Here is a 229,737-nt window from a genome sequence, read left to right as displayed (position 1 = left end):
ATCTGACCTGCAGGAACACCCCGACGGCGACCCGGCCGCCTCCGTGGTGCTGCCGGTCTACGGGCCCGACGGGACCTGCTTGACGGACTTCGGCCCGGACCCCGTGGTGGCGGCCGGTGGGGCGCCTCGGACGGGTGAGCAGCGGCAGGTCGAGGCGATCCGTTCCTGCGAGCCGGGGCCGGTGCTGGATGCCTGGTTGCGGGGGCTGGACCTGCGCGTGCTGTCCTCGATGGTGCTGGTCGAGGTGATCGCCGCGCAGGACCGGGTCGAGAGTCATCAGCACGCCCGCAAGCTGGCCATGGTCGCCGAGCTCGCCTCCCGCGACGAGATGAGCCCGGAGTGGTCCCCGCTGGCCGGTGCCCCGCCGACGCAGGCGTGCGTGGCCGGCGACGAGCTGGCGATGCGCCTGGGCTGGCCGCGGGTGACGGCGACGAAGACCGTGCACCGCGCGCTGGTGCTCGACGGCATGCTCGGCGCGACCCGGGAGGCGTTGGAGGTCGGGCACCTCGACCCCGCGAAGGCCCAGGTCCTGACCTCGGGTTTGGCGGACCTGTCGTTCCAGGTCGCCCACGCCGTCGAGGACGCGGTCCTGCCGGACGCCGACCAGTGCTCGGTCGCCGAGCTCCGCCAGCGCGTGGAGCGGGAGATCCGGCTGGTCGACCCCGAGGGCGCCGCCGCCCGCCGCGAACGCGCCCGGCGCACCAGGAGGGTCTCCCACCCGCGCCCGCAGCCGGACGGCATGGCGTCGATGTGGCTGGTCCTCGACGCGGCGGACGCGCTCCGGGTCGACGGGGTCCTCACCCACGCCGCCAAGACAGCGAAGGCACTCGGCGACGACCGCACCTTGGACCAGCTGCGCGCCGACGGCCTGCGGGACCTGGTGGTCGGCGACGTGCCGGAGTCGGACGGGCCGGCGTTCGAGGTCCACCTGTCCCCGGGCCTGCCGGTGCCGCCGGAGCCGCGACGGTCGTGGAACGGGGCGACCTTCACCGACCGGGACGGGGTGGCGCTCTCGCGGCCGGTCGAGCCGATCCCGATCGCCACCCTCACCCCGCCAGGCGACGACACCACGCGCCCCGCAGGCGGCGGAGCGCACCGAGCTGCGCTGCTCAGAGCGCCGGAGGCACCGATCGAGATCACCGACTCCGAGACCGAGCCCGCGCTCGACACCGAGGTCAAGACCCGCACCGGCGTCGGTACCGACCGCGCGACCAGGACCAGCACCGTGGCGACCGCACCGAGCGCGCGGGCCGAGGACACCGCTTCCAGCGCGGCATGCGGATCGGCAGCACCCACACTCGCGCCGAGCACCGTCGCGACCACACCCACGACTGCCCGCCGCGGCTGCACCCGTTGCTCCGGGCGTCCGGGCGCCGAAGTCCGGATCACCGTCCCCGCCTCCACCCTCCTCGGCCTGGACGACCAGCCCGCGCACCTCGACGGGCACGGCTCCATCGACGCCGTGCAGGCTCGGGCCCTGGCGATCGGCGGGGTCTGGCAGCGGATCGTCACCGATCCCCTCACCGCCCGGGTCCTGGACGTCGGTCGCGAGCGATATCGACCACCCGCCGCCTTGGCGGACCTGATCCGCACCCGCGACAGGACCTGCGCCGCACCCGGCTGCAGGGTCCCGGCCTGCGCCTGCGAGCTCGACCACACCCAGGAGTTCCACCCTCAGCCGGGTGGTGACCCCGACGCGCCCTTGGGCCGCACCGACGCGGACAACCTCGGCCCGGTCTGCCACAGGCACCACCGGCTGAAGACGGACGGCGGCTTCCGGCTGCGGCAGATCAGCCCCGGGCTCTACGAGTGGCTCACCCCCACCGGCCACCGGTACCTGACCCGGCCGGGCACGGGGCAGACCCACGACGCCACCGCCGACCCCCACGACGCACAACCCCCGTTCTGACCCGGCGGTCTCGAACCGCCGGGTCGGAGCGGCCCGCACAGCCGCCCCGCTCCGGTCTTCCGACGCGGATGCACGGGGACGCGGGTTGTGGGCGGCGGGACGTAGGCTGTGCGGCGTGTACGAGGGCGCGGTCCAGGACCTGATCGACGAGCTGGGGCGGCTGCCCGGCGTCGGTCCCAAGAGCGCGCAGCGGATCGCGTTCCACATCCTCGCCGCGGACCCCACGGACGTGCGCCGCCTGGTGGACGCGCTGACCGAGGTGAAGGCCAAGGTCCGGTTCTGCGTGCAGTGCGGCAACGTGGCGGAGGAGGACCTCTGCCGCATCTGCCGCGACCCGCGTCGGTCGCCGGCGGTGCTGTGCGTGGTCGAGGAGCCGAAGGACGTCGTCGCGATCGAGCGCACCCGCGAGTTCCGCGGCAGGTACCACGTGCTCGGCGGCGCCATCAACCCGATCGCGGGCGTCGGGCCGGACGACCTGCGCATCAAGGACCTGATGACCCGGCTGGCCGACGGTACCGTCACCGAGGTGATCCTGGCGACGGACCCGAACGTCGAGGGCGAGGCCACCGCCACCTACCTCGCCCGCCTGCTCGTGCCGATGGGTCTGACGATCAGCCGGCTCGCGTCGGGCCTGCCGGTCGGCGGAGACCTGGAGTACGCGGACGAGGTGACGCTCGGCCGGGCGTTCGAGGGCCGGCGCCGCATCAGCGCCTGACGCCGGAGCCCCGGCCCGGGTCGTGCCCGGTGCGGGGTGCCGACGTGCCCGCTCGGCGGGCGCCCGCGCGCCGTCCGGTTCGCCCCGACGGTGCTCGCAGTCCCCGCGTGTCGGGCCCGCCGGCGGGCGTGTCGCGATCCGGAGGGGCAGCATGGCCCCCGTGACCGCACCCGAGGACGACCTGCGCGTGGCGACCGACTCGGCCCAGGTGGACGACCTGGCGCTCGACCCGGAGGCCGCCGACCTGCGCGCCGTCGCGGACTCGACGGCGCGGGAGTGCCGCGCGTTCCTCACGACGGTCACGGAGGTGGCGTCGGGGAGCAACCCGGACGCCGCGATCCCGCTGCTGCTGCTCGCCGTCTCGGACGTGCTGGCGGTCGGTGCGCGGCTCGGAGCGATCGTCGACGTCGTGCCGACGGACCGGTTCGAGCCGGACGTCGGCCCGGACCCGGACGTCGAGCCGCTGCGCACCGCGCTGGCGGAGGTGCTCGACGGTGTGGACGACTACGCCGAGGTGGTGGACCCGGTCCTGGGCGGCGAGGTGACCACGTCCACGCTGTCGGGCGACCTGGTGGCGGTCGCGGGGGCGCTGCTGCAGGGGCTGCGGCACCACGAGCGCGGCCACGTCCTCGAGGCGCTGTGGTGGTGGCAGTTCTCCTACCTGTCGACCTGGGGCGAGCGCGCGGCGAGCGTGCTCCGCACGCTGCAGACCCTGCTGGCGCACCTGCGCCTGGACGTCGACGACGACGTGGCGGCCGAGGCGGAGTACGACGCGCTGCAGCCCTGACGCGTGCGGCGGCGGCGCGGCGCTCGGGCGTCAGGCCACCGTCCACCGGCGGAGGTCGCCCCGGGCCCGGTAGCCGAGCTTCCGCAGCGCCCGGCTCATGTGGTTCTCGACGGTGCGGACGCTCAGGTGCAGCTTCTCGGCGATCTGCCGGTTGCTGAGCCCGTCCCTCCCCAGTGCCGCGACCTCGCGCTCCCGGTCGGACAGCGGCTCCGTGCCGACCGGTCGCGCCCGGTGGTCCGCGACCGTGCCGTCGTCCAGGCCGAGCAGCTCGCGCGCCGCGGCGGTCAGCGTGCTGGTCACCCGCGGCTGCACGCGGGGGAGCGCCGCCGCGACGGCCGCCGCGTCCCGGTCGGCGATCGCGAGCTGCAGGTCGAGGTACGGGTCCAGGAGCGGGAGCACGACGCCGCGCCGGGTCGCGCGCACGGCCGCGGCGCGCTCGGCGGTGAACGGCGGGGGAGCGAACGCCCACGTCACGAGCGCCGGCTGTCGGAGCCCCGCCTCCGCGTAGGACGAGCCCGCGCGCCAGGCGATCTCGGCGCCGGTCGTCCGGTCGCCCTCGGCCACGGCGACCGCGATCGCGCCGACCACGCGGAGCGACCGGATCAGGGGCCGGTACAGCCGCGGCGTCTTCTCCAGCTCGCGGAGGAGCGCGCGCGCCAGGTCGACGTTCCCTGCGCCCACCTGCAGCACGGCCCCGAGGGCCAGGCCGCGGCGGTAGTAGGTCGTCTCGATCGGGCCGGCGGGGCCGAGCCGCAGGGCGGTGCTGAGCACCCGCCAGGCGGCCTCGATCTCGCCGGTGAAGCAGAGGACCTCGGCGAGGACGGTGGCGTGCACCCGGATGCCGAAGGCGTCGTACGCGTCGTAGGCGGCGCTGAGGAGCAGGCGCTCGTGCCGCTCGGCCTCGTCGAGCCGGCCGAGGAGCGTCAGGCACTCGCCCCGGAGGGCGATCCGGTAGTGCCGGACCTCGTCGGCGTCGGGGGCCGGCCCGGCGTCGGCGTCGTCGGCGCGGTCGAGGACGGCGAGGGCGAGGTCGGGTCGCCCGGCTTCCAGCAGGGCGGCGGCGGTCAGCGGGCCGGGGGCGCCGCGGAAGGCGGTCGCGGTGACGCGCGGCGGGTCGGCGGCTGCGACGTCCTCGGGCGACCGCCCGTCCCGGATCTCCGTGACCAGCCGCTGCTTGAGGTCCTCGAGGGCGTCGAGCCGGCCGGGGCCGTCGGTCTCGGCACCCGGCGGGCGCCCCCCGGTGCCGGTGTCGTCCCCGCGGCTCTCCGGGGCGTCGTCCCCGCGCCAGGACTCCCACCTGCTGCGGTAGTAGCGGTACGTCAGCGCGTCGTCGTCGGTGTCCTCCGGGCCCCGGGTCGTGTCGCGGAACACGGCGGCGATCTGGTCGCGTGCCGGCCGCCGCATGAGCTGGGCCAGGTACGCGGTGGCGGTACCCAGCCGCGGGTCGGCCGACCACGCGGCGTGCGCGGCCGCCTCGGCCGCGGCCGCGCGCTCGTGCACGACACCGGCGACCTGCGTGCTCCACCGCAGGACGTCGGCGCTGCCGGCGGCGTCCCGGGCCAGCAGGGCGGTCAGGTCCGGGCGCGGGGGGTCGACGACGGCGACGACGTCGCCGACCGCGGCGCGCGCCGCGGCCAGCAGCCGGCGGCGGTGCGGCGGGGCGACCCGGTCCCGGAGCGCCCGGGCCAGTGCCGGAGGCGCGACGACGAGCAGGGCGTCGGCCCCGCCCGCCTCGTTCTCGACCACCCGGCCCTGGTCCGCCAGGTCGTCCAGGAGGGCGGGCTCGACCAGCTGCGCCGCTGCCGCGGGCGCGACGGGACCGACGACGGCGAGGCGCTCGAGCGCGTCCACCCGGGCACCGTCCAGGGTGGCGAGGAAGAGCGCCGCGACGGCGTCCGCGGGCACCTCCAGCAGCCGCCCGTCGTCGACGTGCCGGCCCGCCTCGCGCCGCAGCGCGCCGGTGGCGCGCGCCGCGGACAGCAGGGCGACCGCCGCGCCGGGGTTCCCGCCGGACTGCGCGAGGAGGGCGCTGGTGAGCGCGGCGTCCGCCTGGCCGCCGAGTACGGTCGCCACGAGCGCGCTCAGCGCCGCGAGGCCGAGCGGCGGGACGCGGACCTCGGCCGGCGCGCGGGCGACCAGCAGCTCGCGGGGTCCGCCGGGCGGGGTGCGCAGCAGGTCGGCCGTGGTCGCGGCGACGAGCCGGCAGCCGGTGCGCACCAGGGCGCGCTGCACGACGCGCAGGCTGCCGGGGTCGAGCCGGTCCACGTCGTCGACGAGCAGGACGCTGCGCGGGGCGGTGAGCTCGTCCGCCAGCCAGGCGGTCAGGCCGGTCTCGTCCGGGACGCGCGGCGGCGCCGAGGGGTGGTCCAGCACCGCCGCGAACGGCGCCGGCCCGCTCGCGCGCAGCAGCACGCCGGGCAGCCGGCGGTCCGACAGGTCGGCGCGCAGGGCCTCGAGCGTCGCGGACTTCCCGATGCCCCGCTCGCCGCGCAGCACCACGTCGCGCCCGGCTGCCAGCCAGCGGCGCACCGCGATCAGGGCCTCGTCCCGGCCGCCGCCGCTCATCGTGCTCCCACCCCGCTGCACCCCCCCGCGGTGCGCGACGCGCCGGACCGGCGCCCGCCCGTGACCGCCCGTGGCCAGCGTAGGCCCGCGGTTCGCGCGCCGAGGGGGCAGCGGACACGTCGAGCGAGCACCCGGCGGGTACTCGCTCGACGTGTCGGGTGCGCGCTCGCGGTGCGCGGTGCGCGGAACGCGGTGCGCGGTGCGCGGGGCGCGGAACGCGCGGTGGGGCGCCGCCCTCGCCGGCTGCGGGGTCAGGCGACGGTGGTGTCCAGCTGGACGTCGATGTTGCCGCGGGTGGCGTTCGAGTACGGGCACACCTGGTGCGCCTGCTCGACGAGCTTCTCCGCCGTGGCCTGGTCGACGCCGCCGATCTCGACGTGCAGCGCGGCGCTCAGGGTGTAGCCGCCGGTGCCGTTGGGGAGGATGCCGATGTCGGCGACCACCGCGGAGTCGCGGATCGGCGTCTTGGCCGCCGCCGCGACGCCCTTGAGCGCGGAGTGGAAGCACGCGGCCCAGCCGGCGGCGAACAGCTGCTCGGGGTTGGTGCCGCCGCCGGGGCCGCCCATGGGGGCCGGGACGGCGAGCGTCAGGTCGAGGACGCCGTCGTCGCTGGTGACCTGGCCTCCCGCGCGGCCCTCGCCGGTCGAGGTGGCGGTGGCGGTGTAGAGCGCGCTCATGGGGACGACCTCCAGGTAGACGTACTAGTACGTCTATGTATGCCACAGATCGGCCGCGCGTGCCAGACTGGCTCACCCGCGAGCGCCCAGGCCCGCCCGACCGCCGCGTCGACCCCGAGGAGGAGGACCCCGTGACGCCCCCCGCGACCGCATCCGCGCCCGCCGACGCCCGCCCCGCCTCATCGGTCGCCGCCCGCGTCCTCGACGCCGCCGCCCGGCTGTTCTACGCCGACGGCATCCGCGCGGTCAGCGCGGACCGGGTCATCGCGGCGGCCGAGGTCAGCAAGGTGACGTTCTACCGGCACTTCCCGACCAAGGACGCCCTGGTGGTGGCGTGGCTGACCGCCGTCGCCGCCGCCGAGCGCGCCGCCCTGGACGCGGTCCGTGCCGCCCACCCCGACGACGCCGGGGCCGTGCTCCGCGGGTACGCGGAGGGTCTGGGTGCGGAGTCGTGCCGGCCGGGGTTCCGGGGCTGCCCGTTCATCAACGCGGCCGCCGAGTACGCGGACCCGGACCACCCGGTGCGCGCGGTCGTCGCGGAGCACCGGCGGTGGATGGTCGGCACGGCGGCCGACCTCCTCGCGGACCTCGGGCTGGACGACCCGGTCGGCGCCGCCGAGGAGCTGGTCGTGCTGCGGGACGGCGCGATGGTCGCCGGGTACGTCGGGGGCGCCGAGCGCGCGGCCTCCGTCGCGGCGACCCTCCGGCACGCGGGCGCGGCGGTGGTCGCGGCGCACCGGGTGCCCGGCACCACCCCCCGCACCGCCGCGTGACGGTCTCGGGCCTCGAGCTCACGGTCGGCACCGTGGTGCTCCTCGTGCTGGCGGGGTTCGCGGCGGGGTGGGTCGACGCCGTCGTGGGCGGCGGCGGCCTGGTGCAGCTGCCCGCCCTGCTGCTGGTGCCGGGCATCAGCCCGGTGCAGGCGCTCGCGACGAACAAGCTCGCCGGGATCATGGGCACCTCCGTCAGCGCGGCGACGTACTACCGGCGCGTCCAGCCCGGGCTGGGGACCGCGGGGCCGATGGCGCTCGCGGCCCTGGTCGGGGCCGGTGGGGGAGCGGCGCTGGCGTCGCTGCTGCCCGAGGACGTGTTCGTCCCGGTGATCCTCGTCGCGCTGGTGGCCGTCGCGGTCTACACCGTCGCGCGGCCGCAGGTCGGCCGGGCCACCGCGCTGCGCTGGCAGGGACGCACCCACCTGCTGGTGGCGCTCGCGCTGGGCGCCGGGATCGGGTTCTACGACGGGCTGCTCGGGCCCGGAACGGGGTCGTTCCTGGTCATCGCGCTGGTCGGGGTGCTGGGCTACGCGTTCCTCGAGGCGTCGGCGCAGGCGAAGATCGTCAACGCCGCGACCAACCTCGGCGCGCTGGTCGTGTTCGCCGCGCAGGGCGCGCCGCTGTGGCGGCTCGGTCTGGTGGTGGGGGCCGCGAACATCGCCGGCTCCTACCTGGGCGCGCGGACCGCCGTCGCGCGCGGCAGCGGGTTCGTGCGAGTCGTGTTCCTGGTGGTCGTCGCGGTGCTGATCGTGCGGCTCGGGGCCGAGCTGCTCTGACGGTCCCGCGATGCGGGCGCACCGCCGGCGCGTGGTGCGCCGCGGCCTAGACTTCCGCCGACCCCGGCGGTCGCCGCCCGGCGCCCGCGACCCCGCAGCAGGAAGCTCCCTCCCGTGGCCCTCATCGTGCAGAAGTACGGCGGTTCCTCGGTCGCCGACGCCGACAGCATCAAGCGCGTCGCGAAGCGGATCGCGGAGGCCAAGCGCGCGGGCGACGACGTGGTGGTCGTCGTCTCGGCGATGGGCGACACGACGGACGAGCTGATCGACCTCGCGCAGCAGATCACGCCGCTGCCGCCGCAGCGGGAGATGGACATCCTGCTCACGGCCGGCGAGCGCATCTCGATGTCGCTGCTGGCGATGGCGATCAGCAACCTCGGCGTCGAGGCGCAGTCGTTCACCGGTCAGCAGGCCGGCGTCATCACCGACTCCGTGCACGGCAGGGCCCGGATCATCGACGTGACGCCGAGCCGCATCCAGCAGGCCGTCGACGCGGGCGCGGTCGCGATCGTCGCGGGGTTCCAGGGCGTCACCCAGCACACCAACGACGTGACGACCCTCGGCCGCGGCGGCTCGGACACCACGGCCGTCGCGCTCGCCGCCGCCCTGCACGCCGACGTCTGCGAGATCTACACGGACGTCGACGGCGTGTTCACCGCCGACCCGCGCATCGTGCCGTCGGCCCGCAAGATCGACCGCATCACCTACGACGAGATGCTCGAGATGGCCGCGAGCGGCGCCAAGGTGCTCGTGCTGCGCTGCGTGGAGTACGCGCGGCGGTACGGCGTCCCCGTGCACGTGCGATCGTCGTTCTCGACCCACCCGGGCACGCTGGTGACGGACGCCCCGACCGAAGGAGGAGCCCCGATGGAGCAGCCGATCATCGCCGGCGTCGCGCACGACCGCAGCGAGGCCAAGATCACGATCGTCGACGTCCCGGACGTGCCCGGCAAGGCCGCGCGCATCTTCGAGGTCGTCGCCGGGTCGGGCGTGAACCTCGACATGATCGTGCAGAACGTCTCCGTGGCCTCGACCGGCCGGACGGACATCTCGTTCACGCTGCCGGCCACCGACGGGGCGGCCGCGACCGCGGCGTTGACCCAGCACCAGCCCGACATCGGCTTCACGTCGCTGCAGTACGACGACACGATCGGCAAGCTGTCGCTGATCGGGGCCGGCATGAAGTCGCACCCGGGGGTCTCCGCCCGGCTGTTCGCCGCGCTGTCGGACGCCGGCATCAACATCGAGATGATCTCGACCTCGGAGATCCGCATCTCCGTGGTGACCCGCGCCGACCAGCTCGACGACGCCGTGCGCGCGGTGCACACGGCGTTCGACCTGGACAGCGCCGACGAGCAGGCCGTGGTGTACGGAGGGACCGGACGATGAGCGAGAGCGTGAGCACGGGCACGGGCCTGCGGGTCGGCGTGGTCGGCGCCACCGGCCAGGTGGGCGCCGTGATGCGCCGCCTGCTGGAGGAGCGCGACTTCCCGGTGGCCGAGATCCGGTACTTCGCCTCCGCGCGGTCGGCCGGGACGACGCTGCCGTGGCGCGGCACCGAGATCGTCGTCGAGGACGCCGAGACCGCCGACCCGACCGGCCTCGACATCGCGCTGTTCTCCGCCGGCGGCGCGACGTCGAAGGCGCAGGCGCCGCGGTTCGCCGCCGCGGGCGTCACGGTGGTCGACAACTCGTCCGCCTGGCGGATGGACCCCGACGTGCCGCTGGTGGTGTCCGAGGTGAACCCGGGCGCGCTCGACGAGGTGCGCAAGGGCATCGTCGCGAACCCGAACTGCACCACGATGGCCGCGATGCCGGTGCTCCGGGTGCTGCACGAGGAGGCCGGCCTGCGCCGGCTCGTCGTGTCGACCTACCAGGCGGTGTCGGGCTCCGGCCTGGCCGGCGCCCGCGAGCTCGACGACCAGGTGCGCGCCGGGGTCGAGCAGGACACGCTCGCGCTGGTGCACGACGGCGGTGCGGTGACGTTCCCGGAGCCCCGGAAGTACGTCGCCCCGATCGCGTTCAACGTCATCCCGCTGGCCGGCAACCTGGTGGACGACGGCAGCCTGGAGACGGACGAGGAGCAGAAGCTCCGCAACGAGTCGCGCAAGATCCTCGGCATCCCGGACCTGCTGGTGTCCGGCACCTGCGTCCGGGTGCCGGTGTACACGGGGCACTCGCTGTCGATCAACGCCGAGTTCGACCGGCCGATCACCCCGGAGCGCGCGTACGAGCTGCTCGCCGGCGCGCCGGGCGTCCAGGTGGCCGACGTCCCGACCCCGCAGCAGGCGGCGGGCGCCGACCCGTCGCTGGTCGGCCGCATCCGGCAGGACCCGGGCGCGCCCGACGGGCGGGGCCTGGCCCTGTTCATCTCGAACGACAACCTGCGCAAGGGCGCGGCGCTCAACGCCGTGCAGGTCGCCGAGCTCCTGGTCGCGCGCCTGGGTGCCGCGACCGCCTGACCGCGCGATCCCCGCGCGCGAGGACCCGCCGCGCCGGCTCTCCACGAGCCGGGCGGCGGGTCCTCCGTCGTCCGGGGCCCTCACGCGCCCGCCGGGACCACCACGACCTTGCCGTGCACGCGGCCGGCGTCGGCCTCCGCGTGCAGCGCGGGGAGGTCGGCCAGCGGGACGCGCCGCGCGATCTCGACGCGCAGCCCGCCCGCGTCGACCAGCGCGACCAGCTGCCGCAGCACGTCCGCGTCCGGGTGCAGGTACACCGTCACGGCGCGCACCCCGCGCGCCGGGTCCTCCGGGGTCGCGACCCGCGGCGTGGTGGACACGACGACCCCGCCGTCGCGGACCCGGGTGGCCAGCGCCGCGAACCCCTCCTCGGTGACCGGGGCCAGGTTGAGCAGGACGTCCACGGGCTCGGTCACGGCGTCCAGAAGGGACGTCGCGGTGTGGTCGACGACCTCGTCCGCGCCCGCGGCCCGGACGGCCTCGGCGCTGCGCGGGCTGGCGGTCGCGATCACGTGGGCGCCCGCGCGGTGGGCCAGCTGGACGGCGTAGCCGCCCACCGGCCCGCCGGCGCCGTTGACCAGGACCCGCTGACCGGCTTCCAGGCCGGCGGCCTCGAACAGCGCCTGCCAGGCGGTGAGCCCGACCGAGGGCAGCCCGGCCGCGTCGGCGAGCGGGATCCGGGTCGGGGCCGGCACCAGCGCCTCGGCGGGGGCGACGACGAACTCCGCTGCCGAGCCGTCGGCCGCCATCGGCAGGAAGCCGACGACCCGGTCGCCTGCCGCCAGGCCGGTCACGCCGGCACCGACCGCGTCCACCGTGCCGGACACGTCGTAGCCCGGGATGTGCGGCAGCGTGATCGGGATCGGCAGGAAGCCGCCCCGCATGCCGCCGTCCGCGGGGTTGTACGCCGAGCCGGCGACCCGGACGCGGACCTCCCCGGCGCCGGGGACCGGCAGCTCGACGTCCTCGTGGCGCAGGACGTCCGCCGCGCCGGTCTCGTAGAACCGCACTGCCTTCATGGTGACTCCTCGGTCGATCCGTGGTGCTTCGGATTCGAAGCGCTATCGAGGACGGTACACATGCTGCGAATCAGAAGCAAGTGCTTCGAACGCGAACCTGACTCGAGGTCTTGCCTCGATGCGCGCTCCTGTGGTTCATTAGTGGAGTAACGAACCACTGAACCGCAGCACGAGAGGAGGTCGACCGTGTTCGACGGCCGCGACCCCATCTACGTGCAGATCGCCGACCAGATCCGTCAGGACGTCCTGCGCGGCGACCTCCAGCCCGAGGAGCAGGTGATGAGCACGACGCAGTACGCCACCACCTTCCGCATCAACCCGGCCACCGCCGCGAAGGCGTTCGCCCAGCTCGTCGACGACGGGATCCTGTACAAGCGCCGCGGCGTCGGGATGTTCGTCGCCCCGGGCGCCCCGGACCGGCTGCGCGCCGAGGGCCGGGAGACCTTCTTCGCCGAGACGGTCGACCCGGTGGCCGACCACGCCCGCGCGCTGGGCATCCCGCTCGAGGACGTCGTCGCCCGGCTGCGGGCGCACGCCGCGCGCACCGCCGGTGACCGGCAGGACGGGGCGGCGTCGTGACCGCCCCGGCCGGGCCGCTCGGCCTCGAGGCGCGCGGTCTGACCGTGCGCTACGGCCGGAAGACCGCCCTCGACGCGGTCGACCTGTCCGTCCCGGCCGGCTCCATCACCGGGCTGCTGGGCCGCAACGGCTCCGGCAAGACGACGCTCGCGTCCGTGGCGGCGGCGTTCCGCCGGCCGACGTCCGGCGCGGTGCTGGTCGGCGGCGAGGACCCCTGGGAGAACGACGACCTCCTGCCACGGGTGCTGCTGGTCCGGGAGTCGGGCGACGTGCTCGACACCGAGACCCTGCGCTCGAACCTCCGGTTCACCGAGGACTGCCGGCCCGCGTTCTCCCGCGAGGTCGCGGAGCGGCTCATGGATCGGTTCGAGCTGGACCCGGGCGCGAAGCCGCAGAAGCTGTCCCGCGGTCAGAAGTCCGCGTTCGGCATCGTCCTCGGCGTCGCCGCCCGCGCGGACCTGACCCTGCTCGACGAGGTGCACCTCGGCCTCGACGCGCCGTCGCGGTACGCGTTCTACGACGCGCTGCTCGAGGACTACGTCGAGCACCCGCGCACGATCGTGCTGTCCAGCCACCTGATCGGCGAGGTCGAGCGGCTGCTCGAGCACGTCGTGGTCCTGGACCACGGGCGGGTGCTGCTGGCGCAGGACGCGGACGCCCTGCGGGTCACCGGCGTCTCGGTGACGGGGCCGGCCCGCGAGGTCGAGCGGTTCGTCGTCGGGCGCACGGTGCTCGGCCGACAGCAGCTCGGCGGCACCGTGCAGGCCACGGTGCTCGCGACGCTCGCGGACGGCGAGGCCGCGGGCGCGAAGGCCGCCGGCCTGGACCTGGGGCCGGTGCCGCTGCAGGACCTGTTCGTGCACCTGACCGCCGACGGCGCCGCGGACGCGGCGCGCGAGCTCGGGAGGGCCCGATGAGCACCACCACCCGCACCCTGTTCCCCGCCCGGCCGGCGACCCGGCAGGGCCCGGTGCTCCGCACCGCGACGTGCCTGCTCGCCTGGTTCGGCCAGGTGGCGCTCTGGTACTGGGCGATCGTGCTCGTCGTGGTCGTCGCGGTGCCCCTGGTCGTCGACGCGGTCGGCGACGTCGGGACCTCGACCATCTGGTTCGCCCGGCAGAGCGGGGTCTGGTTCCCGTTCTCGATCATGATCGGGATCGCCACCACGTACCCGCAGGTGCACGTCGCGAGCGGCATGACCCGGCGCAGCTACGTGCGCGGCGCGCTCGCCGCCGCGGGGGTGCTCGCGGTCGCGTTCGCCGTGCTCATGGCCGGCGGGCTGATGGCCGAGCGCGCCTGGTACGGCGCGATGGGCTGGGAGTGGTCGCTGCAGGACCAGGGCTGGTTCGACCCCGACGTGACGTTCGGCAGCCTGCTCGTCGCCTACCTCGCGACGTTCGTCGTCGCCTACGTCAGCGGCCTGCTGGTCGGCACCGTGTACGCCGTCGCGGGCGGGTGGTGGGGGACGCTGACGCTCCCGCTCACGGCCGGCCCGTCCCTGGCCATGACGATCCTGGTCGGCAACTCGAACGACTGGGTCCCGTTCTCCGACCTGTTCGGCAGCACCGGCGAGGCCACCCCGCTCGCGCTGGTCCTCACCGCCTCCGCCGTCATGACGGCGGCCCTCGCGGCCGCCTTCTGGCTGGTCGCCACCCGCCGCTCGATCGCACCGCGCCGCGGCTGACCCGACGCGCCCCGGCGGCGCGCCGCACACCCCCCGCACGACCCGACCCACCCGCACCACGCGAGGAGGAGATCCCGTCATGCCCGGAGCAGACCCCGTGATCCACGCGGAGCACCTGGAGAAGCGCTACGGCCGCACCGTCGCCGTCGCCGACGTCAGCCTGACCGTCCACCGCGGCGAGATCGTCGGCGTGCTGGGCCGCAACGGCGCCGGCAAGACCACCACCGTCGAGATGATCGGCGGCCTGCGCGAGCCCGACGGCGGCACGGTCCGCGTCCTCGGGCTCGACCCGGCCGGACCCGCCGCCGACCGCGCCGCCCTGCGCGAGCGGGTCGGGCTGCAGCTGCAGGAGTCCGCGCTGCCCCTGCGGATCACGGTCCGCGAGGCGGTCGAGGAGTACGCCTGCTTCTACGACGACCCCGCGGATCCCGACGAGCTGCTGCGCGACCTCGGGCTCGCCGACAAGGCCGGCACCCAGTTCCGGGCGCTGTCCGGCGGCCAGAAGCAGCGGCTGTCGATCGCGCTGGCGCTGGTGGGCAACCCGGAGCTCGCGATCCTCGACGAGCTCACCACCGGCCTCGACCCGCAGGCGCGCCGGGACACCTGGGACGTCGTCGAACGGGTGCGGCGGCGCGGCGTGACGATCGTGCTCGTCACGCACTTCATGGAGGAGGCCGAGCGGCTCTGCGACCGCGTCGTGCTGGTCGACGCCGGCCGGGTCGTCGCCGAGGGGACCCCCGCCGAGGTCGCCGCCCTGGTCGGGGCCGACCAGACGCTCACCTTCCGGCCGTCCGCGCCCGTCGACGCGGCCGCGCTCGACGCCCTCGGGTCGGTCGGCTCGGTCGACCTCGAGCCCGACGGGTCCGTGCGGGTCCGCGGCACCGGCAACGTGGTGCAGGACGTGATGGTCGCCCTCGCGGCCGCCGACGTCCGGCCCGACGACCTGCGCGTGCAGCGCAGCACCCTGGAGGACGCGTTCGTCCGGCTGACCGGGGCCCCGGTCGACCCGGACCCCGCAGCGCGCCCCGCCACCCCGTCCGCGACCGACCGCGTGGAGGCCTGACATGTCCGCGACCAGCCCCCGGGTGCTCGCCCGGGTCACCGCCGTCGAGGGGCGCCTCGCCCTGCGCGAGCCGTCCAACGTGTTCTTCGCCGTCCTGTTCCCCGCGGTGCTGCTCGCGGTGCTCGGCCTCGCGATGCCGTGGGGGTCGACCCCGTACAGCGAGGACGACCCGCTGCTGTCGCAGATCAACGGCATCACCGGCTACACGCCGATCGTCCTGACGCTGGCCGTCGGCACCGTGGCGCTGTCCGTCTACCCGATCACGATCGCCACCTACCGCGGCACCGGGGTGCTCCGCCGCCTGTCGACGACCCCGCTGCCGCCCTCGCGCCTCCTGGTCGCGCAGGTCCTCGTCAACGTGGCCGCGCTGCTCGTGGCGGCCGTGCTCGCGCTCGCGGTCGGGATGCTCGTCGTCGACGTGAGCGCGCCCGAGCGGCCGGGCGTCGTGCTCGCCGGGTTCCTGCTGGCGGCCACGTCCACGTTCGGCGTCGGGTCGCTCATCGCGGCGCGCGCGCCGACGGCGGGGGCGGCGACCGGCATCGGGATGACCGTCTACTTCGTGTCGCTGTTCTTCGCGGGCGTGTGGCTGCCGCTGCCGATCATGCCCGAGGTCGTCCAGCAGGTCGCCGCGTGGACGCCGCTGGGCGCGGGATCGCAGGCGATGCTCGACGGGTGGGTCGGCGCCGGGGTGCCGGTGCGCGAGCTGCTCGTGATGGCCGGGTGGACCGTCGTGCTGGTGCCGCTGTCGGCGCGGCTGTTCCGCTGGCGCTGATCCGCCGGGGGCGCCCCCTGGGAGCGTGCTGGGGATCACGTCGAGAAATGGTGCAGATCTCAACCATCCTCTGAAGTGACCCCGGTCGGCAGCCGATCATCCGGGTATGCCGCCGGTCGCGTCTGGACGCCGCGCACACGGACGGGCGCCGCACGAGGCGCCCGTCGTCGTGCGCCTGCTCGCGCACGTCCCGGCCTGGGCGCGCGCGGGCGGCAGCGCGGCCGCCGCCGGGCGGGTGCTGCTGCTGTTCGGCGGGGCGGTCGTGATCCTCGGCGCGCTGTGCCTGGGGGTCGACGGGCACGGGCTCGCCGTCCTCGCGGGGATGTCGGGCGGGATGCTCGCGCTGGTGGGCCTGAGCCTGCGGGTGCGGTGGCACCGGGACGGCTGGGGCACGCTCGCGTTCCCGCTCGCGCTCCTGCTCGCCCTCGCCGCCGTCGGCCTCACCACCACCGGCATCGCCAGCGCTTTCGTCGGGCTGATCCCGCTGTGCTTCGTGTACGCGGGCCTGTTCCACCCCGGGCGCGCGGCGCTCACGCTGCTGCCGGCCGCGTGCGGCGCGTACGTCGCGATGGCGTCGACCCCTGGACGGCAGGGCCGTGGTGCGGCTCGTGATCTACGCCGTGACCTGGTGGGGCACCGCGCAGGTGATCGCGCTCGCCACCGCCTACCAGCGCGACGTGCGCCGACGGCTGCGGACCGACGCGCGCACCGACGTCCTCACCTCGCTCGCGAACCGTCGCGACCTCGAGGAGCGGCTGACCCGGGCCGTCCCGGGCGACTGCGTCGTCATCGCCGACCTCGACCACTTCAAGCGCGTGAACGACACCCGGGGCCACGCCGCGGGCGACGCCGTGCTCGAGCGGTTCGGGCACGCGCTCCACGAGCACCTGCGGCGCCGCGACTACGCGGCCCGGTACGGCGGCGAGGAGTTCGTGCTGATCCTGCCGCGCACCGAGCCGGTGCAGGCGCTGAACATGCTGCGGGCGCTGCGCGCGGAGTGGGCCGAGGAAGGCACCGGCGTGACGTTCTCCGCCGGCATCGCGCTGCTCACGGACGGCGCGCCCGCGGGGTCGGCCCTGGCCGCCCGCGGACATCGCGCTGTACCGGGCGAAGCAGGCGGGGCGGGACCGGTTCCGGATCGCGACCGAGGGCCTCGCGGCCGCGCGGCGCCCCGCGGCGGACCCGCAGGCGCCGGGCCCGCAGGGGCCGGGGGTGCGGGACCACTCGAGCGACCGGCCCGGCGGGCGGCGGGACCAGCACGCGGGCTGCTGAGGCCCGCCACCCGCCCGGCGTGCGCCGCCGCCGTACGCCCCTGGCGTTCTCCGAGATCGGTGCTCCGACTCGAGATCGGTGGGAGGAAGCACCGATGTCGAGCGGAAGCACCGATCTCGGCGCACCGGGTCCGGCGCGCACCCGAGGGACGACGAAGGCCCGGACCGAGCGGTCCGGGCCTTCGTCTTCTCACCGGTCGGGGTGGCGGGATTCGAACCCACGACCTCCTCGTCCCGAACGAGGCGCGCTACCAAGCTGCGCCACACCCCGGTGAAGCCCGCCCAGCATAGCCGACGCGGGACGGTGGTCGTGCATCGGGGCGGCCCCGAGGCGCGAAGTGTGAGGAGCGTCGCGTCTCAGGCCGCGACGAGCGTCAGCAGCGTCGCCTCGGGTCGGCACGCGAACCGCACCGGGGCGTACGGCGACGTGCCCAGGCCGGCGCACACGTGCAGCCAGGTGGAGTCCGCGCCGCCGCGGGCGTCGGGCCGCGGGCCCGGCCAGCCGTGCAGGCCCTTGGCCCGGTCCCGGGGGAGGTCGCAGTTCGTGACGAGCGCCCCGTAGCCGGGCACCGCGAGCTGGCCGCCGTGGGTGTGCCCGGCGAGCACGAGGTCGGCGCCGTCGGCGTGCATCGCGTCCAGGACCCGGCGGTAGGGCGCATGCGTGACGCCCAGGTGCAGGTCGACGTCGCCGTGCGGCGCACGGGCCACGCCCGCGTCGTCGACCACGGGCGCCGGGCGGACGTCGTCCGGACCGCCGGCGGCGGGGAACCGGTCGCGGTCCCAGGTGCGCGTCGTCGGTGCCCACGAGCGAGATGCGCCGGCCGCCGGCCTTCACCTCGTCGCGGCGGTTGGTCAGGTCGACCCAGCCGGCGGACCGGAGACGGTTGCCGAGCTCCCGCCAGGGCAGCTCCACCGGGGGGCGGGGCGGAGTCGTGCGGGCGTCGGGGAGCAGGTACCGGGCCGGGTTCTTGGGCGACGGCGCGAAGAAGTCGTTCGACCCCCACACGAACGCGCCCGGGGTCCCCAGGTGCGGCTCGAGCGCGCGCAGCAGCGCGGGCATGGCCTCGACGTGCGCCCAGTTGTCGCCGGTGTCCACCACCAGGTCCGGTCGGAGCGACGCGAGGTCGCGGACCCAGTCGACCTTGCGGTGCTGGCCGGGGGTCAGGTGCAGGTCGGACAGGTGCAGGACGCGCAGCGGGTCCTGGCCGTGCGGGAGCACCGGGACGGTGACCTCGCGCAGCGCGTACCAGCGGGACTCGACGAGCGTGCCCCAGGCGACCGCAGCGGCGCCGGCGAGCGCGGCGCCGCCCAGTGCGCGGGCGACGGGGTGGGTCATCCGCCGTTGTTCCCGCCGCCGTTGCCGCCGCCGCCGTTGCCGCCACCGGGGTTCCCGCCGTTGTTCCCGCCGCCCCCGCCGTCGCCGGCCGGCGCGCCCGGGCCGCTCGACAGCGTCAGGGAGATCGAGCTGCCCGCCGGCGCGCTGCCGGACGGGCTCTGGCTGACGACCGACCCGGGCGTGATGTCCGAGGCGGTCGTCCCGCCGACGCTCGCGGAGAACCCGGCGTTCTGCAGGGTGGCGATCGCCGTGTTCTGGTCCTGGCCCACGACCGAGGGGATCGGGACGGCTCGCCCGTACCGCAGGTCGCTGGTCGGCGCGGAGAAGCCCGGGTTCGGCTGGCCGTCGTTCAGCGCCTCGTCCATGAAGTTCTTCCACGTGACGCCCGCGTAGGTCGCGCCGTACGCGAACCGAGCGAACCTGCCGTTGATGGTGATGTTCTTCATCTGCTCGTTGCGGTCCGGGTAGCCGACCCACACGATCGACGCCAGGCGCGGGGTGTATCCCGCGAACCAGGTGTGCTCGTTCTTGGTCGTCGTGCCGGTCTTGCCGGAGGCCGTGTAGAACGACGGCCGTCCGATGGACCTTCCGGTGCCGTTCCAGACGTTGCTCATCGCCTCGTTCATGCCCGCCGCGACGTTCGGGTCGATCGCCTGGTGGCAGCCGGCGTCGGGGATCGGGATGTCCGCGCCGTCGGCGTTCTTCACGTTGGTGATCGCGATGGGCGTGCAGTAGATGCCGCCCGAGGCGAACGTGGCGTACGCGCCGGCGAGGGCGAGCGGGCTGGTGACTCCCGAGCCGAGCACGTTGGACGGCTTCGCCTCGATGGCCTGGCCCTCGGCACCGGCGTTCGAGCTGGTGACCCCGAGCTGCTTGGCCCCCTCCATGATGTTGCAGAGGTCCAGCTGCATCGCCATCGACAGGTAGGCGAGGTTGACGGACTGCTGGGTCGCCTGCATCACGGACATGTTGCCGGAGCCGCCCTCGGCGTTGCCGACCTTCCAGGTCTGGCTCGGGTAGCGCGACCCGCACGCCGTGAACTGGTTCGTGTTGAGCGTGCGCTCCGTGCCGTTGACGCTCTCGTTGAGGTTGTGGCCGGTCTTGAGCCACTCGAGCAGCGTGAACGGCTTGAACGTCGAGCCGGGCATGAACCCGCCGGACCCGCCGTAGGAGTACGAGGTGTTGTAGTTGACGGACGAGTCGCGCCCCGTCGCGTCCGCGGTGTTGTTGAAGTTCCGGTTCTGGGCCATCGCCTTGATCTGGCCGGTCCCCGGCTCCACCACCGACATGGCCGACCCGACCCCGTTGGGGTCGTCGACCGGGACCGTCGCCTTGACCTGGGTGTCGGCGAGCGTCTGGAGCCGCGGGTCGAGCGTCGTGGTGATCGTCAGGCCGCCGCGGTACAGCGTCTCCTCGCGCTCCTCGGCCGTCTCGCCGAACGCGGGGTCGTTCCGGATGACGTGCGTGACGTAGTCGCAGAAGTAGCCGGAGCCCTGCACCACGTTGCCGGCCGCCATGCAGCCGCTCTGGGCCTCGCTCACGTGCAGGGTGTCCGCGATCGGCGCCGCGACGCCCGCGTCGAACTCCTCCTGCGTGATGTAGCCCTGCTCGTTCATCAGCCGCAGCACGAGGTCGCGACGCTGCTGCGACGCCTCGGGGTTGCGCACCGGGTCGAACGCCGTCGGGCTCTGCGTGATGCCGGCGATCGTCGCGGCCTCGAGGTAGGTCAGCTCGGCGGCCGACTTGCTGAAGTAGCGCTGCGCGGCGGACTCCACGCCGTACGTCGCGACCCCGAACTGCGCGATGTTGAGGTAGTTCTCGAGGATCTGGTCCTTCGTCATCCGCTTCTCGAGCGCGATGGCGAGCTTCGCCTCGCGCAGCTTGCGCGCGTAGCCCTCCGTGCCGTCGGCCTCCCGGGCCGCCTCGGCGGCGGCGAGGTCGCCGTCGCGGACCGCCGTCTCGATGAGCACGTTCTTCACGTACTGCTGGGTCAGCGTGGAGGCGCCCTGCGTCGAGTCGCTGACCTGGTTCTTGACCAGCGCGCGCGCCATGCCGGCGGGGTCGATGCCGCCGTGCTGGTAGAACCGCTTGTCCTCCGTCGCCACCACGGCGTTCTGCATCTGCACGGACACCTGGTCCAGCGGCACGACGATCCGGTTCTCCGAGAAGAACTCGGCCAGCACGGTCGTGCCGTCGTTGGCCAGCATCACCGACTTCTCGGAGAGCGGCCGGGTCTCGAGCTCGGACGGGAGGTCCTCGAACGCCTCGACGCTCAGGTCGGTCGCGGTGTTCGCGACGGCGACGGTCGGCAGCACGAGCCCGGCGGTCAGCAGACCGCCGACGCCCGCGGTCAGCACGAAGGCGAGCAGCAGCGCCAGCGCCTGCACGACGGTGACCTGCCGCCCGCGCGGCGAGGGGGAGGGAGCCATGCCCGCCAGGGTACGGGAGCACCCCGTGCGGCCGCCGGTCGTCCACAGGGCCCGGGGGGACCTGCACCGTACCTGCACACGCGCGACGTCGCTGGCCGACCGGGTCGAACAACCCGAACGGAGGATGCGACGGGACGAATCGACCCGATACGGTCGGCCCAGCAGGGGGGACTGCCGTTCCGGGGCGTCGTGTGCGACGGTCCGCGGGCGGTGCTGTCCCGTTCGCAGGGGACAGTAGGGATGGCTCGATGACGATCGCAGGGCCCGACGGGCACTGGACGGCGAACGCGAAGTGCGGCACCGGGGGAGTGGCGCCCGACGCGCTGTTCGTGGAGGGCGCCGCGCAGCGCGACGCCCGGGCCGTGTGCGCGGGGTGCTCCGTCAGGCTGCTCTGCCTGGCCGACGCCCTCGACTCGCGCGCCGACTTCGGCGTGTGGGGCGGGATGACCGAGCGGGAGCGGCGCGCGCTGCGCCGCCGGCGGCCCGAGGTGGAGTCCTGGTACGACGAGCTGCTCGGCACCGAGCCGGTGGAGCAGGTGGCCGGGGCCTGACCGGCGCCCGCGGGGCACGGCTAGGGTGGCGCCATGGCCACCACCACGTGGGAGTACGCGACCGTCCCCCTCATCGTCCACGCGACCAAGGCGATCCTCGACCAGTGGGGTCAGGACGGCTGGGAGCTCGTCCAGGTCCTGCAGTCCGAGACCGGGCTCGTCGCCTACCTCAAGCGCCCCACGGGCGAGAAGTGACGGGCGCCGTCGTCGAGCGGCTGGCGGAGCTCGGCATCGAGCTGCCCCAGGTCGCCGCGCCCGTCGCCGCCTACGTCCCCGCGGTGCAGACCGGCGCGTACGTGCACACCTCCGGCCAGCTGCCGTTCGTGGCGGGCGAGCTGCCCGTCACCGGCAAGGTGGGCACCGGCCCCGGCCAGGTGTCGCCGGAGACCGCGCAGGACCTGGCACGCACGGCGGCGCTCAACGCCGTCGCGGCCGTCGCCTCGCTGGTCGGCGACCTGGACCGGGTGGTCCGGGTCGTCAAGGTCGTCGGCTTCGTGTCGAGCGACCCGGCGTTCACCGGCCAGCCCGGCGTGATCAACGGCGCCAGCACGCTGCTGCACGAGGTGTTCGGCGAGGCCGGCGTGCACGCGCGCTCGGCGGTCGGCGTCGCGGTGCTGCCCCTCGACTCGCCGGTCGAGGTCGAGATCGTCGTGGAGCTCGCGCCCGAGGCCTGAGCCCCACCGCCGACGCGAGACGGCCCGGCCGCGCCCCCGTGAGGGGCTGCGGCCGGGCCGTCGCCGTCGGTGCGTGGGGTGCGGCGCCTCAGCGGGCGCGGCGCTCCAGCCGGTCGACGTCGAGGAGCACGATCGCGCGGCCCTCGCGCCGGACCCAGCCGCGGGCGGCGAAGTCGGCGAGCGCCTTGTTCACGGTCTCGCGGCTCGCGCCGACGAGCTGCGCCAGCTCCTCCTGCGTGAGGTCGTGCGCGACCCGGACGCCCTCGTCGGTCTGCTGGCCGAACCGGTGCGACAGGTCGAGCAGCGCCTTGGCCACGCGGCCGGGGACGTCGGAGAACACCAGGTCGGCCAGGGCGTCGTTGGTGCGGCGCAGCCGACGGCCGAGCGCGCCGAGCAGGTGCTTGGCGACGGTGGGGTTCTGCTCGAGCCACGGGATGAGGTCGTGGTGGCCGAGCTCGAGCACCACGGCGTCGGCGAGGCCGGTGGCCGTGGCGGTGCGGGGGCCCGGGTCGAACAGCGAGAGCTCGCCGAACATCTCGCCGGGGCCGAGCACGGCGAGGAGGTTCTCGCGGCCGTCGGAGGACCGGCGGCCGAGCTTGATCTTGCCGGAGCGGATCACGTAGAGCCGGTCGCCCGGCTCGCCCTCGTGGAACAGCACCTCGCCGCGGGCGACGTGCACGGGCGCCATCGACGCGAGCAGCGTCCGGGACGCCTCGGGGTCCATGTTCTGGAACAGGGGCGCCGTGAGCACGACGTCGTCCTCCACGGGAGGGACCTCACCTTCTTGCCGGGATGTGACGCCCCTCAGTGTGCCTCATCACGCGCCGGCAGGACGGCGGAGCGCGTCGACGCCTCCCTCGGTGACGTCGCGGGCGAGCCGGTCGATGTACCGGTCGGTCAGGCGGCTCAGCGCGTCCTCGAGCCGCATCTCGTAGCGGGCGAGGCGCAGGTCCAGGTCACGCAGCCGCGGCAGCTCGTGCACCTCGGCGATCGGCAGCGCGCCCCGGACGGCGGCCGCGAGCTCGGCGGCGGGCGGCACGTCGACGGCGGCGTCCCCCAGGACGCTGCGCACGTCCGGGCAGGCGCCCGGCGCCTCGGGCGGCGCGGCGGCGGCCACGGCGAGCTCGAGGCGGTCGCGCACCAGACGCCGCCAGCGGACGACGTGCTGGTGCTCGAGGCGCAGCGCACCGCGCTGCCGGCGCAGCTCGACGAGCTGGTCAGCCGTGCCGGCCAGGGTCATGCGGTCCGCCCACTCTCTCGGACGACCCGTACGGCCACAGGTCGCGTCCCCCCGTCTTTCGACGCCCGGGGTACCCGACTTGAGAAGTTGGTCATGTGATCAAGTCCCGGTCACTCGCCCAGAGCAACCGTTGTCCCCCGGGGGACCTACGCTGGCCGCATGAGTCCCGCCCGGCGCCCCGCGGCGGCGACCGCTCCGGGGTCCGCGGCGGACCGGCCGCCGGTCGCCCTGGTCCGTCGTGCGCGCCGGGTCGACCGCGCGCTGGCGGTGCGCTGGCCCGACGCCCGGTGCGAGCTCGACTTCCGGTCGCCGCTGGAGCTGCTGGTCGCGACGGTGCTGTCCGCGCAGACCACCGACGTGCGGGTCAACCAGGTGACGCCGGCGCTGTTCGCGCGCTACCCCGACGCCGCCGCCTACGCGGGCGCGGACCCCGCCGAGCTGGAGGAGCTGATCCGGCCGACCGGGTTCTTCCGGGCCAAGGCGCGCTCGCTGCAGGGCCTCGGGCGCGCCCTGGTGGAGCGGTTCGACGGTGAGGTGCCGCCCCGGCTCGAGGACCTGGTGACGCTGCCGGGTGTGGGTCGCAAGACGGCGAACGTGGTCCTGGGCGACGCCTTCGGCGTGCCCGGCATCACCGTCGACACCCACGTGGGCCGGCTCGCCCGGCGGCTCGGCTGGACGACCGAGGAGGACCCGGTCAAGGTCGAGCAGGACATCGCGGCGCTGATCCCGCGGCCGGAGTGGACGCTGCTGAGCCACCGGCTGATCTTCCACGGCCGCCGCACCTGCCACGCCCGCAAGCCGGACTGCGCCACCTGCCCCCTGACGGGCGACTGCCCGTCGGCCCTGGTCCGGGTCGCGGCCCCTCCCGTCCCGCCGAGCGGGCAGTAGACGTCCCCACCCCACGGCGCGAGGGGACATCGTGTGCCCGCTCGGCGAACGGGAGGGAGGTCAGGGCAGCTCGCGGAGCCAGTCGCGCAGCACGGCGGTGACGCGGTCGGGCTCCTCCTCCGGCAGGTAGTGGCCCGCGCCGGAGAGCATCTCGAACCGGTAGTGCGGCCCGAGCCGGCGGGCCACGGACCCGTCGGCCATCGCCCGGGAGACCGGGTAGCAGCCGTCCGACCCGCCGTGCACCTGCAGCGTCGGCACCGGCGCCGCCTCCCGCAGCGCGACCGCGTGCCGGCGCCCGTCGGCGCGCACGCCGGAGCGGTACAGCCAGCGGACCTGCTCCAGCGCGGAGTGCGCCGCGAACGGGACGTGCGCGGCCCGGCGGTACAGCGCGAGCGCCGCGGGGTCCGGCCAGCGCGGGCCGCCCCACTCGCGCAGCAGCCGCGCGACGAGGTCGCCGCGGGTCATCGCGCGCTCGGGCAGGTACGGGACCTGGATCTCGGCCATCCGCTGCGCGGCCCGGGCGCGGAGCCCGGAGCGGGGGTCCGCCCGGCGGGTCAGCGGGTGCGGGGAGGACAGCACCGCGACGCCCCGGGTGAGTCCCGGGTGGTAGGCGGGCATGGCCCAGGCCACGTCGCCGCCGCCGACGCCGTGCCCGACGACGACCGCGCGGTCGCAGCCGAGCGACCGGACCACGCCGGCGACGTCCCGGGTCAGGGTCGGCACGTCGTAGCCGCTCGGTGGCTTGTCGGAGCCGCCGGTGCCGCGCAGGTCCATCGCGACGACGCGGTGCCCGTCCTCGGCGAGGGCGGGCAGCTGGTGGCGCCACGCCCACCACAGCTCGGGCAGCCCGTGCAGCAGCACCACCAGCGGGGCGTCCCGGTCGTCCGGGCCGGCGACGGCCACGTGGAACCGGGAGCCGTTCGCGGGGACGAAGTGGTGCCGCCACGGGCCGTCGAGCAGGAGGGCGGCGGAGTCGACGGTCATCGACGCCGAACCTACCGCGTCCCGGACCCCGTCCGGCGGGACCGGTGCGCCCGGTCGCGCGCCGCGAGGGCCGCGCCGCCGAGGACCGCGGCCGTCGTCGACGCCAGCAGGATCGCGACCTTGAGGTGCTCGTCGTGGGCGCTGCCGGCCCCGAAGGCGAGCTCGCCGATGAGCAGCGAGACGGTGAACCCGATGCCGGCGAGCAGCCCCACGGCGCCCACGTCCCGCCAGTGCAGGTCGGGGGCGAGGGGTGGCGCGGGTGAACCGCGCGACCAGCCACGTCGCCGCCAGGATGCCCAGCGGCTTGCCGACCACGAGCCCGAGCGCGACGCCCTGGGCCACCGGGTCCCGGACGGCCTCGGCGAGCGCGCCGCCGGACAGCGGCACGCCGGCCGCGAACAGCGCGAACACGGGCACCGCGAACCCCGCGGACACGGGGCGCCACCGGTGCTCGAGGCGCTCCGCGACGCTCGACGGCTCACCCGGACGGGCCAGCGCCGGCGCGGTGAGGCCGAGCAGCACCCCGGCGATGGTCGCGTGCACCCCGGACGCGTGCATGAGCGCCCACGCGGTCACCGCCAGCACCACGAGGGCTGCGTGCCCGGCGACGCCCGGGCGGCGGACCCGGACCAGCAGCGCGAACGCCGCCACCGCCACGAGCGACGCGCCCAGCAGGGCGAGGTGCAGCCCGTCGGTGTAGACCACGGCGATCACGACGATGCCGAGCAGGTCGTCGACCACGGCGAGCGTCAGCAGGAAGGCCCGCAGCGACGCGGGCAGGCTGCGGCCGACCACCGAGAGCACCGCGACGGCGAACGCGATGTCGGTCGCGGTCGGCACCGCCCACCCGCGGGTCGCACCCGCGGCGGTCGCGTTGACCAGCAGGTAGAGCAGCGCGGGGACCGCCATCCCGCCCACGGCGGCGACGACCGGCACGACCGCGGTGCGCACGCGCCGGAGCTCCCCGTCGACGATCTCCCGCTTGAGCTCGACGCCGACCACGAAGAAGAAGATCGCGAGCAGGCCGTCGGTCGCCCACGACGCGAGGCTGAGGTCGAGGTGCAGGGCCGCCGGGCCGACCACGGTCTCCGACAGCGCGGTGTAGGACGCCGACCACGGGGAGTTCGCCCACAGCAGCGCGAGGACGGCGCCGGCGAGCAGCAGGACGCCGCCGGTGCGCTCGGCGCGGAGGGTGTCGAGCAGGTTCGCCAGTCCGCCGGGCGACAGGGTGCCGAACAGGCGTCGCGGGGCGGGTGCGGGGGAGGGGGGCACGGGCGGCTCTCCGTGGGGTCGACGACGGGGACGCCGACCAGACTTCCCGGCACACCGCGGACGATCGTACCGGCCGCGTCGGCGGGCGTCAGGGCGAGCCGCGTCCGGCGTCGACCTCGTCCCCGGCGGCCTCGACCTCGAGGGCGACCCTCTCGACCGCGCGGGTGGCGGCCGCGGGGTCGGTGGTCACGACGAGCAGCCCCCGGGCCGCGCGGCCGGGGCGCGTGCGGTGCAGGAGCCGGGCGAGCGCGCCGACGAGCACGACGGCGGACAGGCCGGACAGCACCCAGGTCAGCGGGGTCATCCCGCCATCGTGGCGGCGCGTGGCGAGCGCGACCGACGGCCCCGGCCCTGCGTAGGTGGTGGACGTCGGTCAGGCGTCCGCGGCGACCTCGGCGGGCGACGTCGGGCTGCTCTCCGCGGACCGGCGGTCCTTCGGCGGGTCGAACCGGTAGCCGACGTTCCGCACGGTGCCGATGAGCTGCTCGTGCTCGGGGCCGAGCTTGGCGCGCAGCCGGCGGACGTGGACGTCGACCGTGCGGGTGCCCCCGTAGTAGTCGTAGCCCCAGACCTCCTGGAGCAGCTGGGCGCGGGTGAAGACGCGTCCCGGGTGCTGCACCAGGTACTTGAGGAGCTCGAACTCCTTGTAGGTGAGGTCGAGCGGGCGGCCGCGCAGCCGGGCGGTGTACCCGCCGGCGTCGATCATGAGCTCGCCGGAGGAGATCTCCTGCGGCTGGTCGTCGTAGGACGACCGCGCGGCGCGCTCGATGACCAGCCGGAACCGGGTCTCGACCTCGGCGGGCGTCGCGTTCTCCAGCACGATGTCGTCGGCGCCCCACTCGGCCGTGACGACCGTGAGGCCGCCTTCGGTCAGCACCAGCACGAGCGGCACCGTGAGGCCGGTCGCGCGCAGCAGGCGGCACGTGGTGCGCGCGGTCACCAGGTCGCGGCGCGCGTCCAGCACGACGATGTCGGCGTCGGGCGCGTCCACGAGGGCCGAGGGCTCCACGGGCAGCACGCGGACCCGGTGGGACAGCAGCCCGAGCGCGGGCAGCACCTGGGACGAACCCCCCGATGCGGGGGTGAGCAGCAGCAGGTCGGCCACGCAGCGGCCCTCCTCCCGTCCGAATTGGGGACACGGTACCCCTCGGATGTCACGTCGAGGCCTGCGTCCGCGACACATGGCGGTGGTACAAGCGGGGCGCGTCCCCCGGGCGGCCGCGACCGGCCCGATGCCGGGTGCGGGGCCCCGGGATGCGAGGATGGCGCCCGTGCCCGCCTCGAACCGCGCCGTGACCACGGCCGTCCTGGCGACGCTCGTCGCCGTCGCCGGTGTCCTCGGGGGCGTCTCGCTCGCCGGCCGGGACGGCGTCGTCCTCGCCGCCCTCCTCGTCGTCCTCTCCGGCGTCCTCGCGGTCGGCTGGCCCCGTGTCGCCGGGCTGCCCGCGCGCGTCGGGAGCGGGGTCGTGATCGGGCTCGCGGGGGTCGCGGCCGTCGTGGTCGTGCACGTCACGACGTCCGAGCCGCTGCTGGGCGACGTGCCCGCGGTGTTCGGCCGGCGCGGTGCTCGCCGCGTTCGTGGCGGAGCTCGCGCGGCGGGACGGGCGCGAGCGGCTGGTCGAGTCGGTCGCCGGGACCGTCGCCGGCGCGCTGGTGCCCGTGTGCGCGGCCGGCTGGCTCGCCGCCGAGCGCACGGCGGCGGGCGACGCCGTCGTGGTGACCGGTGCGGTCGCCCTCGCCGTCGGGTCGGCCGTCACCGCGCTGCCCCTGCGCGGCTGGGCGGGCGCCGGCGCGACGCTCGGCGCCGCCGTCGCGGGCGGGCTGGTCGCGGGTGCCGCGCTGCCCACCGTCGGGCTGCTGTCGGGGGCGCTGCTCGGGGCGGCGATCGGCGTCCTGGTCGCCGCGGGCGACGCGCTGTTCGACCGGCTGCCCGCCCTGGAACATCGTCTCGCCGGGTGGGCGGTCGCTGTGCTGCCCGTCGCCGTCACCGGCATCCTGGTCTACGTCGTCGGCCGCGTGCTCGTCGGCTGACGACCGGGCCGCCCGCCGGGCGCGCCCGCGCCGCGACCCCGGGGGGTGGGCATGGGCCTGCGCGTCCTGCTGGTCCTCGGCGTGCTCGGGGCCGCCGTCGTCGTCGGTCTGCTGTGGCGCTCGCGGAACGGGCGCTTCGTGGCGGCCCGCGGCGGTGCCGGGGTCGCCGACCGGCTGACCGCCGCCGACCTCGGCGCGCCGCTCGGGTCCGCCGCCACGTTCCTGCAGCTCTCGTCCGAGGCGTGCGCGCCCTGCCGCAGCACCGCCGCCGTGCTGGGCGCCCTCGCGGGGGAGCGGACCGGGCTCGCCCACGTCGAGGTCGCCGCCGAGGCGCGCCTGGACCTGGTCCGGAGGTTCGACGTGCTGCGCACGCCCACGGTGCTGGTGCTGGACGGCGCCGGCGCCGTGCGCGGCCGGCTGTCCGGCGCGACGACCCGGGAGCAGGCCGTCGAGGCGCTCGGCGCGCTCGACCGCTGTCCGGCCGCCGCCTGACCGGCGTCCCGGCCGGCACCCGCCCGGCCCCGGCTCGACCACCCCAGCCGCCTCACCCCCCTGGAGACCGCCGTGCCCGCGTCCCCCCGCACGCCGCAGCCCGCACCCGCCGCCGCCCGCGGACCCGCGCCCGACGCCCGGGCCGGCATCGACCCCCGCGGACCGCGCGTCGGCGCCGCCCTGACCGCCGCCCTGCTCGTGGTCGTCCTGCTGCTCCCCGGCGCCGCCGCCACGGTCGCGCTGGCCGTCGTCGCCGCGCTGTTCGCCGTCGGCGCCGTCCGCGGGGCCCAGGGGTCCGTCCAGGGGCTGGTCTACCGGGGCCTCGTGCGTCCGCGGCTCGCCCCGCCCGCCGAGCTCGAGGACCCGCGGCCGCCGCGGTTCGCGCAGCTGGTCGGCCTGGTCATCACCGGGGCGGGCGTCCTGCTCGCGCTGCTGGGCGTCCCGGGCGCGGTGGTGGTCGCGGCGGCGCCGGCGCTCGTCGCCGCGGTGCTCAACGCGGCGTTCGGCCTGTGCCTCGGCTGCGAGCTCTACCTGCTGGGCGTCCGGGTGCGGCACGCCCGGTCCTGAGGCGTCGGGAAGGCACGGGGCCGCGTCGTCGTTAGGATCGGCAGATGCACGCACTCGAGATCGTGTTCATCGGTCTGCTCGTCGCCGCGACGCTCACCATCGGGTGGTTCTCCGGCTTCGTCGTCTACCGGCTGTTCAAGGGACAGCGCTGACAAGAAGGGCTTCCATGGCGTTCACGCTGCCCGAGGGCCTCGCCCCGGAGATGTACCCGCTCGCCTGGCTCGTGGGGCGGTGGCACGGCGAAGGCGTCGTGGGGTACCCGGGGATCGAGGAGACGGCGTTCACCCAGGACGTGGTGATCGACCACGACGGCGGCCCGTACCTGTCCTACACGTCCACCATCCGGCTCGTCGTCGTGCCGGACGACGCCTCGGCCATCGCCGAAGCCGACGGCACCCCGACCGAGGCGACCGCTCCGGCCGATGCCGACGGCGAGGGCGCGGTCTGGAGCACCGAGAGCGGCTACTGGCGCATCCCGCCGGAGCGGCCCGAGGGCATGGGGTCGGCGCTGTCGCCGGTCGAGCTGCTCCTGGCCGACCCGTCCGGGCACGTCGCGGTGTACGTCGGCGCGACCGGCAACGGGCGCATCGACCTGGTCAGCGACGTCATCGCGCGCACCGCGTCCGGCGCCGAGGTGTCGGCGGGCAAGCGCCTGTACGGCCTGGTGAACGGCGAGCTCATGTGGGCGCACGACCTCGCCGCGTTCGGGCACGAGCTGCAGTCGTACGCCTCCGCGCGGCTCAGCCGCGTGACGGACTGACGTGTCCGACGACGTCGCGGCCGCACCGGCGGAGCCCCGGCACCGCAGCCCGCTGCTCGACCGGCACGGCGCCGTCGCCGCGTCCGGCCCCGACGCCGGCGTGGCCTGGCACTACGGCGACCCGACCGCGGAGCAGCGCGCGCTGACCCGCGGCGGCGCGGTCGTGGACCAGTCGCACCTCGGGGTCGTCCGGGTCACCGGGCCGGACCGGCTGTCCTGGCTGAACTCGATCACCTCCCAGGAGCTCGCCGCGCTTCCGCCGCGGACCTCGACGGAGACGCTCGTGCTCAGCCCGCAGGGCCACGTCGAGCACGCCGCCGCGGTCGTGGACGACGGCGAGGCCACCTGGCTGATCAGCGAGACCGCGCCCGCGCTGGCGACGTGGCTGGACCGGATGCGGTTCATGCTGCGCGTCGAGGTCGCGGACGTGACCGACAACTGGGCCGCGATCGGCGAGCCGGTGGACGCCGAGGGCGCCGAAGGAGAGCCGGTCACCTGGCGCGACCCGTGGCCGCGGACCCTGCCCGGCGGCACCCGGTACGGCCTGCCCGACGACGAGCACCCCGGCGCCGACCGCGCGTGGCGGCTCGTGCTGGTCCCGCGCGCCGGCCTGGCCGACGCCGTGCGGGCGCGCGAGGCAGCGGGCTGGCCGCTCGTCGGCACCTGGGCCAGCGAGGCCGTGCGCGTCGAGGCCTGGCGCCCCCGCGCCGGCCGCGAGGTCGACCACCGGACGATCCCGCACGAGCTCGACTGGCTGCGCACCGCCGTGCACCTGCACAAGGGCTGCTACCGCGGCCAGGAGACCATCGCCCGGGTGCACAACCTCGGTCGGCCCCCGCGCCGCCTGGTGATGCTGCACCTCGACGGGTCGGGCCACGTGCTGCCCGAGGCCGGCGCGGTCGTGCGCGACCTCGGCGACCTGCTCAGCACGGGCGAGCCCGGCCGCGAGGTCGGCGTCGTCACGACGGTCGCGCGGCACCACGAGCTCGGCCCGGTCGCGCTCGCGGTGGTGAAGCGCTCGGTGCCGGTGGACGTCGAGGTCGTGGTCGAGGCCGACGGCGGCGTGCTGACCGCCGGGCAGGAGATCGTGGTCCCGGGCGACGGCGTGTCCGTCGACCGCCCGGCCGCGCGGGGGCCGCTGACCCGCGGCCTCGGCGGCCACCCGATGCTGTGACCCCGCGGTGACGGGCGCGGCGCGGCCCGACCAGGGGCCCTCGGCGGTCCGGGTCCAGGTCGCCGCGCGCGTGCGGCAGGGCCGCGCCCGCGTCCGGACGGCGTTCGTGCCGATCCTGCAGGCGGTGCTCGCCGCGGGCGTCGCCTACTGGATCGGCTCCGCCGTGCTCGGGCACAGCGCCCCGTTCTTCGCGCCGGTGAGCGCGTGGATCGCGCTCGGGTTCACCGCCGACCGCGACCTGCGCCGGGTCGCCGAGCTCGCGGTGGGCGTCGCGATCGGCGTCGGGCTGGGCGACCTCGTGGTGCACGTCATCGGCACCGGCGCGTGGCAGGTGGCGTTCGTGCTGCTGGTCGCCGCGCTGATCGCCCGGTTCCTCGACCGCGGGCCGATGCTCACGACCCAGGCGGGCGTGCAGTCGATCGTCATCGTCGGGCTGCCCGCGGTCAGCGCGTCGGGCGGGCCGGTCGGACGGTGGACCGACGCGCTCGTCGGCGGCCTGGTCGCGCTCGCCGTCGCCGCGCTCACGCCGAGCGACCCGCGGCGGCGACCCCGGGCCCAGGGGCGGGCCGCGGTGGAGGAGCTGGCCGGGATGCTGCGGCTGCTCGCCCGCGGGATGCGCGGGCCGTCGGAGCACGACGTCGAGGACGCGCTCATCCGGGGCCGGGCCTCGCAGCCCGCGCTCGACGAGTGGCAGGACGCCGCCGGCTCCGCCCGGGACCTGGCGCGGGTCTCGCCCGCGGCGCGCCGGCACCGCACGGAGCTCGCGTGGATCGGCCAGTCCGCGGTCCGGGTCGACCGCGCCGTGCGCAACTCCCGGGTGCTGGCCCGGCGCGCGCTCGCGTCGGTGCAGGCGGACCGGGCGCGCGACCTCGGGCCGGTCGCGGACGCCGTGGACCGGGTGGCGCTCGCCGCCGACGCCCTGGCCGCGGCGCTCGGCGCGGGGGCGGAGCCGCTGCGCGCGCGGGAGGACCTGCTGCGCTTGGCGGGCGAGCTCGACCCGTTCACGCTGACGCCCGACGACCTGCAGGCGCAGAGCCTGCTGCTGCTCGTCCGGTCGCTCGTGGTCGACCTGCTGGAGGCGGCGGGCGTCGACTCCCGCACCGCGCGCGAGGCGCTGCCGGAGATCTGACGTGCCCGGGGCGGGGGCCGACCCCGCCGGGCGCGCGGCGGCCGGCGCACCGTAGGCTCGCCCCGTGATCTTCGGCAACGTGCAGGTGCTGCTGTTCCTCCTGTTCACCCTCGTCATCCTCGTGCTCGCGGTCTGGGCGCTCGTCGACGCGCTGCGCCGCCCCGCGTCCGCGTACGTCGCGGCGGGCAAGCAGACCAAGCAGATCTGGTCGATCATCCTGGGCATCGCGACCGCGGTGGCGTTCTTCTCGGTGCCGCCGCCGCTCGGGCTCGGGGCCTTCCCGACGTTCCTCGCGCTGCTGAGCGCCGTCGCCGCGATCGTCTACCTGGTCGACGTGCGCCCGGCCGTCGCGCCGCACTCCCGCCGTCGCGGCGGCGGTGGCGGCCAGGGCCCGACCCGCGGCGGGTGGTGAGCGTGCCCGGCATCCGGCAGGGCGGCCCGGACCTGCCCGAGCGGCTGCACGGCGCGGCCGCCGCGGTCGTCGCGCGGCACGCCGAGGGGGCGGGCGACGTGGCCTCGGCCGCGGTCCCGCTGGCCCGCGTGGTGCGCGGGGACCTCGTCGAGTCGGTGCACCTCGGGCACCTGGTCGTGCTCGCGCCGGACGGCTCCGTCCGGCTGGCCCTGGGCGACCCGGAGGTCACCGTGCTCGCCCGGTCGTCGCTCAAGCCGCTGCAGGCCGTCGGCATGCTCCGCGCCGGCCTCGACCTCGACGGGCCGCACCTCGCCCTCGCCTGCGCCAGCCACGACGGCACCCCGGAGCACCTGCGGGTCGTGCGCGAGACCCTGCTCGGCGCGGGCCTCGACGAGGCGGCGCTCGACAACACCCCCGACTTCCCGCTGGACGCCGAGGCGGCGTTCGCGTGGCGCACCGAGGGGCACGGCAGGGAGCCGGTCGCGCAGAACTGCTCCGGCAAGCACGCCGCGATGCTGGCGACCTGCGTCGCGCACGCCGGGGAGCCCGGCTGGGAGCCCGCGGAGTACCGGGAGCCCGAGCACCCCGTGCAGGTCGCGTGCCGCGCGGCGGTCGAGGAGCTCACCGGCGAGCAGGCCTGGCACGTGACCGTCGACGGCTGCGGTGCGCCGCTGTTCTCGACGACGCTGACCGGGCTCGCGCGGGCGTTCGCCCGCATCGCGGTCGCGCCGGTCGCCGACCCCGGCACGCCGCTCGCCCGGGTGGCGCTGGCGATGGCCGAGCACCCCGAGCTCGTCGGGGGCGCGGAGCGGGACGTGACCCGGGCCATGCGCGCGGTGCCCGGGCTGGTCGCCAAGGACGGCGCCGACGGTGTCTACGCGGCGGCGCTGCCGGACGGGTCCGCGGTGGCGTTCAAGGTCGCCGACGGCGGCGGGCGGCCGCGGCCGGCCGTGCTCGCGGCGGCGCTGCGGGTCGCGGGAGCCGCCGGGGTGCCGGGGGTCGACCTGGCGGCGCTCGACGCGCTCGGGGACGTCCCGGTCCTCGGGCACGGCGAGCCGGTGGGCTCCGTCGTGCCGGCGTTCGCGGCGGCCGCGCCCGAGGCGGTCGCGTGAGGGCGGTCGTCCAGCGCGCCACCCGGGCCTCGGTCACGGTGGACGGTGCGGTCGTCGGCGCGTTCGAGGGCGAGGGGCTGGTCGTGCTGGTCGGCGTGACCCCCGGCGACGGGCCCGCGCAGGTCGAGTACGTCGCGCGCAAGGTCGCGGACCTGCGGGTCCTGCGCGGCGAGCGGTCGGTGGCCGAGGCCGGCGCGCCGGTGCTGGTCGTCAGCCAGTTCACGCTCTACGGCGACGCGCGCAAGGGCCGGCGGCCCACGTGGAACGCGGCGGCGCCCGGCCCGGTGGCGGAGCCGCTGGTCGATGCGGTGGTGGCGGATCTGCGGGCGCGGGGGCTCACGGTCGCGACGGGGGTGTTCGGGGCCGACATGGCGGTCGAGCTGGTGAACGACGGCCCGGTGACGCTGCTCCTGGAGTCGGCCCCGGAGGCCTGAGGGCGGGGCGGGGCTCCGTGCCGAGGGCCGCGGCCCCGCCGACTGCACAACCGACACGTCGAGTGCCTATCCGCTGGGTAGGCACTCGACGTGTCCGGTAGGCACTCGCGGGGCGCGGGGCGCGGGGCGCGGGGCGCGGGGCGCGGGGCGCGGGCGCGCCGGCGCGGCGTCAGGGGAGGCGGAGGACCAGGCGCTCCTCGACCCGTGACGAGTCGCGGGTCTGGGCGTGGCGCTCGCCGGTCCGGACGAAGCCGGCGCGGACGAACAGGTCGCCCGCCGCGTGGTTCCCGTCGACGACCCACAGCGACACCGTCTCGGCGCCCTCAGCCCGCGCCGCGTCCTTCACGGCGTCGAGCAGCGCCCACGCCATGCCGCGGCGGCGCGCCTCGGGGGCGACCCACAGCTGCACCACGTGCCGGTCCGACGTCGGCGACCCCGGCTCCTGGATCATCCCGACGAGCCCGCGCGGGGTGCCCTCCTCGTCGACCACCCAGGTCGACGCGCTGCGCAGCCGCATGCGCCAGTGCGGCTCGGCGAACAGCTCCTCGCGTGCCAGCGACGACCCGAACACGTCGGGGTCCTCCCGCAGGGCGCGCAGGCGCACGTCCCGGACCGACCGCCAGTCGTCCTCCTGCACGCGCCTGATCTGCACGCCGACAGCATGCCGCACGGCTCGCGGCTCGTCGCCCGGGGCGCACGGCGCGTCCCCGGGTGAACGCGTCAGGGGTGCAGGCGCGCCTCGTCGGCGCCGACCTCCGGGACGCCGTGCCCGGAGGGGTCCGGCACGGCGCGGGCGACGTCGGCGACGTCCTCCTCGGGGCGCGGGGGGATCGTCTCGTCGTCCTCCAGCAGCGGCACGTCCTCGCGGCCGTCGTGCTGCACCGGGACGGGCTCGGTGCCGTCGGGGCCGGCCGGGGTCGGCTCGGTGGGGATCGGCTCGGTCACGGTGTCCTCCCGGGGGCTCGCAGGTGGAGCCACCGTAGGCCGGGGCGGTCGCGCCCGCAGGACGAGCGCCGCAGGTCCGCGCCACGATGGGGTCATGCGCATCGAGGCGGTCCCCGGGGACATCACCGACCAGGACGTCGACGCGGTCGTCAACGCGGCCAACTCCTCCCTGCTCGGCGGCGGGGGAGTCGACGGGGCGATCCACGCGGCCGCCGGGCCGGAGCTGCTCGCCGAGTGCCGCGAGCTGCGCCGCACGTCCCTGCCCGGCGGGCTGCCGGTCGGGGACGCCGTGGCGACGGGCGCGGGCCGGCTGCGGGCGCGCTGGGTGGTGCACACCGTGGGGCCGAACGCCCACGCCGGTGAGACCGACCCCGCGCTGCTGCGCTCGGCGTTCACGCGTTCGCTCGACGTCGCGGCGGAGGTCGGGACGCGCACCGTGGCGGTGCCCGCGGTGAGCGCGGGCGTCTACGGCTGGGCCCCGGTGACCGTCGCCCAGGTGGCGGTCGCCGCCGCGCGGGGGTGGGCCGCCGCGCACCCGGACGGCCTCGACCTGGTGCGGTTCGTGCTGTTCTCGCCCGGCGTGCTCGCCGCGTTCGAGGACGCGCTCGCGGAGCACTGACCGCCGCGCGTCCCGGCCGCGCGTCAGCCCGCGGCGACCGCCGTCCGTGCCGGCAGCCGGGACAGCCCCGCGCGCAGGTCCTCGGCGCTCGCGGTGAGCGAGATCCGCACCCAGCCCTCGCCCGCGGCGCCGAACGCCGAGCCCGGGGCCACCGCGACCCCCGCCGTCCGCACCAGGTCCTCCGCCCAGGCCGCCACGTCGCCGCCGGTCGCGTGCGCGACGTCCGCCCACAGGTAGATCCCGCCGGCGGCGGGCAGCCAGGGGATGCCGCGCTCGTCGAGGATCGCCGTCGCGAGGTCCCGGTGCTCCCGGTAGGTGCGCCGCGCGTCCTCGACGGCGTCCTGCGGGCCGGTCAGCGCGGCGAGCGCCGCGTACTGCGCCGGGGTGTTCACGCACGACACGATCGACTCCTGCAGCGTCGGCATCAGCGGCGCCATCCGGTCCGGCACCACCAGCACCCCGACGCGGAACCCGGTCATCGCGTGCGTCTTCGAGAACGTGTGCAGTGTCAGCACCCGGCCGTCGGTGTCGAACCGCGCGGCGGGCACGTGCGGCGCGTCGTAGGTGAAGGCGGCGTAGCACTCGTCGGACAGCACCCACAGGTCGTGCCGCCGGGCGACGTCGACCAGCTCCGCGACCAGGTCCGCGGGCAGGCTCGTACCGAGCGGGTTCGACGGCGAGTTCAGCAGCAGCACCCGGGTGCGGTCGGTGATCGCCGCCTCGACCGCGGCGGGGTCGGGGAGGAAGCCGTCCTCCGGCCGCAGCGCGTAGGGCTGCGCCTCGGCCTGCAGCAGCCGGGTCGCCATCGAGAACGGCGGGTAGCCGGGGTCCGGGACCAGCACGCCGTCGCCCGCGCCGACCGTCAGGCTGAGCCCGAGGTGCAGCGCCTGCGCACCACCTGCCGTGATCCACACGTTGTCGCGGCGGACGGGCAGGGAGTGCTCCGGGTCCAGCCAGGCCGCGACCGCGTCCCGAAGCGGGGCGATGCCGCCGTTGGGCGTGTACCGGGTGTCGTCGCGGGCCAGCGCCTCGCGTGCCGCCTCCAGCACGTGCGGCGCGGTCGGGAGGTCGGGCTCGCCGACGCTCAGCACCACGGCCCCCGGCAGCGACCACGCGAGCTCGGTGATCCGGCGGATGCCGGAGGCGGGGACGGCGCGGGCGTGGGGGGCGATCTCGGGCACGGGGTGCAGGCTAGCCCCGCGATGTGTCGGCGCCGTGTCCGTCGTCCGTGCGGTGGCCGGGTGGGGCGAACGTCCCGCTGCGCGGTCCGAGCGGCCCCCAGGCTGGGGCAGAGAAAAACCCCGGCTGCGTGCCGACTCGAGTTCGACAGAGGCGTACGCCGGGGATTGCCCGTCCAGGCTACCCCTTCCCGGAGGCGCACCGATGCCCCTCTCCCGCGCGCAGCGCGACGCCCTGGACCGTTCCGTGTCCGCGACCCGGATGGGCACCTACGTGCGCGTGTCGGGCGGTGACGCCGACCTCGCCCGAGCGCGGTACCTCTGGGACCGGGAGCTCGCCGTGGCGTTCTTCGCCGACATCGCGCTCCTGGAGATCGCGCTCCGGAACACGATGAACGACCGGCTGGCGGAGCGGTGGGGCGAGCGCTGGTACGAGCGGGTCGAGGTCCCGCTCGACGACCGGACCGCGGCGCAGCTCGCCGAGGCCCACGGTCGCGTCGTAGGACCGAAGCTCCCGGGCCGGGTCGTGGCGCAGTGCACCTTCGGGTTCTGGGCCGGGCTGCTCGACCGCGGGGCGTACACGGGTCGCGATCCTCGGCGGGTGCGGTGCGACTACGACCTGGTCCTGTGGCGAGGGGTTCTGGACCGCGCGTTCCCCGGCGGTCGCGCGACCGCGCGTGCGGACGGGGAACGCTGGGGCCTTACCTACGCGCACCAGGTCGTCACCCGGGTCAACGCGCTGCGCAACCGCGTGGCGCACCACGAGCCACTCATCGCCGGACACCCCCTCCCGGGGCAGCGCGGCCCCGATGGCCGCGAGCGCCGGCGAACCGCGGCCGAGGGGTTCGGCGACCTGCTGCGCCTCGCCGCCATGATCGACCGGGACCTCCGAGGGCTCCTCCTGGCCACCTCGGCCGTCCCCGTGGTGCTCGACCGACGGCCGCGGCCGCGCGACCTGCGTCGACGGGTGACACCGCTGCGTCCGGGCGTCGTCCGGTCGTCGGCGCCCTGACCTGCGCCCGGACCCGCGGCGTTGGCAGGATGGGGTCGTGACACCCGCGCCCGACCCCACGTCCGTCCTGTCCCGGTCCGCCGCCCGCACCGCCGGCACGGCGCTCGCCGCCGTCGCGCTCGGCGTGGTGGCGTGGTGGCTGCTGCGGCTCGGGGCGCACGACGCGACGCTCGTGCGCTGGGAGTGCTTCGCGGGCACGTGCGCGACGGACGACTTCGCGGGGGCCGCGCCGGTGCTGGGCGGGCTGGCGCTGCTCGCGGCCGGGGCCGCCGCCGTGCCGCTCACCCGGCGGGCGACGCCGGGGCTCGCGGTCGTGCTCGGCGCCGGGGCGCTGCTCGCGGGCTGGTCGGCGGCCGTGACCGACGGGCTGACCACGGAGCAGGCGGTGCGCCGGAACGTCCTGATCGCAGCGCTGGTGCTCGCGCTCGGGCTGGTCGCCGCCCTGTGGGGCGGGGTGCGGGTGCTGCGGGGCGCCGGGCTGCTCGCGCGGCTCGGCGGGCGCACCGGCACCTGGGCGCGGGTACGGGACTACGAGAGCGGGACCGGCCCGGTGGTCGGGGCGACGGTGCACTTCGACGACGCCCGCGGCGTCCGGCACGCGGTGCGCACCCGGGTGCCGCGGGAGGCGTTCCGGCACCCGCCGCGCGCCTACTACGACCCCGAGCGGCCGGACGACGCCGAGCGGCTCGTGGTCGTGGTGCCGTCGCCGCCGCTCACCGCTGCCGGCCGCGCCGCCCGGGAGCAGGCGGTCCGGGTGCTCGTGCCGCTGCCGGAGGACGACTTCCCGGGCGGCGGGCCCGCGGGTCCGGGGCGGACCGGGACGCCGGGTCCCTCGGGCTCGGGCCGGCCGGGCGCGTCGTCCTCGGCGGGCGCGCGCGGCGCCGGCTCGGTCGTCGACGCGCTGGAGCGGCTGCAGGCGCTGCGGGCCTCGGGGGCGCTGTCGGAGGAGGAGTACGCCGCCGCGAAGGCGCGCGTCCTCGCGGGCTGACCCGGGTCCCGCGCGCGGGGGCGCACAGGTCGACCTGCCGCGTCGCGCCGTCCGGGCGGATACTGGTCCCATGGCGCAGACGCTGGACCCCACCGAGGTCACCGCGCTCCTCGCGGAGCGGCGGCGGGAGGCCCTGGCGCGGCTCGCCGGCACCGACGCCGAGCGCGACGCGGTCGTCGCCGCCTCCCGGGAGTCGGTCGCCGACGACGAGCACGACCCCGAGGGGTCGACGATCGCCTACGAGCGCCGGCTGCTCGACGCCCTGACGCACGACCAGCGCGACCGGCTGCGGGAGATCGACGAGGCGGAGCACCGGCTCGCCGCGGGCACGTACGGGACGTGCACGCGGTGCCACCGGCCGATCCCCGTCGAGCGGCTGCGTGCCGTGCCGACCGCGCGGACCTGCGTGGGCTGCGCGGGGCGCTGACCGCCCCGTCGGGCGTGCGCGAGGATGGGCCGCATGTTCGCGCGTCCCGACGACCTGACCGCCATGGGCCTGGCCCTGACCGAGGCCGCGGGCTGCTCCGCGACCGGGGACGTCCCCGTGGGCGCGGTCGTGCTCGGGCCCGGGGGCGAGGTCGTCGGCGCGGGCCGGAACCGCCGCGAGGCCGACGGCGACCCCACCGCGCACGCCGAGGTGCTGGCGCTGCGCGCCGCGTCGGAGGCGCTCGGCCGGTGGCGGCTCGACGACTGCACGCTGGTGGTGACGCTCGAGCCGTGCCTCATGTGCGCGGGGGCGACCGTGCTGGCGCGGGTGCCGCGGCTGGTCCTCGGGGCGTGGGACCCGAAGGCGGGCGCGTGCGGGTCGCAGTGGGACGTGGTGCGCGACTCGCGGCTGAACCACCGGGTCGAGGTGGTCGGCGGGGTGCGCGAGGAGGAGTGCGGCGCCGTGCTGCGGGAGTTCTTCGCGCAGCACCGCTGAGTCCCGCACGACGAGGGCCCCGCCGCGGTGCCGTCCGCGGCGGGGCCCTCGTGGTGCCGGGTGGTGCGGAGGTCAGCCGCCCGTGATGTTGTCGTACGCCCGCTGCGCGGCCGTCTGCGCGTCGGCCAGCGCCTCCTCCGGGGTCTTGTCCCCGAGCAGCGCCGCGGTGATGGCGTTGTTCAGCTCGTTCTGGATGTCCTGGCCGGCGGGCGAGGACCCGAAGGTCTTCCCGTAGTCCACGACGTCGTAGTAGGTCGAGATGACCTGGTCGAAGCCGGCGTCGCCGGTCTCGGTGACGTACTGGTCGCGGATCGCCTTGTCGGCCGCGGGCGAGCCGGTGAACAGGCCGGTGTTGATGCCGCCGTCGGTCGCGATGGTGTCGGCGCGGGCCTCGCCGGCGGCCATCCACGCGTCCTGCGAGGTGAGGTCCAGCATCCAGGCGCAGGCGGCGTCCTTGTTCTGGGCACCGGCCGGGATGACGAACGCCGTGCCGGAGGCGACGGAGAACGGGTTGCCGTCCTGGTCGCGGAACGGCACCGCCTCGATCTGGATCTGGCCCACGTAGGCGCCGAGCACGTTCGGGTACCACTGGGCGTTGACCTGCGCGCCGACCTGGTCGGTGACGTACTGGTTGTTGTCGCCGAAGGTGTCGAACGAGTCGGTGAACGACTTCACCTTGGCGAAGCCGCCCTGGGCGTCGGTGATCTGCTTCAGCAGCTCGATGCCGGCGACGTTCGACGGGTCGTCGAGCGTCGGCTTGCCGTCCGCGTCGGTGAGCTGCCCGCCCTGGCCGAGGATCCACAGGCCGCCCTGGCCGGTCGCCTGGGGGTCGAAGCCGAGGGTGGTCGGGACGCCGCCGCTCTCGGCGTACATCTTCTCCACGGCGGCCACGAGGACGTCGGGCTGCGAGGTGTCGATCTGGTCCGCCGTCACGCCCGCGGCGTCCATCACCCGCTTGTTCAGGATGATGGCCGGCGGCTGGTAGAACTGCGGCACCGCCCACACCTGGTCGCCGTACCGCACGTCGTCGACGACCGAGGGGTAGTACTGCTCGTCCGGGTCGACGTCGTGGGCGCTGTAGCAGGCGTCCAGCGGCAGGATCAGGTCCTGCGCCGCGTACGTGGTCACGTACCGGCGGTCCATCTGCACCACGTCCGGGACGTCGCCGGAGGCGAGCCGGGTGGTGAACTTCTGCGCGTCGAACGCGGTGGCGTCGAGATCGATCTGGACGTCGGACAGCTGGTCGGCGGCGTAGTCGAGGCGCGACTGGCCGACGTCGTCGGCGTTCTCGAAGCCCCAGGCCTTGAGCGAGCCCGAGGCCTCGGTGCTGAAGTCGGTGGATCCGCCGGACCCCTCGTCACCACCTCCGCCCGAGCTGCAGGCGGCCAGGGCCAGCGCGGTGACCGGCAGCAGGGCGATCGCGGCGCGGCGACTCTTCCTCATGAACGTCTTCCCTTCCTCGCACCTGCGGGGCGGCGTCGTCGCCGGCCCGCGGGAGAGCCCCCGGCACCGGTGCCGAGGATCTGAAAACCTTCCCACATCGGACGGTAGTTCAGGGCCTTCGGCTGAGACAAGACCCTCGGGATCACGGAGTGATCACGCCTGTTGAACGCCTGAACACCGTGGACTGCGAGCCCGACCCATCGCTAGGCTCGTATGGAAACGATGCCACAAAGTGAGGACCCGACGATGCCGTCCGCACCTGACGAGACGCCGACCGACCCGTCGCCGACGGCGGCCCGGCCGCTGCCCGGCGGCCCGTGGCCGGACCGCCCCATCCGGCAGGTCCTGCTGGTGGGCCACACCCACCACGACGTCGGCTACACCAACAGCCCGCGCCTGGTCGACGACCTGCACGCCGCGACCGTACGGCGGGTGCTCGACCTGTGCGACACGAACGACGGCGACGGCCCCGACGCGTTCCGCTGGACGTTCGAGGTCGCCCGCCCGGTGCTGCGGTTCCTCGCCGAGGCGGGGCCCGCGGACGTCGAGCGGCTGCGCCGCCGGGTGGGCGAGGGGCGGGTCGCGGTGACCGGCGGCTACCTCAACATGACCCAGCTGCTCGGCGACGCCGAGCTCGGGGCGGCCTACGACGCGCTGGACCGGGTGCGGGCCGCCGGCGTCCCCGTCCGCACCGAGCAGCACGGCGACGTGAACGGGATCGCCTGGGGCGCCGTGGACGCGATGCGCCGCGCCGGGATCGACCGGCTCGCGATGGCGCTCAACCCCGACCACGGCCGCGCGCCCTACCCGCAGCCGACCGGGTTCTGGTGGGAGGGGCCCTCGGGCGCGCGGGTGTTCGCGTGGCTGTCGACGCACTACGGCGTCGGCGAGGAGTGGGGGATCGTCGACGGGGACGTCGAGGCGGCCGAGGCGCACGTCGCCGACTTCGTCGCCGCGCTGGGGAAGCGGGACGACTACCCGTACGACACCGCGGTCGTGCACGCGGCGAACGACAACCGGTGGCCGACGGCGCTGTTCCTCGACGTCGTGCGGCACTGGAACGCCCGGCACCCCGAGGTGCCGATGCGCACGGCCACGATCGACGACGCCCTGGACGTGCTGGTCCCGCAGGCCGAGGCCGCCGACGTCCCGGTCGCGCGCGGGGAGTGGTCGGACTGGTGGGCGCACGGGCACGGGTCCACCGCCCGGGAGGTCGCCGTCTACCGGGAGGCCCGGTCGTTCGCCCGCGCCGCGCAGACCACGCTCGGGCTCACGCGGCTGCGCGGGGACGGGACGCCGGCGCTCGCGGACGTCATGGGCTACCGGCGCGGGCCGGTGCGGCTGCGGTCCGACGCCGAGGTGGCGCGCGACCTGGAGCGGGTGGACGCGGAGCTGCTGCTGTTCGCGGAGCACACCTGGGGGTCCTGGGAGACCTACTCCAAGCCGTACTCCTCGTTCAGCCACTCCCACTGGAACGCCAAGGCCGGGTTCGCGTACGGGGCGTTCGACCTCGCGCGGGACCTCGCGGTCGAGGGGCTGTTCCGGGTGCTGGCGAGCGGGGGCAGGACCGCCGGGGAGGGCCCGGCCGCGGACGCGGGGGCGACCCGGGTGGTGGTCGTGAACCCGACCGAGCGGGCGCGCATCGAGCCGGTGGACGTCGAGGTGCACGGCCGGACGCGCGCGCGGACCGTCGCGACCGTCCCGGCGTTCGGGGTGGCGACCGTGCCGCTCCCGCCGGAGCCGGGGCCCGCGCGGGCGGCGCGGGAGGTGGCGTGCGGCGCGTACCGGGCCGTCGTGGACCCGGCGCGCGGCGGGGTGGTCTCGCTGGTGCACGTGCCGAGCGGGCGCGAGCTGGTGGACGCCGACGGCCCCGGCCTGGGCGCGGTCGTCACCGAGACCGTGGTGCCGGGCAGCGCGCACCCGATGGTCGTCCGCGACCCGAAGGACTTCCACCCCGACTTCCCGGGGCCCGACTTCGACCGGCGGCACGCGACCGGCGACGAGGAGCCGCTGGTCACCGAGGGCGAGGCCTGGGCGCGGATCGCGTGGCGCACGACCCCGCCGGGGCTGCCCGCCGCGACCACCACCCTGACCCTCTACCGCGACGTCGACGTCGTGGACCTCGAGGTCGCCCTGGTGAAGCCGGAGGCGTTCGGGCCGGAGAGCATCCACGTGGCGTTCCCGTTCCGCGTCGCCGACCCCGAGTTCCTGCTGGAGACCGCCGGCGCCGTGTACGCCGCCGAGACCGAGCAGCTGCCCGACACCTCGAAGGACTGGTACTCGATCCAGCACGCGGTCGGGGTGCACGCACCGGGGACGGACGGCGGGGTGCTGTGGGGCGCGGTCGACGCGCCGCTCGTGCAGCTCGGCGGCCTGCACACCGGCGAGTGGGCCCGGACGCTGCGGGCGCCGACCGGGTACGTCTCCTCCTGGCTGATGAACAACCTGCACTTCACCAACTTCCAGGCCCGGCAGGAGGGCACCCGGACGTACCGGTACCGGTTCGCGGCGGTCGACGGCCCGGTGACCCGGGAGCGGGTGCGGGTGTTCGGGCGGGACCTGGCGGAGCCGCTGCAGGCGCGGGCGTACGACGGCCCGGTGGCCGCCGAGGGCGGGCTGGGCCTGCGGGTCACGCCGGCGGAGCGGGTGCTGGCCGAGGTGCGGCCGATGCCGGACGGGTCGGTGCGCGTGCGGCTGCGGAACGTGGGCGCCGACCCGGTGGCGGCCGAGGTCGCGTGGGACGGCCCCGGGCGGGTCGCGGGCGGCGGCCGGGTGGCGCTGGGCCCGCACGGCGTGGGCGAGGTGCTGCTCCGGCGGGAGGGCTGATCGCCGAGGGGGTAGCCGACGCGTCGAGCGAGTAGCCGTGGCCTGCTCGCTCGACGCGTCGGGTGCACGGTCGAGGCGCGGGTCAGCCCGCGTCGTCCGCCGACGGTGCCTCGGTCGGGCGCGGGCGGCCCGTGGCGTCCGGCGTCGACGCCTCCGTGGTGGTCAGCGCGTCGGTGGCCGCGTGGTCGTCGGTCGGCGTCGCCCCGGGCGTCTCCGCCGCCACACCCCGCTCCTGCTCGTCGGCCGCCCGGCCCCCGGGCTCTGCCGACCCCACCGCCGCGGCCCGCACGTCACCTCCCGCGTCGGCGAGCGGGCGCTCCACCAGGTCGACCTCCACCACCGGCGCGTCGGGGTCGGCCGGCACCCGGAACGTCCGCAGCTGGAACGGCCCGAACTCCGCCTCGAGCGTCCGCCCGACGACGGGCAGCTCGAGCCGGGCGGTCCCGCGCTCGCCGCGGGTCTCGACCGCCCGGACGACGAGGTCCGCGCCGCCGGGCCCGTCGACCGGGTCCTCCGAGCCCTTGAGCGCGGTGATCGACACCTCGCCGCCGCGGTCGGACGCGAACGACCCCGTGTGCGGCAGCGCGCCCGCGTGGAACGACTCGAGCATCGCGCGCACCGGCGACCCGAGCAGCGCGGCCCGCCGGCTGGGGTCGGCGGCGTGCCGGTCGCCGGCGTGCGGGACCAGCTCGTAGGAGAACCGCTGGATCCCCTGGTCCTGGTACGCGTAGACGTCGTCGCCGTCGAGCAGGCGCGGGTCGTGCCACGCGTACACCGGGCTGCGCACGGCGGTGACGCCGATGCTCGGCTCGTCGCCGGGCGACACGTCGTAGCCGTGCTTGTTCGTCGTGACGAGCGTCAGGCCCGCCGGCCGCCCGTCGAGGGTGCCGGTGAGGTCGACCCAGCCCTGGCCGGGCTCCTCGGCGCCGTCGACCGGCCGCTCGAGCTCGGCGTACGGGATCTGGTAGGTCGCGCGGGGGTCGGTGAGCGCGGTCGGGAACCGGAGCTTGAGCAGGTGCGCCCGCTCGCGCCAGTCCAGCGTCACGTCGACCCGCAGCACCGCGGAGTCGTGGTCGAGCAGCAGCTCCTCGGTGAGCGTCGAGGACCCCCACGTCCGCTCCACCCGCACCCGGGCGCGCAGCGGGCCGGACTCCCGGACGACGACCCGCGCGAGCGCCATGCTGTCGCCCGCCCAGGCGTAGGACACGACGCGGTGGCCCCAGGTGTCGGTCGGGTCGTCGCACACCTGGGTGTGCCGGCGGCCGTCCACGCCCCGCAGGACGTCGAGCCCGGTGCGCTTGTCCAGGTACGAGCGGATCCAGCCGGTCGCCGGGTCGAGCTCGATGCGGACAAGGTCGTTCTCCAGCACCGTCTCGGTCGCCGACAGGCCGCCCGGGGCGGCGGCGCTCCACTCCGGGCGGACCGGCTCGGCCTCGGTCCGGACCCGGTACAGCCGGTAGCCGAGCGCCGGGACCTCGGCGCGGAACACCAGCGCACCGCGGCCGGTCTGGTTGGTGGCCGCGCGGGACTGCGTCGGCTGGGACACCACGACCGCGCCGTCCCCGTCGACCACGTGCACGGCGCCCGGGTGGGAGCCGTAGTGCAGCTCGACGTCCGTCGAGACCGGCCACGGGTGCGGGTTGAACACGAGCACCGGCTGAGTCGCGGTGTCGAGCGGGATGTCGACCTGCCGGGCGATCGTGTTGTGCGCCCGCACGATGATCCGCTTGGCGATCGCGACGGCCTCGCCGAGCTGGTCGCGGGCGTCGTCGTACGCGTGCTCGATCGCGGAGCCCGGCAGCACGTCGTGGAACTGGTTGAACAGCACCTGCTTCCAGGCGCGCTCGAGGTCCTCGCGCGGGTACGGGGTGCCGTCGTGGACGGCGGTGACCGCGGCCCAGCGCTCGGCGGACAGCAGGGCGTACTGGGCGCGGCGCTGCCAGGCCTTGATCCCGGAGTGCGCCGAGTAGCAGCCGGGGGCGTGGTGCTGCAGGTCGTCGGTCCAGGTCGGCAGGCCGTCGAGGAACGCCGGCCCGCGGTCGCGGACGCCGTCCAGGTACTCGCGCGGGGAGGACATCCGCAGCCGCCCGAACGAGCCCATCCGGTCGTAGCGGTGGATCGACTCGATGTTGGCGATCGTCGGGCCGCCGCCGTGGTTGCCGACGCCGTAGAGGACCATGACGTCGCCGAGCGACCGGTCGAGCGCGCCGAGCGCCTTGTCGACCTGGCCGTCGACCGAGCCCGCGGGGGAGCAGTACTCGAACGGGATCCGGTAGGCGAGCACCCGGCTGCCGTCGGGTGCCTGCCAGTGGAACAGGGTGTCGTCGAGGGCGCTCTCGTGCGGGCCGGGGCGCAGGAACAGGTACGAGTCGAGGCCGTGCCCGCGGAGCACCGTCGGCAGGCTGGCGCTGTGGCCGAACGGGTCGGCGTTCATGCCGACCGTCGCCGGCTTCCCGAACCGGGAGATCAGGTAGCGCTGGCCGTACAGGCCCTGCCGCGCGAACGACTCGCCCATCGGCATGTTGCAGTCCGGCTCGACCCACCAGCCGCCGACGTTGACCCACCGGCCCTCGGCGACCCGCTCGGTGATCCGGGCGAACAGCTCCGGGTCCTGCTCCTCGACCCAGGAGAGCAGGACCATCTGGTCGCAGGTGAACACGAAGTCGGGGTACTCGTCCATCCGGTGGATCGCCGACCAGAACGTCGCGCGCGCCTCCTGGTAGCCCTCCTGCCACGGCCAGAGCCAGACGGGGTCGATGTGCGAGTTCCCGATCATGTGGATGGTCCGGTCCGGCGTCGCGTGCGGGCGGGGGTGGGGCGGCAGGTCCCGGGGCTGGGTGCCCGCCGGTGCGTTGGACAGGGGCGCGCCCGTGGTCTGGCGTGGCCGGCTCATCGTGCTCCTCGTGCGTCGTCGCGCGGGTGGTCGGGTCGATCGTACTCTGCAATCGATCCCATAACGAGAGGTGTCGACGGTGCTCGCCGACGGGCGCGCGTGCGCGTCGTGCGCGTCGGCGCACATGTGTGCGGACATTGACACCTCGGTGTCACCGCTGGTGGGCTGGTGCGCATGCCGCGTCGACGCCGACCGCACGCGCCCGCACGTCCCGCGTCGGGCCCGGGGGATCCACGCCGGGGCGGGCGGCTGTCCGCGGGGGTGGTCGAGGGGTTCTACGGCCCGCCGTGGCGGCACGACGAGCGGCTGGCGCTGCTCGACGCCGCGCCCGGGCTCGGGCTGGACACGTACCTCTACGCCCCGAAGGACGACCCCTGGCACCGGGAGCGGTGGCGCGAGCCGTACCCCGACGCGGAGCTCGCCCGGCTCGGGGAGCTCGCCGCGCGCGCCGCGGCCGCGGGGGTGGCGTTCGTGTGGTCCGTCGCGCCGGGGCTGTCGATGCGGTTCTCCGACGACGCCGAGCACGCGGCGCTCGCGGCCAAGGCCGAGCAGGTGCGCGCCGTCGGGGTCCGGGACGTGTGGTTGCTGTTCGACGACGTGCCGTACGACCTGCCGCACCCCGAGGACGTCGCGGCGTTCGGCCCGGGCCAGGCGGGCAGCGGCCGGGCGCACGGGGAGGCGGCCGCGCGGTTCCGGGAGACGTTCCTGCTGCCGCGCGGCCTCACGGGGCCGATGACGGTGTGCCCCACGGACTACGCCGGCTGCGGGCGGTCGCCGTACCGCGACGCCCTGGCGGCGGCGCTGCCGGCGGACGCACGCGTGCTGTGGACCGGGCGGGACGTCGTCGTCGGCGAGGTCACCCGGGAGGACGTGCTGGCCGCGGCCGAGGCCTTCGGGCGGCGGATCGTGCTGTGGGACAACGTCCCGGTCAACGACTTCGACCGGACGCGGCTGTTCCTCGGCCCGCTCACCGGGCGGCCGGACGACGTCGACGGGCTGCCGCTGGACGGGGCCGTCGCGAACGCCATGATCGAGGCGCTGCCGTCCCGGCTGCCGCTCGCGACCGTCGGGGCCTGGGCGCGGGACCCCGCGGCGTACGACCCGGCCCGGGCGGCGGCGGACGCCCTGGCGCTGGTCGCCGGGCCGCGCGCGGGGGTCGTCGGGCCGCTGGCGCGGGCGTGCGCGGCGTGGCCGCCGGGGGCGCCGCGGGACCCGGGGCTCGCACTGGCGACGAGGGCGGCGCTCGCGGGCGACGCGGGGGCGCTGGCGGAGGTCGAGGGGCGGATGCGGGCGCTGGCCGGCTGCGCGGCGGACGCGACCGGTGCCGGTGCGGACGCGGCGGCGGACGCGCTGGTGGCGGCGCTGCGGCCGTGGCTCGAGGCCGCCGCGCACGCCGGGGCCGCGGGGCTGGCGGCGTGCGCGCTGCTGCGCGGGGCGGGCGACGCCGGCGCGGCGCGGGCGGCGCTCGACGTCGTGGAGGCCGACTTCCCGGACGTGCTGCGGTCGGACGTCGCGCGGTTCGTCCGGGCGGCGCTGGCCCGTCGGGGGCCTGGCGGCGAGGGCGAGGACCGTGCGCCAGGTGCGGAGCCCTCGCTCGGCGGGGACGGTGCGCGCTCGGCGCACGCGGGAGCCGGGTCGGGGCGCCGGGCGGTGCTGGTCACGGGCGCGGAGCCCTCCGCGGGCGACGAGGCGACGGCCCGCTGGTTGCGGTCGCGCGGGCTCGCCGTGCGGACCGCGTCGACCTGGCCGCCTGCCGACGGCGCCGACGTCGACCTGGTCGCGCTCACCCCGGACGCCCCGGCGGCCGCTGCTGCGGCGCTGGCCGGGGCCGCCGTGCCGGTGCTCGCCTGGGGGCGGCTGGTGACGCTGGGCGTGGCGACGGCCTCGGGTGTGCAGCTCGACCGCGACCGCCTGGTGCGCGACGACGGCCGCGCCGGCCCCCGCGAGGTGGTCGTGCACCGCGGCGCCGGGCGGCTGACCTGGTGCGAGCCGGTGCCGGGGGCCCGCGTGCTGGCGCGCGCGCCGGAGCCGGAGCCGCGCCCGGTGCTCGTCGAGGTGCCGGCGGGCACGCCGCTCACGACGGGCGCGCTCGCGCCGGCCGCGCGGACGGTCGCGTTCCTCACGAGCGACGGCGCCGCGCGCTGGCTCCTCACCGACGACGGCCGGGCCCTGCTGGACGAGGCGCTGGCACGCCTCCTCGCCCCCGCCCCACCCCTCGCCGCCGTTTCCGTGCCCTGACGCGCCCGAACGGTGCGGTCGCGGCCGATCCTCGCGCGTGCCGAGCGCGGTGCTTCGCGCCGAGCGCGGTAGATGGAACGACCGCGCCCGGCGGGAACCACCGCGGTCGCTGGGGCCCACCGCGCTCGGCGACGGGGCGCCCCGGGGCGGGGTAGAGGCGGATGCTCCGAGCCGGCGGGCACCGCCGCCTGACCCCCCGCCCGGTCAGGCGCGGGTCAGGCGGAGGGTCACCACCTGGAACGGCCCCAGGTCCAGCGTCAGCGCGCCGTCGCCCGCGTCGGCGAGCGGCGCCAGGGCCGCCACCTCCGGGTCCTCGCGCTCGAGCAGGTCGCGCACCGACGCCCCCGCGCAGGCGAACCCCGGTCGCACCACCGCCCGGGACCGCCCGCCGCGGGCCTCGTAGAGCCGCACGACGACGTCCCCCGACCGGTCGTCGGCGAGCTTCACGGCCTCGACGACCGCGCCCTCGACGGCGACCAGCGGCTCGACCGGGCCCGCGCCCCGCACCCTGCGGTCCGGCAGGTTGATCCGGTACCCCTCGCGCACGGCCTCGTCGATCCCCGCGCCGGGCACGAGCGCGTACCGCATCGTGTGCCGGCCCTGGTCGGTCTCCGGGTCGGGGTACCGCGGCGCCCGGACGAGCGACAGCCGGACCGTCGTGGCCCCGGCGCCGCGCGCGTCCCCGGGTCCGGGGCGGCCGACGTCGTGCCCGTAGGTCGAGTCGTTGACGACCGCGACGCCGTAGCCGGGCTCGGCGACGTGCAGCCACCGGTGGGCGCAGATCTCGAACCGGGCGGCGTCCCAGGAGGTGTTGGTGTGGGTCGCCCGGTCCACGTGGCCGAACTGCGTCTCCGCCGTCGACCGCTCGGCGTGCACCGCCAGCGGGAACGCCGCCTTGAGCAGGGTCTCGCGCTCGTGCCAGTCGACGTCGAGGGCCAGGTCGACCCGCCGCTCGCCCGCCGCCAGCGCGATCGTCTGCACGTACGCGGAGTCGCCGTCGTGCCGGGTGACCCGGACCTCGGCGCGCGCGGGGTCCGCGTCGTCGACGTCCAGCGCGGTCACCGACCGGACCTCGCGCACGCGGTGGCGGTAGAACTCGTCGACGTCCCACGCGTCGAACCGCACGGGCTGGTCGGGGTGCAGCTGCAGCACGTTCGCGGAGGTCCCGGGTGCCAGCACCTCGCGGTCGGCGACGAGGTCCCGCACCGACCCGATGGTGCCGTCCGCGTCGACCCGCACCCGCAGCACGCCGTTGTCGAGCACGACGGCGTCGCCCTCGCGGGACACGGCCACGGCCCCGGGCGGGACCGCCGCGACCGCCGCCGCCAGCGCCGGCACCCCGGCCCGGTCGTGCGGGGCGGCGTTCGCGAGCACCTCGACGTCGCCCGGCCCGGCGGCCGCGGCCAGCGCCTCGCCGACCAGCGCCTCGAGCTCGCCCGCCAGCCGGCGGTAGGTGTCCCGGGCCTCGCGGTGCACCCAGGCGATGCTGCTGCCGGGCAGGATGTCGTGGAACTGCAGCAGCAGGGTGTCCTGCCAGAGCCGGTCCAGGTGCTCGTACGGGTAGTCGGCCCCGGCGCGGACGGCGGCGGTCGCGGCCCACAGCTCGGCCTCGCGCAGCAGGTGCTCGGTGCGCCGGTTGCCCTGCTTCATGGCGAGCTGGCTGGTGTACGTGCCGCGGTGGAACTCCAGGTACATCTCGCCGGACCACACCGGCGCCTGCGGGTACTCGGCCTCGGCCGCGGCGAAGAACTCGGCCGGCGTCTCGACGACGACCCGCGGCGAGCCCTCCAGGTCGGCCACCCGGCGCGCGGTCTCCATCATCTCGCGGGTGGGTCCACCGCCGCCGTCGCCGTAGCCGAACGGGAGCAGGCTGCGGTTGGCCGGCCCGGCGTCGGCGAAGTTCGCCACCCCGTAGGCGAGCTGCTCGCCCGAGAGCTTCGCGCCGTAGGTGTCGGCGGGCGGGAAGTGCGTGAACACCCGCGAGCCGTCGATGCCCTCCCACCAGAACGTGTGGTGCGGGAACCGGTTGGTGGTGTTCCAGGACATCTTCTGCGACAGGAACCACCGCGCGCCGGCGAGCCGGGCGAGCTGCGGGAACGCGCCGGTGTAGCCGAAGGAGTCGGGCAGCCAGACCTCGGGCTGCTCCTCGACGCCGAGCTCCCGCGCGAAGTACCGCCGGCCCTGCACGAGCTGCCGGGCGAGCGCCTCGCCCCGCCGGGCAGGTTGGTGTCGGACTCGACCCACATGCCGCCGACCGGGACGAACTGCCCCGACGCGACCTTCTCCCGGATCCGGGCGAACACGTGCGGGTGGTGCTCCTGGACCCACGCGTACTGCTGCGCCGAGGAGCAGGCGAACCGCAGGTCCGGGTAGGCGTCGGCGAGCGCGGCGACGTTCGAGAACGTGCGGGCGCACTTGCGGACGGTCTCCCGCACCGGCCACATCCAGGCGGAGTCGATGTGCGCGTGCCCGACGGCGGACACGCGGTGCGCGCTCGGCGCGGCCGGAGGCGAGCAGCTCGGCCAGCTCCGCGCGGGCGGCGGCGGCCGTGCCCGGGACGTCCCGGACGTCGAGCGCGTCGACGGCCCGCTCCAGCCCGGAGCGGACGCGCTCGCGGCGCGGGTCGTTCGCCGGGAGCTGGAGGGCGAGCTCGTGCAGCACCTGGACGTCGAGCGCCAGCGCCTGCACCTCCTCGTCCAGCACCGCGACCTCGGCCCGGGCGAGCCGGTAGAGCAGCACGTCCGGGACGGTGTCCAGGTCGCCGAGGTCGGTGGTGGGCGAGCCGCCGATCGACGGGTTGGCCGCGGCCTCGACGTACAGGTCGACCACCTCGCCGCCGCGGGCCGGGTCCGCGACGGGCACGTACAGGTTGCGCGGCTCGATGCCCTTGAGCGGCACGCCGTCGGGCGTGTAGACGAGCCCCTCCGCCTCGAAGCCGGGTCCGCCGGTGCGGAAGCCGAGGTCGACGAGCACCTCGACGCGCCGGCCGGACATCTCGGGCGGGACGACGCCGCGCAGGCGGAACCAGCTCGTGGACCACGCGCGGCCCCACGGCTCCCCGACGGCCGTCGGGGCGAACGGCAGCCGGGCGGCCTCGGCGAACGGCACGGGCTCGCCGGGCAGGTGGACGACCGTGACCTCCAGCGGGGTGCGGTGCGTGTGGACGACCGGCAGCACCCGGTCCCTCAGGACGCGGTCGATGCGGGCGGTGAGGTCGGACAGGGTGCGGTGCACGGCTCTCCTCGGCGTGGTGCCGCGCGGCTCCGTCCGCGGCGCGGGCCTGACGGGCCCGCGTCCCGGGGACCGTGCGACGCCGGACGGATGTAGGAACGTTGCCACACTAGAGGATGTGCGACTTCGCACACCAGGGCATCGCCCGGATGTGGGACAGAGGGCGGCGCACCACTTCCCCGCGCGCCGCAGGAGAACCGCTTCTACCCTCGCAGCGCGGGGTGCAGCAGCAGCGGCCCGCGACGGGGCGGGGAGGCGGGACCGTGGACGTCACGATCGACCTGGGGCGGCCGACGCAGCCGTCGGTGATCGCCGTGCGCGGCGACCTCGACGTGCACAGCGCGTCGGCCCTGCGCGAAGCGCTGCACTGCCTGCTGGGCGCGACCGGCGAGGAGCTCACGGTCGACGCGACCGCGGTGCGAGTCGTCGACGAGGCCGGGCGCAGCACGCTCGAGGCGGTGCAGCGGCACTGCCGGGAGTTCGGCGGCCAGGTCCGGCTGCCGGCCTGACCCCGGCGCGGTGAGGTCGGCCCGACCCGGTGAGGTCGTCACAAGCCGGTGAGGTCGTCACAATCGGGTGAGGTCGTCACTCGTGAGTGACGACCGCGCGCCGTTGTGCCGACCTCACGCCGGGCCCGAGGCCCGCCCGGCGCGCCGGCGGGTCAGCGGGCGCGGAGCGCCGCGACCTGCGCGGCCGTGAGGCGGCGGTGGGGGACGCCCGCGAGCAGCAGCACGACCTGCGCCGCGGCCTCCAGCTCCTCCGCCAGGTCGAGCGCGGCGGGCAGGTGCGCCCCCGCGACCAGCGAGCCGTGGTTGGCCAGCAGCATCGCCGGCGCGTCGGCCGCCAGCGCCGCGACCCCCGCGGCCAGGGCCGCCGACCCCGGCAGCGCGAACGGCGCCACGGGCAGGTCGCCGAGCCGCATCACCTGGTACGGCGTCACCGCCGGCAGCGGCCCGGTCGCCGTCTCCCGGGGCAGGGCGGCGGGCTCGAGGCAGGAGGCGGCGACGGCGGCGGGGGAGTGCAGGTGCACCACGGCGACGGCGTCGGGGCGCGCGGCGTACACGGCGCGGTGCAGCGGGAGCTCCTTGGACGGGACCGGGTCGCTCGGGTCACCGCTCGGGGGCCCCGGCTCGACGGCCGCGACGGCCAGGTCCCGCGGGCCGACGCGGGACAGGCTCGACCCGGTCGGCGTGATCAGCAGCGACGACCCGGCCCGGACGCTGACGTTGCCGGACCCGCCGGGTGACAACCCGCGAGCGGCCAGGTGCCGGCAGGCCGTGACGAGCGGCTCGCGGGCGGCGTCGACGGTCGCCGCCTCGAGCTCGAGGCGGTCCGGGCCGGGAGGGACGGCCCACGGGTCCCAGGTGCCTCTGGGGCGTTCCTCGGTCACGGGCACGCCTCCCACGCCGTCGTGAACAGGTCCGGGCCCCCGAAGTTGCCCGACTTGAGCAGCACCGCGACGGCCGGCCCGTCGACCGGCACCATCCACGGGACGCCGGGCGCCGCAGCCGGCCCGACCCGCAGCACGCCGAGCCCGAGCGCCGCGGCGACGGCCCCCGAGGTCTCCCCGCCCGCGACCAGCAACCTGCCGACGCCGAGGTCCCGGACGGTTCGCGCTGCGACCTCGCCCGCGGCGCGCTCCAGCACCGCCGCCGCCCGCCGGACCCCCAGCCGCTCCTGGGTGCCGCGGACCGCGTCCGGGTCGGCCGACGACGACACCAGCACCGGGCCGGGGCCGTCCGCGTAGGCGGCGCGCAGCGCGTCGAGCACCGCGGCGAGCGCGCCGTCGGGGTCGGCGGCCAGCGCGTCGGCGTCGAGCGGGACCCGCGGGCCCGGGAACCGGTCGACCTGCTCGCGGGTGCGGGCCGAGCAGGAGCCGGAGACGATCAGCGCCCGGCCGCGGGAGGCCCGGGGTGCGGGGGCGTCGGCCGGCTCCGCCGCGTCGTGCGCCCAGGAGCGCGCGAGCGCGGCGGCGAACCCGGCCGCGCCGCCGAGCAGCACCGGCCGCCCGTCGACCCGGGGGTCGCCGCCGGCCCCGACGACCCGCGCCAGCGCGTCCAGGTCCTCGTCCGTCACTGCGTCCGCCAGCACGTGCCCGACCCCGCCGTCGGCGACCCGCGCCAGCGCAGCGCCGGCGTCCGGACCCCGCAGCGCCCCCCACGGCAGCAGCCGCACCCCGCGCGGCGTCTGCCGTCCCAGCACCCGCACGAGGTCGGGGTCGGTCATCGGCGTGAGCGGGTGGTGCCGGAGCGGCGACTCCGACAGCAGCCGGTCGCCGACGAACAGGTGCCCCTGGTACTGCGTCCGCCCGGCGCGCGGCGTCGCGGGCGTCCCGACCGCCACGGCCCCCGGCCCGAGCAGGTCGAGCAGCGCGTCGGCGACCGGCCCGATGGTGCCCTCGTCGGTGGAGTCGAAGGTCGAGCAGTACTTCTGGTAGACGGCCGACGCGCCGCGGTCGAGCAGCCAGGACGCCGCTGCGACCGACTCCGCGACCGCCTGCGGAGCGGGCGCGGTGCGGGTGCGCAGCGCGACGACGGCGGCGTCGCACGGCGGCAGGTCGAGCGCCGGCGCCCGGCACCCCGAGGACGACGACGGCGGAGCCGCCCGCGTCCCGGACGGCGTCGGCCAGGTCGCACGCTCCGGTGACGTCGTCGGCGACGACGCCGAGCCGGGGTCCGGCCGCGACGCCGAGCCGGGGTCCGGTCACGGCGCCGCCCCGGTGTCCGCGACCACGACCCGCTCGCACCGCTCGCGCAGCATCGCGAGCTGCTCCGGCGTCGCCTCGTCGTCGACGACCACGGCGTGCGCGTCCTCGAGCCCCAGCACCCGCATCGGCGCCCGGGCCGCGAGCTTGCGGTGGTCGAGCAGCAGGACGACCCGGTCGGCGATCGCGGCCATCGCCCGCTTGGTGTCGGCGTCCCAGGGGTCGGCGGAGTAGACGCCGCCCGGGCCCGCGGCGGTGGCGGACAGCACGGCGACGTCCACGGCCAGGTCCGCGAGGCCCGCGCGCGTCGCGGGGCCGGCGAACGAGCGGGTCGCCCGGTGGAACGTCCCGCCGAGCGCCACCACCTCGAGGTCGTCGCGGCCGGTGCACGCGGTGATGACCGGGACCGAGTGCGTGATCACCGTGAGCCCCTGCGGCAGCCGCCGGGCGAGGGTCGCCACCGTCGTGCCGGCGTCGAGCGCCACCACCCCCGCGTCGGCGAGCAGCGGCAGCGCGGCGCGGGCGATCGCGTCCTTCTCGCGGGCGGCCTCGCCCCGGCGCAGCTCGAACGGCGGGGCGGCGCTGCCGTCGACCAGGGACGCGCCGCCGACGACGCGCCGGACCCGGCCCTCGGCCGCGAGCTGCCCGAGGTCGCGGCGGATCGTCATCTCCGAGACGCCGAGCTCGGCCGCGGCGGTGCTCGACGAGACGTAGCCGGACTCCTCGAGCCGGCGCAGCAGCTCGTCCCGGCGGCGGGGGGCGGCGGAGTAGCGCACGGACGCCATCCAACAGTCGCCCGGCACGGATGTCAACGAGCGCACACGGTTGACCGATCTGTTCGACACCGCACAGACTGCTGCCGTGAGCCGCCTGCTCGGACTCGGCATCGACGTCGGGACCACGAACACGAAGGTCGCGCTCGTCGCCGCGCCGAGGTCGGCCGCCGACGGGGTCGTCGAGCTGCTCGCGGTGGCGTCCGCGCCGACGCCCGGGCCCGCGGACCTCGACCGGGTGCTGCGGCAGCTCGCCGTCCGCGCGCTCGCGGCGGCGGGCCGGGTCGAGGTGCCCGGACCGCCCGGACCTCCCCGCTTCCGCCGGGCCGCCCCCGTCCCCCTCGCCGTCGGCGTCGCCTCGATGGCCGAGACCGGCGTCCCTCTCGACGCGCGCGACCGCCCCCTCGGGACCTGGCTGCGCTGGGACGGCCAGCGGGCCGCGGCCGAGGCGGCGGCGCTCGCCGACCGGCTCGGCGCCACCGCGCTGTTCGAGGCCACCGGCGTGCGCCCGAGCGCCAAGGTGCCGCTCGCGACGCTGGCCTGGCTCGCGGCGCACGACCCCGACCGGGCCGGCGCGCTCGCCCGGTGGGCGGGGGTCGCGGACCTCGCGGCGCTCGGCCTGACCGGCGACCTCGTCACCGACCACACGCTCGCCGGCCGCTCGATGGCCTACCGCCTGCCCGCGGTGGGCGCGGCGCTGCCGGCGGCGTTCGACGCGGAGCTGCTGGCCGAGGTCGGCCTGCGCCCGGAGCACCTGCCGCGCGTCGCCGCCCCCGGTTCGGTCGCCGGGACCGTCCGGCCGGGCGCCTGGGTCGCCGCCGGCCTGCGCGCCGGCACGCCCGTCACCGTCGCCGGCCACGACCACGCGGTCGGGGCCTGGGCCGCGGGCGTCCGGGAGCCCGGGAGCACCGCGGACTCGATCGGCACCGCGGAGGCGGTCTGCACCGTGCTGGCGGCCGACCCGGTGCGCGCCGACGTCGCGCGCGCCGGGATGAGCCTGGTCCGCACCGTCGTCGGCCGGCCCGCGCTGCTCGCCGGGTCGTCGAGCGCGGGGGCGATGGTGCGGTGGTGGCTCGAGCACGAGGCGGACGGACGCCCGGCGGGGGACCTGTTCGCCGCGGTCGCCGCGCTGCCCGACGACGCCCGCCCCGACCGCGCCACCGGACCGGTCGTCCTCCCGTACGTCTCGGGCCGCCAGACGCCCGACCCCGACCCGGCCGCCCACGCCCGGGTCGTCGGGGACCGCGCGGCCCACGACGCGGTGGCGCTGACGGCCGCGATGGTCGACGGCCTCGCGCTGCAGGCCCGGTGGATGCTCGACGCGCAGCTGGCGCTGGGTGCCGCCGCCGACCCGACCCTGCGCCCGGACCGGCTCGTCGTGCTCGGCGGCCCCGCGACCCGGAACGCGGCGTGGATGCGCGCCAAGGCCGAGCTGAGCCCCGTGCCGGTGCGGCTCGTCGACTGCGCCGAGCCGGTCGCGGCCGGCGCTGCCCTCCTGGCCCTGCACCGCGCCGGCCTGCTCGACCCGGACGACCCACCCGTGCTGCCCACCCTGCCTGGGCTGCCCGGCGGGGAGCCGCTGCCGCCGCCGCACCCTCACGCCGACGCGGCGCTGGCCCGGTTCACCCGCGCCGCCCGCGACCCCGACGACCTCGCCCCGACCCCCGGAGGACACCCGTGACCGCACCGACGCTCGACGCCATCGCCCGCCCGTCCGGCGCGCTCGCGATGGTCGCGATGGACCAGCGCGAGAGCCTGCGCCACATGTTCGACCAGGCCGGAGCCGGCCGCGTCGACGACGAGCGCATGGTCGCGTTCAAGCTCGACGTCGCCCGGGCGCTGAGCCCGCTGGCCTCCGGGTTCCTCATCGACCGCGAGTACGGCGTCGAGCGCGCGGCCCCGCTGCTGCCGCCGTCGTGCGGGCTGATCCTCGCCGCCGACGCGCTGGAGCAGGAGCCGGGCGGCCCGGTCGAGGAGACGGGGCTGGACGAGGTCGTCGTCGCCCCGGACTCCGACCTGCACGGCGCCGTCGCGGTCAAGCTGCTGGTGATCTGGCGCCGGGACGCGCGCCGCGAGCAGCGCGTGGAGCTCGCCCGGCGGTTCATCGAGGTCGCCGCCGCTCGGGGGGTGCTGTCGGTGCTGGAGCCGGTGGTGCGGGCGACGCCCGAAGAGACCGCGGCGGGGACCTGGGACACCGAGGTCGCGATCGCGGAGGCCGCGCGCGAGCTGTCCGCGCTCCGCCCGAGCCTCTACAAGGTGCAGGTGCCGCTGGGCGGCCGCGCCGAGCCGGCGGAGCTCGAGCGGGCGTGCGCCACGCTGGGCGAGGCCGTCACGGGCCCGTGGGTCGTGCTGTCGCAGGGCGTCGACCGCGACGACTTCGCCGGGGCCGTGCGCGCGGCCTGCCGGGGCGGGGCGAGCGGGTTCCTGGCCGGGCGGGCACTGTGGAGCGACGTCGTCGGCCGTCCGGACGTGCCGGCAGCGCTCGCGGAGGTGTCGGTGCCGCGGCTGGAGCGGCTCGTCGAGCTGGTCGACGCGGAGGCCCGGCCGTGGACCGCGGCGTGACGCCCGCGCCCGCGGCGCCCGGCGCGGCCGGCACCGCCGGGCTGCTGCACACCGTCCCGGCGCTCGCGGCCCGGTTCGACGCCGACCTCGACGCCGCGGCCCCGGGCCTGCGCCGGCTGCACGTGGTCGACGGGTGGCTGCTGGCCACCGCCGTGGCGTCCGGCGTCACGCCCGAGGTCGAGGCGGCCGTGCTCGCGCACGTCCGGCACCTCGCCGACGCGGGCGCGTCCGCGGTCCTCGTCACCTGCTCGTCCGTGGGGGAGGCGGCCGAGACCGCCGCGGCACGCGTCGACGTCCCCGTGCTCCGGGTCGACGCCCCGATGGCGCGGGAGGCGGTCGCCGCGGCCACGGAACCCGGCGCCCGCGGCCGGGTGGCCGTCCTCGCCACGCTCGCCTCGACGCTCGGTCCGACCGGCCGGCTCGTGGCGCGCGCCGCGGCGGACGTGGGCGCGGCGGTCGAGGTCGACGCCCGGGTGGTCGACGGCGCCGCGGCCGCGCGGGACGCCGGGGACGGCGACCGGGCCGACGCCCTCGTCGCCCGGGCGGTCGCGGAGGCCGCGGCCGGGGCCGACGCGGTGGTGCTGGCGCAGGCGTCGATGGCGGGCGCGGCCGCGCGGGCGGAGGCGCCGGTCCCCGTGCTCACCTCGCCCGCGGGCGGGCTCGCGGCGCTGGTCGCCGCGCTGGCGGGAGGCGCCCGGTGACCGCCGCCGACCACGGCGTGCACCTGCTCGCCTACACCGAGCGGCTCGGCGGCGACCTCGCGGGCGTGCGCGCGCTGCTGCGCGACGGCCCGCTCGCGGTGTTCCGCGGCGTGCACCTGCTGCCGTTCTTCGTGCCGTTCGACGGCGACGACGCCGGCTTCGACCCGGTCGACCACAACGCCGTCGACCCGCGCCTCGGCACCTGGGACGACGTGCGGGCGCTCGCCGCCGACGGCGTCCACGTGACCGCGGACCTCATCGTCAACCACGTGTCGGCGGACTCGGCCGAGTTCCGCGACTGGCTGGCCCGGGGCGCGCAGTCGCCGGCCGACGGCATGTTCCTCACCTACGACACGGTGTTCCCGGCCGGTGCCGGCGAGCGCGAGATCACGGCGTTCTACCGGCCGCGGCTCGGCCTGCCGTTCACGCCGTACCAGCGGGCCGACGGCTCCCGGCGGCTGGTGTGGACGACGTTCATGCCGACGCAGGTCGACCTCGACGTGCAGCACCCGGCCGCCCGCGCCTACCTGCGCCGCACCCTGCGCACGCTCGCCGACGGCGGGGTGTCGACGGTCCGGCTGGACGCGGTCGGCTACGCGGTGAAGACGCCGGGCACCGACTCGTTCATGACACCGGAGACGCTGGCCTTCGTCGAGGACATCACCGCCCTGGCGCAGGCCGAAGGGCTGCAGGTGCTGGTCGAGGTGCACGCGCACCACACCCAGCAGGCGGCGATCGCCCCGCTCGTTGACCTGGTCTACGACTTCGCGCTGCCGCCGCTGCTGCTGCACGGGCTGGCGACGGGGCGGACCGACCTGCTGGCGCGCTGGCTGGACATCCGGCCCCGCAACGCCATCACCGTGCTCGACACCCACGACGGCATCGGCGTGATCGACGCGGGCCCGGCGGGCGACCGGCCCGGCCTGCTGTCGACCGAGGAGATGGCGGGCGTCTTCGCGGAGGCCGAGCGCCGGACCGCGGGCCGGTCGGCGCTCGCGTCCACCACGCCCGCGTGGGCCGCGATGCCGCACCAGATCAACGCGACGTTCTTCTCGGTGCTCGGCGAGGACCCGGTCGCGTACCTGCTCGCCCGCGCCGTGCAGCTGTTCGTGCCCGGCCGGCCGCAGATCTACTACGTCGGGCTGCTCGCCGGGACGGACGACATGGACCGGTTCGCGCGCACTGGGCAGGGCCGCGAGGTGAACCGGCACGTCTACGACGCGGCCGAGCTCGCCGCGGCGCTCGCGGGCGAGGTGACGCGGGCGCAGCTCGGGCTCGTCGCGCTGCGGACCCGGCACCCGGCGTTCGGGGGCGCGTTCGCGTCCCGGGAGGACGGGCCGGGGCGGCTGGTGCTCGGCTGGGACGACGGCGCGGGCGCCACGGCGGTGCTGACCGTCGACCTGACGCCGGGGGCGCCGGCGTTCGCGGTCGAGGTGGCCGGCGGGCCGGAGGGCGCCGCGCGGTACGCGTCGGTCGCGGACCTGGCGGCGCTCGCGGAGGACGGGCTCGGGCGGGGGCCGGGACCGGGCTGACGGCCGGCCCCGGCGCCCGGTCCGTGCACCCGGAGGGCTGGCTAGCCGCCGAGGCAGTCGCCGCTGCCGCTGTAGCAGGGGACGTAGTCGGGTCCGGGCCGGTTGTCCGGCGGGTCGACGGCGAACCGGTCCGACGGCACGGCGAGCAGGAACGCCGCCACCAGCCCGACGACCAGCAGCGCCGTGCCCGCCACGACCGCCCTGGTGTGCTCGCCGACGATCGCCGCGGCCGTGCCGACCAGCAGCAGCGCGACGCACGCGGCCGCGGTGACGACGTACCGGGTGCCGTCCTCCGGGCTCGCGACGTTCTGCTCGCCGAAGAACGCCAGGTACACGTCGAGGTACTGCCAGAACAGCACCGGGATCAGCGCCGCCCCGCCGAGCAGCGCGACGACCTCGACCACGCGGGCAAGCTCGGAGCGGCGTCGGTCGCGCGCGGCGCGGGCCCCGGGGTCGTCCGGCGGCGCGGGGCGTGCGGGGTCCCGGTCGTCGTCCAGCCGTGCCTCGGCCATCGCGCCCCCGTCCGTCGTGCTGCCGAGTGTGGCAGCGCGGGGGCGGCTCGCGGGGGCGATCCCACGACGAGATCCACGAGGTGCCGGCGTTGACCCGCCTCGCGCCGGTGTGGTTACGTCGTCGTATGGCATCGATGCCACATCCGCCGACCAGCGACGACGCCCCGGCCCCCTTGCGCTCCCGGGACGGGCGCGTCCTCGACCTCGCCGGCCCTGGCTGGCTGGTCCGCGAGGCGCTCGGCGACACCTGGCAGTGGTACGTCGACGCGCCGGTCGCGGCCGGGAACAACGCCGCCGACGCCGCCCGGGCCGCCGCCACGACCCCCGGCTGGTGGCCCGCGACCGTGCCCGGCTCGGTGGTCACCGACCTGGCGCGCGCCGGCGAGCTGCCCGACCCGTACCGGGACCGGAACAGCCGCGCCGCCGAGTGGACCGGCGCCCGGCACTGGGTCTACCGCCGCACCGTCGACCTGCCGGCGCGCGGGCCGGGGGAGCGGGCCGTGCTGGAGCTCGACGGCGTCGACCCGTCGGGCACGGTGCTCTGGGACGGGGAGCCGCTCGGCCGTGTCGAGGGGCTGTACCACCGGTTCCGGGCGGAGGTCCCGACCGCTGCGGCGACCCCGGGCACGCACCGGCTGGCCGTCGTCGTCGACCCGGTGCCGCCGAACGAGCCGCAGGTCGGGCGCACCGAGCGCGTCCGGGTGCACCGGCCTCGGATGACCGAGGGCTGGGACTTCTGCCCGCGGCTGCCGCACCAGGGCCTGTGGCGCCCGGCCCGCGTCGTGATCGACCGGGTGCACCTCGCGGAGGTGACCGTCCGGGCGGACCTCGCGGCCGCCGAGGTCGGTGGTTCGGCTCGAGATCGGTGCTCTGAAGCACCGATCTCGGCCGGAAGCACCGATCTCGGGGCCGCGGTCGACGGGACCGTACGGGTGCGCGGGATCGTCGAGGTGGGGGACGGCGGGGACGCCGCGGTCGACGTGGCGGTGCTCGACGCCTCCGGCGCCGTCGCGGCCGCTCGGCGCGTCGACCTCCCCGGTGCGCTCGACGCCCCCGGCCCGCGCCTCCCGGGCGCGACCTCCGCCCGCCCGCTCGACGTCACCCTCCGCGTCCCCGCGCCCGACCTGTGGTGGCCCCGCCGCCTCGGCACCCCCACGACGTACACCGTCCGCCTGGCCGTCGCCGACGGCGGCCGCGAGCTGTGGCGCGGCACGACCGGCTTCCGCTCCGCCCGCCTGGTCCCGAACGCGGGCGCTCCCGGTGACGCCCGCGGGTACACCGCGGAGGTCAACGGCGTCCGGCTCCCGCTCGTCGGCTGGAACTGGGCACCCGCCGACGCCCAGTACGGCACGACCACCCGCGACCGCGTCGAGCACCTGGTCGGGCTGGCCGCGGCGTCGGGCGCGGCGCTGCTGCGGGTGTGGGGCGGCGGGCTGGTCGAGACCGACACCTTCTTCGACGCCTGCGACCGCGCCGGGCTGCTGGTCTGGCAGGAGCTGTCCCAGTCGTCGTCGGGCATGCAGAGCGCGCCGGCCGAGGACGCGGAGTTCGTCGACCTCATGCGGCGCGAGGCCGCGGTCGTGGTGCCGCCGCGCACGCACCACCCGAGCCTGCTGGTCTGGGGCGGCGGCAACGAGCTCGACCTCGACGGCGTCCCGCTCGACGAGGACCGGTCGCCGGTGCTGGCGGCGCTGCGCGACGAGGTCGCCCGCCTCGACCCCGGCCGCGCGTGGCTCCCGACGTCCCCCACCGGGCCGGCGTTCCACCACCGGGCGGACGTCATCGCCGCCGCCCCGGACGACCAGCACGACGTGCACGGCCCGTGGGAGCACCAGGGCCTGACGGGCCAGCACGCCCTGGCGGACGCGGGCACCTGCCTCGCGCACAGCGAGTTCGGCGTCGAGGGCATGGCCAACCGCCGGCTGCTCGACCACCTGGTGCCCGCCGACCGGGTGTGGCCGCTCGACCGGTCGAACCCCGTGCACCGGCACCTCGGCGAGTGGTGGGACAACGCGCCGCTGGTGCAGCGGTGCTTCGGCGGTCGGCTCGCCGACGTCGACGGCTACCGGCGCGCGAGCCAGCACCTGCAGGCGACCGGCCTGGCGTACGCGGTCGAGGCGGACCGGCGCCGGTGGCCGCGGTGCTCGCTGGTGCTGCCCTGGCAGCTCGCCGAGTCGTACCCGAACACGTGGTGCACCGCGGTCGTCGACCACCTCGGCGACGCGAAGCCGGCGTTCCACGCGGTCGCCCGCGCCTTCGCCCCCGACCGCGCGACGCTGCGCACCCCGACGACCGCGTGGGGCGGCCGGGCGCACGCCGCGGCCGAGGTCTGGCTGTGGTCCGACGCGGGTGTCCGCGCCGGCTCGCGCGTGGTCGCCCGGCTGCGGACCGCCGACGGCGACGTGCTGGCCGAGCGCCGGTGGGCGGTGCCGGACGCGGTGCGGGAGCCGCGCCCGGTCGGCGACCTCCGGCACCCCGCGGCCGCGCTGCCGCGGGCGGCCGTGCTGCTCTGGGGAGGTGGTGTGGACCGCCGCGGACGGGGAGCGGCTGGACCACGAGGTGGTCGTCGCCACGTCGGCCGCCGACCTGGCGCCGCTGCTCGACCTCGCACCGGCGACCGTCGACGTCGCCGTGCGCCCGGACGGCCCGGACGCGGCGCGCGTCGAGGTCGCGCACCGCGCCGGGCCGGCGGTCGTCGGCCTCGCGCTGCTCGACGCCCGGCCCGCCGGTGCGCCCGGCCGGGCGGTCCTCGACGGCGACCCGCGGCCGCTGCTCCCCGGTGCCTCCCGCACCCTCCGCGCCCGCTGGACCGCCCCCACCCGGGGCCGCCGGCTGGTCCTCGAGGCCTGGAACCTCCCGGCCGCCGACCTCGCCCCGCTCGTCCCCGCCCACCGCGTCCCCCAGGAGGCCCGCCCGTGACCGTCACCTTCCCGCCCGGCTTCCTCTGGGGCGCCGCCACCTCGGCGTACCAGGTGGAGGGCAGCCTCGACGCCGACGGCCGCGGCCGCTCGGTCTGGGAGGAGTTCGCCGCCCGGCCCGGCGCGGTCGAGGGCGGCGGCGACGGCTCGCGCGCCTGCGACTCGTACCGGCGCTGGCGCGAGGACGTCGACCTGGTCGCCGAGCTGGGGCTCCGCGCGTACCGGTTCTCGGTGGCCTGGTCCCGGGTCGTGCCGGAGGGCCGCGGGCGCGTCGAGACCCGCGGGCTCGACCACTACGAGCGGGTCGTCGACGCCCTGCTCGAGCGGGGCGTCGAGCCGGTGCTCACGCTCAACCACTGGGACATGCCGCAGGCGCTCATGGCGGACGGCGGCTGGGCGGGCCGGTCGTCCGTCGACGCGTTCGCCGAGTACGCCGACGCGGTCGCCGGGCGGCTGGGCGACCGGGTGACGTGGTGGGTCACGCAGAACGAGCCGTGGATCGTCGCCCTGCTCGGCTACCAGCTCGGCCTGCACGCGCCGGGGGTCGCCGACCTCGGCGCCGCGGTCGCCGCCTCGCACCACGTGCTGCTCGGCCACGGCGCCGCGGCGGACGCGATCAAGGCCCACGCGCCCGGCGCCCGCACCGGCTGCGCGCTGAGCCTGTTCCCGTGCGACCCGGCGACGGGCTCCGCCGAGGACGCGGCGGCGGCCTGGGGCTCGGACGGCTACGTGAACCGGTGGTCGCTCGACCCGCTCGCGGGCCGCGGCTACCCCGACGACGCGCGGGCGCACTGGGAGCGCGCGCTCGGGCGGTCGCTGGACGACGTGATCCGCCCCGGCGACGAGGACCGGATCGGCGGCCGGCAGGACTGGATCGGCGTGAACTACTACACCCGCCGCGTCGTGGCCGCCGCGCCGACCGGCCCGGACCGGCCGTTCCCGTGGCAGGTCGTCGGGCCGTCGGGCGACGTGCGGCGCACCGACGAGGGCTGGGAGATCGTGCCCGACGCGCTGCGCGACCTGCTGCTCCGGCTGCACCGCGACCACCCGGGCTCGCCGCTGATGATCACCGAGAACGGCGGCGTGTTCGGCGACGGGCCCACCCACGACGGCCGGGTGCACGACGTCCGCCGCACCGACCTGCTGCTGGGCCACCTGCGGGCCGTGCACGAGGCGATGGCGGCCGGCGCGCCCGTCGTCGGGTACTTGCACTGGTCCCTGCTGGACAACTTCGAGTGGTCCCTCGGGTACCGGCCCCGGTTCGGGCTCGTGCACCTCGACTACCCGACCGGGCGGCGGACGGTGAAGGACTCCGGGCGGGTGTACGCGGAGATCGCCCGCACCGGCTCGCTGCCCGACGCCCCGCCCGTGATCGCCCCGTTCGGCTGACCCCGCGCCGACCGCACCCCCGACCATCGACAACGAGGACCCATGCGCATCACCGCCGCCCCCGGCACCCGCACGATCCACGCCGACGCCTACCTGCTCGAGGTCCGCGCGGACCCGCCGCGCGCGGTGCTCGCCGACCCGGACGGCCGGATCTGGTCGCACCTGAGCCTGCTCGCGTCGGTGGACGTCGTCGGCGCGGTGGACGAGTCGTACGACGTCGGCGCCCCGACGGTGCACGACGCCGAGGGTGCGCCGGTCGGGGGCGACGACGTCGACACCCCCGTCGCCGAGGTGCGGCTCGACTGCGGCAGCACCGCCTGGGGCCGCCGGCGGACGACGCTGCGCTGCCTGCCCGACCGGCTCGAGCTGACCGTCGAGGTCGCGGGGGCGGGCGTGCTCACCGACGTCCGGCTGCTCGGCGGGCGGGCCGTGCTGCGCACCGGCGCGGGCGGGACGTTCCGGTCCTCGGTCGAGTACCGGTCGGTGTTCGTCCCGACACCCACCGAGCCGGTCGACCTCGTCCGCCCGGCGGCCTCGGCGGCGACGCTGGGCGTGCTGGGCGACGCCTCGCCGGGGAGGCTGCACGCCGTGTTCTCCCCGCCGCCGCTGTGCCTCGTGCTGGGCCGGGAGCCCGCGGCGTCGGCGCTCGACGTGCCGGCGACGCCCGGTGCGGCGGACGGCGCCGCCCCCGGCTGGCTCGCCCTCGGCCTGGTCGCCCCGGTCGCCGCGCTGCGCCTGACCGAGCTCCGGTACCAGCCCCTCGACGGCGGCTTCCTGCTCGAGCTCGACCACGACGCGCACACCGCCGTCGACGGCACCTGGTGCAGCCCGGCCCTGGTGCTGCGCCCGGCCGCCGACCCGTGGGCGGCGCTCGCGGACCACCGCGCGGACCTGGTGGCGGCGGGTGCGCCGGAGGGGCCGGTCGCGCCGGCCGCGGACTGGTGGGCGGAGCCGATCTTCTGCGGCTGGGGCGCCCAGTGCGCCCGCGCCCCGTTGCCCGGCGAGCCCGCAGCCCACCCGTTCTTCGTCCAGGACCTCGGCCCGGCGGTCGTGCCCCCGGGCCTGCCGATCGCGCCGGACCTGGCCCGGCAGGACGTGTACGACGAGCTGCTCGCCCACCTCGCGGCGCACGACGTGGTCCCGGGGACGGTCGTGGTGGACGACAAGTGGCAGCGGGACTACGGGACGGCGGAGGTCGACCCCGACCGGTGGCCCGACCTCCGCGCCTGGGTGGCCGCACGGCACGCGGCCGGGCAGCGGGTGCTGCTGTGGTGGAAGGCCTGGGACCCGGAGGGGCTCCCCGTCGAGGAGTGCCTGGTGGACGCCGCCGGCCGGCCCGTCGCGGTCGACCCGGCCAGCCCGGCCTACCGGGAGCGGGTCCGGCGCGCCGTGGCGCACCTGCTCGGGCCCGACGGGGTCGACGCGGACGGGTTCAAGGTCGATTTCACGCAGCGGGCGCCGGCGGGGCACTCGGTGCGCCGGCACCCGGCGACCGCCGCGGCCGACGCGCCGTGGGGCGTCGCCGCGCTGCACGCCCTGCTCGGCGACCTGTACCGCGCGGCGAAGGCCGCCAAGCCCGACGCGCTGGTCGTCACGCACACCCCGCACCCCGCGTTCGCGGACGTCTGCGACATGGTCCGGCTCAACGACGTGCTGGAGCGGGACACCGCGGGTGCCGTCGTGCCGCTGGCCGACCAGATGCGGGTGCGCCGGTCGATCGCCCGCGCCGCGCTCCCCGGGCACCTCGTCGACACCGACCAGTGGCCGATGCTCGACCTGGCGCAGTGGCGGGACTACGTCGCGGCGCAGGCCGAGGGCGGGGTGCCGGCGCTGTACTACGCCGAGCGCGTCGACCGGTCGCAGGAGGCGCTGACCGCCGAGGACCTCGCGCTGGTGGCGCGGTCGTGGGCGGCGTACCGGGCGGGGCTGCGCGCGGGGTCCGCGGCGGGGGCTCGGGCGTGAGGGCGGACCCGGGAGCCGGCGCCGCCCGCGATCCCGGCCCGGTCGCCGAGGCCGACGTCGTCGTGGTCGGCGCCACCTCGGCGGGCGTGTGCGCCGCGGCCGCCGCGGCCGAGGCCGGCGCCTCCGTGCTGCTGCTCGAGCCCGGCGACCACGTCGGCGGCATGACCTCGGGCGGCCTCGGCTACACCGACGTCGGCGACGTCCGGGTGCTGGGCGGCATGGCCGCCCGGTTCCGGGCGGAGGTCGCGGCGCACTACGGCGTGCCCGTCGGCGCGTACGCCGGCCCGGAGGCGCACGTCGCGGAGGCGGTCCTGCGGCGCTGGCTCGACCACCCGCGCATCCGGGTCGAGCACGGCGCGGCGGTGCGGTCGGCGGACGTGGCGGACCGGGCGATCCGGTCGGTGCGCACCGCGGACGGCCGGACCTGGGCCGGAGGATCGTTCGTCGACGCGACCTACGAGGGCGACCTGCTGGCGCTCGCGGGCGTGCCGTCGCGGGTCGGCCGGGAGGACCGGTCGCTGCACGGCGAGGCCTTCGCCGGCCGCCGCGAGCCCGTCCCCGGGCGGCACGCGTTCCCCGGGTGGGTGTCGCCGTTCGTCGACGACCCGTCAGGGCAGACGCCCGGCCCCGTGCTGCCGCAGGTCCGGGACGTGCCGCTCGCGCCGGTCGGGTCCGGCGACGGCGGGGTGATGTCCTACGGCTACCGGCTGTGCCTGACCACCGCGGCGGACCGGGTCCCCGTCGAGCGCCGCCCCGGGTACGACGACGCGCACTGGGAGCTCGGCCGCCGGCTGTTCCGGCACTGGGCCCGCGCCGGCCACGTCCCGGAGGCGGGGTCGCTGCTCGGGCTCGAGCCGAACCTCCCCGGCGGCAAGGCCGACGGGAACTCGCTCGGGCCGTTCTCGCTCAGCGTCCTCGACGGCACCGCGTGGGAGTACCCGACCGCCGACCCGGACCGCCGCGAGGAGATCCGCCGGCACCACCTGCACCACGCCCAGGACCTCCTGTGGTTCCTCAGCCACGACCCGGAGGTGCCCGCGCCGGTGCGCCGCGAGCTGGCCCGCTGGGGGCTGCCCGCCGACGAGTTCGCCGACACGGGCCACCTGCCGCACCAGCTCTACGTCCGGGAGGCGCGCCGGATGGTCGGCGAGGTGGTGCTGACCGAGCACGACCTGCGCGGGCCGGCCAGGTGGCACGACGTCGTGGCGATGGGCTCGTACCACCTGGACGTCCGGGAGGTGCAGCGCACCTGGCGCTGGGTGCACGAGCACCCGCGCCCGGTCGGGATGGTCGTCACCGAGGGGTACTACTCCGTGCCGGTGCCGCCGTACCCGATCCCGTACCGGGCGCTGGTGCCGCGGTGGGCGGACTGCACGAACCTCGTCGTGCCGGTGTGCGTGTCCGCCTCGCACGTGGCGTTCTCGTCGATCCGGATGGAGCCGCAGTACCAGATGCTCGGGCACGTCGCGGGGCTCGCGGCGGCGCGGGCGGCGGCGTCGGGGCGGGCGGTGCAGGCGGTCGACGTGGCCGCGCTGCAGGACGAGCTGCGGGCGGCGGGCCAGGTCCTGGCGCTGTGACGCGGGGCGGCGCGGGACGATCCGGGCATAGTGGCCGAAACCGCTGCTGAGCAGCGCTTCTCTTCCGTCGCATCGCTTGTGGCGCGCACTCTGGAATCGATACCATAGGCGTCATGCCCGCCACCGTCGCCGCCGAGGTCGTCGAGGTCGCGCCAGGCGTGTTCCGGGTCGCCGACACCTGCCACGTCTACGTCGTCCGCGCCGCCGAGCCCGCGCCCGACGGCGCCCGCACCGCGGTCGCGATCGACTTCGGTTCCGGCGTCGTGCTGGACCTCCTGGCGGAGATGGGCGTCGACCGGATCACCGACGTGCTGATGACCCACCACCACCGCGACCAGGGCCAGGGCCTGCCCCGTGCCGTCGCCGCCGGCATCGCCATCCACGTCCCGCCCGTCGAGCGCGACCTGTTCGACCGGGTCGACGAGATGTGGCGCACCCGGCGCGTGGTCAACGACTACAACCTGCGCGAGGACCGGTTCTCCCTGCTCGACCCCGTCCCGGTCGCGGACGTGGTGCCCGAGTACCGCACGCGGGTCTACGGCGGGGTCGCGGTCCAGGTCGTCCCGACGCCGGGCCACACCACCGGGTCGGTGTCCTACGTCGTCGAGCGCGACGGCCGGCGGCTCGGGTTCACCGGCGACCTCGTCTACGCCCCCGGCAAGGTCTGGTCGCTCGCGGCCACCCAGTGGTCGTACACCGAGAACGAGGGGCCGGCGATGACGGTCCTGTCCTGCTACCTGCTGATGGACGAGCACCTCGACCTGCTGCTCCCGTCCCACGGTCGCCCGATGGGCGACCCGCAGCACGCGCTCGGCCTGCTGGCGACCCGGATGCGGGGCTACGTCGACTCGCGGCGTCCGCAGCCGTGGGACCTGCGGCTGCGCCTGGCGGAGCCGTTCCAGCGGATCACCGAGCACTTCCTGCTGAACCTGTCGAGCAACGCGTGCTCGTACGTCCTCGTCTCGCGGGACGGCGCGGCGCTGCTGATGGACTACGGGTACGACATGACCACGGGCCTGCCCTCCGGCGGCGACCGGGCGTCCCGCCGCCCGTGGCTCGCCTCGCTGCCCGCGCTCCGCCGCGACCACGGCGTCACCACGGTCGAGGCGGTGCTGCCCACGCACTACCACGACGACCACGTGGCGGGGATGAACCTGCTGCGCGAGGTCGAGGGCACCGAGGTGTGGGCGCCGTCGAACGTCGCGCCGATCCTCACCGACCCGATGCGCTTCGACCTGCCCTGCCAGTGGTACGACCCGATCCCGGTCGACCGCGTCCTCCCGATCGGGGGGACCTTCCGGTGGCACGAGTACGAGATCACGGTGCACGAGCTGCCCGGCCACACGCTGTACGCCGCCGCCTTCGAGGTGGAGGTCGACGGCGTGCGGGTGCTCGTCACCGGCGACCAGCAGGACGGGCTCGGCATCCCCGGGAACCGGCGGGAGATCCTCAACTACCAGTACCGGAACCTGTTCCGGATCACCGACTACCGGGACAGCGCCGCGCTCTACCGCCGGGTCGCGCCGGGGGTCATGGTGTCGGGGCACTGGGAGCCCCGGTGGGTCGACGACTCCTACCTCGCGATGCTGGAGGACGAGGCCGAGGAGCTGGTGCAGATCCACCACGACCTGCTGCCGCTCGACGAGCTCGACCTGGGCAGCGACACGCACATGGCGCGGATCGCCCCCTACGTCTCCCGGGTGCCCGCCGACCGGCCCGCGCGGTTCACCGTGACGGTCCGCAACCCCGCGCGCGAGGAGCGGAAGGCGACCGTGCGCGCGGTGCTGCCGCTAGGCTGGCGCGCGCACCCCGACGAGGCCGTCGTCGCGCTCCCGCCCGGCGGGCACGCGGAGATCGACCTGGACGTGGTGCCCACGGGTCCCGCGGCGGTCCGCCGGCGGCTGGCCGTCGACGTCAGCATCGGGGACCTGCGCCTCGGCCAGCACGCCGAGGCGCTCGTGGACGTCGTGGCGGACTGAGGCCCACGGGCCGGGGGATCGAGGAGCACTGCATGGAGGCTGCCGCGCCGGGCACGCGCGGTGCGGCGACCGCCCCGGGACGCCGCGCCACGATCAAGGACGTGGCCGAGGCCGCCGACGTCTCCCGCTCCACCGCCTCGCGCGCGCTCACCGGCCGCGGCTACGTGGCGCCCGCCGTGCGCGAGCGGGTCCGGCGCGCCGCCCAGACGCTCGGCTACGTGCCGGACGCGATGGCGCGCAACCTCCGCCAGCAGGTCAGCCGGTCCATCGGCGTGCTCGTCTCCGACCTGCGGAACTCGTTCTACGCCGACCTCGCGAGCGGGGTCAGCGCCCAGTCCCGCAAGCGCGGCTACGCGATGATGCTGGCCGACGACGCGGGATCGGTCGAGGCCGAGCTCGAGGCCGCCGAGACCTTCGTCGCGCTGCGCGTCGCCGGCGTCATCCTCACCCCGCTGTCCGCCGAGGTCGCCGAGTACCTGGGCCGGCACCGGATCCCCGTGATCGAGGTCGACCGGCAGTTCGCCGAGGGCGCCTGCGACGCCGTGGTGGTCGACAACAAGGCGGCCGCCGAGCGGGTCACCACCGGCCTGCTGCAGCAGGGCCACCGCCGGGTCGCGCTGCTCATCGACGAGATGGACTGGACGACCGGCCGGGACCGCCTGGTCGGCTACCGGTCCGCGTTCCTCGCCGCCGGGCTCTCTCTGGACGACGCCCTCGTGGTGCGCGGCGGCTGGGACGTCGGCGCCGCGACCGGCGTGGCGCGGGACCTGCTCGGCGGGCCGGACCGGCCGACCGCCGTGTTCGCGGCCAACAACGTGCTCGCGGAGGGCGTGTGGCGCGCCGCGCAGGCGCTCGGCCTGCGGGTGCCCGACGACCTCAGCCTGGTGTCGTTCGACGACGCCCCGTGGATGACGATGGTGACGCCCGGCGTCACCGCGGTCGCGCAGGACGCGGTCGCGCTCGGCGAGGCCGCGGTCGGGCAGCTGGTCGAGCGGATCCAGAGCCCCGAGTCGCCCAAGCGGACCGTGATGCTCTCGGCCGCCGTGGCGCAGCGCGGCTCGACCGCGCCCCCGCCCGCGGCCTGACGCGGGGTCGGTCGACGACCCCCGCCTGACGCGGGGCTGCCGCACTCGCGCGCCCGGGTGCTGCCGCCGTGCCCGCTCGGTGGGACGTCGCGCCCGACACGCCGTCGGCGTGTCCGTCACGGCGTTCCACTCTCGCGGCGCGCCCGGTCGTGCGTCGGGCCCGGTGCGGACGGCGGCTGACCTGGACTCGATCCCACGTCGCGGCGTCGTTTTCCCGCGCCTGGCTTGACGCTCTCTTCCGCCCGCTCCTATGCTCGATCTGGAATCGATCCCAGGGCGATCCCACGGCACCGACGCCGGTGGGCTCCGGGGTCGCCACGCGCCGCCGCACCCGGCCGCGCGCCCGCCGGGGGTCTGGAGGACGGATGACGACGGACGGCTCGCCCGCGCCCGCGGGCGGAGGCACGGCCGGCGGCGCGCCGGTCCTCGCGCTCGACATCGGCGGGACCAAGCTCGCCGTCGGCGTGGTCACCCCGGACGGGGCCGTGCACGGGCTGCGCGTCCGCCCGACCCGCCGCGAGGAGGGGCCGGACGCCGTGATCGCGCGGCTGTTCGCGATGGGGCACGAGGCCGTCGCGGAGGCCGGGCTCGGACCCGTCGGCGCCGTGGGCATCGCGTGCGGCGGCCCGCTCGACGCGCCGACCGGCGTGCTCCAGTCGCCGCCGCACCTGCCCGGCTGGGACGACGTCCCGATCGGCCTGCTCGCGACCGCCGCGTTCGGCGTCCCGTTCGCGCTGGAGAACGACGCCACCGCCGCGGCCGTCGCCGAGCACCGGTACGGCGCCGGGCGCGGGCTCGGCAGCCTCGTGTACCTGACCGTGTCGACCGGTGTGGGCGGCGGCGTCGTGCTCGACGGGCGGCTGCACCGCGGCGCGGCCGGCAACGGCGGCGAGCTCGGCCATATCACCGTCCGCCGCGGCGGCCGCGCCTGCTCGTGCGGGCGGCGCGGCTGCATCGAGGCGTACGCGTCGGGGTCGTCGATCGCGGCGCGGGCCGCCGACGCCCTCGCCGACCCGGTCCCGGGGGAGACGCCCTCGTCGCTCGCCGCCCTGGCCGCCGTCACCGCCGCGGACGTCAGCGCCGCCGCTGCCGCCGGGGACCCGCTCGCCGCGCGGGTCTGGGACGAGACCGTCGACCTGCTCGGCAGCGCGGTGTCCGACCTGGTCAACGTGCTGGAGCCGGAGCTCGTCGTGCTCGGCGGCGGGGTGACCAGGTCCGGCGCGATGCTGCTCGACCCGGTGCGGGCGATCGTCGCCCGGGAGGCCATGCCGCCGGCGGCGCGCGCCGCGACGGTGCGGCTCGCCGCGCTCGGGGACGTCGTCTGCGTCGTCGGGGCCGGGGCGATCGCGTTCGACGTGCTGGCCGCGGGTGGCGCGGGGGTCGTCGCCGCGCCCGCCGGTGCCGCTGCGCCCGCCGACGCCGCCGGCGCCGCACCCACCCGCCCGCCGCACGACCACGCGCCGACGGAGGCCGCTCGTGTCTGATCCCACCGCCCCGATCCTGACGACGGCCGTTCCGGCCGCCCCGGCCGCCGCTGCTCGCCCGGCCGCGGCCGACGCGCCCGACGCCCCCGCCGACTGGCTGCACGCCCACCTCGCCGCCCACGCCGACGTGGCCGGCGCGATGGTCGGGCTCGCCGACCGCATCCGGGCCGCCGGGGAGCTGGTCCGGGACACGTTCGCCCGCGGCGGCACCCTCTACACGTTCGGCAACGGCGGCAGCGCCGCGGACGCGCAGCACCTGACCGGCGAGCTCGTCGGCCACTACAAGCGGGACCGGCGCCCGCTGCCCGCCGTCACGCTCAGCACGGACCCCACGTCGATGACCTGCATCGCGAACGACTACGCCTACGAGGACGTGTTCGCCCGCCAGGTCGAGGCCCTCGCACACCCGGGCGACCTGGTCGTCGCGTTCACCACGAGCGGCCGGTCCCCGAACGTCGTCCGCGCGCTCGAGTCCGCCCGCGCGAACGGTGCGACCACGCTGCTGCTCGCCGGCGGGGACGGCGGGCCCGCCCGGGAGCACGCCGACCACCTGCTGCTGGTGCCGTCCTCGGCGACGCCGCGGATCCAGGAGATGCACACCTTGGTGCTGCACGTGATCAGCGAGATGGTGGACGCCTGGGCCGCCGACGAGCCGCCCGCGGCCTGAGCGGCCGGCAGACCGACCGATCGACGGCCGCTCCGCGGCGGAGGGTGGGCACGTGGACGAGGGCGTCCTGCTGCGACCGACGGGGTCGCTCCGGCCTGCGGGCCCGGCGTGGCCCGGCGACGACGGCCCCGTGGTGGCCACCGTGCCGCACGTGGCCGAGGTGGTGCTCGCGGACGGTTCCGTGCTCCCCGTGCCGTCGACCCCGGCGGGGCCGGGCGCGGTCGCCGGCGAGGCCGGGTCGTTCCGCGCGCTCGCCACCTGGGCGGCACCCACCCCGTCGGGGCGGGTCGACGTGCGGCTCGACGTCGAGCACCGCGGCGCGGAGCCGACCGGGGCCGGCATCCGGTTCCGGGTGCACCTGCCCGCCGCGCCCGAGGCGCCCTGGTGGCTGATCCCCGGCGCGTTCTACGGCGAGAACCGGCCCGTCGACTGCGACCGGCCGTTCCCGCGGTTCGAGGTGGGCGCGGACGACCCGGCCGGCATGGTGAGCGACCACTGGGAGTACCGCGCGGACCGCGCCGCGACACCGGCCGTGCTCGCCTGGGCGGGCCCCGGCGGCGTCGCGCTGGTCGCCCCGGAGACGACCGCGCTCGGCATGACCGGCCTCGGCCTGGCGCACGACGTCGCGACCGGCGTCGGCAGCGTGCACCTGACCTTCCCGTTCCGCGAGGACCCGGTGTCGTACTACGGCTCGGGGACGCCGCGCCCCGCGGAGACGACGACCTACCGCTGGGCGCCGGGGGAGCGGGTCACGCTGCGGTTCGCCGTGTACGCGACCGGCCCGGACCGGCACGCCTACGCCGCGATCCTGCGCGAGGAGCACGAGCGCACCCGCGCGGCCTCGCCGCTGCGGCCCTGGGTCGGGATCGCGGAGGCGGCCGACCTCGCCGCCGAGGGCCTGCACCGCTGGCACTACGCGGAGCCGGGCGTGCTGCTCGAGACGGTCGGCTTCGACCGCGAGGTCTCGGGCCGGGACGGCCTGACCGTCGACCGGCAGGCCATGCACGTCGGCTGGGTCAGCGGCATCCCGTGGGCGTACGCGCTGCTGGCGCACGCGCGCCGGCGGGGCGCGGACGAGGCAGGTGCGGCGGCGGCCCGGGTCGTCGACTTCGTCTGCGACCACCTGTCGCCCTCGGGCACGTTCTGGGGCGTCTGGTACGCGGAGCACGGCTGGTCGCAGAGCTGGTCCCGCACCCCGGGCGCGCTGCACTCCCGCACGCTCGCGGAGGCGTCGCTGTTCCTGGCCCGGGCGCTCGAGCTGGGCGAGGATGTCCGCGCCGCGCACCCCGGCTGGGCCGCGGCGCTGCGGTCGAACCTCGACGTCGTCGTCCGCCGGCAGCGGCCCGACGGCAACCTCGGCTCGGCCCACCACGCCCAGACGGGGGAGGTGCTGTCCTGGCACGGCGCCGCCGGCCTGACCTGGGTCGCCGCGCTCGCCGAGGCGGAGCGGTGGGACGGTCCGGACGGCGCGGACGGCGCCTACCTCGCGGCCGCGGTGCGGGCCGGCGAGCACTACGCGCAGTTCGTCGACCGGGAGTTCCTGCACGGCGCGCCGGAGGACGTCGACCTGGCGCCGACGTCCGAGGACGGGTACGTCGCCGTCATGTCGTACGTCGCGCTGCACCGGCGCACCGGGGACCCGCGCTGGCTCGACCTGGCCCGCCGCGCCGCCGACTGGATGCTGACCTTCCGGTACACGTACAACACCCGGTTCCCGGAGGGGACCCCGCTGGACGTCTACCGGTTCGCCACCCGCGGCGCCGACAACGCCTCGCCGTCGAACCAGCACCTGCACGCCTACGGCCTGGTGTGCACGCAGGAGCTGGCCGAGCTGTCCGCCGCCACCGGCGACCCGCACTACGCCGACCGGGCCGCCGAGACCCTCGCGTGCTTCCGGCAGCTGGTCGCCCGGTTCGACGGCGACTTCAACGCCTACCGGGGCATGACGTCCGAGCGGTACTACCAGACGGCGTGCTTCCAGCCGAAGGGCATGCTGCTCACGCTGAGCCACGCCTGGTCCGGCGGAGCGCTGCTCCTGGCCTGCGAGCAGGCGCTGGCCGACCCGTCGCTCCTGCCCGACCCCGTCTGACGCGCACCGCGCCGTCCCCGGGGCCTGCTCCGGCGCCCACGCCGCCGAGATAGGACCCTCTCGTCGAGATCGGACCTTGGGCGGTCCGATCTCGACGCGGAGGTCCTATCTCGGCGGAAGGTGGGTGCGCGTCGTCAGCCCTTGCGGCCCTGGGTCGCCACGCCCTCGATGAAGTACCGCTGCCCGAACGCGAACAGCGCGAGCATCGGCAGCGTCACGAGCAGCGCCGCGACCATCACGTACTGGTAGTCGCCCTGGCCACCCGCCGTCGGCGAGTACCGGGGTCATCGCGTACGCGATGCCGAGCGGCGGTGAAGTCCTCCGGGCTGCCGGCGTTCAGGTAGATCAGCGCCGCCTGCAGGTTGTTCCAGGACGCCTGGAACTCGAACAGCAGGACGATGATGAACGACGGCAGCGACAGGGGGAACACGATCCGCCAGTACGTGCGCCACTGGTTCGCCCCGTCGATGCGCGCGGCCTCGAACAGCTCCCGCGGCAGGCCCAGGTAGAACTGCCGCTGCAGGAAGATGTAGAACGCCGACCCGAACAGGTTCGCGCCGAACAGCGGGACCCAGGTGCCGAGGAACCCGAGCTCCTTCCAGATGAGGTAGATCGGGATCATCGTGACCGCGCCGGGAAGCATCATCGTCGCCAGCACGAGCCCGAACAGGAACCCGCGCAGCGGGAACCGGAAGTGCGCGAACCCCCACGCGACCAGCGACGAGGACACCGCGACCGAGACCGCGGCCAGCACCGCGATCCCGACGCTGTTGATCATCCAGTTCCCGAGCGGCAGCTCGTCGAACACGCGGACGTAGTTGCCCCAGTGGAACTCGCTCGGCCACAGGGAGTTGTCGAACACCTGGCCGCGGCCCTTGAGGCTCGCCGCGAGCAGCCAGGCGAACGGGTACAGGAACACGAACGACATCACGACGAGCGCCGCGATGACGAGGCCGCGGCGCACCCGGCGGCCGGTGCGGCCGCCGGGCCGGTTCTCGTCCAGCGGCGGCCGGTTCGGGTCGATCGGGCGGTCGCCCTGGCCCGTGGCGTCCTCCGGCAGGCCGGGGACCTGGCGGACGGGCGTGCTGGTGGTGCCGGTGCTGGCCATCAGTCCCTGCCCCCCTCGTAGTAGACGAACCGGTTGCCGAACTTCATCTGGATGGCCGTGATGACCATGATGATGAGGAACAGCAGCCACGCCATGGCGGCGGCGAACCCGAAGTTGAACTGCCGGAACGCCTGCTGGAACAGGTAGATCGCGTAGAACAGCGACGCCTCGGGCGAGGCGTTCGACTGGTCGCGCCAGAACAGCAGGTAGGCCTGGTCGAACACCTGGAACGCGGCGATCGACAGCACGATCACGTTGAAGAAGATGGCGCTGGAGATCATCGGCAGCGTGATGTTCCGGAACCGCTGCCAGACCCCCGCGCCGTCGAGCTCGGCGACCTCGTAGAGCTCGCGCGGCACGTTCTTGAGCGCCGCCAGGAAGATCACCATCGTCCCGGAGACGCCCCACAGGGTCATCAGCACGATCGACGGCTTGATCCACGCCGGGTCGACGAGCCACTGCGGGCCCTCGATGCCGAAGATCCGCAGGAACTGGTTGATCGCGCCGGTGTTGCCGTTGAGCAGCAGGAAGAACACCGCCGCCGTCGCCACCGCGGGCGTCATCTTGGGCAGGTAGTAGACGGTCCGGAAGAAGCCGGCCCCGCGACCCGCCTGGTTCAGCAGCGAGGCGAGGCCCAGCGCGACCAGGATCTCCAACGGCACGGCGAGCACCGCGTAGAACAGGGTGTTCGCCAGCGACGTCGCGACCCGGGGGTCGCTGAACAGCTGGGAGTAGTTGTCGAAGCCCGCGGGGCGGGCGGTGTTCGTCGCCAGGTTGTAGTGGCTGAACGAGATCACCAGGCTGTAGATCATCGCGCCGGCCGTGAAGACCAGGAACCCGACGATCCACGGCGAGATGAACAGGTAGCCCGTCAGCGCCTCGCGCTTGTTGTAGGGCACCTTGGGCGTGCGGCGCTTGCGAGCGGCGCGGGACGAGGGTGCGACGGCCGGAGCGGCGTCGGCTCTCAGCTGCGTCATCGAGGCCTCCAGTCGACCGTGGACGCCGGCGGGAGGCCTGCCCAGCTCCCTCGCCCGACGATGTGGCAACGATGCCACATGCCGCGACTATAGGTGTCGGGTGGGGTCGCCGCAAGGCTCCCGCGATGCCCGCTGCTCTGCTGCACGGGCGATATGTCCGGAGCGTGGCACGGAGCGGGGTCGCCCGCCTCCGGAGGACCGTGCTCCCGGCGCCCCGGTCGGCGGCGGTCGCCCGGTGGCGGCTGCGTGCCTGCTCGTCGGGTGCGTGGGGCACCCAAGCGTGCCTTCGTGCGGGCATCTGGCAGTTCGGGGTGGGGATGAGGGGCGCCGTCCCACCCCTAGCCTGCGAGCCGCGTCACCCCGCCCCGGGGGGTCGTCAGCCGCCGTCAACGAACGAACGAGTGAGGACGCTCATGCGACGCACCGCACGCACGACCGTGGGTCTGCTGACCGCGGCGACGATGGCGCTGACGACGGTGGGGACCGCGCAGGCCGCCCCGGTCCGCGCCGCACCCGAGCCGGTGCCCGAGGTCGCGCTGGCCGACATGGTCGCCGAGGTGAACGAGGCCGAGCGGGCCCTGGGTTCGCTCGGGCTGTCGTTCGCCGACTTCGCGGACCTCGAGGACCGCGGGCCGGAGTTCCTGGCCGAGCTCGAGGAGCTGCTCGACGGGTTGGGCGGCGAGCCCGAGCCCGACCCGGACCCGGAGCCCGACCCGGACCCGGACCCGGAGCCCGACCCGGACCCGGACCCGGACCCGGACCCGGACCCGGAGCCGGAGCCCGACCCGGGGTCGGGCGGCATGGTCGTCGGTCCGCCGATGCTCGGTGAGGGCGTGCTGTGGGGCAGCGGCCTGCCGGTCGGCCCGCTGGCGGAGCCGGTGCCGTCGGCCCCGGCGCCGACGGCTGACTCTGCGCGGAACGACCTGCAGGCGGAGTGGCTGGCGCACGCCTACGACATGGCGGAGCTGAACTCCCGGCGGGACCGCAACGCCCGGGACATCGGCTCCGAGACGCTCTACATGTACCTCTCGCACTACGTGGACCTCCCGCAGGACCCGGCGCTCTACCCGGTCGACTACAACTCGCACGCGAACCGGTACGCCTCGTGGCTGACCGAGGAGGACCGGCTGGTCTTCGAGCGGTTCCTCCAGGTGGGTCCGAACGCACAACTCGGCAAGGACCTGAGCGACGCGGGCTTCGCGATGGCGAGCATCGCGAAGGCGCCGGCGAGCATCCGCGAGGTGTTCCAAGGGTCGAAGCGGGCGGTGGAGCGAATCGCTCACGTCGCCGAGGCGGGCTGGGACCTGCTGCAGGTGTTCCGCGATAGGGAGGTCGTGCAGCGCCTGAGGGACGCCTGGAATGCCGGTGACAGCCCACACGTCATCGTCGACCGGATCGAGAGCGGGCTGACCGTGGGCGACCATGGCAAGGAGGTTCGCGACGCGGTCGTCGGCGTGCTCCTGGCGGCGGCGGTCGCCGCAGCCGGCGGTCCCGGTGGTGTGGTGGTGGCGATCGCGCTCGCGGGAGTGTCGATCGCGACCCTGGCGATGAAGGACGTGATCAACCAGGCCGCCGTGGCGGGTCTGCTGCTCACAGCGACGAGCCGGGTGACGCTGCGGTACCTGCGGTCGATCGGCATGGACTGACACCGGCGGTCGTGCGGTGATGCCGCACGAGGGAGTCGGGCGCGGGCCGCATGAGCGGCCCGCGCCCGACCTGGCGGGGTGGAACCGGCTGCTGGCCGAGTCGGAGCGGTTGCGCGCGCGTGGGCGGGCCCGGGTGCGCTCGGCCGTGACCGGCCTGCCGCTGTTCGTCCTGGTCCTGGCCTTGGGTCTGTGCCTGCCCCGGGACCCGCACGGTTCGCCGGCCAACCGGTCCGTCGGATCGGAGCTCGGGGTGGTGCTGATCGCGGTGTTCGTAGTCTGGGGGGTCGCTCCGATCTGCATGGCGCGGTGGGTGCGTTCGGGGGAGCGGCGCAGGTGGCTCTGGGGGGCGCTGGCGGGTCAGTCGGTGCTGGCGGCGGTCTGGTACGCGGTGGCGATGGCGGCGTACGACGCGTTCGACGCTGCGCACCCGAGCTGGACCTCGAACCTGCAGCACTGGCTGGGGTTCGACCCCCAGACCGACACCGGGCTGCGCTCCCTGGTGGCGGCGGCCGTCGTCGTGCTGCTGGTCGCGGCCGCGGTGTGGGAGGTGGTCGCGGTCGAGCGGGACGTGCGGCGCCTGGACGCGCTCGGCGGAGTGCCGGACTGCCCGGGCCGCCCGGGCGTGACCTGCCTGACGTGGTGCGACTGTGAGCGGTGAGGCGGGGTGGAACGCGCTGCTGGCCGAGTCCGAGCGGCTGCGGGCTCGTGCGCGGGCGCGTGTGCGCTCGGCCGTGACCGGGCTCCCGCTGTTCGTCCTGGTCATGGGCCTGGGTCTCCTCATGCCCCGTGACCCGTACGGCCGGCAGATCAACCGGCACGTCGGGATGGAACTTGACCTGGTGAACCTCGCGGTGTTCGCGCTATGGGGGATCGCTCCGGCGTGCATGGCGAGATGGCCGCGCTCGGGGGGACGCCGCGGGTGGCGGTGGGGGGCGTTGGCTGGTCAGCCGGCGCTGGCAGTGGTCTGGTTCGCGGTGTCGGTCGCCATGCACGACGCCCTCTGGATCACGCACCAGGGCTGGGTCTCCAGGCTCCAGCAGTGGGTCGGCTTCGACGAGCAGGTCAACGCGGTCCTGCGTGACCGGATGGCCTTGGCGGTGCTGGCGCTGCTGATCGCGGCCGCGGTCTGGGAGGTGGTCGCGGTCGAGCGGGACGTGCGGCGCCTGGACGCGCTGGGCGGGGTGCCGGACTGCCCGCGCTGCCGGGGCCCGGCCTGCGTCACGTGGTGCGCCGGCCGGTGAGAGCCGGCCGCCCGGCCGCCCTCAGAGCCGGTCGGCCAGCTCCGTCAGCGTCTCCGACGCCCCCGCGTCCAGCGTGAGCGTCGCCAGGGGGTCCCCGCGGGTGGCGCCGCGGTTGAGGATCACGACCGGCTTGCCCTCCTCGGCCGCGTGCCGCACGAACCGCAGCCCGGACTGGACCGTCAGCGACGACCCCGCGACCAGCAGCGCGTCCGCCTCGTCGACCAGCGCGTACGCGTCCGCCACCCGGGGCCCGGGCACCGTCTCGCCGAAGTACACGATGTCCGGCTTCAGCATCCCGCCGCACGGGCCGTCGCCGCCGTCGGGGTCGGGCTGCCAGCAGTCGACGACCCGGAAGTGCGACGTCTGCTCGATGACGGCGTCCGCGTCGGGCGCGATCTCCACGTCGCCGACCGCGCCGACCGACTCGGCGAAGCCGGGGTTGGCGGCCTCCAGCCGCTCGGCGAGCTCGGTGCGCGTCACGGTCCGGTGGCACCGCAGGCAGATGACCCGGTCGTACCGGCCGTGCAGGTCGATCACCCGGCGCGAGCCCGCCTGCTCGTGCAGCAGGTCGACGTTCTGCGTGATGACCCCGAGCACGACGCCGTGCGCCTCCATCGACGCCAGCGCCCGGTGCCCCGCGTTCGGGTGCGTGCGGTGCACGTAACGCCAGCCGACGTGGTTGCGCGCCCAGTAGTGCCGGCGGAAGCCCTCGTCGCCGACGAACTGCTGGTACGTCATCGGGTTCCGCGGTGGGGAGTCCGGCGACCGGTAGTCGGGGATGCCGGAGTCGGTCGACAGGCCCGCCCCGGTGAGCACGGTGAGGCGGCTGCCGCGGAGCAGTCGGACCGCGTCGTCGACGGTCCCCGGGTTCGGCCGGACGGCGTCGTGGAGGGGGATCGGCAGGCGCGGGGGTGTCACGTCCACCACCGTACGACTCCCGATGCGGGAGTTCCGCCTCGCATCCGGTACTGTTCTGGCCCGAGGTAGCGTGTCCGAGCGGCCTAAGGAGCACGCCTCGAAAGCGTGTGTGGGTGAAAGTCCACCGTGGGTTCAAATCCCACCGCTACCGCTCGACGAGAGCCCCGCCGGAGTCCGGCGGGGCTCTCGTGCTTCCCCGACGCGCGGCGTCGTCGGCAGCCCCTCGGGGCAGCGCGGTCACCGTCGGCATCCCGGTGGCGGAAGCGGGCACCGGGGTCGTCGGCGCGGTCGGCGTGGCGCCCCATCGACCTGCGCGCGGTCCACGGCGTCCTTCCGGTCCGGTCCGGTCCGGTCCGGTCGCGTCGCGCTGATAACGCTTGCAGGGCGACGCCAGCCATCAATGCCGAGGCCTTGCCAGTCGCGCGTGATATGCGCTTTCATGAACGGACGTCTCACGAGCTCGCAGTCGCGCCCGTGCCGTTCGCGCTCGACGAGCTCGCCTCCTACCGCGAAGGAACGTCTCGATGACGAGAACACCACGCTGGCTGGCCGTGGCCGCGACCCTGGGTCTGGGCACCGGAGTGCTCGGCGCCGTCCCGGCGTCGGCCCAGCCGTCCCCAGGGCAGGCCGAGCAGGCGGACGTCGACGTGCTCCAGGTCGACCTCGCGAGCGCGACCGGCGACTTCCGCGGCGGCGCGTCCGGTGCGCTGTACGGCCTGGGTGACGACGGCGCGCCCACGCAGGCGCTGATCAACGGCGCGCACATCACCAACGTGTCGCAGAAGGCGCCGTTCGGCACCCAGCACCCGTCGGGCGACGCCCTGCAGATCGAGGACGGGTTCTTCGACAAGCACGGCCAGGACCTGTACATCTACGTGCAGGACTACTACCCGGACTGGCCGTACCACGGCGGGCAGCGGCCGGGCGACACCCGTACCTACGACCTCGCGACCGGCGAGTTCACCGACACGCCGAACGGCACCTGGGACTTCCTCGAGGTGACGCGGATCGTGGCCGAGGCGGTCGCCACCGAGTCGGACCGCCCCGGCGACTACGTGTTCATCCCGTTCAACGAGCCGGACGGCGGGAACTGGTACGCGAACTGGTCGACGCTGGGTCAGACGTTCCTCGAGGACTGGGACGCGGTGCACGGCGTGATCCAGGAGGTCTGGGACGCGCACGGGCTCGGGGACGCCCGCATCGGCGGCCCCGGCGACACGCGCTGGCAGCCCGAGCGCTCCGAGGCGTTCCTGCAGCACACGATGGCGTCGGGGACGGTGCCGGACGTGTTCATCTGGCACGAGCTCGGCATCGACAACCTGGCCACGTTCCGCGGCAACTACGACGCGTACCGGGCGCTCGAGCAGCGCCTGGGCCTGGAGCCGCTGCACGTGAACGTGACCGAGTGGGGGATGCTCCGCGACATGAGCACACCGGGTCAGCTGATCCAGTGGTTCTCGATCATGGAGGACCTCAAGATCGACGGCCAGGTCGCGTACTGGAACTACGCGGGCAACCTGTCGGACAACAGCGCCCGGGCCAACGCCGCGAACGGCGGCTGGTGGATGTTCAAGTGGTACGGCGACCTCGAGGGGTCGCAGACGGTCGCGGTGACGCCGCCGGCGCTGAACGCCGTGGACACGCTGCAGGGCATCGGCGCCGTCGACGTCGACAACCGACGGGCCACCGTGCTGTACGGCGGCGGGTCGAAGGACGTGCGGGTCGACCTCGCCGGTCTGGACCCCGCCGTTCTCGGCAGCGCGGTCGACGTCGAGGTGCGCGAGGTGCGGCTAACCGGCGCCGAGGGCGTCGCGGCGACGCCGCGTGTCATCCAGGCGGCGCAGGACGTCGCCGTGGTGGACGGGGAGCTCGCCCTCACGGTGCCGACCTACGACCGGTACGCCGGCTACCAGGTCGTCATCACCCCGGCGCAGGATCGCGAGGTCGCGGTGGACGCGGTCTTCCACGCCTCGGTCGAGGCGGAGGACACGGCGCTCACCGACGCGCAGGTCTACACGCAGGACCCGAAGCAGGGCGGCGGCTGGAAGTTCCTGGCTTCGCACGGCAAGGACGTCGGGTCTTTCAACCGCGCCACGTCGCGCGCGGACTGGACGGTCGAGGTGCCGCGCGACGGCACGTACCGGTTCGAGGTGGTCGGGCGCGGCTCCCGGCGTCCCGGGGCGCCACGCGCTGTTCGTCGACGACGCGCACGCCGGCTCGGTGCAGTACGCCGCCGACCTCGCGCTGAACGCGACGTCCCGGTGGCAGTACCGCGGGTCCGCCGAGCTGGAGGTCGAGCTGACCGCCGGTGAGCACGTGCTCTCCCTGCGGGCCAGCGAGGACGGCGCCACGCTGCTCCCGAACGCCGACATCACGCTCGACACCTTCGCGCTGACCGACGTCACCGACGGTGAGCCGACCACGTACCCCGCCTCGACGCTCCGCCTGGAAGCGGGTGCCGTCCTGACCTGGGCGAACGGAACGCGCGGCTGGGCCGCGCTCCCAACCGGCGACGCGCGGGCCGACGCCTACGTGCACGCCGCCGCGACCGGCTACCACGACGTGACGGTGACGTACGCGTCGACCGCCGCGACGACCGTCGACGTGACGGTGAACGGCGCGCCCGTCGCGACCCTGGAGGCGCCCGGTGCCGGCACGTGGTCGTCGACGGCGCGCCTGCACCTCGCGCACGGCATCAACGAGGTCGAGCTGCGGTCGCCGACCGGTGCGGTGGTGCGCGACCTGACGACCCGGGCGACCGGTGACCTGGGTGCGGCGCTCGTCGTCGAGGCCGAGGACGCGCAGCTGCGCGGGAACGCCCGGGTCATCACGTACGCCGCGAGCACCGGGTCCAACGCGTCGGGCTCCGCCGGGGTCGGCGGCGTCGGTCAGGGTCGCGAGAACGCCGTGGTCGTCGACCGGGCGCCGGGTGTGGACCAGCCGGGGACCTACGCGGTGACCGTCCGGTTCGCCAACGCCGAGGTCAGTGGCAGCCACGACTACAACCCCCAGGTCGTCGACCGCCGCCTGGACGTGTGGGAGCAGGGCGCGCAGGAGTCCGCGGGGCACGCGTACCTGCGCTACACGTACGCGTGGACGTCCTTCCTCGAGCGCACGTTCCTGGTCGAGCTCGGGTCGGGCGACGCGGCGCTGGAGCTCGGCCGGGCCGACGGCTGGGCGCCCGACCTGGACCGCATCGAGATCGCCCCGCTGTCGACCGGTGCGCCCACGACGGTCCCGGTCGGCGGTGCGGAGATCGCGGCCTGGGACCCGGCGACCGTCTACGCCGAGGGCGACCGGGTCACGCACGGCGGCGCGGAGTGGGTGGCGTCGTGGTGGACCCAGCGCCAGGAGCCGGGCGAGCCGTCCGGTCCCTGGCAGCAGATCCGCACGGATGCCGACGGCACGGCCGTCTGGACGGAATCCCGCGTGTTCACCGCCGGTGACCTCGTGCGGCACGACGGCGTCGTGTACGAGGCGCGCTGGTGGACCCGCAACCAGGTGCCGGGCGACCCGGACGGGCCGTGGACGCGGCATGGCTGAGTGCCAGGTCCCCGCCGTGATCGCCTAGGTTGTCGCTGTGGCACGACCCGTCTCCGGAAAGCAGCCCACGATCGCCGACGTCGCCCGTGAGGCCGGCGTCAGCGTCCCCACGGTGTCTCGGGTGCTCACCGGTTCCACGCGGGTCAGCCCCGAGCGCGAGGCGCTCGTGCACGCCGCGATCCAGCGGCTCGGTTTCCGGCGCAACGGCGCCGCCCGGGCCCTGGCCGCGGGCAGCCTGCCGATGATCGCGATCATCACCAGCAACACCACGCGGTACGGGTACGCCTCCTCGATCCAGGGGATCGAGGAGGCGGCCCGTGCCGCGGGGCACATGGTGATGATCTGCGTCGTCGAGACGGACGACCGCGAGGTCGTCGACGCGGCGGTCGACACCGCGCTGAGCCAGCCGATCGCCGGTGCGGTCGTGCTGGAGTACGACCCGCCCGGTGCGGCCGCGCTCGCCGCGGTCCCGGACTGGGTGCCGCTGGTCGCCCTGGCGGCGGGGAACCGCTCGGACGACGAGATCCTGCACGCCTCGATGGACGACCGGTTGGGCGCCGCGAGCGCCACCCGCTACCTGCTCGACCTGGGGCACGAGACCGTGCACCACGTCGCCATCCCCTCGGCGGGGCGGGAGAGCTCCCGCCTGGTCGGGTGGCGCGAGACCCTCGAGGCCGCCGGAGCCCCGGTGCCCCCGCCCCTGCGCGCGGACTGGGCGCCGATGTCGGGGTACGACGCGGGGCTGCGTCTCGCCCGCGACCTCGACGTCACGGCGGTCCTCTGCGGCAACGACGAGCTCGCGATGGGCGTGATCCGTGCGCTCAACGACAGCGGGCGGCGCGTGCCGCACGACGTGTCGGTCGTGGGGTTCGACGACCACCCGCTGGGTCCGCTGTGGGATCCCGCGCTGACGACCGTGCGGCAGGACTTCGTGCAGCTCGGGCGCGACTCCGTCCGCCTGCTGGCGCGCCTGCAGGCGGGCGAGAGCGGGGTCGCGTCGGCGCGCCTCGTGCCCGATCTGGTCGTCCGTGCGTCCTCGGGCCCGCGACGTCGCTCCGCAGTCTGAAACCGCGCATCATTCGTGATGACGCCGTGACCTGGGCTACTTGCCCTGGTTCTTGATATGCGCTTTCATCGTCTCGTCGCCCTGGCGCACCTGGCCGGGTACGAGGAGATGGGGTCGAGGATGACTCGCGAGAGCACGGGACTGCGCACGCAGGCCCTCGGGGACGGCGACACCGTCCTGCACCTGGTCTGGGCGGACGACCGGCCGGCGGCGCTGGTCGGCGGCACGGCGGCGGACGATGCCGCCGAGCTGGCTGCGCGCGCCGTCCAGCCGCTGGTGGAGGTCCTGGCCGTGGGCCACGGCCGCGCCGCGGGCAACCTCCGGAACACCGCCACCGCCGTCGGCGTCCGGATGCGCGTGCTCCAGGTCAGCGCCACCCCCGCGGCCGACGGCGCCGGCCGCGTGGTCGAAGTCACCCAGGAGGACCCCGGCTCCGGGCTGGTCGCCCTGACGCGGCTCGAGCTGCGGGGCGGGGCGGTCCGGACGACCACCACGGTCCGCAACGCCGGCGCGACCCCGGTGCACCTCCAGGCCGTGAGCTCGGTGGCGCTGGCCGGTCCGGTCGGCGACCGGCCCCTGGACGCCGTGGTCTCCGTGGAGGGCACGAGCGAGTGGGTGGGAGAGAACCGCTGGGAGCAGGTCGCCCTCGTCGGGCAGGGCGGCCTGGTCGACCTCGATCTCCCGCGCCACCAGCACCAGGACGGCCGTGGCGCGCACGTCCTCGCGAGCACGGGGGCGTGGTCGAGCGGCACCCGCGTGCCGAGCGGCGTGCTCACCACCCGAGCCGGAGACGCCTCGTTGGGCTGGCAGATCGAGCACAACGGCGCCTGGCGGCTCGAGGTCAGCGAGCGGCTGACGCGCGACGACCGGCGCGTGCTCGCCCTCGTCGCGCTCGGTCCGACGGACATCGACCACCACTGGCTCCGCACGCTCGAGCCCGGTCAGGAGTTCGCCACGGTGCCGGTGACGGTGGTGCCCGTGGCCGGCGACTGGCAGGCGGCCGTGGCGGGCCTCACCGCGGCCCGCCGGGACCGGCACCACACCGTGGCGCAGGACCGGCCCGCGCGCAGCGACGGTCGGGCCCGCGCCCCCTTCCTCGTGTTCAACGACTACATGAACACGCTGATGGGCGACCCCACCACGGACAAGCTGCTGCCCCTCGTCGACGCGGCGGCGGACGTCGGTGCCGAGGTGTTCTGCATCGACGCCGGCTGGTACGACGACGGCGGCGACTGGTGGGACTCCGTCGGCGAGTGGGAGCCGTCGACGCTCCGGTTCCCCGGCGGGCTGCACGAGGTGACCGACCGGATCCGCGACCGCGGCATGGTCCCGGGGCTCTGGCTCGAGCCGGAGGTGGTGGGCGTGCGGAGTTCGCTCGCGGAGCAGCTGCCCGGCGAGGCGTTCCTCCAGCGTCGCGGCCAGCGGGTCGTCGAGCACGACCGGTACCTCCTGGACCTGCGGCACCCCGATGCGGTGAAGCACCTCGACACCGTGGTGGACCGCCTGGTCGACGAGTTCGGCGTCGGCTACCTCAAGCTCGACTACAACGTCACCCCGGGCGCCGGCACGGACCACTCGACCGACAGCGTCGGCCAGGGGCTGCTCGAGCAGAACCGGGCGCAGGTCGCCTGGCTCGACGGGATCCTGCGACGGCACCCGGACCTGATGCTCGAGAACTGCGCGTCCGGGGCGATGCGCGCGGACGACGCGCTGCTGTCGCGATCCACCCTGCAGTCGACATCGGATCAGCAGAACCTGGTCCTGTACCCACCGGTCGCGGTCGGTGCGCTCGTGTCGATCCTGCCGGAGCAGGCAGCGAACTGGGCGTACCCGCAGCCCGGGATGACGCTCGAGGAGTGCGTCTTCACGCTCAGCACCGGCCTCGCGGGCCGGTTCTACCTCTCCGGTCATCTCGACCGGATGGACGCCGCCCGCCTCGGGCTGGTCGTCGAGGCGGTCGAGCTCGCCCGGGCGAACGAGGACTGGCTGCACGAGGCGCACGCCGCCTGGCCGCTCGGCCTGCCCGGGTGGTCCGACTCCTGGGTCGCCTCCGCCCTGACCGGTCCGACGCAGACCCTCGCCACCGTCTGGCGGCGCGGCGGCCCGGAGGAGATCGTCCTGGACCTGCCGGACGGCGACGTCGAGGTCGCGTTCCCCCGTGCGCAGCCCGGCACGCCGTGGCAGGTCGACCGCCTGCCCGACGGACGGGTCCGCGTCCGGGTCCCGGGCGCCGACGGCGGCCCGCAGGCGCGCGTCCTGCGCGTCCGCCACCCCTGACAGCACCACAGCACGTCCCTCACCCCGCCGGCGACGACGCCGGCACCTGCCTAGGGAGAACCGATGAAGAAGACCCCTGCTCTCACCGCGATCCTGCTGACCGCCGGCCTGGCGCTCACGGCCTGCTCCGACCCGGGGGCCGGCGGCTCCACCTCGGGTGGTGCGCCGGCGGAATGGCCCGCGCAGGACGCCGACCTGTCGGGCGTCGAGCTGACCATCTGGGCCGCGCAGAACTCCAACACCGTGCCCGACGCCGTCGTCGAGGCGTTCGAGGAGACCACCGGCGCCAGCGTCGACGTCGTGACGATCACCGACCCGTACGAGCAGAGCATCCAGACCAAGATCGCCACCGGCGACAAGCCCGATCTCGCGTTCTGGCAGCCGACGGCGTCGATGCTCGCCGGCATCAACGCGAAGCAGAACCTGCAGCCGCTCGACGACGCGCCGTGGCTGGACGACATGGACCCGGCGCTCGTCGACCTCACGGGTTCGTACGACGGCACCCGCTACGCCGCGCTCATCAGCACCCCGGCCGTGATCGGCGCGTACTACAACAAGCAGGTGTTCGCCGACGCCGGGGCTCACCGACACCCCGACCAGCTGGACGGAGCTCGTCGAGGACGCCCGGACGGTCCAGGCCGCCGGTGTGACGCCCTTCTTCGAGATGGGCGGCAACGCGGGCTCGCCCTGGGGGACGCAGTGGTGGGTCCAGGCGCCGCTCGCCGAGGCGTCCAAGGACGGACTGTGGGAGGACGTCAACAGCGCGTCGACCACCTTCGGCGACAGCCCGATCATCGACGCCATCACGGGCTACCAGGACCTGATCGCCGAGGGCCTGTTCAACGACGACATCAAGACGGCCACGTTCGAGGACCAGGGTGCGGCTCTGCTCGCGGGCGACGCGGCGATGGTCATGCAGGTGAACTCGTTCTTCGGCCAGCTGCAGTCCCTGGCCGACACCGACGAGCTGAACGAGAAGATCGGGTTCTTCCCGATCTCGACCGACGGCAACGTCGGCACCTTCGTCCCGGACCAGGCCAACGCGCTGGTCGCGTTCCGCACCGGCGACGAGACCCGCGAGGCCGCCGCCCGCCAGCTCCTGAGCTTCTGGCTCGGCGACGGGTACGCCGACTTCGTCGAGGACCAGGACACCGTCTCGCTGCAGCCGGGTGTCGAGACGCCCGCGACCGTCCCCGACGCGCTGGTGTCGGTCGCCGACGCGCTCGACGGCGCCGCCGGCTCGATGCAGGTCGAGGCTGTGGCCAACCCCGACCTGTACCTGCGGCTCGGTGACATGATCCAGGGCGCGCTGACGCCGGAGCAGGTCGCGCAGCAGACGCAGGACCAGTTCGCGCAGCTCGCGTCCGCGCAGGGCGTCGAGGGTTTCTGACCGGAGCCCGGCCGGGCCCGCCGGTCAGCAACCGCACGTGACCGTCACGGAGGACCGCCCGACGCAGGGGCGGGCGGTCCTCCGTCGAGGACGAGGACACCCATGACCACCACCACCGCTCCCGCCCCGACCCGGGAGGGACCCACCGAGGCGAGGACGGCGCGCGCCAACCGCACGCGACGGGCGCGCAACCACCCGTGGGCGTTCGCCGCGCCCGCGTTCGTGCTGCTCGGCGTCTTCTTCTTCCTGCCGACGCTGTTCAACTTCGTCTACTCGTTCACCGACTGGTCGAGCTTCAAGGCGGAGATCGGGTTCGTCGGCTGGGACAACTTCACGCGGCTGTTCGAGAACGGCGACCTGGGGCGTGCGCTCCGGGTCACCCTCGGCTACGCCGTCCTCGTGGCGATCCTGCAGAACCTCTTCGGTCTGCTCCTCGCTCTCCTGCTCGAGCGGGACACGCGGGTCAACCGCATCGCCCGCGTCCTGTTCTTCATCCCGGTCATCATGTCCGCGCTCGCGGTCGGGTACGTGTTCCAGGCGATCCTCAAGCCGGACGGCGCGCTCAACGCGATCCTCAGCTGGATCACCGGCACGGAGGTCACGACCGCCTGGCTCGGCAGCACGTCCTGGACGCTGCTCGTCGTCGCCACCATCCACGCCTGGAAGTGGATGGGCCTGCCGATGCTGATCTACATGGCCGGCCTCAAGACCATCAGCGAGGACGTGCTGGAGGCCGCGCGCCTCGACGGCGCGGGTGCCTGGACCCAGTTCTGGCGGATCCGGTTCCCGCTGATCGCCCCCGCGGTCACGTTCAACGTCGCGACCGCGCTGCTCGGCTCGATGAACGGGTTCGACATCGTGCAGGCGACCACTGCCGGCGGCCCGGCCCGGTCGACCGAGCTGCTGAACATCTTCATCTTCCGCACCTTCGGGCAGGGCCTGTTCGCGCAGGCCACGACGATGAGCCTCGTGCTGTTCCTCGTCGTCGTCGCCCTGGCGTTCCCCGTCATCGGGATGCTGCGCCGTCGAGAGGACGTCCTGTGAGCATCGTCGCGCCCCACGGCACCAGCACCGCCCGCGGCGGTCGGCCCCGATCGACCCTCGGCGGCCGGACCGGCCCCTGGCGCCGGATCCAGCCGTTCGTCGTCGTCCTGTCGGTCGTCCTGCTGATCGCCCTGCCGCTGTGGATCATCGTGGTCACCGCCGGCAAGTCCCAGGCCGAGGCGCTGCAGCCCGACCTGTCGCTGCCCTCGCAGTGGCAGCTCGGCGCGAACCTGGCCGAGATCTGGCGCGACGGGGACGTCCCCGCGGCGTTCGGGGGCTCGCTGCTGATCATGGTGCCGTCGGTGTTCGTCGTCCTGGTGCTCGGGTCGCTCGCCTCGTGGATCCTCGCCCGGCGCCGCTCCCGGATGTCCGCGGCCCTCTACGCGCTCGCGATCTCGGGCATCGTGCTGCCGCCCGCCGTGGTCACCATCGTGCTGCTGCTGCGCCAGCTCGGCCTCGCCGGGACGGTCGTCGGCATGATCGGCGTGTACGTCGGGATGTACATGTCCACGGTGATCTTCTTCGTCACCGGGTTCATCCGGACCATCCCGCACGAGCTGGAGGAGGCTGCACGCGTCGACGGGGCCACGCCGATGCGGGTGTTCCGCACCGTGATCCTGCCGCTGCTCGTCCCGGTGCTGAGCACCGCGACCATCCTGATCTGCCTGTACATCTGGAACGACGTCTTCTACGCGTTCTTCGTCATCGGCGGACGCGTGGACACCTTGCCGCTGAACCTCTACAACGTGGCCTCGGCGGGGCTGTACCTGAACAACTGGCACCTGATTTTCGCCTACGTCGTCGTGATGAGCCTGCCGCTGCTGGTCACGTTCATCGTGGCGCAGCGCAAGATCATCTCGGGCATCACGTCCGGCGCCGTGAAGTAGGGCGGACGGCCGGAGCTCCGGTGCGCACTCGTCCTGGCAGCCGACCTGCTGCTCGCGGACGAGCCGGGCTCGACGAGAGCCCCGCCGGTGTCCGGCGGGGCTCTCGTGCTTCCCGGGCGCGCCGTGTCACCCCACCGCGACCGGCAGCCCCTCCGCCGCCGTCCACTCCGACAGCGACCCGTCGTACACGGCGACCTCGGCCCCCGACACGACGTACGCCGCGAACGCCGGCAGCGTCGCCGCGATACCGCCCCCGCAGTACGTGACGGCCCCCTCGGCGTCGAGCAGCCCGCCCGACTCCAGGCGCTCGCGCAGGTCGTCGAGCGGCAGGAACCGCCCGGTCGCCGGGTCGAGGAGCGTGAACAGCGGGAGGTTGACGCTCCCGGGGATCCGGCCGCGCCGGGCGTAGGTGCTGACCTCTTGATCGCCGCGGAACGTCGCCGGGTCGAGCGCGTTCACGAGCAGCCCGGGCGCCGCGCCCGAGGAGATCCGCTCGACCTGCGGCAGCGTCGCGAGCAGCTCGGGGCGCTCCCGCGGGGTGAGGCTCGCGGCGACGGCCCGCGCGGCCTCGTCGTCGGCCGGGCCGGAGGCCGTGCCGAAGCCGGCGGCCTGCCACCCGGCCAGCCCGCCGTCCAGCACCGAGACCCGGTCGTGGCCCAGGTAGCGCAGGAGCCACCAGACCCGCGTGGCCCAGGCGGAGCCGACGGTGTCGTAGACCACGACGTGGGTGTCGTCGCCGACGCCCAGCGCACCGAACGCCGCGGCCAGCGACCCGGGCGACGGGAGCGTGAACGGGTAGGGGCCCGCGGGGTCGGACAGCTCGCCGGTGACGTCGACGAACGCGGCGCCCGGCACGTGCGCCGCGAGGTACTGCTCGCGCAGCGGCCCGGCGGTGTACGGCTCGCCCTCGCCGTGCGTGACGAGGGAGGTGGACGCGTCGAGCACCACCGGGCGGCCGGCCGGCGCGTCCAGGGCGGCGCGCAGCGCCTCGGGGCTGACGAGGGCGGGGAGTGCGGGGGCCATGGGTCCTCCTCGGGGGTGCGGGCCGCGAGCGCGGTGCTCGCGACGCTACGTCGGCGCGCGCGGCGCCCGACAGGAGCGGCCCAGGCACCGGACGTGTGTGACGCGGGCGGCTCCGGGTCGCCCGGGGCGCCGCGGTAGCGTGTGCCGGACCACCCCGCCCGGACCTGCGCCGACGCCGACCCGGGCCCGACGATCGGAGCAGCACGTGGCCAGCCGAGCGCCAGGCATGGTGGACGTCGCCCGGGTCGCGGGCGTCTCGCACATCACCGTGTCGCGCGTGCTCAACGGGCACCCGTCGGTGCGACCGGAGACGCGTGCGCGGGTCGAGGCGGCGATCGCGGAGCTGGGGTACCGGCGGAACACCGTGGCCCGGGCGTTCAAGAGCGGCCGGACGTCGACCATCGGCGTCGTGCTGGCCGGCTCCGAGCTGCACGAGCTGCCCCGCGTGCTCGGCGGGTTGGAGACCGCGGCCCGGGCGGCGGGGTACTGGCTGAACCTGGCGAGCTTCCAGGGGCGTGACCCGGCGGAGTTCACGGAGACGGTGCAGCGGGTCGCGGACCAGGCGGACGCGGTCGCGATGATCGCCGACCGGCCCGTGGTGCTGGACGCGCTGCCGGCGCTGGTGACGCGGGTGCCGATGGCGGTCGTCATGTCCGGCGACGTGCCGAACGACCGGATCGCGTCGGTCGAGATGGACCAGGACCTCGGCGCCCGGCTCGCCGTGCGGCACCTCGTGGGGCTGGGGCACCGGGAGGTCGTCCACCTGAGCGGCAACCTGCGCACCTGGGACGCGCGGGCCCGCGTCGAGGGCTGGGAGCGCGAGCTGGCGGCGACCCCGGGCGTCGCCGGCGAGCTGCTCGAGGGCGACTTCACCGCCGCCAGCGGCTACCACCTGGCGCTGGCGCTCGCGGACCGCCCCGGGGGGCCGCCGACGGCGGTGTTCGCGGGCAACGACCAGATGGCGATGGGCGTGCTGGCGGCGTTCGCCGAGCGCGGGCTGCGAGTGCCGGACGACGTGTCGCTGGTCGGGTTCGACGACCAGGTCGGTTCGGACTACCTGGTCCCGGCGCTGACGACGCTGCGCCAGGACTTCCACGCGCTCGGGACGAACGCGGTCGAGGGGCTGCTCGCGCTGCTGCGCGGGGAGCCGCCGCACCACCGCCTGCTCGCGCCGGAGCTGGTCGTGCGGCGGTCGACCGCCGCCCCGCGCTGAGCGGCGGTCAGCCGGGGAGCCCGGCGAGGGCCGGGTCGCCGGCCGGGGCCCCCGTCTCGGCTCGCGCCCTGCCGGACGGCCGCGCGAGCGGCTCGTAGGCGACGTGCTCGACGACCGCTCGCGCGCCCGTCGGCTCGCCGTCGGCGTGGGCGTAAACCCCCAGGTGCACGCCCAGGAACCCACCCGCCGTCTCGGTCGCGAACGCGGTCCGGGGCACCGCGCCGAGCGCGCGCACCTCGCCGCCGGGGAGGGTGGCGGCGAACCGGTAGGCCTGCTCGTCCCCGGTGACGGCGAGCTCGACGGACCCGGCGGCGACGGCGACCGCGCCGAGCTCCGCCACCGCGTCGCCGGTCCGCATCCGCAGCCGTGCCTCGGGCTGTCCGTCGGCGCCCGCCGACAGCGCGAGGGTCGCCACGCGCTGCTGGTGCAGGAGCACGGTGAGCCCGGCCTCCTCGCCCGGCGAAGTGGTGGCGAACCGCAGCCGGCAGGTCATCCGGAATCCCACGTGCTGCTGGCGGCGCGCCACGAACGCGGGCGTGCCGGTGCCGTGCAGCGGCTCGGGGGACGGCGTCAGCTCGAGGGCGCCGCCGCCGTCGACCCCGGCGACCGGGCGCACGAGGTGGTCGACCGGGCCCCGGAGGCTGGACCAGCCCTGGGCGGCGAGGGGGTCGCCGAGCGCGAGCGTCTCGGCGCCGGTGGCGTCGACCGCGGCTCCGTCGCCGACCCCCGCCCCGCGCTCCGTCGTCCCCGCCAGCGGCACCGTGCCCGTCCCCGGCGCGAACACCGGCCCGCGCTCCGTCCACTCCACGGGCACGAGGAAGGCCTCCCGCCCGAGCGTGTGCGCCCCGTCGACCGGCCGCACGCCCAGCGTCAGCGCCCAGGTCGCGCCGTCGGGTGTGTCGACGAGGTCGGCGTGCCCGACGTTCTGCACCGGGTGCCCGGGGCCGAGGTGCCGGTGGGTGAGCAGCGGGCTGCGCGGGTCGGTGACGTACGGGCCCGTGACCGCCGGGGCGGACGCCGCGGTGACCGCGTGGTTCCGCTCGGTGCCGCCCTCCGCCGCGATCAGCCAGTAGCGGCCGTCCCGGAGGTAGAGGTGCGGCCCCTCGACCCACGCCCCGCGCAGCGCGCCGTGCCACAGCACGTGCTCCGGGCCGGTCAGGCGCAGCGTGGTGAGGTCGAGCTCGCGCAGCCACAGCTCGGCGGGCCCGGTGACGGCCGGCTCGGACGCGTCTCTCGTCGCGGTGAACCAGCAACGCCCGTCGGCGTCGACGAACAGCGAGGGGTCGATCCCCTCGGCCTCCAGGGGCACCGGGTCGGACCACGGGCCGGCCGGGTCGGTGGCGGTCGCGACGAAGGTCGACGCGCCCCGGCGGCCGCTGGCCACGGTCGCGACCACGTAGAACACCCCGGCGTGGTGCCGGATCGTCGCGGCCCAGACCCCGTCGTTCACGTCGAGCCCGGCCAGCGGCGCCTGCTCGGGCCGGGTGAGGACGTGGCCCACGAGCTCCCAGGTCACCAGGTCGGTGCTCCGGTGCACGGGGATCCCCGGGAAGTACCCGAACGACGAAGTGACCAGGAAGTACTCCGCCCCGACGCGCACGACGGAGGGGTCGGGGTGGCACCCGGGCAGGACGGGGTTCTGAAACGCGGGCACGGGGGCTCCCCGGAGGTCGGAAGGGGTGAGGTTGACAGGATGACAACGTTAACATCACGATAGGCGCAGCCCGGGGGCGGCTGCTCGAAGCGGAGTGGCGGACCGGGTCCCCTCGTCGAAGGAGATGTGGACATGCACGCAGCAGGAACACCGGCGACCGGCGCGCGACGCCCGCGGCGGAGGCACGCCGCCCTGGTCGGGGCCCTCGCGCTGGTCCCGGCGCTGGCCCTCGCCGCGTGCTCGTCGTCCGGCGGGGACGACGCCGCCGGGTCCGACGGGCCCGTCACCCTCGAGTTCTGGACCTACTCGCGCTCAAGGGCACCGACCCGGAGGCCCAGGCGATCGTGGACCGCTACCACGAGCTCAACCCGGACGTGACGGTCAAGCTCTCCGAGGTCGGCGGCACGGCCGAGACGTCGTCCAAGCTGCTCGCCGCGGACCGTGCGGACACGGCCCCGGACGTGGTGCAGGTCGAGTACCGCGCGCTGCCGTCGCTCGTCGTGTCCGGCGTGGTCAAGGACATCACCGACGACGTCGCCGACGTGCGGGACGGCGTCGAGGACAACATCTGGGACCTGACGACGTTCGACGGTCAGGTGTACGGCGTCCCGCAGGACATCGGCCCGATGATGCTCACCTACCGCGCCGACCTGTTCGCGCAGTACGGCGTCGAGGTGCCGACCACCTGGGAGGAGTACGCCGCGGCCGCCGAGGCGATCCACACCCAGGACCCGTCGGTGTACATCGCCTCGTTCTCGCCGACGCAGTTCGAGTTCTTCGCGTCGGTCGCGGCCCAGGCCGGCGGCGAGTGGTGGAGCAACGACGGCGACGCCTGGTCCGTCGGCATCGGCGACGAGCCGTCGCTCGAGACGGCCGACTACTGGCAGGACCTCGTCGAGCGCGACCTCGTCACCGTCGAGCCGCTGCTGACCCCGGAGTGGAACGCCAAGGTCAACGACGGGAAGATCCTCAGCTGGGCCGCCGCGGCCTGGGCGCCGAGCGTCCTGTACTCGGTCGCCCCGGACACCGCCGGGCTCTGGGAGGCGGCGCCGCTGCCGCAGTGGACTCCCGGCGACGCGTCCGTCCCGTTCCTGGGCGGGTCGACGTACCTGGTCCCGGAGAAGTCCGAGCACGCCGCGGAGGCCGCGGCGTTCGCCGCCTGGCTGTCCGCCACGGACGAGGGCTCGGAGCTGCTGCTCGGCCTCGACCTGCTGCCCGGTGGCACCGCCGGCCGCGAGGCGACGCTGACCGCGGAACCGCCGATGCTCATGCCGCAGCAGACCGACTTCTGGCAGGTCGTCGACCAGGTCGTCGCCGACACCACGATCCCCGTCACCTGGGGGCCGAACGTCAACGTCGCGCAGAGCGCGTTCGGGGACGCGCTCAACGAGGCCGCGCTGAACGGCGGCTCGTTCCGCGACGTGTTCACGGCCACCCAGGAGACCATCGCGGCCGACCTGGAGAAGTCCGGCTTCACCGTCGCCGACTGACCCCGCGGCGGGCGGCGCCCACCCGCGTCGCCCGCCGCCCCACCGACCGATCCGGAGGAAGGGCCATGTCGACCGACGTCGTCCCGGCATCCCAAGCCGCCCGCGCCGCCCGCACCGCAGGCGCACCCCGCTCGCGCTCCACCCGGCGCCGGGCCCGCGCCGCGACCCCCTGGCTGTTCGCGTCGCCCGCGATCGCGTTCTTCGCCGCGTTCCTGATCATCCCGATCGGGTACGCGCTGTACCTGAGCTTCCGCGGCTACCGGGTCTCCGGCGGCGCGTTCGGGCGCCGCGAGGAGACGTTCGTCGGGCTGGAGAACTACGCGACCGCGCTGTCCGACCCCGAGTTCGTCGCGGGCCTCGGGCGCTCGCTGATCTACGGGGCCATCGCGGTGCCGAGCGTGCTCGGCCTCGCCCTGCTGTTCGCGCTGCTGCTCGACCACCCGCGCGTGCCGGGGCGCAGCTTCGCGCGGACGGCGATCTTCCTGCCGTACGCGGTGCCCGGGGTGATCGCCAGCCTGCTGTGGGGGTTCCTGTACCTGCCCAGCACCAGCCCGGTGAGCTACGTGGCCCGGGAGCTCGGCGGCAGCTCGGTCGACTTCTTCGGCTACCCGGCGCTGTACTTCGCGCTGGCCAACATCGCCCTGTGGTCGGGGGTCGGCTTCAACATGATCATCATCTACACGTCGCTGCGCTCGGTGCCGACGGAGATCTACGAGGCGGCCCGGATCGACGGCGCCTCCGAGCGGCAGATCGCGCTGCGGATCAAGATCCCGCTCGTGACGCCCGCGCTGGTGCTCACCGGCCTGTTCTCCGTGATCGGGACGCTCCAGCTCTACAGCGAGCCCGCCACCCTGCGCCCGATGTCGAACACCATCTCCTCGACGTGGGTGCCGCTCATGAAGATCTACCAAGAGGCGTTCATGAACGACAACCTCGGGGGCGCCGCCGCGGCGTCGGTCGTGCTGGCCCTGGGCATCCTGGCCCTGTCCCTGCTGCTGCTCCGGTTCTTCCAGCGCCGGACGTTCGGGGGTGCCGCGTGACCGCCGTCGACACCCGGCCCCCGGCCGTCGTCCGCACCGGCGACCGCAGCCCGCGCCGCGCACCGCGGCGGCACCGCCGTCCCCGCCTCGCGACCGCCGTGCTCATGCTCGGCGCGGTCTACACCCTGCTGCCCGTGGCGTGGGTGCTGATCGCGACGTCCAAGAGCCCGCGCGAGCTGTTCACCACCTTCTCCTTCGCACCCGGCACCGGCCTGCTCGACAACCTCGCGAACCTCAGCGCCTACGGCGGCGGGCAGTTCTGGCTCTGGGGTCTGAACTCCGCCCTGTACGCCGGCGTGGGGGCCATCGTGTCGACTCTGGTGTCCGCGATGGCCGGCTACGCGCTGGCCAAGTTCCGGTTCCGGGGCCGCGAGCTGCTGTTCTCCGGCATCCTCGCGGGCGTCCTGGTGCCCGGGATCGTGCTGGCCGTCCCGCAGTACCTGCTGATGGCCCAGCTCGGCCTCGCCGGCACCCGGTGGTCGGTGCTGCTGCCGGTGATCATCAACCCGTTCGGCATCTTCCTCTGCCGGGTGTTCGCCGCGGCGGCCGTCCCGGACGACACCGTCGAGGCCGCCCGCCTCGACGGCGCGGGGGAGCTGCGCGTGTTCGGCGCGATCGCGCTGCCGATGATGACCCAGGGGCTGGTGACCGTCTTCCTGCTCCAGTTCGTCGGGATCTGGAACAACTTCCTGCTGCCGTTCATCATGCTGTCCGACCAGGACAAGTACCCGATCACGCTCGGCCTCTACACGTTCCTGTCCAAGGGTGCGGGCGACACCGACCTGTACCCGCTGATCATCGCGGGCTCCGCCGTGTCGGTGATCCCGCTGATCGCGCTCGTGCTCCTGCTGCAGCGGTTCTGGCGGGCGGACCTGCTGGCCGGTGGGCTCAAGGGGTGAGGCCGGGGCTCGGCGCGCTGACCGATCGGCACGGCCTGCTGTACGGCGGTGACTACAACCCCGAGCAGTGGCCCGAGGACGTCTGGGCGGAGGACGTCGCCCTGATGCGCGAGGCCGGGGTGACCCTGGTGACGGTCGGCGTGTTCGCGTGGGGCACGCTCGAGCCGGAGCCGGGCCGGTTCGAGCTCGCCTGGCTCGACCGGGTGCTCGACCTGCTCGCCGGGGCCGGGATCGCCGTCGACCTGGCGACGCCCACCGCCTCGGCCCCGCCGTGGCTGGCGCACGACCACCCGGAGACCTCGTCGGTCGACGCCTCCGGCGTGCGGATGAGCCCGGGCTCCCGGAACCACTTCTGCCCGACCTCCCCGGTGTTCCGGGAGCACGCGCTCCGCGTCGTCCGGGTGCTGGCGGACCGGTACGCCGGCCACCCGGCGCTCGCGATGTGGCACGTCGGCAACGAGCTCGGGCAGCGGTGCTGCTGCGACCTGTGCGCGGCGGCGTTCCGGGACTGGCTGCGCGCGCGGTACGGCACGCTCGACGAGCTCAACCGGGCCTGGGGGACCACGTTCTGGAGCCAGCACTACGCGCGCTGGGCCGAGATCGTGCCGCCGCGCGCCGCGCCGTACCTGCACAACCCGGCGCAGGACCTCGACTTCCGCCGGTTCACCTCGGACCAGCTGCGGGACCTGTACCGCGTCCAGGCGGAGGTCCTCCGGGCGGCCACGCCCGACGTCCCGGTGACGACGAACTTCATGGGCTTCTTCCGCGGTGTCGACTACCGGTCCTGGCGCGACGACGTCGACGTGGTCGCCGACGACTGGTACGGCGACCCGGCCGACCCGCGCAGCCCGGCGCGCGCCGCGCTCACCCACGACCTCATGCGGTCGCTCGGCGGCGGGCGGCCGTGGGTGCTCATGGAGCAGGCGACGAGCGCGGTGAACTGGCGGCCGCAGAACCTGCCGAAGCCGGCAGGCGCGATGCTGGTCGACTCGCTGCGGGCCGTCGCGCACGGCGCCGACGCGGTCTGCTACTTCCAGTGGCGCGCGTCCGCCGCGGGTGCGGAGCGGTTCCACTCCGCGATGCTGCCGCACGCCGGCGCGGACACCGACCTGCACCGGGCCGTCCGCGCGCAGGGCGCCGTGCTGCGCCGGCTGCGCCGGGTCGTGGGCACCCGGGTCGACGCCCGGGCCGCGCTGGTCTTCGACTGGTCGTCCTGGTGGGCGGGCGAGGGACCGGGCCTGCCCAGCGACCGACTGCGCCCGGTCGACCAGCTGCTCGCCTGGTACGAGCCGCTGTGGCGCGCGGGGATCGCGGTGGACGTCGTGCACCCCGGCGACGACCTCGACGGCTACGACCTGGTCGCGGTGCCGGGCCTGTACCTCGTCTCGGACGCCGACGCCGCGAACGTGGCCCGGGTGCCGGAGCGCGGTGGCGCGCTCGTCGTCGGCCCCTTCAGCGCCGTCGCCGACGAGGAGGGCCGGGTCCGCGGCGGCCGGTTCCCGGTGCCGTGGGCGGCGACGCTCGGGGCGTCGGGGGAGGAGCACCGGCCGCTGCCCGACGGGGGCGTCCCGGTCGACTCCGGCCTGATGGGCGCGTTCACCGCGGCCGACTGGTCGGAGATGCTGCGCGTGGAGGGCGACGACGCCGAGGTGCTGGCGACCTACCGGGGCGCCGGGCTGGAGGGCCGCCCGGCCGTGACCCGCCGCGTGCACCCGGGCGGCGGCAGCGCGCTGTACGTCTCGACGGTGCCGCCCGCCGACGCGCTGGCGCGGTTGCTGCTCGACGCGGCGGCCGGTCTCGACCCGGTCCCGTGCCCCGACGGGGTCGAGCTGGCCCGGCGCGGCGACGTGCTGTTCGTGCTGAACCACGGGCCCGACGCGCGCACGGTGCCGCTGGCGGCCCCGGCGGTCGACCTGGTGACGGGCCGGGTCGTGGACGGCGTGCTCGTCCTCGGGTCGTGGGCGGCGGCGGCGCTGGTCGCGCCGGAGCGCGCGGAGCGCGTCAATACCTCCCACCCGGTCGGGAAGACGAGGTAGCCTCGCACTACCTAGTAAGCGGTAGGTAGTGCCTCGCACCGGCGCGCGCCCCTGCCGCGACCCCGGGGCCGCCGTGGTCCCCGCGGACGACGAAGTGGAGTGTGCGATGCGCATCGCGAGCTGGACCAGCACGACCGAGCACGAGCGCTGGACGGACCTCGGGGGCGTCGAGCCCGCCGCGGTCGACCGGATCCCCGACGTGTTCGTGCAGCTGGACGACGAGCGGCAGGAGATCGAGGGCTTCGGCGCCACGTTCAACGAGCTCGGCTGGACCTCGCTGGCCCACCTGACCGACGACCAGCGGGCCGAGATCTTCCGCGAGATGTACGCACCCGGGGTGGGCGGCAACTTCACGATCGGGCGCATGCCCATCGGGGCGAACGACTTCGCCCGCGACTACTACTCCTACGACGACGTGCCGGGCGACTTCGACCTCGAGCACTTCAGCATCGCGAACGACCACGAGACGCTCGTCCCCTACATCCGCGCCGCGCAGGAGCACCAGGGGGCGCTGAAGCTGTGGGCGTCGCCGTGGGTCCCGCCGCAGTGGCTCAAGACCAACGGGCACTACGCGTCGGTGCAGCCGTGGATCAACGGCGTGGAGAACGGCCTGCGTCCCGACCAGGTCCAGGCCGAGGGCACCGACTCGTTCACCCAGGACGAGCGGCACCTCGCGACCTATGCGGCCTACTTCGGCAGGTTCGTCGACGCGTACCGCGAGCTCGGCATCGAGATCGGCATGGTCATGCCGCAGAACGAGTTCAACTCGGCCCAGCCCTACCCGAGCTGCACCTGGACCCCGGCCGGCCTCGCGGCGTTCCTCCGGCACCTCGGCCCCGAGATGCGCGAGCGCGGCGTCGAGGTGTTCCTCGGCACCGTCGAGCGCCCGAACGAGGCCCTGGTCGACGAGGTGCTGGCGGACCCGGACGCCGCCGCGGCGGTCACCGGCATCGGCGTGCAGTGGCACGGCAAGTCGATCGTGCCGTTCCTCAAGAAGGACCACCCGGAGCTGCGGCTCTACCAGACCGAGCAGGAGTGCGGCGACGGCAAGAACGACTGGCGGTACGCCCGCTACTCGTGGCGCCTGATGCGGGACTTCCTCAACAACGGCGCGAACGCCTACCAGTACTGGAACCTGTCGCTGGAGCGGGGCGGCGTCAGCCGCTGGGGCTGGTCGCAGAACTCGCTCGTCGTCGTCGACCCGGAGGCCGGCTCGTTCGAGTACACGCACGAGTACCACGTGCTCAAGCACGTCAGCCACTTCGTGCAGCCGGGCGCCCGCCTGGTGCCGACGCTGAGCTACGCCGGCTACGAGAACCAGGTCGCGTTCCGCAACCCCGACGGCTCGCTCGTCGTGGTCATGCAGAACGACACCTCCGAGGAGATGCCGGTCTCGGTGCTCGTCGGCGACCAGGTCGTCTCGCCGGTGCTGCCGGCCGACTCGCTCAACACGTTCGTCCTGGAGGTCTGAGGGCGCCGGAGCCGGTTCGCCGCGCCACCGGGGGCGACCCCTGCCACGATGCCCGGATGAGGCGGTGGCGCATCCCGGTGGGCGCGGCCCTGGTGGTCGCGCTGCTGGCGGCGTGCGGCCCCGGCAGCGCGGCCCGCGCGGCCCGGGACGTCGCGGTCGCGTTCTCCGCGGCGGTGGCCGCCGGCGACGGGGACGCCGCCTGCGCGCTGCTCGCCGAGTCGGTGGCGCAGCGCGTCGCCGAGGACGAGGAGGCCCCGTGCGCCCGAGCCCTGTCCGAGGGGCCGGTCGCCGACGACCTCGCGGAGCGCGCCGCGGACGCCCGGCCCGGGGAGGTCCGGGTGGCCGGCCGCCAGGCGCAGGTGCGGCTCGGCGGCGACACGGTGTTCCTCGCGCGGTCGGGCACCGGGTGGGTCGTGACCGCCGCGGGCTGCGACCCGCGCCCGGACCGCCCCTACGACTGCGAGGTGGCGGCATGAGGTCCCAGCGGGTGCTGTTCGCGGTGGTGCTCGGCGGCACGTACCTCGTGCTGCTGCTGTGCGTCGTGCTCGCGGTGGTGCGGCGGTGAGGGCGCCCCGGTGGGTCCGGGAGAACGGGCTGAGCCTGTTCTTCCTCGGGATCTTCCTCGCGGCGGTGGCCGGGCAGGCGGTCAGCGGCGTGGCCCTGTTCAACCGCGACCAGGTGGCCGCCGGGCTCGATCCCGTGACGCTCGGCGAGTACGTCACGTCGTCGGCGTTCGCCGTCGACCTCAGCGAGAACTGGCAGTCCGAGTTCCTGCAGTTCCTGCTGTACATCGCGGCGACCGTCTGGTTCGTGCAGCGGGGGTCGCCCGAGTCCAAGCCGCTCGACAAGGCGGGGCGGGAGAGCGACGAGGAGCAGGCGGTCGGGGAGCACGCCGGCCCGCAGTCCCCGCCGTGGGCACGCGTCCGGGGCTGGCGGCTGCCCGTCTACTCGCACTCGCTGACCCTGGTGATGGGCTCGATCTTCCTGCTGTCCTGGTTCGTGCAGTCGCTGACCGGCGCGGTGGCGTACTCCGAGGAGCAGATGCGCGACCTCCAGGACCCGGTCACGTGGCCGGAGTACCTGCGCGAGCCCGACTTCTGGAGCCGGACCCTGCAGAACTGGCAGTCCGAGTTCCTCGCCGTGCTCTCGATGGTCGTGCTGGCGATCTACCTGCGCGAGCGCGGGTCCCCGGAGTCCAAGCCCGTGGGCGCGCCGCACGGCGCCACCGGGATCGAGTCCTGACCCGCCGAGCACTGGCGCGCCGGCCCGGGTCCCCCGAGAGTGGTCGCATGACCGTCGTGAACCCGCCTCGCGACCTGCGCGAGTACATCGAGTTCCTCCGGGACAGCGGCTACACCGTCCGGGACGGCCACACGCCGGACCCGGACCTCATCGACCCCCAGGGCAACCCGGTCTGGACCTGGCAGGAGGGGTACCCGTACCCCGACCTGATGGACCGGGACGCCTACGAGCTGGAGAAGTACCGGCTCCAGGTCGAGCTGCTGAAGTTCCAGTACTGGCTCGAGGACAACGACAAGCGGGCGATCGTCCTGTTCGAGGGCCGCGACGCCGCGGGCAAGGGCGGCACGATCAAGCGGTTCACCGAGCACCTGAACCCGCGGACCTCCCGGGTGGTGGCGCTGTCGAAGCCGAGCGACCGCGAGCGCGGCCAGTGGTACTTCCAGCGCTACGTGCAGCACCTGCCGACGGCCGGCGAGATCGTCATGTTCGACCGGTCCTGGTACAACCGCGCCGGCGTCGAGCGGGTCATGGGCTTCTGCACCGAGGACGAGTACCAGGCGTTCATGGGGCAGGCGCCGGTCTTCGAGAAGATGCTCGTCGACTCCGGCATCCACGTGACCAAGCTGTGGTTCTCGGTGTCCCGCAAGGAGCAGCGCACCCGGTTCGCGATCCGCCAGCTCGACCCGGTCCGTCGGTGGAAGCTGTCGCCGATGGACCTCGCCTCGCTGGACCGGTGGGAGGAGTACACCGAGGCCAAGGAGGAGATGTTCCGCCGCACCGACAAGCGGCACGCGCGCTGGACGATCATCCGGTCCAACGACAAGAAGCGGGCACGCATCAACGCGATGCGGTTCTTCCTCGGCCAGTTCGACTACGAGGGCAAGGACCCGGAGGTCGTCGGCCGCCCGGACCCGCTGCTCGTCATCCGCAGCAAGAACGAGCCGGCGGACGAGTAGCCGCCCCTTGCCGGAGGGCGGCGACGCCCGCGATGCTGGCCCGATGGCCGGCGAACGGACCTACGCGATCCTGCCCTGCCCCGACGTCGACGCGGCGGTCGCGTTCTACGAGGCGCTCGGCTTCCACCCCACGTACCGGCAGCGGCGGCCGAACCCGCACGCGGTCGTCCGCTGCGAGGACATCCAGATCCACCTCGCGGGCATCGACGGCTTCGACCCCGAGGGGTCCTACGCGAGCGTGATCGTCGTCGTGCCGGACGCGGAGGCGCTGTACCAGCAGTTCGCGGCGGGGCTGCGCGCGCACCTCGGGCGGCTGCCGGTCGCGGGCGTCCCGCGCCTGCTGCGGCCGCGGCGGAAGCAGGGCACGACGACCGGGTTCACCGTGGTGGACGTCGGCGGGAACTGGCTCCGGTTCTACCGCGAGGCCGACGTCGGGCAGCCGGAGCCCGCGGCCTCCGGGCTGGCGCGGGCCGTCGAGGCCGCGGCGCGGCAGGGCGACGCGCGCGGCGACGACGCGCAGGCGCTGGTCGCGCTCGACGCCGGGCTGACCCGGCACCCCGACGCGCCCGCCGACGACCGCGCCCGGGCGCTCGCCTACCGCGCGGAGCTGCTGGTGCGGCTCGGGCGGGTCGGGGACGCGGCGGCCGCGCTGGCGGAGGCGGAAGGGCTGCCGTTCACCGCCGCGCAGGCCGGGGCCGTCGCGCCGGACCTCGCGCACGCGCGCGAAATCGTCGCCGGCGCGGAGGACTGACGGAGGGCCGTCAGAACCGGAACGGGATCGGGATGCCGCCGCAGCAGCACACCCCGCGCACGTCCGACTGCGCCAGCATCCCCGCGGCCTGATAGCACGCGACGAACCGGGCCACGGTCGGCCGGACGCCCCGCAGCACGCCGCGGGCCACCACGGTGCGGCGGACGGCCTCGGAGCAGGACGTCCCGCCGTGCGCGACGCGGTGGGCGCAGGCGTAGCCCTTCCGGGGCGAGATGCGGCGCTGGTAGACCCGGATCAGGCGGTCGGCGGCGACGGCGGCGAGGCTCATCGCGTCACGGTAGGCGCGGGCGCGGCCGGGCGCGCGGCGAGCGGCAGCCCGCGCGCGGCACCCCCTGGTGGCCCCGCGCGCCCGCGGCGTAGCGTCGACGGTGCCGGAGCACCAGCCGATCGCACGAGGGGTGGAACTGCCGTGAGCATGATGATGGACATGATGAAGTCGATGCCGGCGGGCACGACGGGGATGGACATGACCGCGATGCAGCCCTGCATCGAGGCCTGCTCGGCCGCGGCCATGGCGGCGACCATGTGTGCCGACGCGGACGCCGGGGAGAACATGGCGCGATGTGCGTCGATGTGCGCCAGCACGGCGGACGTCGCGACCACGACGATGCGGATGATGATGCGGCCCGCGGGCTACGACATGTCCGCGATGTCGGCGATGGTGCAGGCCTGCGTCGCCATGGGCGAGGCGTGCGCGGCGGAGTGCGATATGCACGCGTCGATGTCCGAGCACTGCCGGATCTGCGCGCAGGCCTGCCGTGCAATGGTCGACGCCTGCCGCTCGATGATGGCGTCGATGGTCTGACCGGGGCCGGTCAGACCGACGGGCGCGCCGCGTACCAGGCGCCGCCCACCGCCAGCAGCCCGGCGACCGGGTGCACCGCCGCCGGCTCGCCGGGCTGCGGCGTCGCGCGGGTCGTGAGCACGACCAGGTCCCCGTCGAGCAGGGCGACCGTCACCTGGGCGTCGCCCTGCGCGACGACGAGGCCGTCGCGCCAGGCGCTGGGGGAGGCGGAGGCGACGACCTCCTGGATGGGGAGGACGTCGACGCGGGTGTGCTGCGGCACTTCAGGCTCCTGGGGTCCGGCGTGGCGGTGCGGGTGCGTCCGCGCGCCGGGACGGACCGGGGCTGCGCGGAGGGCGGCTGCTGCGGGGTGACGCGGGGTCCGGCCGGGCGCGCGCTCAGGCGCGGGCGGGGGACCGCTGGGACGTCAGCGACACATTCGACAGCTGCACCGCACCGTCGGCACGGCGACGGACCCCGCGGGGAGCGGGGTCGCGTGGGCGTGCAGGACGGCGGACATGCGAACGAGTGTGGGGAGCCCCGCGTGACGTGTCAAGGGCGCCCGGTGCCGTCGGCGCGGCCCCGCTGGTGAGGCCGACGCGGGCCCTCGGGCGAGCGTCCGGACCGTGGACGCGTCAGCCGGAGGCGAGCGTGCGCAGCTCCGCCAGCGCGGCCCGCACGTGGTCGTCCAGGCCTCGTCCTCCGTCGCTGGCGACCCACGCCTCGAAGCCCACGCGGAACGCGGCCACCGCCGCCTCGGCGGCGAGCGCGGCGGCCGGTGCGGCGACGCCGCGGTCGCGGAGCGCGCCGGCGAGCGCGGCGCCGAGCGCCGCCATCTTGAGCAGCTCGCGCTCCTGCAGGCCGGGATTGGCAGCGACGACCCCGGCGCGGGTGCGGGCGTGCGCGAACCGGTCGGCGAGCGCGTCGCAGCCGCGCACGACGCCGGCGCCGGCGGCGTCCAGCGGCCCCGCGTCCGGCGGCGCGTCCGCGACCCCGGCGACGGCCAGGCGCTCCAGGGTGTGCGCACCGTCGAACAGCACCTCGCGCTTGTCGGCGAAGTACCGGAAGTAGGTGCGCTCGGTGACGCCCGCGCGCTCGGCGATGTCCTGGACGGTCGTCTGCTCGTAGCCGCGCTCGGCGTAGAGCTCCAGCGCGGCGCGCGCCATCCGGCCCTGCGCGTCCGGCTCCCAGCGTCCCATCCGGCCAGTCTAGTGATGACAGCGACTGACATCGGGCGTACGGTGATGACAGCGACTGACATCGCGGTCGCCCCGGGCCCGCCCGGGTGCTCGTCCCTGGAGGACTCCCATGCGCGTGTTCGTCACCGGTGCGTCCGGCTGGATCGGCTCGGCCGCCGTCCCCGAGCTGCTCGCCGCGGGGCACGACGTCGTCGGCCTCGCCCGCTCCGAGGCGTCCGCCGCCTCGCTCGCTTCCGCCGGCGTCGAGGTCCGCCGCGGCGACCTCGACGACCTCGGGGCGCTGCGGTCCGGCGCCGAGGGCGCCGACGCCGTGCTGCACCTCGCGTTCAAGCACGACTTCAGCGACTTCGCCGCGTCCGGCCGGACCGAGCGGGCCGCGGTCGAGGCCTTCGGCGACGTCCTCGCCGGCACCGACCGGCCGCTGATGCTCGCGGCCGGCATCGCCGGGGTGTCGCCCGGCCGGCTGCTGACCGAGGACACGGCGTCGCCGTACGCGGCGCCCGACGCACCGCGCGGCGCGAGCGAGACCTACGCGCTCGCGCTCGCCGCCCGCGGCGTCCGGCCGGTGGCGCTGCGGTTCGCCCCGACCGTGCACGGCGACGGGGACCACGGGTTCGTCGCCGAGCTGGTCCGGGTGGCGCGCGAGCGCGGCGTCGCGGGTTACGTCGGGGACGGGGCGAACCGGTGGCCCGCGGTGCACCGCTCGGACGCCGGGCGCCTCGTCGCACTCGCGCTCGCGCGGGCCGCGGCGTCGGGCGACGTGCCGGTCGTGCACGCCGTGGGGGAGGAGGGGGTTCCGGCCCGCGACATCGCCGAGGCGATCGGCCGGGCCGTCGGCGTGCCGGCGGCGTCGGTCGCCCCCGAGGACGCCGCCGCGCACTTCGGCTGGATCGGCGGGTTCTTCGCGCTCGACCTCCCGGCCTCCAGCGCCCTGACCCGCGAGCGCCTGGGGTGGGAGCCGACCGGGCCGATCCTGCTCGAGGACCTGGCCGCGGGGGCGTACAGCGGCACCCGCTGACCGTGGCGGGGGTCTAGGCACGCGCCGCGCGGGTGGGTTCTGATGGGGGTCCAGCACCCGCGCGGCGCGCGTCGCCCGCTCGACGGAGGGACCCCCGATGGCGACCATCGTGTCGACCCTGTTCATCTCGCTCGACGGCGTGGCCGAGATCGACCCGGCGTGGCACTTCCCGTACTTCGACGACCACATGGGCGCCGCGGTCACCGAGGACTACGCCGGCGCGGACGTGCTGCTCCTGGGCCGGGTCACCTACGACAGCTTCGCGGGTGCGTGGCCGGCGCGGGAGGCCGCGGGCGAGGAGGACGCCCCGTTCGCGAGGCAGCTCGGCGACACCCGCAAGCTCGTCGCGACGCGCGGCACCGCCGACCTCGGCTGGCGGAACGCGGAGCGCGTCGAGGGCGACCTGGTCGAGGCCGTCACCGCGCTCAAGGCCGAGCCGGGCGTCGGCAAGGTCGTGGTGCCCGGGTCGCTGTCCGTGGTCCGGCAGCTGCTCGCCGCGGGCCTGCTCGACGAGCTGAGGCTGCTCGTGCACCCGGTCGCCGCGCGGAGCGGGGAGCGGCTGTTCGACGAGGGGTCGCCCCTCTACCCGCTGCGGCTGCTCCGGTCGGACATCTTCCCCACCGGCGTCGTCCGCCTCGTCTACGCCCCCGGCCGAGCTGCCGAACGCGCACGGGTACGACGACGTGAAGGGCGACGTGCCGGGGGCGTCCGAGAGGTAAGCGCGGCGGCGGTCAGAACGTGAAGTCCCGCAGCTGGATCATGACCCATACGTAGAACGCCACGACCACGACGATCACGACGCCAGAGGTCATCAGGGCGATCCGCAGTGCCCGGTGCGGCCGCTGACCGTCGCGCGGCTCCTTGCCACCTCGGGACCGGATCAGCCCGCCGACGAAGACGAGCAGTGCCGCCGCCAAGGCGCCGTTCACCACGAGCCAGTCCACGGTGGTGCTCCCCGCTCGATGGTGCTGGACGCGGCGGTCAGAACGTGCAGTTCCGCAGCTGGATCAGGAACCAGATGTAGGCCCCCACGGCGAGCACGATGAGGGAACCCGAGATGGTCAGGACGACCCGCAGCACCCGGCGGGGCCGCCGGTCCTCGCGTGGCCGCCCGCCCCATCGCCACCAGATCAGGCCGACGACGAAGACGAGCATCCCGACCGCCATGGCGGCGTTGATCAGTCCCAACACGTCGACGGTGACCTCCGAGTTCGATGTCGTGCCTCACTCGCCCACCCCGTCGGGTGGTCCGCCCACGGACCGTCGGCGGACGGATACGGCGGCCCCGGCGCCGAGGGTGGCGATCGTGAGCGTGACGAGGAGCCCGACCAGGGGCCCGGTGAGCGCAAGCCCGCCGCCGGCGTCTTTCCCGGGACGGGCGCCGCCGCCGGAGACGCCCCGGGGTCAGTCGTGGTGCCCTGCGTCGTCGGAACCAGGCCGGCGAGGTAGCCGGTGGCCGTGGACCCGATCCCTGGGAGCACGATCCCGATGACCCGATCGCCGTCCGGCTCGCCGGCCACGAAGCCGTCGGCGTCGTCGGCGGCCTCTCCCGCGCGGAGCAGGGCCCCGGGCACGTGCAGGTCGTACACCCCTGGCAGGAGCCCGCCGACCTCCCAGGCGCCGTCCGGGCCAGTGAGGACCGTGAGGTCCACGGGGTCGCCGAAGGCGTCGTCCCCGGTCAGGCGCACCTCGACCCCGGCCGCAGCGGGCTCGTCGGCGTCCCAGGTCCCGTCGGCGTCGGTGTCGGCGAAGGCGTGCCCGCTGATCGCCGCGGTCGCGTACTGGTCCCGCTGGTCCGGCCCGAACACCACCGCGCCGTCGTCCGGCCTCGCCGGGAACGGGTCGGGGTCGCAGGCGTCGCCGATGCCGTCGCCGTCGCTGTCCTCCTGGCCCGGGTTGGCGACGTCCGGGCAGTTGTCCACGTCGTCCGGGACGTCGTCGCCGTCGCGGGAGATCGTCACGAGGGTCGACCCCATGCTGGACCGCCCGAGCTGGTCGGTGACCTTGACCGTGGCGTAGCCGTCGAGCTCCTCGTCGTAGGTGTGCTCGATCACCGGGTCGGAGGTCACGTAGTCGACGGTCCCATCGCCGTCGACGTCCCACTCGTAGCTCACGAGGTGCCCGACCGGGGCGTACGAGCCGCGGGCGTCGAGGCGGAGCGTCGCACCGACCTGCGCGACCCAGGGGCCCTGGATCCAGGCGAACGGCTTGTCCATCGCGTCGGTGATCGTGCGCGTCAGCGTGTCGGCGAGGTCCCCGCCGGCGACCGAGGTGAGGCCACCGGTCTGCTCGGCGACCTCGGCGAGGAAGGTCGCGAGGGCGGACCCGCGCACCGCGACGGGGTAGATCTCCGCCGGGTCGACGGCCAGGGCGTGCTCGGTCACCTCCCGCCGGGTCAGGCCCGAGGTCTGTTCCGGGTCCCGGCCGGTGTTGTCGCTGATCGGGATCACGACCTTCTTCACCCCGTCGCGCCAGGGCAGCGAGATCGCCTCCTCGAGGCCGGACAGCACGGCCTCCGGCCCGTCGCCGCCGTCGGTCGGCACCAGCGCCGCGAGACCGGTGCGTACCTCTGCGGCGTCGGTGGTGAACGGCACGTCCACCCGCGACGCGTAGCTGCCCGCCACGCCCGTCCACGCGGGGTCGTCGGCGAACGACACCAGCGCGAACCGGTACGAGCTCGACAGCGCCCCCAGCCGCTCGGCCATGCCCATCACGAAGTCCTGCACCTGCGCGACGTACGGCTTCATGGACATCGTCGTGTCGACGACGAACACCAGATCCAGGCCCGCTGCGCCGGCCCGGATGTCACGTCCAGGCACGGCGGCGACCTCCCGCATCAGGCGCGCCTCCTCGGTGTGGCCCCTGAGGTTCGGGTGGTACACCTCGGCGAAGGGCACGGTGCTCCAGAACTCGTGGATCCACCGGTCCGGGTTGCGGCGGCCCGTCGACGGGTCCGGCTCGTGCCCGGCGAAGTGCCCCTTGACCGTCTCCAGGAACGTGACGAACTCGGTGCCGGCGGCGGCGTTGGCCTGCTCGACCGCCCGGCGCTGCGCGGTGTCGCCGGCGTCCCCGAGCGTGCGCACCGCGGTCGCGGTGTCGTACGAGTCCGTGGACCAGGTCAGCAGCCCCCCGAACGACCGCAGGATGTACGGCTCCTCCGTCGACAGGTAGGGGTACGACAGCAGTACCACCCGAGCGTCCGGGCGCATCCGGGCCCGCAGCGCGGTGAGCGCGTCCTCCAGGTTGTCGCCCAGGGTCCGGAGGCCCGCGTGCGCGGCGTCGACGTGCTGGCGACAGCTGCCGGGGTCCTGGACGAGCACCGCGAAGCACTGCATGACGATGTCGGAGAAGCCCAGGTCGTTCCCACCGATGGTCAGCAGCACCAGGTCCGTCGTGCGGTCCACCGCCTGGATCTGCGGTCGCATCACGACGGTGCACCGCACCGCCCACGACGAGACGGTCGACCCCGACACCTCGATCTTCACTCGCTGGTCGACCCCGACGCCGCCCGTGCACACCGGGTCCTGCTCCGCGACGCGGCGCGCAGCGGCCTCGTCCGCAGCGTCCGGGCGCGGCACCATGACCTGCCGCACGTCGCCGGCGTCGCGTTCCTTCGTGAGGTGGGCCAGCACCCCGCCGCTGCACGCCCGATTGACGAACGTGGCGTGGTGGCCGCGCCCGTTGAGCCAGTCCACGTACTGCTGCCCCCAGCTCGACGAGGACCGGTAGCAGCCCCTCGGGCCGTAGTAGTCGCCGGCACCGTTGCCCGCCGAGTACGAGTCGCCCAGCTGGACGACCGACACCGCCGTCGCGATCTCCACCGACCGAGGCGCGGGCGCCTCAGGTCCGACCGCGCCGACCAGGGCGAGCGACAGCGCCGTGACCGCCGACCCGAATCCGATCGCCCTGCCCCAGCGCCGCGTTGCCATCGGACGACTCCCCACCGACCACGGCACCGGACCCGGGCGAACCGGGCCGGTCCTGGTCGGCAGATGTGCGAGCCCGGTGCGTCACCCCGGCGTCACCTGTGGCAGCGGGGCGCTCCGGACCGTACGGGCGCCGGATCGGCACCCGAATCGACCGATCACCTACTCGATCCGGCTTTCGCCTGCCGGTCGTGGGTCGCGTCAGCCCGCCAGGCCCGCCGTCGCGGCCTCGACCGCCGCCCGGGCCTCCTGCGCGGCGGTCGAGCCCGCGATGACCGAGTCGATGTCGTCGGGGACGACCTCGGTCGCGCGCGCGGTCGCGGCGGCGTCGAGGGCGCCCTGGAGAGCCGCGCGGGCGTCGGCGTCCCCGCCGCCCGCGGCGAGGGCCTGCCGGCCCGCGGCGACGGCACCGTCCAGCGCGGCCACCGCGGCCTGCCGGGCCTGCTCCTCCTGCTGCACGTCGTACGCGTACGAGTCCTCGAACACGGCGCCGGTGGCGTCCTGGATCGCCGCCAGGTGGCCGAGCGCCGCGTCCCGCGTCTCCTCGACGGCGGCGGTCTGCTCGGCGAGGGAACCCTCGGTGGGAGCCGTGGTGTCCAGGGCCTCGGCCTCGGCGAGCACGTCCGCGAGCGCGGTCCCCAGCGAGGGGTCGAGCAGCCGGCCCTCGGTGGACGCGAGCCCCTCGTGCGAGGTGTCGATCGCCTGCTGCAGCTCGGTGGCGACGGGGGCGAGGTCGGCCAGCGCGGCGTCGAGCGCGGAGCGGTCCTGCGCCTGGGAGCGCTGCGCGGAGGCGAACCAGACGCCCCCCGCGACCAGCAGCAGGACCACGACGACGGCCACGACGGCCAGCCGGGTGCGGCGCGCGCGGTCGCCCGGCGCGGTGGTCGTGACGGTGTCCGGCGGCGTGCTCGCGGCCATGGTCGTGCCCCCTGATCGGTCCGAGCGGTCGGTCCCCGCAGCCTACCGGCGCGGTCGGACGCGGCCCGGCCGGTGCCCGGCTGCCGGGACACCGCGTCCACGCGGACGCCGCGGAGCGGCGCGGGCCGTCAGCCGGGGCCGAGGGCGGTGCCCGGCGAGGGTTCGGGCGGGTCGTCCTTGAGCTCGACCAGGAGCACGCGGGTCGGCGTCGTGCCGATGTTCTCACCGGTGTGCTCCTGGGCGGGCAGCCACACCACCGCCCCCTCGGGCAGGACGACGTCGCGGTCGCCCTGAGAGCCCGTCAGGCGCCGGCTGAACGCGGACCGCGTGATCATGACGCTGTCCGGGTGGCGGTGCGGCGTGGTCCGGTCGCCCGGGAGGTCGTCGTACGCCAGGACGCGCACGCGCGCGTTCTCGAGCACGACGCGGTAGTGGTCGGCGTTCGTCACGACGGGGTCGAGGTCCACCCGCGCCATCGTCCTCGCGGACCTCGCACGGCCGAGGCCTCCCGTGGCCCGGTTCTGGCTGTGCGCCCGCTGTGCCTGGCAGGATGGGTGCCGTGACCTGCCGAGACGCCGCCCGCCGGCCGCCCGCGCACCGGGTGCTCCCGTGCTGAGCGGCGCCGTCGACGTGACGCTGGAGCTCGTGCTGCGGGCGACGGCCGCGCTGCTCGGGCACGTCCTGCACGGCCGGGACGCGGTCCAGGAGCTCGCGGCGGCGTGGACGTGGTCCGCCGCGGTGTGGCCGGTGGTCGGGCTGGCCGCGGTCGCGCTGCTCGTCGGGCTGTGGACCGTCTTCTGGGACGACTGAGCCTCCGGGCCGCGGGCGTCGGAGGTCACCCCTAGCCTGGGCGCATGCCCGAGGGTCACACCGTCCACCGCATCGCCCGCCAGTTCGCCCGGGACTTCGTCGGCCACCGCGTGGCGGTGTCCTCGCCGCAGGGGCGGTTCGCGCAGGGCGCCGCCCTGCTCGACGGGCGCGAGCTGCTGACGTCCGCGGCCGTCGGCAAGCAGCTGTTCCTCGGCTTCCAGGGCGGCCACGTGCTGCGGGTGCACCTCGGCCTGTACGGCGCGTGGGACTTCCTCGGGGTCGTGTCCCCGCTGACCGAGGGCGGCGGGGCGGTCGCGAGCCTCGGCGCCCCGCGCGTACGGCGGTCGGTCCGGATGGGCGAGGGGGAGCGCGAGGGCGACGAGGGCGCGGAGACCGAGGACTTCCCGCCGGAGCCCGTCGGCCAGGTGCGGGTGCGGCTCGCCACCGAGCAGACGGTGGCGGACCTGCGCGGCCCGACGGCCTGCGAGGTGCTCGACCCCGCCGCCACCGCCGCCGCGCTCGCGAAGCTCGGCCCGGACCCGGCGGTCGAGGACGACGTCCGCGCCCGGATGGCGGACCCGCACGCCGTCGCCGCGGCCACCGGCGCGGCCGCCCACCGCGAGCCGGGGGAGTCCGACCCGGCCGTCGCCGACGCGGTGGCGCCCGGCGCCGGCACGGCCGCCGACGTCATGGTGCAGCGGCTCACCGCCCGGGGCACCCCCGTGGGTCAGCTGCTCATGGACCAGGCCGTGGTCGCGGGCATCGGCAACATCTACCGGGCGGAGCTGCTCTACCGCGCGCGGCTCGACCCGCACACGCCCGGCAAGCGGGTCCCCGCGGAGACGGCGCGCGCCCTCTGGGACGACTGGTCGGCGCTGCTGGCCGACGGGATCGCCACGGGCGTGATGCTCACGCGGGAGGACCTGGACGAGGCCGGCCGGGCCGAGGCGCTGCGGGACCAGGCGCAGCGGCACTGGGTGTACGGCCGCGGCGGCGAGCCCTGCCGGACCTGCGGCACGCCGGTGGTGGTCGAGGAGATGGCGGGGCGCAAGCTCTACTGGTGCCCGACCTGCCAGCGCTGACCGGCGACGGCGGTGCCGGCCCTCAGCGCGGCGCGCGGACCATCGGGACGTGCGGGATGCCGTCCTCGTCGTAGTCCTCGCCGGCGCGCTCGAACCCGTACCGGCCGTACCAGGCCTCCAGGTGCGCCTGCGCGTGCAGGTGGATGGTCGCCCCGGGCCCGCACAGCCCGATGCCGTGCTCGAGCAGCGCGCCCGCCACGCCCCGCCCGCGCGCGGCCCCGGCGGTCGCGACCCGGCCGATCGCGGGGTGCTCGCTGCCGGCGCGCAGCACCCGGATGGTGCCGAGCAGCTCGCCGTCCTCGTGCGCCCAGACCTGCAGCGAGTCGTCCAGCAGGTCCTGGCCGTCGAGCTCGGGGTACGGGCAGGTCTGCTCGACCACGAACACGTCGACGCGCAGCCGCAGCAGGGCGTAGAGCTCGGCGGCGGTGATCTCGGCGGGGGTGCGGGTCTCGATGGTCAGCGGCACGCCGGTCAGCGTAGGTGGTCGCCGGGGGTGCGGCTGCGCCATGCTCGGACCACGGCGGCCGCGGCCGCCCGCGCACGCACCCGCGCCGAGGAGGAGTCCGCGATGAGCAGCACCGAGACGCCCACGAGCCGCCCGAACCCCGTCGTCACGTTCCTGCAGCGCCGCTGGCTGAGCATCCTGCTGGTCGTGCTCGCGGTGGTGTTCGTGGCGCAGAACCGGCAGCCCGTGCGGGTGCACCTGCTCGCGACGACCGTGACGACGCCGCTGTGGGTGGCGCTCGCGGCGATGCTGCTCGTCGGCCTCGCGGCGGGGACGTTCCGGATCCGGCGCGCGGGCCGCGCGGAGGGCCGCCGCGGCCGCTGAGGTCGGTACTCCCGCGTGAGGTCGTCACTCACGGGTGACGACCTCACCGCGTCGTGACGACCTCACCGCGCGACGAGCGCGCCCGCGCGTCACTCCAGCTCGAAGTCCGCCACCAGCTTGGGGTCCGGCTGCTGCTCGCCGACCGGCACGGGCGCGGGGAGCACGTTCCCGCGGGTCGCCAGCGGGCACGCCCATGCCGGGTCGTACGCGCACGAGGGGTTGTACGCGAAGTTCAGGTCGAGGATCAGCCCGCCGTCGGTGGCCCGGCCGAGGTCGGCGTGCTTGATCGTGTCGAGCAGGTACCGCCCGCCGCCGTAGGTGCCCTTGCCGGCGGTCGCGTCCTTGACCGGGATGAAGATGCCGCCGCCGTAGGTGCGCAGCGCCCACACGGACAGCGAGCCCAGCCCCTCGAGCTCCACGCGCCCGACGCGGTCGAACGGCACGACCCCGTCGGTCCCCGTGGTGACCTCGAGCCGCTGCGCGGACGTCGCGCGCACCCGCACCTCGAACCGGTAGGCGGGGTCGTAGGGCGCGACGGACAGCCCCTCGAACACGGCCTTCGCGGCGTGGTGCAGCGGGGAGGCGGCGTGCGTCGCGAACAGCTCGTCGCGGCGCGCGACCCACTCGGCGTGCGCGGCGGCGGGGTCGTCCTCGGCCAGCCGGCGGACGTCCGCGTACATCTGCGCGGTGCGCCGCCGCCAGTCCGCCACCGCGAGTGCGTCGAGGGCCAGGCCGAGCTGCGTCACCATGCCCTCACCGTCTCACGCGCGGGGCCCCCGGGTCGGGCGAGCGCGCCGGTCGTGCCGCTGCAGCGCGCGCACCTCGCGGACCGCGGTCGCCGCGCACACGAGGCCGACGAGCCAGGCCCACGGGCGCCCGCGCAGCGCCAGCACCAGGCACACGAGGGTGAGCGCCCCCGCGCCCAGCACGACGGCGAGGCTCGACCACCGGATGCCGCGCAGCACGCCCCGACCGTACCGCCGCCCCCCGCCGTGGCCCCCGGTGCGACCCACCCCGCGCGCCGTGAAAGGCTGCCCGCATGGACCTGAGGATCTTCACCGAACCGCAGCAGGGCGCGACCTACGACGACCTCCTCGCCGTCGCGCGCGCCACCGAGGACCTGGGCTTCGACGCCTTCTTCCGCTCCGACCACTACCTGTCGATGGGCTCCGGCGACGGGCTGCCCGGCCCGACCGACGCCTGGACGACGCTCGCCGGCCTGGCCCGCGAGACCAGCCGCATCCGGCTCGGCACGCTGGTGTCGTCGGCCACGTTCCGGCACCCCGGCGTGCTCGCCATCCAGGTCGCGCAGGTCGACCAGATGTCGGGCGGCCGCGTGGAGCTGGGCCTGGGCACCGGCTGGTACGCGGAGGAGCACGAGGCCTACGGCATCCCGTTCCCGGACAAGAGGTTCGGCCTGTTCGCCGAGCAGCTGGAGGTCGTCACCGGCCTGTGGGGCACCCCCGCGGGCGACCGGTTCGACTACGCCGGCGAGCACTACACCCTCAAGCGGAGCCCGGCGCTGCCCAAGCCCGTGCAGACCTCGCCGCTCGCCGGGACGACGCCCGGCGTGCCGCTGATCGTCGGGGGCCTGGGCCCGCGGAAGACCCCGGCGCTCGCCGCCCGGTTCGCCTCGGAGTTCAACCTGACCTTCCCGCCGCTGGACGTCGTGGGCGAGAAGCTGGAGACGGTCCGGGAGGCGTGCCGCGCGATCGGCCGCGACCCGCAGACGCTGACGATGTCGGCCGCGCTCGTCCTCGCGGGCGGCAAGGACGACGCCGAGGTGGACCGCCGGGCCGCCGCCATCGGGCGCGACCCGAAGGAGGTCCGCGCGGTGGGCATCGCCGGGACGCCGACGGCGATGGTCGACCGCCTCGGCACGCTCGCCGAGCAGGGCATCACCCGGGTCTACCTCCAGGTGCTCGACCTGCACGACCTCGACCACCTGGAGCTCGTCGCCTCCGAGGTCATGCCGCAGGTGCGCTGACGCGCGCGTCCTCACCCGGGCCGGTGGCCCGCGACCCCGCGCCAGCCGCGCGCACCAGGTCGCGGGCCACCGCCACGACCAGGACGACCAGCAGCACGTTCCGCAGCACCAGGACCAGCGACGGGCCGGTCTGCTGCAGGGTGATCCCGTCGTAGGCGATCGGGAACACCACCTGGGTCAGCCCCGCGATCACGAGCACCAGCACCGCCGGGACCCGCCAGGACCGCAGGCCGCCGGCGCCCGGCCGGGCCAGCCCGACGACGACCGGCCCCGCCAGCCAGCCGACGAACTGCGGCGAGCCGACCTTGTTCGCGAGGATCAGCGTCACGGCGACCAGCAGCGCCCCGCGCGCCAGGAACGCCGCGGTGTCCAGGCGGTCACCGGCGCGCAGCCGCACCCAGGCGAGCAGCCCGGTCACCGCGGCCAGGGCGACGGGGAGGGCGACGCCCAGCGCGCCCGCCACGGCCGCGGTCCCCGGGCCGGCGATCTCCCAGGTGGTGATCTCCTGGTTGAGCACGACCCGCGTCCCGCCGCCGGCGATCCCCGCCAGGACGAACGGCGTCGCCGCGACCGACTCGAGCTGGAGGCCGCGCTCGCCCTGCTCGGTGAGGAAGCTGGTGAGGTGCCCGAGCCCGCCGCCCGCGGCGACGGCACCCGCGACCGCCACGCAGACCGCCGCGGCCGGCAGCACCAGGTCCCGCCACGGGCGGCGCAGCACGAGCACCAGCGGCAGCAGCAGCGCGCCCGGCGCGACCTTGACCCACGCGCCGAACGTGAGCAGCGCGGACGCCACGGCGGGGTGCCGCAGCGCCACCGCCAGGGCGATCACGACCACGGGCGCCACCACGGCGTCCAGCCGGCCGACCGCGACCGGGCCCAGCAGCAGCACGAACGCCAGCCACCACCAGGCTCCCACCGCGGGGTCGCGCGCGGGCGGCACCACGTCGCCCCGCACCGCGCCCTCCCGCGCCGGACGCCCCGCGCAGCGAAGCAGCACGACCACGGCGACCGCGTCGAGCAGCGTGATGAGCGCGGACCAGGCCACCGCGTACGGCTGGGTGCCCACGGCGTCGACCAGCGCCGGCAGCAGCATGGGGAGCACGGCGCCGGCGGGGTAGACCCAGTCGCCGTCGAGGACCGGCCAGACGCCCTGGTGCAGGCCCTGCCACATCCACCAGCGGTACAGGTCGAGGTCCCAGAACGCCCGCGCCGGGATCAGCACGGTCCCGACGTAGGCGATCCAGCCGTGCACCGCGACGAACGCGGTCCACAGCGCGGCGCGCGAGCGCAGCAGCCGGTCGATGGCGCACCTCCACGGCGGACGGTCACGGGCCGGGCCACACCCTACGCGGGCGCGCCGTGCGGTCCGTGGGCGCGGCCGGACGGGTGACGCGTCACCCGCTAGCCTGCCCTGCGGCGCGCGGACCGACCGGGGCGCCGGCGTAGGAGGAGGACCGCGGTGAGCGCGATCGGCTGGCGGGTGCACGGCGACGGCAGGAGGGTCGAGCCGGGAGCGGTCGTCGCCCCCGACGAGCGGCTGTCCTGGCCCCGGACCATCGGCATCGGCATGCAGCACGTCGTGGCGATGTTCGGCGCGACCTTCCTGGTGCCGCTGCTCACGGGCTTCTCCCCGGCGACGACGCTGCTGTTCTCCGCGATCGGCACCGTGGTGTTCCTGCTGGTGACCGGCAACCGGCTGCCGTCCTACCTGGGCTCGAGCTTCGCGTTCATCGGCCCGATCGTCGCCGCCACCGCCTCCGGCGGGCAGTCCGCGGCCGTCGGCGGCATCCTCGCCACCGGCCTGCTGCTCGCGGCGATCGGCCTGGTCGTGCACCTCGCGGGCTCGCGGTGGATCGACGTCGTCATGCCGCCGGTGGTGACGGGCACCGTGGTCGCGCTGATCGGCTTCAACCTCGCGCCGACGGCGTGGGGCACCTGCGACGAGACCGGGGCCTGCAGCGGCTTCCGCGCCGCCCCCGTGACCGCGATCGTGACGCTCGGGGCGATCGTGCTGTCCGCGGTGCTGTTCCGCGGCATCCTCGGGCGGCTGTCGATCCTGGTCGGCGTCGTGGTCGGGTACGTCGTCGCCACCCTGCGCGGCGAGGTCGACTTCACCGCGGTCGGCGAGGCCGCCTGGTTCGGCCTGCCGCACTTCGTGGCCCCGACGTTCGAGCCGCGGCTGCTCGGCCTGTTCCTGCCCGTCGTGTTCGTGCTGATCGCGGAGAACGTCGGCCACGTGAAGTCCGTCGCCGCCATGACCGGCAAGGACCTGGACCCGCTGACCGGCCGCGCGCTCCTCGCCGACGGCCTCGCCACCACGTTCGCGGGCCTCGGCGGCGGCTCCGGCACGACCACCTACGCGGAGAACATCGGCGTGATGGCGGCGACCAAGGTCTACTCCACCGCCGCCTACTGGGTGGCCGCGGCGACCGCGCTGGTGCTCAGCATGTCGCCCAAGTTCGGCGAGCTCATCAACACGATCCCGGCCGGCGTCCTCGGCGGGGCGACGACGGTGCTCTACGGGATGATCGGCGTGCTCGGCGCCCGGATCTGGGTGCAGAACAAGGTCGACTTCTCGGACCCGGTGAACCTGACGACCGCCGCGGTCGCGCTGGTGGTCGGCATCGCCAACTACACCTGGGCCGTGGGCGACCTGACGTTCGAGGGCATCGCGCTGGGCACCGCCGCCGCGATCGGGGTCTACCACGTCATGCGGGGCGTGGCCCGGTGGCGCGGCACCAGCCAGGAGCCGGCGTCGCCGGCGTCGGTCCCGGGCGGGGTCGAGCTGGAGCGCTGAGCAGGCGGCGGCCGGGGGCGTTCAGCCCTCGGCCGCGGGCTGCTCCTCGGTCGCCGGCTCCTCCGTGGCGGGCGGCGGGGTGGCCTGCGCGACCGGGGTGACCTGGTCGAGGGCGATGCACCCCTCAGGCACGGCGAACGGCTGGTCCGCGACCAGCACGACGTCGGCGGCCGCCACCAGCGCGTTGTACGTCGAGCCGACGACGACGTCGACCGACGCGTCCTCGCGGGTGTCCAGCACCAGCTGCGGGGTGTCGAACTGCGCGGCGACCGTGTAGGCGGCGGCGACGCCCTGGGTGCCGAACTGGATGAGCGCGTTGCCGCTGTACGTGGTGTACCCCATCTGGCTCGCGTTGAGCTGCTGCCCGATGACGAAGCCGCGCGACGACAGGGCCGAGGCGGTGTCCCCGGCGAGCCCGACCCGCGTGGTGCCGTTGAGCACGTTGACGGTGACCTGGCCGTACGGCACGGGCGTCGCGCCCTCCGGAGGGCACGGCGAGTTCACGGCCGCGAGGCCGGTCGGCTCGGGCGACGAGAAGTCCCGGGACAGGAACGGCAGCGAGACGTTGCCGGTGTACACGGCCGCGGCGCCGAACGCGGCGACGGCCAGGCCGCCGAGCAGCACGCCGAACACGACGGCCTGGCGCTCCCGGGTGTGCCGGCGGCGGCGCTGGCGCGCGGCGTCCGGCGTGCGGTCAGCGCTCATCGGACTCGATCACGAGGACACGCGCGTGCAGCACGGGCCGCTGCTGCAGGGCGGCGCGCACCGCGCGGTGCAGGCCGTCCTCCAGGTAGAGGACGCCGCGCCACTGCACGACGTGCGCGAACAGGTCGCCGTAGAAGGTCGAGTCCTCGGACAGCAGGTTGTCCAGGTTCAGCGTGCGCTTGGTGGTGACCAGCTCGTCCAGGCGCACCTGGCGCGGCGGCACGTCGGCCCACTGCTTGGGCGTGACCAGGCCGTGGTCGGGGTAGGGCCTGCCCTCGCCCACGGACTTGAAGATCACGGACGCGAGTGTAGGTGAGACGGGCCCGCTGCGGGGGCACCGGCTCGCGGGTGGGTGGTCGTGGGGCGGCACCCGGGTGAACTTCGGCCCCGAGGTCGCCTGCCCGCGCCCGGCGGCCGATGGGACGGGTACGGCGGGCCCGGTCGGCAGGGGCCGCCGCCGCGCGGGCTCGGGGAGGGGGTGCGCATGCAGGTCGACGCGCGCGGTCGCGCCCGCAGGCGGGTGCGGCTGGTCGTGGCCGTGCTCGTGCCCGTCGGCCTGGCCCTGTCGCTGCTCGCCTCCGCGTTCGACGCGCACCAGCAGCAGGACCGCGCGGAGCAGGCGACGCGCGCCGACCTCGCCGTGTCGGCGGAGGCCCTGGTGGCGCGGCTCGGCGGCCAGGTCCGGGTGGCGTCCACGTCGGCGTCCCTCCTGACGCCCGCCGCGGGCGCGTCGTGGGACGACGCCGCCGCGGCGTGGGAGGGCCACCTGCGGGTGCTGGCGGGCGTGCCGGCTCTCGAGGCCGACCCCGCCGCGCGGCCGGGGTCCGCGCCGGTCCTCACCTCGGGCGTCGCGTGGCTCCCGGCGCCCGCGAGTCCGGCGGACCGCGCCGGGTCCGTCGACCTGCGGCCCACGGGGGCGGTGGCGGTGCCGGGGGAGGTGCACGTCTCCCGCGTCGTCCGGCTCGGGTCCTCCTCGCTGCTGGACGCGCTGGCGTCCGGCGCCGGCGACGCCGACGGGCCGGCGGCGGTCGCCGTCGCGCTCGCGGCCGCGCGCGACTCCGGCCAGCCGGTGCTGAGCGCGCCGTACCGGGCCACGTCGCCCGCGCTCGACGCCTCTGACGCGGGCAAGCTGGCGCGGGCGGGCGCCGCCCAGCAGGCCGAGGCCGCGATCGCGGTGCCCGTCTTCGACTCCCCGGACGCGCCGGGGGGCGAGGGCGAGCGCCGCCGCCGCCTGATCGGGTGGACCGTGACGACGTTCGCGGTCGCGCCGCTGCTCGACGCGGTGACCGCGCGGCCCCGTGACGCCGCCGTGGTCAGCGACGGGGGCACGGTCCTCGGCGTGCTCGCCGAGGACGGCGACGCCCGCCCCGCCGCGGGCGGCCGGCTCGCCGTGACGGTGCCGGTCGCGGGCCGGACCTGGACGCTCGCCGCGGAGCCGCGTGACGCGGTCGGACCGCTCGCCCCCCTCCCGCTGCTCGGGGGCGCGGTGCTGACCGCGCTCGTGGTCGGCCTGATCGCGTCGCGCGCCGCCGCGGAGCTCCGGGCGGTCGAGGTCGCAGCCGACCGCACCCGCGCGCTCGCCGCCCGGACCCGCGACCTCGAGTCGATCACCCGGAACACCCCGGACGCGCTCGCGCGGGTGGACGGCGACGCCCGCCTCCGGTTCGTCAACGCCGCCATGCGGCGCGCGGCCCGCGTGACGGACGCCGACCTCGGCTCCCGGGTCGGCGACCTCGCCGGCCGGTCCCCGGTCATGGACTCCGTGCGGGCGCTCGCGCACCACATGATCGCCATCTCCGAGGACCGCGGCGTCGACGGCGACGCGGACCCGCGCCGGCTGATCAGCATGTCCGCGCAGGTCGAGGGGCACTGGTACGAGGTCCGGGCGGTACCCGAGCGCGGGCCGGACGGCACGGTGGACTCGGTGCTGGTCGTGGCCCGGGACGTCACCCGGTTCCGCGAGGCGCAGGACCGGCTCACGCACGCGGCGACGCACGACCCGCTGACCGGGCTGGCGAACCGGGACGTCGCCCGGGAGCGGGCGGTCGCGGCGCTCGCGACCTCGCGGGCGGGGACGGCGCTGCTGCTGCTCGACCTGGACCGGTTCAAGCTCGTGAACGACTCCTACGGCCACGTGGTCGGGGACCAGCTGCTGCAGCGGGCCGCGGAGCGCGTCGGCGCCGACCTGCCGGACCGGGCGGTCGCGGCCCGGCTCGGGGGCGACGAGTTCGTCGTGCTGCTCCCCGACGCGACCACCGCCGTCGCCGACGACGTCGCTCTCCGGCTCGTCGCCGCCTTCGACGAGCCGTTCGCCGTCCGCGGCGAGGAGTTCGCGGTCGGCTGCTCGGTCGGGGTCGTGCACGCCGAGCCCGGCCAGATGGCCTGGGACGAGCTGCTCCGGTGCGCCGACGTGGCGATGTACCGGGCGAAGGCGGCGGGCGGCGGCTGCCACCAGTGGTACGAGGACCACGGTGCCGACCGCGCGCGGCAGCGGCTGACCATGGCCGCCGACCTGCGCCGCGCCGTCGAGGAGGGCGAGCTGTCCCTCGTCTACCAGGCGGAGGTGGACCTGGTCACCGGCCGGGTCGAGGGGGTCGAGGCGCTGATGCGCTGGACCAGCCGCACCCGCGGACCCGTCTCGCCGGGCGAGTTCATCCCGGTCGCCGAGGAGACCGGCCTGATCGGCGAGCTCGGCGCCTGGGCGCTGGACCGCGCGCTCGCCGAGGTCACCGCCCACAACCGCAGCACCGGCGCCGGGCTGCGGGTCTGGGTGAACGTGTCGCCCCGGCAGTTCGCCGCGGGGCAGGACCGGGCCGACCTCATCACCCTGGTCGTGGACCTGCTCGCGGCGTACGACGCGCCCGCGAGCTGGCTCGGCATCGAGGTCACGGAGAGCGCGCTCGCCGACGACGCCCGCGCGGTGCCGATGCTGCGGGCGCTACGGGAGCTCGGCGTCGGCGTCGCCATCGACGACTTCGGCACCGGGTACTCCTCGCTGTCCCGCCTGCACGACTACCCCGTCACGCTGCTCAAGATCGACCAGTCGTTCGTGCAGGAGCTCGGCGGATCCGGAGCGGCCGGGCCGCGGGCGGCGGGCGTCGTCGAGGCGGTCGTCGCGCTGGGCCGGTCGCTGGGCGCCGACGTCATCGCCGAGGGCGTGGAGGACGAGGCCCGGTACGCCGCGCTGCGCTCGCTGGGCTGCGACCTCGCGCAGGGCTACCTGTTCGGCAGGCCCTGCGCCTTCGCCGACGCCGTCCGCCCGGTCGAGGTGCCGGGGCCGGTGCTCCCGGGCATGGTCGGGGCGAGGCTGCCCGGGCCGCGCTGAGCCGCCGGCTGCTGGAGCAGCATCCAGGTCGAGCACGCGGCGGCGAGCAGCGGCACGGCCAGGCCGATGCCGGTCGCCGGGACGACCACGCCCGAGTCGTTGAGCGCGAAGCCGACGCCGAGCGTGACGGCGAGCGCGACCAGGCCCTTCATCAGCATCGGGGCGTCCGTGCCGATCTGGCGGAGCGGCGCGCCGGCGGACAGCCACGCGTACGGGCCGCCGTCGGGGGCGCTCACGGCCGAGCGGGCGGGGCGGCCGACCAGCAGCACCACGAGCAGGAGGCCGCCGATCGCCAGCAGGGTCTGCTCGCTGCCGAACAGGATGCGCAGGTTGGTCTCGCCCTTGCGCACCAGCACCGTCCACAGGCCGCCGTCGAGCACGGTCTCGATGAACGCGCCCAGGTGGGTGCGCTGGTCCGCGGGCCGCAGCCAGTCCGCCAGCGCGATGCCGACGACGGTGACCACGCCGGCGGCCAGGACCGCGACCACGCGCCGCCAGGTCAGCCGGACGCCGGCGGCGAGCAGGGCCAGGATCGCGAACCCGGGGACCAGCGCCGGCGGTCCGCCGAAGTCCGCGCCGATCGAGGGGGCGCCGTCGATCACCACCGCGACCAGGCCGACGGCGGCGACCACCGCGACGGCGAGGCCGCGGCGCCCGGCGCGCAGCAGCGGGTCGGCGAACGCCACCGCCGTGAGCACCATGGCCGTCGCGAACAGCGCGAACGCCGGGTTCCCGAAGCCGTAGAACCGCCCGGCGACCAGCGAGCCCGGGCCCATCATCGAGTCGAGCGCGAGGCGGGCGCCGGTGGCGACGTCGACCGCGAGCACGAGCGCCGTGAGCCCGCCGACGGCGCCCATCGGGCCGAGCAGCCGCCCGCGCCACCAGGGCGGCCCCAGCGTGACCGCGACGATGGCCGCGACGAACAGCGCCACGGCGCCGGCGAGCGCCCACGCGGCGTCGCCCGACCGCCACCAGGGGAGCAGGTTGGCGAGGAACGTCGAGACCGGCACCGCGGCCACCGCGACGGCCCCGATCCGCAGGCCGTGCAGCACGCGGCGCGGGTGCCCGGCGCCCGGCGGCCGGCGGCGCAGCCGGGCGAGCAGGCCGGACCACCACAGCCGCACCCGGTTGTTGAGCCCGACCACGACCAGCAGGTACAGCGCCAGGTTCAGGCCGACCCAGAGCACGTAGAACCCGCCGACCAGCGGCGCGGCCGCCTGGGCGTGCCGGTTCTGGTCGATCAGGTACGCGACCCGGGCGCCGGCGGTCGCGTCGTCGGGGCTGTACCGGATCAGCGAGCCGACGAGCGCGCCGGTCGGCGCCTGGTCGCGGATCCCCAGCGCCTCGAGCACGGTCGGGGCGATGTCCGTGGTCTGCAGGAAGCCGTCCTGCCGGGTCGACGAGGAGCCGATGAGACCGCCCTCGTAGCGCCTGCCGTCCGGCGTCGGGCCCGCCGCGGCCGCGACCTGCAGGTTCGCGCGGCGGTTGGAGTCCGCGACCGAGAACAGCAGGACGGTCGCGTCGTCGTCCGCGTCGGCGACGGCGTCCAGCACCGCCCCGATCCGCGCGTCGATCTCCTGCACCTGCTCGGCCCGGGTGGGCTCGATCACCACGTCCGTCCCGGACAGCGGCGGCTCGTCCTGGTTGTCCGCCGGGGCGTCGGCGTCCCCGTCGGACCGGCCGCGGGTCTGGTAGCCCGGGTCCCGCACGGTGCCGGCGTCGACGACCACGAGCTGCGAGCCCTCGAGCCCGGTCGCGACGGCGCCCTCCAGCGCGGAGGTGCCGGCCGGTGCGCGCACGTGCGTGCCGACGGGCGTGCCGTCCGCGTCCGAGAGCGCGATCGCGGCGCCCGGCCCGATGCCCGTGGCGGTCACGCCCGCCGCGGCGACGGTGTCGCCCAGCAGGCCCAGCCGGGAGTCGTACGACGACGCCCCCATCGCCTCCTGGTAGTCGGCCCAGCCGGGCACCGCGCCGTTCGCCAGAGGGTCGCGCAGCGTGCGGCAGGTGCCGTCCGCGACGGCCAGGTCGGTGGCGCGGCCGCCGGCCGAGACCGCCAGCCAGCCCATCGACGGGCAGGTGAACGAGATCGCGCTGCGCACGACCGTGGTCCCCAGGGACGCGCTCCGGGACAGCTCCCACAGCGCGGGCGTGGTCAGCGAGCCGAGGTCGTCCCAGCGGAGGCCGGCGACCCCGACGAGGACGACGGGGGCGCGGTCCGCCGCCTCGTCCGCGCCGTCCGCCGCCGCGGCCCGGGGAGCGGCGGCGACCCAGCCCACGGCGACCGTCAGCAGCGCCGCCAGCGCCGCGGCGACCACCCGGGCGGTGGCGGGTCGGGCGGGCGCGGGGCGAGCAGCCGCGCGCGGCTGAGGCGTGGACAGGGGCACCGGCCCAGGGTACGGGCGCACTACTGTCGGTGGCGTCGCGGCGAGCGACTCCCCGCGGCACGTCCACCCGCGCCGCACAGCCCGCGCACGCCCCGGCCACACCCGTCGCGCGCCCGCGCGACGGCCGTCCCCAGGAGGTCCACGATGCCGCGTCCGCGCTACGCCTACCTCGGCCCCGCGGGCACGTTCACCGAGGTGGCCCTGCGCCAGGTCGCCGGCCCCGAGGAGGCGGAGTACCTCCCGCAGACCGACGTGGTCAGCGCGATCGAGGCGGTCCGGTCCGGCGAGGCCGACCACGCCGTGGTCGCGATCGAGAGCACCATCGAGGGCGGCGTCACCGCCACGCTCGACGCGCTCGCGGTGGGGGACCCGCTGGTGCTGCAGCGCGAGGTGCTCGTGCCCGTCGGCTTCACGCTGGTCGGGCGGCCGGGGGTGGCGCTCGCGGAGGTCCGCCGGGTGGCCGCCCACCCGCACGCCTGGGTGCAGTGCCGCCGCTGGCTCGGGGAGCACGCGCCGCGCGCCGTGCACCTGCCCGCGACGTCCAACACGGCGCCCGCCGCGCTGCTGGCCGAGGCCGGCGCCGGGGCGGACGGCGGCGCGCTGGGCTTCGACGCCGCGCTCGTGCCGCCCGCCGCGCCCGCGCACTACGGCCTCGAGGGCCAGGTGCTCGCCGAGGGCGTCGCGGACAACCCGAACGCCGTCACCCGGTTCGTCGTCGTCGGCCGCCCGGGGGAGGTCCCGCCGCCCACGGGCGCCGACAAGACCACCCTGGTCGTGCACCTGCCCAGCAACGAGGCCGGCGCGCTGCTGACGATGCTCGAGCAGTTCGCGGCCCGCGGCGTGAACCTGTCCCGGATCGAGTCCCGGCCGATCGGCGACTCGCTCGGGCGGTACTCGTTCTCGATGGACGCCGAGGGGCACATCTCCGAGGAGCGGATGGGCGAGGCGTTCATGGGCCTGCACCGGGTCTGCCCGCACGTGCGCTACCTGGGCTCCTACCCGCGGGCCGACCGGCGGGCCGCGGACGTGCACATCGGCACGGCGGACGCCGACTTCCGCACGGCCCGCGACTGGCTGCGCTCGGTGCGCGGGGGCGTGTCGGTCTGAGCCGCGCGGGCCGCCGTCAGGCCGTCGCGACCCGGACGACCAGCGCGCCCGGCTCGACCCGCGCCGACAGCTCGGTGACCTGGCCGATCACGTCGCCGTCCACCTGCACGTACTCGCCGCCGGACACCTCGACGTGCACCTCGCGGGCGCGGGCGTGGTCGATCCGGCCGATCTTCGCGGGCAGCTGGCTGCGGACGCCGACGCCCTGCAGCACCACCTCGCCGAACAGCTGCGCCCAGCCCGCGACGCCGCCGCGGGTGTCGATCGCCGCCACGTCGAGCCAGCCGTCGTCCAGCACCGCGTCCGGCAGCAGCGTGATCCCGCCGGGCAGCCGGCCGCAGTTGCCGATGAGCAGGCTGCGCACCCGCGCGGGCGGGCTCGCCCGGCGCGTCGTCCAGCCGGACCGTGGTCCGCAGCCGGCGGCCGTGCAGGTGCTTGATGCCGGCGACGAAGTAGGCGACCCAGCCGACCCGCGCCTTGAGCTCGTCGTCCGCGTCGGCGACCATCGCCGCGTCGAAGCCGACCCCGGCGATCACCAGGAAGATGTGGTCGCGCGGGGACGTCGGTGTCCGCGGGCAGGTCGTCGGCCGCCTCCGCGACGTCGTCGTCGACGCCGGACTCGTACTTCAGCACCTTGAGCCAGCCGACGTCGATCGTGCGGTCGGTGCCGTCGAGCGCGATCTGCAGCGCGGCCAGCGGGTCGCCGATCGGGATGTCGAGGTTCCGCGCGAGCAGGTTCCCCGTGCCGACCGGCACCAGGCCCATCGGGACGCCGGTGCCGACCAGCGCCTCGGCCACGGCGCGCACCGTGCCGTCGCCGCCCAGCGCCACGACGATGTCCGCGCCGCGCGCGACGGCGTCCTTCGTCTGCCCGATGCCCGGGTCCTCCAGGGTGGTCTCGAGCCACAGCGGCTCGGGGAGGTACTGCTCGGCGCACGCGCGGCGGACGGTCGCCCGCAGGTCGGGGACGTCGGGCTTCGACGGGTTGGCCACGAACGCGACCAGCGGGCGGTGCGGCTCCGGCTGCGCGGGGGTGGTGACGGAGGCGTGGTGGCCCGCCGCCGTCCCGAGGATCCCGGCGGCGCGGCGGGCGCGGCGCTCGGCGGCGGTCGCGCGCCACGCGACCACGGCGACGACGAGAGCGGCGACGGACAGCGCGGCGGCGGCGACGGCCAGCCATCCCTCCCAGGTCATGCGAGGAATCTACGCGCCGGGGTTGGGCCGCCGCCTCCGGTTCGCGGCGCGGCACCGCGGCGGCGGTCGGTAGGCTCGGGAGCGTGATCGATCTCAAGCTGCTGCGCCAGGACCCGGACGTCGTGCGCGCGAGCCAGGTGGCCCGCGGCGACGACCCGGCCCTGGTGGACCAGGTGCTCGACGCGGACGCCCGGCGGCGCGCCGCGCTCACCGACTTCGAGAGCCTGCGCGCGGAGCAGAAGGCGCTCGGCAAGAAGGTCGCCTCCGCGCAGGGCGAGGAGAAGCAGTCCCTGCTCGCGCACGCGAAGCAGCTCGCGGAGCAGGTCAAGGCGCTGCAGGCCGACGCCGACGCCGCGGACGAGCTGGCGACCGAGCTGGCCCGGCGGATCGGGAACGTCGTCGAGGAGGGCGTCCCCGCCGGCGGCGAGGACGACTACGTGGTCCTGCGGCACGAGGGCACGCCCCGCGACTTCGCCGCGGAGTACGGCGCCGAGTTCGCCGTCCGCGACCACCTGGAGCTCGGCGAGGGCCTCCGCGCCATCGACACCGAGCGCGGCGCGAAGGTGTCCGGCGCCCGGTTCTACTACCTGACCGGCATCGGCGCCCGCCTGGAGCTCGCCCTGCTGAACGCGGCGGTCGACCTGGCGCTGAGGTCGGGCTTCACGCCGGTCATCACGCCGACGCTGGTCAAGCCCGAGGTCATGGCCGGCACCGGGTTCCTCGGCGCGCACGCGGACGAGATCTACCGCCTGGAGGCCGACGACCTGTACCTGGTCGGCACCTCCGAGGTCGCGCTCGCCGGCTACCACTCGGGCGAGATCCTCGACCTGTCGGGCGGCCCGCTGCGGTACGCCGGCTGGTCGGCCTGCTACCGGCGCGAGGCGGGGTCCTACGGCAAGGACACCCGCGGCATCATCCGGGTGCACCAGTTCCACAAGGTCGAGGCCTTCTCCTACACGACCGTCGAGGACGCCGCGGACGAGCACCGCCGGATCCTCGGCTGGGAGGAGCAGATGCTCCGCCTCGTCGAGCTGCCCTACCGGGTCATCGACACCGCCGCGGGCGACCTCGGGTCGAGCGCGGCCCGCAAGTTCGACTGCGAGGCGTGGCTGCCCAGCCAGGAGCGGTTCCTGGAGCTCACCTCGACCTCCAACTGCACGACGTTCCAGGCCCGCCGGCTCGGGGTGCGCGAGCGCACCGCCGACGGCGAGGTCCGGCCGGTCGCGACGCTGAACGGGACGCTCGCGACCACCCGGTGGATCGTCGCGATCCTCGAGAACCACCAGCAGGCCGACGGCTCGGTGCGGGTCCCGGAGGGCCTGCGGCCGTACCTCGGCGGCCTCGAGGTGCTGGAGCCCGTGGGAGGCGGATCCCGATGACGCACCCGCGCACGGCGGCCGGCACCCTCGTCGCCCTCGACGTCGACGGCACGCTGCTGTCCTACGACGGCGCGGTGTCGCCCGCCGTGCGCGAGGCCGTGGCCGCGGTCCGCGACGCGGGCGCCCACGTCGTCCTCGCGACCGGCCGCGGCGTGCGCAGCGCGGTGCCGGTGGCCACCGACCTCGGGATCACGACCGGCTGGGTCGTGTGCTCGAACGGCGCCGTGACCGCGCGCCTCGACCCGGGGGCGCCGCAGGGCTACGAGGTCACGAGCACCACCACCTTCGACCCCGAGCCCGCGCTCCGCGTGCTGCAGGCCGAGCTGCCCGACGCGCTGTTCGCCGTCGAGGACCTGGGCCACGGCTTCCGGGTGTCCCGGCCGTTCCCGGACCACGAGCTCACCGGCGACCAGACGGTGCTGCCGTTCGACGAGCTCGTCGCGCAGCCCGCCACCCGCGTCGTCGTGCGGGACCCGGGCAGCACCCCCGAGGAGTTCCGCGAGCTCGTCGAGCGCGTCGGCCTGCACCAGGTGTCCTACGCGGTCGGCTGGAGCGCGTGGCTCGACCTGACCCCCGGCGGCGTCTCCAAGGCGAGCGCCCTGGAGGAGCTGCGCCGCGACCTGGGCGTCGAGCCGTTCGCGACCGTCGCGGTCGGCGACGGCGGCAACGACGTCGAGATGCTCCGCTGGGCCGCGCGCGGCGTCGCGATGGGGCACGCGCCCGAGTTCGTGCGGCTCGCGGCCGACGAGGTCACGGGCACGGTCGAGGACGACGGCGTGGTCGCCGTGCTGCGGACCGTCGGGCACGCGCCGGCCTGAGGCGGGCGGGAAGGCGGTAGCGCTCCCACGGCAACCGGTCACCCGACAGGGTGGACCGGGGCCTGCGCGGCGGAGCACAATCCCCGCCATGGCGCACGGCATCGTCGACGTGGCCCGGGCTGCCGGGGTGTCCACCGCGACCGTGTCGCGCGCGCTGCGCGGCCTGCCGAACGTCACCGCGGCCACGCGCGAGCGGGTGCGCCGGGCCGCCGACGAGCTGGGGTACGTGCCGTCGCCGTCCGCCTCGTCGCTCGCCTCCGGGCGGACGCGGACGATCGGCCTCATCACGCCGTGGGTCGCGCACTGGTTCTTCGCCAACGTCATCGAGGGCGCGGAGCGGGCGCTGCGGGTCGAGGACTTCGACGCGCTGCTCTACACGTTCGAGGTGTCCCGGGAGGTCCGGCGGCTGCGGCTGGACCCGGACGTCCTGCGCCGCCGCGTCGACGGCGTCCTCGTCGTGGGGCTCCCGCTCGAGGCGGAGGAGGTCGCGCTGCTCGACGAGCTCGGCTACCCGCTGGTGTTCGTCGGCGCGGGCGCGCCGGGCCACGTGACCGTCGGCCTGGACGACGTCGGCACCGCGCGCCGCGCGGCCGCGCACCTGGCGGACCTCGGCCACACGGTGATCGCGCATCTGTCGGGGGAGCCGGACGACACCCTGCCGTGGTCGCCGGCCGTGCGCCGGGCCGAGGGCTGGCGCGCCGAGCTGGCCGCGCGAGGGCTGGCGACCGAGGGTCTCGAGGTGCACGGGCACTTCGACGTCCGGGGCGGCCGCGCGTCGATGCACGCGCTGCTGGACCGGCGCCCCGACGTGACGGCGGTGTTCGCGGCGTCGGACGAGATGGCGATGGGCGCGCTGCTGGCGCTGCGGGACCGCGGCCTGCGGGTGCCCGAGGACGTGTCGGTCGTCGGGGTCGACGGGCACGACATGGGGGAGCACCTGGGGCTGACCACGATGGTGCAGAACGCGCAGGAGCAGGGGGTCACCGCGGCGTCGATGCTGCTGGAGATGATCACCGGCGCGCCGGTCCCGGAGGAGGTCGTGTTCCCGACGGTGCTGGTCGAGCGCGGGTCGACGGCGAGGCCATGGGGACGAACCGGGACGAGCCGGAATCGGGCCGACCGCGCGTCCACGTGACCAAATCGTGACAAGTCGGAACCCGTCAGGTGGTTGTGCGCCAGCCATGTAAACGCTTGCATATGACCCACGCACCGAGGCGCACCCGCCTCGGCCCGCAACCACGACGAGGTGGAGGCAGACGCATGATGAGGATCCGTCGTCGCGGCGCGAGCGCCGCGGTGGCCGGCGGGCTCGGGCTGGCGCTCGCGCTCACGGCTTGTTCCGGCGACTCCGGCGACTCCGGTGACGGGGGCACCAGCGGCGGCGGCGACACCGGCGCCGCGAGCGACATCGACTGCTCCGTGTTCGACGACTTCGGCGACCTGGACGGCACGACCGTCTCGGTCTACACGTCGATCGTCGAGCCCGAGCAGCAGACGCAGGAGGACTCCTACGACCCGTTCGAGGAGTGCACCGGCGTCACGGTCGAGTACGAGGGCTCGCGCGAGTTCGAGGCCCAGCTGCTCGTCCGCATCCAGGCCGGCAACGCCCCCGACATCGCCTACCTGCCGCAGCCCGGCCTGCTGAACACGATCGTCACGGACTTCCCGGACGCGATCGTCCCGGCGCCCGACGCCACCGTCGCGAACGTCGACGAGTTCTTCAGCGAGTCGTGGAAGGAGTACGGCACGGTCGACGGGACGTTCTACGCGGCCCCGCTGGGCTCCAACGTGAAGTCGTACGTCTGGTACTCGCCGTCGATGTTCGAGGACGCCGGCTACGAGGTCCCGGAGACCTGGGACGACCTGATCGCGCTGTCCGACCAGATCGTCGAGGACGGCGCCATGCCGTGGTGCGCGGGCGTCGAGTCCGGTGACGCCACCGGCTGGCCGGGCACCGACTTCATCGAGGACATCGTGCTCCGCACCGCCGGTCCCGAGGTCTACGACCAGTGGTACACGCACGAGATCCCGTTCAACGACCCCCAGATCATCGAGGCCTGGGACACCGCGGGCGAGATCCTCAAGAACGACGAGTACGTGAACGCCGGCCTGGGCGGCGTCGACTCGATCGCCACCACGCCGTGGACGGACGCGGGCTTCCCGATCCTCGACGGCACCTGCTGGCTGCACCGTGCGGCGAACTTCTACCAGACGCAGTGGCCCGAGGGCACCGAGGTCGCGCCGGACGGCGACGTCTACGCGTTCTACCTGCCCACCAACCAGACCGACATCAAGCCGGTCCTGGGCGGCGGCGAGTTCGTGGCGGCGTTCGACGACCGTCCCGAGGTGCAGGCGTTCCAGACCTACCTGTCGAGCGCGGACTGGGCCAACACCAAGGCCAAGACCACCCCGATGGGCGGCTGGGTCAGCGCCAACAACGGCCTGGACCCGGAGAACCTGGCCACCGAGTTCGACCAGCTGTCGGCCGAGATCCTCGCCGACCCGAACTCCGTGATCCGGTTCGACGCGTCCGACCTGATGCCGGGCGAGGTCGGCGCCGGCACCTTCTGGACCGCGATCGTCAACTGGCTGACCGGCACCTCCACGGAGGACGCCGCGAAGTCCGTCGAGGACTCCTGGCCCGCCGGATCCTGACGGGTCGGGCTTCGATCGACTGATCGGCTGACGGCCCGCCCGGCGGGGCGCGGGGGCACCACCCCCCGTCCCGCCGGGCGGGCCCGTCCGGTTCGGAGGCGTACATGAGCTGGTTGACGAGCGCGAGCTCGGTGGGCGAGAAGTTCGCCCTGATGTTCCTGGCGGTCGCGCTGTTCGTGGTCGTCATGGGCGCGATCCTGTTCCTGGTGGACCGGCCCAAGCGGGTCCCCCGGTGGGTCGTCGCCGCGGCGTTCGCGGGACCCGCGCTGCTGCTGCTGGCGTGGGGCCTCGTGCGGCCCGCGGTGCTGACCCTGTGGAACTCGTTCTTCGACAAGCGGGGCAACGAGTTCATCGGCGTGGACAACTACACCCGGGTGCTCACGGGCGGGCAGTTCCAGAGCGTGCTGACCAACACCGCGATCTGGGTGATCCTGGTGCCGATCGCGTCGACGCTGATCGGGCTGGTCTACGCCGTGCTGGTGGACCGCACGCGGTTCGAGAAGCTCGCCAAGGCCCTGGTGTTCATCCCGATGGCGATCTCGATGGTCGGCGCGTCGATCATCTGGAAGTTCGTCTACGAGTTCAAGCCGGACCAGCCCGGCGTGAAGCAGACCGGCCTGCTCAACCAGGTGCTGGTCTGGGTCGGCCTGGAACCGCAGCAGTTCCTCATCAACGCGCCGTGGAACACCGTGTTCCTCATCGTGGTGATGGTGTGGATCCAGACCGGTTTCGCGATGACCGTGCTGTCCGCGGCCATCAAGGCGATCCCCGACGACATCGTCGAGGCCGCCCGGCTGGACGGCCTGCACGGCGTCAAGATGTTCCGCTTCATCACGGTGCCGTCGATCCGGCCGGCGCTGGTGGTCGTCCTCACGACGATCGCCATCGGCACGCTCAAGGTGTTCGACATCGTCCGGACCATGACCGGCGGGCAGTTCGACACCCAGGTGATCGCGAACGAGTTCTACACGCAGGCGTTCCGGCAGAACAACCAGGGGCTGAGCTCGGCGCTCGCGGTCATCCTCTTCATCCTGGTCGTGCCGATCGTCATCTACAACGTGCGGCAGCTGCGCAGGTCGGAGGAGATCCGATGACCACCACCCCGCTCCCCCCGACCGGGCCGTTCGCGGAGGCGTTCGAGGAGACCGCCGACGCCGGCGGCGAGCCGGGACGCCAGCGTCGGCTCTCGCGGCTCGAGAGACGAGCCATCGCCACCAAGGGCAAGCTGTCGTCGCCCTGGGCGTCGTTCCTCGCGATCGTGATCGCGATCCTGTGGACGATCCCGTCCGTCGGCCTGCTGGTCACGTCGTTCCGGCCCGAGCTCGACATCCGCCGCTCCGGCTGGTGGACGGTGTTCGGCGGACTGTTCAACGGCGAGGCCGAGTTCACGCTCGACAACTACGACCAGGCGCTGTTCGGCTCCGGGGCCGACCTGGCGACGTACTTCGTCAACTCGTTCGTCATCACGATCCCCGCGGTGATCATCCCGATCACGATCGCCCTGCTCGCGGCGTACGCGTTCGCGTGGATCGACTTCAAGGGTCGCAACATCCTGTTCGTCGCGGTGTTCGCGCTGCAGATCGTCCCGCTGCAGGTGGCCCTCGTGCCGCTGCTGCGCGACTACGTGAGCGCGGGCGTCGCCGGGTCGTTCTGGACGGTCTGGCTGTCGCACTCGATCTTCGGCCTGCCGCTGGCGATCTTCCTGCTGCACAACTTCATGAAGGACATCCCGTCGTCCCTCGTGGAGGCGGCACGCGTCGACGGCGCGGGGCACGTGAAGATCTTCTTCCGGGTGCTGCTGCCGCTGCTGGTCCCGGCCATCGCGGCGTTCGGCATCTTCCAGTTCCTCTGGGTCTGGAACGACCTGCTGGTCGGCCTGACGTTCGCGTCGCCGAACTCCCGGCCGCTGACCGTGGCGGTCGCGGAGATGGCGGGCAGCCGCGGCGGCGACTGGCACGTGCTGACCGCCGGGGCGTTCATCTCGATGGTGGTCCCGCTCATCGTGTTCATCTCGCTGCAGCGGTACTTCGTGCGCGGCCTCCTGGCGGGCTCCGTCAAGGGCTGACCCCCGGCCGCGGACCCCGTGAGTGGAGCGTTCTGCCCGACACGCACCGGCGTGTCCGGCAGAACGCTCCACTGCCGTGCGGGCCCGTAGAGTGCGTGGTCGATGAGCGGACGAGCGGGCGGCGTGGTGGGGCGGGTGCCGGCGCCGGCGCTGTTCGCCGTCTCCGGCCTCGCGCAGTACGGCGGTGCCGCGCTCGCGGTCGCGCTGTTCGCCGTGATCCCGTCGCCGACCGTCGCCTGGCTCCGGATCGCCGTCGCCGCGCTGGTCCTGCTGGCCTGGCGCCGCCCCTGGCGCGCGCGGTGGACCCGGGCCGACCTCGGCGCGGCCGCGGCGTTCGGCGTGGTGCTCGCCGCGATGAACGTGTCCTTCTACGTGGCGATCGAGGTGCTGCCGCTGGGCACCGCCGTGGCGATCGAGTTCCTCGGCCCCGTCGCCGTCGCCGCCGTCACCGGCCGGACCTGGCGGGAGCGGCTCGGGATCGTCGTCGCCGCGCTCGGGGTCGTGCTCCTCGCCGGGGTCGAGCTCAGCACGGGCGGCGAGGACTCGGTGCGCGGGCTGGTCGCCATCGGCATCGCCGCGGCGTGCTGGGCGGGGTACATCCTGCTCGGACGCCGGGTGGCCCACGGGGCGCGGCGGCCCGCGGGGGGCACCGGCGCGGCCGACCCGGACGGCGCGCGTCCCGCACCCGACGGCATCGCCTCGCTCGCGGTCGGCATGACCGCCGGGGCCCTCGTCGGTGCGCCCTTCCTCGCCGCGCCGGCGGCGCCGGTGCTGACCGACGCCGGCTTGGCGCTCGCGGTCGTCGGCATCGCCGTGCTGTCGTCGGTCGTCCCGTACGCGATCGAGCAGGTCGTGCTCCGCCGGGTCACCGCGGCGACGTTCGCCGTGCTGCTGGCGATGCTGCCCGCGACCGCCGCGGTGGTCGGCGCCGTCGCGCTGCGGCAGTGGCCGCACGGCTGGGAGGTGGTCGGGCTGCTGTGCGTGTCGGTGGCGATCGTGCTGACCGCGACGCGCCGGGGGCCGGGGAAGACCACCGCGGAGCAGTCGGGGTCAAGCCGACCTCCTCAGCGGTAGCCGACCCGGTCGATCGATGCCTCGTAGCAGGCGCGTCCCAGGTTGGTGTTCCAGATCCGCCGAGGGGCGGTCGGCACCAAGGGCCCACCGACCATCCCGCCGGTCCGACGGGCATCGCGGTCGTACCAGGCGACCGTCTCCACGCGCGCGAAGCGCTGCGGCTCGCGGCCCCGGCGGTCGTACAGCTCGTCCAGCACGGGCACCAGGTCGGTGTCGCGCGAGGCCAGGATCACGAGGTCGACATCGGGTCGCTCGGACTCGTTGAGACACGCCAGCGCGCACAGCACGTCGATGCCCTTCTCCTGCGGGCGCCCGAGCGGGACCTTCCTGCCGTGGACGTCGCGGATCTCGCGTCCGTCGGCGCCGCGCTCGTACCGGTACTTCAGGTCACGCAGCTCGACGGTCGCTCCGTCCCGACGCCACCGGGACGCCTGGTCGAGGCACCGACGGTGCTGCTCCCAGTCGTGGTCGACGTGGGGCAGACCACGGAACGCGGTGACCCGGGTGAGCTCGGCGTGCGGGAAACCCTCGCGCTGGCGGTCGTTGCGCTCGGCGACCGCCCGCCGTGCGAACTGCATCGGGTGGATGAGCGAGTGGTGGGACGCCCCACGAGGGTCGAACACGTCGCGGGCGGTCAGATGGACGTTCTGGTAGTCGACGACCATCGACGCGCGCAGCACCGGGCCTCCCGCGGGCACAAAAAAGTCCCCGCCAATCCGGAGACGGCGGGGAGCAACAGATCAACCATGTCGTAGCGCCGGGTGACGTGTCAACGGGACCCAGCTCCCGCGTGCCAGCCTGACAGCGCGCCGCGAACGGCCACAAGAGCAGTTCTCACGACCTTGCGCGGCGGGTCGTGAGCAGGGGTGGTGCCGCGGAGCAGGCCTAGAGGTACTGCCCGGGCCCCTGGTCCGCCGTCGGCGCCCCCGGGACGCCGCCCGGGCCGACCGGACCGGCCGGCCCGTGCCCGCCCGGCAGCGCCCGCCGCATCTGCGTCAGCTGGGCCTGGGCCGCCATCTGCTGCGCCACCAGCGCGGTCTGGATGCCGTGGAACAGGCCCTCGAGCCAGCCCACGAGCTGGGCCTGGGCGATCCGCAGCTCGGCGTCGCTCGGCGTCTGCTCGTCGGCGAACGGCAGCGTGATCCGGTGCAGCTCGTCGATCAGCTCGGGCGAGAGGCCGTCCTCGAGCTCGCGGAGCGACCGCTCGTGCACCTCGGCCAGCCGGGCGCGGGCGGCCTCGTCGAGCGGGGCGCTGCGCACCTCGTCGAGCAGCTGCTTGATCATCGTGCCGATCCGCATGACCTTCGCGGGCTGGCCGACCGAGGCGGCGGCCTCCTCGGCCGCGTCCGCCTGCCCCTCGGCACCCGCGGCCGCGCGGGCCTCGCCGTCCTGGTCGCCGGGGTCGCCGGAGCCGCCGCCGAGCACGACGACGCGGGGGCGCTGCGGGCCGGTGCTGGAGTCGCTCATGCGCGCCATCCTCTCGCGCGCGGGCGCCGACGGCACCCCTGCGGCGTGGCCGGGGCCCGCGCCCCCGTCACGGGACCAGCAGCACCTTGCCGAACACCTCGCCGGAGTCCAGGAGCCGGTGCGCGTCGGCGGCGCGGTCGAGCGGGAGCCGCGCGTGCACCACCGGGCGCAGCCGGCCGTCGGACAGCATCGGCCACGCCCGCGCCCGCACGTCCGCGACGATCCGCTCCTTCTCCGCGAGCGGGCGGGCGCGGAGGGTGGTGCCGATGACGCTGCCGCGCCGGGCCATGAGGAGGCCCAGGTCCAGCTCGCCCCGCGACCCGCGCTGGGTGCCGATGACGACGAGCCGGCCGCCGGTGGCGAGCGCCGCCAGGTTCGTCGCGAGCCCGCCCGCGCCCAGGACGTCGAGGACCACGTCCGCGCCGTGCCCGTCCGTCGCCGCGCGCACCGCCTCGGCGACGTCCTGAGTGCGGTGGTCGACGACGGTGCGGGCGCCGAGCTCCCGGCACCGCGCCGCCCGCTCCCGCCCCGCCGGCGGTCGCGACGACGTGGGCGCCGAGCGCGGCCCCCAGCTGCACGGCGACCGACCCGACGCCCCCGGAGCCGCCCTGGACCAGCAGCACCTCGCCGGCCGCGAGCCGCCCCGCGTCGACGACGTTCGTCCACGAGGTGAGCAGCGCCTCCGGCAGCCCGGCGGCGTCCACGAGGTCGACGTCGTCCGGCACGGGCAGCAGCAGGCCCGCCGGCACGGTCACGGCCGTCGCGTAGCCGCCGCCGGGCAGCAGCGCCGCGACCCGGGCGCCGAGCGGGCCACGTGGCGGGGTCGACGCCGGGCCCGTGACCTGCGACGACGCCCGAGACCTCGAGGCCCGGCCAGTCGGGCGCACCGGGCGGCGGCGGGTACCTGCCCTCACGCTGCAGCAGGTCCGCCCGGTTCACGCCGGCGGCCGCCACGCGCACCAGCACCTCGCCGGGACCGGGCTCCGGGTCGGGCCGTTCGGCCACCTGCAGCTGCTCCGGTCCGCCCGGGCTCTTGACCTGCACCACGTCCATCGTGCGAGCCTACGCACCGTGTCGTCGCAGGACACGGGTGGATGAATCCTGCCGATGCGCTCATGTGGCGGCCCGGTGGCGCCGATGAGGTTCGGACGGGGGCCCTCCACGGGTGCCTTGACCTGGGCGTGCCCGCACGGCCAGGTGGGACGCGAGGATCGGGAGGCAGGTCGACATGCTGCGCAGGCTCGGCATCCGCACCAAGGTGCTGGCGGTCCTCGCGCTGCCCGTGCTCGTCCTGCTGCTGACCGCGGCCTACATCACCACCCAGTCCGTGGGCGAGGCCCGCACCGCCGCCACCGTGCGCGACGTCGTGACGGTCATGCCGCTGTACGCCCGCGCGGCCGAGGCCCTGCAGCAGGAGCGCACGCTCTCGGTGCAGCAGGCCACCGACGCGGACCTCGGCGGCAACCTCAGCGCGGCCCGGTCCGCGACGGACGACGCGGTCGCGGCGCTCGGCACCGCGCTGCGCGACATCGACCTGTCGACCCTGGACGCCCGCGTGGCCGACTCCGTGCAGAAGGCGACCGACCAGCACACGCGCCTCGTGGAGATCCGCGACCGCGTCGACGCCGACTCCATCCCGGGCACGCTGGTCGACAGCAACTACACCGACATCGTGTCGGCCGACAACGACGTGCCCGTCGTCGTCTCCGAGACCCTGTCGGAGCGGTCCCTGGCGAGCCGCATGTCCGCGTACGGCGCCATCGCCGACACGATCGAGCAGGTGCTCCGCGCCCAGCCGCTCGCGACGAGCGTGCTGAACGCCGACGGCGCGAACTCCTCCGACGTCCGGGAGCTCGCGGCCCTGTTCGCGGTCCAGGACCAGGCACGGTCCGACGCCCGTGAGCGCACCAACAGCCTCCGCCTGCCGGGCATCCAGCTCAGCTCGCGGGACGCCGACCTCACGGCCATGCAGCTGTCGATGGTGTCCGGCAACGAGCTCACCGTCTCCGCGCTGGACCCCACCCGGTGGAACAGCCTCGTGAACGCGGAGCTCGCCTCGCTGCGCCCCGTGGGCACCGAGCTGCTCGAGTCCGCGACGGAGCGCGCCGACGTGGTGGCCGGCCAGGCGCAGGAGCGAGCGATCCTCACCGGAGGCATCGCCGCGGCCGCCGCCGTGCTGTCGATCCTCATCGCGCTCGTCGTCTCCCGCGGGATCGTCGTCCCGATGCGCCGCCTGACCGCGGCCGCCGGCACGGTCCGCGAGACGCTGCCCCGCCTGGTCGAGCAGGTGGCCGTCCCGGGCGAGACCCCGGACCTCACCCTGGCGAACATCCCGGTGGAGTCCCAGGACGAGGTCGGCCGGCTGGCCCAGGCGTTCAACGACGTCAACTCGACGACGATCCAGGTCGCCCGCGAGCAGGCCGCCCTCCGTGGCTCCATCGCCGAGATGTTCGTCAACGTCGCCCGCCGCGACCAGGTGCTGCTCGGCCGCCAGCTGTCGTTCATCGACACGCTCGAGCGCTCCGAGGAGGACCCGGCGGTCCTCGCGAACCTGTTCCGCCTCGACCACCTCGCCACGCGTATGCGCCGCAACGCCGAGTCGCTGCTCGTGCTCGCCGGCATCGACTCGGGGCGCCGCCTCCGTGAGGCCATGCCGCTGTCCGACGTCGTCCGCACCGCGTCGTCCGAGATCGAGCAGTACGACCGGGTCCAGCTCGAGCTCGACGCCGACCCGCTGATGCACGGCTTCAACGCCCTGGGCGCCGCGCACCTGCTCGCCGAGCTGCTGGAGAACGCGACGCTGTTCTCCGAGCCGGGCACCCCCGTCGTCGTGCAGACCGGCGTCGAGGGCGACCACGTCGTGGTCCGGATCGTCGACCAGGGCCTGGGCATGTCGGCCGACGAGATCGCCGCCGCGAACGCCACGATCTCCTCGACGTCGCCCACCGAGGCCCTGGGTGCGCAGCGCCTCGGCCTGTTCGTGGTGGCGCGCCTGTCCCAGCGGCTCGGCGCCGAGGTCGTCCTCAAGCGCGCCAAGGGCGAGCTGTCCGGCACGGCCGCGGTCGTCCGGTTCCCGGTCGCGCTGTTCACCGCCAACGACCCGGCGCTCGCCGGGCCCGCCGCCGGCCGCGCCTCCGGCCCGGCCACGGGGTCGCTGCCGACCGTCGAGGCGCCCGTCGCCGTCCCGGTCGACCTGGCCGCGCTGACCGACGGCGCCACCCAGACGGGCCTGCCGCGCCGCCGCACCGCCGGCGAGGCGACCCCGGCCGCCGCGCCCGCCGCGCGCTCGGACGTCCCGGCGGAGCAGGACGTGGTCCTGCCGGCCCCGGCCGAGGCCACGCTGGCCCCCGAGATCGCGGCCGAGGCCGGCGGCTGGACGCCCCTGGTCGCCCCCGCCCCCGGCGAGCCGGCCCCGCTGCCGTCGCGCGGTGGCCTGCCCTCTCGCGGCACCCTGCCGTCGCGCACCCCCGCCGCGCCCGCCGACGAGCCCGAGGCCCCGGCCCCGGCGCCCGCCGGACCGCGCGCGGGCCTGTTCTCCGGCTTCCGCGGCCGCGACGCGCTGGCGCCGGCCGACGAGGCCGGCACGGACGCGACCGACCCGACCGGGACCGCCGACGCGGTGCCCGTCGCGGACGAGCCCGCCACGGAGCCCGCGGACGCCCCGGCCGCCGAGGCGCCCGCGCTGCCCACGCGCCGCGGGCCGATCACATCGCCCGCCGAGGTGCGCTCGATCGTCGACGAGCTCGTCGACCACGAGCCCGAGGTCTCGGCCGCCGACCACGCCCGCCTCGACGCGCTGTCCGCGCCGCTCACGGCCTCGCTGCCGATCGTGCAGGCGCCCGTCGCCGAGCCGGAGCGCACGGAGCCGGCGGCCGCCCCCGAGGCGGCGGAGTGGTCGGCGCCGGCCCAGGCCGAGCCCGCCGCCCCCGAGGTCGCGGACCAGCCCGCCGACGCCGCGCCCGCCGAGCAGCCGCTGGTCGTGCCGGGTCTCGCACCGGACGAGCCGCTCGACGAGTCGCACGCCTGGTCCTCCTGGACGGGCGCGCCGGCCACGCCGGAGCAGCCGTCCTGGACCGTGCCCGCCCCGCACGCCGAGCCGGAGCCGGTCGCCCCCGCGGCGGCGGACTCGCCCGCCCTCTGGTCGGGCGCGGCCGCGCCGGTCGCCGACCAGCCGGTCGCCCCGCTCGCCCCCGTGGGCCGCGCGGACGACACGACGGTCCTGGACGCCCCGGTGCCCGCGCCGTCCGCCCCGGCGCCGCAGGTGCCGACGGCTCCCGCCGCGGCCGCGCCGGTCGCGATCCCGCCCGCCGCGCCCGTGGCCCCCGCCGCGGAGGCCCGACCCGCGCCGGCGGCGCCCGCGCTGCCCGACTTCGCCACCCTGGTGCAGGGCGACGAGCCGCCGGCCGAGGCCGGCAGCCGCCCGCGCAAGCGCCGGTCCCTGTTCTCGTTCGGCCGCCGCCCGGCGCAGGCCCCGGCCGAGGACGCCCCGGCCCCGGCGCCCGCCGCCGCGCCCGCCTGGCCGGCGACCTCGGCACCGGCCGCGGCCGCGCCGCAGCCCGCGGCCGTGCCCGCGCCGGCCGCTCCGGTCCCCGCGCCGCAGCCCGCCGCGCCGGCCCAGGCCGCGCTGCCGACCCGTCCCTCGGCCGCCCACACGTGGCAGCCTGTCGCGGGCTGGGACGGCGAGCAGCAGCGCGTCGCCGAGCCGGGCCGGCCCGCCCCCTCGGCGCCGTGGTCCGCCGCGCCCCCCCGCCGCGCCCGGCTGGGGCACCCCCGCCGCGGAGCAGGACGCCGGCGCCTACCCGGGCGCCGCCCCGGCGTGGTCCGCCCCGGAGCCCGCCGCCCCCGCCGAGCCGGTGCTGCCCGCCGCCGAGGCCGCGCCGCAGCCCGGCGCGCGGTCCGCCGCCCCCGCGTGGTCGGCGCCCGCCGAGCCCGCGTGGTCGCCCGAGCTGCCGGCCCAGGCCGCCGAGCCCGCGTGGGCCCCGCAGGAGCCCGCCGGTGCGGCGCCCCTGCCGACCCGCACCCGCGGCGAGGTCCCGCCGCCGGCCCCCGAGCCCGGCGCGCCCGCGCCGGCGGAGCGCCGTCCGCACCGCGACATGAGCGCCTGGGCGTCGTCCTGGTCGCCCGACGGCGCGTCGGTCCCGCAGCCGGCGCCCGCCCCGTCGTGGTCCGCCCAGCCCGCCGCCGCCGCGGCGCCCACGGACCAGCCCCGCCGGCCCGGCGCGCTCGACGCGGAGGCGGCCCAGATGCTCGCCCTGCGGGCCGACATCCAGGAGCAGGCGTTGAGCGAGCTGAGCCAGCTGTCCGCGTACCGGCCCCAGGTCGACGTGCCGGCCGGCGGCTCGCTCACCCGCCGCGTGCCGACCGCGATCCCGGCGGCCCCCGAGATCTCGCAGCCCGAGTCGGGTCCGGCTCCGGCGCGTGACGCCGACAGCCTGCGCGACCGGCTGTCGAGCTTCCAGTCCGGCAGCCGTCGGGGGCGTCGTGCCCTCGCGGACGCCGACGCGGGTGAGGCCGGCGCCCAGCCGGAGCAGCCCCGCACCGAGTCCGACTCCCAGCCCGTCCCGCCGTCGCCGTCATGGTGACACCCGTCCCCGCAGCCGCAGCCGCGCCTGCATCACGTCAGGAGGATGTGTGACCACCCTCAGCACCGAGGCAGCCAACTTCGGCTGGCTCCTGGACAACTTCGTCCGGACCGTGCCCGGCACCCGGCACACGCTGGTGGTGTCGGCCGACGGTCTGCTCATGGCCATGTCCGAGCAGCTCGACCGCACCAGCGGCGACCAGCTCGCGGCGATCGTGGCGGGCATGTCGAGCCTGACCCGGGGAGCGGCGCGCCAGCTCCGCGCCGGCGACGTGCGGCAGGCGATCGTGGAGATGGACAACCTGTTCCTCTTCCTGATGAGCGTGTCGAACGGCTCCGTCCTCGCGGTCGTCGCCGACGCCACCTGCGACGTGGGCCTCATCGGCTACGAGATGGCGATGCTCGTCTCGCGGACCGAGGCCACGCTGACCCCGCAGCTCATCACCGAGATGCGCGGCAGCCTCCCCGTCGACGGCGCCACCCGCGCTCCCACCGTGTGAGGTAGCCGATGAGCGAGAGCGAGTTCGAGACCAGGACCGTCCGCCCGTACGCCCTCACCGGCGGCCGGGTGCGGTCCGAGCGGTCCGACTACCCCCTCGAGGCGCTGGTGGAGATGCTGCCCGCCGGCGTCTCGGGCCAGGGCCTCACGCCCGAGAAGCGGGCGATCCTGCAGCACGCGTCGCACGGCTACATCTCCATCGCCGAGCTGTCCGCGCTGCTGCACCTGCCCCTGGGCGTGACGCGCGTCGTCGTGTCCGACCTGGCCGACGCGGGCTACGTCCGCGTGCACTCGTCCACGCCGGTCGAGACCACCACCGGTCAGTCGCCCGCCCTGTCCCTGAGCGTCCTGGAGAGTGTTCTCAATGGCATTTCCGCCCTCTGACGCCGTGGCCACCGGCCAGGCCGCTGCCGTGCCCACCGCCCGCCCCGCCGGCGACGCCGGCGAGATGGGTGCCGCGCCCACCGTCGTGAAGATCGTCGTCGCGGGCGGCTTCGCCGTCGGCAAGACGACGTTCATCGGGTCGATCTCCGACATCGAGCCGCTGAACACCGAGGCCGCGATGACCGAGCACTCGGTCGGCATCGACGACGCGGGCGGCCAGACCGAGCGCAAGACGTCGACCACGGTCGCCATGGACTTCGGGCGCATCGCGCTGCCGGGGTCGCTGTGGCTGTACCTGTTCGGCACCCCGGGCCAGGACCGGTTCCTGTTCATGTGGGACGACCTGGTGCGCGGCGCGATCGGCGCCGTGGTCCTGGTCGACACCGACCGCCTGGACCAGTGCTTCCCGGCCGTCGACTACTTCGAGTCGCGCGGCATCCCGTTCGTCGTGGGCGTGAACTGCTTCGACGGCGTGGCCAAGCACCGCCTGGAGGACGTGCGCGAGGCGCTCGCCATCCCGGCGCACGTGCCGGTGCTCTACACCGACGCCCGGTCGCGCACCGCCACGAAGCAGACGCTGATCCAGCTCGTGCAGCTCGCCATGGAGCGGCTCCGCAGCTCCGCGGCGTGAGCTGACGACCCGCGCGCCCCGCTACAGTGCGGGGCGTGCGGGTCTACGCCGACGGCTCGGCCCTCCTGCGCTACCTGCCCTTCCCGGACCACTCGGTGGACTGGCAGCGGTGGGCGGAGCAGCACGAGCCGGAACTCCTCGTCACGCCGCTGTCCCTGAGCGAGCTGCGCCACGCGGCCGCCACGGCGCCGGCGCACGTCCGCGCGCGCGCCCACGCCGCCGGCGAGCGGCTCGAGGTCGTCCGGTTCTCGGACCAGGCGGTCGGCGCGGCCGCGATGACGACCGCCGTGCTGTCGCCCTTCGCGTCGCTGCACCTCGGGGTCGCGCTGGCGTACCCCGGGATCACGGCGTTCGCGACGTACGACGTGCGGCTCGCCGCGGTCGCCGCGATCCACGGCCTCGTCGTCGTGTCCCCGGGCCTGCCCGACCGCTGGTGGGACCTCGCGGCCTGAGCGCCTCTGTCTTCGCCGAGATGGCAGCTCTCGGCTGTGCGGGACCACACCGCGACAACCGAGAGGTGCCTTCTCGGCGGACGTGGAGGGGCGCGTCGGTGCGCGCGTGGTCGCGGGACCGGCTCCGCCCGTCCTACGGTCGGGGCATGACGCAGCTCGACCTCACCGGGCGCACCGCGCTCGTCACCGGTTCCACCCAGGGCATCGGCGCCGCCATCGCCGCCGGGCTGGCCCGCGCCGGCGCGCGGGTGGCCGTCAACGGCCGCTCGCCGGAGTCCGTCGACGCCGCCGTGGCCCGGCTGGCCGCCGAGCACGGCGACGGCCCGGGATCGTTCGTGGCGGCCCCGGGCGACGTCAGCACCGACGCGGGCGCCGAGGCGGTCCGCGCCGCCGTCCCCGGCGTCGACGTCCTGGTCAACAACCTGGGCATCTTCGAGTCCCGCCCGGCCCTGGACATCACCGACGACGAGTGGCGCCGCTACTTCGAGGTCAACGTGCTCGCCGCGGTGCGGTTGACCCGCGCCTACCTGCCGGGCATGACCGGTCAGGGCTGGGGTCGGGTGCTCAACATCGCGTCCGACTCCGCGGTCGTCATCCCCGCGGAGATGATCCACTACGGCATGTCCAAGACCGCGCTGCTCGCGGTCTCCCGGGGCTTCGCGAAGGAGGCCGCGGGCACCGGGGTCACCGTGAACTCGGTCATCGCCGGACCGACGCACACCGGCGGCGTCGAGGACTTCGTCTACTCGCTCGTCGAGAAGGACCTGCCGTGGGACGAGGCGCAGCGGGAGTTCATGCGTCGGCACCGGCCGCAGTCGCTGCTGCAGCGGCTCATCGAGCCGGAGGAGATCGCGAACCTGGTCGTGTACCTCGCGTCGCCGCTGGCGTCGGCGACGACCGGTGGTGCGCTGCGCGTGGACGGCGGGTACGTGGACGCGATCCTGCCCTGAGGCCGTGACCGACCGCGCCGCGGTCCACCGGGTGCGGCTCCGGCCCCGCGGCCCGCTGGGCGGGCCCTTCGTCCCGGCAAGGGCGCCGCCGGGCTGGTCACGGCGCGCGTCGTCGCAGTTCGGGCAGCCGATCTGCCCATCCGGCTTCATCCCCGCCGCGTCCCTGCCGATCCAGGAAGTGCACACGGCACTTCCAGGGAAGGAACACGCAGATGCGACGCGACGGGGCAGGACGCCGAGGCAGGTTCTGGGGGGTGGTGCTGTCCGTCGTCGGTCTGGTGACGCTCGGTGCCACACCGGCAGTGGCCGACGAACCGGAGGTGCGGCAGTTCACCTTCACGAGCGCGACGGCGCCGTTGGCGTACCACCACGGCGACCCGACCGTGTTCACCCTCGACGTCCAGGTCCGGCAGGGCGACTCGGACAACCACCCGCCGGTCCCGGAGGGGACGGTCGCCATCACCCGCACCCCGGTCGCGCTGGTCGGAGGCGACGGCTCGCCGGTCGGTCCGCCGGAGCAGGTCGCCACGCTGCAGCTCGACCAGGACGGTCGTGCCTCGATGCCGCTCGGCACGCTCGAGGTGGGCGACTACCGCTTCGACGTCGCCTACCTCGGTGACGCCACGTACGAGCCGTCCTCGAGCTGGCGGTACGTGTCGGTCTCGGCCCCGGTCGTCGTGGACCCCGGTCCCCCGAACCCGGAGACCGACCCGCGCCTGGTGCCCACGCTGTCGTGGTCGATCGCGCCGGACAACCCGGTCGACGACGGCCCGATCAGCATGACCGTCACGGTGTCCGGCGCGGCCGGCACGCCGCAGGGTGAGATCGAGATCGGCACGGTCGACACGAACGACCACTACAGCCGCCACACGCTGTCCGCCGGCCGGGCCTCGACCGTGTTCGGCCTGCCCGCGGGTACCCAGAGGCTCTACGTCGGCTACCTGGGCGATGCCACCTACCGGCCGGCGTCGAACGCGCCGGGCTACGCCAGCGTCACGGTGCTGCCGCGCGGCGGCGAGGTCGAGCTCGGCGTGCCCAGCGCGCTGACCGGTGCGGTCGGGTCCCCGACGACGTTCACCGTCCGTGTCACCAGCCCGTGGCACCTGCCTGCGGAGCTGCTCGTGGAGGTGGACGGCGTCCGGGTGTCGACGCCCGCGGTCCCGTCCTCGGGCGTCGTCCCGGTCACGGTTCCCGGCCAGGCGCCGGGCGTGCACGCGATCACCCTGCGGACCGCGGCGACCGACGACTACCCGGCCGCCAGCGCCACGGTCAGCCTGACGGTCGCCGCATCGACGCCGCCGGCCCGTGCCACCGAGCAGCCCACCGGCGACGTCCGCGCCTCGGCGGCCCGCACGGCTCCGGGCGCTGCGATCACGGTCAGCGCGAGCGGCTACCTGGCAGGCGAGGTGGTCGCGTTCTACCTGCACTCCGACCCCGTGTTCCTCGGGACCGCGGTCGCGGACGCCGCCGGAGTCGCGACCCTGACCGTGACCGTGCCCGCCGACGCCCCCGTCGGCGCGCACCACATCCGCGGCATCGGTGGCACCAGCGGGGTCTGGGCCGAGGTCCCGGTCACGCTCGCCGCGGGGACCGGTACCGCGGGCGGTACCGCGGCGGCCGGTACCGCCGGCACGACGGGTGACCCGAGCACGCGGGCGCTGGCAGCAACCGGCACCGGGGTGATCACCGGCCTCGCGGCTGCGGCCGGGCTGCTGCTCCTGGGCACCGGTGCGCTCGCGCTGCGACGACGTCTCGAGGCCGGCCGCGCCGGGTAGCGGACCGCGCCCGCGACGAGGGCCCCGTCGGCGACCGCACGTCGCCGACGGGGCCCTCGTCCGTCCGCGGCCCGCTGGTAGGGTCGCCGCGTTCGTGGGAGGGCTGGCTGAGCGGCCGAAAGCGACGGTCTTGAAAACCGTTGGGGCGTCGAAAGGCGTCCTCGTGGGTTCGAATCCCACGCCCTCCGCCAGCGGTGCGCGACCGATGTCCGCGCGCGGGAACCGTCACCACTCCGCGCGGGACGCCAGCCCCAGCGTGTAGTCCTCCCAGTACGCACCGGCGACCGGGCCGCCGTTGCACGTGCCGTCCGACCGGCCGACGGTCTTGATCCACAGGTCCGCCACGTGCGGCCCGCTGCCGGTCGCGCCGGGCGCCGCGCCGAGCGCACGCCCCTCCGGGTTGCACCACACCGTGCCGTCCGGGCCGGCGAGCGGCCCGGCGCCGTTGCGCGAGGTGTCGACGACGAACGCCTTCCCGCCGAGGAGCGCCGACAGGTACGTGCCGTACGCGACCTCGTGCTCGCTGCGCTGGAAGTTGGACACGTTCACGGAGAACCCGGCGGCCCGGTCGACGCCCGCCGCCCGCAGCCGCAGGGCCATGTCGCGGAGCTGCTCCGCGCTCCAGCCGAAGCTGTTGCTGCTGGCGGCGTCCAGGTAGACCTCGGCGCCGGCGGCCCGGTACGCCTCGACGGACGCGCGGAGCAGCCCGAGCCGCTGGTCCCGGTCGCCGCACCGCTCCAGGTGCAGCAGGGCGTCCGGCTCGACGACGACGACGGGGCGGGAGCCGCGCAGGCCCGCGGCGACGGCGTCCACCCAGGCGCGGTACTCGGCGGCGGTCGCGAACCCGCCGGCCGAGTAGGAGCCGCAGTCGCGGTCGGGGATGGCGTAGGTGACGAACACCGGCGTGCGGCCGGCCGCGGTCGCCGCGGCGGCGTAGGCGCGGACGGCGGTCGTGCCGTCGGCGGGACCGAGCCAGCGCGCGGCGCCGCCGCCGGCGGCCTTGTCGAGCAGCGCGGCGTCGGTGGTGCGGCCCTCCGTGCGGGCGGCGGCCGCGGCGCGGGCGACGTCGGACGTGGGGTCGGCGTACGGCGGGGCGGCGGACAGCACCGTGCGGTACACGCGCTCGCCCGACCCGGCGTCGGTCGACGCGCCGCCGCCCGGGCCGGAGCCCGGCCGGGCCACGACCGGCAGCGCGGCGGGCAGCGGCAGGGTCACGACGGCGGGCACCCGCTCCCCGGCCGGCGCCGCGGTGGACCAGACGCTCGCGCCCGCGGTGGAGATCAGGTAGATCCGCGCGTGGTCCTTGACCACCAGCCGCGCGCCCGGTGACGACGCGCCGGCGGACCACAGCACGCCGCCGGTGGGGGAGACGACCCGGAGGTCGCCGCCGGGGGTCACACGGGCGGACGCGCCGCGCGCGGTGGTGCCGGCGCGCCAGACCGCGGTCGCCCCGCGGGTCAGGACGAGGTCGCCGTCCGCGCCCATCGTCAGCCGGACGTCGCCGGTCGCGATCGACTCGCCGGCCAGGAGCAGGCCGCCGGACGGGACGCGGTCCGCCGGGGTGGTCCGGAGCGCGGGGCCGTCGGTGGTCGACTTCCACACCAGCCGGCCCGCGGTGTCCACGGTGTACACGACCCCGTCGGGCTTGATGATCGAACGGGCGCCGGGCGAGGCCGCCCCGGTGGTCCAGAGCAGGGTGCCCGAGGCGGAGCGCACCTCCAGCGCGCCCGACGGCTGCTGCACGAGCCGGGCCCCGGGGCTGCCGGTGGTCCCGGTGTGCCAGAGCACGGGACCCGTGCCGAGCCGCACGGTCACGTCGCCGTCGGCGCCGACGGCGAGGACGTGCGCGCTGCCGACCGCCGCCAGCGACGCACCGCCGACGAGGGTCTGGCCGCTCGTCAGCCGGTCACCCGCCGGCGCCGGTGCGGACGCCGTGGCCGGGGACGGCGCCAGCACGACCACCACCAGCAGCGCGGCGGCGGCCGCGCGGACGGCGGCGACGAGGGGTCGCGACCACGTGACGGTCGGGCGGGACGGGTGCGGGCGGGCGGCGCGGGGCATGGCGGGGTCCTCGTCGGGGAACGGCTTTCCCTCCCCATCGGCGACCCGCCCGCTCCCCGGCCTCGTCGGGGCGGGTGAACCGGGGCCGCGCGCGGCGGGCCCGCGCAGCCGCCGTCAGGCGGGCGCCCCCGGCGCCCGCGCCCGGGCGACCGCCGCGGCGATCCGTCGCTGCATCGCCGCCTCGCGCCGCGTGCGCGCCCGCCGGACGGCGAGCACCCCGCCGACCAGCAGCAGGGCCAGCGCGAGCTGCGCCCACGGCACCGCCCAGGCCGACCAGGACGACTCCGCCGCGGCCAGCGCGGCTGTCACCTCGTCGTCGCCGACGACTGCCGGGGTCACCGCGACGGCCCCGCCGAGCCGGACCAGCGGCCACGCCTCGACCTCGACGCTGCCGGCGGCCGCCCCGCCGGGCAGCACCTCGCGCAGCGCGGCGCCCTCGGCGGTCGTGCCCGCGACGCCGAACGGGCCGGCGGCACTCGCGGACGAGGTCGCGCCGAGGCGGACGTTGCCGGCGTTCGCGACCGTGTACGACACGCGCAGCGTGCCCGGGGCGAACGGGTTCCACGACGGCGTGTAGTCGGTGCGCACGTCCCGCACCGCCAGGGCGGGCGCCAGGTCGCCGGTGACCCGCAGGTGCAGGCGCGCGCCGACCCGGCTGTCCATCGCGACGCCCGCGCCCGCCTCGGTCGCGAGCGCGGCGACGACACCCGCGGGGTGGTCGCCCGGGGTCGCGTCCGCGGGGACCCGGACGACGAGCGGCAGCGTGACCGCGGAGCCCGCGGGGACCTCGACGCGCTGGGTGGCACCGGGCTCCGCGATCGTGCCGGCGGCGTCGCCGAGCGCGATCCAGGAGCCTGCCGCCTCGGCCGCGGTGCCGGTGGGCGGCAGGTCGAACTGGCCGTCGGCGGTGATGAGCCCGTCGCCGGCGTAGACCTCGAACGCCGCGGGGTGCTCGGAGAAGTTCGTCAGCGTGACGTGCTCGGCGACCTCGGCGCCCGGGTCGACGGCGTGCCGGAACGACACCCGGCCGTCCGGCCCCTCGGCGGTCGCGGGCTCGAGCGCCCAGGTCGTCCGCGCGGCGGCGGCCTCGGCGGCGGGCGCGGGCTCGGTCGCGGCTGACGCGACCGGTGCGGCGGGCAGCGCCAGGGCGGCGAGCAGGACGAGGGCGGCGGACGCCCGGCGGCGTCGCGGGGCGGTGGTGCGCGGCACGGTGGTCTCCAGCGGGTCTCGGGGGAGGAGGGGGAGGACGAGGCGAGGGCCCGGCGTGCCCCTGCGGGCGGCGCCGGGCCCTCGCGCTGCGGTCAGTCGACCGGGAAGAGCGACACCGTGAGCGACCCGGCGTACTCGCCGGCGCGGGTGTCGACCGGGACCTCGAGGTTCAGCTCGGCCGTCAGGTCGGTGGTGCCGAGGCGGCCGTCCGAGGTCGCCGTCGCCAGCGTCGCCGGGGTGCCGAGGCCCTCGCCGCCGCCGAGCACCGTCGCCACCGGCGAACCGGGCGCGACGCCGGGCTTCGTGGTGAGCACGCCCGGGGTCCAGCCGAGGTGCTGCGCGCGCAGCACCTGCGAGCCGGTGGAGAGGTCGGCCGCCTGGCCGGAGACGGTCCAGCCGCCCGCGCCCGCCTGGGCGTTCGAGCGGGAGTCGGTCACCGACACGGTCGGCAGCGCGCCGCCGAACCGCAGGCGGTCGCCGACGTTCGCACCGCCGCCGAGGGCGACGCCCTCGCCGAAGTCCGCCACCGACATCGTGAGCGAGCCCTCGACCTCGCCGGCCTGCGGCACGGTCGCCGTCAGCGGGATCTCGCCGGCCTCGGGGGCGTCCTCGCGGCCCCACGCGGCGAACAGGGCGTTCGCGAGCGCGGTGTTGTCCAGGTACGCGCCGCGCACCGGGTCGGTGCCGGTCGCCGCCGCGGCGAGCCGGTCGGCGCCGGCGCCCTTGGCGAACAGCGGCACGAGCTGGTTGGTGTGGTCGCCGGAGTACCAGCCCTCGTCGGGCAGCTGGCCCTTCGCGCCGGTGATCGGCGTCCAGGTCGGGTCGGACGCGGAGCCGTCCAGGTACCCGGTCTCGTGGTCCGCGGTGACGACGACGATCGTCTCGTCCCAGGACGACTCGGTCTCGACCCAGTCGACGACCGTCTCGACGGCGCGGTTGAAGTCGACCGTCTCCTCGATGTTCCGGGTGGTCTGGTTGGCGTGGCCGGTCCAGTCGATGGCGCCGCCCTCGACCATGAGGAACAGGCCGTCCTCGTCCTGCTCGAGCACGTTGAGGGCGCCCTGGGTGAGCGTCGCGAGCGACGGGACGTCGTTCTGCTCGACCTCGAACGGCAGCGCGCCGGCGACGTCGCCGGACCGCGCCTGCTGCAGCGTGGAGCCGACCTGCACCAGGCCGAACAGCTGCTCCGGGACGTCCTGGCCCGTCGGCGAGCGCCTCGAAGCCCGCGGTCTCCTCGACGAGCGTGAACGGGGTCTGGCCGTCCTGCAGCTTGTTCCAGGAGGCCTCGCTCAGGTAGTCGAACCGGCCCGACGACAGCGGCTCGTGGTCGTCGTCGAACATCGGGTGACCGGCACCGATGATGACGTCGAGCGGCCCCGCGATCATCTCGTCGGAGATGCCGTGCAGGTCGTTGCGGCTCGCGTTGTGCGCGCCGAAGCTCGCCGGCGTGGCGTGCGAGAACTGCACCGAGGTGACGACGCCGGTCGCCTTGTCGAGCTCGGCCGCGCGCTCGGCGACGTTCTTGACGGACGTACCCGACGGGTCGATGCCGAGCACGCCGTTGTTCGTCTTGACGCCAGTGGCGAGCGCCGTGCCGGCGGCGGCGGAGTCGGTCGCGCCCGTGGCGATCCACTCGAAGTCGGACCACGCCTTCGCGGGGTCGTACTCGGCGCGGCCGTTGGCCGAGTGGGTCGACATGCCGACCTGGACCGGGAACTGCTGGAAGACCTGCGAGGCGGTGCCGGGCAGGTGCGCGATCGTGCCTGCCTGCGGGTCGACCTCGACCTGGGCGTAGGTGGTGCCGTGCTCGTAGAGCGAGGCGGCGTCGATGTGGTTGTAGCCCATGCCGTCGCCGATGAGGACGATGACGTTCTTGGGGCCGGGAGCGGGGTCGGCAGCGACCGCGGGTGCGGCCGAGGTCAGGGCGACGGCGGCGACGAGCGTGCTCGTCCCGGTGAGCGCGAGCCACCGGCTGGGTCGTCGGGTCATGATCTCTTCTCCGTCGAATCGGGGCGGGCGGTCACCCGCCTCCCTCGACCCTCGGCGCCGCCTGTGACGTGTCAGTGAACTCCCGGAGAAACCGGACGAAACAGTCGAAGCGCCCAGCGGTCGGCGCGCGCCGGGCGGCCCTGGCGCAGCACCGCATCGCGGCTCGGACCACTCACACATCCGGATTGCGGGCACTCAATTGCCCGATGCAGCGTCCCGCTTTGCTACGCAAAGGTGGCCATGGACCACCTACGGACCCGCAAGAACCCCGTGCGACCTGCGCTGGCATGGGCGTGTCAGACGACGGCGCCGGGTGCCGTCCGGAGGAGGACACGTGAGACGCAGGACCACCGCGCGCAGGACGCCGCGGACGCTGCTGGCGGCGGGGGTGGCGCTGGTGCTCGGGGCCGCAGGGGCGGTCGGCGCGACCCCGACCCCTGCCGCTCCCGCGACGACGGCCGCGGAGGGCTCGCTGCTGCTGCTCGAGCCGTTCGACGGCCGCAGCGTCGCGGACGCCCGGGTGGGCGCGCGCGGCAGCGCGTGCCTCACGGGCGCCCCGGTGGGGCTGGCCCCGCCGTCCGGCGCGTCCGGCCTCGGGCCGTGCCCGGGCGGGTCGGGCACGGGCCCCGTGCGCGGGGCGGTGCCGGGCTACCTGCAGCTGACCGACGACCTCGTGTCCCAGGGCGGAGGGGTGGTCCTGGACCGGGTGGTGCCGGCCGAGGCGGGTCTCGTGGTCGAGTACGACCAGTTCATGTACCGCACGCGCTACGGCGACGGCGCGGACGGCATCGGCCTGGTGCTCGTCGACGGCGCGCACGACCTGCGCGCGCTCGGCGCGTTCGGGGGCAGCCTCGGCTACGCCCAGGCGACGTCCGTGCCCGGCGTCGCGGGCGCCTACCTGGGCGTCGGGTTCGACGTCTACGGCAACTTCGCCCGCGACGCCGACGGTCGCGGTGCGGGGTGCGCGGCGGCCTCGCCGTTCGCGTCCCGGGTGCCGAACTCGGTGACGCTGCGCGGGGCCGGCGACGGCCGGACGGGGTACTGCTGGCTGGCGACGCAGCAGCTCGACGAGCGCGAGCAGATGCTCGACTGGTACGGCTGGGCCACGCCCGCGCAGCTGCTGCCGGGCGCGCAGCGGAACGTCCGGGTCACCGTGAGCCCCGAGACCCGGCCGCTCGTGACGGTGGAGATCGACTTCTCCGGCGCCCGGACCGCCTACCGGACGGTGCTGACGCACCGGATGGCCGAGGACGCGCCCGCGACCTGGAAGCTGGGCTTCGCCGCCTCGACCGGGGAGGAGCGGAACGTGCAGCTGGTCCGGGACGTCGAGGTCCGGACGGTCGAGCCGCTCTCGCCGCTGCACCTCGTCGCCCAGGTGGCGCAGACCGACGACCTCCCGGACGCGTTCCGGACCGGCTCGGTCATCCCGTTCGACCTGGTGGTCACGAACACCGACGCCGAGCCCCTCACCGACGTCCAGGTGCACGACCCGCTGGTCGGCCCCGGTGCCGTCTGCGCGGTGCCGGAGCTGGGGCCCGCCGGGTCCGCGACCGCGTCGGTGACCTGCCGCGTCGAGGTCGTCGTCGGGGCCGAGCACGCCAGGGTCGGGGAGCTGCTCAACGCAGCGCGCGCGGTCGCGGTCGGGGCGGACGGGCCGGTGTCGGCGGCCGACGACGTGCTCGTCCCGATCACCGGCAGCCCGGCCCTCGAGGTGTCCGCGACCGCGGTGGTCGACGGCGGCCCGGGTGGCCTGGTGACCGCGGGGGACGCGGTGGTGCTGACCTACGAGGTCCGGAACGCGGGCGACGTCGACGTGCACGACCTGCGGGTCCAGGAGGCGCTGGGCGTCCCGGTGGCGTGCCAGGCCGACGCGCTGGCGCCGGGGGAGTCGACGACCTGCGTCGCCGAGCCCTACGTGCTGGGCGAGCCCGACCTCGTCGCAGGCGGCGTCACGAGCGTGGCGACGGCGGACGCGGCGGTCCCCGACCACTCCGACCCGCTGGTGCCCGCCCGGGGCGCGCTCGAGGTCCCGCTGGTGGCCGCCACCGTCGGCCTCGCGGTGACCCAGGACGCGGTGGTCGTGGCGGACCAGGGCGAGCCGGCCGGCGTGGGCGACCGGGTCCGGTACGCGGTCGCCGTCGAGAACACCGGGGACCTGCCGCTCTCGGGCCTGGCCGTCGAGCACGACCGGGTCGGCACCACGACCTGCGCCGCCACCGAGCTCGACCCCGGCGCCTCGACCACGTGCGCCACCGACACCGAGCACGTCGTGACCGAGGACGACCTCGTCGCGGGCGGCGTCGAGGCGACCGCCCGGGCGTCCGCGCAGACCCCCGGCGGCACCCCGGTCGCGGCGGAGCACACCGTCACGACCGCCACCCGCCCGGCGGTCGCCGCGATCGCGCTCGCGATGGTCGGCACGGTGGAGGAGGGCGTGGAGCCGGCCGGTCCCTCCGAGGTGCGGGTGCGGTACGCGTTCGACGTGACGAGCACCGGGACCGTCACGGTGCACGACGTCGCGGTCACGGACCTGCGGGTGGGCGACGAGCCGGTCGGGCCGGTGGTGTGCGAGCGCGCGGTCCTCGCGCCCGGCGAGGCGACCGCGTGCGCGGCCGAGCAGCCCTACCTCGTGACGGAGGCCGATCGCGAGGCGGGGGAGGTGCGGGCGACCGCCAGGGCGCACGCGCGGGCGCCGGAGGGGGTGCCGGCGGTCGAGCCCGCCACGGCCGAGGAGACGGCGGTCGTGCCGGGGATGATCGTCGACCCCGAACCGGAGCCTGAGCCGAGCCCGGAGCCTGAGCCGAGCCCGGAGCCTGAGCCGAGCCCGGAGCCTGAGCCGAGCCCGGAGCCGGAGCCGAGCCCGGAGCCCGAGCCTGGGCCGACCACCCCGCCCGGCACCGGGGCCGGCGGCGGCGAGGCCGGCGTCCGCCCGCCCGCGTCCACGCCCGACGCCGGGGCGACCGGCGGTGCGGGCACGGTCGGGGACCCCGGCGGCCTCACCGTCACGGGCTCGGCGGTCGCGGGTGCGTCCGCCCTCGCGTTCGCCCTGGCGGCGGCCGGCATGCTCCTCGTGCGACGTCGTCAGCCGGGGTCCACGGACCCGTCGACGTAGGTCCAGGCGCCGTCCTCGCGGACGAACCGGCTGACCTCGTGCAGCGACCCGCGACCCTGCGGGTCGCTGTACGAGGCGCGGAACTCGACGGTCCCGGCGGAGTCGAACGGTCCGCCGCGGTCGGTGCCGAGGACGTCCAGCCTCCGCCACACCACCGCGTCGTCGAGGTCGACCGTCCGGGGGCGGGTCGAGGGGTGCCAGGTCCTCAGGAGGTACGCGGCGTCCCCGACGGCGAACGCGCTGTACCGGGACCGCATGAGCGCCTCGGCGGTGGCGGCGGTCCGCTCACCCCGGTGCCGCGGCCCGCAGCACTCGTCGTAGGGCAGGCCGCTCAGGCAGGGGCAGCGGGTCGGGGTCGGCACCCGACCAGTATCGGGCGGGTCAGCGGCGGGAGTCCCGCCCCCGGACCCGGACCCGCGCCGGCCGGGACCGGAGCACGGCCACCCGCAGTGCGACGCCAGCCCCGGCCAGGCCGAGCGCCAGCACCGCGAGCGGCAGGGTCTCGGCGCCGGTGCGGGGCAGGTCGCCGGCCGCGAGCACGCCCGAGCCGCCGCCCGTCGACCCGCCGGAGTCCCCGGTCGACCCGCCGGTCCCGCCGCCCGGGCCGCTCTCGCCCGGGTCCTCCGCGCCGGTCACCACGACGCTGACGTCCGCGCTCGCGCAGGCGGGCGACACGTCGGCCGCGCACACCTGGTAGGTGAACGTGTCCGTCCCGACGAACCCGGGCGCCGGCGTGTAGACCAGCACGCCGTCGACCAGTGCGACCGTGCCGTGCGCCGGCGGCACGGTGACGTCCGGCGGCAGGACCGTGCCGGAGTCGTTGGCGGCGACGTCGATCGCCACCGGGGTGCCCTCGGGCGTCGTCGCGGCGTCGTCCACCGCCACCGGGTCGACGAGCACCGTCACGAGGCCGGTGCTGCACAGCACCGGGATCCCGTCGTCGCACACCGTGTACTGGTACAGGTCGCGACCGGCGAACCCGGGCGGCGGCGTGTAGGTGGTCGTGCCGCCGGCGAGCGTCACGGTGCCGCCGGCGGCGGTCGGGAACGTCTGCACGATCGTGACCGCGTCGCCGTCGGGGTCGCTGACGGCGGGGTCGCCCGAGACGGGGGTGTCGACCGTCGTCTCCAGGAACAGCGGCGGCGCGGCCGGCGGCAGGTTGTCCGGCCACACGTGCACGGTCACGACGGCGGTGGCGCAGTCGGCCGAGTCGTCGGGCGAGCACGCCTGGTACGTGAAGGAGTCCGTGCCGAGGTAGCCGGGGCCGGGGGTGTAGACGACGGACCCGGTCGCGGGGTCGACGGTGACGAGGCCGTGGTCGGGCAGGTCGACGAGCGTCGGGGACAGCACCGCCCCGGGCGGGTCGTTGGCGAGCACGTCGATGGTGACGGCGGTGTTCACGAGGGTGGTCGTCTCGTCGTCGACCGCGAGCGGGTGCACGATCAGGGTCACCGTGGCGGGGGCGCTGCACCGCACCGGGTCCTGGTTGTCGCACACCTGGTACGTGAACGAGTCCGTGCCGACGAACCCGGCGTCCGGGAGGTACCCGAACCGGCCGCCGGGCAGCAGGATCAGCACGCCGTCGGACGGTCCCGTCACGGTGCTGAACCGCAGCTGCAGGTCCGGGTCGGGGCTGCTGCCGGTGACGGTCGAGACGATCGGCCGCCCGACCACGGTCTCCCGCACGAGGTCGTCGGCGGTCGGCGGGTCCACGACGTCCGGCCCCGGCGTGACCTCGGTGGTCACCGTCTCGGACCCGGCCGTGCCGTCGTTGTTCGAGGCGTCCGGGTCGGGCGTGGTCGCGGTGGCGCTCACCGTGTTCACCAGCACGCCGCTGTCCGGCGCGGTGCCGGTGACGGTGAGCGTGACCGTCGCGCCGACCGCGAGCGTCCCCAGCGACCAGGTGACCGTCGGCGGGGCGACCACCCCGCCGCCCGACGCCGTCACGCCGGTGAGGGCGGGCGGGAGCGCGTCGGTGACGGTGACGCCGACCGCCTCGTCGGGCCCGGCGTTGGTCACGTCGACCGTGTACGTGAGCTGGCCGCCGGGGCCCACGAAGGCCGGCCCGGTCTTGCTGACCTGCACGTCCGCGGACGCGGGACCGACCGGGTCGGCGCAGTCGGGCGCGGGGTAGTCGGCGGGCCCGGGCACCGTGAGGGCGCGCAGGTCGACGTTGGTCACCGAACCCCCGCCGGTGTCGGGGAAGGTCGCGCCGGGGACGTCGACGAAGATCGGCACGAACGCGGAGTCGCCGTCGAACCCGCCCTGCACCCCGGTCGTGCCGCTGAACACGTACCGCCCGAACCCGGTGACGGCGCCGTCGTCGGCGAGCGTGGTCGCGGTGAGCGCGCCGGTGGGCGCCTGCCGCCAGGTGCCCTGGTTGACGAAGCCGCCACCCAGCGCGACCAGGCCGGTGCTGCTTGACCCCCCGTTGTTGGTGAACCCGCCGGCCGCCTGGAGCGCGCACAGGTTGGTCAGCGCGCCCGAGCCGTTGACGACCAGGTCGCCGGCGAGCGTCGCGGTGCCGGCGTTCCGGAACGGGCCGTTGACGATCGTCGTGCCCGCGGCCGTGAGCGTGCCGTTGTTGGTGAGCGAGACCGCGGAGTTGAGCGTCGCGCCGCCCGGCAGCGCCAGCGTGCCGTCGTTGACGACCGTGCCGGCCGCGGGGGTGAACGCGCCGGTGATGGTCAGCGTCGCCCCCGCCGCGTTGAACACGGTCCCCGGGCCGTTGAGCGCGAGCCCGGCGAACGTGGCCGTCCCGGCGTTGTCCAGCACGAACCCCGCGTTCACCGCGACGGACGGCATCGTCGCCGTCCCGCCCGGCGCGACGTAGATCGTGCCGGCCGCGTTGTTCATGTAGGCCGGCGCGAGCGTCGCCCCCGCCGCCACGCACAGCGTCGCGCCCGCCGGCAGCGAGCCGACCCCGCCGACCTGGGTCCCGCCCGCGAGCAGGACGACCTCGCCGGCGGCGATGTCGAGCGCCGCGCCGGTCGCCCCGCCGCTGACGGTCCGGGTGGGCGCCGCGCAGTCGTCCGCGGGGGCGGCCTGCGCCGGCCCGCCGGGGACCAGGGCCGCGAGCAGCAGCCCGCCCACCGCGGCTGCGGACCACCGGCGACGCGCGCGCGGTCGTGCCTCCTGTGCCGCCGTCGTCGTGGCGTCCCGCCGCGCTCCGCTGCCCGACCTCGTCCGCACCGTGCCCCCGATGCCTCGTGCGCCGGCCCCCGACCAGCACGTCCGGTCACGGTACCGACGGGTGCGCCGCCCGGCGAGGGGTGGCGGTGACCGGCCGCGCGCCACCCGGTACCGACGTCCCGCTCAGGACGGTGCCGGGCCGCCATCATGGTGCGCGTGCCGACCCAACCGACCGACGACGAGCTCGAGCTCATCCGCCAGTCCGGCGTCGCCCTCCGCGTCGGGCGGCTCAGCCTGTCCGCGGGGACGGGCTCCTACCGGGTCAAGTCGTCGATGGCCCGGATCGCCCGGGCGATCGGCGTCGACCGCCACGAGGCCCACGTGACGCTCACCGAGATCACCACGACCTCGCACCGCGGCCCGAGCTTCCGCACCGAGGTCGCCGAGGTCCGGTCCGTCGGCATCAACGCGGACCGGCTGGCCGAGCTCGAGCACCTCGCCGGGTCGCTCGCCCGGTCGGGCCGGCGCGCCACCGTCGACGAGGTGTCCGCCGAGCTCGACCGGATCGAGCGCAAGCGACCGCTCTACCCCGACGCGGTCAACGCGCTGTGGGCGGCGGTCGCCTGCGCGGCGTTCGCGTTCCTCAACAACGGCGGCCCGGTCGAGATGGCCGGTGCGTTCGTCGCGGCCTGGCTCGGCCAGCTCACCCGACGGCTGCTGCTGCACCGCGGGTTCAACCAGTTCGGCGTCACCATGCTGGCCGCCGCGCTGGCGTGCCTGGCGTACCTCGGGCTGGTGTCCGCCGTGCACGAGCTCGGCGCCACGGAGGTGCGGCACGCGGCGGGGTACGTCTCCGCGGTGCTGTTCCTGGTGCCCGGCTTCCCGCTGGTGACCGGAGGCCTCGACCTCGCGAAGCTCGACTTCTCCGCGGGGGTCGCGCGGCTGACCTACGCGCTGATGATCCTCACCTCGGCGGCGCTCGCGGTCTGGGGCGTGTCGATCGCGGTCGGGCTGTCCCCGGACCCCGAGGCCGGTCCGGTGCTGCACTCCGGGCTGCTGCTGGTGCTGCGCATGGTCGCGAGCTTCGTGGGCGTGCTCGGCTTCGCGCTCATGTTCAACAGCCCGTGGCGGATGGCCCTGGGCGCCGCCGTCGTCGGGATGGTGGCCAACACGGGCCGGCTGTACCTCGTCGGCGAGGTCGCGCCGCAGGCCGCGGCGGCGGGGGCAGCGCTGCTGGTCGGGCTGCTCGCCGCCGTGATCGCGCCACGGCTCGGGGTCCCGCGGATCACCGTGTCCGTCCCCGCCGTCGTCATCATGGTGCCGGGCGTCTCGGCGTACCGGTCGGTGTTCTACCTGTCGAACGGCGACACCACCCAGGCGCTGGCGTACGGCGTCCAGGCCGGTCTGGTGGTCGTCGCGCTGTCGGTCGGGCTGGCCGTCGCGCGGATGCTGACCGACCGGGAGTGGGGCTTCGAGCACTGACCGGGCGGGCGCCGCGGGCCGCCCGCGAGGGCCGCTTTGCCGGGTGCCCGGGACGCCCGGTACTGTGTCGCAGTCTGGAGACGTCGCATAGCCAGGTCTAGTGCGCGACCCTGCTAAGGTCGTGAAGGGGCAACCCTTCCGTGGGTTCAAATCCCACCGTCTCCGCTTCCACGAGGGCCCGGTCATGGCGACCGGGCCCTCGTCGCGTGTCGGGTGCCGGCGCCGTCCGCGCCAGGCCCGGGCCGCGCGTCAGAAGCGCCCGCCACCGCCCCGGCGGCCACCACCCGAGCGGCTGCCGCTCGACCGCGAGCCCCCGGACCGGCCGCTCGACCGGCTGCTGCCGGAGCGGCCGCCGCCGGACCATCCGCCCGACGACCCGCCCGACCGCCGCGCACCGCCCGACCGGCCGCTCGACCCGCCCCCTCCCGACGACCACGACCAGGACCACGACGACCCGCCCGACGACCAGGACGGCCCGTCGTCCGCCGCCTCGGCCCGCCGTCGCGCGGACTCGATGTCCGCCAGCGCCGCGCGCTGCGCCTCCTCGGCCCGCTCGGCGGCGGCCCGCAGGACGCGGAGCGCCGTGACGGGGTCGCCCGTGACCGCCGCCTCCCCCTGCGCGGTCAGGCGGGCGGCCTCCGCCAGCCGGGTGCGGGTCGCGGCGCCGATCGACCAGCGGCCGCGCGCGATCGTCGACTCGACCCCGGCGATGCGGGCGCGCGCCGTCGCCGTCGCCTGCGGCAGCCGCTCCTGGGCGTGCGCGCGGGCGGCCTCGGTCTCGCGGAGCGGGTCCAGCACCCCGTCGAGCGCGCGCTCGGCCTCCGTCAGCGCGCCGAGCACGGCGAGCGGGTCCTGGCCGGCCTCCGCGGACCCGGCCCGGTCGCGCGCCCGCCCCGCGGCCGTCACGACCTCTGCGAGGCCCGGCGCGTCGAACCGCCGGGCGTCGGCGAGATCCGCGTCGATCTCCGCCACGACCGCGGCGATGGCCTGCGGCGCGGTCTCCAGGTCGGCGGCGCGGCGGTCGAGCGCGTCGAGCACCGCGACCGCGCGGTCCAGCGCCGTCCGCGCCTCGCGGGCGTGCGCCAGGGCGGCCGCCCGGTCGGTGTCGACCACCGCCAGGCCGGCGTCCGCCTCGGTGCCCGCGCGCGCCGCGAGCGTCGCCGCGTCGGCGAGCACGCCCGGCACGTCCGCGGTCGCCGACGGCGCGTACCGGGGTCGGATCGCGTCCCACACCGCCCCCGTCTCCCCGGTCCGGACGGCCGCGGCCGTGGCGGCGTCGCGCACCTCCGCCAGGTCCGCGGGCGCGCGCTCGTGCAGCGCCCGGAGCGCCACGAGCGGCTCCCGCTGGGCCGCGAGCACCTGCTCGACCCGCGTGCAGGCGTCGAGGACCGCGTACGCCAGGCTGGTGCGCCGGGCTTCGGTGTCGTGCTCGTCGTCGTCCAGCAGCTGCCGGGACCGGAAGGCCTCGGTCAGCAGCTCGCGGGCCTGCCCGAGGGCTGCGGCGAACGGCGCCGCCGCCTCGGCGCCGAACTGCGCCTCGGCGAACGCCACCTCCTGCGCCGCGGACGCCACGGCGTCGTCGGTGGCGACGAGCGCGCGCGAGGACCGCTCGTCCAGGGCGTCGAGCTCCTCCTCGGCGCGGGCCGCGGCGCGGCGGTGCCGGACCAGCCGCGCCAGCCCGTAGCCGAGCAGCGCCAGGGCACCGAGGACGAGCAGCACGCGCAGCACGATCGTCCCCGTGCCCGCCGGCGGGTTCGCCGCCCGCTCGTAGCCCTCCGCCGCCGCGACCGCCGCGCCCGCCCAGTCGTCGTCGCGGAGCGCCGGCTCGATGTCGTCCTGCTCCACCCGGGTCAGCGCGTCGTCGGTCAGCGCGATGTCGCCGTCGACGGACACCTGGTACCGGCGGTCGTCGACCGCGACGGCCAGCAGGATGTCGTCCCGTCCCAGGCCGGACGCCTCGGCGGTGGCGTCCGCCCAGGCGCGGTTGCCCAGGCCGTCGAACGAGTCCACGTAGACGACGAACAGCTGGTACGGCGAGGCCTCCGCCAGCCCGGCGAGCGCGTCGGCGACCCGGGCCTCGTCCGCGGGCGACAGCACGTCCGCCGGGTCGGTGACGGCCGTGGGGAGGTCGAGCGGCGGGTCCGCGACGGCGCGCGCCGCGCCGGGACCGGCGGCGAGCAGGACGGCGGACGCGATGGCGGCACCGGCGCGCGCGAGGCGGTCGGGTCGGCGGTGGCGGGGCATGCGGGCTCCGGGCGTTCGTGCGGGTGGCGGGCACCACCCGGGTGGGCGACGGCGTCCCCAGTGTGGCGTGCGGGACGGCCGTTCCCCCCTACTCTCGTCGGTGGATCACGACGTCAGCAGGGGGAGAGGCCGTGGGAGAGATCGACACGGCGGCCGTTCGAGCGGCCGCCGGCACCATCGAGTCCGTCGCGAGCACCGTGCGCCAGCACGTCCCGTCGGAGGTGGGCGACATCGCCTCCGCCCTCGCGGGGAGCGCCAGCGCCGGCGCGGGGTCGGCCCTGGCCACCGCCTGGTCCGACGCCTACACCCGCTGGGCGACGAGCGCCGACGCGCAGGCGGAGTCGATGCGATCCGCGGCCGGGAGCTGGACGTCGACCAACGACGGCGTCGCCACCCGGTTCGACCGCCTCGGGCCGGTGCCGTCCTGATGGTCTCCCCGTCCCAGCTCGCCTCCTGGCAGCCCGCCCGCCTGTCCGAGATCGCCGAGGCGGTCGTCGGGCACCGCCGCAGCCTCACCGGCCTGCACGACGACCTCGACGCGGGGCGGCCACCCGCCTCCTGGACCTTCGAGGACGCCACCGCCGCGCGCACCGAGCACGACCGGCTGTCGAGCGCGCTCGCCACCCAGGTCGCCGAGACCACCGGCGTGATCGAGGCGCTCGACGCGGCGGCGACGTCGCTCGCCGCCGCCAAGGAGCTGCTCCAGGGCGCCATGCGCCGGGGCGGCTACAACGGCCTGCACATCGACCACGCGACGGGGGCGGTCAGCATCGCGCGGACCTTCGACGACGAGGACGAGCTGGCCTACGCCCGCACCGTCCAGCAGGAGGTCGCCGAGCAGATCGAGACGGCGCTCGCCGACGCGGCCGCCGCCGACCAGGCGCTCGCGGCCGCCCTGACCGCCGCCGCGACCACCGACGTCAACGACATCGGCAGCCTCGCGGACCAGCAGGCGCTGCTCGACTTCCAGGCCAAGAGCCCGGCGGACCAGGTCCGGTACCTGCTGGACCACCCGGAGGCGTACGCGCTGCTCGGCGGCCACCTGTCGGACGAGGCGAAGGGTGGCCTGGGCGCCGAGGTCGCCGACGGGCTCGACCGGATGGCGCGCGAGTGGCGGGACTTCACCGACGCCGGTGCGGTCGCGCGGTACACCGCGCTGCTCGACGCGTTCGGAGGCGACCCCCAGGTCATGGCTCCGCTGTTCGAGCGGCTCGGACCGGACGGGCTGCTCGGCGCCTACACCGGGCTCAGCCTCGCGCTGCACGACGTGCCGGACCGCAGCGGGCTCACCCGGCTCGCGGAGGAGCTCAGGTCCGGCCTGCAGGCCGCGACGACCGACCCTCGGTTCGATCAGGAGCGGTTCGGGCAGGACCTGGTCCGCTACGCGACCGCGACTGCGGACCGCGACGCCCAGCTCGCGTACGACCGCACGTACGCCGTCAACGGCGGGGAGGGGGCCGTCCTCGACTTCCTGCTCCGCGAGGGCACCTACGGCGAGGACTTCGTGCGCGGGGTCACCTGGGAGCTCGACGAGTTCGAGCGCGGACAGCCCGAGCGCGCGGAGCTGTGGACCGAGTCCGCCTCGCTGCGCTCGCCGCTCTGGGGGCTGGGGCTCGATCCCGTGTCGCCGCGCATGCCGGACCCGATGGGCGCGGCCCTGGGGCAGCTCGCGCACTACCCCGCCTCGGGGTTGGAGTTCTTCTCCGAGGAGGCCGACGCCCGGGCGCAGTACTACCTCGCAGATCGGGACTGGCGCGACGGGTTCCAGGGCATCGCGGAGGTGGTGCGGGCTGTCGGGACCGACGCCGACAACCTGAGGTCCGCACCTGCGGACACCGGGATGTTCGTCGCGCGGGCCTTCGACATGCTGCCGCGGAACGAGGGCTTCTCGGTCGAGGGCGCGAGTCTGGCGTCGGAGCCGATCGCCGATCTCCTCAAGCACTACATGCCTGCCCTGGATGCAGCCGTGGCGGCGGGCAAGGAGGGCCTGCCCCCATGGCTCGACGTCACCTCGAACCCGTACCTGCCACGCTTCGACGACTACCCGATGCTCGACTCCGGGGACGCCACGAGCCTCCTGCGCGTCGCTGTCAGCAGCGAGGAGGGGATGGCTCGGATGGCGGAGGGGGTCGCCGGGTACCGGCACGCGATGCTCGCCGGGGTCACGGAGCAGCATCTCGGCGGTGCGGGCCTGACCGAGGAGGGGAGGATGGCGGTGCAGAACATCCTCGGCACCTCGGCGCGCGTGGAGGGAGCCGTGCAGGCGATGGTCGGCGAGGTCGCCGTCGAGGGCGCCCGTTCCCAGGACCAGCAGGTGGCCGCGTTCACCAGTCTGGTCTCGGAGGCGGTGGGCCTGATCCCGGTGCCGTTCTCCGACGAGGTCGGCGGTGCGGTCGGCGACCTCGGCAAGAAGGCGTGGGACGCGGCGTGGGGTCAGGTCACCGAGATCCCGACGGACCGGGTCACCGACGCGTTCGGCAGCAACGAGGCCGCGGCGCGGGACGCCGCGACCGGTGAGGCGATCGACGGACGGAACAAGTCGGTGATCTCGTCCTACCTGGCGCTCGTGAATGCCGGCGTCGTCGAGGTCCCGCCGGAGATGCGCGACGTCTGGCAGCCGGGCGGGCGGCTGATCACGATGGGCGACATCGAGACCCCCGCCATCAGCTCCTACTTCGAGAAGGCCCGGCACGCGATGATGGACCTCGTGGACGAGGAGTCGTTGCTGGGGATGTACCAGGACCCCTTCGTGGGGTTGGGGAGGTGACGGGTCCGTCGTCGGACGGGGTGCGACGCGCCGGGGTGAGATCACCTGCCCGGTGGTGGGTGGTCGCTGCTCTGATCGTCGTGCTCGTCGCGGGGGGCGTGGTCGCGGCGCTCGTGCTGCTGAGGGCGGCGCCCGCCCTTCTCGACGCGGACGACATCGCCGGAGTCAGCAGCGTCGCCCAGGACGCCGACGCGGACCCCGCACCCGGCTGGGTCTGGTGCGACACGATCGCCCCCAGCATGTGGGAGCGCGGCGAGCCGCCGACCACCTCGCTCGTGCTCGACGACGGCTCCACGATCGGGGCGACCCTGATCGAGCGGCCGCTGGGCGGGCTGACGGCCGGCAAGGTGCTCTCGAACGCGTCGGCGGCGGCCGAGTCGTGCGGTGCCTCGCACCTCGTCGACGAGGGCTTCGCCATCGAACCGCTGAGCGGGCTCGCCGACGGCGAGGTCGGATGGCGCTCCGCGAGGCCCGACGGCCGGTGGGGTGAGTACGTGCTCGTCGACCTGGACGGTCGCCGGGTCCTCGCGGTCGGGTTCGAGACCGAGGCCGACGAGGCTCCGCTGCCGATCGGCGACCTCGTCGCGCTCGCCCGCGAGGGCGCCGAGCGGTTTCCCGGGGACGGCTGACCCGCAGCCCGAGATCCGCCTCAGGCCGCCCCGCGGTGCCAGCGCCGCCGGGCGCAGGCGGGTCGCCCGGTCGGCCGCACCCGGCCCCCGCTACGCTCGCCCCAGCCGGCGCCGTGACGGGGCGACGCCGCGAGCGGGGGTGCGGCGCGTGGACGCGGACGTCATCGTGGTGGGCGGCGGGCTGGCCGGGCTGGTCGCCGCCGACGAGCTGGTGCGGGCCGGCCGGCGGGTGGTGCTCGTCGAGCAGGAGAGCCCGGCGAACCTCGGCGGCCAGGCCTGGTGGTCGTTCGGCGGGATCTTCCTGGTCGACAGCCCCATGCAGCGCCGGTTCGGGGTCCGGGACTCGGTCGACCTGGCGTGGCGGGACTGGCAGGGCACCGCCGGCTGGGACCGGCTGGACGGCGACCTGCCCGAGGACGCCTGGGCCGTGCGCTGGGGCCGGGCGTTCGTGGAGTTCGCCGCCGGGGACGCGCTGCCGTGGCTGCGGGAGCGCGGTGTGCGGTTCACGCCGGTGGTCGGCTGGGCCGAGCGCGGCGACGGCCTGCCCGGCGGGCACGGGAACTCCGTGCCGCGGTTCCACGTGCCGTGGGGGAGCGGGACCGGGATCAGCGAGCCGTTCGCGGACCGCGTGCGGGCCGCCGCGGCGGACGGGCGGCTCGCGCTGCGGTTCCGGCACCGGGTCGACGGGCTCGTGCGCACGGGCGGCGCGGTGACCGGCGTGCACGGCGCGGTCCTGGCCGACGACGACGCCCCGCGCGGGGTGGGGACGAACCGCGACGTGGTCGGCGACTTCACGCTCACCGCCCAGGCGGTGGTGCTGGCGACGGGCGGCATCGGCGGCGACCACGACCGGGTGCGCCGCTGGTGGCCCGACCGGCTCGGCACCCCGCCGCGCACGATGCTCACCGGCGTGCCCGCGTCGGTCGACGGCCGGATGCTCGACATCGCCGCCGCCGACGGTGTGCGCCTGGTGAACCGGGACCGCATGTGGCACTACACCGAGGGCGTCGCGAACTGGGCGCCGGTGTGGCCGGGGCACGGCATCCGGATCCTCCCGGGACCGTCGTCGCTGTGGTTCGACGCGCTGGGCCGCCGGCTGCCGCCGCCCGGGCTGCCCGGCCACGACACGGTCGGCACGCTCCGGCTGCTGCGGGCGGACCCGGACCTGCAGCCGTACGACCACTCCTGGTTCGTGCTGACCCAGAAGGTGATCGAGAAGGAGTTCGCCCTGTCCGGGTCCGAGCAGAACCCGGACATCACCCGGCGCGACTACCGGCTGCTGCTCCGGACCCGGCTCGGTCGCGGGGCGCCCGGGCCCGTCGAGGCGTTCAAGGCGCGCGGGGAGGACTTCGTCGTCGCCGGGACGCTGCGCGAGCTCGTGGCGGGGATGAACGCGCTGACCGCGGAGCCGCTGCTCGACCCCGCCGGGATCGAGCGGCAGGTCCGGGAGCGGGACGGGCAGCTGACGAACCCGTTCGCCAAGGACGCGCAGGTGCAGAGCATCCGGAACGCCCGGCGGTACCGCGGCGACCGGCTGCTGCGCGTCGCCCGTCCGCACCGCGTGCTCGACCCGGGCGCGGGGCCGCTGATCGGGGTGCGGCTGCGCGTCATCACCCGCAAGACGCTCGGGGGGATCCAGACCGACCTCGACGGCCGGGCGCTCGGGACGGACGGCGCGCCGGTGCCCGGGTTGTACGCGGCGGGGGAGGCGGCCGGGTTCGGGGGCGGCGGGGCGCACGGCTACCGGGCGCTGGAGGGGACGTTCCTGGGTGGCTGCCTGCTGACCGGGCGGACCGCGGGGCGGGCGGTCGCGGCCGCGCTCTGATCGCACGACGCCCGCATCGTTGCCACCTACACGTGACGGGCGCCCCAGGTGGCGGCCTGAGCGGACCCCTCAACCGCCCCCGGTCCCTCCGGCTGAGTGGTGCCGCCGACGTAGCGTCGACGACGTCGCGGCGTGCCGGGAACACGGTCCGGCGCCGCACGACGAAGGGAGTGGACGCGCGTGCGGAGGCTGGTGTCGCGGGTGGTCGCGGCGGCGATCGCGCTGACGGTCGGGGGGCGTGCTCGGCGCCGGGGCGCTCGGCGCGTCGAGCGCCCTGCCGACCGCGGGCGTCGACCTGCGCGCGGGGGCCGGTGGCCGCGTCGCGGTGCCGGTCCCGGCGCCGGGTGCCTCCTCGACGTTCCACATCACGGCGCGCCCGGCGCCCGGCGCGCCGTCGGCGCTCACGCTCGTCCTGGGCGAAGCCGCCGGACCCGCCGACGCGGAGCTGGAGCTCACCCTGAGCGACGACACCGGCGCGGTGCTGGCCGCGGGCAGCGCGCAGGGCCTGCGCGGCACCCGGGTGGCGCTGGGCCTGGTGGGGGACGAGCCGGTGACGGTGCACGGCACCGCCACCCTGGCCGACTCGGCGCCCCCGACGTCGGGGGGCGGCACGGTCGCGCTCGGGGTGCGGGTCACCGCCGTCCCGGACGGCACCCGGTGGACGCCCGGCTCCGGGGACCACGCCCCGGGCGGGATCGGTACCGGGGCCTCGGCGCGCATGGTCCGCACCCCGCCGGCGGTGCCGGCGGCCCGCCCGGTCACGAGCACCTGATCCGACACGACCCGAGGAGACGCCCGTGCACCACCTGCGCGAGGAGCCCGTCGAGCTCGCCCTGGCCGGTCCCGTCCGGACGATCGCCGACACCCACGGGTTGCCCGGCGGGACGGTCTGGGAACCGAAGTGGGACGGCATGCGGGCGCTGGCGGTCGCGGACGGCACCGCGACCGCCCTGCGCTCCCGGCACGGCGAGGACCTCACCCTGGCGTTCCCCGAGGTCGTCGCCGCGATCGCGGCGCACGTCCCGGCGGGCACGGTGCTGGACGGCGAGCTCGCGGTGCGCCGGGACGGGCGGCTGGACTTCCTGGCGCTGCAGCACCGGCTCGCGACCAGGCGGGCGGCGGGGTACGCCGCGCGGCACGCCCCCGCGGAGCTCCTCGTGTTCGACGTGCTGCTGCGCGGGCACGTCGACCTGCGGGACCAGCCGCTCCTGGAGCGCCGGGGTGCGCTCGCCGAGCTCGCGGCGGCCTGGCCGGCCACGCTGCAGCTGTCGCCGCTGACCGCGGACGCCGACGTGGCGGCCGGCTGGTTCCGCGACCTCGCCGGCACCGGCGTGGACGGGCTCGTCGCCAAGGGGCTCGACCAGCGGTACCGCGGCGGGCTCCGCGACTGGCTCAAGGTCAAGCACCGCTCGGCCGTCGACCTCGTGGCCACCGCGGTGACCGGACCGGTGGACCAGCCGGACGCGCTGCTGCTCGCGCTCCCCGCGGGTGAGGATCTGGTGCCCGTCGGCCGCTCGAGGTCGGTCGGCGCCGTCGCGGCCCTCGCGCTCGCGCGGGTCCTGAGGCCGGTGCCGGGCGGCGGTGCGGCCGCCGGCCCGGGCGCCTCCGCGGCCACCGCGATCGCGCCGCTCGTCGTCGAGGTCTCGGCGGACCTGCGCTGGTCCCGCGGCGCGCTCGTCGGCCCCGCCCAGTTCCTGCGCGCGCGACCCGAGCTGCACCCCGACGAGGTCGATCCGGAGCCCGTCGGCAGGTCCGGCGCCTGACTCGGGGCCCGTGCGCTCACCCATCCGAACGCAATCGGACGAAACGCCACATATCCGGAGGAAAGCGGGCGTACAGTTCGCGCGTGCCCCGCAGCCCGGAGGACTCCAGCGGCCTGGCCCTGGCGCGCCCCGTGAACGACCTGCACGAGACGGTGGGCCTGCCCGGCGGCACCGCCTGGGAGCCCAAGTGGGACGGCATGCGGTTGCTCGCGCTCGCCGACGGCGCACGCACGCTCCTGAGGTCCCGGCACGGTGCCGACCTGACGCTCGACTTCCCCGAGGTGACCGACGCGGTGGCCCGGCTCGTGCCCGCGGGCACCGTGCTCGACGGCGAGCTCGTCGTCCGCAGCGCCGGCCAGGTCGACTTCGGTGCCCTGCAGCGCCGGGCCGGCGCCGCGCACCCGGGCGCCTTCGCGGCCGCCCTGCCGGGCGAGTTCATCGTGTTCGACGTCATCCAGCGCGAGCACGTCGACCTCCGGCCGCAGCCCTTCATCGAGCGACGCATCGCCCTCGAGGAGCTCGCCGCCGGCTGGATCGGTCCGCTGTCCACCTCGCCCCTCACCGGCGACGCCGGCCTGGCCGCCCGCTGGTTCCGGGACCTCGCCGGCCTGGGCGTCGACGGCCTGGTGGCCAAGGGTCTCGACCAGCCGTACCGGCCCGGCACCCGCGACTGGCGCAAGGTCAAGCACCGCTCGGTCGTCGACCTCGTCGCCACGGCCGTCACCGGGTCGGCCGCCCAGCCGGGCGCGCTGCTGCTGGCGCTGCCCGTCGACGGCGAGCTGGTGCCCGTGGGGCGATCGGGCTCGCTCGGTCTCGCCGCGGGGCTCGCGCTCGGGCGGCTCGTCACCCCGCTCGGCCCGCCCGGCGGTGCGACGTCGGCCATCGCGACCCGGATCGCGCCGCTGGTCGTCGAGGTGTCCGCCGACGTGCCGTGGGCCGACGGCGCGCTGGCGCGGCCCGCGCAGTTCCTGCGGGCGCGGCCGGAGCTGCACCCGGTCGAGGTGGCGGCGGGCGCCGTGCTGGTGGGCTGCGGCTGACTCAGCCGGCGTCCGGCAGCCGACGGGAGCGTCGCTCGGCGGCCACCAGCCCGAGCACCACCGCCGCGCCCACGGCGAACGCCGCCGCCGCCAGGCCGACCTGCTCGCCCGGCGCCAGCAGCGTCCGGTCGTCCTCCTGCCACGGCCACAGCGCCCGCAGCGCCCCGGCCATCACGCCGGACAGCAGCACGAGCGTCGGACGGCGCTGGTGCTCCAGCAGCCACTGCAGCGCCTTCACGAAGCACGCCAGCCCGAGGACGATCCCGGCGAGGAACACGGCGACGTAGCCCCAGTCCCGGTCGTTCAGTGCCGCGAGCGTGGGCTGGTACAGGCCGAACGTCAGCAGCAGGAACGACCCCGACGTCCCGGGCAGCGCGAGCGCGCACGCCGCCACCGCCGCCGCGACCAGCACCACCGGGTAGGTGGGGCTCAGGTGCTGCGGCGGCAGCCCGACGAGCAGGAACACCGCGGCTGCCACGAGCAGCGCCCGCGCGACCTCGCCCGCCGACCACCGCGCGCCGGCCATCCGCACCGGCACCACCAGCGCCGCCGCCGTCATGCCGAGGAACAGGCCGTAGAGGGGGACGGGGTGCTCCTCCAGCAGCGGCGCGATGAACCGCACCGTGATCAGCAGCCCCGGCACCATGCCGACGAGCAGCGGCACGATGACCGACCACCGCACCTTCCGGAGCTCCGCACGGGCGCGGACGCGGTCGGTCGCGGCCAGGCGCAGCGCGGAGATCGCGTGCCCGGCGCCGGTGACGGCGGTCTCGTAGACGCCGGTGACCAGGGCGACGGTGCCGCCGCTGATGCCGGGCAGGGCCTCGGCGGCGCCGACGAGGGCGCCACGGGTCAGGGACCAGGGGGTCGAGGCGGGGCGGGGCGCGGTGGCGGCGGAGGCGTCGTCAGGCACCCGGGCGACGCTACGGGGCGTGGAGGCGCCGAGGCCAGGCGGCGGGGTACCTACGCAGGGCCGGATCTCGCGGAGCCGGCTCCCGGTCCGGAGGGGGTGGGCGCGTTCCCGGTCCGGGCGTAGAGCGATCTGCGCCACATTCTCCTGCAGCTGCCTTGGGGGGACGAGACGGATCTGGGTCTGGACGGTGCGGGATGTGCACCGGGCGTAGCCCGCGACCTTGGAGACGGGCGGCCAGGCGGCGGTGCCGTCGTCCTGGGCGTGGTCGGGCGTAGGCGATGAGCACGAGGTGCGCGACGGGGTCGTTCGGCACGGGCGCTTCCTCGAGCGCCCACACCATGCTCACCAGGCTCACGTGTGGTCATGCTCGCGCTCTTGCGGTCCAACGCTGGCGGTCTGGATTCGCCCTGGTCTCAAGCGCGGCGCCCAGGTCGCGGCCGCCGTCACCCTCGGGTGGCGACTGCAGATGGCGCTCCGCCATGCCGACGTGTCGGTTCAGCAGATGGCAGACGAGCTCGGCATGGCGAGATCCAGCCTGAGCCGGTGGCTCAACGACCGCGTCACGCCTCCCCGCGCGGCGCTCGTGACGATGTGGGCGTTGCGCACCGGTGTCCCGCTGCACTGGATCCGCTTCGGGCATGCAAGAACCCCCGCCCAGGGTGACCTGGACGGGGGTCGTGCTCTGTGCGTCGCACCTCAGGCGCGCGCGGGTGCGCGAAGACCGAGCGCCACTGGTGCGACCGCTGCGAGCCGGCGGCCCGGTGCCGGCTTGTCCGTGATCCGACCCGAGTGAGCCCATCGCCCTGTGATGCACCGGCGGCGGGGGGCAAATGGGTGAATCGGCCGGATGCGGGAGCTAGTCGAACCCTGCACCTGCGACCCTCCGCTCAGAGTCGTCCCACGAGAAACGGTGGCCGTCATGCCGTCGCGCACTATCTCTGCCTTGATCGGCTCGGCGCTCTCTGTGACCTTTTTGGTCGGCGCACCGCAAGCAGCGCAAGCTCTATGCCCTCCTCCGAGCACTCTATGCGCCCAACTCGCTGGTGACCTTCTCGACAGCGGAGGGTGCCGCGATCATCGCAGACATCCCGCTTGCCGCTGCAGCACCAGCGACTACCGCGGCGAGCGGCATCTCGCTCGGCGGCCTGGGAAGAATGGTCACTGGAGGCCTCGGCCTCTTAGGTTGGCTCGCTGGCGACGCAATAGTCGAAGACTCCGGCGCGCAGAACCTGGCAGGGCAAGGTGCCGTCGTAGACGCGGGCGGTTGGAAACCCTCTGGTACCCACCATGCCGAGACTGAATCGATGATCCTTGATATCGAGATTCTTGGTGTCAGCGGAGCGTACTACGACCGGCCCAGCACCGTGACGGTGACGGGAAACTATGACCTCTTGGTATCAACTCAGGTCAGTTTCGCACTGACAATCGCCTGCCGATCGAGCACTGGCGGCAACCTCCCGAGCCGGTACTTTCGCGAGTCCCCGGAGGTGCCGGCGAAGAAGGCTGGATCCGGCGTCTTTGTGTTCAAGACGACCTGCGACGGCGGTGTCGCGTGGATCGGGAGGGTTGAGCCCACCTCGCCCGGGAACTCGCCGAACATCTACTACTACCCTCCGGGCTCCCCTTCCCGTTCAGATGCGAACCCCACCCAGAGCCAGGGGCCCGCTGGAACTCTTCTGCGAAAACTCTCGTGCCGGGACTCGTCCGGCAAGGTGACCGAGGTTGGCCGGGGTGCGATGTATGAGCTCATCCCAGGTAAGACGCTGCCGCTGCTCGCGGCGTCTTGTCCCGCGGGGAGCAGTCCGGTCAGCTTCTCGTCCTGGTGGATCCCGGCGGACGGCTCACCTGCCCAGGTCCTGACGCCCAGCACAAAGACTCCCGACTGGGTGGCCAACCTCCCGCGCGACTACCCGAAGTGCGCCACGGCGACTTGCGAGGTCGCGCTCTTCCAAACAGAGGAGGCGGGCCTGCGGTCGTGCGGCTTCGCGGCGAGCGACTGTCCCGATTGGTACGTAGCAGCTGCCCGGTCGTCGTACGTGTGCAAGTGGGGATCGTACGAGGTAGCGCTGCACTACTGCTCGGTCTACCGGGACCCCGGAACCGTGCTCCCGAACGCGCATATCGGCAGCGACGGCTCGAGCTCGTACGAGCAGTGGCCTCCTCTTGAGCTCGGTACCCAGGTCGTGGCGCGCTTGATCGGACGCCTGGCGGACCGTTACGGCGCCGACGCGTGCGCGGCTCTTGGCGAAGCCGTGCGCCAGCGCGTGCCCGCCACCTCCGTTCCCGATGCGGTACTCGTGTGTGAGCACTTGGGGATCTCGACCGCGCTGCAGTGGATCCTGCGCGTGTCACCCGACCACCTGGCGCCCCTGGTCGAAGCACTCGTCGAGTCCGCCGACGGCCAGCCGATCACCATCCTCGAACCCGACTGCATCCAGCTCTCAGCCGACGGAAGGTGTCTAGACGAAGAGGGCCCCGAGAGCGAACCCGAACCTCAACCCGACCCGTCAGGGAGCGGAGTTCGACCGCCGCCCAACTGCCTGGACGACGTGGGCCGGCAACAACTCATCGACTCGATGGACCGAGAAGACCATCACATGGCCACGCACTACGGCTTGTGGGGAGCGAAGTTCCAAATGATCGCCAGCAAATACGGCCTCAACGTGAAGACGGGCGCATGGAACCTGCGCTCCATGCCGCACGCCGGGCCCCATCCCTGGAACTACCACAACTGGGTCATAGAGCGCATGCAGGAAGCGGACGACTATGCCCAGCAATTTCCGACCGAGCAGCGCACGATCGTGTTCCTCGCAGAGTTCCAGCGGGAGGTCGTCGACGTTGTACTGGAAGACCCGACAGTCGTGCGAGCGGCATACTGGAAGTGCCGCGACTACTACAAGTGGAGATGACGTGAGATTCCCCGCTCTCGAGCGCACGCAGCCTCAGTGGTACGAGCTGTCCGCCGACGCATCAGACGACGCCTCGCTCGGCGCCGAACCAGACGGGCACGGCGACGAGCTGGCGCGACGGCTGCGCGGGCCAGGGCGGATGGACGACGCCGGCGTGCCCAGGTGGCGATGGTTGTCGACGACTCGTGAGCCGTTCGACTTCGTTTTCACCGTGGACGCGGTGCGTCTGGTCAGCCCCCGCGTGCGGGACGTGCTCGACGCGCACCTCGGGCCGAAGGACGAGGTGCAGTGGCTGCCCGGGACGCTCAAGCACGGCGAGGGAGAGGAACTGACGTACTGGACCCCGCACTTCCCCGTTCACCACGACGTCCTGGACGAAGAGCTCACCGAGCGATCTCCCCGGCACGGCACGCCCGGGCGCTACTTCTACTCCCCGGCCAAGCTCGCCGGTCACGGGATGACGACCTGGCACACCCCCGCGCGAGAGATCGTGGGCTACGGCCGCGTGGTGCACATGCCGTCCCGCATCGCAGTGCTGACGATTGTCGTGAGCGCCGCGATCGCACGCGACCTGCAGGCGGCCGGCGTCACCGGCGCCCGGCTGTCGCCGGCACCGGTGTCGTAGCGCGAGCGGCGGCGGGCGCCCGACTCGTTGGCACCTGGGCTGCGGCGGCGGCGGTGAGGTCGGGCAGCGCGCCGCGAGTAGATCCGCGCGGGCGCGGGCGCGGACGCGGTCGGTCGCGGCCAGGCGCAGCCACGAGATCGCGTGCCCGGCGCCGGTGACGGCGGTCTCGTAGACGCCGGTGACCAGGGCGACGGTGCCGCCGCTGATGCCGGGCAGGGCCTCGGCGGCGCCGACGAGGGCGCCACGGGTCAGGGACCAGGGGGTCGAGGCGGGGCGGGGCGTGGGGGCGCCGAGGCCAGGCGGCGGGGTACCTACGCAACGGGTGCGGAGCCGTCCTCGGCCGGGTGTGGCCGGGCGCACGTCGATCCGGTTTGGGCAAGGGGCGGTGCGACCTGTACTCTCTTCAACGGCCCTCCGGGGCCGATGCGCCCGTAGCTCAATGGATAGAGCATCTGACTACGGATCAGAAGGTTGGGGGTTCGAGTCCCTCCGGGCGCACAGCGCAGAGCCCCCGTCCGACATCGTCGGGCGGGGGCTTCCTGCATCTCCGTACGCGATCCAGCGATACGGGACGCCGGTCCTCAGCGCCCACATCTTGACGAACGCGGCACGCGGCGGGGCGCCCTTGTCGTGAGACCACCGGCTGCAGGTCTCGCGGGTGACCCCCAGCTCCTCGGCCATGTCGTGCATCGACACGCCGGCGTGCCTGAGCGCCATCAGCATGCGCCAGCCCAGCGTGAGCACGGGGATCTCGCCATCACCGTCGAAGAGGTCTGCCGTCATGCCGTGATCCTCGCGCGGATCAACACCACCCAGTGGGCGGTGCTGCGGTACCTAGGTGGCATCGGCGCCGGCCGTCGGAGTGCGTCACCTTGTGACACGGTCCCGGGCCATGACGACGTTCGGGAACGACAGTCGGTCTCCGGCCAGACAGGCATCACGAAGCGCCCAAGTTGTCCGGCGCCCGTCACTGGGTCCGCGGGACGCCGCATGAGCCTGGTCAGCATGGTCTGGGCGCTCAAGGAAGCTCCCGTGCCGAACGACCCCGTCGCGCACCTCGTGCTCATCGCGTACGCGGACCATGCCCAAGACGACGGCACCGCGGCTTGGCCGTCCGTCGCCAAGGTCGCCGGCTACGCGCGCTGCACGCCTCGGACCGTTCAGACCAAGCTGCGGCTGCTCATCGGCTGGGGTCTGATCCGCCACGGCGACCAGCGGCTCGTCTCCCACCTGCCCGCTAACCGCAGGCCGGTCGTCTACGACCTCGTCATGGACGCCGAGGTCATCTCCGCACCGGTCGCTGGTGCCGAGATGTCGACGGACGCGCTCGACGAAGCTGCAGGTCAGGATGGGGTGAAGATCCTTCACCCCAAGATCGTGGCCGCGGGTCCTGTGGATAACTCGACCGCTGGGGTGAACCTGGCTTCACCCCAAGCCGAAGGTTCTGTGGATAACTTGCCCTCTGGGGTGAACGCTGCTTCACCCCATCCTGTGGAAAGCCCTGCCTCTGGGGTGAAGCCTGCTTCACCTCACAAATCGGGCTGGGGTGAAGCGCGGCGCACTTCTGGGGTGAAGCTGTCTTCATACAAACCGTCCTTAGAACCGTCCATAGAAAAACAGGGGTCGCCCCAGTCGGGTACGTCACCTGGAGTTATCCACAGGCCAGACGCTCGCGCGGTCGTGAGCGATCGCTGCCCGCGCCACCGCGACACGGAGATTCCCCCTCCGTGTCAGGACTGCGCGTCCGCCCGTCACGCACACGAGGCAGCGCGGGTCCTCGAACCCAGCCCTTGCCCGGACGGCGATCCCAGGGGCGCCTCGTACTGCGCGCTCTGCCGGCAACGCGCGTCGCCCGCGCCGTGGGATGCAAACACGGGCGGAGGAGCGCCGGAACCCCGCGGACGGACGGCGTGACGACCCGCCACAGAGCGACGCACCGCTCACGTCGCAGCCTCGCACCAGGTCCCTCAGCGGCTGGCGCTGCCCGGGTACCCGAACAGACCGAGGATCAGCAGCACAGCGGGCGCCATCGCCGCGAGCTTGATGATCCACTGCGGGATCTCCGAGGTGAGCGGCACCGGGCGCTCGGGAGCTACGACGATCCGCGGATCCAGCAGAGCACCTCGGAGGTGGTCGGCGAGCAACTCACGGCACACCGGCCGCGGGTCGGCTCCCTCCCGCAGATCGGCCTGCAGGCCCGCCGCAGCCGACGGGTCAGCTTCCCCTCGAAGCAGCAGACCCGGGACCTTCCGTCCCAGGAGCAGCACGTCACGCCGGCCTCGCAGGCGGCCCACGGCTCCACGGTCCAGGGCGCCCTGGCGCACCAGGATCCTTCGGACCACGAGGCCGAGCTGGCGGTCGGCCTCACCCCAGCGCACGGTCGCCCACATCCACGCCTGCCACACGAGCATGAACACCGCCGCGACGAGCACCGCGAACATGAAGGCAAGTAGGCCGGCCACCGTCGGGGCGCCGCTCTCACGCGCAGCGCCGACGGCCCACGACACGATGACCGCGCACACGATCGGGTAGTAGGCCAGAAGCACCACCTCAAGCTGAGACACCCCCAAGCAGCGCCGCAGGTCCCATCGCTCACCGGGCGTGAGGCGCTTGAGCTGCTCCAGCGTGTAGCCCGCCCTCGCGATCAACCACTGCGCGCGGCGCACGTCTCCCCGGCCGTCCGCCCCGAGCACCTCCGCCACGCGTTCCTTCGCCGGCGCCCCTCGGCGATACAGCCGTCGCCGCCCGCTCCCAAGTAGCGCCCCCTGGCGAGGCTGGCGAGTCAGTCGCGGAGTCGGCGCTTGCGTCGGTGCCTGCATCGTGGTCACGGCCAGATGCTGGCCCAGACCCCTGACACCAGCGCTTCATCACCACCTACACAGGCAACACCGGCAATACCTCTATTGCCCGCAGCACCACTGACAGAGGCAAGACGCCGCTACCGTCGGAGACGTCGACCTCCCTGGTGGCCGCCTCGGCGCCGCCGGCGACTCGATTGCCTCTGTTGCCTCCAATGGTGGCATTGCCGCCAAGGCCGGCATCACGCAGCAGCCGCGCATCACCTTCTCGACGCCACCTCTATCAGTGGCGCTGGAACTAATGGAGGCATTGCTGTGGCTGCTCGCACCCTGACCGCCTGCAACCAGAAGGGTGGCGTGGGGAAGTCCACGACGTCCTTCCACTTCGGACGAGCCGCGGTGCGCCGCGGCATGAAGGTCCTCGCGATCGACAACGACCCGCAGGGCAACCTCACGTCCTCGCTGAGCGCGGAGGAGGTCGGCGAGGACCAGGCTGGCCTGGCCGACGCCCTGAGCGCCCGGGCTCCCGAGGGACTGCGGGACGTCATCGTGCCGGGCATCTGGCCCGGCCTGGACCTCGTGCCGACCAGCGGCGTGACGCTGTCTTACGTCCGCGACGAGCTCGTCCTCGCCGGGGCCGGCCGCGAGGGGCGGCTGCGTGAGGCGCTGCGCGAGGTCAGCGATGACTACGACCTCGTGCTGATCGACAACGCCCCGAGCCTGGACCAGCTGACCATCAACGGCCTCACGGCCGCGGACCAGGCGATCATCGTGACGGAGTCCAAGCAGTGGCAGCCTGTCCGGGATGGCCTTGCTCCTGGAGACGATCGCCAACGTCCGGGCCTACTACAACCCGCATCTCGCCGCCGGCCCGGTCATCGTCAACCGGCACGACCAGCGAACCGTCAGCGGCCGCACCTGGATGCACGAGCTGTGCACCGTGGCAGCGGAGCGCGGACTCGACGTGCTGACTCCCGTGATCCCCCGGAAGGTCGTCCTTGCGGACGCCGTCGAGGCAGCCTGCGGCCTGGACGAGTGGGGGACCGGGGACGCCAGGGCACTCGGCACGATCTACGAGGGTCACCTCGACACGATCCTGGCGAGCCGGCCGTGACCCGGCCCACGCCCCGCCGGTCCTCCCTCGCCGGCGCAAGCCCCTTCCTCCCACCCGGCGCACCGCCGGAAACTGACCCGCTGACGGCCGGACACCGGCCCCCGGCAGCGGAGGCACCCGTCGCGGAGCCCAGCACCCCACAGGTCCAAGAGCAGCGCAGAGCGAAGGTCTCCTTCTACCAAGACCCCCAGGACACCGCCCGGGCGCGCGGAGCGCTACTCCACACCATGGCCGCCGAAGGTCCCCGCACCTTCTCCGCTCTCATCGCGACCGCCCTCATGACGGAGGTCGAGCGACTCGAGACGACCTACAACGACGGCCACCCTTTCCCACCCCCTCGGCCCCCGCGAACTCCCGCAGGGCCGACCCCTGAGCGGAGGCTGATTCACGTGGCGATGCCTTCTACGTCTGCGGCAGCTCCGAGCGGTACGTCTTCGAGATCGACGTTGAGACCCCCGGGCACGGGTACGTCCACCTCACGCGCCTCGGTGAGGACGGTCGGTGCGACGTCCTCGAGGGCGCCCGCCTCGGTCATGCTCTGGACGCGGTCACCAGCGCCGTCCTCGCGAACGAGGGCGTCGACCTCCCGGGCCTGTACCGCATCTCCGCCCCCCCCCAATGCCGAGAGCTCCTCCCCCAACTGCAGCGGGCCGTGCTACTCGCAAGCAGCGGCAGTGACCGGTTCGAACGGCTTGACCCTCGCCGAGAGGACGACGATGCTCCCGAACCGCCGTTGTGCGTGGCCTGCGGGGCAGGGGTCGGCGTACTCCGGCCACGTGACCATCTCGGAGGCCTGCGTCGACTCCGGACACGCACCGTTCGGCCGGTGCAACGACTGGCGCTGGCAGGCCGCCCAGGAGGCCTACGAACGCGACCTCGCCTGGTGGAAGACGACCCGCGGCCGTCGCGGCTAGATCACGGCGCGGCGGCCACCCGTCCGCACTCTTTCGACCCAAGCCGTCAGCCGCATCGAGACACTTGGAGGAACCATGCCCGACGACCCCTCGATCCTGACCGTCACCGAACTCACGACCGGGATGCGGAGAGCCGCCCGGGGCGATCTGCGCCGCGAGGCCGCCGTCGAGTTGCTGATCCGGCACTGGAGGTGGCTCACCCGACCCGACTTCCTCGCCACCTGCATGCGCCTGACCGGTCCCGACGGTGACCTGGTCGATGTCGACTGGGCGCTCGTAGCTAGCTACGCCGACCTGAGCGACGCGCAGCCGGCGCAGAGGGCCATCACAGCGATCGCGGCCCAGCTAGCTGGGCACTCAGCGCCGGGTACGCTGCCCGCCGGCCCCGGCAACATGCCTGCGCTGGGGTGGCTGCTCGCGAGCCTCGACCGCGCCGATGTCGCACTGGTCCTCGCGGGGATCTCTCACGCCGCCGGCACCCATCTGCACGTCGACCGCGTAGGAGAACCAACACCAGACGGCCGCTGGATCCCGACGGCGACAAGCCCGCGACTCCTGCTCGACGCGCTCCATGCCTGGCCAGAGCCAGCCGTTCCGCTCGAGGAGCCCGAGTGACGCGCCACCCGCCCAGCCGCGCGCGCAGACTCGGCCCGAAAGACGCCCGATACCCGCCGCTCGGGGGAATGTCCCACCCTGCTACCCCGCCGACCGTCTAGATTGCCGTCTCGAGCGTGCAGATCAGGGGCAGGGTCGAGCAGTGGGAGCAGCGTGAACTTCGATTGGTGGGAGCGGGTCGACTGCTCCGGCTGGGACGTTCTCACTGACGAGACCCAGTCTTCTGACGATGCCGTGTGGCTACGCGACCCAGACAAGGTCGGCTGGCTCTACAAGGCCGCCGGCGTACAGGACGACGGCAGGCGCGACGGAGAGGACTGGGCGGAGCTCATCGCCACGATGGTCTCTGCCGTGCTGGGCGTGCCATGTGCGGAAGTCCGCTTGTGCTCCGGCCCTCGGGGTGAGGGCTCGATCTCGCGGACCGTGATCCCCAAGCGGTACGACATCCGTGAGGGCCTGATCTGGGTGCCAGACCGGCTCGGCCTTGAGGAGTACCGCCCCAGGACGTCGGGGGAGTCGGTAAAGCGCCCAGGGCACAGCTTGGAGAAGATCCGGGACTCGCTACGCGGTGTCTCCAAGCCGCCTGGTGCCGAGCACCTCGTGGGTCTCGACGGGTACGACACGTTCGCCGGATATCTCTGCTTGGACGCGATCATCGCGAACAGGGACCGGCACGAGCAGAACTGGGCTGTGCTCGAGCCGGCTCTTGCAGGCGATGAGCCTACGATGCTTGCGCCGTCGTTCGATCACGGTTCCGGCCTGGGCTACAACCTCACCGACGACGCGCGCCGGGCCAAGTCAGCCGACCCCGAAGCACTTGAGCGGTTCGCCGTGAAGGGTACGGCGCACCGGTTCGAGCACAGCAAGGACGCAAAGCCGCTGACGCTGGTCGCGGCCGCCGCCCACGGTCTGTCGCTCGCGACTCCGACTGCCCAGGCCTACTGGCGCGATCGGGTGATGGAGCTCGACCTGAGCGAGGTGTGCGCGGCGGTGATGGATGCGGCCTGCGATGCGTTGTCGGACCCCGCCCGTACGATGGCTACGAAGTTGCTCGACATGAACCTGAGGAGGCTGCGCGATGAGCTCGATCACCGCATCTGAGGTGCTGACGCAGCCCGCCCGGACGCTGTCGCGGCGGGACCTGCTCGTGCTCTGGCAGAACCCCGAGAGCCGTGCGATCGACGCCGTCGGCAGGCTTTCTTTCGACGGCAATGTCTATACATTTTGCTACACCCGTCGCTCGGCTGAGGTGGAGGGCTTCCGGCCGCTTCCTGGCCTGCGCGACACATCGCACGTGTATCACTCAAGCTTTCTCTTTCCTCTATTTGCTCAGCGGGTCATGGATCCTTCGCGCCCCGGCTATGAGCGTTACCTGTCGCGCCTGGGTCTGACCCCCGACGAGTCGAGTCCTTGGGAGCAGATCGTTCGCTCGGGTGGAGTCCGCGAGGGTGACACTCTGCAGTTCCTGCCGTTGCCCTGCGTCGACGGTGGGCGTGCCTCTGCCACTTTCCTCGCTCACGGTGTGCGTTGGGTCTCCCGAAAAGAACTTCAGGTTGCCGCCGGGCCGATCACGGTAAGCGGGACACGGCAGGAGTCCGCTCTTGCTGATCTGCAGCCCGGGTCGGTGCTCGGTCTGCTGCCCGAGCCGGGCAATCCCGCCTCCGCGGACGCGATCCTCATCACCGCGAACGACGTTCCAGTCGGATACGTACCGGAGGTGCTGAGCGCCGCGGTGGGGCGGCTGGGGGAGGCGGCTCGCGTGCGAGTACTTCGGGTGAACGGCCCCGATGCGCCACCTCACCTGCGTCTGGTCGTGGCGCTGGAAGCATCCGTTGACGACGACTTCCGTTTCGATCCCGGCCACGCCTGGGACCCTGCTGTCAGCGAGGGGTGACCCTCGTGCCGCTGCCCTCCGGAAGTTCCAGCGTCATTTGCGCTGGCGACCTCTCGCTCGAACTAACCGAGCTCCTTCTGAGTTCGCCCATGATCGCGGTCGACACCGAGACGTCCGGCCTCGACTGGGCCGACGACGCGTTGCAGTTGTGCCAGGTTCACTCGGCGCGTACGGGATCGATCCTGATCCGCCCCGGGTCTGAGGTCCCCCAGAACCTCATTCGCGTCCTTCGTGACGACCGCGTCACAAAGGTGTTCCATTTCGCGCCGTTCGACCTGCGGTTCCTCTACAAGACGTGGGGAGCGGTTGCCCGCAACGTGCGGTGCACGAAGACGGCGCACAAGCTGCTGTACCCGCAAGCGACCCGCAAGGAGCACAGCCTCTCTTCTCTGGTCGAGCGATACCTCGGTGTCGACATGGAGAAGGGAGCCGTCCGAACGAGCGACTGGGGCGCGGAGCGTCTGACCGAGGAGCAGGTGACGTACGCCGCGCGCGACGTCGCGTACCTGATCCCGTTGCTGGCCGAACTCGAGGGTGAGCTTCGGCATGCAGGCATCTCCGATCTCTTCAGCGAGGTCTGCCGATACCTACCGACCGGCGTGCGGCTTGAGGTCGACCGGTTGCCCAACCCGTTCGATTACTGAGGCCGCATCGGCCAACGCCGAGGTGTCAGCGACGGACCACGTCGCACGCCGGCAACCACACGGCTCCGGTCATCACTCGAAGGTCGATCACTCGTACGCGCACAAGGATCCGGGTCCATTCGAGCGCGAGCGTGTCGAGGAGCTCGTCCCCGGTGGCCCAGCGCATCACCACCGACACCGGGATGGGCGGCTCGACGTCGTGGTGCACGCCGGCCGGCACGGGTCGCTGGTTCAGTAGCGGGACGGCGGCCGCGATGCGCGACATCCCACCCGGGACGGTCTGAGCCAGGTTCACCGGCGGGTCACCGCCGAGGCCCACACCCAGACAAATCCGCCACGGCCGTGGTCGTCGAAGTAGTGCACAAGGACCGTGCGAGAGGTCCAGGCAATGGCTTGCCCCTCGACCTGGACGTCGCGCCCGCGAGCGTCGATGATCCACGCCTGCACCGCGGGAGGGGTCTCCGGGCGCGTGACGTGCAGGCCAGCCGTCGCCCTCGCCGGCACCTGCCGAGCCATGTCACGCATCGGGACCCGGTCAACCACCACCCGAGTATCGAACACACGTTCGATCTACGTCGAATGCCCAGGTCATGCCCCCGCCGAAGTCGACGGCACTCGACCGCGCGCCCCTCGTCGGACGAGCTTGGGGCTGGTGGGCTGCGACCGGGGCCGCTCGACGGAGTCCCGAACGCCGCGCAGGGCCGGCTCCAGGAACGGACTGTTCGTTAAGCCAGCCCTCCGCCCACGCACGGCGCCGGGCTCTACGCTCGGGGCTCATGACGCTCGAGCAGGAACGCGCTCCCGTGCCAGCCGAGTTCCGCGACGTCGCACGCCACCTGCGCAAGATGTCGACGGCGATCAGCTCGTACGTGCACGTCGACGGCGCCCTGGCAGCACACGGTAGCCCCGCCCACCAGGACAAGCAGAACAGCACGTTCGATGGCGCCTGGGGCCACCCAACCGCGCGACTCGCAGCGAACGTCGGCGGCCAGCTCGTCGGTAGCGCCGACCACCTCGTAGGGCTCGCTGTGCTGATCACCGAGCCGCGGGCGGTGATGTCGATCGCTTCACTCGTGCGACCCAGCGTGGAGCAGGCGGCCGTGACGTACTGGCTCTACGCCCCGCGGATCGACGTCCGCGATCGGGTTCGACGTCTCACGAACCTGCAGCTGCAGTCGCTGACCGAGCAGCAGAACGCGCTCATGAGCGTCGCCGGCCACCGCGACCAGACGGCCGGTGCGACCGTGCTCGCGATCAAGAGCAGCGCCGAGCGTCTAGAGTTTCGGTGGGTCCGACCGAAGAACAGACGGGCTCGCGCCGGCTTCCTGCAGACCCCGCACCTCGACGAGCCGCTCCCGACCGAGCGGTTCCTGTTCAGCGACCTCTTCGGGGAGGCGGGCACCGATCCCGACGACATCATCGGCCGCGTCACGCAGTTCCTGACATCTGCGGTCCTGCACGCCCGCCCGCACGGGACGACGGCCTTCGTGCTGAACGTCGGTCCGTCGTCGGACCCCACGGTTGCCAGCGCGACGCTCGGGTTGTCCGCGGAGATGTTCGCAAACCTGATCGGGGCCGTAGTGCTCGCCAACGACATCATGATGACCCGCCTGATCGAGCACTTCGGCTGGCGTGACGGCCCCTGGCGGCGCGCGGTGCTGCCGGCCTACCTCGCCGTGCGTCCGCTGCTGCCAGGGACCCCTCCGTGGGAAGCGATCAGCCCCAGCCTGCGGCGCTGACACCACCAACGCGAACACCAACGCGACGAGCGCGCCTGCCACCGCCCGTACTCTCTCGAGCGCGACGGCGCCGACCTGCGGCCGCGGCCACACGCCAAGCGGCGCACCGTCCTGACCGAGCTCGCCGGCACCTGGTCCCCGTCCATGACGCTGTCGCCGGCCACCGACGACCCCGACGTCGCCGCTGCGTGCTTCCGGCACCTCGCCGCCGCCGGCATCGAGGGCCTGGTCGCCAAGGGCGGCGCCTAGCCCTACCGGCCCGGCCGTCGTGACTGGTTCAACGTCAAGCACCGGTCCCTGCGCGACGTCGTCTGCGCCGCCGTCATCGACCCCTGCGGCCGCGCCGGAGGCCGCCGTCGCCGGCCTACCGATCGACGTCGAGCTGCGCATCGTCGGACGCACCACCCCGCTCAGCGAGATCGCACGCCGGGACCTGGCGCGCCAGCTCGTCACGGCGGCCGGCCCTGGCCACCGTGGCCGGCCGCCGTGCCGGCGTCCGCCGTGCACGGCTTCGGCGCCGGCCGCGAGCCCGACCGCCGAGCTCGTCGCGAGCGAGCAGGCGTCCCGGGATCCGGATCCGTAGCGGCAGGGCCCTAGCCAGCGAGGTGCGGCTCTGGCCGATCGGCTCTGAGCCCGGGTCCTCCGCGTGTCCTCTGTCAGTCTCGAGAACGGGCCCCAGCCCTCGTGCTCGCTGGCTAGCATCGCGCCATGGCCGGCCGACGGAACAGCGATCGTCCGTGGTGGGAGCTGCCGCTCATCGCCGGCGCCTTCCTCCTTGCGCTCGTGAGCGTCGCTGTCGACTTCGCAGGGCCGGCAGGCCCGCGCCTGGGCTCCTGGGTGGTTCTCTGCGCCCTGCTTGTCGTGTGCGGCGGAGCCGCTACGGTCCTCGGCCCGTACGTTTGGCTCCGGCGGGTTGGAGTTGCTGTAGCCGCGAGCGCGTTCGTGGCGGCGATGGCCTTGACCGCCGTGGGTCTGGTCGCGGGCGACGACGACCCGGAGATCCCATCACCTGAGCGGCTCAACGGCACCGACCCCACCAAAGGCTGCGCGAACGGGTCAGGCATCGTGCACAGCGCCGACATCCTGAACGCGAGCGGCGCGCCGATCGCCAAGCTCGAGGTTCGGTACTCGCCGGCCTGCCAGACGAACTGGGTACGGGTGAACAACACCGTCGAGGGCGCGCTGGTCGAGAAGTACATCGCCATCCCTGGCGGAGCCGTCGAACAGGAACAGGACCGCGGGGTCGGGTGGTCCTACAGCATGCAGGTGTACGCGCCGGACTCGACCTGCGTTGACGTATCGGCCGTGATCAGCCTCGACGGCAGCCTGCTCGGCGACTACAGCACGCAGGTCTGCTGAACGAGGGTGCGCGCGGCGTGCGTCACGCGCGCTCACCGCACGTAGCTTGAGCTACGGCGTCACGGGCCGAGGTCGCCACGGGCGCCCCTGGGTACGTCCCACCCAGGGCCACCCGCTGGTCCTCGCTGGCCGCCAGGACCCGATGCTCAGCCCCGCTGGCTGCGAGGCCGCTCGCCCCTGCGACTGGCTCGCGTGGGCCCTGGGCATCGCGTTACTCGCGAGTGGTGTCACGTCGCCGAGGCGGCGACAAGGACGTCGACGAGGTCAGCGGTGTTGGCGAGCAGCTTGGTGTTGTAGCGGCGGTCGACCTTGCCTTGTCTCATCCGGTGCACCCACTGCTTCTCTGTGACGAGGACGTCGCAATACACCGCGGGTACGGGCAGTGCGACCACGTCGGCGAAGTCGTTTGGCTCCCACTTCTGCTGGGTCTGCCGGTGCTTCGCGGACCGCATCGCGTTCGTGACGTACCGGGTGGGTATGTCGTCGATGAACGAGATCAGTTCGCCAACGGTGATGCCGTCCATGAACTCCTGGTACGTCATCCCGATACGGCCGAGGGCGATGGTGACCGCTGGGCGGATGTCGCCGAAGTCGGTGGCGCGGACCGCGACGTCGATGGCGTCGCCAGTGAGCCTGTTGGTCGCGATCGTCGCTGCGACCTTGTTCTCGAACTCGACGAACCGCTCGGCGTGGTCGGAGTCGGAGTGGGCGAAGCCACTGGCGCGGTACGCATCGGGACCGGCGCGGAGCAGGGCTTCCTCAGCCGACTGGTTGATGAGCTCGCTCAACCGCGAGCTCAGCCCCGGTGCTAGTGACACGCCCCCGTCGGGCAGGGCAGACAGGTCGAGTTCGGGCCAGTCAAGGCGGCCCTCTCCGATATGGCGGATACCGATGCCGAACTCCTGCACCTGCCGCGGATGCTCGGGCCGCCCGAAGCGCCGTTTGAGAGCCAGGTCTATCTCGCGATCGAGTAGCGGGAACGGCAGCGCCATCGTGTGCTGATTCGAGAGTTCCAGCATCGTGTCGACGACGTCGTCACGGGAGCGGTCGTCTCTGCGCTTGCTTGTCTCCCAGTATCGGTACATGTCGAGCGGAAACGACACCGTCCCGGCCGCGACGCCGGCCCTGGCAAGAGTGAGGGCGTCGGCGAACTGACCGCCCCGTGGGTGGCCAGCCGCAGCCCGCGCAAGGTCCACCCACTTGTTCTGGTCGAGGTAGACGCGTAGCACGTGCTCATCTTTGCGGAGCCTGCAACTTGGCTCCACCCCCACTCGTCCCCGCGCGGAGCACCGCGGCACCTACAAGACCGAGTCAAAGCCCGTCGCCTAGGTTGAGGCCGGACCGCTCGGTCTCACCAGCGCCTACACCATCGGGCACGTCGCCGGCCGGTCGGACGTCGACACCGACCTCATCCGCTCGACCGCCTCCAACGTGCTGCGCGCCGCGCACGCCATCGCCATCACCACCAACCCCGCCGCCTGATCGATCGCGGTGCCCGGCCGCACGCGGAGCCGGGCACCGCTCGAGCCGCTCGAGCGGGGCGCGGTTCCAGCCAGCATCGATCCGGCGAGGACCGCCGGCCGGGCGCCTGCGCCCACGGCCGGGGCCTCGGGCCTCGGACCCCGGCGACGACCAGCCCGTAGCCGTCCGGCCTGGTGCACCACTCGTCCACCCGGGCACGCCGCGAGCTCCATCGCTACGCGGCTCGTGGCGCACATGGGAGGACGACAAGACCCAGCTGGCGCCCGCACCCAGGCCGCGCCGTCACCTCAGGAGGTCGGGCGGCATCGTGCGCGCGGCCTGCACGTACCGCGGCACCCGTCTCGGCTGCGGCCAGTGCTGGGACGACGCCATCACCGTCGACGCCAGCGGCATGCCCCACCCCTCCCTCGTAGCAGCGGACCACTGAGTGTCCCCGGGCGGACAAAGGCACCTGGGCGAGAACCGAGAGGATCGCATCATGAGCGACATGTCCCACGCAGGCTCCGGTGCCGTGGCTCAGGTCGTAGAACCCCGACTGCGAGAGGTTGTCGTCGGCGAAGAGCAGGTCGCCCGGCTCCCAGGCGACGAGGGCGACGTAGTGGCCTTTGTCCTCGGGGCGAGCGTGGACGACCTGGTCGTACGGCAGCGCGCGACACCAGGCCGGTGCTCGCCTGAAGGTGCGTGCCTGCCCGTGGATGGTGAGTTCGAACGGCTCGCTGAGCTGCAGTGCGGAGAGCATGGGGACCTTCCTCGGAGGGTAGGTGTTCGCCGGCGGCGGGCTTGTCGTGGTGGACACGTCTGGTCAGAGCCCGTGCACAGCCGAGGCGCGCGCGAGGTGCGCCGCCGGGTGGTGGTGAGGGCCGCGGTTGTGCGCGGGCGGTCGGCTGGGTCCCGTCGTCCACCTGTGTGCGCCGCGAGCCGCGGAGCGGTGAAGCTCGCGGCGTGCCCAGGTGGGCGAGGGGCTGGGTCAGGCGGGATCGTCAGACGCCGGCTCGCCGGCGTGCACGTTGCGGCCCTGGTGGCCCGGGGGCTGTCCTGGCGCTTCGGTCGTCGCGTGTGCGCCGCCGGTGCGCCGACGGCCGCTGGTTGCGCGCAGCCTTCGGACGACCGGCGCGGGCTGGCCCACGCTCCTGAAGACGGTGCGCAGCTCGCGGTCGGTCCAACCGGCGCCGAGGGCCGCGGTGAACGCGGCCGAGTAGTCCCGGTCGGCGTCCTCGAGCGCCGCCTGGGCGGCGCGCTTGGTGGCCGCGGCCTCGGCGAGCCGCTGGCCGGAGGCCATGCGGTTGTCCAGCAGCGCCTGGAGCTGGCTGGCATACGTGTCTGGTGTCTCGGTGGTGTCCATATCCGCGACGCTAGGAACAGCCGTGCGCAGTTCCGCCGCGGGCGGCGGAACTTGGGTGGTCCCCATTGCGCGACGTGAGGTGTCCGGCCGGCGGCTAGGTCGTCGGGGGTGCGCCCCCGAACCCCCCGCTGCCGCGCCGCTGCGCGGCTTGCCACTGGTCGCTCTGGTCGCCTCGGGTGCTCTGCTTGCCAGTCGTGCTCGCCTCTGCGGCTCGGGTCACCTGGGAGCGGCGCGGGTGCAGCCCGTGTCGACGCCGCTTCGCGGCGCCTGCTTGTCCGTCCACTACCCGCGCGCCGGGGCCCCGCGCGGAGTCTCCGACGGAGCCTGTTCGGCGATCCCACATCGCCCGACGGCGTAGACGTCAGGCGGGTGCGTGGCTCGCGCGACTTCGCCTCTACACCAGATCGCATGCTCACTGCGACGTTAGGCTGCGGCTACGAGGGGCTTCGAGCCCATACAGGCGCCGCGCATATGAGGCAGGCCCAGGTGCGGACCGGATGTGACCCGGCGCGCACCCGCACCGTAGCGAGCCGCCATGTCGCCCTGCTCCAAGGTCCCGTATCCCTCGGCTCGTGCTGCCGGCATTGCGCTCAAACACATCGGCCGACGCATGCATGCTCGTGGTCGTCGTGCTCCAGTGGCGGTACATCGGTGCATGCTCTGCGGGCTCTGGCACGTGACGTCCACGCGGCCGTCTGGACAGCTCGCCAGGTCGTGGCAGCGCCGAGCTGGCGTGAGGTACCGGTTGTCTCGACCTGCTACGGATGTGCGTATCGCGAATGCTGAGGGCGTGGTGGCGGCCCGTGTCCGGTAGCGCTGCTCGGGTCCGCGTACGGGCGTCGAGCACAAGATCCGGGGAACCGAGCACTAGCCTGAATGCACAGAGGTTGGGTGCCGCCTGATCACGACGATCGGAGATCGCATGCCGGAGCCGCTGTCGCGGGACGAGCAGGACACCATCGTGGGGCAGATCGGCGAGATCCTCGGGCGAGACGGGGGACGAGGACGAGATCGATGCGTTGTACGACCAGCTCGACGCCGAGCACCGGTCGCAGGTCGACGACATGATTCGGGAGTACGCGGACAACGCGGTTGGTGACGAGCACTGGGACTCCGACTCGTGAGGACGCGCGCTCGGGGCGCCGCGTCTGCGCCACGTTCCATCGGCTAGCTCGGCGACGCGCACCTGCCTTCGGCGTGGTCGCGGCCGTGTTCGACTACTGCGGCCTCGACGAGGACAATCCGTTCAGACGTGTCCCCTGGGCGCCGCCGGGTCGGAGTGGACAGCGGCACCGATCACCTGCGCTCGCCATTGCTCGAGCAGCGGGCGAGGGAGCGAGCCGGCGGTGATCGGGACCCCCTGCTCCCGCGCCAGGTCGGCAAGTGAGACCGGGTGCCGCCCGCGCCCTGCGCCGACCTGTGAGGGAATGCCGGCCGTGAGGAACGGACTCAGACTCGCCCGGAGCTCGGTGAGGTCGTCGGTGCTCATCGGTAGGTGCACGCTCTGGCGGTCCAGTTCGAGACGGTGGAAGCGGGGCGCAGGCGCGCCGGACTCGCCGCGGGCGAGCATGTCGCGCCACCGCTCTAGAACGGCTCGGGGGAGGCGACCGTGCCGCGGCGCCCCGTGGAGCCAGGCCAGCTCCGCGAGGTGAGGGGGGTCGGATGCGCGCGGCGGGCGTACGCGGCTGGGACCGTTCGAGCCCAGGAACGGCGCCAACGCCGCGCGCAGCCGCATCAGGTTCTCGGCGCTGAGGTCGAGTCGCACGCGCTGATCGTCGAGCGCGAGGACGTGGGACGAGGCCGCGGGGGTGCCATCGAGGTCGTCGACGACGGATACCAGCATGCGCTTCGACACGGCGCGACCGTAGCTCCGTGCCGGGCACCCCCCGCGCGAGGGGTGCAGGGCCGTAGGTGCTCGCATCCCCACCGTGCCCGCGCGCAGATGTAGGTGCTACCTAGCCGGCTCCTGAGTGTCGGTTGGGCGCCGCTAGCGTCGATGAGTCCTACCTGGTCAGCGGTACATCAGCGTGCCGTCGACGGGTGCGGGGGGCTCAACGACGAGGAGTCGCATTGTCTGCACGATGGAAGGGCCGGGTCGCGTGCCTGGCCGTAGGGTCGCTCGCGACCGCGGGTCTGGCCGGCCTGGCCGGGACGGCCGCGTTCGCCGACGACGCCGACCCGGTGGCGCCGACGTCGGGGCCGCAGTTCAGCGCCCAGGCGCGCACGCTGCTCGGGCTCGAGGGCGTCGAGGCGGTGACGGCGGACGGTGACGGCAACGTCGTGCTGCTGACCACCGAGCCGGTCGAGGAGCTGGTCGACGAGGCCGAGGAGTTCGTGGACGGCCACGGCAACGTCGAGGTCGTCGTCCTGGACGCGCCGCTGACGGCGCTCGCCTCCAGCGACGTGGTCGGCGGCGCCGGGTACGCCGCGTACAACCCGCTGTCGTTCGCCGCCGGGCTGTGCTCGGTCGGCTTCACCGGGTTCACCCCTGCCGGCGCGCCCGCGGTCATCTCCGCGGGGCACTGCACGGACGACGGCGACTTCACCGAGGCCGCGCTGACCGTGCCGGCGGACGACGACGCGGGCGGCGGGGACGACATCTCGCTGCTGGCCGAGCTCGGCACGTTTGGGTTCTCGCAGTTCGGCGGGCCGGGCAACACCCCGGGCGCCGACGGCGACCTCACCAGCACGGACGTGTCCGTGATCGACGTGGCCAACTCCGAACTCACGCTGCTGCCGGCGGTGACCGACTGGACCACCGTGGCGGACCTGTCGGCCTCCACCCGCCCGGTCACGGGCGTGGGCCGCGCGCAGGTCGACCAGGGCGTCGTGAAGTCCGGCCGCACGACGGGGTTCACCTCCGGCAGCGTGATGGGGCACGGCTGGGCCGTCGTTGACGGCCGCGAGGTCGCCGGGTTCATGACCGACGTGCCGGCCGCCGAGGGCGACTCCGGCGGCGCGGTCCTGCAGGGCTCCACCGCCGTCGGCCTGGTGTCCGGCGGCGGTACCAGCGGCGGGGTCCCGGTGATGTGGGCCGCGGACCTGCAGACCGCGCTGGCCCGCACCGGCGGGTACACCGTGGCCGTCGAGGTCGCCGCCCCGGCCCTGACCGGCCCGGCCGACGGCTCGACGATCCTGCCCGGCGCCACCATCACCGGTACCGCCCCGGCTGGCACCGTGCTGTCCGTGAAGCGCGGCAGCGGGGCGCCCGTCGACGTCCCGGTCAGCGGCGCCGGCACTTGGTCGATTACCGCCCCCACCCAGGCCGGCGCGGTGAACTACACCGCGACCGCCCGCAGCGGGTACTCGGTCTCCCAGGCGCTGAGCTTCGGCTACGACGTCGTCCCGGCCACTGGGATCATCAGCCCCGCCGAGGGTGAGCGCGTCGTCACCGGGCTGCAGCAGATCACCGGTGTCGGCAACGCCGGCGAGACCGTCGAACTCAGCGGCGCTGTCACCGAGACCATCGTGGTCGCCGGCGACGGGACCTGGCAGGTGGCGGTCGACCTGTCCTACGGCGTGCACTCCGTGACCGTCGCGCAGACCAGCGGCACCCCGACAGCCCCGGTGACGACCACGTTCCAGGTCGTGCCCGTCGCCCCCGCGATCGCCAGCCTCGACGGCGCGACGTTCGCCGAGGCCGACGCACCCAACCGCGTCGAGGGGACCGGCATCGACGGCGCCAGCGTCCAGGTCGCCGTGAACGACACCGCGGCCCTGGCCGCCGAGGTCGAGCAGGGCGCGTGGAGCGTCGCGCTGGCCGAGCGGCTCGCCGCCGGCGAGCACGCGATCACCGCGACCCAGACGATCAACGGCGCGACGTCCGACCCCGCCCGCGTCGGCCTGACCGTCACCGCCGCCCCCGTCGCGGCGCCGGACACCCCGGCCGCCGCGGCGCCCACCGGGATGCTCGCGCGCACCGGCGCCGAGACCGCGGCCCTCATCGCCGCGATCGCGGTGGTGCTCCTGCTCGCCGGCGGGACGGCCACCGTCCTCGCCCGACGAGCCCCACGCCCGGGCCTGACGCACCTACGCCGCACCGCTCACCACTGAGGCTCCTCGGCGCACCGCGTCGGGGAGCCTCCCTGGTGAGATGCCCGATCGCCGTCGCTGCGACACGAAGTCCTCCGCACGAACCGATGCCGTCGGCGCGCCCCGCCCAGCTAACTGGGGTCGTCCGCGCCCGGCCGGCGGACCCAGATCAGACGCATCCCGTCCGGCACCTGCTCGCGCAGCGCGGCCATCGCCGCGTCGTAGTCCTCGCCCCGACCCTCCAGCTGCGACGTCCGGCGGTCCGGGTCAACCCCGGTGTGGTCCGGGGGGACGGTCTCAGCCAGGGCGTGGAGCACGATCACGGCCCGGAGCCTACGTCCGCCCGCCGACACCAGCCGCCCGCGCGGACGTCGCCCGGGCCCGGCACCCTGAGTCGATCACCCCAGCCGAGCGCTCGATTCCCAGCGACGTGATGCTCGCGCGCGCCGTCGAGACCATCGCGGAGACCTCCGCGCTGCCTGGCGGCACCACCTGGGAACCCAAGTGGGACGGGTACCGGGCGGTCCTCGTCGTCGACGAGCGCGGCGCGCGGGTTCTTTCGCGCCGCGGCACCGACCTCACCGCGGCGCTGCCCGACCTCGCGGCCGCCGCCGCGGCCCAGGTGCCGGTCGGGACCGTCCTCGACGGCGAGGCCGTCGTCTGGTCGACCACCACCGGGACGCTGGACTTCTCCGCGCTGCAGCGGCGCGTGGCCAGTCCGCGCACCGCCGCGCGTCTCGCGCGCGAGCAGCCCGCCTCCTACGCCGCGTTCGACGTCCTCGAGCACGACCGGACCAACCTGCGGCCCCGGCCACACCACGAGCGGCGGACCGTGCTCGCCGAGCTCGCCGCCGCCTGGGCGCCGCCGATGACGCTCTCACCGTCGACGAGCGACGTCGACGTGGCCGCCGCCTGGTTCCGAGACCTCGCCGCGGCCGGCGTCGAGGGGCTGGTCGCCAAGGGCGGCGCCCAGCCCTACCGGCCCGGCCGCCGCGACTGGCTCAAGGTCAAGCACCGGTCGGTGCTCGACGTCGTCTGCGCCGCCGTCATCGGCCCTGTCGCCGCGCCGGAGGCCGCCGTCGCCGGCCTGCCGCTCGACGGCGAGCTGCGCATCGTCGGACGTACCACCCCGCTCAGCGGTATCGCGAGCCGCGACCTGGCGCGCCAGCTCGTCGCGGCGGCCGGCCCCGGCCACCCGTGGCCGGCCGTCGTGCCGGCGTCCGCCGTGCACGGGTTCGGCGCCGGCCGCGAGCCCATCACCCTGACCCTGGTCGACCCGCTCGTCATCGAGGTGTCCGCCGACACCGCCTGGTCCGGAAGGAGCTTCCGACACCCGCTGCGGTTCGTCCGGGTACGTCCTGACTTGCATCTGGAGGAGGTCTCGCCACCCCCGACTACCGCTTGAACTCACCGATATCCGGGGGCAGCCACGGCCCGGATCACCGGTTGGCCAGCATCTCTAGGGTGCATGCATCGATGCTGTATGTGATGCAACCGGCGGCTCGGATCCAGCGCATCGGCGCCTCGTTCTCTTACAGGCGCTTCTCCAGCAGGACCACGTCGAGCCACGTGCTGGCATGCGGACCGTGTCCCATCCGCCCGAGCCGCTCGCGCGTGCCCACGACACGGAACCCGGCTGCCCCGTGCAGGGCGAGGCTGGCGACGTTCTGCGGGAAGACGCCGCACTGGACGGTCCAGATTCCGCCAGTTCGGGCTGACTCCAGCAGGCGATCTAGCAGGTTGCGCCCCACGCCGCGGCCGCGAGCTTCGGGTGCGACATAGACCGAGTGCTCGACGACGCCGGCGTAGACGCAGCGTCCCGAGACCGGGGAGGCAGCGACCCAGCCGAGGACGGTGTCACCGTCGAGGGCGACGAAGCGGTGCTCGGCCAGGTGGTCGTCGTCGAACTCGTCCCAGGACGGCGGCTGGGCCTGAAAGTTCGCAGTGCCGGTCGCGATGCCGGCGTTGTAGATGTCCAGGACCGCGTCGGCGTGCTCGCCGCGCATCGGGGCCACGGTGAAGCCCGTGGCTGTGGTGGTCATTCGCCCGCCCGGTCGAGCACGTGCTCGCCGAGGTGCGCGGTGAGCGCCCGCACCGCGTCCGGGACGAGCGTGTAGTACGCCCAGACCCCGCGCCTCTCACGGGTGACGAAGCCGGCCTCGGTAAGCACCTTGAGGTGGTGCGACACGGTCGGCTGGGACAGTCCGACAGGCTCGGTGAGGTCGCAGACGCACGCCTAGCCGCCGTCGTGGGCGGCGATGATCGACAGCAGCCGCAGGCGGGCAGGGTCGGCCAGCGCCTTCAGCGTGCGCGCGGTGCGCTCGGCGTCCTCGGCGCTCATCGTCGAACCGGTCACGGGGCTGCAGCAGCCCGTGGACGCGGTCGAGGCCACCGGGAGCAGGTCGAGAGCCATGCCCTCATCATGCGCCACGCATTGACGCCTGTCGATGTTGACAGCCGTCGATGGGATGGTCCACGCTCCAGGCATCGACAGGTATCGATGCGAAGGAGGAGTGATGGCACAGGACATCCGGGAGCAGGTCCGGGCGCGCTACGCCCTGGCGGCCGTGCAGGGTGCCGGGGACGCCGGTTGCTGCGGTGGGGACTCGGTCGGTGGGTGCGGGCCGACGGACCTGGTGATCGACGAGCGGTTCGGCGCGGGCCTGTACGGGGCGGAGGACGCGGCGGCGGTGCCGGCCGAGGCGCTGGCGGCCTCGCTGGGCTGCGGGAACCCGCTGATGGTCGCCGAGCTGCGCGAGGGCGAACGTGTGCTGGACCTGGGCTCGGGCGGCGGGATCGACGTGCTGCTGTCCGCGCGGCGGGTCGGCGCGTCCGGGTTCGCCTACGGGGTCGACATGACCGACGAGATGCTCGACTTGGCCCGGGCGAACGCGGCGAAGGTCGGGGCGAGCAACGTGGAGTTCCGCAAGGGCACGATCGAAGACCTGCCCCTGGACGACGCGGCGGTGGACGTGGTGATCTCCAACTGCGTGGTGAACCTGTCGCCGGACAAGCCGGCGGTGCTGGCCGAGGCGTTCCGGGTGCTGGTGCCCGGCGGGCGGTTCGGGATCTCCGACGTGGTCGCCGAGGACCACCTGACCCCCGAGCAGCGCGCCGAGCGCGGCTCGTACGTGGGCTGCATCGCCGGGGCGCTCTCGCACACCGAGTACCTGCAGGGGCTGGCGGCGGCGGGGTTCGTCGACGCCGAGGTCGAGTTCACCCACCCCGTCGCCGAGGGCATGCACGGCGCGATCGTGCGCGCCCGCAAGCCCGCCCCTCAGGAGGCGTGATGCACCCCGACATCTACCTGACCGTCCACCAGCAGCGGGACCGTGAGCTGGCCCGCGAGCTCGAGCTGCGCCGCGCCGCTCAGGACTGCCCGGGCTGCGTCGTGCGCGCCCGCCGGCACCTGGCCGCGCTCGCCGACCGGGTGCGGGCGCGCCTCACCGGCGCCGGCCCGGCCGCGGCGCCGGCCTGCTGCCCGGCCTGACCGAGCACGCACGAGGGCCGCACCCCAGGCGGGGTGCGGCCCTCACGAGCGTTCGCTGGTCAGGCGGTGACGGGCTCGACCCCGAGCTCGGCGAGCAGGGTCAGGATGCGGCCGCGGATCTCGTCGCGGATCGGGCGGACCGACTCGATGCCCTGCCCGGCGGGGTCGGCCAAGGCCCAGTCCTCGTACCGCTTGCCGGGGAAGATCGGGCAGGCGTCGCCGCAGCCCATGGTGATGACGACGTCGGAGGCCTTGACCGCGTCGGTCGTCAGGACCTTGGGGCGCTCGGCGCGGATGTCGATGCCCTCCTCGAGCATGGCCTCCACGGCGACCGGGTTGATCTGCTCGGCGGGCATCGACCCGGCCGAGCGGACCTCGACGGCACCGCCGGACAGCGCCCGCAGGTAGCCGGCGGCCATCTGGGAGCGGCCGGCGTTGTGGACGCAGACGAACAGGGCGGACGGCTTGGTGGTCTCGCTCATCGGGGGTCTCCTCAGGAGTCAGGCGGGCAGGGGGAGGTCGGGCAGCAGGTCGGTGAGCAGTCCACGCACGCGGCGGTCGATCTCGTCGCGGATGGCGCGCACGCCGGTGTCGGAGGCCAGGGCGGGGTCGCCGACGACCCAGTCCTCGTACCGCTTGCCGGGCAGGATTGGGCAGGTGTCGCCGCAGCCCATGGTGATGACGACGTCCGCGGCGCGGACGGCGTCGTCGGTCAGCGGCTTGGGGAACGCCTCTGCGTCGGCCTCGAGCTCGGCGAGCAGCGGCCGGACCCCGGGGTGCACCTCGCCGGCGGGCGAGGAACCCGCCGAGCGGACGACGACGGCGTCGCCGGCGTAGTGGTGCAGGAGGGCTGCGGCGAGCTGGGACCGCCCGGCGTTGGCGACGCACACGAACAGCACCTGCGGGCGGTGCGCGGTCGCCGCGGCGTCCAGGGCGCGGGCGGCGTCGGTGAGGCGCTGGCGGGCGAACCGCTCGGTGTTGACCACCAGGTGCGAGCGAACGGCCGAGGAGCGCGCCAGGCCGGTGTAGGACTCGCGGACCACGGTCAGCACTGCGGCGGGGTCGCGGTCGGGGAAGGCGGCGGCGAGCCGGTCCGCGACCCGCGCGAGCGCGGTCTCGGCGTCGGTCAGCCCGGTCAGGGGGGACAGGTGCGCCGCCTCGGCCGCCACCGGGGCGAACGAGTCCAGCAGGGTGGTGACCGCTCCGCGCAGCGCGGGTTGCACCCGGTAGTACACCCAGGTCCCGCGGCGCTCGGACGTCAGCAGCCCGACGTCCTTGAGCAGCTTCAGGTGGTGCGAGACGGTCGGCTGGGAGACCTCGGCGACCGTGGCCAGGTCGCACACGCACGCCTCGCCGTTCGGGGACGTCGCGATCAGCGACAGCATCCGCAGGCGCAGCGGGTCCCCGAGCGCTTTCAGGGTGCCGGCAACTTGGGTGGCGGCGTCCAGGCCCATCGCGTGGTCGGCAGGCGAGGACTGCGGCGTGCAGCCCTCCTCGATGACGGCGGGGCCGGGTGTCGTGGTGGTCATGAGCGGACCTCCTGCGGTTCGGCGGAGACGGGACGAGCGGTGTCGGTGAACCAGCGTCGGCCGGCCCGCAGGCTGACGTAGACCAGCCCGACCAGGACCGGGACCTCGATCAGCGGGCCGACGACGCCAGCCAGTGCCTGCCCGGAGGTCGCGCCGAACGTGCCGATCGCGACGGCGATGGCGAGTTCGAAGTTGTTGCCCGCCGCGGTGAACGCGAGCGTGGTCGAGCGGGAGTACCCCAGACCCAGGCCCCGGCCGGTGAGCATCCCGACGCCCCACATCACCGCGAAGTACACGAGCAGCGGCAGCGCGATCCGCGCCACGTCGAGCGGCCGGGACATCACGGCGTCACCCTGCAGAGCGAACAGGAGCACGATCGTGAACAGCAGCCCGTATAGCGCCCACGGCCCGATGCGCGGGATGAACCGCTCCTCGTACCAGTTGCGTCCGCGGGTGCGCTCGCCGACCCAGCGGGATGCGAACCCGGCGGCCAGCGGGATGCCGAGGAAGACCAGGACGTTGACCGCGATCTGCCCGATCGAGACGTCCAGCCCGGCGGAGTCCAGCCCGAGCCAGCCGGGCAGCACGCTGAGGTAGAACCAGCCGAGCAGGGAGAACGCTACGACCTGGAACACCGAGTTGATCGCGACCAGCACCGCCGCGGCCTCGCGGTCGCCGCAGGCCAGGTCGTTCCAGATCACGACCATCGCGATGCACCGTGCCAGGCCGACGATGATCAGGCCGGTGCGGTACTCGGGAAGGTCGGGCAGGAACACCCAGGCGAGCGCGAACATCAGCGCAGGCCCGACAACCCAGTTGAGCGCGAGCGAGCTCGCGAGCAGCCGCTTGTCGCCGGTCACCGCCGCGACCCGGTCGTAGCGGACCTTGGCCAGCACCGGGTACATCATCACCAGCAGGCCGAGGGCGATCGGCAGTGAGATCCCGCCGACCTCGAGCTCGGCCAGCGCATCACCGAGCGCCGGGACGAATCGACCCAGCGCAAGACCGGCGACCATCGCCAGGCCGATCCAGACCGGCAGCCACCGATCGAGCGTCGACAGCCGCCCGCGCGTCGCGGTCAGGTCGGGCACCTGCGCGCTCATCGAGCGACCGCCGCAGCGGCCGTGTCCGCGACCCGGGCGTCAAGGGCGGCGACGGCGTCGACGTCGGCGTGCTCGACGGCGGCGGGGATCTCGGCCGGGGAGGCCGGGTCCACGTCGCCGAGCGCGGCCAGGTAGTGCTGCGCGTCGAGCGCGGCCGAGCAGCCCGAGCCGGCGGCGGTGATCGCCTGGCGGTAGGTGTGGTCCACCGCGTCACCGGCGGCGAACACGCCCGGCAGGTTGGTCCGGGTGGACCGGCCCTCGACGACGATGTAGCCGTTCTCGTCGAGGTCGACCTGGCCCGCGAGGAGCTCGGTGCGCGGCACGTGGCCGATCGCGACGAACACGCCGGTGGCGCCGTGCTCGCGGGTCTCGCCGGTCACGGTGTCGCGCAGGGTGACGCCGGTGACCTTCTCGTCGCCGTGGATGCCGACGACCTCGGAGTTCCACGCGAACTGGATCTTCGGGTCGTTCTTGGCGCGGTCGGCCATGATCTTCGACGCCCGGAGCTCGTCGCGACGGTGCACGATCGTCACCGACTTGCCGAACCGGGTGAGGAAGGTGGCCTCCTCGACGGCCGAGTCGCCGCCGCCGACCACGATGATGTCCTGGTCGCGGAAGAAGAACCCGTCGCAGGTCGCGCACCACGAGACGCCGCGGCCGGAGAGCCGCTTCTCGTCGTCCAGGCCGAGCTCGCGGTACGCGGAGCCGGTCGACAGGATGACGGCGCGGGCGCGGATGGTCTCGCCGCCGCCGGTGACGATGGTCTTGACCGGGCCGGCCAGGTCGAGCTCGACGGCGTCGTCCCAGAGCACCTCGGCGCCGAACCGCTCGGCCTGCTTCTGCAGGTTGTCCATGAGGTCGGGGCCCAGGATGCCGTCGGGGAACCCGGGGAAGTTCTCGACGTCCGTGGTGTTCATGAGCGCGCCGCCGGCGGTCACCGACCCGGCCACCACGTAGGGGGCCAGGCCCGCGCGCGCCGCGTAGATCGCGGCGGAGTACCCGGCGGGGCCGGAGCCGACGATGACGATGTCGCGGACGGGGGGTTGGTTCGACATGTCTCTATGTTGACACACATCAAAACAGTACGAAAGCCGCCGTCGACCTCGGTTTCCCCAAGCGCTCCGGCGACGGCATCCGAGTTTCAGCCAGCGACGTTCGCCCCAGGGGCATCCACTGCTATTCGAAGTCAGGGGCCGAGTAAGTCAGATGGCGGCGGCGCGGGCCGCACCCCGCAGGCGGGGTGCGGCCCCAGCGCGCTACCCGACGCGGATGAACTTCGGGTTGGACTGCCAGATCTCGCGGATCTGAATGCTCTTGCCGGGGGTGGGCGCGTCGACCTGAAGGTTCCCGCCGGCGTAGATGGAGATGTGCCCCGGCGACCAGATCAGGTCACCGGGCTGGGCCTGGTCGCGCGGGACCTCGACGCCGGCGTACCGCTGGTCGCCGGACGTGCGGGGCAGCGCGATCCCCACCTGCGCGTAGACGTAGGAAGTGAACCCGGAGCAGTCGAACCCGGACGGGGTCGTGCCGCCCCAGACGTACGGGATCCCGACCAGGCTCGAGGCGATCTCGACGATGGCGCTGCCGTTCGCGCTCGCCGGCGCGGGCGCGCCGACGGCCGCGGGAGCGGGCTCGGCGGCCGGCGCCTCGGGCTCTGCCGATCGCGACCGGCTCGCCGCCGCATCGGGCTCGGGCTCCTCCTCAACGACGGGCGGCGGGGGCGGCGGCGGGGTGACCGCGGTCGCGGCCGGGTTCTCAAAAGTCCAGGACGCCTCCGCGGGCGAGGCGACGACCGGGGCGGCCTCGACGATGGCACGGGCGGAGGCGGTCAGGGCCGAGACGTCCACGGCGGTGGTCCGGACCTCGTCGTCGGCGAGGGCGGGTGCCGCGAGGAGCGACACCGCCAGGCCGGACGAGGCGACGGCGGCGCCGGTGCGCCGGGTGGTGCTGGACAGGTGGTGCGCCGCGGTGAGGCGGGCGTCCGTGAGCAAGGTGTGTGCTCGGCCGTCCGCGCGGTGCCGCGCGGAGGTCGTGTGGCGTGAAGGCATGGATGTCTCCTGCCGCCTGCGGGGTGAGCTGTCGGGTTCGGGCGGGAGACGCCCGGCCGGTCCGTGGACCGGCTTCACCCCGAGGGCACCTGCGTGCCCGGCGATCGGTGGTTCCCCCGTTCCTGCCATGCGTGGTCGAGATGATCCGGGTGGTGGCAGGACTCGGCGTCCACCCGGTCGCTCAGATCTGCCCCTGAGCGCGTTGATGACGGTGCTGCTCCGGGCGTGGCCCGGAGGTCGTGCGGTGGTGTGGTCTCAGTCCTCCCTGGTCCGTCCTGGCGACTGCAGCAGGTGCTGCGGTCTCACGTCTTGTAGACCCAGTGCCACGGTTCGCGTGGGGTGTCCTCGACGAACCCGAACCGCCCCGCGTTCGCGCGCATCCACCTCTGAGCGGCGTCGTCCAGATCGAGGTCGACGGCCACGCCCCAGCCGTGCGGGCTGGTGCCGGGCTGGGCCGCCAGGCCGCCCTGGGAGTACAGGCCCTTGCGGCGGGCGACATCGACCTGGGCGTCGTACGACCGGTAGGAGTCGGTGATGCCGACGTCGATCCCGTCGCGCTCGGCGGCGGTCATCAGCTGGTCGAGGGCCTGGCTTGCGGGCGCCCACAGCCGGTGTCCGGTGCTCCCGACCTCGGAAAGTGCGTCGCTCGGGATCTTCCCGTTGCCGTGGGCCGCGAGGTCGGCGGGCACGCCCTGGGCGTTGCGGGCCGTGGAAGGGCTGGGGGTCGTGTCGTCGACGGCCGCCGAGAGCGCCGCCGCGAACGCGTCGCCCGAGCCCCCCGCCGGCTTCACGAGGCGGGGTGTGGTGGCGCCGATGAGCTGGCGGATCTCAAGGATGCGGGCGCTGGTCGCGGTGATGCCGTCCACGCGGTCCTCCTTCCGGTGTCGCGCAGGGGGTGCTGGTGGTGGTCATCGCAGCCCGAGCAGGGGTGCGGGGTCGACGGTCTTGCCGCCGACGTAGACCTCGAAGTGCAGGTGGCACGCTCCGGACAGGCCGGTGTTGCCGGAATACCCGATGAGCTGGCCGCGCGTCACGGATTGCCCGGCGCGGACCACCGAGCGGGTCAAGTGGTTCGAGGAGCTCATCAGCGACTGCCCGCTGATGGTGCCGTAGTTGAGCATCACCTGGTTGCCGAACCCGTTGCGCCACTCGGCCCACTGCACGGTGCCGTCGCGCGGGGCATACAGCGGTGTGTTGCAGTACGTGCGCAGGTCGATCCCTGCGTGCAGGCGCGTGTAGCCCAGGATCGGGTGCAGCCGCATGCCGTAGTTCGACGTGACGTACATCGGCTGGATCGACGTCGGGTTCGAGAACAGCGCGCCGGACTCGACCGCCGGCGGTGCTGGAGGGGCAGCGGGCGGAGCGGCCGGGCCCGGCTTCCCCGGAGCGGCCGGCTGCGGTGGCGCAGGGTTCGCGGGTGCCGGCCGAGCCGCGGCCGCGGCTGCCGCTTCGGCCTCCTGCTGCGCCGCGATCCGCGCGATCTCGGCGTCCGCGTCGGCCCGGGCGGCGTCGGCTGCGGCCTGCTCCGCCTCAGCCTGGCCCTTCATGCCCTCGATGCGTTGGGCGGCCGCCGTCTGGTCGGCCACGGCCCGGTCGAGGGCCGCGTTCTGCTCGCGCTGGGCTGCCAGGGCGTCGTCGGCCGCGCGGGCATCGCGCTCGGCTTCCTGCTCGAGCTCGTCGAGGGTCTCGACCACGGACTGCAGCCGGGACTCGTTGCTGCGGCCGGCTGCCTCGAGCTTGGTCAGTTCCTCGAGCGTGCGTGCCTGCATCCGCTGGGCCGTGGACGCGGTGAACGACCGCGCCTGGAAGTCCTCAACCGAGCTGGCGCCCACCGTGATCTCCAGACCGGAGGAACGCGACCGCCCCTGGTAGGCGGCGCGGGCGAGCTCGGCGACGGTGGCGCGCACCTCGGCGGTCCGGGTGGAGTCCTGCTCGATCTGGGCGACCAGCGAGGCGTGCACGTCGCTGGTGTCCTCCAGGCGGGCGCGCGCGAGCGTGGCCTGGCGCCGGGCGGCGTCTGCAGTCCGAGTCGCCTCCTCGAGCGCCGCCTGGGCTGCGGGCAGGCGGGCCTTCGTCTCCTCCAGGGTCAGTACGGCCTGCGCGAGTTCCGCAGACAGGTCCTCGACCGACTCCTGCGCGTCCTCGTACTGACGCTGAGCGGCCTCGGCCCGCTGCTGTGCCGCGCGCGCCTGGTCGTCGGTGGTGTCACCGGCGGCCGGCCCAGCGGGCAGCAGCACCGCCACGACCATGACCGCGGCCAGGGCTGCCGTCGCGAACGCGCGAGGACGGCCCGTGGCCGCGGCTCGCGACCGACGGGTGGGGGCGCTCACCACGGGCGGCTCGAGCGGCTGGGTCCGGCGGTGTCCAGGTCCGCGCGCAGGCGGCCGTACATCTCGGCATCGATCGTCCCCGACGCGAGCCACTCATCGAGCGCCGCACGCGGACTGCTGGCGGCACGCGTGGGGAACAGCCGGGACACGCCCCACACGGCCAGCGTGATCAGGGTGAACCAGGCGGCGGCCATGACCGCCCAGCCGGCGGGGCTCATCTGGCACCACATGCTGGGCCGCCGCCAGACCGGTGACCGTCGTGGGGTACGTGCATGCCCTCAACTGTCGGCAGCGCGCGTCAAGTCTCCTCTGGCGGACGATGAAGATTCGATCAAGATCGCCGAGCCGGACCGCGACTCATACCCTCAGGCAGGCGCGCTGCGCACCGCGGTGGCGGTCAGGTGAGCTGCAGGCTGGTCAGGCACGTCAGGTCCTCGTCGCCGGTCGCGACACTGGCCTGTGCGCTGCGGCCGGCGGCGGTGACCGTGACCGTGGCGCCGATGTCGCGCGGGAGCCAGAACCCGACGAACCCGTTGTCGTGGGCGCGGGTCGTCTCGTCCACGTACACCTCACCGGTGCGGTCGTCGACGATCTGCACCGTGATCTCCTCGCCGCCCATCTCGCCGGTGCAGGTGGTCAGCGAGTGGAAGTAGCAGTCGTGCGTCCGGTCCACGTACGGCGCGATCGACAGGTAGTGCCCTTCCTCGATCGGGACCGAGACCTCTTGCGACCCGTTCGGCGAGGACACCAGGACCTCGTCCTGGCGGATGGATGCCAGCACGTCCTGGGGTCGCTCGCCCAGGGGCATCGCCTCGAGCTGATCGATCAGCTCCGTGGCGTCCAGCTCGGCCCACGTCTCGACGGCGGTCGCAGGCGCGTCATCGGCAGCTTCCGGCTGGGCCGCGCAACCGGCGAGAACCAGGGCGGTGAGCGCCACGGAGGCGAGCAGGCGGGGTCGGTGGGTGAGCCTCATGTTCTCCAGAGTAGAAAGCCGTCGGTTCGACCGAGGTGGGCACGAAGTCCCGGCGCGCCGCCCCGGGTGCCGAGGCAGCGAACCTCTCGGTGAGTCGGCGAGGTGGGCCAGTGTGCGACGGCGTCGATGTCAGTGAGTTGTCGATCCCACGACATCGGGGGCCTCGGACCCGCGGTGGATCACGTGCTCCGAGAGCTCGGGCGGGACGGCTCTGGCACCCGGACCACCGGCACGCAGCCAGTCTTCGAGCGCCCGGGTCTGGTGGTCGCCCGCCAGGCGCTCGAACCACACGGGCGCTGCTCCAGCGCGTCGGCATGAGCCCGAGGGGCGGGCCACGACGACGTCGCCGCGTTCGCACTCGTCGAGGCACTCCACGAACGTCAGGCGAGCAGCGACGCGCTCGGCCACCGCCCGCAGCCGTGCCATCTGACCGCCCGGCATCGGGTCGCGGTGCCCCAGTGTCTCACCCGCGCACAGCGAGCAGGCGGTCAGCCCGGGAAGGGTGGCCTCCCGGGCGGGCTCGGTGGGGGTATCAGGCACCGGACGACGATACGGGGCGCGGGCGCGCGAGGACGTCCCCGGTCGATGAAGTTTCGATCAGGAAGTTCCCACACGATCCGCGCAGTGCTCGTCGAGGTGCAGGCTCCTGGCCACAATGGCCGCATGACACCGCCCGAGGCCACGATGCGCGCCGTCGTGATCGACGACGAGCAGGCGCTCGCCTCGGTCGTCGGCGGTTACCTTGAGCGGGAGGGCTTCGAGGTGTCCTTGTGCCACGACGGCAGCGCCGCGGTCGCCCTGCTGCGTGAGGTCGACCCGGACGTGGTGGTCCTCGACCTCGGGCTGCCGGGGGTCGACGGCGTGGAGATCTGCCGGCAGCTGCGCACGTTCTCCGATTGCTACGTCGTCATGCTCACCGCGCGCAGCGACGAGGTCGACACCTTGATCGGGCTGTCCGTGGGGGCGGACGACTACATGACCAAGCCGTTCAGCCCGCGGGAGCTGATGGCCCGGATCCGCGTCATGCTGCGTCGCCCGCGCCGAGCCGCTCCTGCAGACCAGGGCTCCGCGCCGGTCGAGACCCGCAGGGTCACCGTCGGTGGCCTCGTCCTGGATCTGGACGCGCGCGAGGTCGAGGTCGACGGCGAGCCGGTCGTCCTGACCCGCTTGGAGTTCGACGTGCTGGCCGCGCTGGCCTCGCGACCCGGCGTCGTGTTCTCCCGGCCCGCGCTGATCCGCGCCGTCTGGGGCGAGGGCTGGGTGGGCGACGAGCACCTGGTCGACGTCCACGTGCTGCACGTGCGCCGCAAGCTCAAGGACACCGCTCAGCAGCAACGGTTCGTGCGCACCGTCCGCGGGGTGGGGTACCGGATGGGACCCGGATGAGGACGCGCGAGGCGATCGGCCCCGGCAGCATCGGGCGGCGGCTGCTGGTCTCGATCGTCCTGGTGCTCGTGGCCGCCGCGGCCACGGCCTGGCTGGTGGCGACGCTCGTGGGGCCGGCCTTGTTCCACGAGCACCTGGTGCAGGCCAACATCGCCGACCACGAGCTCGCCGACCTGCACATCGAAGAGGCGTTCCAGTCGGCGAGCACCATCGCCCTCGGCCTGGCGATGGTCGTCGCGGGCGTCACCGCCCTGACGGTCAGCGTGGTCCTGACGCGCCGTGTGGGGCGCTCAGTCTCCCAGATGGCCCGCGCCGCCGCGCAGGTCGGCTCCGGCCGGTTCGACGCCCGGGTCCCGCTGCCGGGCATCGGTGTCGAGTTCGACCAGCTTGCTGGGTCGTTCAACACCATGGCCGCCCACCTCGAAGCCGACGAACGACTGCGTGAGCGGCTGCTGACCGACGTCGCCCACGAGCTGCGAACCCCGGCGGCGACCCTCACCGCCTACGTCGAAGCGCTTGAGGACGGCGTGCGCGTCCTGGACACCGAGACGATCACCGTTCTGAACGACCAGGCCCAGCGCCTGACCCGACTCGCCAGCGACCTCGCCGCGGTCACCCGCGCCGAGAGCGGAGAGCTCGACCTTCACCTCGCCGACGTCCCCGCCGGCGAGCTCGTCGAGGCCACCGCGCTCGTCGCACGCGAGCGAGCCGAGACCGCCGGCGTCACCCTCACCACCCAGAACGGCGCCGACGCCGGGGTCGTGCGGGTCGACCGCGTCCGCATGGCGCAGGTGCTGGACAACCTCGCGGTGAACGCGATCCGCCACACGCCCGCCGGCGGACGCATCATCCTCTCTGCCGGTCGCCGCGACGCCACCACGATCGAACTGACCGTCACCGACACCGGCGAGGGCATCGCCGCCGAGCACCTGCCGCACCTGTTCGAGCGGTTCTACCGCGTCGACAGCGCCCGCGACCGCCGCCACGGTGGATCGGGCGTCGGCCTGGCGATCTGCCGGGCGCTCGTCCAGGCCCATGGCGGAACGATCGACGCAGCCAGCGAAGGCCTCGGTCGCGGCTCGCGGTTCTCCGTCCGACTGCCGGACGCGACCACCACCGCTACTCGCGCCTGACCGACGGCAGGCTTCATCGAAACTTGATGCACGCGTGATCGTCGGCGCAGGTGGTGCGCGGGACCGTGGTGGCATGCCCAGCACGCCCGGCCAGTTGAAGAGCCTGACCGACCCGGTCGTCACGGTGGTGCGCTCACCCGCATGCCACCTCTGCGACGCCGCACTCGACACCCTCGACCGGCTGCGCGAGCGCACACCGCTGCGCTTGCGGGTTCTCGAGGCACGGTCCGACGAGGGGCAGCAGCTGGTCGCCGAGCACCGTGCGGCGATGAGCCCACTGGTCCTGCTCGACGGGGAGTTCGTCAGCTCCGGGCGACTGCGCACCGGGCGCCTTCTCGACCTGCTTCGCCAGCGCGGCGCCGACGTCCCGCTGACCGCGGTGCGCTGAGATGGGTTCGGAGCTGCTGACGACCGGCAGCGTCCTGGCGGCGTTCTTCGCCGGCGGCGTCGCGCTGTTCGCGCCGTGCTGCATCGTATTCCTCGCGCCGAGCTACCTCGCCGGCGCCGTCAAGAACCGGCGGTGGCGGCTGCTGCCCCTGACGTTCGTGTTCGCCGCCGGCCTGGCGACCGTCCTGCTGCCCATCACCCTCGGGGTCAGCATGGTCGCCGGCGCGATCGCCCGGTACCACGCGCCGCTGTACTACGCCGGCGGCGCCCTGATGCTCGCGCTCGCCGCGCTCGCGCTGTCAGGGCGCATGTGGTCGCTGCCGAGCGCGCTGCGCGCCCCCGACACCCACGGCGGGGACACCGCGAGCTTCTTCGCCCTGGGCGTCTTCTCCGGGATCGCCTCCAGCTGCTGCGCACCCGTGCTCGCCGGCGTGATGACGCTGTCCGCACTGTCGGGGTCGCCAGCCGGTGGGCTGCTGCTGGGCCTGGCGTACGTCTTCGGGATGGTCTTCCCGCTGTTCGTGATGGCACTGATCTGGGACAAGGCCCGGCTACGGGACCGGACCTGGCTGAGCCCCAGGACCGTCCGGCTGCGCCTGGCCGGCCGCACGCTCACCACGAGCACCTTGAACATCGCCGTCGCAGCCGGGTTCACGGTCATGGGTGTCGCCGTGATCCTGCTCGCCGGCAGCCCGGACATGACCCGAGGAACCCAGGCGCAGGCCGCGATCGGCCGCACCCTGACCTCCGTGTTCTCCCGGTTCGAGGACTGGACCTCCCCGGTCCCCGAGCCCGTGCTCGGACTGGCGCTGGTCGCCCTGGCCGCACTGTTCGTGTGGGGCACCTTGTCCGAGCGCCGGCGCGCACGCACCACCCGGCCCGAGACCACTCCCGAGCAGCGACCCACGGGCGAGGCGAGCTGCCACGAGCACGACACCGAAGGAGCACACCGATGACCTCCGCCACGGCCGCCCGCAAGCAGCGCGCCGCCGCCCTCGCCCAGGTCCGGCACGACCAGCAGCGGCACGACCGGCGACGCAGGATCGTCATCACCACCGCCTCTGCCGCACTGGTCGTCCTCGTGATCGCCGTGGTCACCGCCGCGTTGCTGTCCTCGCGCGAGGTCACCTCCACCGAGGCCGGACCCGCTCCCGACTTCACGCTCAAGAGCACCGACGGCTCCACCGTGAGCCTGTCGGACTTCCGCGGCACCCCGGTCGTCCTGTACTTCAACGAGGGCGCCGGCTGCGGATCCTGCCTGCAGCAGATGGGTGAGATCGAGAAGGACCCCGCCTTCGTCGACGCCGGCATCACCGTCCTGCCGATCGTCATGAACACCGCCGAGCAGATCAGCGCCGACATGGCCACCTACGGCGTCACGACCCCCTTCCTGCTCGACGACGGCACCGTCTCCGAGCAGTACGGGACGCTCGGCACCGGCATGCACGCAGGACTCCCCGGCCACAGCTTCGTCCTCGTCGACGCCGACGGCACCCGCCGCTGGTCCGGCAACTACCCCTCCATGTGGCTGGCCCCCGGCGACCTGCTCAAGCAGGTCCAGGCCAACCTGCCCGCCTGACCCACCCAAGGAGACGCCCATGAGCGACCAGTGCTGCCAGTTCACGATGACCGACGAGGACGAGCTCGACCGTCCGGACGACACCTCCGCGGAGCAGACCGCGAGCCCCCAGGCGGGGTGCTGCGGCGCCGACACCCAGGTCGGCACCACCACGGCACCGGCCGGGAGCAGCTGCTGCGGCGGCCCCACCGCCACCGGCGCCCCGAGCATGACCGCGCCCGTCGCCTGACCTGCAGCGCGACGAGCCAGCCCTACCCGAAGGAGTCCCCATGTCCCCGAAGAAGCGCCACACGCTCGCAGTCGCTGCGGCGTCGCTGGCCCTCGGAGTCGTCCTCAGCGCCTGCTCCAACGGTGCCGAGACCACCAGCGGCGAGCAGCCCAGCACCAGCACATCCGACGCGGCGGCCACGTCCCAGGAGCACAACGACGCGGACACCGAGTTCGCGCAGATGATGATCCTGCACCACCAGGGCGCCATCGAGATGGCCGCCATGGCTGAGGGGCGCGCTCAGAGCGAAGAGGTCCAGCAGCTGTCCAGCGACATCCAGTTCGCCCAGCAGCCCGAGATCGACCTCATGACCTCCTGGCTGGAGACCTGGGGCGAGGAGCCGTCCAGCAGTGATGACGACATGGGTGGCATGGACCACTCCAGCGGCCACACCGGCATGGCCGACGACGCCCAGATGCAGCAGCTCCAGGACGCCGGCGCGGACTTCGACCGGATGTTCCTGGAGATGATGATCGAGCACCACCAGGGCGCGATCACCATGTCCGAGCAGGAGCAGGCCAACGGCCTGAACAAGGACGCACTCGCCCTGGCCGGGACGATCATCGGCGACCAGACCGAGGAGATCGCGAAGATGAAGCAGATGCTCGCCGACATGTGAGCACCCACGACGCAGCGCCACCGGGACACCCCCTTGCCCCGGTGGCGCTGCTTTGTGCGTGCCAAGCTCGTCGGTTTCATCGACGCTTCACCAGCAATGAAGGGCTGCCGCCACCCGGCACGTCGAGGATCGAGATCGGGCGACAACCTGACATCGAGTAGACGGAGCAACACGTGATCAAGCACCACCTCAAGCACATGGCCATCGCCGCAGCCGTTGTCCTCGCGCTGCTGCTCGCACTTGGCGTCGACCTGTCCGGCGCCCTGCGATACGCCTTGCTCCTGGCGTGCCCACTCGGGATGGTCGCGATGATGCTGCTCATGGGGCGCGGGCGCAGCGGGCACGGCACTCCGCCCCACCCGCACGCCGGAACACGCCCGGCGGTCACCGACGAGGTGCCGCTCGACGGCACCAGCCGGCCACAAGGCGACCACGAACGCATCTCCTGACGTCCCGGCATACCCCTCGGTGGAATACCCCCGGGGGGTATGCGGTTGCAGGGGTCGAGCGCCATCACCACGTGGACCAGTCGACGAGAGAGGCCACCGACATGAGCCGCGACGACCACACCCAGCACCACCCCGGCGAGCCGGACCACATCCGCCACGACAACCAAGCCACGCACCCGCAAGCGGCACAGCCGATGCGCGAGGACGCAGCCGACCTGCCGCACGAGGGGCACCACGGGCACGCGATGACCGTGACCCGCGTCCACCAGGACGACCACGGTCACGACCCGCACTCCGCTCACGAAGGCCACGGCGGACATGGCGGTCACGGCGGTCACGCGGGTCACGTGGAGAAGTTCCGGCGGCTGTTCTGGGTGATGCTCGTGCTCGCGGTCCCGGTAGTGGCGACCAGCGGCATGTTCGCGATGGTGCTGGGCTACGAGCTGCCCGACCTCGCGTGGCTGTCGTGGATCTCGCCGGTGCTCGGCACCGTGATGTTCGCCTGGGGAGGCGCGCCCTTCCTGACCGGAGCGGCCGAAGAGCTGAGGTCCCGGCGTCCCGGGATGATGCTGCTCATCGCCCTGGCGATCACCGTCGCCTTCGTCGCGTCCTGGCTCTCGACCCTCGGGGTCGTCGCGCACGAGCTCGACTTCTGGTGGGAGCTCGCGCTGCTCATCGTGATCATGCTGCTCGGCCACTGGATCGAGATGCGTTCCCTCGCGCAGACCACGTCCGCCCTGGACTCCCTGGCCGCACTCCTGCCCGACGAAGCCGAGCGGGTCGAGGGAGACGACGTCGTGCGGGTCGCCCCGTCGGAGCTCACCGTGGACGACGTCGTGCTCGTGCGTCCCGGTGCTCGCGTCCCCGCCGACGGCGCGGTCATCGACGGCGCCGCCGAGATGGACGAGTCCATGGTCACCGGCGAGTCACGCACCGTGCGTCGCACCACCGGGGACCACGTCGTGGCCGGCACCGTCGCGACGGACTCCGCGCTGCGGCTGCGCGTGACCGCCGTCGGGGAGGACACCGCCCTCGCTGGCATCCAGCGCCTCGTGCTCGAGGCGCAGAACTCCTCCTCGCGCGCCCAGCGCCTGGCTGACAGCGCGGCAGCCCTGCTGTTCTGGTTCGCGCTCGGCGCCGCCGCGATCACCGCGTTCGTCTGGTCGCTCCTCGGGATGCCCGACGCAGCCGTGATCCGCACCATCACCGTCCTGGTGATCGCCTGCCCCCACGCCCTCGGCCTGGCCATCCCGCTGGTGGTGTCGATCGCCACCGAGCGCGCCGCCCGCGGCGGCGTCCTGGTCAAGGACCGCCTGGCCCTGGAGAGCATGCGCACGGTCTCCACCGTCGTGTTCGACAAGACCGGCACCCTGACCAAGGGCCAGCCCACCGTCACCGAGGTCCTCCCCGCGAACGGCTTCGCGCGCGACGACGTCCTGGCGATGGCCGCCGCGGCCGAGGCCGACAGCGAGCACCCGCTCGCCCGCGCGATCGTCACCGCCGCAGCGCAGCTGCTTGTGCCCGCGGCGAGCGACTTCACGTCCTCGCCAGCTGTCGGCGTCCGGGCGTCGGTCGCAGGCCGCACCGTCGAGGTCGGCGGACCGAACCTGCTGCACGAGCGTGACGTCACCGAGCTCGACGGCGTCGAGCAGTGGCGCGCTCAGGGAGCGATCATCCTGCACGTCCTGGTCGACGGGCAGGTCGCCGGCGCCCTGAAGCTCGCCGACGAGATCCGCGAGGAGTCCCGCGCAGCGATCCGTCAGCTCCACGACCGCGGCGCCGACGTCGTCATGATCACCGGCGACGCCGAAGCCGTCGCACGCACCGTGGCGACCGAGATCGGCATCGACCGGGTCTTCGCCGGCGTGCGACCCGAGGACAAGTCCGCCAAGGTCTCCGAGCTGCAGCGCGAGGGCCGCACGGTCGCGATGGTCGGCGACGGCGTCAACGACGCACCCGCGCTCGCGCAGGCTGACGTCGGCATCGCGATCGGCGCAGGCACCGACGTCGCGATCGCCTCGGCCGGGGTGATCCTCGCCAGCGACGACCCGCGATCCGTGGTGTCAGTCATCGACCTATCTTCCGCGAGCTACCGCAAGATGAAGCAGAACCTGTGGTGGGCCGCCGGCTACAACCTCATCGCCGTCCCGCTCGCAGCAGGTGTCCTCGCGCCCGTCGGGTTCGTGATGCCGATGTCCGTCGGCGCGATCCTCATGTCGGTCTCCACGATCGTCGTCGCGCTCAACGCGCAGCTGTTACGCCGACTTGACCTTCGGCAGCGCTGACAGGTCTCCGGCAACAGACGGTGGGTGCCGCCAGGTGCACCTGCTTCGATTGCTACTCACACCCGTCACCACCGCTTGACGGTGGGTCCGTGCGCGCCACTTCCGGGCTCGTCTCGAGGGCGAGTGAACCGACCGTCGTGGTGCTCAGAGACCTGCTCGGGACTGGACGCCGTCGCCTCGGCAGGCTCGGCATCTCATGCTGGGTACGAGTGGCGGCCGCGGGGGCGCCCGACCCTCTTCCAACCGATTTCGACCCCGACCCTATGATCGACGCACATCGTTTATTATCGACACATGCAGATCACCAAGGTGTCCGAGTGCTCCGCTTCAGTCGAGGGTGTGGAGCCAGGGGTTGCCCTGTTCCGGTCGTTGGCCGACCCAGCGCGGCTGGCGATCGTCCGACGCCTGGCGACCGGTGAGGCGCGGGTAGCCGAGCTGACCCGGGATCTGGGGCTGGCTCAGTCGACGGTCTCCTCGCACGTGGGCTGTCTGCGCGACTGCGGCCTGGTCGAGGGCCGGATGGAGGGTCGGCGGGTGTACTACTCGTTGGCGCGCCCGGAGCTTCTGGACATGCTGGCTGCCGCGGAGGTCCTTCTGGCGGCGACCGGCAACCTGGTCGCGCTCTGCCCGCGGTACGGCACTGAGGCTTCGCTCGAGGGTGTGGAGGTCGTCCGATGAGCGACGCGTGCGGCTGCTCCGATGACGCCGACGGGACCGAGGTCGAGGAGGCTGAGGAGTCCACGAGCCTGTGGCAGGTGAGCGAGATCCGCGCGGCCGCGCTCGCCGCGGTGGTGCTCGGTGCCACCTGGCTGGTCTCCCGTGCCGACGTGCCGCACTGGATCGTGCTCGCCGGTGAGGCCGCGGCGCTGATCATCGCCGCGTCCACGTTCGTCCCCGGGACCCTGCGCAGGCTGCGCAAGGGCCGGATCGGCGTCGGCACCTTGATGACGATCGCGGCAGTGGGCGCGGTGATCCTGGGCCAGGTGGAGGAAGCCGCGATGCTGGCGATCCTCTACTCCATCTCCGAGGGCCTGGAGGAGTACTCCCTGGCCCGCACCCGGCGCGGGCTGCGAGCGTTGCTCGACCTGGTGCCGACCGAGGCCACAGTCCTGCGAGAGGGGCGACCCGTCACGGTCGAGCCGGCGACCCTGGCCATCGGCGAGGTCCTGCTCGTACGTCCCGGAGAGCGCATCGCCACCGACGGGGTGATCCGCAGCGGCGCGACTCGCGCTGGACGTCTCAGCGCTGACCGGAGAGTCCGTCCCGGTCGAAGCCGGTCCCGGGCACACCGTGCTGGCGGGTTCCATCAACGGCACGGGCGCACTGGAGGTCGAGGTCACCACGACCGCCGAGGACAACTCCCTCGCCCGGATCGTGCACATCGTCGAGGCCGAGCAGGCACGCAAGGGCGGCGGGCAGCGCCTGGCTGACGCGATCGCCTCCCGGCTGGTCCCCGGGATCCTGATCGCGGCAGCACTCATCGCCGTCGTCGGTGCCCTGGCGGGCGACCCGACGCTGTGGATCGAGCGCGCGCTCGTCGTGCTGGTCGCGGCGTCGCCCTGCGCGCTGGCGATCTCCGTTCCGGTGACCGTGGTCGCTGCGGTGGGCGCCGCCACCAAGGGTGGAGTGCTGGTCAAGGGTGGCGCTGCGCTTGAGGAGCTCGGGAAGATTCGATCGCTGGCCCTGGACAAGACCGGCACGCTGACCGCCAACGCCCCGGCGGTGGTGGACGTGGTCGCGGCCTTCGGCCACACCCGCGACGAGCTGCTGGCCGTGGCCGCCGGGCTGGAGTCGCGCAGCGAGCACCCGCTGGCGCGGGCCATCCTCGCGGCGACCACTGACCGACCGGACGTCCAGGACGTGGCCGCGGTCACCGGCTCTGGGATCACTGGCAGCCTCGACGGACAACCGGTCCGTCTAGGTCGACCCGGGTGGATCGAGGCCGGGCCCCTGCGTGCGGACATCGCACGGATGCAGGAGCGGGGCGAGACCGCCGTGCTGGTCGAGACGGCCGGCGAACTGCTCGGTGCGATCGGCGTACGCGACGAGCTGCGCCCCGAAGCCGCCGCCGTCGTGCGCGAGCTGACCGGGGCCGGCTACGACGTCGCGATGCTCACGGGAGACAACGATCGAACGGCGCGCGCCTTGGCGGCTGAGGCTGGGATCAGCGATGTGCATGCCGACCTGCGCCCAGAGGATAAGGCCGACATCGTCCGAGAGCTGTCGTCCCGTCGCCCGGTCGCGATGGTGGGTGACGGGGTGAACGACGCGCCGGCGTTGGCCACTGCGAACATCGGCATCGCTATGGGCGCCATGGGCACCGACGTCGCGATCGAGACCGCCGACGTCGCGCTCATGGGCAACGACCTGCACCATCTGCCCCGAGTCCTCACGCACGCCCGGCGGACCCGCGTGATCATGTGGCAGAACGTCGCATTCTCGCTCGCCTTGATCGGCGTGCTCATCCCCCTAGCGCTCTTCGGTGTCCTCGGCCTGGCGGCCGTCGTCCTCGTGCACGAGGTCGCGGAGGTCTTCGTGATCGCCAACGGCGTCCGCGCGGGCCGCTACAAGGCGCGCGTGGCCGTGCCGCAGCGCCAGGAGCTCGCCGCTTAGCCCGTCCGGCCCTGATCTTCGGTGTTCCCCGCCACGACCCGGTGTCCGCCGCGGGGAACACCGAAGATGCTGGCGACGGGACGAGCCACTTCAGGACAGACGGGACTTGACCCCGCACCCGACTGCTGTGCGGGGCAGGCGCTGCCGGTTCTGGGCCTTCAGCGCGCAGGTCATGACCGGACGGCGCTGAGCGCCTCACCGTGAGAGCGCTGGCCCGCGCCGACGCCACAGTCCACGGGCCGGCGCTCCTCGGCATCGCCCCCAGATCAGTCTTCGCCTGGTCCGTTCGGCTTCCGACGGCATCTACCGACTCGTCCGAGACCACCAGTGACTGCCCCGAACGACAGGATCCACGCAGCCACGGTCGGGGCATCCGCAAGACGATCGGCGATCGTGAGTGTCGTCCGCAACGGCAGACGCTCGGTCATCGTGTCGCTGGGTGAACAGGGACGTACGGTCGAGGATTGTTCCGTCAGGCGCGATGATCGCACTCACCCCGACGGTGGAGATCTGGACGGCCGCTCGGCCGTGTTCCACAGCCCGTAGCCGCGTCATCGCCAGTTGCTGCGTGGACTGGGCGGTGCGCCCGAAGGAGGCGTTGTTCGTCGGGACCAGGAGTATCTCCGCACCCCGCCGCACTGCGTCGCGCACGACGTCGTCGTAGGCGACCTCGAAGCAGATGACGGTCGCGGCGAGGACGTCTCGCGAGAGCCGGGTCGAGGGCACGGGCAGCAGCGCGGGCTCCTGGCCGGCGACCATGTCGACCGCAACCCGGTCCACCTCCGTCGAGAACAGGCGGACGAACCTTCGCAGGGGGATGTACTCGCCGAATGGCGCCGGTCGTTGCTTGGTGTACGCGGCCACCGGTCCCGACGCCGGGTCCCACACGAGGACGTCGTTGTACCGGGCGTCCGGTTCGTACCTCATTGCCCCGAGCAGCACGGGCGCCCCGGCCGAGTCGGCGGCGTCCTGGACACGTGCCGCCGCGCCCGCGTCGGTCCGCGGGTCAATGTCGGTGGCGTTCTCGGGCCAGACCACGAGGTCCAGCGGCTCGGACTGCCTGCCGGCGACCGCGCGTGTTCCCTCGACGTGGTTGTCGAGCACCTCGCGGGCACGGCCTCGTCCCGGGTCTTCGGGGACGTTCCCCTGGACGGCGCCCAGCCGCAGCTCGCCCGTCTCCGGTTGCGTCGGAAGCGCATTGAATGTTCCCGGCGTCAGCGCCGCGGCGGTTGCCGCGATCACGGTCACCACCCGGCGTGGCTGACGGTGCCTCGCCGCGAGCAGGACCGCGGACAGCGCGTACCCGCCGAGGGCGACGGCGAACGACAGTCCGGGTGCACCGGCTAGCGACGCGATCGGCAGCAGCGGGCCGTCGACCTGTGAGAAGGCAAGACGTCCCCATGGGAAGCCGCCGAACGGCAGCACCGACCGGACCTGCTCGCCGGTGACCCACACGGAAGCGAACACCACCGCACCCAGGCCGGGAACCCTCACGACGAACGCCGCCCGCCGGGCCAGGGACCACGCCATCCCGGTGACCGCGACCACGGCGGCCTCGAGAACCGACAGCGCGACCCACGCGAGCGGTCCCGCTGCTTCGCGCGCCCAGCTCAGATGGGGCAGGAAGAACGCCGCTGCCCACCCGAACCAGACGAGCGCAGTCGACCCCACGCCGAGGCGGCGAGATGCCAGGACGAGAACGCCGATCCCGGCGAAGGCCACCGGCCACCATCCGCGCTCAGGGAACGCTGCGCTGGTCAGCGCCCCTCCCGCCGCGGCGCACAGCAACGCCCGAACTGGCCGAGTGACCTTGCCCGTCTCGACCGTGCTCGCCGTCGCGGCCGGGAGCACGGCAGGCATGTCCGGCACGGCTCCTGGGGCGGGAAAACGACGGATGGGCCCCGCGGCGGCGGGGGGCTCGGATCCATCGAGCGCTACCGCCGCGGGGTGTTCTCACCGTAAGCGCTGGGTGCTCTCACGGACCGCCGGCGGTGGTTGAGGTTCGATGAAGACTCCGGCAGGGTCTCGGGGGCGGTCACTGGTAGACGAAGTTGCTGAAGTACACGTCGACGACCTCTCCCTCGTAGACCTCGGTCAGCTGGGTCGCGAGCTGGTTCTTGAGTGCGTCCCTGCCCTCGGGGGTGTTCAGCTCGTCGATCGACCGCTGGGAGAACAACGCGATCGCGAGATCCAGCGCCTTGACGGTGTCGACGTCCTCGGCCACCTCGGCGGTGAGCTGCAGGCCGAGGCCCAGACGCAGGTAGCGGCCGTTCGCGAGGTTGATGCTGATCGGTTCGACCGCCTGCACGGTGCCGAGCTCGACTTCCGCCGGTTCCGCTTCCGATGCAGCGTTCCCGCGAAGCAGGTACCAGGCCACGCCCGCCACGGCGACGAGGATCGCGACGAGCACGAGGGTGCGTCTGCTGCGCTTGGCCGGCGTCGGTACGGGCGCGGGCGTGGGCTGGGAGTCGGTGCTCGCCGACGATGATGGTCGCTGGCCACCGATCCTGCTGCTGGAACCGATGATTCGCTGTTCGGGCATGCGCCCCTCCTCGCTGCTGGCACGCGCGCGGTGCGGTGCAGCGACTGGATCGTCCCTGGCAGGTCCGTCGGTGAGGGGCCGGCTGATGAAGATCCGACTAAGCTGGGATCACCGGTCGCCGTGCTCCAGGTCCTCGCCCCGGGTCCCGAAGTTGCGTCGGCGCAGGCGCAGCGCGACCACGACGAGTGCGCCGGCTGCGGCAGCGATCGCGACCAGGGCGATGATCGAGGTCGGGCCCCACTGCCAGGAGATCTCCTCCTCGTCCATGCCGCTCGGCGCGGCGGTCTCTGCAGTGTTCTCGGCGCTCGGTGCGGTGGTCTCCTGGATCGGTTCCGGCTCTGGATGGGTGGATCCCTCGTCGACCGACGCCTGGACGCCGGTACCGGCCGAGGCCGTGAACGTGAGTTCACCGGACAGCGGGTGCCCGTCGGCAGAGGTCACCCGCCACTGGATCACGTAGGTCCCGGCAGGTCGAGTCGCGGACAGGGCCTGGGTGACCGTGACGTCGGCGACCGTGGTTACGCCCTCGCTGACGCGCGCTCCATCGGGACCAACCACCGCGACCTCGGTACCGAGCGCCTGCGGTGCCTCGTTGAACGTGAGCGAGACGGCGTCGGGCGCGACATCGACCGTTGCGCCGTCCGCAGGATCCGAGCCCGTCATCCCCGAGTGCGCGGCGGCCGGACCGGTGGACACGGCAAACGCTGCGAGGGCGAGCACCGGGATCAGCGCGAGGCGGGCCACCGACCGTCGGCGCAGCGGCGTGGGCGTGGGGACGTGGTGCATGTCGGACCTCTCGGGGTGGCGCGGTTGCTAGTGGACGTGGTTCGGAACGGGGACCCGGCGGGACGGGTCGCTCAGGTGGTGCGCCGGTCGCGGGCGGCGAGACCGGCGAGGTAGGCGTTGTAGGCGTCGAGCTCGACGTCGCCGTCCCTGTCTGCGCGGCGGTCGCGCAGCGCGGTGCTGACCGTCTCCTCACGGTGCCAGCGGGACAAGACGATGAGCAGCACGATCAGCGTGGGCAGTTCCCCGTAGGACCAGGCCAAGGCACCGGCGGTCTGCTGGTCGGTGACCAAGTCCACCCCCCAACTAGCTGGCGGGTGCCCGAACGCCGCGACCACGGGCATGGTCGCCATCATCAGTACGACCCCGAAGAACGCGTGCAGCGGCATCTCCACCGCCACGTCCAGCGCACGCCCGGCGTGGCTCTGTCGACGCGGTAGCGGGTCACGCGACAGCACCGGGGCCGCGAACAGCACGCCCGCGACGAGGAGCGCCACCTCCAGGGCCGTGTGCCCGGACCACGAGGACAGCACAACACCGGCGGCGTCGGTTAGGTACAGGCCGTAGAACGCGAGCAGGAACAGCGGCACCGTGACTGCCGGGTGCAACGCTGCGGCGGCGATCGGCGACCGCAGCGCGCGGCGCGCCCCGACCAGGAGCACCCGGCCCGGTCCGTGATGCGGGGCCGCGTGCAGGAGCAGAGTGCCCGGTCGGCCGAGCACCAGCAGGGGAGCGACGAACATCATCAAGGTGAGCTGCTGGAACATGAAGACCGAGAACATCTCGTAGCCGTAGCCCTCGACGCCTGCCCCGGTGACGATCAGCAGCACGACGCACCCGCCGAGGAACGACAGCGTCCGGCTCACGGGCCACCGGTGCCCGCTGCGGTGCCGCAGGATGACGCCGATGACGTAGGCGGAACCGAGAAGCACGGCGATCACCGGCAGCACGGGAACCGGCTGGATCCACGGCGCGAGGTAGGAGGCCATACCCGGCGGGACGGTCGGGATCCGAGCCGGCCCTGAGAAGTCCGCGGGGAGCATCAGGTGTCGCGGCGCCCGGTCACGGCGCACCTGACTCGGCGACGACGTCGTCGACGACGGCGCCGAGGGTGGATTCCTCGGCGAGGCCGACGATTCGTGCGGCGACTCGTCCCTGGCGGTCGAGGATCACGGTGGTGGGAACGGCCTGGAGCGGGATGGTCCCCGACAGGGCGCTGACCGCCGTGCCCCCGGAGTCGTCGATCGACGGGTACGGGATGTCGAAGGTGCGCTCGAACGCCAGCGCCGCGCCCGCGGCGTCCTCGACGTTGATCCCGAGCAGACGAACGCCGTCGTCCGCGCGGTCGCGGGCGAGCGCGGCGAGCGTCGGCGCCTCGCTCCGGCACGGCGGGCACGCGGCGTACCAGGTGTTGAGCACCACGATCTGCCCGAGCCAGTCCGCAGTGTCGACCTGTTCGCCCTGGTACGTCGTGCCGGTGACGGCGACCGGCTCGCCCCGTTCGTCGACGTCCCAGGTCTGGACGCTGCCGTCGCCGGAGACGTAGCCCTGGTTCGGCACACTCGCGCCCGTGGTCTCGGACGGGGCGCACCCGGCCAGCGCCACAACGGCAGTAGCGACAAGTGCCGCTGCGCGGAGAGCAGTACGCATCCTGGTCACCGCCCCAGCAGCGGTGCGGGGTCGACGGTGGAGCCGTTCACGTACACCTCGAAGTGCAGATGGCAGGCACCAGACAGGCCCGTGTTGCCGGAGTAACCGATGAGGTCGCCCCGGCGCACCTGCTGACCGGTCGACACGGCAAAGCTCGTGAGGTGGTTCGAGCTGCTCATCATCGGCTGACCGTTCACGGTGCCGTAGTTCAGCATCACCTGATTGCCGAACGTCCCGCGCCGCTGCGCCCACTGCACGGTCGCGTCGCGCGGGGCGTACAGCGGGGTGTTGCAGTAGGTGCGTAGGTCGATCCCGGCGTGCAGGCGCGTGTACCCAAGGATCGGGTGCAGCCGCATGCCGTAGCTGGACGTGACGTACATCGGGTTGATCGAGGTCGGGTTGGCGAAGATCGCACCCGCGCCGTTGGAGGGCGGCGGGGGCGCGGCCGGTTGCTGTGCGCCGGGCGCCGCGGGCGCCGGCTTGGCTGCGGCGGCGCGCTGCTGCTCGGCGATGATGCCGGCGAGCTCTTGCTCGACCGCGGCGCGGTCGCTCTCGACCTGGGCGCGCTCGGCTTCGGCCTGGTTCTTCATGCCGGCTAGGCGCTGCTGGGTTGAGCGCTGGTCGGCGATCAGGTCCTCGATCTCCTGCTCACGCGTCGCTGCGGCGGCGCGAGCCTGGTCGGCGCGCACCACCTCGGCCTCGGCCTCGGCCTTCAGCTCGCCGATCCGATCGGTGACGGCGGTCAGACGGGTCTGTGCGTTCCGGGCGTCGCCGGCGAGGTCGGCAAGCTCCTGGACGAGCTCGCGCTGGGCGCGCTGCGCGGTCGCGGCGGCCTGGTAGCGGCGGTTGAAGTCATCGACGCTCTGGGCGTCGAGGACCACCGCGATGGCGGACATGTCACCCCCGCCCTGGTACGCCTGGCGCGCGAGTTGGCCGATGCTGTCCCGGACGTCTTGGTCGCGGGCGGCGTTCTCGGTCAGGTCGGCGCTGATGCTGTCGCGCTGGTCCGTGGCGTCGACGAGGCGGGCCTGCACGAGCTCGGCGCGCCGTTCGGCGCCGGCCAGTTCGTCCTGTGCGGTCCTGAGCTCCTGCTGGGCGGCGGGCAGCCGGGCCTCGGTCGCTGCGAGATCGCTGACGGCCTGCGCGAGGTCGGCGGACAGGCCCTCGATCGACGCCTGCAGGTCCTCGGCGCGGCGCTGGGCGGCGTCAGCGCGTTGCTGGGCTGCACGTCGCCGGTCGTCGAGGTCGTCAGCTGAGCCCGCTGCGGGGGCGAGAGCCACCAGGACGGCCACGGCGACCAGGGTCGCGGTTGCGCGGCGCCACAGACGCGGGGGGCGGGCAACGGGTCGACGCATGCGGGATTCCTGTCGTGGAACGCGAGGGCGCGACCACGGTAGGCCGGGGCGTCGACGACGCAGCGGCGCGGGGGCGCGCCTTCAGCGTTCCTTCATCTGGCGCTGTCTGCGCCGGCTCGTGCCCGCCGTGCGGGTAGCCGGAGCGTGAAGGTGGCGCCCTGCCCGGCGCCGGGGCTGGCGGCTTCCAACGATCCGTCGTGTGCCTCCGCGAACGCCCTGCTCACCGTCAGCCCGATCCCTGAGCCACCGTGGTCCCGGTCGCGGGCCGCGTCGGCCCGGTAGAACCGGTCGAACACGTGGGACAGGTGTTCCGGGGCGATGCCGTCGCCCGTGTCGTGCACGCCGATGGCGACGGCGTCCCGCTCGGCGCGGACCCGCACGACGACGGCGGCTCCGGGGTCGCTGTGCCGCAGCGCGTTGTCCAGAAGGTTGGCCAGGACCTGCCCGATGCGGTCGCGGTCCACGACGACTGCCGGGGCGCGGGCCGCGGTGTCGACCTGGAGGTACACGCCCTTGGCGGCATAGGCAGGGTTGGCCGCAGCGGCCGCGGCGCGCACCAGGTCCTCCGGGGCGGCGTCCGCGAGGCGCAGCGGCAGGCGCCGCTCCTCGGCGAGTGACACCGCCGAGACGTCCTCCGCGAGCCGGCTCAGCCGGTTCACCTGGTCGCGCAGCACCTGCAGCGTCGCGGCGTCAGGGTCCCGAAGCCCGTCCTCGATCGAGTCGACATACACGGTCAGGGTGGCCAGCGGCGTGCGCATCTCGTGGGCCAGGTCTGCCAGCAGCCGGCGGCGGGTGCCGTCGACGTGCTCGAGGGCGCTCGGACATCGCGTTCATCGCGGTCGCGACGTCGTCGAACTCGGCGCCCAACCCAGGGACGGGGACCCGGCGGTCATACACCCCACGCGCCACGCTCCCGGCGGCCGCGACGATCGGTTGCAGCGACCGGGTCACTCGCCCCGCGATCCAGATGCTCAACACCGAGGACACGAGCAGCGCGAGCAGCAGGGCCGCGCCCAGCGAGACGCTGCCGGCCGTGCCGAACGCCGCTTCGGCGTGCTCGGTCGCGTCGTCGGACGCGTCCTCGTTGTGCTGCAACAGGTTCTCGTGGAAGATCCCGGGCCCGATCAGCGAGGCGACCAGCCCGGCGGTCGCGACGGTGACCAGCGTGACCGCCGAGAGCGCGACGCTCAGCCGGAGGGCGACCCCCCAGCCCCGCCACGGTGCGCGGCTCATCCGTCGCCCAGCTGGTAGCCGATGCCGCGCACTGTGCGGACGAACCGCTGAGTCGCGGCGTCGTCGCCGAGCTTGCGCCGCAGGTGCAGCACGTGCACGTCGATCAGGCTCTCGTCGCCGAACCAGTTCTCCCCCCGCAGCGCCTCGATCAGCGCGCGCCGCGACATGGCGGTCCCGGCGTTGTCGATCAGGCAGGCGAGCAGGTCGAACTCGGTCGGCGTCAGGTCCACCGCCGCCCCTTCGAGTGTGACCTCGCGGCTGCGCAGGTCCACGCGCAGGCCGCCGATCTCACGCGTCGGCGGTGCCAGCGGGCCGGGTGTGCGAGCGCGTCGCAGCAGCGTGCGGACCCGGGCGAGCAGCTCGCGCGGCCGGAACGGCTTGGTCATGTAGTCGTCCGCACCGGAACGCAGGCCCTGCAGCACCTCCGTCTCGTCCGCGCGTGCGGTGAGCATCACCACGTAGGCGTCGGAGAACTCCCGCAGACGCCGGCACACCTCGATGCCGTCAACTCCGGGCAGGCCGAGGTCGAGCACCACGACGTGCGGCGCGATCGAGCGGGCGGTTTCCAGCGCGTGGGCGCCGTCGCCGACCACGGCCACGTCGTAGCCGTCGGCACGTAGGTAGTCGCCGATGACGGCGGCGAGCACGCTCTCGTCCTCGACGACCAGCACGCGCACGCGTTCGGTGTCAGTGGGCATGCGGCACCTTCGCACGTGTGGTCGGCCGCTTCGAGCGACCCTGGATGGGGCCGGGCGCGGCCTTCATCGGATCTTCATGGAACCGGTAGCGGCGACCACCCGCACTGAGCGCAGGTCGGCCCATCGGGGGACCTCGGCGCAGTACCGCGCGTAGGACTCCCCGAACCGCTCGTCAAGCGCGTCTTCCTCCGCAGTGATCTGCCCGGCCGTGAGCACGGCGACGAACCCGGCCACCGGGGCGAGCGCGGCGGGCGACCGCAGGGCCACCGCGTGCGCGAGCAGTGCCGCGGCCATCCCCAGGTACATCGGGTTGCGGCTGACCCGATTGGCCCCGGTGGTCACGAGCGTGCTTGCCCCCGCCGGGGCGAGGGGGTCGACGGTCGTGCGGGCGCGACGGAATCGGACGAGCGCGTCGCCGAGCAGCCACGCCGCGGTGGCGGCAGGAAGCGCGGCGGCCGCGAGCGAGCCGGGGGTGGGCCGCCTCCCCCGGGAGACCGCCAGCTGCACAGCGCCCGCGACCGCGGCGAACGCCACGGGCGGCATCGCCGTACCGACGCGGCGGCTCATGCGTGCCCGAGGTGCTCGTGCGTGCGGTGCGACGCGGGTTCGATCTGGAACGTGGAGTGCTCGACCGAGATCGGGAAGTGCGAGGTCAGGCAGTCCTGGAGCTGGTCGAGGATGCGGGCGGTGTGCCCGTCGGAGAAGCACTCGTCGTCGACCGTGACGTGCGCCGTGATGACCGGCAGGCCGGTGGCGACCAGGGTCGCGTGCAGGTCGTGCACCGCGCGCACGTGCTCGACGCCCAGCAGGTGGTCGCGCACCGCGTCGAGGTCGAGCCCGGCAGGAGTGGACTCGAGCAGCACGGCGCTGGTCTCGCGGAGCAGCTTGATGGCGCGCGGGACGATGAGCGCGCCGATGAGGAGGCCAGCGATGGCGTCGGCCTGCTGCCAGCCGGTGGTCGCGATGACGACCGCCGCGACGATGACGCCGACCGAGCCGAGCGCGTCGTTGAGCACCTCCAGGAACGCGGCGCGCAGGTTGAAGTTCGCCTTGCGCCCGCTGGCCAAGACCGCGATGGCCGCCACGTTCGCGACCAGGCCGATGATGCCGAACACGATGAGCTCGGTCGACGGCACCTCAGGCGGGGAGAACAGCCGCCGGATCCCCTCGACAAGCACGTACCCGCCGACGGCCAGCAGCACCGCGGACTGCGCCAGCGCGCCCAGCACCTCGGCCCGCCGGTAGCCCCAGGTCCGCCGGGACGTCGCCGGCTTGAGGGAGAGGTGCGCGGCGACCAGCGCCATCGCCAGGCCCGCGGCGTCGGTGAGCATGTGCGCGGTGTCGACCAGCAGTGCGAGGCTACCGGTGATCAGGGCACCCACGGCCTGGGCGACCAGGACCGTCGAGGTCAGGCCGAACGCGATCGCGAGCCGGCGCCGGTGGTCGCCACCGCCCACGGGCGCGTGGTCGTGCCCGTGGCTCACCGCAGGTCCCCCGCGAGGTGCGCGCACGAGTCCGGGCTCGACCCGCCGCGCAGCAGGTCCTCCGCCGCGCCGACGAGCGTCGCCAGGCGGCCCGGGTCGGCGATCGCGTAGATCGATGACCGGCCGCGCTGCCGCACGGTGACCAGCCCACAGTCCCGCAGGCAGGCCAGATGCACGCTCACCGTGGACTGCGCGAGCCCGAGGTGCTCGGTCAGCTCGCGCACCGAGTGCTCCCCGGTGAACAGGTGGCGCAGCATCGTCAGCCGGGCCGGCTCGCCGAGCGCCCGGAACAGCGCGGCGGTCGGGGCCGTGAGCACGGCGTCATCAGCGGAACGGACTTCGTTCTCAATATCGACCATGGGGGATGTCATCGTCACAAAGCGATGGTAGGGGGTGGTGTGCGTCGTGTGCCACACCTCAGGTCGAGCCTTCATCGAATCTCAACCTCCGAGGGCCGATGTGCCGCCTGGGGTCGCCTACCGTGCGACCGGAGGGCAGCGCTCCACCCTCTTCCTCACCACCGCAAAGCCGTGCTCTGCCGCGCGGCCGCACCTGACGACCCGCAGGAGAGACGCCATGAAGACCGACGCTGCCGCCGCGAACCCCCCGCGGCCGCTCAGTCCGCGCGTGCGCAGCGCCCTGATTGCCGGCGCGCTGGTCGTCGTGGCGATCACCGGCCTGCTGATCTATGCCCTCGCCACCGGCCCCCGGGGGCCGGCGCCTCGGCAGGAGGCCGGGGCGCTGCCCGCGACCCGCGCTGACTCCTACGTCCTCGACGACGCCGGCCCGGGCGCGCCGACGCTCGTCGAGTTCATGGACTTCGAGTGCGAGGCCTGCGGCGCCTTCTACCCCGTGGTGGAGCAGATCCGCGAGCAGTACGCGGGTCAGATCAACTACGTCATCCGCTACTTCCCGATCGCGAGTCACGCCAACGCGATGAACGCCGCGCTGGCGGTGGAGGCGGCGGCGCAGCAGGGCCAGGTCGAGGACATGTACCACCGGATGTTCCAGACCCAGGCCGAGTGGGGCGAGCAGCAGACCTCACAGGCCGACCTGTTCCGTTCGTTCGCCGAGGAACTGGGCCTGGACCTGGCCGCGTACGACGACGCGGTCGCGGACCCGGCGACCCAGGAGCGCGTGCAGCAGGACCTCGACGACGGGCAGGCGCTCGGCGTGCAGGGCACGCCGACGTTCTTCCTCGACGGGCAGCGACTGGAGCTCAGCAGCGTCTCGGACCTGACCGACGCCCTGGACCGCGCTCTCGACGAGTCGGGCGGCGCGTGACCGCCGTCGCCGCCACCCCCGATACGGTCCTGTTCGAGCCCCGGACAGCCGAGCGGCGCCGCGCCGTCGCCCTGGCGACCCTCGCCGCGGTCGGGCTCGCTGCGGCGTTCGCCCTGCTCCTCGAGCGGTTCGCGGTCCTGGAGGACCCCACTCACGTCCCGAGCTGCACGCTCAACCCGATCCTGTCCTGCACCTCGGTGATGACCTCGGAGCAGGCGTCGGTGTTCGGCTTCCCCAACCCGCTGATCGGCATCGTGGGCTTCACGGTGGTCCTCACCGCAGCCGCGGGCATGCTCAGTGGCGCCAGGTTCGGCGAGTGGTACTGGCTCGCGCTGCAGGCCGGGGTCACCTTCGGGGTGGTGTTCGTGCACTGGCTCGCATTCCAGAGCCTCTACCGCATCGGCGCGCTCTGTCCGTACTGCCTGGTGGTGT

General features: G+C 74.8%; 204 protein-coding genes, 5 tRNA genes, 16 pseudogenes and 1 riboswitch (2 of these 226 only partly in view). Of the genes and pseudogenes, 133 read left to right on the top strand and 92 right to left on the bottom strand.

Annotated features, from left to right (window positions below):
• The 3 genes from FKM96_RS08825 to FKM96_RS08815 all read left to right on the top strand — a co-directional run.
• Positions 1–1,909, top strand: the 3' portion of a protein-coding gene (locus FKM96_RS08825) for an HNH endonuclease signature motif containing protein (RefSeq protein ID WP_147794915.1). Its footprint begins 5 nt before the window's first position; only the last 1,909 of its 1,914 coding nucleotides appear in the window; its start codon lies beyond the left edge, outside the window; it ends in the stop codon at positions 1,907–1,909.
• A gap of 115 nt (positions 1,910–2,024) precedes the next feature.
• On the top strand, positions 2,025–2,624 hold the full coding sequence (gene recR / locus FKM96_RS08820; RefSeq protein ID WP_147794914.1) for a recombination mediator RecR: 600 nt from the start codon (positions 2,025–2,027) through the stop codon (positions 2,622–2,624).
• A 208-nt stretch (positions 2,625–2,832) separates the two neighbouring features.
• A complete protein-coding gene (locus FKM96_RS08815) occupies positions 2,833–3,411 on the top strand; it encodes a DUF5063 domain-containing protein (RefSeq protein WP_371300529.1) in 579 nt (192 codons plus the stop codon).
• 30 nt (positions 3,412–3,441) lie between these two features.
• Here the strand turns inward: FKM96_RS08815 and FKM96_RS21935 are convergent, their stop codons facing one another.
• Together FKM96_RS21935 and FKM96_RS08805 are read right to left on the bottom strand one after the other, a co-directional pair.
• Positions 3,442–5,976: a LuxR C-terminal-related transcriptional regulator gene (locus FKM96_RS21935; protein WP_147794912.1), complete on the bottom strand. Its 2,535-nt coding sequence runs from the start codon at positions 5,974–5,976 to the stop codon at positions 3,442–3,444.
• A 251-nt stretch (positions 5,977–6,227) separates the two neighbouring features.
• Positions 6,228–6,653: an organic hydroperoxide resistance protein gene (locus FKM96_RS08805; protein ID WP_147794911.1), complete on the bottom strand. Its 426-nt coding sequence runs from the start codon at positions 6,651–6,653 to the stop codon at positions 6,228–6,230.
• 131 nt (positions 6,654–6,784) lie between these two features.
• On the opposite strand from FKM96_RS08805, the gene FKM96_RS08800 reads away from it, so the two are divergent.
• From FKM96_RS08800 to FKM96_RS08785, 4 genes are all read left to right on the top strand, one after another.
• Positions 6,785–7,426 (top strand): TetR/AcrR family transcriptional regulator, encoded by a 642-nt coding sequence (locus tag FKM96_RS08800; protein ID WP_246855273.1) that lies wholly within the window; start codon positions 6,785–6,787, stop codon positions 7,424–7,426.
• Positions 7,423–8,202 (top strand): TSUP family transporter, encoded by a 780-nt coding sequence (locus tag FKM96_RS08795; protein ID WP_147794909.1) that lies wholly within the window; start codon positions 7,423–7,425, stop codon positions 8,200–8,202. The genes FKM96_RS08800 and FKM96_RS08795 overlap by 4 nt, the downstream gene beginning before the upstream one ends.
• Before the next feature lie 114 nt (positions 8,203–8,316).
• Complete coding sequence (locus FKM96_RS08790; RefSeq protein WP_147794908.1) at positions 8,317–9,591, top strand: aspartate kinase; 1,275 nt, start codon at positions 8,317–8,319, stop codon at positions 9,589–9,591.
• Between the two features lie 71 nt (positions 9,592–9,662).
• On the top strand, positions 9,663–10,664 hold the full coding sequence (locus FKM96_RS08785; protein ID WP_246855359.1) for an aspartate-semialdehyde dehydrogenase: 1,002 nt from the start codon (positions 9,663–9,665) through the stop codon (positions 10,662–10,664).
• Positions 10,665–10,744: 80 nt separating this feature from the next.
• Here the strand turns inward: FKM96_RS08785 and FKM96_RS08780 are convergent, their stop codons facing one another.
• Positions 10,745–11,683, bottom strand: a complete 939-nt coding sequence (locus FKM96_RS08780; protein WP_147794906.1) for an NADP-dependent oxidoreductase — start codon at positions 11,681–11,683, stop codon at positions 10,745–10,747.
• A 186-nt stretch (positions 11,684–11,869) separates the two neighbouring features.
• Between FKM96_RS08780 and FKM96_RS08775 the strand changes: the two genes are divergently transcribed.
• The 6 genes and pseudogenes from FKM96_RS08775 to FKM96_RS22190 all read left to right on the top strand — a co-directional run.
• Complete coding sequence (locus FKM96_RS08775; protein WP_147794905.1) at positions 11,870–12,262, top strand: GntR family transcriptional regulator; 393 nt, start codon at positions 11,870–11,872, stop codon at positions 12,260–12,262.
• Complete coding sequence (locus FKM96_RS08770) at positions 12,259–13,179, top strand: ABC transporter ATP-binding protein (protein ID WP_147794904.1); 921 nt, start codon at positions 12,259–12,261, stop codon at positions 13,177–13,179. The genes FKM96_RS08775 and FKM96_RS08770 overlap by 4 nt, the downstream gene beginning before the upstream one ends.
• The gene (locus tag FKM96_RS08765) at positions 13,176–13,946 is read left to right on the top strand and encodes a hypothetical protein (RefSeq protein WP_147794903.1); all 771 of its coding nucleotides are present in this window, start codon (positions 13,176–13,178) and stop codon (positions 13,944–13,946) included. Before FKM96_RS08770 ends, FKM96_RS08765 begins: the two co-directional genes overlap by 4 nt.
• Positions 13,947–14,025: 79 nt before the next feature.
• Positions 14,026–15,009 carry an ABC transporter ATP-binding protein gene (locus FKM96_RS08760; protein ID WP_147794902.1) on the top strand — a complete coding sequence of 328 codons (984 nt, stop codon included), beginning with the start codon at positions 14,026–14,028 and terminating at the stop codon, positions 15,007–15,009.
• Position 15,010: 1 nt separating this feature from the next.
• On the top strand, positions 15,011–15,781 hold the full coding sequence (locus FKM96_RS08755; protein ID WP_147794901.1) for an ABC transporter permease: 771 nt from the start codon (positions 15,011–15,013) through the stop codon (positions 15,779–15,781).
• Positions 15,782–16,377: 596 nt separating this feature from the next.
• Positions 16,378–16,779: pseudogene (locus tag FKM96_RS22190) on the top strand (GGDEF domain-containing protein); the annotation flags it as partial.
• Positions 16,780–17,249: 470 nt separating this feature from the next.
• On the opposite strand, the gene FKM96_RS08745 reads toward FKM96_RS22190, so the two are convergent.
• From FKM96_RS08745 to FKM96_RS08735, 3 genes and pseudogenes are all read right to left on the bottom strand, one after another.
• Positions 17,250–17,323: transfer RNA gene (locus FKM96_RS08745), tRNA-Pro, on the bottom strand.
• An 86-nt stretch (positions 17,324–17,409) separates the two neighbouring features.
• Positions 17,410–18,388: pseudogene (locus FKM96_RS08740) on the bottom strand (metallophosphoesterase).
• A complete protein-coding gene (locus FKM96_RS08735) occupies positions 18,385–20,817 on the bottom strand; it encodes a transglycosylase domain-containing protein (RefSeq protein ID WP_147794900.1) in 2,433 nt (810 codons plus the stop codon). The pseudogene FKM96_RS08740 and the gene FKM96_RS08735 overlap by 4 nt, the downstream one beginning before the upstream one ends.
• A 248-nt stretch (positions 20,818–21,065) precedes the next feature.
• On the opposite strand from FKM96_RS08735, the gene FKM96_RS08730 reads away from it, so the two are divergent.
• The 3 genes from FKM96_RS08730 to FKM96_RS08720 are packed head-to-tail and all read left to right on the top strand — an operon-like array spanning position 21,066 to position 22,042.
• Entirely contained in the window at positions 21,066–21,368 is a 303-nt protein-coding gene (locus FKM96_RS08730; RefSeq protein WP_147794899.1) for a WhiB family transcriptional regulator, read from the top strand.
• Positions 21,369–21,401: 33 nt separating this feature from the next.
• On the top strand, positions 21,402–21,563 hold the full coding sequence (locus tag FKM96_RS08725) for a DUF4177 domain-containing protein (RefSeq protein ID WP_146837291.1): 162 nt from the start codon (positions 21,402–21,404) through the stop codon (positions 21,561–21,563).
• Positions 21,560–22,042 carry a RidA family protein gene (locus FKM96_RS08720; protein WP_147794898.1) on the top strand — a complete coding sequence of 161 codons (483 nt, stop codon included), beginning with the start codon at positions 21,560–21,562 and terminating at the stop codon, positions 22,040–22,042. The genes FKM96_RS08725 and FKM96_RS08720 overlap by 4 nt, the downstream gene beginning before the upstream one ends.
• An 88-nt stretch (positions 22,043–22,130) precedes the next feature.
• On the opposite strand, the gene FKM96_RS08715 is transcribed toward FKM96_RS08720, so the two are convergent.
• Positions 22,131–22,766, bottom strand: coding sequence for a Crp/Fnr family transcriptional regulator (locus FKM96_RS08715; protein ID WP_203669331.1), 636 nt, complete (start codon positions 22,764–22,766; stop codon positions 22,131–22,133).
• Positions 22,767–22,859: 93 nt separating this feature from the next.
• Entirely contained in the window at positions 22,860–23,282 is a 423-nt protein-coding gene (locus tag FKM96_RS20620; protein WP_168216927.1) for a hypothetical protein, read from the bottom strand.
• 159 nt (positions 23,283–23,441) lie between these two features.
• On the opposite strand from FKM96_RS20620, the gene nth reads away from it, so the two are divergent.
• Positions 23,442–24,170 carry an endonuclease III gene (gene nth / locus FKM96_RS08705; protein ID WP_147794896.1) on the top strand — a complete coding sequence of 243 codons (729 nt, stop codon included), beginning with the start codon at positions 23,442–23,444 and terminating at the stop codon, positions 24,168–24,170.
• Between the two features lie 60 nt (positions 24,171–24,230).
• Here the strand turns inward: nth and FKM96_RS08700 are convergent, their stop codons facing one another.
• From FKM96_RS08700 to FKM96_RS08685, 5 genes and pseudogenes are all read right to left on the bottom strand, one after another.
• A complete protein-coding gene (locus FKM96_RS08700) occupies positions 24,231–25,154 on the bottom strand; it encodes an alpha/beta fold hydrolase (protein ID WP_147794895.1) in 924 nt (307 codons plus the stop codon).
• 11 nt (positions 25,155–25,165) lie between these two features.
• Complete coding sequence (locus FKM96_RS22185; RefSeq protein ID WP_371300528.1) at positions 25,166–25,366, bottom strand: Na+/H+ antiporter NhaA; 201 nt, start codon at positions 25,364–25,366, stop codon at positions 25,166–25,168.
• A 97-nt stretch (positions 25,367–25,463) separates the two neighbouring features.
• Positions 25,464–26,426 (bottom strand): annotated as a pseudogene (locus tag FKM96_RS08695) (Na+/H+ antiporter NhaA); the annotation flags it as partial.
• Between the two features lie 88 nt (positions 26,427–26,514).
• Complete coding sequence (locus FKM96_RS08690; RefSeq protein WP_147794894.1) at positions 26,515–26,730, bottom strand: hypothetical protein; 216 nt, start codon at positions 26,728–26,730, stop codon at positions 26,515–26,517.
• A 69-nt stretch (positions 26,731–26,799) separates the two neighbouring features.
• A complete protein-coding gene (locus FKM96_RS08685; protein ID WP_147794893.1) occupies positions 26,800–27,531 on the bottom strand; it encodes a response regulator transcription factor in 732 nt (243 codons plus the stop codon).
• A gap of 458 nt (positions 27,532–27,989) precedes the next feature.
• Between FKM96_RS08685 and FKM96_RS21465 the strand changes: the two genes are divergently transcribed.
• The 9 genes from FKM96_RS21465 (at position 27,990) to dtd (ending at position 34,537) form a co-directional block, all read left to right on the top strand.
• Entirely contained in the window at positions 27,990–28,457 is a 468-nt protein-coding gene (locus FKM96_RS21465; protein ID WP_147794892.1) for a hypothetical protein, read from the top strand.
• A 51-nt stretch (positions 28,458–28,508) separates the two neighbouring features.
• Positions 28,509–28,949, top strand: a complete 441-nt coding sequence (locus tag FKM96_RS08675; RefSeq protein ID WP_147794891.1) for a thioredoxin family protein — start codon at positions 28,509–28,511, stop codon at positions 28,947–28,949.
• Between the two features lie 72 nt (positions 28,950–29,021).
• Positions 29,022–29,516, top strand: a complete 495-nt coding sequence (locus FKM96_RS08670; RefSeq protein ID WP_147794890.1) for a DUF4395 domain-containing protein — start codon at positions 29,022–29,024, stop codon at positions 29,514–29,516.
• A gap of 166 nt (positions 29,517–29,682) precedes the next feature.
• Positions 29,683–30,276 carry an FABP family protein gene (locus tag FKM96_RS08665; protein ID WP_147794889.1) on the top strand — a complete coding sequence of 198 codons (594 nt, stop codon included), beginning with the start codon at positions 29,683–29,685 and terminating at the stop codon, positions 30,274–30,276.
• Between the two features lies 1 nt (position 30,277).
• On the top strand, positions 30,278–31,450 hold the full coding sequence (locus FKM96_RS08660; protein WP_147794888.1) for a folate-binding protein YgfZ: 1,173 nt from the start codon (positions 30,278–30,280) through the stop codon (positions 31,448–31,450).
• Between the two features lie 7 nt (positions 31,451–31,457).
• A complete protein-coding gene (locus tag FKM96_RS08655) occupies positions 31,458–32,579 on the top strand; it encodes an aromatic acid exporter family protein (RefSeq protein ID WP_147794887.1) in 1,122 nt (373 codons plus the stop codon).
• 64 nt (positions 32,580–32,643) lie between these two features.
• A complete protein-coding gene (locus FKM96_RS08650) occupies positions 32,644–32,991 on the top strand; it encodes a DUF2516 family protein (protein ID WP_308160943.1) in 348 nt (115 codons plus the stop codon).
• A 98-nt stretch (positions 32,992–33,089) separates the two neighbouring features.
• Positions 33,090–34,103: an asparaginase gene (locus FKM96_RS08645; RefSeq protein WP_147797007.1), complete on the top strand. Its 1,014-nt coding sequence runs from the start codon at positions 33,090–33,092 to the stop codon at positions 34,101–34,103.
• On the top strand, positions 34,100–34,537 hold the full coding sequence (gene dtd, locus FKM96_RS08640) for a D-aminoacyl-tRNA deacylase (RefSeq protein WP_147794886.1): 438 nt from the start codon (positions 34,100–34,102) through the stop codon (positions 34,535–34,537). The genes FKM96_RS08645 and dtd overlap by 4 nt, the downstream gene beginning before the upstream one ends.
• A gap of 169 nt (positions 34,538–34,706) precedes the next feature.
• Here the strand turns inward: dtd and FKM96_RS08635 are convergent, their stop codons facing one another.
• Both FKM96_RS08635 and FKM96_RS08630 read right to left on the bottom strand, forming a co-directional pair.
• Positions 34,707–35,189, bottom strand: coding sequence for a GNAT family N-acetyltransferase (locus FKM96_RS08635; protein WP_147794885.1), 483 nt, complete (start codon positions 35,187–35,189; stop codon positions 34,707–34,709).
• 68 nt (positions 35,190–35,257) lie between these two features.
• Positions 35,258–35,482: a hypothetical protein gene (locus tag FKM96_RS08630; protein WP_147794884.1), complete on the bottom strand. Its 225-nt coding sequence runs from the start codon at positions 35,480–35,482 to the stop codon at positions 35,258–35,260.
• A gap of 94 nt (positions 35,483–35,576) precedes the next feature.
• Here FKM96_RS08630 and FKM96_RS08625 point away from each other — a divergent pair, with 94 nt between their 5' ends.
• The gene (locus tag FKM96_RS08625) at positions 35,577–36,101 is read left to right on the top strand and encodes an O-acetyl-ADP-ribose deacetylase (RefSeq protein WP_147794883.1); all 525 of its coding nucleotides are present in this window, start codon (positions 35,577–35,579) and stop codon (positions 36,099–36,101) included.
• Positions 36,102–36,124: 23 nt separating this feature from the next.
• Here the strand turns inward: FKM96_RS08625 and FKM96_RS08620 are convergent, their stop codons facing one another.
• The gene (locus FKM96_RS08620) at positions 36,125–37,282 is read right to left on the bottom strand and encodes a pyridoxal phosphate-dependent aminotransferase (protein WP_210417398.1); all 1,158 of its coding nucleotides are present in this window, start codon (positions 37,280–37,282) and stop codon (positions 36,125–36,127) included.
• A 202-nt stretch (positions 37,283–37,484) separates the two neighbouring features.
• On the opposite strand from FKM96_RS08620, the gene FKM96_RS08615 reads away from it, so the two are divergent.
• From FKM96_RS08615 to FKM96_RS08600, 4 genes are all read left to right on the top strand, one after another.
• Positions 37,485–38,291 carry a hypothetical protein gene (locus FKM96_RS08615; RefSeq protein WP_210417397.1) on the top strand — a complete coding sequence of 269 codons (807 nt, stop codon included), beginning with the start codon at positions 37,485–37,487 and terminating at the stop codon, positions 38,289–38,291.
• A 37-nt stretch (positions 38,292–38,328) separates the two neighbouring features.
• Complete coding sequence (locus FKM96_RS21460) at positions 38,329–39,279, top strand: SHOCT domain-containing protein (RefSeq protein WP_246855271.1); 951 nt, start codon at positions 38,329–38,331, stop codon at positions 39,277–39,279.
• 70 nt (positions 39,280–39,349) lie between these two features.
• Complete coding sequence (locus FKM96_RS08605) at positions 39,350–39,706, top strand: TraR/DksA C4-type zinc finger protein (protein ID WP_147794882.1); 357 nt, start codon at positions 39,350–39,352, stop codon at positions 39,704–39,706.
• Positions 39,707–39,769: 63 nt separating this feature from the next.
• Positions 39,770–40,201 carry a nucleoside deaminase gene (locus tag FKM96_RS08600; RefSeq protein WP_147797004.1) on the top strand — a complete coding sequence of 144 codons (432 nt, stop codon included), beginning with the start codon at positions 39,770–39,772 and terminating at the stop codon, positions 40,199–40,201.
• A gap of 72 nt (positions 40,202–40,273) precedes the next feature.
• Here the strand turns inward: FKM96_RS08600 and FKM96_RS08595 are convergent, their stop codons facing one another.
• Positions 40,274–41,644, bottom strand: coding sequence for an ABC transporter substrate-binding protein (locus FKM96_RS08595; RefSeq protein WP_147794881.1), 1,371 nt, complete (start codon positions 41,642–41,644; stop codon positions 40,274–40,276).
• A 246-nt stretch (positions 41,645–41,890) separates the two neighbouring features.
• Here FKM96_RS08595 and FKM96_RS08590 point away from each other — a divergent pair, with 246 nt between their 5' ends.
• Entirely contained in the window at positions 41,891–44,470 is a 2,580-nt protein-coding gene (locus FKM96_RS08590) for a hypothetical protein (RefSeq protein WP_147794880.1), read from the top strand.
• Positions 44,471–44,552: 82 nt separating this feature from the next.
• Here FKM96_RS08590 and FKM96_RS08585 read toward each other — a convergent pair whose 3' ends face one another.
• A complete protein-coding gene (locus tag FKM96_RS08585) occupies positions 44,553–47,363 on the bottom strand; it encodes an alpha-mannosidase (RefSeq protein ID WP_246855270.1) in 2,811 nt (936 codons plus the stop codon).
• A 174-nt stretch (positions 47,364–47,537) separates the two neighbouring features.
• Between FKM96_RS08585 and FKM96_RS08580 the strand changes: the two genes are divergently transcribed.
• On the top strand, positions 47,538–49,601 hold the full coding sequence (locus FKM96_RS08580; RefSeq protein WP_147794878.1) for a beta-N-acetylglucosaminidase domain-containing protein: 2,064 nt from the start codon (positions 47,538–47,540) through the stop codon (positions 49,599–49,601).
• A gap of 204 nt (positions 49,602–49,805) precedes the next feature.
• Here the strand turns inward: FKM96_RS08580 and FKM96_RS08575 are convergent, their stop codons facing one another.
• Positions 49,806–51,788, bottom strand: a complete 1,983-nt coding sequence (locus FKM96_RS08575) for an alpha-mannosidase (RefSeq protein WP_371300527.1) — start codon at positions 51,786–51,788, stop codon at positions 49,806–49,808.
• 86 nt (positions 51,789–51,874) lie between these two features.
• Positions 51,875–52,045 (bottom strand): annotated as a pseudogene (locus FKM96_RS22180) (hypothetical protein); the annotation flags it as partial.
• Positions 52,046–53,095: 1,050 nt separating this feature from the next.
• Here FKM96_RS22180 and FKM96_RS20610 point away from each other — a divergent pair.
• Positions 53,096–53,341, top strand: coding sequence for an STAS domain-containing protein (locus tag FKM96_RS20610; protein WP_168216926.1), 246 nt, complete (start codon positions 53,096–53,098; stop codon positions 53,339–53,341).
• A 152-nt stretch (positions 53,342–53,493) separates the two neighbouring features.
• On the opposite strand, the gene FKM96_RS08565 is transcribed toward FKM96_RS20610, so the two are convergent.
• The 3 genes from FKM96_RS08565 to FKM96_RS08555 all read right to left on the bottom strand — a co-directional run bounded on the left by FKM96_RS08565 (position 53,494) and on the right by FKM96_RS08555 (position 56,321).
• Positions 53,494–54,222, bottom strand: coding sequence for a class II aldolase/adducin family protein (locus FKM96_RS08565; RefSeq protein ID WP_147794876.1), 729 nt, complete (start codon positions 54,220–54,222; stop codon positions 53,494–53,496).
• Entirely contained in the window at positions 54,219–55,358 is a 1,140-nt protein-coding gene (locus FKM96_RS08560) for a four-carbon acid sugar kinase family protein (protein ID WP_246855357.1), read from the bottom strand. Before FKM96_RS08560 ends, FKM96_RS08565 begins: the two co-directional genes overlap by 4 nt.
• A gap of 177 nt (positions 55,359–55,535) precedes the next feature.
• Complete coding sequence (locus tag FKM96_RS08555) at positions 55,536–56,321, bottom strand: DeoR/GlpR family DNA-binding transcription regulator (protein ID WP_168216925.1); 786 nt, start codon at positions 56,319–56,321, stop codon at positions 55,536–55,538.
• Positions 56,322–56,397: 76 nt separating this feature from the next.
• Between FKM96_RS08555 and FKM96_RS08550 the strand changes: the two genes are divergently transcribed.
• The 4 genes from FKM96_RS08550 to FKM96_RS08535 are packed head-to-tail and all read left to right on the top strand — an operon-like array spanning position 56,398 to position 61,104.
• The gene (locus FKM96_RS08550) at positions 56,398–57,990 is read left to right on the top strand and encodes an L-fuculokinase (RefSeq protein WP_246855269.1); all 1,593 of its coding nucleotides are present in this window, start codon (positions 56,398–56,400) and stop codon (positions 57,988–57,990) included.
• Entirely contained in the window at positions 57,987–58,871 is an 885-nt protein-coding gene (locus FKM96_RS08545; protein ID WP_246855268.1) for a hypothetical protein, read from the top strand. The genes FKM96_RS08550 and FKM96_RS08545 overlap by 4 nt, the downstream gene beginning before the upstream one ends.
• A complete protein-coding gene (locus FKM96_RS08540; RefSeq protein WP_210417396.1) occupies positions 58,868–59,572 on the top strand; it encodes an aspartate/glutamate racemase family protein in 705 nt (234 codons plus the stop codon). The genes FKM96_RS08545 and FKM96_RS08540 overlap by 4 nt, the downstream gene beginning before the upstream one ends.
• A complete protein-coding gene (locus tag FKM96_RS08535) occupies positions 59,569–61,104 on the top strand; it encodes an alpha-amylase family glycosyl hydrolase (RefSeq protein ID WP_147794874.1) in 1,536 nt (511 codons plus the stop codon). Before FKM96_RS08540 ends, FKM96_RS08535 begins: the two co-directional genes overlap by 4 nt.
• A 41-nt stretch (positions 61,105–61,145) precedes the next feature.
• Here FKM96_RS08535 and FKM96_RS08530 read toward each other — a convergent pair whose 3' ends face one another.
• A complete protein-coding gene (locus FKM96_RS08530; RefSeq protein WP_147794873.1) occupies positions 61,146–61,616 on the bottom strand; it encodes a DUF6234 family protein in 471 nt (156 codons plus the stop codon).
• Positions 61,617–61,750: 134 nt separating this feature from the next.
• On the opposite strand from FKM96_RS08530, the gene FKM96_RS21455 reads away from it, so the two are divergent.
• The 8 genes from FKM96_RS21455 (at position 61,751) to FKM96_RS08490 (ending at position 76,766) form a co-directional block, all read left to right on the top strand.
• Positions 61,751–65,923, top strand: a complete 4,173-nt coding sequence (locus FKM96_RS21455) for a GH1 family beta-glucosidase (RefSeq protein WP_246855267.1) — start codon at positions 61,751–61,753, stop codon at positions 65,921–65,923.
• A 42-nt stretch (positions 65,924–65,965) separates the two neighbouring features.
• The gene (locus FKM96_RS08520) at positions 65,966–67,885 is read left to right on the top strand and encodes a hypothetical protein (protein ID WP_147794872.1); all 1,920 of its coding nucleotides are present in this window, start codon (positions 65,966–65,968) and stop codon (positions 67,883–67,885) included.
• Entirely contained in the window at positions 67,882–69,462 is a 1,581-nt protein-coding gene (locus FKM96_RS08515; protein ID WP_147794871.1) for an FAD-dependent oxidoreductase, read from the top strand. Before FKM96_RS08520 ends, FKM96_RS08515 begins: the two co-directional genes overlap by 4 nt.
• A gap of 113 nt (positions 69,463–69,575) precedes the next feature.
• A complete protein-coding gene (locus FKM96_RS08510; protein ID WP_147794870.1) occupies positions 69,576–71,441 on the top strand; it encodes an MBL fold metallo-hydrolase in 1,866 nt (621 codons plus the stop codon).
• 32 nt (positions 71,442–71,473) lie between these two features.
• Complete coding sequence (locus FKM96_RS08505; protein WP_147794869.1) at positions 71,474–72,526, top strand: LacI family DNA-binding transcriptional regulator; 1,053 nt, start codon at positions 71,474–71,476, stop codon at positions 72,524–72,526.
• Between the two features lie 365 nt (positions 72,527–72,891).
• Positions 72,892–74,010 carry an ROK family protein gene (locus FKM96_RS08500; RefSeq protein ID WP_147794868.1) on the top strand — a complete coding sequence of 373 codons (1,119 nt, stop codon included), beginning with the start codon at positions 72,892–72,894 and terminating at the stop codon, positions 74,008–74,010.
• Positions 74,003–74,677, top strand: a complete 675-nt coding sequence (locus FKM96_RS08495; RefSeq protein ID WP_305764244.1) for an SIS domain-containing protein — start codon at positions 74,003–74,005, stop codon at positions 74,675–74,677. The genes FKM96_RS08500 and FKM96_RS08495 overlap by 8 nt, the downstream gene beginning before the upstream one ends.
• Before the next feature lie 52 nt (positions 74,678–74,729).
• Positions 74,730–76,766 (top strand): hypothetical protein, encoded by a 2,037-nt coding sequence (locus FKM96_RS08490; protein WP_246855266.1) that lies wholly within the window; start codon positions 74,730–74,732, stop codon positions 76,764–76,766.
• Between the two features lie 134 nt (positions 76,767–76,900).
• Here the strand turns inward: FKM96_RS08490 and FKM96_RS08485 are convergent.
• Both FKM96_RS08485 and FKM96_RS08480 read right to left on the bottom strand, forming a co-directional pair.
• A pseudogene (locus FKM96_RS08485) lies at positions 76,901–77,874 on the bottom strand (carbohydrate ABC transporter permease).
• Entirely contained in the window at positions 77,874–78,851 is a 978-nt protein-coding gene (locus FKM96_RS08480) for a carbohydrate ABC transporter permease (RefSeq protein ID WP_147794867.1), read from the bottom strand. The pseudogene FKM96_RS08485 and the gene FKM96_RS08480 overlap by 1 nt, the downstream one beginning before the upstream one ends.
• A 413-nt stretch (positions 78,852–79,264) precedes the next feature.
• Here FKM96_RS08480 and FKM96_RS08470 point away from each other — a divergent pair, with 413 nt between their 5' ends.
• From FKM96_RS08470 to FKM96_RS08460, 3 genes are read left to right on the top strand one after another with little or no spacing between them, the layout of a single operon-like run.
• Positions 79,265–80,497: a hypothetical protein gene (locus FKM96_RS08470; protein WP_210417395.1), complete on the top strand. Its 1,233-nt coding sequence runs from the start codon at positions 79,265–79,267 to the stop codon at positions 80,495–80,497.
• A 19-nt stretch (positions 80,498–80,516) separates the two neighbouring features.
• The gene (locus FKM96_RS21930; protein WP_147794865.1) at positions 80,517–81,155 is read left to right on the top strand and encodes a cytochrome d ubiquinol oxidase subunit II; all 639 of its coding nucleotides are present in this window, start codon (positions 80,517–80,519) and stop codon (positions 81,153–81,155) included.
• Complete coding sequence (locus tag FKM96_RS08460; protein WP_147794864.1) at positions 81,145–81,738, top strand: hypothetical protein; 594 nt, start codon at positions 81,145–81,147, stop codon at positions 81,736–81,738. Before FKM96_RS21930 ends, FKM96_RS08460 begins: the two co-directional genes overlap by 11 nt.
• A 21-nt stretch (positions 81,739–81,759) precedes the next feature.
• On the opposite strand, the gene FKM96_RS08455 is transcribed toward FKM96_RS08460, so the two are convergent.
• Entirely contained in the window at positions 81,760–82,656 is an 897-nt protein-coding gene (locus FKM96_RS08455) for a Sir2 family NAD-dependent protein deacetylase (RefSeq protein WP_246855265.1), read from the bottom strand.
• A gap of 64 nt (positions 82,657–82,720) precedes the next feature.
• Between FKM96_RS08455 and FKM96_RS08450 the strand changes: the two genes are divergently transcribed.
• From FKM96_RS08450 to FKM96_RS08415, 9 genes and pseudogenes are all read left to right on the top strand, one after another.
• Positions 82,721–82,807: transfer RNA gene (locus FKM96_RS08450), tRNA-Ser, on the top strand.
• A 373-nt stretch (positions 82,808–83,180) separates the two neighbouring features.
• Positions 83,181–84,968, top strand: a complete 1,788-nt coding sequence (locus FKM96_RS08445; protein ID WP_210417394.1) for a hypothetical protein — start codon at positions 83,181–83,183, stop codon at positions 84,966–84,968.
• Positions 84,877–86,199: a carbohydrate-binding protein gene (locus FKM96_RS21030; protein WP_210417393.1), complete on the top strand. Its 1,323-nt coding sequence runs from the start codon at positions 84,877–84,879 to the stop codon at positions 86,197–86,199. Before FKM96_RS08445 ends, FKM96_RS21030 begins: the two co-directional genes overlap by 92 nt.
• 37 nt (positions 86,200–86,236) lie before the next feature.
• Positions 86,237–87,265: a LacI family DNA-binding transcriptional regulator gene (locus FKM96_RS08435; RefSeq protein WP_147794863.1), complete on the top strand. Its 1,029-nt coding sequence runs from the start codon at positions 86,237–86,239 to the stop codon at positions 87,263–87,265.
• A 120-nt stretch (positions 87,266–87,385) separates the two neighbouring features.
• Positions 87,386–89,542: a glycoside hydrolase family 36 protein gene (locus tag FKM96_RS08430; RefSeq protein WP_147794862.1), complete on the top strand. Its 2,157-nt coding sequence runs from the start codon at positions 87,386–87,388 to the stop codon at positions 89,540–89,542.
• Between the two features lie 63 nt (positions 89,543–89,605).
• Positions 89,606–90,061: pseudogene (locus FKM96_RS21440) on the top strand (extracellular solute-binding protein); the annotation flags it as partial.
• Between the two features lie 121 nt (positions 90,062–90,182).
• A pseudogene (locus FKM96_RS21435) lies at positions 90,183–90,932 on the top strand (carbohydrate ABC transporter substrate-binding protein); the annotation flags it as partial.
• A gap of 102 nt (positions 90,933–91,034) precedes the next feature.
• Complete coding sequence (locus tag FKM96_RS08420) at positions 91,035–91,976, top strand: carbohydrate ABC transporter permease (RefSeq protein WP_147794861.1); 942 nt, start codon at positions 91,035–91,037, stop codon at positions 91,974–91,976.
• Positions 91,973–92,863, top strand: a complete 891-nt coding sequence (locus FKM96_RS08415; protein WP_246855264.1) for a carbohydrate ABC transporter permease — start codon at positions 91,973–91,975, stop codon at positions 92,861–92,863. Before FKM96_RS08420 ends, FKM96_RS08415 begins: the two co-directional genes overlap by 4 nt.
• Positions 92,864–92,989: 126 nt before the next feature.
• Here FKM96_RS08415 and FKM96_RS08410 read toward each other — a convergent pair whose 3' ends face one another.
• Entirely contained in the window at positions 92,990–93,886 is an 897-nt protein-coding gene (locus FKM96_RS08410) for a sulfurtransferase (protein ID WP_147794860.1), read from the bottom strand.
• Positions 93,887–94,112: 226 nt separating this feature from the next.
• On the opposite strand from FKM96_RS08410, the gene FKM96_RS08405 reads away from it, so the two are divergent.
• Complete coding sequence (locus tag FKM96_RS08405) at positions 94,113–95,099, top strand: LacI family DNA-binding transcriptional regulator (protein WP_147794859.1); 987 nt, start codon at positions 94,113–94,115, stop codon at positions 95,097–95,099.
• Between the two features lie 7 nt (positions 95,100–95,106).
• Here FKM96_RS08405 and FKM96_RS08400 read toward each other — a convergent pair whose 3' ends face one another.
• Positions 95,107–96,753, bottom strand: a complete 1,647-nt coding sequence (locus FKM96_RS08400; protein ID WP_147794858.1) for a glycoside hydrolase family 43 protein — start codon at positions 96,751–96,753, stop codon at positions 95,107–95,109.
• 344 nt (positions 96,754–97,097) lie between these two features.
• Between FKM96_RS08400 and FKM96_RS08395 the strand changes: the two genes are divergently transcribed.
• From FKM96_RS08395 to FKM96_RS08355, 9 genes are all read left to right on the top strand, one after another.
• Positions 97,098–98,243 (top strand): ABC transporter substrate-binding protein, encoded by a 1,146-nt coding sequence (locus tag FKM96_RS08395; RefSeq protein WP_246855263.1) that lies wholly within the window; start codon positions 97,098–97,100, stop codon positions 98,241–98,243.
• Positions 98,244–98,308: 65 nt separating this feature from the next.
• Positions 98,309–99,283, top strand: a complete 975-nt coding sequence (locus FKM96_RS08390; protein WP_147794857.1) for a carbohydrate ABC transporter permease — start codon at positions 98,309–98,311, stop codon at positions 99,281–99,283.
• Positions 99,280–100,182 carry a carbohydrate ABC transporter permease gene (locus tag FKM96_RS08385; protein ID WP_246855262.1) on the top strand — a complete coding sequence of 301 codons (903 nt, stop codon included), beginning with the start codon at positions 99,280–99,282 and terminating at the stop codon, positions 100,180–100,182. Before FKM96_RS08390 ends, FKM96_RS08385 begins: the two co-directional genes overlap by 4 nt.
• The gene (locus tag FKM96_RS08380; protein ID WP_147794856.1) at positions 100,179–102,218 is read left to right on the top strand and encodes a beta-galactosidase; all 2,040 of its coding nucleotides are present in this window, start codon (positions 100,179–100,181) and stop codon (positions 102,216–102,218) included. Before FKM96_RS08385 ends, FKM96_RS08380 begins: the two co-directional genes overlap by 4 nt.
• 106 nt (positions 102,219–102,324) lie before the next feature.
• Positions 102,325–103,689 carry a glycoside hydrolase family 30 beta sandwich domain-containing protein gene (locus FKM96_RS08375; protein WP_168216923.1) on the top strand — a complete coding sequence of 455 codons (1,365 nt, stop codon included), beginning with the start codon at positions 102,325–102,327 and terminating at the stop codon, positions 103,687–103,689.
• A gap of 56 nt (positions 103,690–103,745) precedes the next feature.
• Positions 103,746–104,165 (top strand): hypothetical protein, encoded by a 420-nt coding sequence (locus tag FKM96_RS08370; RefSeq protein WP_147794855.1) that lies wholly within the window; start codon positions 103,746–103,748, stop codon positions 104,163–104,165.
• 85 nt (positions 104,166–104,250) lie between these two features.
• Entirely contained in the window at positions 104,251–104,931 is a 681-nt protein-coding gene (locus FKM96_RS08365) for a DUF6766 family protein (RefSeq protein WP_147794854.1), read from the top strand.
• 47 nt (positions 104,932–104,978) lie between these two features.
• Complete coding sequence (gene ppk2, locus FKM96_RS08360; protein WP_147794853.1) at positions 104,979–105,887, top strand: polyphosphate kinase 2; 909 nt, start codon at positions 104,979–104,981, stop codon at positions 105,885–105,887.
• A gap of 43 nt (positions 105,888–105,930) precedes the next feature.
• Entirely contained in the window at positions 105,931–106,638 is a 708-nt protein-coding gene (locus tag FKM96_RS08355) for a VOC family protein (protein WP_147794852.1), read from the top strand.
• Between the two features lie 10 nt (positions 106,639–106,648).
• On the opposite strand, the gene yidD is transcribed toward FKM96_RS08355, so the two are convergent.
• A complete protein-coding gene (gene yidD / locus FKM96_RS08350) occupies positions 106,649–106,927 on the bottom strand; it encodes a membrane protein insertion efficiency factor YidD (protein ID WP_147794851.1) in 279 nt (92 codons plus the stop codon).
• A gap of 147 nt (positions 106,928–107,074) precedes the next feature.
• Here yidD and FKM96_RS08345 point away from each other — a divergent pair, with 147 nt between their 5' ends.
• The gene (locus FKM96_RS08345; RefSeq protein ID WP_147796992.1) at positions 107,075–107,464 is read left to right on the top strand and encodes an aldehyde dehydrogenase; all 390 of its coding nucleotides are present in this window, start codon (positions 107,075–107,077) and stop codon (positions 107,462–107,464) included.
• A 10-nt stretch (positions 107,465–107,474) separates the two neighbouring features.
• Here FKM96_RS08345 and FKM96_RS08340 read toward each other — a convergent pair whose 3' ends face one another.
• Entirely contained in the window at positions 107,475–107,726 is a 252-nt protein-coding gene (locus FKM96_RS08340) for a nuclease (RefSeq protein WP_147794850.1), read from the bottom strand.
• A gap of 352 nt (positions 107,727–108,078) precedes the next feature.
• Positions 108,079–108,642 (bottom strand): TetR/AcrR family transcriptional regulator, encoded by a 564-nt coding sequence (locus FKM96_RS08335; protein WP_147794849.1) that lies wholly within the window; start codon positions 108,640–108,642, stop codon positions 108,079–108,081.
• 109 nt (positions 108,643–108,751) lie between these two features.
• Between FKM96_RS08335 and FKM96_RS08330 the strand changes: the two genes are divergently transcribed.
• Positions 108,752–109,660: an SDR family oxidoreductase gene (locus FKM96_RS08330; RefSeq protein WP_147794848.1), complete on the top strand. Its 909-nt coding sequence runs from the start codon at positions 108,752–108,754 to the stop codon at positions 109,658–109,660.
• Positions 109,661–109,757: 97 nt separating this feature from the next.
• Positions 109,758–110,402, top strand: a complete 645-nt coding sequence (locus FKM96_RS08325) for a dihydrofolate reductase family protein (RefSeq protein WP_147794847.1) — start codon at positions 109,758–109,760, stop codon at positions 110,400–110,402.
• On the opposite strand, the gene FKM96_RS08320 is transcribed toward FKM96_RS08325, so the two are convergent.
• From FKM96_RS08320 to FKM96_RS08285, 6 genes and pseudogenes are all read right to left on the bottom strand, one after another.
• Positions 110,392–110,604: a hypothetical protein gene (locus FKM96_RS08320; RefSeq protein ID WP_147794846.1), complete on the bottom strand. Its 213-nt coding sequence runs from the start codon at positions 110,602–110,604 to the stop codon at positions 110,392–110,394. The genes FKM96_RS08325 and FKM96_RS08320 overlap by 11 nt on opposite strands.
• A gap of 37 nt (positions 110,605–110,641) precedes the next feature.
• Positions 110,642–110,848 (bottom strand): hypothetical protein, encoded by a 207-nt coding sequence (locus FKM96_RS08315; protein WP_147794845.1) that lies wholly within the window; start codon positions 110,846–110,848, stop codon positions 110,642–110,644.
• A 656-nt stretch (positions 110,849–111,504) separates the two neighbouring features.
• A pseudogene (locus FKM96_RS21925) lies at positions 111,505–111,585 on the bottom strand (thrombospondin type 3 repeat-containing protein); the annotation flags it as partial.
• A gap of 465 nt (positions 111,586–112,050) precedes the next feature.
• A pseudogene (locus tag FKM96_RS22175) lies at positions 112,051–113,241 on the bottom strand (GDSL-type esterase/lipase family protein); the annotation flags it as partial.
• 546 nt (positions 113,242–113,787) lie between these two features.
• A complete protein-coding gene (locus FKM96_RS08290) occupies positions 113,788–114,504 on the bottom strand; it encodes a hypothetical protein (RefSeq protein ID WP_147794844.1) in 717 nt (238 codons plus the stop codon).
• Positions 114,505–114,632: 128 nt separating this feature from the next.
• Positions 114,633–114,971, bottom strand: coding sequence for a cupin domain-containing protein (locus tag FKM96_RS08285; RefSeq protein WP_147794843.1), 339 nt, complete (start codon positions 114,969–114,971; stop codon positions 114,633–114,635).
• A 142-nt stretch (positions 114,972–115,113) separates the two neighbouring features.
• Between FKM96_RS08285 and FKM96_RS08280 the strand changes: the two genes are divergently transcribed.
• Together FKM96_RS08280 and FKM96_RS08275 are read left to right on the top strand one after the other, a co-directional pair.
• The gene (locus FKM96_RS08280; protein ID WP_147794842.1) at positions 115,114–115,314 is read left to right on the top strand and encodes a hypothetical protein; all 201 of its coding nucleotides are present in this window, start codon (positions 115,114–115,116) and stop codon (positions 115,312–115,314) included.
• 44 nt (positions 115,315–115,358) lie between these two features.
• Positions 115,359–116,396 (top strand): Fpg/Nei family DNA glycosylase, encoded by a 1,038-nt coding sequence (locus FKM96_RS08275; protein ID WP_147794841.1) that lies wholly within the window; start codon positions 115,359–115,361, stop codon positions 116,394–116,396.
• A 22-nt stretch (positions 116,397–116,418) separates the two neighbouring features.
• On the opposite strand, the gene FKM96_RS08270 is transcribed toward FKM96_RS08275, so the two are convergent.
• Complete coding sequence (locus FKM96_RS08270) at positions 116,419–116,862, bottom strand: GNAT family N-acetyltransferase (RefSeq protein WP_147794840.1); 444 nt, start codon at positions 116,860–116,862, stop codon at positions 116,419–116,421.
• Positions 116,863–116,964: 102 nt separating this feature from the next.
• Between FKM96_RS08270 and FKM96_RS08265 the strand changes: the two genes are divergently transcribed.
• Positions 116,965–117,225 (top strand): LapA family protein, encoded by a 261-nt coding sequence (locus FKM96_RS08265; RefSeq protein WP_147794839.1) that lies wholly within the window; start codon positions 116,965–116,967, stop codon positions 117,223–117,225.
• Between the two features lie 89 nt (positions 117,226–117,314).
• On the opposite strand, the gene FKM96_RS08260 is transcribed toward FKM96_RS08265, so the two are convergent.
• Entirely contained in the window at positions 117,315–117,974 is a 660-nt protein-coding gene (locus FKM96_RS08260) for a DUF1684 domain-containing protein (protein ID WP_147794838.1), read from the bottom strand.
• Positions 117,975–117,986: 12 nt separating this feature from the next.
• Positions 117,987–118,190 carry a hypothetical protein gene (locus FKM96_RS08255; protein WP_246855261.1) on the bottom strand — a complete coding sequence of 68 codons (204 nt, stop codon included), beginning with the start codon at positions 118,188–118,190 and terminating at the stop codon, positions 117,987–117,989.
• Between the two features lie 74 nt (positions 118,191–118,264).
• On the opposite strand from FKM96_RS08255, the gene FKM96_RS08250 reads away from it, so the two are divergent.
• Positions 118,265–119,212 carry an LLM class F420-dependent oxidoreductase gene (locus FKM96_RS08250; RefSeq protein WP_147794837.1) on the top strand — a complete coding sequence of 316 codons (948 nt, stop codon included), beginning with the start codon at positions 118,265–118,267 and terminating at the stop codon, positions 119,210–119,212.
• Here the strand turns inward: FKM96_RS08250 and FKM96_RS08245 are convergent.
• Positions 119,193–120,464 carry a glycosyltransferase 87 family protein gene (locus tag FKM96_RS08245; protein ID WP_246855260.1) on the bottom strand — a complete coding sequence of 424 codons (1,272 nt, stop codon included), beginning with the start codon at positions 120,462–120,464 and terminating at the stop codon, positions 119,193–119,195. The genes FKM96_RS08250 and FKM96_RS08245 overlap by 20 nt on opposite strands.
• Before the next feature lie 207 nt (positions 120,465–120,671).
• Between FKM96_RS08245 and FKM96_RS08240 the strand changes: the two genes are divergently transcribed.
• The gene (locus tag FKM96_RS08240; RefSeq protein WP_147794836.1) at positions 120,672–122,009 is read left to right on the top strand and encodes a uracil-xanthine permease family protein; all 1,338 of its coding nucleotides are present in this window, start codon (positions 120,672–120,674) and stop codon (positions 122,007–122,009) included.
• Between the two features lie 21 nt (positions 122,010–122,030).
• Here the strand turns inward: FKM96_RS08240 and FKM96_RS08235 are convergent, their stop codons facing one another.
• Together FKM96_RS08235 and FKM96_RS08230 are read right to left on the bottom strand one after the other, a co-directional pair.
• Positions 122,031–122,714: a LytR C-terminal domain-containing protein gene (locus FKM96_RS08235; RefSeq protein WP_147794835.1), complete on the bottom strand. Its 684-nt coding sequence runs from the start codon at positions 122,712–122,714 to the stop codon at positions 122,031–122,033.
• A complete protein-coding gene (locus FKM96_RS08230; RefSeq protein WP_147794834.1) occupies positions 122,704–123,012 on the bottom strand; it encodes a type II toxin-antitoxin system VapB family antitoxin in 309 nt (102 codons plus the stop codon). Before FKM96_RS08230 ends, FKM96_RS08235 begins: the two co-directional genes overlap by 11 nt.
• 186 nt (positions 123,013–123,198) lie before the next feature.
• Between FKM96_RS08230 and FKM96_RS08225 the strand changes: the two genes are divergently transcribed.
• Entirely contained in the window at positions 123,199–126,039 is a 2,841-nt protein-coding gene (locus tag FKM96_RS08225; protein WP_147794833.1) for a bifunctional diguanylate cyclase/phosphodiesterase, read from the top strand.
• Here the strand turns inward: FKM96_RS08225 and FKM96_RS08220 are convergent.
• Positions 125,931–128,423 carry a hypothetical protein gene (locus tag FKM96_RS08220; protein WP_210417391.1) on the bottom strand — a complete coding sequence of 831 codons (2,493 nt, stop codon included), beginning with the start codon at positions 128,421–128,423 and terminating at the stop codon, positions 125,931–125,933. The two genes, FKM96_RS08225 and FKM96_RS08220, sit on opposite strands and share 109 nt — an antisense overlap.
• 144 nt (positions 128,424–128,567) lie before the next feature.
• Between FKM96_RS08220 and pheA the strand changes: the two genes are divergently transcribed.
• On the top strand, positions 128,568–129,530 hold the full coding sequence (pheA, locus tag FKM96_RS08215; protein ID WP_147794832.1) for a prephenate dehydratase: 963 nt from the start codon (positions 128,568–128,570) through the stop codon (positions 129,528–129,530).
• Between the two features lie 16 nt (positions 129,531–129,546).
• Here the strand turns inward: pheA and FKM96_RS21430 are convergent, their stop codons facing one another.
• A complete protein-coding gene (locus FKM96_RS21430) occupies positions 129,547–129,894 on the bottom strand; it encodes a diacylglycerol kinase family protein (protein ID WP_246855259.1) in 348 nt (115 codons plus the stop codon).
• A gap of 338 nt (positions 129,895–130,232) precedes the next feature.
• A pseudogene (locus tag FKM96_RS21425) lies at positions 130,233–130,724 on the bottom strand (diacylglycerol kinase family protein); the annotation flags it as partial.
• 83 nt (positions 130,725–130,807) lie between these two features.
• Between FKM96_RS21425 and serS the strand changes: the two are divergent.
• The 7 genes from serS (at position 130,808) to FKM96_RS08175 (ending at position 138,715) form a co-directional block, all read left to right on the top strand.
• Positions 130,808–132,103, top strand: a complete 1,296-nt coding sequence (gene serS / locus FKM96_RS08205) for a serine--tRNA ligase (protein WP_147794831.1) — start codon at positions 130,808–130,810, stop codon at positions 132,101–132,103.
• A complete protein-coding gene (locus FKM96_RS08200) occupies positions 132,100–132,921 on the top strand; it encodes an HAD family hydrolase (protein WP_147794830.1) in 822 nt (273 codons plus the stop codon). The genes serS and FKM96_RS08200 overlap by 4 nt, the downstream gene beginning before the upstream one ends.
• 88 nt (positions 132,922–133,009) lie before the next feature.
• Entirely contained in the window at positions 133,010–134,056 is a 1,047-nt protein-coding gene (locus FKM96_RS08195; RefSeq protein ID WP_147794829.1) for a LacI family DNA-binding transcriptional regulator, read from the top strand.
• Positions 134,057–134,181: 125 nt separating this feature from the next.
• A complete protein-coding gene (locus FKM96_RS08190; RefSeq protein ID WP_168216921.1) occupies positions 134,182–135,576 on the top strand; it encodes an ABC transporter substrate-binding protein in 1,395 nt (464 codons plus the stop codon).
• A 104-nt stretch (positions 135,577–135,680) separates the two neighbouring features.
• Positions 135,681–136,670 carry a carbohydrate ABC transporter permease gene (locus FKM96_RS08185; RefSeq protein ID WP_147794827.1) on the top strand — a complete coding sequence of 330 codons (990 nt, stop codon included), beginning with the start codon at positions 135,681–135,683 and terminating at the stop codon, positions 136,668–136,670.
• Positions 136,667–137,641 carry a carbohydrate ABC transporter permease gene (locus FKM96_RS08180; RefSeq protein WP_147794826.1) on the top strand — a complete coding sequence of 325 codons (975 nt, stop codon included), beginning with the start codon at positions 136,667–136,669 and terminating at the stop codon, positions 137,639–137,641. Before FKM96_RS08185 ends, FKM96_RS08180 begins: the two co-directional genes overlap by 4 nt.
• 135 nt (positions 137,642–137,776) lie before the next feature.
• Positions 137,777–138,715, top strand: coding sequence for a DMT family transporter (locus tag FKM96_RS08175; protein WP_147796989.1), 939 nt, complete (start codon positions 137,777–137,779; stop codon positions 138,713–138,715).
• Here FKM96_RS08175 and FKM96_RS08170 read toward each other — a convergent pair.
• The 3 genes and pseudogenes from FKM96_RS08170 to FKM96_RS08160 all read right to left on the bottom strand — a co-directional run bounded on the left by FKM96_RS08170 (position 138,706) and on the right by FKM96_RS08160 (position 141,235).
• On the bottom strand, positions 138,706–139,413 hold the full coding sequence (locus tag FKM96_RS08170; RefSeq protein ID WP_147794825.1) for an NYN domain-containing protein: 708 nt from the start codon (positions 139,411–139,413) through the stop codon (positions 138,706–138,708). The genes FKM96_RS08175 and FKM96_RS08170 overlap by 10 nt on opposite strands.
• Positions 139,414–139,600: 187 nt before the next feature.
• On the bottom strand, positions 139,601–140,182 hold the full coding sequence (locus FKM96_RS08165) for a bacterial proteasome activator family protein (RefSeq protein WP_147794824.1): 582 nt from the start codon (positions 140,180–140,182) through the stop codon (positions 139,601–139,603).
• A gap of 67 nt (positions 140,183–140,249) precedes the next feature.
• Positions 140,250–141,235: pseudogene (locus FKM96_RS08160) on the bottom strand (NAD(P)H-quinone oxidoreductase).
• A 175-nt stretch (positions 141,236–141,410) separates the two neighbouring features.
• On the opposite strand from FKM96_RS08160, the gene FKM96_RS08155 reads away from it, so the two are divergent.
• From FKM96_RS08155 to FKM96_RS08120, 8 genes are all read left to right on the top strand, one after another.
• On the top strand, positions 141,411–145,604 hold the full coding sequence (locus FKM96_RS08155; RefSeq protein WP_147794823.1) for a nitrate- and nitrite sensing domain-containing protein: 4,194 nt from the start codon (positions 141,411–141,413) through the stop codon (positions 145,602–145,604).
• A gap of 209 nt (positions 145,605–145,813) precedes the next feature.
• Positions 145,814–146,263, top strand: a complete 450-nt coding sequence (locus tag FKM96_RS08150) for a roadblock/LC7 domain-containing protein (protein WP_147794822.1) — start codon at positions 145,814–145,816, stop codon at positions 146,261–146,263.
• Between the two features lie 8 nt (positions 146,264–146,271).
• Entirely contained in the window at positions 146,272–146,646 is a 375-nt protein-coding gene (locus FKM96_RS08145; RefSeq protein ID WP_147794821.1) for a DUF742 domain-containing protein, read from the top strand.
• Positions 146,627–147,277 (top strand): ATP/GTP-binding protein, encoded by a 651-nt coding sequence (locus FKM96_RS08140; RefSeq protein ID WP_147794820.1) that lies wholly within the window; start codon positions 146,627–146,629, stop codon positions 147,275–147,277. The genes FKM96_RS08145 and FKM96_RS08140 overlap by 20 nt, the downstream gene beginning before the upstream one ends.
• A gap of 35 nt (positions 147,278–147,312) precedes the next feature.
• Entirely contained in the window at positions 147,313–147,729 is a 417-nt protein-coding gene (locus tag FKM96_RS08135; RefSeq protein ID WP_246855258.1) for a PIN domain-containing protein, read from the top strand.
• 146 nt (positions 147,730–147,875) lie between these two features.
• Positions 147,876–148,679, top strand: coding sequence for an SDR family NAD(P)-dependent oxidoreductase (locus FKM96_RS08130; protein ID WP_147794818.1), 804 nt, complete (start codon positions 147,876–147,878; stop codon positions 148,677–148,679).
• Between the two features lie 320 nt (positions 148,680–148,999).
• Complete coding sequence (locus tag FKM96_RS08125; protein ID WP_168216920.1) at positions 149,000–150,454, top strand: Ig-like domain repeat protein; 1,455 nt, start codon at positions 149,000–149,002, stop codon at positions 150,452–150,454.
• A gap of 97 nt (positions 150,455–150,551) precedes the next feature.
• Positions 150,552–150,645: transfer RNA gene (locus tag FKM96_RS08120), tRNA-Ser, on the top strand.
• 34 nt (positions 150,646–150,679) lie between these two features.
• On the opposite strand, the gene FKM96_RS08115 is transcribed toward FKM96_RS08120, so the two are convergent.
• From FKM96_RS08115 to FKM96_RS21410, 4 genes and pseudogenes are all read right to left on the bottom strand, one after another.
• On the bottom strand, positions 150,680–152,515 hold the full coding sequence (locus FKM96_RS08115) for a glycoside hydrolase family 6 protein (protein WP_147794816.1): 1,836 nt from the start codon (positions 152,513–152,515) through the stop codon (positions 150,680–150,682).
• 114 nt (positions 152,516–152,629) lie between these two features.
• Positions 152,630–153,724 (bottom strand): DUF916 domain-containing protein, encoded by a 1,095-nt coding sequence (locus FKM96_RS21420; RefSeq protein ID WP_168216919.1) that lies wholly within the window; start codon positions 153,722–153,724, stop codon positions 152,630–152,632.
• Positions 153,725–153,816: 92 nt separating this feature from the next.
• Positions 153,817–154,893, bottom strand: coding sequence for an alkaline phosphatase (locus FKM96_RS21415; RefSeq protein ID WP_246855257.1), 1,077 nt, complete (start codon positions 154,891–154,893; stop codon positions 153,817–153,819).
• A 226-nt stretch (positions 154,894–155,119) separates the two neighbouring features.
• Positions 155,120–155,569 (bottom strand): annotated as a pseudogene (locus FKM96_RS21410) (alkaline phosphatase); the annotation flags it as partial.
• A 478-nt stretch (positions 155,570–156,047) separates the two neighbouring features.
• Between FKM96_RS21410 and FKM96_RS20600 the strand changes: the two are divergent.
• A complete protein-coding gene (locus FKM96_RS20600; protein ID WP_168216918.1) occupies positions 156,048–158,825 on the top strand; it encodes a hypothetical protein in 2,778 nt (925 codons plus the stop codon).
• Here FKM96_RS20600 and FKM96_RS08095 read toward each other — a convergent pair.
• A complete protein-coding gene (locus tag FKM96_RS08095; protein WP_147794815.1) occupies positions 158,795–159,187 on the bottom strand; it encodes a YchJ family protein in 393 nt (130 codons plus the stop codon). The genes FKM96_RS20600 and FKM96_RS08095 overlap by 31 nt on opposite strands.
• 19 nt (positions 159,188–159,206) lie before the next feature.
• A complete protein-coding gene (locus FKM96_RS08090) occupies positions 159,207–161,918 on the bottom strand; it encodes an Ig-like domain-containing protein (protein WP_147794814.1) in 2,712 nt (903 codons plus the stop codon).
• A 255-nt stretch (positions 161,919–162,173) separates the two neighbouring features.
• Between FKM96_RS08090 and FKM96_RS08085 the strand changes: the two genes are divergently transcribed.
• Entirely contained in the window at positions 162,174–163,439 is a 1,266-nt protein-coding gene (locus tag FKM96_RS08085) for a threonine/serine exporter ThrE family protein (protein WP_246855256.1), read from the top strand.
• A gap of 76 nt (positions 163,440–163,515) precedes the next feature.
• Positions 163,516–163,604: transfer RNA gene (locus FKM96_RS08080), tRNA-Ser, on the top strand.
• Positions 163,605–163,688: 84 nt separating this feature from the next.
• On the opposite strand, the gene FKM96_RS08075 is transcribed toward FKM96_RS08080, so the two are convergent.
• Entirely contained in the window at positions 163,689–165,683 is a 1,995-nt protein-coding gene (locus FKM96_RS08075; RefSeq protein WP_147794812.1) for a TPM domain-containing protein, read from the bottom strand.
• A 131-nt stretch (positions 165,684–165,814) separates the two neighbouring features.
• Here FKM96_RS08075 and FKM96_RS08070 point away from each other — a divergent pair, with 131 nt between their 5' ends.
• The 7 genes from FKM96_RS08070 to FKM96_RS08040 all read left to right on the top strand — a co-directional run bounded on the left by FKM96_RS08070 (position 165,815) and on the right by FKM96_RS08040 (position 173,704).
• Entirely contained in the window at positions 165,815–166,111 is a 297-nt protein-coding gene (locus FKM96_RS08070; RefSeq protein ID WP_147794811.1) for a hypothetical protein, read from the top strand.
• On the top strand, positions 166,111–168,450 hold the full coding sequence (locus FKM96_RS08065; RefSeq protein ID WP_147794810.1) for a hypothetical protein: 2,340 nt from the start codon (positions 166,111–166,113) through the stop codon (positions 168,448–168,450). The genes FKM96_RS08070 and FKM96_RS08065 overlap by 1 nt, the downstream gene beginning before the upstream one ends.
• A 35-nt stretch (positions 168,451–168,485) precedes the next feature.
• The gene (locus FKM96_RS08060) at positions 168,486–169,079 is read left to right on the top strand and encodes a hypothetical protein (protein ID WP_147794809.1); all 594 of its coding nucleotides are present in this window, start codon (positions 168,486–168,488) and stop codon (positions 169,077–169,079) included.
• Between the two features lie 148 nt (positions 169,080–169,227).
• Positions 169,228–170,904 carry an FAD-binding dehydrogenase gene (locus tag FKM96_RS08055; protein ID WP_147794808.1) on the top strand — a complete coding sequence of 559 codons (1,677 nt, stop codon included), beginning with the start codon at positions 169,228–169,230 and terminating at the stop codon, positions 170,902–170,904.
• A 238-nt stretch (positions 170,905–171,142) separates the two neighbouring features.
• Positions 171,143–171,676, top strand: coding sequence for a hypothetical protein (locus FKM96_RS08050; RefSeq protein ID WP_147794807.1), 534 nt, complete (start codon positions 171,143–171,145; stop codon positions 171,674–171,676).
• A gap of 25 nt (positions 171,677–171,701) precedes the next feature.
• On the top strand, positions 171,702–172,667 hold the full coding sequence (locus FKM96_RS08045) for an ATP-dependent DNA ligase (protein ID WP_147794806.1): 966 nt from the start codon (positions 171,702–171,704) through the stop codon (positions 172,665–172,667).
• Positions 172,668–172,750: 83 nt separating this feature from the next.
• Positions 172,751–173,704, top strand: a complete 954-nt coding sequence (locus FKM96_RS08040) for an ATP-dependent DNA ligase (RefSeq protein ID WP_147794805.1) — start codon at positions 172,751–172,753, stop codon at positions 173,702–173,704.
• 1 nt (position 173,705) lies between these two features.
• On the opposite strand, the gene FKM96_RS08035 is transcribed toward FKM96_RS08040, so the two are convergent.
• A complete protein-coding gene (locus FKM96_RS08035; RefSeq protein ID WP_147794804.1) occupies positions 173,706–174,617 on the bottom strand; it encodes a DUF368 domain-containing protein in 912 nt (303 codons plus the stop codon).
• A 466-nt stretch (positions 174,618–175,083) separates the two neighbouring features.
• Between FKM96_RS08035 and FKM96_RS22170 the strand changes: the two genes are divergently transcribed.
• The 3 genes from FKM96_RS22170 (at position 175,084) to FKM96_RS21920 (ending at position 178,151) form a co-directional block, all read left to right on the top strand.
• Positions 175,084–175,410 carry a helix-turn-helix domain-containing protein gene (locus FKM96_RS22170; protein WP_371300526.1) on the top strand — a complete coding sequence of 109 codons (327 nt, stop codon included), beginning with the start codon at positions 175,084–175,086 and terminating at the stop codon, positions 175,408–175,410.
• 250 nt (positions 175,411–175,660) lie between these two features.
• Positions 175,661–177,526 (top strand): AHH domain-containing protein, encoded by a 1,866-nt coding sequence (locus FKM96_RS08025; RefSeq protein WP_147794802.1) that lies wholly within the window; start codon positions 175,661–175,663, stop codon positions 177,524–177,526.
• Position 177,527: 1 nt separating this feature from the next.
• On the top strand, positions 177,528–178,151 hold the full coding sequence (locus tag FKM96_RS21920) for a hypothetical protein (protein ID WP_305764250.1): 624 nt from the start codon (positions 177,528–177,530) through the stop codon (positions 178,149–178,151).
• Between the two features lie 153 nt (positions 178,152–178,304).
• Here FKM96_RS21920 and FKM96_RS21915 read toward each other — a convergent pair.
• Positions 178,305–178,511, bottom strand: a pseudogene (locus FKM96_RS21915) (undecaprenyl phosphate translocase family protein); the annotation flags it as partial.
• 65 nt (positions 178,512–178,576) lie between these two features.
• Here FKM96_RS21915 and FKM96_RS08015 point away from each other — a divergent pair.
• Positions 178,577–178,649 (top strand) — tRNA-Arg (locus FKM96_RS08015).
• Between the two features lie 1,469 nt (positions 178,650–180,118).
• Here FKM96_RS08015 and FKM96_RS08010 read toward each other — a convergent pair.
• Complete coding sequence (locus tag FKM96_RS08010) at positions 180,119–180,853, bottom strand: hypothetical protein (RefSeq protein ID WP_147794801.1); 735 nt, start codon at positions 180,851–180,853, stop codon at positions 180,119–180,121.
• A 132-nt stretch (positions 180,854–180,985) separates the two neighbouring features.
• Between FKM96_RS08010 and FKM96_RS22165 the strand changes: the two are divergent.
• Both FKM96_RS22165 and FKM96_RS21015 read left to right on the top strand, forming a co-directional pair.
• A pseudogene (locus FKM96_RS22165) lies at positions 180,986–181,681 on the top strand (ParA family protein); the annotation flags it as partial.
• Between the two features lie 73 nt (positions 181,682–181,754).
• Complete coding sequence (locus tag FKM96_RS21015) at positions 181,755–182,063, top strand: hypothetical protein (protein WP_210417490.1); 309 nt, start codon at positions 181,755–181,757, stop codon at positions 182,061–182,063.
• A 385-nt stretch (positions 182,064–182,448) separates the two neighbouring features.
• Here FKM96_RS21015 and FKM96_RS20595 read toward each other — a convergent pair whose 3' ends face one another.
• Complete coding sequence (locus tag FKM96_RS20595; RefSeq protein WP_168216917.1) at positions 182,449–182,598, bottom strand: hypothetical protein; 150 nt, start codon at positions 182,596–182,598, stop codon at positions 182,449–182,451.
• 241 nt (positions 182,599–182,839) lie between these two features.
• On the opposite strand from FKM96_RS20595, the gene FKM96_RS20590 reads away from it, so the two are divergent.
• The 5 genes from FKM96_RS20590 (at position 182,840) to FKM96_RS07980 (ending at position 186,130) form a co-directional block, all read left to right on the top strand.
• Positions 182,840–182,977: a hypothetical protein gene (locus FKM96_RS20590; protein WP_168216916.1), complete on the top strand. Its 138-nt coding sequence runs from the start codon at positions 182,840–182,842 to the stop codon at positions 182,975–182,977.
• A gap of 75 nt (positions 182,978–183,052) precedes the next feature.
• Positions 183,053–183,592 (top strand): hypothetical protein, encoded by a 540-nt coding sequence (locus FKM96_RS07995; protein ID WP_147794800.1) that lies wholly within the window; start codon positions 183,053–183,055, stop codon positions 183,590–183,592.
• A gap of 153 nt (positions 183,593–183,745) precedes the next feature.
• Entirely contained in the window at positions 183,746–184,693 is a 948-nt protein-coding gene (locus FKM96_RS21400; protein ID WP_147794799.1) for a hypothetical protein, read from the top strand.
• Positions 184,671–185,486 (top strand): hypothetical protein, encoded by an 816-nt coding sequence (locus FKM96_RS07985; RefSeq protein WP_147794798.1) that lies wholly within the window; start codon positions 184,671–184,673, stop codon positions 185,484–185,486. The genes FKM96_RS21400 and FKM96_RS07985 overlap by 23 nt, the downstream gene beginning before the upstream one ends.
• Positions 185,487–185,575: 89 nt before the next feature.
• Positions 185,576–186,130, top strand: a complete 555-nt coding sequence (locus tag FKM96_RS07980) for a ribonuclease D (protein WP_147794797.1) — start codon at positions 185,576–185,578, stop codon at positions 186,128–186,130.
• A 25-nt stretch (positions 186,131–186,155) separates the two neighbouring features.
• On the opposite strand, the gene FKM96_RS07975 is transcribed toward FKM96_RS07980, so the two are convergent.
• Positions 186,156–186,395, bottom strand: coding sequence for a hypothetical protein (locus FKM96_RS07975; RefSeq protein WP_147794796.1), 240 nt, complete (start codon positions 186,393–186,395; stop codon positions 186,156–186,158).
• A gap of 26 nt (positions 186,396–186,421) precedes the next feature.
• Positions 186,422–186,673, bottom strand: a complete 252-nt coding sequence (locus tag FKM96_RS07970) for a hypothetical protein (RefSeq protein WP_147794795.1) — start codon at positions 186,671–186,673, stop codon at positions 186,422–186,424.
• Between the two features lie 233 nt (positions 186,674–186,906).
• On the opposite strand from FKM96_RS07970, the gene FKM96_RS07965 reads away from it, so the two are divergent.
• Both FKM96_RS07965 and FKM96_RS07960 read left to right on the top strand, forming a co-directional pair.
• A complete protein-coding gene (locus FKM96_RS07965; protein WP_147794794.1) occupies positions 186,907–187,869 on the top strand; it encodes a hypothetical protein in 963 nt (320 codons plus the stop codon).
• Positions 187,870–188,577: 708 nt separating this feature from the next.
• Positions 188,578–189,228: a DUF2690 domain-containing protein gene (locus tag FKM96_RS07960; protein WP_147794793.1), complete on the top strand. Its 651-nt coding sequence runs from the start codon at positions 188,578–188,580 to the stop codon at positions 189,226–189,228.
• Positions 189,229–189,455: 227 nt separating this feature from the next.
• Here FKM96_RS07960 and FKM96_RS07955 read toward each other — a convergent pair whose 3' ends face one another.
• The 4 genes from FKM96_RS07955 to FKM96_RS07940 all read right to left on the bottom strand — a co-directional run bounded on the left by FKM96_RS07955 (position 189,456) and on the right by FKM96_RS07940 (position 193,907).
• A complete protein-coding gene (locus FKM96_RS07955; RefSeq protein ID WP_147794792.1) occupies positions 189,456–190,457 on the bottom strand; it encodes a hypothetical protein in 1,002 nt (333 codons plus the stop codon).
• A gap of 467 nt (positions 190,458–190,924) precedes the next feature.
• Positions 190,925–191,449 (bottom strand): hypothetical protein, encoded by a 525-nt coding sequence (locus tag FKM96_RS07950; protein ID WP_147794791.1) that lies wholly within the window; start codon positions 191,447–191,449, stop codon positions 190,925–190,927.
• Between the two features lie 228 nt (positions 191,450–191,677).
• Positions 191,678–192,052, bottom strand: a complete 375-nt coding sequence (locus FKM96_RS07945; protein WP_147794790.1) for a hypothetical protein — start codon at positions 192,050–192,052, stop codon at positions 191,678–191,680.
• Between the two features lie 1,246 nt (positions 192,053–193,298).
• Positions 193,299–193,907, bottom strand: coding sequence for a histone-like nucleoid-structuring protein Lsr2 (locus FKM96_RS07940; RefSeq protein ID WP_168216915.1), 609 nt, complete (start codon positions 193,905–193,907; stop codon positions 193,299–193,301).
• A gap of 215 nt (positions 193,908–194,122) precedes the next feature.
• Here FKM96_RS07940 and FKM96_RS07935 point away from each other — a divergent pair, with 215 nt between their 5' ends.
• Complete coding sequence (locus FKM96_RS07935) at positions 194,123–196,105, top strand: S1 family peptidase (RefSeq protein WP_147794788.1); 1,983 nt, start codon at positions 194,123–194,125, stop codon at positions 196,103–196,105.
• A 110-nt stretch (positions 196,106–196,215) separates the two neighbouring features.
• On the opposite strand, the gene FKM96_RS07930 is transcribed toward FKM96_RS07935, so the two are convergent.
• A complete protein-coding gene (locus tag FKM96_RS07930) occupies positions 196,216–196,407 on the bottom strand; it encodes a hypothetical protein (protein WP_147794787.1) in 192 nt (63 codons plus the stop codon).
• Positions 196,408–196,517: 110 nt separating this feature from the next.
• Between FKM96_RS07930 and FKM96_RS07925 the strand changes: the two genes are divergently transcribed.
• Positions 196,518–197,489, top strand: coding sequence for an ATP-dependent DNA ligase (locus FKM96_RS07925; protein ID WP_147794786.1), 972 nt, complete (start codon positions 196,518–196,520; stop codon positions 197,487–197,489).
• Between the two features lie 127 nt (positions 197,490–197,616).
• Here the strand turns inward: FKM96_RS07925 and FKM96_RS07920 are convergent, their stop codons facing one another.
• Complete coding sequence (locus FKM96_RS07920) at positions 197,617–198,090, bottom strand: GNAT family N-acetyltransferase (protein ID WP_168216914.1); 474 nt, start codon at positions 198,088–198,090, stop codon at positions 197,617–197,619.
• A 32-nt stretch (positions 198,091–198,122) separates the two neighbouring features.
• Positions 198,123–198,497 (bottom strand): annotated as a pseudogene (locus tag FKM96_RS07915) (metalloregulator ArsR/SmtB family transcription factor).
• 103 nt (positions 198,498–198,600) lie between these two features.
• Here FKM96_RS07915 and arsM point away from each other — a divergent pair.
• Both arsM and FKM96_RS07905 read left to right on the top strand, forming a co-directional pair.
• On the top strand, positions 198,601–199,374 hold the full coding sequence (gene arsM / locus FKM96_RS07910) for an arsenite methyltransferase (protein WP_147794784.1): 774 nt from the start codon (positions 198,601–198,603) through the stop codon (positions 199,372–199,374).
• Positions 199,374–199,574: a hypothetical protein gene (locus FKM96_RS07905; RefSeq protein ID WP_147794783.1), complete on the top strand. Its 201-nt coding sequence runs from the start codon at positions 199,374–199,376 to the stop codon at positions 199,572–199,574. The genes arsM and FKM96_RS07905 overlap by 1 nt, the downstream gene beginning before the upstream one ends.
• A 59-nt stretch (positions 199,575–199,633) precedes the next feature.
• Here the strand turns inward: FKM96_RS07905 and FKM96_RS07900 are convergent, their stop codons facing one another.
• The 10 genes from FKM96_RS07900 to FKM96_RS07855 all read right to left on the bottom strand — a co-directional run bounded on the left by FKM96_RS07900 (position 199,634) and on the right by FKM96_RS07855 (position 208,097).
• On the bottom strand, positions 199,634–200,056 hold the full coding sequence (locus FKM96_RS07900) for an arsenate reductase ArsC (protein ID WP_147794782.1): 423 nt from the start codon (positions 200,054–200,056) through the stop codon (positions 199,634–199,636).
• An 18-nt stretch (positions 200,057–200,074) separates the two neighbouring features.
• Positions 200,075–201,103, bottom strand: coding sequence for a metalloregulator ArsR/SmtB family transcription factor (locus FKM96_RS07895; protein WP_147794781.1), 1,029 nt, complete (start codon positions 201,101–201,103; stop codon positions 200,075–200,077).
• The gene (gene arsB / locus FKM96_RS07890; protein WP_147794780.1) at positions 201,100–202,206 is read right to left on the bottom strand and encodes an ACR3 family arsenite efflux transporter; all 1,107 of its coding nucleotides are present in this window, start codon (positions 202,204–202,206) and stop codon (positions 201,100–201,102) included. Before arsB ends, FKM96_RS07895 begins: the two co-directional genes overlap by 4 nt.
• The gene (gene trxB / locus FKM96_RS07885; RefSeq protein WP_147794779.1) at positions 202,203–203,261 is read right to left on the bottom strand and encodes a thioredoxin-disulfide reductase; all 1,059 of its coding nucleotides are present in this window, start codon (positions 203,259–203,261) and stop codon (positions 202,203–202,205) included. The genes arsB and trxB overlap by 4 nt, the downstream gene beginning before the upstream one ends.
• A 201-nt stretch (positions 203,262–203,462) precedes the next feature.
• Positions 203,463–204,254: a C40 family peptidase gene (locus FKM96_RS07880; protein WP_147794778.1), complete on the bottom strand. Its 792-nt coding sequence runs from the start codon at positions 204,252–204,254 to the stop codon at positions 203,463–203,465.
• Positions 204,254–204,432, bottom strand: a riboswitch (cyclic di-AMP (ydaO/yuaA leader). Its footprint overlaps the gene before it by 1 nt.
• Positions 204,433–204,556: 124 nt before the next feature.
• The gene (locus FKM96_RS07875; protein WP_147794777.1) at positions 204,557–205,120 is read right to left on the bottom strand and encodes a D-alanyl-D-alanine carboxypeptidase family protein; all 564 of its coding nucleotides are present in this window, start codon (positions 205,118–205,120) and stop codon (positions 204,557–204,559) included.
• 42 nt (positions 205,121–205,162) lie between these two features.
• Positions 205,163–206,497 carry a M23 family metallopeptidase gene (locus tag FKM96_RS07870; protein ID WP_147794776.1) on the bottom strand — a complete coding sequence of 445 codons (1,335 nt, stop codon included), beginning with the start codon at positions 206,495–206,497 and terminating at the stop codon, positions 205,163–205,165.
• Positions 206,498–206,580: 83 nt separating this feature from the next.
• Positions 206,581–206,802, bottom strand: a complete 222-nt coding sequence (locus FKM96_RS07865; protein ID WP_147794775.1) for a hypothetical protein — start codon at positions 206,800–206,802, stop codon at positions 206,581–206,583.
• A 179-nt stretch (positions 206,803–206,981) separates the two neighbouring features.
• The gene (locus tag FKM96_RS07860) at positions 206,982–207,557 is read right to left on the bottom strand and encodes a CueP family metal-binding protein (RefSeq protein WP_147794774.1); all 576 of its coding nucleotides are present in this window, start codon (positions 207,555–207,557) and stop codon (positions 206,982–206,984) included.
• Positions 207,558–207,686: 129 nt separating this feature from the next.
• Entirely contained in the window at positions 207,687–208,097 is a 411-nt protein-coding gene (locus FKM96_RS07855) for a hypothetical protein (protein ID WP_246855255.1), read from the bottom strand.
• Between the two features lie 123 nt (positions 208,098–208,220).
• On the opposite strand from FKM96_RS07855, the gene FKM96_RS07850 reads away from it, so the two are divergent.
• From FKM96_RS07850 to FKM96_RS07800, 11 genes and pseudogenes are all read left to right on the top strand, one after another.
• The gene (locus FKM96_RS07850) at positions 208,221–208,943 is read left to right on the top strand and encodes a response regulator transcription factor (protein WP_147794773.1); all 723 of its coding nucleotides are present in this window, start codon (positions 208,221–208,223) and stop codon (positions 208,941–208,943) included.
• A 62-nt stretch (positions 208,944–209,005) separates the two neighbouring features.
• The gene (locus FKM96_RS07845; RefSeq protein ID WP_246855254.1) at positions 209,006–210,076 is read left to right on the top strand and encodes a cell wall metabolism sensor histidine kinase WalK; all 1,071 of its coding nucleotides are present in this window, start codon (positions 209,006–209,008) and stop codon (positions 210,074–210,076) included.
• A gap of 73 nt (positions 210,077–210,149) precedes the next feature.
• Positions 210,150–210,464, top strand: a complete 315-nt coding sequence (locus FKM96_RS07840; RefSeq protein ID WP_210417390.1) for a glutaredoxin — start codon at positions 210,150–210,152, stop codon at positions 210,462–210,464.
• A 1-nt stretch (position 210,465) separates the two neighbouring features.
• Entirely contained in the window at positions 210,466–211,419 is a 954-nt protein-coding gene (locus FKM96_RS07835) for a cytochrome c biogenesis CcdA family protein (protein WP_147794771.1), read from the top strand.
• Positions 211,416–212,042 (top strand): peroxiredoxin, encoded by a 627-nt coding sequence (locus FKM96_RS07830; RefSeq protein ID WP_147794770.1) that lies wholly within the window; start codon positions 211,416–211,418, stop codon positions 212,040–212,042. The genes FKM96_RS07835 and FKM96_RS07830 overlap by 4 nt, the downstream gene beginning before the upstream one ends.
• A 19-nt stretch (positions 212,043–212,061) precedes the next feature.
• Entirely contained in the window at positions 212,062–212,271 is a 210-nt protein-coding gene (locus FKM96_RS07825; RefSeq protein ID WP_147794769.1) for a hypothetical protein, read from the top strand.
• Between the two features lie 40 nt (positions 212,272–212,311).
• On the top strand, positions 212,312–212,929 hold the full coding sequence (locus FKM96_RS07820) for a DUF305 domain-containing protein (protein ID WP_147794768.1): 618 nt from the start codon (positions 212,312–212,314) through the stop codon (positions 212,927–212,929).
• A gap of 173 nt (positions 212,930–213,102) precedes the next feature.
• Positions 213,103–213,378: a DUF2933 domain-containing protein gene (locus tag FKM96_RS07815; protein ID WP_147794767.1), complete on the top strand. Its 276-nt coding sequence runs from the start codon at positions 213,103–213,105 to the stop codon at positions 213,376–213,378.
• 101 nt (positions 213,379–213,479) lie between these two features.
• The gene (locus tag FKM96_RS07810; RefSeq protein WP_147794766.1) at positions 213,480–215,663 is read left to right on the top strand and encodes a heavy metal translocating P-type ATPase; all 2,184 of its coding nucleotides are present in this window, start codon (positions 213,480–213,482) and stop codon (positions 215,661–215,663) included.
• Between the two features lie 294 nt (positions 215,664–215,957).
• Complete coding sequence (locus tag FKM96_RS07805; RefSeq protein ID WP_147794765.1) at positions 215,958–216,341, top strand: helix-turn-helix transcriptional regulator; 384 nt, start codon at positions 215,958–215,960, stop codon at positions 216,339–216,341.
• A pseudogene (locus FKM96_RS07800) lies at positions 216,338–218,276 on the top strand (heavy metal translocating P-type ATPase). The gene FKM96_RS07805 and the pseudogene FKM96_RS07800 overlap by 4 nt, the downstream one beginning before the upstream one ends.
• Before the next feature lie 303 nt (positions 218,277–218,579).
• Here FKM96_RS07800 and lnt read toward each other — a convergent pair.
• From lnt to FKM96_RS07745, 12 genes are all read right to left on the bottom strand, one after another.
• Entirely contained in the window at positions 218,580–220,136 is a 1,557-nt protein-coding gene (gene lnt / locus FKM96_RS07795) for an apolipoprotein N-acyltransferase (RefSeq protein ID WP_147794764.1), read from the bottom strand.
• A gap of 175 nt (positions 220,137–220,311) precedes the next feature.
• Positions 220,312–220,818, bottom strand: a complete 507-nt coding sequence (fliL, locus tag FKM96_RS07790; protein WP_147794763.1) for a flagellar basal body-associated protein FliL — start codon at positions 220,816–220,818, stop codon at positions 220,312–220,314.
• 108 nt (positions 220,819–220,926) lie between these two features.
• Complete coding sequence (locus FKM96_RS07785; RefSeq protein WP_147794762.1) at positions 220,927–221,604, bottom strand: copper resistance CopC family protein; 678 nt, start codon at positions 221,602–221,604, stop codon at positions 220,927–220,929.
• Positions 221,605–221,675: 71 nt separating this feature from the next.
• Positions 221,676–222,590 carry a cytochrome c oxidase assembly protein gene (locus FKM96_RS07780; protein WP_246855253.1) on the bottom strand — a complete coding sequence of 305 codons (915 nt, stop codon included), beginning with the start codon at positions 222,588–222,590 and terminating at the stop codon, positions 221,676–221,678.
• Positions 222,591–222,663: 73 nt separating this feature from the next.
• On the bottom strand, positions 222,664–223,161 hold the full coding sequence (locus FKM96_RS07775) for a TlpA disulfide reductase family protein (RefSeq protein ID WP_239192358.1): 498 nt from the start codon (positions 223,159–223,161) through the stop codon (positions 222,664–222,666).
• A 95-nt stretch (positions 223,162–223,256) separates the two neighbouring features.
• The gene (locus tag FKM96_RS07770; protein ID WP_246855252.1) at positions 223,257–224,543 is read right to left on the bottom strand and encodes a M23 family metallopeptidase; all 1,287 of its coding nucleotides are present in this window, start codon (positions 224,541–224,543) and stop codon (positions 223,257–223,259) included.
• 155 nt (positions 224,544–224,698) lie between these two features.
• The gene (locus FKM96_RS21395) at positions 224,699–225,364 is read right to left on the bottom strand and encodes a cell wall metabolism sensor histidine kinase WalK (RefSeq protein ID WP_246855251.1); all 666 of its coding nucleotides are present in this window, start codon (positions 225,362–225,364) and stop codon (positions 224,699–224,701) included.
• The gene (locus FKM96_RS21390) at positions 225,297–225,839 is read right to left on the bottom strand and encodes a HAMP domain-containing protein (RefSeq protein WP_246855250.1); all 543 of its coding nucleotides are present in this window, start codon (positions 225,837–225,839) and stop codon (positions 225,297–225,299) included. The genes FKM96_RS21395 and FKM96_RS21390 overlap by 68 nt, the downstream gene beginning before the upstream one ends.
• Positions 225,836–226,537, bottom strand: coding sequence for a response regulator transcription factor (locus FKM96_RS07760; protein WP_147794759.1), 702 nt, complete (start codon positions 226,535–226,537; stop codon positions 225,836–225,838). The genes FKM96_RS21390 and FKM96_RS07760 overlap by 4 nt, the downstream gene beginning before the upstream one ends.
• A 63-nt stretch (positions 226,538–226,600) precedes the next feature.
• On the bottom strand, positions 226,601–227,104 hold the full coding sequence (locus tag FKM96_RS07755) for an isoprenylcysteine carboxylmethyltransferase family protein (RefSeq protein WP_210417389.1): 504 nt from the start codon (positions 227,102–227,104) through the stop codon (positions 226,601–226,603).
• Positions 227,101–228,021, bottom strand: a complete 921-nt coding sequence (locus tag FKM96_RS07750) for a cation diffusion facilitator family transporter (RefSeq protein WP_147794758.1) — start codon at positions 228,019–228,021, stop codon at positions 227,101–227,103. Before FKM96_RS07750 ends, FKM96_RS07755 begins: the two co-directional genes overlap by 4 nt.
• Entirely contained in the window at positions 228,018–228,392 is a 375-nt protein-coding gene (locus FKM96_RS07745) for a metalloregulator ArsR/SmtB family transcription factor (RefSeq protein WP_147796984.1), read from the bottom strand. Before FKM96_RS07745 ends, FKM96_RS07750 begins: the two co-directional genes overlap by 4 nt.
• 205 nt (positions 228,393–228,597) lie before the next feature.
• On the opposite strand from FKM96_RS07745, the gene FKM96_RS07740 reads away from it, so the two are divergent.
• Positions 228,598–229,305, top strand: coding sequence for a thioredoxin domain-containing protein (locus FKM96_RS07740; RefSeq protein ID WP_147794757.1), 708 nt, complete (start codon positions 228,598–228,600; stop codon positions 229,303–229,305).
• Positions 229,302–229,737: the 5' portion of a vitamin K epoxide reductase family protein gene (locus FKM96_RS07735; protein ID WP_147794756.1), read on the top strand. Its footprint extends 260 nt past the window's final position; 436 of the gene's 696 nt are visible here — the first part of the coding sequence; its start codon is at positions 229,302–229,304; its stop codon lies off the right edge, out of view. The genes FKM96_RS07740 and FKM96_RS07735 overlap by 4 nt, the downstream gene beginning before the upstream one ends.

Origin of the sequence: Cellulomonas sp. Y8 (assembly GCF_008033115.1) — a bacterium.
Lineage (GTDB): Bacteria > Actinomycetota > Actinomycetes > Actinomycetales > Cellulomonadaceae > Cellulomonas.
This window is presented reverse-complemented; position numbering and strand designations above follow the sequence as displayed.

Bases quoted from the DNA above. Each gene is read 5' to 3' on its own strand.
- FKM96_RS07975 (WP_147794796.1), bottom strand. From the start codon at position 186,395: ATGTCGCGCATCGCGGCCGCCGTCCCGCTACTGAACCAGCGACCCGTG.
- FKM96_RS08410 (WP_147794860.1), bottom strand. From the start codon at position 93,886: ATGGCCCCCGCACTCCCCGCCCTCGTCAGCCCCGAGGCGCTGCGCGCC.
- FKM96_RS07745 (WP_147796984.1), bottom strand. From the start codon at position 228,392: ATGACATCCCCCATGGTCGATATTGAGAACGAAGTCCGTTCCGCTGAT.
- FKM96_RS22170 (WP_371300526.1), top strand. From the start codon at position 175,084: ATGGCGCTCCGCCATGCCGACGTGTCGGTTCAGCAGATGGCAGACGAG.
- FKM96_RS21395 (WP_246855251.1), bottom strand. From the start codon at position 225,364: ATGCGCACGCCGCTGGCCACCCTGACCGTGTATGTCGACTCGATCGAG.
- FKM96_RS08375 (WP_168216923.1), top strand. From the start codon at position 102,325: ATGCGCATCGCGAGCTGGACCAGCACGACCGAGCACGAGCGCTGGACG.
- FKM96_RS08225 (WP_147794833.1), top strand. From the start codon at position 123,199: ATGCAGGTCGACGCGCGCGGTCGCGCCCGCAGGCGGGTGCGGCTGGTC.
- FKM96_RS07880 (WP_147794778.1), bottom strand. From the start codon at position 204,254: ATGCCTTCACGCCACACGACCTCCGCGCGGCACCGCGCGGACGGCCGA.
- FKM96_RS08345 (WP_147796992.1), top strand. From the start codon at position 107,075: ATGATGATGGACATGATGAAGTCGATGCCGGCGGGCACGACGGGGATG.
- FKM96_RS07945 (WP_147794790.1), bottom strand. From the start codon at position 192,052: ATGGACACCACCGAGACACCAGACACGTATGCCAGCCAGCTCCAGGCG.
- FKM96_RS07820 (WP_147794768.1), top strand. From the start codon at position 212,312: ATGTCCCCGAAGAAGCGCCACACGCTCGCAGTCGCTGCGGCGTCGCTG.
- FKM96_RS08430 (WP_147794862.1), top strand. From the start codon at position 87,386: ATGACTCGCGAGAGCACGGGACTGCGCACGCAGGCCCTCGGGGACGGC.
- FKM96_RS07740 (WP_147794757.1), top strand. From the start codon at position 228,598: ATGAAGACCGACGCTGCCGCCGCGAACCCCCCGCGGCCGCTCAGTCCG.
- FKM96_RS08785 (WP_246855359.1), top strand. From the start codon at position 9,663: ATGCGCCGCCTGCTGGAGGAGCGCGACTTCCCGGTGGCCGAGATCCGG.
- FKM96_RS08580 (WP_147794878.1), top strand. From the start codon at position 47,538: ATGCCGCGTCGACGCCGACCGCACGCGCCCGCACGTCCCGCGTCGGGC.
- FKM96_RS08075 (WP_147794812.1), bottom strand. From the start codon at position 165,683: ATGCCCCGCCACCGCCGACCCGACCGCCTCGCGCGCGCCGGTGCCGCC.
- FKM96_RS08530 (WP_147794873.1), bottom strand. From the start codon at position 61,616: ATGGCCGAGGCACGGCTGGACGACGACCGGGACCCCGCACGCCCCGCG.
- FKM96_RS07850 (WP_147794773.1), top strand. From the start codon at position 208,221: ATGACACCGCCCGAGGCCACGATGCGCGCCGTCGTGATCGACGACGAG.
- FKM96_RS08675 (WP_147794891.1), top strand. From the start codon at position 28,509: ATGGGCCTGCGCGTCCTGCTGGTCCTCGGCGTGCTCGGGGCCGCCGTC.
- FKM96_RS08765 (WP_147794903.1), top strand. From the start codon at position 13,176: ATGAGCACCACCACCCGCACCCTGTTCCCCGCCCGGCCGGCGACCCGG.
- FKM96_RS08325 (WP_147794847.1), top strand. From the start codon at position 109,758: ATGGCGACCATCGTGTCGACCCTGTTCATCTCGCTCGACGGCGTGGCC.
- FKM96_RS08330 (WP_147794848.1), top strand. From the start codon at position 108,752: ATGCGCGTGTTCGTCACCGGTGCGTCCGGCTGGATCGGCTCGGCCGCC.
- FKM96_RS08445 (WP_210417394.1), top strand. From the start codon at position 83,181: ATGACGAGAACACCACGCTGGCTGGCCGTGGCCGCGACCCTGGGTCTG.
- FKM96_RS08470 (WP_210417395.1), top strand. From the start codon at position 79,265: ATGCGACGCACCGCACGCACGACCGTGGGTCTGCTGACCGCGGCGACG.
- FKM96_RS07995 (WP_147794800.1), top strand. From the start codon at position 183,053: ATGCCCGACGACCCCTCGATCCTGACCGTCACCGAACTCACGACCGGG.
- yidD (WP_147794851.1), bottom strand. From the start codon at position 106,927: ATGAGCCTCGCCGCCGTCGCCGCCGACCGCCTGATCCGGGTCTACCAG.
- ppk2 (WP_147794853.1), top strand. From the start codon at position 104,979: ATGACCGTCGTGAACCCGCCTCGCGACCTGCGCGAGTACATCGAGTTC.
- FKM96_RS08115 (WP_147794816.1), bottom strand. From the start codon at position 152,515: ATGCCCCGCGCCGCCCGCCCGCACCCGTCCCGCCCGACCGTCACGTGG.
- FKM96_RS08600 (WP_147797004.1), top strand. From the start codon at position 39,770: ATGGGCCTGGCCCTGACCGAGGCCGCGGGCTGCTCCGCGACCGGGGAC.
- FKM96_RS07840 (WP_210417390.1), top strand. From the start codon at position 210,150: ATGCCCAGCACGCCCGGCCAGTTGAAGAGCCTGACCGACCCGGTCGTC.
- trxB (WP_147794779.1), bottom strand. From the start codon at position 203,261: ATGTCGAACCAACCCCCCGTCCGCGACATCGTCATCGTCGGCTCCGGC.
- FKM96_RS08510 (WP_147794870.1), top strand. From the start codon at position 69,576: ATGCCCGCCACCGTCGCCGCCGAGGTCGTCGAGGTCGCGCCAGGCGTG.
- FKM96_RS07755 (WP_210417389.1), bottom strand. From the start codon at position 227,104: ATGAGCCGCCGCGTCGGTACGGCGATGCCGCCCGTGGCGTTCGCCGCG.
- FKM96_RS07900 (WP_147794782.1), bottom strand. From the start codon at position 200,056: ATGAGCGAGACCACCAAGCCGTCCGCCCTGTTCGTCTGCGTCCACAAC.
- FKM96_RS08165 (WP_147794824.1), bottom strand. From the start codon at position 140,182: ATGAGCGACTCCAGCACCGGCCCGCAGCGCCCCCGCGTCGTCGTGCTC.
- FKM96_RS08690 (WP_147794894.1), bottom strand. From the start codon at position 26,730: ATGACCCCGCTGACCTGGGTGCTGTCCGGCCTGTCCGCCGTCGTGCTC.
- FKM96_RS07965 (WP_147794794.1), top strand. From the start codon at position 186,907: ATGACGCTCGAGCAGGAACGCGCTCCCGTGCCAGCCGAGTTCCGCGAC.
- FKM96_RS08505 (WP_147794869.1), top strand. From the start codon at position 71,474: ATGGAGGCTGCCGCGCCGGGCACGCGCGGTGCGGCGACCGCCCCGGGA.
- FKM96_RS07780 (WP_246855253.1), bottom strand. From the start codon at position 222,590: ATGGCCTCCTACCTCGCGCCGTGGATCCAGCCGGTTCCCGTGCTGCCG.
- FKM96_RS08290 (WP_147794844.1), bottom strand. From the start codon at position 114,504: ATGGCCGCGAGCACGCCGCCGGACACCGTCACGACCACCGCGCCGGGC.
- FKM96_RS08555 (WP_168216925.1), bottom strand. From the start codon at position 56,321: ATGGCGTCCGTGCGCTACTCCGCCGCCCCCCGCCGCCGGGACGAGCTG.
- FKM96_RS08480 (WP_147794867.1), bottom strand. From the start codon at position 78,851: ATGACGCAGCTGAGAGCCGACGCCGCTCCGGCCGTCGCACCCTCGTCC.
- FKM96_RS08140 (WP_147794820.1), top strand. From the start codon at position 146,627: ATGGCATTTCCGCCCTCTGACGCCGTGGCCACCGGCCAGGCCGCTGCC.
- nth (WP_147794896.1), top strand. From the start codon at position 23,442: ATGAGTCCCGCCCGGCGCCCCGCGGCGGCGACCGCTCCGGGGTCCGCG.
- FKM96_RS08730 (WP_147794899.1), top strand. From the start codon at position 21,066: ATGACGATCGCAGGGCCCGACGGGCACTGGACGGCGAACGCGAAGTGC.
- FKM96_RS08130 (WP_147794818.1), top strand. From the start codon at position 147,876: ATGACGCAGCTCGACCTCACCGGGCGCACCGCGCTCGTCACCGGTTCC.
- FKM96_RS07760 (WP_147794759.1), bottom strand. From the start codon at position 226,537: ATGCCCACTGACACCGAACGCGTGCGCGTGCTGGTCGTCGAGGACGAG.
- FKM96_RS21015 (WP_210417490.1), top strand. From the start codon at position 181,755: ATGGCCTTGCTCCTGGAGACGATCGCCAACGTCCGGGCCTACTACAAC.
- FKM96_RS08265 (WP_147794839.1), top strand. From the start codon at position 116,965: ATGAGCAGCACCGAGACGCCCACGAGCCGCCCGAACCCCGTCGTCACG.
- FKM96_RS08665 (WP_147794889.1), top strand. From the start codon at position 29,683: ATGGCGTTCACGCTGCCCGAGGGCCTCGCCCCGGAGATGTACCCGCTC.
- FKM96_RS07950 (WP_147794791.1), bottom strand. From the start codon at position 191,449: ATGCTCTCCGCACTGCAGCTCAGCGAGCCGTTCGAACTCACCATCCAC.
- arsM (WP_147794784.1), top strand. From the start codon at position 198,601: ATGGCACAGGACATCCGGGAGCAGGTCCGGGCGCGCTACGCCCTGGCG.
- FKM96_RS07860 (WP_147794774.1), bottom strand. From the start codon at position 207,557: ATGAGGCTCACCCACCGACCCCGCCTGCTCGCCTCCGTGGCGCTCACC.
- FKM96_RS21935 (WP_147794912.1), bottom strand. From the start codon at position 5,976: ATGAGCGGCGGCGGCCGGGACGAGGCCCTGATCGCGGTGCGCCGCTGG.
- FKM96_RS08275 (WP_147794841.1), top strand. From the start codon at position 115,359: ATGCCCGAGGGTCACACCGTCCACCGCATCGCCCGCCAGTTCGCCCGG.
- FKM96_RS08145 (WP_147794821.1), top strand. From the start codon at position 146,272: ATGAGCGAGAGCGAGTTCGAGACCAGGACCGTCCGCCCGTACGCCCTC.
- FKM96_RS07805 (WP_147794765.1), top strand. From the start codon at position 215,958: ATGCAGATCACCAAGGTGTCCGAGTGCTCCGCTTCAGTCGAGGGTGTG.
- FKM96_RS08235 (WP_147794835.1), bottom strand. From the start codon at position 122,714: ATGAGCGCTGACCGCACGCCGGACGCCGCGCGCCAGCGCCGCCGCCGG.
- FKM96_RS08500 (WP_147794868.1), top strand. From the start codon at position 72,892: ATGACGACGGACGGCTCGCCCGCGCCCGCGGGCGGAGGCACGGCCGGC.
- FKM96_RS08520 (WP_147794872.1), top strand. From the start codon at position 65,966: ATGCGCATCACCGCCGCCCCCGGCACCCGCACGATCCACGCCGACGCC.
- FKM96_RS07905 (WP_147794783.1), top strand. From the start codon at position 199,374: ATGCACCCCGACATCTACCTGACCGTCCACCAGCAGCGGGACCGTGAG.
- FKM96_RS21455 (WP_246855267.1), top strand. From the start codon at position 61,751: ATGCCACATCCGCCGACCAGCGACGACGCCCCGGCCCCCTTGCGCTCC.
- FKM96_RS07925 (WP_147794786.1), top strand. From the start codon at position 196,518: ATGCTCGCGCGCGCCGTCGAGACCATCGCGGAGACCTCCGCGCTGCCT.
- FKM96_RS07920 (WP_168216914.1), bottom strand. From the start codon at position 198,090: ATGCGCGGCGAGCACGCCGACGCGGTCCTGGACATCTACAACGCCGGC.
- FKM96_RS08725 (WP_146837291.1), top strand. From the start codon at position 21,402: ATGGCCACCACCACGTGGGAGTACGCGACCGTCCCCCTCATCGTCCAC.
- FKM96_RS08355 (WP_147794852.1), top strand. From the start codon at position 105,931: ATGGCCGGCGAACGGACCTACGCGATCCTGCCCTGCCCCGACGTCGAC.
- FKM96_RS07835 (WP_147794771.1), top strand. From the start codon at position 210,466: ATGGGTTCGGAGCTGCTGACGACCGGCAGCGTCCTGGCGGCGTTCTTC.
- FKM96_RS08780 (WP_147794906.1), bottom strand. From the start codon at position 11,683: ATGAAGGCAGTGCGGTTCTACGAGACCGGCGCGGCGGACGTCCTGCGC.
- FKM96_RS08065 (WP_147794810.1), top strand. From the start codon at position 166,111: ATGGTCTCCCCGTCCCAGCTCGCCTCCTGGCAGCCCGCCCGCCTGTCC.
- pheA (WP_147794832.1), top strand. From the start codon at position 128,568: ATGCCGCGTCCGCGCTACGCCTACCTCGGCCCCGCGGGCACGTTCACC.
- FKM96_RS08335 (WP_147794849.1), bottom strand. From the start codon at position 108,642: ATGGGACGCTGGGAGCCGGACGCGCAGGGCCGGATGGCGCGCGCCGCG.
- FKM96_RS08405 (WP_147794859.1), top strand. From the start codon at position 94,113: ATGGTGGACGTCGCCCGGGTCGCGGGCGTCTCGCACATCACCGTGTCG.
- FKM96_RS08585 (WP_246855270.1), bottom strand. From the start codon at position 47,363: ATGAGCCGGCCACGCCAGACCACGGGCGCGCCCCTGTCCAACGCACCG.
- FKM96_RS08250 (WP_147794837.1), top strand. From the start codon at position 118,265: ATGGACCTGAGGATCTTCACCGAACCGCAGCAGGGCGCGACCTACGAC.
- FKM96_RS07865 (WP_147794775.1), bottom strand. From the start codon at position 206,802: ATGAGCCCCGCCGGCTGGGCGGTCATGGCCGCCGCCTGGTTCACCCTG.
- FKM96_RS08155 (WP_147794823.1), top strand. From the start codon at position 141,411: ATGCTGCGCAGGCTCGGCATCCGCACCAAGGTGCTGGCGGTCCTCGCG.
- FKM96_RS08615 (WP_210417397.1), top strand. From the start codon at position 37,485: ATGCCCCTCTCCCGCGCGCAGCGCGACGCCCTGGACCGTTCCGTGTCC.
- lnt (WP_147794764.1), bottom strand. From the start codon at position 220,136: ATGCCTGCCGTGCTCCCGGCCGCGACGGCGAGCACGGTCGAGACGGGC.
- FKM96_RS08735 (WP_147794900.1), bottom strand. From the start codon at position 20,817: ATGGCTCCCTCCCCCTCGCCGCGCGGGCGGCAGGTCACCGTCGTGCAG.
- FKM96_RS08700 (WP_147794895.1), bottom strand. From the start codon at position 25,154: ATGACCGTCGACTCCGCCGCCCTCCTGCTCGACGGCCCGTGGCGGCAC.
- FKM96_RS07810 (WP_147794766.1), top strand. From the start codon at position 213,480: ATGAGCCGCGACGACCACACCCAGCACCACCCCGGCGAGCCGGACCAC.
- FKM96_RS08605 (WP_147794882.1), top strand. From the start codon at position 39,350: ATGGCGCAGACGCTGGACCCCACCGAGGTCACCGCGCTCCTCGCGGAG.
- FKM96_RS08590 (WP_147794880.1), top strand. From the start codon at position 41,891: ATGCCGTCCGCACCTGACGAGACGCCGACCGACCCGTCGCCGACGGCG.
- FKM96_RS07895 (WP_147794781.1), bottom strand. From the start codon at position 201,103: ATGACCACCACGACACCCGGCCCCGCCGTCATCGAGGAGGGCTGCACG.
- FKM96_RS08190 (WP_168216921.1), top strand. From the start codon at position 134,182: ATGATGAGGATCCGTCGTCGCGGCGCGAGCGCCGCGGTGGCCGGCGGG.
- FKM96_RS08370 (WP_147794855.1), top strand. From the start codon at position 103,746: ATGAGGCGGTGGCGCATCCCGGTGGGCGCGGCCCTGGTGGTCGCGCTG.
- FKM96_RS21930 (WP_147794865.1), top strand. From the start codon at position 80,517: ATGCCGCACGAGGGAGTCGGGCGCGGGCCGCATGAGCGGCCCGCGCCC.
- arsB (WP_147794780.1), bottom strand. From the start codon at position 202,206: ATGAGCGCGCAGGTGCCCGACCTGACCGCGACGCGCGGGCGGCTGTCG.
- FKM96_RS08755 (WP_147794901.1), top strand. From the start codon at position 15,011: ATGTCCGCGACCAGCCCCCGGGTGCTCGCCCGGGTCACCGCCGTCGAG.
- FKM96_RS08390 (WP_147794857.1), top strand. From the start codon at position 98,309: ATGTCGACCGACGTCGTCCCGGCATCCCAAGCCGCCCGCGCCGCCCGC.
- FKM96_RS07960 (WP_147794793.1), top strand. From the start codon at position 188,578: ATGGCCGGCCGACGGAACAGCGATCGTCCGTGGTGGGAGCTGCCGCTC.
- FKM96_RS21390 (WP_246855250.1), bottom strand. From the start codon at position 225,839: ATGAGCCGCGCACCGTGGCGGGGCTGGGGGGTCGCCCTCCGGCTGAGC.
- FKM96_RS20595 (WP_168216917.1), bottom strand. From the start codon at position 182,598: ATGACCGAGGCGGGCGCCCTCGAGGACGTCGCACCGACCGTCCTCACC.
- FKM96_RS20620 (WP_168216927.1), bottom strand. From the start codon at position 23,282: ATGACCCTGGCCGGCACGGCTGACCAGCTCGTCGAGCTGCGCCGGCAG.
- FKM96_RS07825 (WP_147794769.1), top strand. From the start codon at position 212,062: ATGAGCGACCAGTGCTGCCAGTTCACGATGACCGACGAGGACGAGCTC.
- FKM96_RS08715 (WP_203669331.1), bottom strand. From the start codon at position 22,766: ATGGACCCCGAGGCGTCCCGGACGCTGCTCGCGTCGATGGCGCCCGTG.
- FKM96_RS08180 (WP_147794826.1), top strand. From the start codon at position 136,667: ATGACCACCACCCCGCTCCCCCCGACCGGGCCGTTCGCGGAGGCGTTC.
- FKM96_RS08185 (WP_147794827.1), top strand. From the start codon at position 135,681: ATGAGCTGGTTGACGAGCGCGAGCTCGGTGGGCGAGAAGTTCGCCCTG.
- FKM96_RS07830 (WP_147794770.1), top strand. From the start codon at position 211,416: ATGACCTCCGCCACGGCCGCCCGCAAGCAGCGCGCCGCCGCCCTCGCC.
- fliL (WP_147794763.1), bottom strand. From the start codon at position 220,818: ATGCCCGAACAGCGAATCATCGGTTCCAGCAGCAGGATCGGTGGCCAG.
- FKM96_RS08595 (WP_147794881.1), bottom strand. From the start codon at position 41,644: ATGAGGAAGAGTCGCCGCGCCGCGATCGCCCTGCTGCCGGTCACCGCG.
- FKM96_RS08805 (WP_147794911.1), bottom strand. From the start codon at position 6,653: ATGAGCGCGCTCTACACCGCCACCGCCACCTCGACCGGCGAGGGCCGC.
- FKM96_RS08760 (WP_147794902.1), top strand. From the start codon at position 14,026: ATGCCCGGAGCAGACCCCGTGATCCACGCGGAGCACCTGGAGAAGCGC.
- FKM96_RS07980 (WP_147794797.1), top strand. From the start codon at position 185,576: ATGATCGCGGTCGACACCGAGACGTCCGGCCTCGACTGGGCCGACGAC.
- FKM96_RS08200 (WP_147794830.1), top strand. From the start codon at position 132,100: ATGACGCACCCGCGCACGGCGGCCGGCACCCTCGTCGCCCTCGACGTC.
- FKM96_RS08420 (WP_147794861.1), top strand. From the start codon at position 91,035: ATGACCACCACCACCGCTCCCGCCCCGACCCGGGAGGGACCCACCGAG.
- FKM96_RS07985 (WP_147794798.1), top strand. From the start codon at position 184,671: ATGAGCTCGATCACCGCATCTGAGGTGCTGACGCAGCCCGCCCGGACG.
- FKM96_RS08625 (WP_147794883.1), top strand. From the start codon at position 35,577: ATGCGCATCGAGGCGGTCCCCGGGGACATCACCGACCAGGACGTCGAC.
- FKM96_RS07785 (WP_147794762.1), bottom strand. From the start codon at position 221,604: ATGCACCACGTCCCCACGCCCACGCCGCTGCGCCGACGGTCGGTGGCC.
- FKM96_RS08260 (WP_147794838.1), bottom strand. From the start codon at position 117,974: ATGGTGACGCAGCTCGGCCTGGCCCTCGACGCACTCGCGGTGGCGGAC.
- FKM96_RS08195 (WP_147794829.1), top strand. From the start codon at position 133,010: ATGGCGCACGGCATCGTCGACGTGGCCCGGGCTGCCGGGGTGTCCACC.